Origin of the sequence: Noviherbaspirillum aridicola (genome assembly GCF_019656455.1) — a bacterium.
Lineage (GTDB): Bacteria > Pseudomonadota > Gammaproteobacteria > Burkholderiales > Burkholderiaceae_D > Noviherbaspirillum > Noviherbaspirillum aridicola.
Window position 1 is genome coordinate 1 of record NZ_BPMK01000002.1, and the last position, 227797, is coordinate 227797.

At 67.5% G+C, this 227797-nt stretch carries 206 protein-coding genes, 1 rRNA gene, 1 pseudogene and 1 riboswitch (1 of these 209 cut by a window edge); of the genes and pseudogenes, 110 read left to right on the forward strand and 98 right to left on the reverse strand.

The annotated features are described in order from the left end of the window. Positions 1-101 (forward strand): 5S ribosomal RNA (rrf, locus tag NCCP691_RS01880); the annotation flags it as partial. 206 nt (positions 102-307) lie between these two features. Here rrf and NCCP691_RS01885 read toward each other — a convergent pair. Beyond that, positions 308-1162, reverse strand: a complete 855-nt coding sequence (locus tag NCCP691_RS01885) for a polyprenyl synthetase family protein (protein ID WP_220806550.1) — start codon at positions 1160-1162, stop codon at positions 308-310. Between the two features lie 233 nt (positions 1163-1395). Between NCCP691_RS01885 and NCCP691_RS01890 the strand changes: the two genes are divergently transcribed. Both NCCP691_RS01890 and ampC read left to right on the forward strand, forming a co-directional pair. Next, positions 1396-3030 (forward strand): phosphoethanolamine transferase, encoded by a 1635-nt coding sequence (locus tag NCCP691_RS01890; RefSeq protein ID WP_220806551.1) that lies wholly within the window; start codon positions 1396-1398, stop codon positions 3028-3030. Positions 3031-3099: 69 nt separating this feature from the next. After that, entirely contained in the window at positions 3100-4272 is a 1173-nt protein-coding gene (gene ampC, locus NCCP691_RS01895; protein ID WP_220806552.1) for a class C beta-lactamase, read from the forward strand. Here ampC and NCCP691_RS01900 read toward each other — a convergent pair whose 3' ends face one another. The 3 genes from NCCP691_RS01900 to NCCP691_RS01910 form a co-directional block, all read right to left on the reverse strand. After that, complete coding sequence (locus NCCP691_RS01900; protein WP_220806553.1) at positions 4273-5166, reverse strand: RNA polymerase sigma-70 factor; 894 nt, start codon at positions 5164-5166, stop codon at positions 4273-4275. Positions 5167-5198: 32 nt separating this feature from the next. Beyond that, a complete protein-coding gene (locus tag NCCP691_RS01905; RefSeq protein ID WP_220806554.1) occupies positions 5199-5663 on the reverse strand; it encodes a carboxymuconolactone decarboxylase family protein in 465 nt (154 codons plus the stop codon). A gap of 105 nt (positions 5664-5768) precedes the next feature. Continuing rightward, entirely contained in the window at positions 5769-6275 is a 507-nt protein-coding gene (locus NCCP691_RS01910) for a hypothetical protein (protein ID WP_220806555.1), read from the reverse strand. Between the two features lie 200 nt (positions 6276-6475). Between NCCP691_RS01910 and NCCP691_RS01915 the strand changes: the two genes are divergently transcribed. Genes NCCP691_RS01915 through NCCP691_RS01935 form a run of 5 tightly spaced genes read left to right on the forward strand, consistent with a single transcriptional unit; the run spans position 6476 to position 10524 of the window. Beyond that, a complete protein-coding gene (locus tag NCCP691_RS01915; RefSeq protein ID WP_220806556.1) occupies positions 6476-6646 on the forward strand; it encodes a periplasmic nitrate reductase, NapE protein in 171 nt (56 codons plus the stop codon). A 32-nt stretch (positions 6647-6678) separates the two neighbouring features. Beyond that, a complete protein-coding gene (locus NCCP691_RS01920; protein WP_220806557.1) occupies positions 6679-6945 on the forward strand; it encodes a chaperone NapD in 267 nt (88 codons plus the stop codon). A gap of 2 nt (positions 6946-6947) precedes the next feature. Beyond that, positions 6948-9443, forward strand: a complete 2496-nt coding sequence (gene napA, locus NCCP691_RS01925; RefSeq protein WP_220806558.1) for a nitrate reductase catalytic subunit NapA — start codon at positions 6948-6950, stop codon at positions 9441-9443. A gap of 10 nt (positions 9444-9453) precedes the next feature. Next, entirely contained in the window at positions 9454-9933 is a 480-nt protein-coding gene (locus NCCP691_RS01930) for a nitrate reductase cytochrome c-type subunit (RefSeq protein WP_220806559.1), read from the forward strand. Between the two features lie 9 nt (positions 9934-9942). Then, a complete protein-coding gene (locus NCCP691_RS01935; protein WP_220806560.1) occupies positions 9943-10524 on the forward strand; it encodes a cytochrome c3 family protein in 582 nt (193 codons plus the stop codon). Between the two features lie 52 nt (positions 10525-10576). Here NCCP691_RS01935 and NCCP691_RS01940 read toward each other — a convergent pair whose 3' ends face one another. Then, positions 10577-10984 (reverse strand): hypothetical protein, encoded by a 408-nt coding sequence (locus NCCP691_RS01940; RefSeq protein ID WP_220806561.1) that lies wholly within the window; start codon positions 10982-10984, stop codon positions 10577-10579. A gap of 173 nt (positions 10985-11157) precedes the next feature. Between NCCP691_RS01940 and NCCP691_RS01945 the strand changes: the two genes are divergently transcribed. From NCCP691_RS01945 to NCCP691_RS01955, 3 genes are all read left to right on the forward strand, one after another. Further along, positions 11158-12696, forward strand: coding sequence for a class I adenylate-forming enzyme family protein (locus NCCP691_RS01945; RefSeq protein ID WP_220806562.1), 1539 nt, complete (start codon positions 11158-11160; stop codon positions 12694-12696). Positions 12697-12739: 43 nt separating this feature from the next. Beyond that, the gene (locus NCCP691_RS01950; protein WP_220806563.1) at positions 12740-13333 is read left to right on the forward strand and encodes a DUF938 domain-containing protein; all 594 of its coding nucleotides are present in this window, start codon (positions 12740-12742) and stop codon (positions 13331-13333) included. A 276-nt stretch (positions 13334-13609) separates the two neighbouring features. Further along, on the forward strand, positions 13610-14056 hold the full coding sequence (locus tag NCCP691_RS01955) for a nuclear transport factor 2 family protein (RefSeq protein ID WP_220806564.1): 447 nt from the start codon (positions 13610-13612) through the stop codon (positions 14054-14056). Between the two features lie 51 nt (positions 14057-14107). Here the strand turns inward: NCCP691_RS01955 and trxC are convergent, their stop codons facing one another. Beyond that, positions 14108-14536 carry a thioredoxin TrxC gene (trxC, locus tag NCCP691_RS01960; RefSeq protein ID WP_220806565.1) on the reverse strand — a complete coding sequence of 143 codons (429 nt, stop codon included), beginning with the start codon at positions 14534-14536 and terminating at the stop codon, positions 14108-14110. A gap of 145 nt (positions 14537-14681) precedes the next feature. Between trxC and NCCP691_RS01965 the strand changes: the two genes are divergently transcribed. After that, complete coding sequence (locus tag NCCP691_RS01965) at positions 14682-15170, forward strand: GNAT family N-acetyltransferase (RefSeq protein ID WP_220806566.1); 489 nt, start codon at positions 14682-14684, stop codon at positions 15168-15170. 79 nt (positions 15171-15249) lie between these two features. On the opposite strand, the gene NCCP691_RS01970 is transcribed toward NCCP691_RS01965, so the two are convergent. Further along, positions 15250-16221 carry a TerC family protein gene (locus NCCP691_RS01970; protein WP_220806567.1) on the reverse strand — a complete coding sequence of 324 codons (972 nt, stop codon included), beginning with the start codon at positions 16219-16221 and terminating at the stop codon, positions 15250-15252. 114 nt (positions 16222-16335) lie between these two features. Further along, the gene (locus tag NCCP691_RS01975) at positions 16336-17139 is read right to left on the reverse strand and encodes an N-acetylmuramoyl-L-alanine amidase (RefSeq protein WP_220806568.1); all 804 of its coding nucleotides are present in this window, start codon (positions 17137-17139) and stop codon (positions 16336-16338) included. A 66-nt stretch (positions 17140-17205) separates the two neighbouring features. Between NCCP691_RS01975 and NCCP691_RS01980 the strand changes: the two genes are divergently transcribed. Continuing rightward, the gene (locus NCCP691_RS01980) at positions 17206-17379 is read left to right on the forward strand and encodes a hypothetical protein (protein WP_220806569.1); all 174 of its coding nucleotides are present in this window, start codon (positions 17206-17208) and stop codon (positions 17377-17379) included. A 152-nt stretch (positions 17380-17531) separates the two neighbouring features. Here NCCP691_RS01980 and ftsH read toward each other — a convergent pair whose 3' ends face one another. The 3 genes from ftsH to NCCP691_RS01995 form a co-directional block, all read right to left on the reverse strand. Beyond that, positions 17532-19403, reverse strand: coding sequence for an ATP-dependent zinc metalloprotease FtsH (ftsH, locus tag NCCP691_RS01985; protein ID WP_373870316.1), 1872 nt, complete (start codon positions 19401-19403; stop codon positions 17532-17534). A 293-nt stretch (positions 19404-19696) separates the two neighbouring features. After that, the gene (locus NCCP691_RS01990) at positions 19697-19960 is read right to left on the reverse strand and encodes a DUF2249 domain-containing protein (protein ID WP_220806570.1); all 264 of its coding nucleotides are present in this window, start codon (positions 19958-19960) and stop codon (positions 19697-19699) included. A gap of 56 nt (positions 19961-20016) precedes the next feature. Continuing rightward, entirely contained in the window at positions 20017-22290 is a 2274-nt protein-coding gene (locus NCCP691_RS01995) for a nitric-oxide reductase large subunit (RefSeq protein WP_220806571.1), read from the reverse strand. 209 nt (positions 22291-22499) lie between these two features. Here NCCP691_RS01995 and NCCP691_RS02000 point away from each other — a divergent pair, with 209 nt between their 5' ends. The 8 genes from NCCP691_RS02000 (at position 22500) to NCCP691_RS02035 (ending at position 33244) form a co-directional block, all read left to right on the forward strand. Next, on the forward strand, positions 22500-22967 hold the full coding sequence (locus NCCP691_RS02000) for an RrF2 family transcriptional regulator (protein ID WP_220806572.1): 468 nt from the start codon (positions 22500-22502) through the stop codon (positions 22965-22967). 217 nt (positions 22968-23184) lie between these two features. Then, complete coding sequence (nirK, locus tag NCCP691_RS02005) at positions 23185-24630, forward strand: copper-containing nitrite reductase (protein WP_220806573.1); 1446 nt, start codon at positions 23185-23187, stop codon at positions 24628-24630. 133 nt (positions 24631-24763) lie between these two features. Then, the gene (locus tag NCCP691_RS21495; RefSeq protein ID WP_220806574.1) at positions 24764-28711 is read left to right on the forward strand and encodes an EAL domain-containing protein; all 3948 of its coding nucleotides are present in this window, start codon (positions 24764-24766) and stop codon (positions 28709-28711) included. 358 nt (positions 28712-29069) lie between these two features. Beyond that, positions 29070-29870, forward strand: coding sequence for a hypothetical protein (locus NCCP691_RS02015; RefSeq protein ID WP_220806575.1), 801 nt, complete (start codon positions 29070-29072; stop codon positions 29868-29870). After that, positions 29867-30271 (forward strand): phage holin family protein, encoded by a 405-nt coding sequence (locus NCCP691_RS02020; protein WP_220806576.1) that lies wholly within the window; start codon positions 29867-29869, stop codon positions 30269-30271. The genes NCCP691_RS02015 and NCCP691_RS02020 overlap by 4 nt, the downstream gene beginning before the upstream one ends. Then, positions 30268-31248, forward strand: coding sequence for a DUF3618 domain-containing protein (locus NCCP691_RS02025; protein ID WP_220806577.1), 981 nt, complete (start codon positions 30268-30270; stop codon positions 31246-31248). The genes NCCP691_RS02020 and NCCP691_RS02025 overlap by 4 nt, the downstream gene beginning before the upstream one ends. Positions 31249-31385: 137 nt before the next feature. Beyond that, complete coding sequence (locus NCCP691_RS02030) at positions 31386-31979, forward strand: NUDIX domain-containing protein (protein ID WP_220806578.1); 594 nt, start codon at positions 31386-31388, stop codon at positions 31977-31979. 62 nt (positions 31980-32041) lie between these two features. Further along, positions 32042-33244, forward strand: a complete 1203-nt coding sequence (locus NCCP691_RS02035) for a tetratricopeptide repeat protein (protein ID WP_220806579.1) — start codon at positions 32042-32044, stop codon at positions 33242-33244. A gap of 1 nt (position 33245) precedes the next feature. Here NCCP691_RS02035 and NCCP691_RS02040 read toward each other — a convergent pair whose 3' ends face one another. Further along, positions 33246-35513 (reverse strand): hybrid sensor histidine kinase/response regulator, encoded by a 2268-nt coding sequence (locus NCCP691_RS02040; protein ID WP_220806580.1) that lies wholly within the window; start codon positions 35511-35513, stop codon positions 33246-33248. A 142-nt stretch (positions 35514-35655) separates the two neighbouring features. Between NCCP691_RS02040 and NCCP691_RS02045 the strand changes: the two genes are divergently transcribed. Further along, positions 35656-37047, forward strand: a complete 1392-nt coding sequence (locus NCCP691_RS02045) for a hypothetical protein (protein ID WP_220806581.1) — start codon at positions 35656-35658, stop codon at positions 37045-37047. Between the two features lie 290 nt (positions 37048-37337). Beyond that, positions 37338-39065, forward strand: coding sequence for a methyl-accepting chemotaxis protein (locus tag NCCP691_RS02050; protein ID WP_220806582.1), 1728 nt, complete (start codon positions 37338-37340; stop codon positions 39063-39065). A gap of 69 nt (positions 39066-39134) precedes the next feature. Here NCCP691_RS02050 and NCCP691_RS02055 read toward each other — a convergent pair whose 3' ends face one another. Next, positions 39135-41708: an EAL domain-containing protein gene (locus NCCP691_RS02055; protein WP_220806583.1), complete on the reverse strand. Its 2574-nt coding sequence runs from the start codon at positions 41706-41708 to the stop codon at positions 39135-39137. Between the two features lie 283 nt (positions 41709-41991). Between NCCP691_RS02055 and NCCP691_RS02060 the strand changes: the two genes are divergently transcribed. The 3 genes from NCCP691_RS02060 to NCCP691_RS02070 all read left to right on the forward strand — a co-directional run bounded on the left by NCCP691_RS02060 (position 41992) and on the right by NCCP691_RS02070 (position 44580). Then, a complete protein-coding gene (locus NCCP691_RS02060) occupies positions 41992-43176 on the forward strand; it encodes a GGDEF domain-containing protein (protein ID WP_220806584.1) in 1185 nt (394 codons plus the stop codon). Positions 43177-43427: 251 nt separating this feature from the next. After that, complete coding sequence (locus NCCP691_RS02065; protein WP_220806585.1) at positions 43428-43703, forward strand: hypothetical protein; 276 nt, start codon at positions 43428-43430, stop codon at positions 43701-43703. Between the two features lie 76 nt (positions 43704-43779). After that, a complete protein-coding gene (locus tag NCCP691_RS02070) occupies positions 43780-44580 on the forward strand; it encodes an acyl-CoA thioesterase (RefSeq protein WP_220806586.1) in 801 nt (266 codons plus the stop codon). 11 nt (positions 44581-44591) lie between these two features. On the opposite strand, the gene NCCP691_RS02075 is transcribed toward NCCP691_RS02070, so the two are convergent. From NCCP691_RS02075 to NCCP691_RS02095, 5 genes are all read right to left on the reverse strand, one after another. After that, positions 44592-45680: a hypothetical protein gene (locus NCCP691_RS02075; protein ID WP_220806587.1), complete on the reverse strand. Its 1089-nt coding sequence runs from the start codon at positions 45678-45680 to the stop codon at positions 44592-44594. A gap of 270 nt (positions 45681-45950) precedes the next feature. Continuing rightward, positions 45951-47735 (reverse strand): right-handed parallel beta-helix repeat-containing protein, encoded by a 1785-nt coding sequence (locus tag NCCP691_RS02080; RefSeq protein WP_220806588.1) that lies wholly within the window; start codon positions 47733-47735, stop codon positions 45951-45953. 156 nt (positions 47736-47891) lie between these two features. Then, positions 47892-48212 carry a DMT family transporter gene (locus NCCP691_RS02085; protein ID WP_220806589.1) on the reverse strand — a complete coding sequence of 107 codons (321 nt, stop codon included), beginning with the start codon at positions 48210-48212 and terminating at the stop codon, positions 47892-47894. Beyond that, a complete protein-coding gene (locus NCCP691_RS02090) occupies positions 48209-49117 on the reverse strand; it encodes a DMT family transporter (protein WP_220806590.1) in 909 nt (302 codons plus the stop codon). Before NCCP691_RS02090 ends, NCCP691_RS02085 begins: the two co-directional genes overlap by 4 nt. 99 nt (positions 49118-49216) lie before the next feature. Then, positions 49217-49717: a hypothetical protein gene (locus NCCP691_RS02095; protein WP_220806591.1), complete on the reverse strand. Its 501-nt coding sequence runs from the start codon at positions 49715-49717 to the stop codon at positions 49217-49219. A gap of 298 nt (positions 49718-50015) precedes the next feature. Between NCCP691_RS02095 and NCCP691_RS02100 the strand changes: the two genes are divergently transcribed. Together NCCP691_RS02100 and NCCP691_RS02105 are read left to right on the forward strand one after the other, a co-directional pair. After that, the gene (locus NCCP691_RS02100; RefSeq protein WP_220806592.1) at positions 50016-50729 is read left to right on the forward strand and encodes a hypothetical protein; all 714 of its coding nucleotides are present in this window, start codon (positions 50016-50018) and stop codon (positions 50727-50729) included. A 390-nt stretch (positions 50730-51119) separates the two neighbouring features. Beyond that, entirely contained in the window at positions 51120-53585 is a 2466-nt protein-coding gene (locus tag NCCP691_RS02105) for a DUF4142 domain-containing protein (protein ID WP_220806593.1), read from the forward strand. 32 nt (positions 53586-53617) lie between these two features. Here NCCP691_RS02105 and NCCP691_RS02110 read toward each other — a convergent pair whose 3' ends face one another. From NCCP691_RS02110 to NCCP691_RS02130, 5 genes are all read right to left on the reverse strand, one after another. Further along, positions 53618-54196, reverse strand: coding sequence for a M23 family metallopeptidase (locus tag NCCP691_RS02110; RefSeq protein WP_238482275.1), 579 nt, complete (start codon positions 54194-54196; stop codon positions 53618-53620). Between the two features lie 5 nt (positions 54197-54201). Continuing rightward, positions 54202-55338 carry a trypsin-like peptidase domain-containing protein gene (locus NCCP691_RS02115; protein ID WP_220806594.1) on the reverse strand — a complete coding sequence of 379 codons (1137 nt, stop codon included), beginning with the start codon at positions 55336-55338 and terminating at the stop codon, positions 54202-54204. A gap of 15 nt (positions 55339-55353) precedes the next feature. Then, on the reverse strand, positions 55354-55887 hold the full coding sequence (locus tag NCCP691_RS02120; protein WP_220806595.1) for a DUF2231 domain-containing protein: 534 nt from the start codon (positions 55885-55887) through the stop codon (positions 55354-55356). A gap of 78 nt (positions 55888-55965) precedes the next feature. Then, a complete protein-coding gene (locus NCCP691_RS02125) occupies positions 55966-57129 on the reverse strand; it encodes an MFS transporter (protein ID WP_238482276.1) in 1164 nt (387 codons plus the stop codon). 162 nt (positions 57130-57291) lie between these two features. Further along, positions 57292-58398: a mechanosensitive ion channel family protein gene (locus NCCP691_RS02130; protein WP_220806596.1), complete on the reverse strand. Its 1107-nt coding sequence runs from the start codon at positions 58396-58398 to the stop codon at positions 57292-57294. Between the two features lie 99 nt (positions 58399-58497). Between NCCP691_RS02130 and NCCP691_RS02135 the strand changes: the two genes are divergently transcribed. The 4 genes from NCCP691_RS02135 (at position 58498) to NCCP691_RS02150 (ending at position 60381) form a co-directional block, all read left to right on the forward strand. After that, entirely contained in the window at positions 58498-58809 is a 312-nt protein-coding gene (locus NCCP691_RS02135) for a hypothetical protein (protein WP_220806597.1), read from the forward strand. 43 nt (positions 58810-58852) lie between these two features. Next, positions 58853-59794, forward strand: a complete 942-nt coding sequence (locus tag NCCP691_RS02140) for an oxygenase MpaB family protein (RefSeq protein WP_220806598.1) — start codon at positions 58853-58855, stop codon at positions 59792-59794. A 1-nt stretch (position 59795) separates the two neighbouring features. Then, a complete protein-coding gene (locus NCCP691_RS02145; RefSeq protein ID WP_220806599.1) occupies positions 59796-60005 on the forward strand; it encodes a DUF3820 family protein in 210 nt (69 codons plus the stop codon). A gap of 115 nt (positions 60006-60120) precedes the next feature. Further along, positions 60121-60381 carry a hypothetical protein gene (locus tag NCCP691_RS02150; RefSeq protein WP_220806600.1) on the forward strand — a complete coding sequence of 87 codons (261 nt, stop codon included), beginning with the start codon at positions 60121-60123 and terminating at the stop codon, positions 60379-60381. A 58-nt stretch (positions 60382-60439) separates the two neighbouring features. On the opposite strand, the gene NCCP691_RS02155 is transcribed toward NCCP691_RS02150, so the two are convergent. After that, positions 60440-61582, reverse strand: coding sequence for a hypothetical protein (locus NCCP691_RS02155; protein WP_220806601.1), 1143 nt, complete (start codon positions 61580-61582; stop codon positions 60440-60442). Between the two features lie 630 nt (positions 61583-62212). Here NCCP691_RS02155 and NCCP691_RS02160 point away from each other — a divergent pair. The 8 genes from NCCP691_RS02160 to NCCP691_RS02195 all read left to right on the forward strand — a co-directional run bounded on the left by NCCP691_RS02160 (position 62213) and on the right by NCCP691_RS02195 (position 72503). Further along, positions 62213-62518: a virulence factor gene (locus NCCP691_RS02160; protein ID WP_220806602.1), complete on the forward strand. Its 306-nt coding sequence runs from the start codon at positions 62213-62215 to the stop codon at positions 62516-62518. A gap of 81 nt (positions 62519-62599) precedes the next feature. Then, positions 62600-65623, forward strand: coding sequence for a PAS domain S-box protein (locus NCCP691_RS02165; RefSeq protein WP_220806603.1), 3024 nt, complete (start codon positions 62600-62602; stop codon positions 65621-65623). Between the two features lie 229 nt (positions 65624-65852). Next, the gene (locus tag NCCP691_RS02170; protein WP_274387218.1) at positions 65853-66296 is read left to right on the forward strand and encodes a type IV pilin protein; all 444 of its coding nucleotides are present in this window, start codon (positions 65853-65855) and stop codon (positions 66294-66296) included. Then, entirely contained in the window at positions 66296-66907 is a 612-nt protein-coding gene (locus NCCP691_RS02175) for a GspH/FimT family pseudopilin (protein WP_220806604.1), read from the forward strand. The genes NCCP691_RS02170 and NCCP691_RS02175 overlap by 1 nt, the downstream gene beginning before the upstream one ends. Positions 66908-66915: 8 nt before the next feature. Beyond that, positions 66916-67320, forward strand: a complete 405-nt coding sequence (locus NCCP691_RS02180) for a type IV pilus modification PilV family protein (RefSeq protein WP_220806605.1) — start codon at positions 66916-66918, stop codon at positions 67318-67320. A 3-nt stretch (positions 67321-67323) separates the two neighbouring features. Continuing rightward, entirely contained in the window at positions 67324-68445 is a 1122-nt protein-coding gene (locus tag NCCP691_RS02185; protein WP_220806606.1) for a PilW family protein, read from the forward strand. After that, entirely contained in the window at positions 68442-69086 is a 645-nt protein-coding gene (locus NCCP691_RS02190; RefSeq protein WP_220806607.1) for a pilus assembly PilX family protein, read from the forward strand. Before NCCP691_RS02185 ends, NCCP691_RS02190 begins: the two co-directional genes overlap by 4 nt. 39 nt (positions 69087-69125) lie before the next feature. Next, positions 69126-72503 (forward strand): pilus assembly protein, encoded by a 3378-nt coding sequence (locus NCCP691_RS02195; RefSeq protein WP_220806608.1) that lies wholly within the window; start codon positions 69126-69128, stop codon positions 72501-72503. Between the two features lie 19 nt (positions 72504-72522). On the opposite strand, the gene NCCP691_RS02200 is transcribed toward NCCP691_RS02195, so the two are convergent. Further along, on the reverse strand, positions 72523-74805 hold the full coding sequence (locus NCCP691_RS02200) for an MHYT domain-containing protein (protein WP_220806609.1): 2283 nt from the start codon (positions 74803-74805) through the stop codon (positions 72523-72525). Positions 74806-74901: 96 nt separating this feature from the next. Then, positions 74902-77913, reverse strand: coding sequence for a bifunctional diguanylate cyclase/phosphodiesterase (locus NCCP691_RS02205; RefSeq protein ID WP_220806610.1), 3012 nt, complete (start codon positions 77911-77913; stop codon positions 74902-74904). A gap of 148 nt (positions 77914-78061) precedes the next feature. Here NCCP691_RS02205 and NCCP691_RS02210 point away from each other — a divergent pair, with 148 nt between their 5' ends. Further along, complete coding sequence (locus NCCP691_RS02210; RefSeq protein WP_220806611.1) at positions 78062-78211, forward strand: hypothetical protein; 150 nt, start codon at positions 78062-78064, stop codon at positions 78209-78211. Positions 78212-78222: 11 nt separating this feature from the next. On the opposite strand, the gene NCCP691_RS02215 is transcribed toward NCCP691_RS02210, so the two are convergent. Continuing rightward, a complete protein-coding gene (locus tag NCCP691_RS02215; RefSeq protein ID WP_220806612.1) occupies positions 78223-79176 on the reverse strand; it encodes an L-lactate dehydrogenase in 954 nt (317 codons plus the stop codon). A gap of 121 nt (positions 79177-79297) precedes the next feature. On the opposite strand from NCCP691_RS02215, the gene NCCP691_RS02220 reads away from it, so the two are divergent. Next, a complete protein-coding gene (locus NCCP691_RS02220) occupies positions 79298-79615 on the forward strand; it encodes a hypothetical protein (protein WP_220806613.1) in 318 nt (105 codons plus the stop codon). A 12-nt stretch (positions 79616-79627) separates the two neighbouring features. Here the strand turns inward: NCCP691_RS02220 and NCCP691_RS02225 are convergent, their stop codons facing one another. After that, positions 79628-79819: a hypothetical protein gene (locus tag NCCP691_RS02225; RefSeq protein WP_220806614.1), complete on the reverse strand. Its 192-nt coding sequence runs from the start codon at positions 79817-79819 to the stop codon at positions 79628-79630. 131 nt (positions 79820-79950) lie between these two features. Between NCCP691_RS02225 and NCCP691_RS02230 the strand changes: the two genes are divergently transcribed. After that, positions 79951-81240: a multidrug effflux MFS transporter gene (locus NCCP691_RS02230; RefSeq protein ID WP_220806615.1), complete on the forward strand. Its 1290-nt coding sequence runs from the start codon at positions 79951-79953 to the stop codon at positions 81238-81240. A 10-nt stretch (positions 81241-81250) separates the two neighbouring features. On the opposite strand, the gene NCCP691_RS02235 is transcribed toward NCCP691_RS02230, so the two are convergent. The 3 genes from NCCP691_RS02235 to NCCP691_RS02245 all read right to left on the reverse strand — a co-directional run bounded on the left by NCCP691_RS02235 (position 81251) and on the right by NCCP691_RS02245 (position 84057). Beyond that, positions 81251-81670 carry a hypothetical protein gene (locus NCCP691_RS02235; RefSeq protein ID WP_220806616.1) on the reverse strand — a complete coding sequence of 140 codons (420 nt, stop codon included), beginning with the start codon at positions 81668-81670 and terminating at the stop codon, positions 81251-81253. Between the two features lie 124 nt (positions 81671-81794). Continuing rightward, on the reverse strand, positions 81795-81956 hold the full coding sequence (locus NCCP691_RS02240; protein ID WP_220806617.1) for a hypothetical protein: 162 nt from the start codon (positions 81954-81956) through the stop codon (positions 81795-81797). Positions 81957-82029: 73 nt separating this feature from the next. Beyond that, entirely contained in the window at positions 82030-84057 is a 2028-nt protein-coding gene (locus NCCP691_RS02245) for a PAS domain-containing hybrid sensor histidine kinase/response regulator (protein WP_220806618.1), read from the reverse strand. A 246-nt stretch (positions 84058-84303) separates the two neighbouring features. Here NCCP691_RS02245 and NCCP691_RS02250 point away from each other — a divergent pair, with 246 nt between their 5' ends. Next, positions 84304-84594 (forward strand): DUF378 domain-containing protein, encoded by a 291-nt coding sequence (locus NCCP691_RS02250; protein WP_220806619.1) that lies wholly within the window; start codon positions 84304-84306, stop codon positions 84592-84594. Positions 84595-84615: 21 nt separating this feature from the next. On the opposite strand, the gene NCCP691_RS02255 is transcribed toward NCCP691_RS02250, so the two are convergent. Then, positions 84616-85791 (reverse strand): HPP family protein, encoded by a 1176-nt coding sequence (locus NCCP691_RS02255; RefSeq protein WP_220806620.1) that lies wholly within the window; start codon positions 85789-85791, stop codon positions 84616-84618. 487 nt (positions 85792-86278) lie between these two features. Here NCCP691_RS02255 and NCCP691_RS02260 point away from each other — a divergent pair, with 487 nt between their 5' ends. Both NCCP691_RS02260 and NCCP691_RS02265 read left to right on the forward strand, forming a co-directional pair. Continuing rightward, positions 86279-88537, forward strand: a complete 2259-nt coding sequence (locus NCCP691_RS02260; protein WP_220806621.1) for a putative bifunctional diguanylate cyclase/phosphodiesterase — start codon at positions 86279-86281, stop codon at positions 88535-88537. Positions 88538-88597: 60 nt separating this feature from the next. Beyond that, on the forward strand, positions 88598-89725 hold the full coding sequence (locus NCCP691_RS02265) for an ABC transporter substrate-binding protein (protein ID WP_220806622.1): 1128 nt from the start codon (positions 88598-88600) through the stop codon (positions 89723-89725). On the opposite strand, the gene NCCP691_RS02270 is transcribed toward NCCP691_RS02265, so the two are convergent. Further along, positions 89719-90624: a DMT family transporter gene (locus NCCP691_RS02270; RefSeq protein WP_220806623.1), complete on the reverse strand. Its 906-nt coding sequence runs from the start codon at positions 90622-90624 to the stop codon at positions 89719-89721. The genes NCCP691_RS02265 and NCCP691_RS02270 overlap by 7 nt on opposite strands. A gap of 111 nt (positions 90625-90735) precedes the next feature. Between NCCP691_RS02270 and NCCP691_RS02275 the strand changes: the two genes are divergently transcribed. Further along, positions 90736-91767: an RNA methyltransferase gene (locus tag NCCP691_RS02275; protein ID WP_220806624.1), complete on the forward strand. Its 1032-nt coding sequence runs from the start codon at positions 90736-90738 to the stop codon at positions 91765-91767. On the opposite strand, the gene NCCP691_RS02280 is transcribed toward NCCP691_RS02275, so the two are convergent. Beyond that, a complete protein-coding gene (locus tag NCCP691_RS02280) occupies positions 91768-92703 on the reverse strand; it encodes a LysR family transcriptional regulator (RefSeq protein WP_220806625.1) in 936 nt (311 codons plus the stop codon). Between the two features lie 83 nt (positions 92704-92786). Here NCCP691_RS02280 and NCCP691_RS02285 point away from each other — a divergent pair, with 83 nt between their 5' ends. The 4 genes from NCCP691_RS02285 (at position 92787) to NCCP691_RS02300 (ending at position 96388) form a co-directional block, all read left to right on the forward strand. Further along, positions 92787-93779 carry an MBL fold metallo-hydrolase gene (locus NCCP691_RS02285; RefSeq protein ID WP_220806626.1) on the forward strand — a complete coding sequence of 331 codons (993 nt, stop codon included), beginning with the start codon at positions 92787-92789 and terminating at the stop codon, positions 93777-93779. An 81-nt stretch (positions 93780-93860) separates the two neighbouring features. Continuing rightward, on the forward strand, positions 93861-94814 hold the full coding sequence (locus tag NCCP691_RS02290; protein WP_220806627.1) for a DMT family transporter: 954 nt from the start codon (positions 93861-93863) through the stop codon (positions 94812-94814). A 112-nt stretch (positions 94815-94926) separates the two neighbouring features. Continuing rightward, positions 94927-95370 carry a GFA family protein gene (locus NCCP691_RS02295; protein ID WP_220806628.1) on the forward strand — a complete coding sequence of 148 codons (444 nt, stop codon included), beginning with the start codon at positions 94927-94929 and terminating at the stop codon, positions 95368-95370. A 91-nt stretch (positions 95371-95461) separates the two neighbouring features. Then, entirely contained in the window at positions 95462-96388 is a 927-nt protein-coding gene (locus NCCP691_RS02300) for an SDR family NAD(P)-dependent oxidoreductase (RefSeq protein ID WP_220806629.1), read from the forward strand. A 24-nt stretch (positions 96389-96412) separates the two neighbouring features. On the opposite strand, the gene NCCP691_RS02305 is transcribed toward NCCP691_RS02300, so the two are convergent. Beyond that, the gene (locus NCCP691_RS02305; protein WP_220806630.1) at positions 96413-96775 is read right to left on the reverse strand and encodes a DUF1428 domain-containing protein; all 363 of its coding nucleotides are present in this window, start codon (positions 96773-96775) and stop codon (positions 96413-96415) included. Between the two features lie 187 nt (positions 96776-96962). On the opposite strand from NCCP691_RS02305, the gene kefC reads away from it, so the two are divergent. Beyond that, positions 96963-98768: a glutathione-regulated potassium-efflux system protein KefC gene (gene kefC, locus NCCP691_RS02310; RefSeq protein ID WP_220806631.1), complete on the forward strand. Its 1806-nt coding sequence runs from the start codon at positions 96963-96965 to the stop codon at positions 98766-98768. 206 nt (positions 98769-98974) lie between these two features. On the opposite strand, the gene NCCP691_RS02315 is transcribed toward kefC, so the two are convergent. Together NCCP691_RS02315 and NCCP691_RS02320 are read right to left on the reverse strand one after the other, a co-directional pair. After that, a complete protein-coding gene (locus NCCP691_RS02315; RefSeq protein WP_220806632.1) occupies positions 98975-101233 on the reverse strand; it encodes an ATP-dependent DNA helicase in 2259 nt (752 codons plus the stop codon). After that, the gene (locus NCCP691_RS02320; RefSeq protein WP_220806633.1) at positions 101230-102858 is read right to left on the reverse strand and encodes a VRR-NUC domain-containing protein; all 1629 of its coding nucleotides are present in this window, start codon (positions 102856-102858) and stop codon (positions 101230-101232) included. The genes NCCP691_RS02315 and NCCP691_RS02320 overlap by 4 nt, the downstream gene beginning before the upstream one ends. Before the next feature lie 213 nt (positions 102859-103071). Between NCCP691_RS02320 and NCCP691_RS02325 the strand changes: the two genes are divergently transcribed. After that, entirely contained in the window at positions 103072-104484 is a 1413-nt protein-coding gene (locus NCCP691_RS02325; RefSeq protein ID WP_220806634.1) for a cytochrome ubiquinol oxidase subunit I, read from the forward strand. 15 nt (positions 104485-104499) lie between these two features. Here NCCP691_RS02325 and NCCP691_RS02330 read toward each other — a convergent pair whose 3' ends face one another. Next, positions 104500-105225 (reverse strand): Crp/Fnr family transcriptional regulator, encoded by a 726-nt coding sequence (locus NCCP691_RS02330; protein ID WP_220806635.1) that lies wholly within the window; start codon positions 105223-105225, stop codon positions 104500-104502. 142 nt (positions 105226-105367) lie between these two features. Here NCCP691_RS02330 and NCCP691_RS02335 point away from each other — a divergent pair, with 142 nt between their 5' ends. Continuing rightward, positions 105368-105913, forward strand: a complete 546-nt coding sequence (locus NCCP691_RS02335; RefSeq protein ID WP_220806636.1) for a hypothetical protein — start codon at positions 105368-105370, stop codon at positions 105911-105913. Positions 105914-105936: 23 nt separating this feature from the next. Beyond that, positions 105937-106224: a PAS domain-containing protein gene (locus tag NCCP691_RS02340; RefSeq protein WP_220806637.1), complete on the forward strand. Its 288-nt coding sequence runs from the start codon at positions 105937-105939 to the stop codon at positions 106222-106224. A 37-nt stretch (positions 106225-106261) separates the two neighbouring features. Here the strand turns inward: NCCP691_RS02340 and NCCP691_RS02345 are convergent, their stop codons facing one another. Continuing rightward, positions 106262-106819, reverse strand: coding sequence for an SRPBCC family protein (locus NCCP691_RS02345; RefSeq protein ID WP_220806638.1), 558 nt, complete (start codon positions 106817-106819; stop codon positions 106262-106264). 69 nt (positions 106820-106888) lie between these two features. After that, complete coding sequence (locus tag NCCP691_RS02350) at positions 106889-107188, reverse strand: hypothetical protein (RefSeq protein ID WP_220806639.1); 300 nt, start codon at positions 107186-107188, stop codon at positions 106889-106891. A 180-nt stretch (positions 107189-107368) separates the two neighbouring features. Between NCCP691_RS02350 and NCCP691_RS02355 the strand changes: the two genes are divergently transcribed. Both NCCP691_RS02355 and cydB read left to right on the forward strand, forming a co-directional pair. Further along, the gene (locus NCCP691_RS02355; protein ID WP_220806640.1) at positions 107369-108298 is read left to right on the forward strand and encodes an alpha/beta hydrolase family protein; all 930 of its coding nucleotides are present in this window, start codon (positions 107369-107371) and stop codon (positions 108296-108298) included. Between the two features lie 219 nt (positions 108299-108517). After that, positions 108518-109528 (forward strand): cytochrome d ubiquinol oxidase subunit II, encoded by a 1011-nt coding sequence (gene cydB, locus NCCP691_RS02360; RefSeq protein WP_220806641.1) that lies wholly within the window; start codon positions 108518-108520, stop codon positions 109526-109528. Here the strand turns inward: cydB and NCCP691_RS02365 are convergent. Further along, positions 109522-110103, reverse strand: coding sequence for a DUF2242 domain-containing protein (locus NCCP691_RS02365; RefSeq protein WP_220806642.1), 582 nt, complete (start codon positions 110101-110103; stop codon positions 109522-109524). The genes cydB and NCCP691_RS02365 overlap by 7 nt on opposite strands. Positions 110104-110349: 246 nt before the next feature. On the opposite strand from NCCP691_RS02365, the gene NCCP691_RS02370 reads away from it, so the two are divergent. The 6 genes from NCCP691_RS02370 to NCCP691_RS02395 are packed head-to-tail and all read left to right on the forward strand — an operon-like array spanning position 110350 to position 116319. Continuing rightward, entirely contained in the window at positions 110350-111213 is an 864-nt protein-coding gene (locus NCCP691_RS02370; protein WP_220806643.1) for an STAS domain-containing protein, read from the forward strand. A gap of 1 nt (position 111214) precedes the next feature. Beyond that, positions 111215-111571: an STAS domain-containing protein gene (locus NCCP691_RS02375; protein ID WP_220806644.1), complete on the forward strand. Its 357-nt coding sequence runs from the start codon at positions 111215-111217 to the stop codon at positions 111569-111571. Positions 111572-111595: 24 nt separating this feature from the next. Beyond that, positions 111596-112030 (forward strand): anti-sigma regulatory factor, encoded by a 435-nt coding sequence (locus tag NCCP691_RS02380; RefSeq protein WP_220806867.1) that lies wholly within the window; start codon positions 111596-111598, stop codon positions 112028-112030. Beyond that, entirely contained in the window at positions 112030-113025 is a 996-nt protein-coding gene (locus tag NCCP691_RS02385; protein WP_238482277.1) for an ATP-binding SpoIIE family protein phosphatase, read from the forward strand. Before NCCP691_RS02380 ends, NCCP691_RS02385 begins: the two co-directional genes overlap by 1 nt. Positions 113026-113027: 2 nt before the next feature. Further along, positions 113028-114398 carry a sensor histidine kinase gene (locus tag NCCP691_RS02390; protein WP_220806646.1) on the forward strand — a complete coding sequence of 457 codons (1371 nt, stop codon included), beginning with the start codon at positions 113028-113030 and terminating at the stop codon, positions 114396-114398. A gap of 1 nt (position 114399) precedes the next feature. Further along, entirely contained in the window at positions 114400-116319 is a 1920-nt protein-coding gene (locus NCCP691_RS02395; protein WP_238482278.1) for a hybrid sensor histidine kinase/response regulator, read from the forward strand. Between the two features lie 20 nt (positions 116320-116339). Here the strand turns inward: NCCP691_RS02395 and NCCP691_RS02400 are convergent, their stop codons facing one another. From NCCP691_RS02400 to NCCP691_RS02415, 4 genes are all read right to left on the reverse strand, one after another. Beyond that, on the reverse strand, positions 116340-116633 hold the full coding sequence (locus NCCP691_RS02400) for a GNAT family N-acetyltransferase (protein WP_220806648.1): 294 nt from the start codon (positions 116631-116633) through the stop codon (positions 116340-116342). Positions 116634-116644: 11 nt separating this feature from the next. Beyond that, positions 116645-117850, reverse strand: coding sequence for a YihY/virulence factor BrkB family protein (locus NCCP691_RS02405; RefSeq protein ID WP_238482279.1), 1206 nt, complete (start codon positions 117848-117850; stop codon positions 116645-116647). A gap of 76 nt (positions 117851-117926) precedes the next feature. Beyond that, positions 117927-118211, reverse strand: a complete 285-nt coding sequence (locus NCCP691_RS02410) for a hypothetical protein (protein ID WP_220806649.1) — start codon at positions 118209-118211, stop codon at positions 117927-117929. A 96-nt stretch (positions 118212-118307) separates the two neighbouring features. Then, complete coding sequence (locus tag NCCP691_RS02415; RefSeq protein WP_220806650.1) at positions 118308-118751, reverse strand: thioesterase family protein; 444 nt, start codon at positions 118749-118751, stop codon at positions 118308-118310. Positions 118752-118854: 103 nt separating this feature from the next. Between NCCP691_RS02415 and NCCP691_RS02420 the strand changes: the two genes are divergently transcribed. Continuing rightward, a complete protein-coding gene (locus NCCP691_RS02420; protein WP_220806651.1) occupies positions 118855-119760 on the forward strand; it encodes a DMT family transporter in 906 nt (301 codons plus the stop codon). Between the two features lie 192 nt (positions 119761-119952). Here the strand turns inward: NCCP691_RS02420 and NCCP691_RS02425 are convergent, their stop codons facing one another. From NCCP691_RS02425 to NCCP691_RS02450, 6 genes are all read right to left on the reverse strand, one after another. Beyond that, positions 119953-121674 carry a sensor domain-containing diguanylate cyclase gene (locus NCCP691_RS02425; protein ID WP_220806652.1) on the reverse strand — a complete coding sequence of 574 codons (1722 nt, stop codon included), beginning with the start codon at positions 121672-121674 and terminating at the stop codon, positions 119953-119955. 106 nt (positions 121675-121780) lie between these two features. Further along, a complete protein-coding gene (locus NCCP691_RS02430) occupies positions 121781-125314 on the reverse strand; it encodes a PAS domain S-box protein (protein ID WP_220806653.1) in 3534 nt (1177 codons plus the stop codon). Between the two features lie 244 nt (positions 125315-125558). Then, positions 125559-126434 carry a D-hexose-6-phosphate mutarotase gene (locus tag NCCP691_RS02435; protein ID WP_220806654.1) on the reverse strand — a complete coding sequence of 292 codons (876 nt, stop codon included), beginning with the start codon at positions 126432-126434 and terminating at the stop codon, positions 125559-125561. Positions 126435-126573: 139 nt separating this feature from the next. Beyond that, positions 126574-127014, reverse strand: coding sequence for a bacteriohemerythrin (locus NCCP691_RS02440; protein ID WP_220806655.1), 441 nt, complete (start codon positions 127012-127014; stop codon positions 126574-126576). 13 nt (positions 127015-127027) lie between these two features. Next, positions 127028-127873 (reverse strand): universal stress protein, encoded by an 846-nt coding sequence (locus tag NCCP691_RS02445; protein WP_220806656.1) that lies wholly within the window; start codon positions 127871-127873, stop codon positions 127028-127030. Positions 127874-127959: 86 nt separating this feature from the next. Next, positions 127960-128166 (reverse strand): hypothetical protein, encoded by a 207-nt coding sequence (locus NCCP691_RS02450; RefSeq protein WP_220806657.1) that lies wholly within the window; start codon positions 128164-128166, stop codon positions 127960-127962. A gap of 98 nt (positions 128167-128264) precedes the next feature. Between NCCP691_RS02450 and NCCP691_RS02455 the strand changes: the two genes are divergently transcribed. After that, the gene (locus tag NCCP691_RS02455; RefSeq protein WP_220806658.1) at positions 128265-128870 is read left to right on the forward strand and encodes a glutathione S-transferase family protein; all 606 of its coding nucleotides are present in this window, start codon (positions 128265-128267) and stop codon (positions 128868-128870) included. A 75-nt stretch (positions 128871-128945) separates the two neighbouring features. Here NCCP691_RS02455 and lipP1 read toward each other — a convergent pair whose 3' ends face one another. The 6 genes from lipP1 to NCCP691_RS02485 form a co-directional block, all read right to left on the reverse strand. Beyond that, positions 128946-129887, reverse strand: coding sequence for a LipP1 family hormone-sensitive lipase (gene lipP1, locus NCCP691_RS02460; protein ID WP_220806659.1), 942 nt, complete (start codon positions 129885-129887; stop codon positions 128946-128948). A 113-nt stretch (positions 129888-130000) separates the two neighbouring features. After that, positions 130001-130345: a nitrite reductase small subunit NirD gene (gene nirD / locus NCCP691_RS02465; protein ID WP_220806660.1), complete on the reverse strand. Its 345-nt coding sequence runs from the start codon at positions 130343-130345 to the stop codon at positions 130001-130003. Positions 130346-130358: 13 nt separating this feature from the next. Next, complete coding sequence (gene nirB, locus NCCP691_RS02470; RefSeq protein WP_220806661.1) at positions 130359-132884, reverse strand: nitrite reductase large subunit NirB; 2526 nt, start codon at positions 132882-132884, stop codon at positions 130359-130361. A gap of 462 nt (positions 132885-133346) precedes the next feature. After that, entirely contained in the window at positions 133347-133976 is a 630-nt protein-coding gene (locus NCCP691_RS02475) for a Rossmann-fold NAD(P)-binding domain-containing protein (RefSeq protein WP_220806662.1), read from the reverse strand. Positions 133977-134080: 104 nt separating this feature from the next. Continuing rightward, complete coding sequence (locus NCCP691_RS02480; protein ID WP_220806663.1) at positions 134081-134485, reverse strand: hypothetical protein; 405 nt, start codon at positions 134483-134485, stop codon at positions 134081-134083. A 41-nt stretch (positions 134486-134526) separates the two neighbouring features. Beyond that, positions 134527-135222: a lytic transglycosylase domain-containing protein gene (locus tag NCCP691_RS02485; RefSeq protein ID WP_220806664.1), complete on the reverse strand. Its 696-nt coding sequence runs from the start codon at positions 135220-135222 to the stop codon at positions 134527-134529. A 146-nt stretch (positions 135223-135368) separates the two neighbouring features. Then, positions 135369-135461, reverse strand: a riboswitch (cyclic di-GMP riboswitch). A 133-nt stretch (positions 135462-135594) separates the two neighbouring features. Here NCCP691_RS02485 and NCCP691_RS02490 point away from each other — a divergent pair. From NCCP691_RS02490 to NCCP691_RS02520, 7 genes are all read left to right on the forward strand, one after another. Further along, positions 135595-136698 carry a PA0069 family radical SAM protein gene (locus NCCP691_RS02490; RefSeq protein WP_220806665.1) on the forward strand — a complete coding sequence of 368 codons (1104 nt, stop codon included), beginning with the start codon at positions 135595-135597 and terminating at the stop codon, positions 136696-136698. 133 nt (positions 136699-136831) lie between these two features. After that, positions 136832-138094 carry an SRPBCC family protein gene (locus NCCP691_RS02495; protein ID WP_220806666.1) on the forward strand — a complete coding sequence of 421 codons (1263 nt, stop codon included), beginning with the start codon at positions 136832-136834 and terminating at the stop codon, positions 138092-138094. Between the two features lie 138 nt (positions 138095-138232). Then, the gene (ctaD, locus tag NCCP691_RS02500) at positions 138233-139849 is read left to right on the forward strand and encodes a cytochrome c oxidase subunit I (RefSeq protein WP_220806667.1); all 1617 of its coding nucleotides are present in this window, start codon (positions 138233-138235) and stop codon (positions 139847-139849) included. Between the two features lie 27 nt (positions 139850-139876). Then, a complete protein-coding gene (locus tag NCCP691_RS02505; RefSeq protein WP_220806668.1) occupies positions 139877-140338 on the forward strand; it encodes a DUF2244 domain-containing protein in 462 nt (153 codons plus the stop codon). Positions 140339-140485: 147 nt separating this feature from the next. Further along, the gene (locus NCCP691_RS02510; protein WP_238482280.1) at positions 140486-142735 is read left to right on the forward strand and encodes a family 1 glycosylhydrolase; all 2250 of its coding nucleotides are present in this window, start codon (positions 140486-140488) and stop codon (positions 142733-142735) included. Between the two features lie 51 nt (positions 142736-142786). Next, positions 142787-143938, forward strand: a complete 1152-nt coding sequence (gene glf, locus NCCP691_RS02515) for a UDP-galactopyranose mutase (RefSeq protein ID WP_220806669.1) — start codon at positions 142787-142789, stop codon at positions 143936-143938. Positions 143939-144042: 104 nt separating this feature from the next. Further along, a complete protein-coding gene (locus tag NCCP691_RS02520; RefSeq protein WP_220806670.1) occupies positions 144043-145110 on the forward strand; it encodes a glycosyltransferase family 9 protein in 1068 nt (355 codons plus the stop codon). A 75-nt stretch (positions 145111-145185) separates the two neighbouring features. On the opposite strand, the gene NCCP691_RS02525 is transcribed toward NCCP691_RS02520, so the two are convergent. From NCCP691_RS02525 to NCCP691_RS21315, 3 genes are read right to left on the reverse strand one after another with little or no spacing between them, the layout of a single operon-like run. Continuing rightward, positions 145186-146292, reverse strand: a complete 1107-nt coding sequence (locus NCCP691_RS02525; RefSeq protein ID WP_220806671.1) for a glycosyltransferase family 9 protein — start codon at positions 146290-146292, stop codon at positions 145186-145188. Then, positions 146285-147133, reverse strand: coding sequence for a glycosyltransferase family 2 protein (locus NCCP691_RS21310; RefSeq protein ID WP_238482281.1), 849 nt, complete (start codon positions 147131-147133; stop codon positions 146285-146287). Before NCCP691_RS21310 ends, NCCP691_RS02525 begins: the two co-directional genes overlap by 8 nt. Then, a complete protein-coding gene (locus tag NCCP691_RS21315; protein ID WP_238482282.1) occupies positions 147130-147765 on the reverse strand; it encodes a DUF4254 domain-containing protein in 636 nt (211 codons plus the stop codon). The genes NCCP691_RS21310 and NCCP691_RS21315 overlap by 4 nt, the downstream gene beginning before the upstream one ends. Before the next feature lie 231 nt (positions 147766-147996). Between NCCP691_RS21315 and NCCP691_RS02535 the strand changes: the two genes are divergently transcribed. Continuing rightward, a complete protein-coding gene (locus NCCP691_RS02535; RefSeq protein ID WP_220806672.1) occupies positions 147997-148503 on the forward strand; it encodes an Hsp20/alpha crystallin family protein in 507 nt (168 codons plus the stop codon). On the opposite strand, the gene NCCP691_RS02540 is transcribed toward NCCP691_RS02535, so the two are convergent. The 3 genes from NCCP691_RS02540 to NCCP691_RS02550 form a co-directional block, all read right to left on the reverse strand. Beyond that, complete coding sequence (locus NCCP691_RS02540; protein ID WP_220806673.1) at positions 148490-151609, reverse strand: ATP-binding protein; 3120 nt, start codon at positions 151607-151609, stop codon at positions 148490-148492. The two genes, NCCP691_RS02535 and NCCP691_RS02540, sit on opposite strands and share 14 nt — an antisense overlap. A 71-nt stretch (positions 151610-151680) precedes the next feature. After that, entirely contained in the window at positions 151681-152109 is a 429-nt protein-coding gene (locus NCCP691_RS02545) for a DUF1810 domain-containing protein (protein ID WP_220806674.1), read from the reverse strand. Position 152110: 1 nt separating this feature from the next. Next, positions 152111-152392: a hypothetical protein gene (locus tag NCCP691_RS02550; protein ID WP_220806675.1), complete on the reverse strand. Its 282-nt coding sequence runs from the start codon at positions 152390-152392 to the stop codon at positions 152111-152113. Positions 152393-152496: 104 nt separating this feature from the next. On the opposite strand from NCCP691_RS02550, the gene NCCP691_RS02555 reads away from it, so the two are divergent. Both NCCP691_RS02555 and NCCP691_RS02560 read left to right on the forward strand, forming a co-directional pair. Further along, positions 152497-153687, forward strand: coding sequence for a polysaccharide pyruvyl transferase family protein (locus NCCP691_RS02555; protein ID WP_220806676.1), 1191 nt, complete (start codon positions 152497-152499; stop codon positions 153685-153687). Positions 153688-153748: 61 nt separating this feature from the next. Continuing rightward, positions 153749-155737, forward strand: coding sequence for a spermidine synthase (locus tag NCCP691_RS02560; RefSeq protein WP_220806677.1), 1989 nt, complete (start codon positions 153749-153751; stop codon positions 155735-155737). Here the strand turns inward: NCCP691_RS02560 and NCCP691_RS02565 are convergent. From NCCP691_RS02565 to NCCP691_RS02575, 3 genes are all read right to left on the reverse strand, one after another. Then, the gene (locus NCCP691_RS02565) at positions 155730-156149 is read right to left on the reverse strand and encodes a VOC family protein (protein ID WP_220806678.1); all 420 of its coding nucleotides are present in this window, start codon (positions 156147-156149) and stop codon (positions 155730-155732) included. The genes NCCP691_RS02560 and NCCP691_RS02565 overlap by 8 nt on opposite strands. Positions 156150-156278: 129 nt before the next feature. Then, positions 156279-157223, reverse strand: a complete 945-nt coding sequence (locus NCCP691_RS02570; protein WP_220806679.1) for an MYG1 family protein — start codon at positions 157221-157223, stop codon at positions 156279-156281. 117 nt (positions 157224-157340) lie between these two features. Continuing rightward, positions 157341-157598, reverse strand: coding sequence for a hypothetical protein (locus tag NCCP691_RS02575; protein WP_220806680.1), 258 nt, complete (start codon positions 157596-157598; stop codon positions 157341-157343). 351 nt (positions 157599-157949) lie between these two features. Here NCCP691_RS02575 and NCCP691_RS02580 point away from each other — a divergent pair, with 351 nt between their 5' ends. Next, complete coding sequence (locus NCCP691_RS02580) at positions 157950-158453, forward strand: hypothetical protein (protein ID WP_220806681.1); 504 nt, start codon at positions 157950-157952, stop codon at positions 158451-158453. 102 nt (positions 158454-158555) lie between these two features. Here NCCP691_RS02580 and NCCP691_RS02585 read toward each other — a convergent pair whose 3' ends face one another. The 3 genes from NCCP691_RS02585 to NCCP691_RS02595 form a co-directional block, all read right to left on the reverse strand. Beyond that, positions 158556-159695, reverse strand: a complete 1140-nt coding sequence (locus NCCP691_RS02585; protein ID WP_220806682.1) for an alpha/beta fold hydrolase — start codon at positions 159693-159695, stop codon at positions 158556-158558. Positions 159696-159953: 258 nt separating this feature from the next. Continuing rightward, complete coding sequence (locus tag NCCP691_RS02590) at positions 159954-160151, reverse strand: hypothetical protein (RefSeq protein WP_220806683.1); 198 nt, start codon at positions 160149-160151, stop codon at positions 159954-159956. 72 nt (positions 160152-160223) lie between these two features. Beyond that, complete coding sequence (locus NCCP691_RS02595; RefSeq protein WP_220806684.1) at positions 160224-160796, reverse strand: hypothetical protein; 573 nt, start codon at positions 160794-160796, stop codon at positions 160224-160226. Positions 160797-161287: 491 nt separating this feature from the next. On the opposite strand from NCCP691_RS02595, the gene NCCP691_RS02600 reads away from it, so the two are divergent. From NCCP691_RS02600 to NCCP691_RS02635, 8 genes are all read left to right on the forward strand, one after another. Then, on the forward strand, positions 161288-162289 hold the full coding sequence (locus NCCP691_RS02600) for an ABC transporter substrate-binding protein (RefSeq protein WP_220806685.1): 1002 nt from the start codon (positions 161288-161290) through the stop codon (positions 162287-162289). Between the two features lie 71 nt (positions 162290-162360). Continuing rightward, positions 162361-163395: an aromatic ring-hydroxylating dioxygenase subunit alpha gene (locus NCCP691_RS02605; protein ID WP_220806686.1), complete on the forward strand. Its 1035-nt coding sequence runs from the start codon at positions 162361-162363 to the stop codon at positions 163393-163395. An 11-nt stretch (positions 163396-163406) separates the two neighbouring features. After that, positions 163407-164222 (forward strand): ABC transporter ATP-binding protein, encoded by an 816-nt coding sequence (locus NCCP691_RS02610; protein ID WP_220806870.1) that lies wholly within the window; start codon positions 163407-163409, stop codon positions 164220-164222. 3 nt (positions 164223-164225) lie between these two features. Beyond that, positions 164226-165035: an ABC transporter permease gene (locus NCCP691_RS02615; protein ID WP_220806687.1), complete on the forward strand. Its 810-nt coding sequence runs from the start codon at positions 164226-164228 to the stop codon at positions 165033-165035. A gap of 1 nt (position 165036) precedes the next feature. Then, positions 165037-166452, forward strand: coding sequence for an amidohydrolase family protein (locus NCCP691_RS02620; RefSeq protein ID WP_220806688.1), 1416 nt, complete (start codon positions 165037-165039; stop codon positions 166450-166452). 45 nt (positions 166453-166497) lie between these two features. Continuing rightward, the gene (gene arfB / locus NCCP691_RS02625; RefSeq protein WP_220806689.1) at positions 166498-166908 is read left to right on the forward strand and encodes an alternative ribosome rescue aminoacyl-tRNA hydrolase ArfB; all 411 of its coding nucleotides are present in this window, start codon (positions 166498-166500) and stop codon (positions 166906-166908) included. Between the two features lie 36 nt (positions 166909-166944). Then, positions 166945-167139, forward strand: coding sequence for an oxidoreductase-like domain-containing protein (locus NCCP691_RS02630; RefSeq protein ID WP_220806690.1), 195 nt, complete (start codon positions 166945-166947; stop codon positions 167137-167139). 128 nt (positions 167140-167267) lie between these two features. Continuing rightward, a complete protein-coding gene (locus NCCP691_RS02635) occupies positions 167268-167543 on the forward strand; it encodes a hypothetical protein (protein ID WP_220806691.1) in 276 nt (91 codons plus the stop codon). 234 nt (positions 167544-167777) lie between these two features. Here the strand turns inward: NCCP691_RS02635 and NCCP691_RS02640 are convergent, their stop codons facing one another. The 6 genes from NCCP691_RS02640 to NCCP691_RS02665 all read right to left on the reverse strand — a co-directional run bounded on the left by NCCP691_RS02640 (position 167778) and on the right by NCCP691_RS02665 (position 172116). Next, positions 167778-167942, reverse strand: coding sequence for a hypothetical protein (locus NCCP691_RS02640; protein ID WP_220806692.1), 165 nt, complete (start codon positions 167940-167942; stop codon positions 167778-167780). 134 nt (positions 167943-168076) lie between these two features. Continuing rightward, positions 168077-168313, reverse strand: a complete 237-nt coding sequence (locus tag NCCP691_RS02645; RefSeq protein WP_220806693.1) for a hypothetical protein — start codon at positions 168311-168313, stop codon at positions 168077-168079. Between the two features lie 185 nt (positions 168314-168498). Next, a complete protein-coding gene (locus NCCP691_RS02650) occupies positions 168499-168735 on the reverse strand; it encodes a hypothetical protein (RefSeq protein WP_220806694.1) in 237 nt (78 codons plus the stop codon). 105 nt (positions 168736-168840) lie between these two features. Beyond that, positions 168841-170013, reverse strand: a complete 1173-nt coding sequence (locus NCCP691_RS02655; protein ID WP_220806695.1) for an MFS transporter — start codon at positions 170011-170013, stop codon at positions 168841-168843. Between the two features lie 58 nt (positions 170014-170071). After that, positions 170072-171067, reverse strand: a complete 996-nt coding sequence (locus NCCP691_RS02660; RefSeq protein ID WP_220806696.1) for a Bug family tripartite tricarboxylate transporter substrate binding protein — start codon at positions 171065-171067, stop codon at positions 170072-170074. Between the two features lie 41 nt (positions 171068-171108). Beyond that, entirely contained in the window at positions 171109-172116 is a 1008-nt protein-coding gene (locus tag NCCP691_RS02665; protein ID WP_220806697.1) for a tripartite tricarboxylate transporter substrate binding protein, read from the reverse strand. 234 nt (positions 172117-172350) lie between these two features. Here NCCP691_RS02665 and NCCP691_RS02670 point away from each other — a divergent pair, with 234 nt between their 5' ends. Then, complete coding sequence (locus tag NCCP691_RS02670; RefSeq protein ID WP_220806698.1) at positions 172351-173421, forward strand: AI-2E family transporter; 1071 nt, start codon at positions 172351-172353, stop codon at positions 173419-173421. A 219-nt stretch (positions 173422-173640) separates the two neighbouring features. After that, entirely contained in the window at positions 173641-174624 is a 984-nt protein-coding gene (locus tag NCCP691_RS02675; protein WP_220806871.1) for a cytochrome-c peroxidase, read from the forward strand. A 35-nt stretch (positions 174625-174659) separates the two neighbouring features. Here NCCP691_RS02675 and NCCP691_RS02680 read toward each other — a convergent pair whose 3' ends face one another. The 5 genes from NCCP691_RS02680 to NCCP691_RS02700 all read right to left on the reverse strand — a co-directional run bounded on the left by NCCP691_RS02680 (position 174660) and on the right by NCCP691_RS02700 (position 181747). Further along, positions 174660-177416, reverse strand: coding sequence for a serine/threonine-protein kinase (locus tag NCCP691_RS02680; protein WP_220806699.1), 2757 nt, complete (start codon positions 177414-177416; stop codon positions 174660-174662). 295 nt (positions 177417-177711) lie between these two features. Continuing rightward, a complete protein-coding gene (locus NCCP691_RS02685) occupies positions 177712-178764 on the reverse strand; it encodes a VWA domain-containing protein (RefSeq protein WP_220806700.1) in 1053 nt (350 codons plus the stop codon). Between the two features lie 12 nt (positions 178765-178776). Further along, positions 178777-179718: a DUF58 domain-containing protein gene (locus NCCP691_RS02690; protein ID WP_220806701.1), complete on the reverse strand. Its 942-nt coding sequence runs from the start codon at positions 179716-179718 to the stop codon at positions 178777-178779. Next, the gene (locus NCCP691_RS02695; RefSeq protein ID WP_238482283.1) at positions 179693-180709 is read right to left on the reverse strand and encodes an AAA family ATPase; all 1017 of its coding nucleotides are present in this window, start codon (positions 180707-180709) and stop codon (positions 179693-179695) included. Before NCCP691_RS02695 ends, NCCP691_RS02690 begins: the two co-directional genes overlap by 26 nt. An 18-nt stretch (positions 180710-180727) precedes the next feature. Beyond that, positions 180728-181747: a S1C family serine protease gene (locus NCCP691_RS02700; RefSeq protein ID WP_220806702.1), complete on the reverse strand. Its 1020-nt coding sequence runs from the start codon at positions 181745-181747 to the stop codon at positions 180728-180730. A gap of 370 nt (positions 181748-182117) precedes the next feature. Between NCCP691_RS02700 and NCCP691_RS21320 the strand changes: the two genes are divergently transcribed. Beyond that, on the forward strand, positions 182118-183740 hold the full coding sequence (locus NCCP691_RS21320) for a YsnF/AvaK domain-containing protein (RefSeq protein ID WP_238482284.1): 1623 nt from the start codon (positions 182118-182120) through the stop codon (positions 183738-183740). 140 nt (positions 183741-183880) lie between these two features. On the opposite strand, the gene hpf is transcribed toward NCCP691_RS21320, so the two are convergent. From hpf to NCCP691_RS02745, 7 genes are all read right to left on the reverse strand, one after another. Next, the gene (gene hpf / locus NCCP691_RS02715; RefSeq protein ID WP_220806703.1) at positions 183881-184219 is read right to left on the reverse strand and encodes a ribosome hibernation-promoting factor, HPF/YfiA family; all 339 of its coding nucleotides are present in this window, start codon (positions 184217-184219) and stop codon (positions 183881-183883) included. 191 nt (positions 184220-184410) lie between these two features. After that, positions 184411-184824 (reverse strand): DUF411 domain-containing protein, encoded by a 414-nt coding sequence (locus tag NCCP691_RS02720; RefSeq protein ID WP_220806704.1) that lies wholly within the window; start codon positions 184822-184824, stop codon positions 184411-184413. Positions 184825-184843: 19 nt separating this feature from the next. Next, positions 184844-185332, reverse strand: a complete 489-nt coding sequence (locus tag NCCP691_RS02725; RefSeq protein WP_220806705.1) for a protein-disulfide reductase DsbD N-terminal domain-containing protein — start codon at positions 185330-185332, stop codon at positions 184844-184846. A 63-nt stretch (positions 185333-185395) separates the two neighbouring features. Continuing rightward, complete coding sequence (locus tag NCCP691_RS02730; protein WP_220806706.1) at positions 185396-186235, reverse strand: universal stress protein; 840 nt, start codon at positions 186233-186235, stop codon at positions 185396-185398. Between the two features lie 21 nt (positions 186236-186256). Continuing rightward, positions 186257-187501 carry an efflux RND transporter periplasmic adaptor subunit gene (locus NCCP691_RS02735; RefSeq protein ID WP_220806707.1) on the reverse strand — a complete coding sequence of 415 codons (1245 nt, stop codon included), beginning with the start codon at positions 187499-187501 and terminating at the stop codon, positions 186257-186259. A 2-nt stretch (positions 187502-187503) separates the two neighbouring features. After that, a complete protein-coding gene (locus tag NCCP691_RS02740) occupies positions 187504-189885 on the reverse strand; it encodes an ABC transporter permease (RefSeq protein ID WP_220806708.1) in 2382 nt (793 codons plus the stop codon). Further along, on the reverse strand, positions 189879-190616 hold the full coding sequence (locus tag NCCP691_RS02745; protein ID WP_220806709.1) for an ABC transporter ATP-binding protein: 738 nt from the start codon (positions 190614-190616) through the stop codon (positions 189879-189881). Before NCCP691_RS02745 ends, NCCP691_RS02740 begins: the two co-directional genes overlap by 7 nt. Positions 190617-190754: 138 nt before the next feature. Here NCCP691_RS02745 and NCCP691_RS02750 point away from each other — a divergent pair, with 138 nt between their 5' ends. Next, on the forward strand, positions 190755-192314 hold the full coding sequence (locus NCCP691_RS02750) for a methyl-accepting chemotaxis protein (protein ID WP_220806710.1): 1560 nt from the start codon (positions 190755-190757) through the stop codon (positions 192312-192314). A 4-nt stretch (positions 192315-192318) separates the two neighbouring features. Here NCCP691_RS02750 and zwf read toward each other — a convergent pair whose 3' ends face one another. Next, positions 192319-193788, reverse strand: a complete 1470-nt coding sequence (gene zwf / locus NCCP691_RS02755) for a glucose-6-phosphate dehydrogenase (protein ID WP_238482285.1) — start codon at positions 193786-193788, stop codon at positions 192319-192321. Between the two features lie 331 nt (positions 193789-194119). Here zwf and NCCP691_RS02760 point away from each other — a divergent pair, with 331 nt between their 5' ends. Both NCCP691_RS02760 and NCCP691_RS02765 read left to right on the forward strand, forming a co-directional pair. Beyond that, positions 194120-194368, forward strand: coding sequence for a hypothetical protein (locus NCCP691_RS02760; RefSeq protein WP_220806711.1), 249 nt, complete (start codon positions 194120-194122; stop codon positions 194366-194368). 124 nt (positions 194369-194492) lie between these two features. After that, positions 194493-194771, forward strand: a complete 279-nt coding sequence (locus NCCP691_RS02765) for a hypothetical protein (RefSeq protein WP_220806712.1) — start codon at positions 194493-194495, stop codon at positions 194769-194771. On the opposite strand, the gene NCCP691_RS02770 is transcribed toward NCCP691_RS02765, so the two are convergent. After that, a complete protein-coding gene (locus NCCP691_RS02770; protein ID WP_220806713.1) occupies positions 194772-195353 on the reverse strand; it encodes a DedA family protein in 582 nt (193 codons plus the stop codon). 216 nt (positions 195354-195569) lie between these two features. Between NCCP691_RS02770 and ku the strand changes: the two genes are divergently transcribed. Together ku and NCCP691_RS02780 are read left to right on the forward strand one after the other, a co-directional pair. After that, positions 195570-196460: a non-homologous end joining protein Ku gene (ku, locus tag NCCP691_RS02775; protein ID WP_220806714.1), complete on the forward strand. Its 891-nt coding sequence runs from the start codon at positions 195570-195572 to the stop codon at positions 196458-196460. A gap of 2 nt (positions 196461-196462) precedes the next feature. Continuing rightward, positions 196463-197275: a tetratricopeptide repeat protein gene (locus tag NCCP691_RS02780; protein WP_220806715.1), complete on the forward strand. Its 813-nt coding sequence runs from the start codon at positions 196463-196465 to the stop codon at positions 197273-197275. A 9-nt stretch (positions 197276-197284) separates the two neighbouring features. Here the strand turns inward: NCCP691_RS02780 and purT are convergent, their stop codons facing one another. The 6 genes from purT to pcaH all read right to left on the reverse strand — a co-directional run bounded on the left by purT (position 197285) and on the right by pcaH (position 205728). Further along, on the reverse strand, positions 197285-198505 hold the full coding sequence (gene purT / locus NCCP691_RS02785; RefSeq protein ID WP_220806716.1) for a formate-dependent phosphoribosylglycinamide formyltransferase: 1221 nt from the start codon (positions 198503-198505) through the stop codon (positions 197285-197287). Positions 198506-198572: 67 nt separating this feature from the next. Continuing rightward, complete coding sequence (locus NCCP691_RS02790; protein ID WP_220806717.1) at positions 198573-201554, reverse strand: putative bifunctional diguanylate cyclase/phosphodiesterase; 2982 nt, start codon at positions 201552-201554, stop codon at positions 198573-198575. A gap of 111 nt (positions 201555-201665) precedes the next feature. After that, the gene (locus NCCP691_RS02795; RefSeq protein WP_220806718.1) at positions 201666-202430 is read right to left on the reverse strand and encodes a hypothetical protein; all 765 of its coding nucleotides are present in this window, start codon (positions 202428-202430) and stop codon (positions 201666-201668) included. A gap of 140 nt (positions 202431-202570) precedes the next feature. After that, positions 202571-204178 (reverse strand): methyl-accepting chemotaxis protein, encoded by a 1608-nt coding sequence (locus tag NCCP691_RS02800; protein ID WP_220806719.1) that lies wholly within the window; start codon positions 204176-204178, stop codon positions 202571-202573. A 192-nt stretch (positions 204179-204370) separates the two neighbouring features. Beyond that, on the reverse strand, positions 204371-204997 hold the full coding sequence (pcaG, locus tag NCCP691_RS02805; RefSeq protein ID WP_220806720.1) for a protocatechuate 3,4-dioxygenase subunit alpha: 627 nt from the start codon (positions 204995-204997) through the stop codon (positions 204371-204373). Further along, positions 204997-205728: a protocatechuate 3,4-dioxygenase subunit beta gene (pcaH, locus tag NCCP691_RS02810; protein ID WP_220806721.1), complete on the reverse strand. Its 732-nt coding sequence runs from the start codon at positions 205726-205728 to the stop codon at positions 204997-204999. The genes pcaG and pcaH overlap by 1 nt, the downstream gene beginning before the upstream one ends. A gap of 93 nt (positions 205729-205821) precedes the next feature. Between pcaH and NCCP691_RS02815 the strand changes: the two genes are divergently transcribed. After that, positions 205822-206748, forward strand: a complete 927-nt coding sequence (locus NCCP691_RS02815; RefSeq protein ID WP_220806722.1) for a LysR substrate-binding domain-containing protein — start codon at positions 205822-205824, stop codon at positions 206746-206748. Here the strand turns inward: NCCP691_RS02815 and NCCP691_RS02820 are convergent, their stop codons facing one another. Continuing rightward, entirely contained in the window at positions 206749-207576 is an 828-nt protein-coding gene (locus NCCP691_RS02820) for an IclR family transcriptional regulator domain-containing protein (RefSeq protein WP_220806723.1), read from the reverse strand. Between the two features lie 157 nt (positions 207577-207733). Between NCCP691_RS02820 and NCCP691_RS02825 the strand changes: the two genes are divergently transcribed. The 15 genes and pseudogenes from NCCP691_RS02825 to NCCP691_RS02895 all read left to right on the forward strand — a co-directional run bounded on the left by NCCP691_RS02825 (position 207734) and on the right by NCCP691_RS02895 (position 223452). Then, entirely contained in the window at positions 207734-208405 is a 672-nt protein-coding gene (locus NCCP691_RS02825; RefSeq protein WP_220806724.1) for a 3-oxoacid CoA-transferase subunit A, read from the forward strand. Further along, a complete protein-coding gene (locus NCCP691_RS02830) occupies positions 208402-209064 on the forward strand; it encodes a CoA transferase subunit B (RefSeq protein ID WP_220806725.1) in 663 nt (220 codons plus the stop codon). Before NCCP691_RS02825 ends, NCCP691_RS02830 begins: the two co-directional genes overlap by 4 nt. Beyond that, a complete protein-coding gene (gene pcaF / locus NCCP691_RS02835) occupies positions 209061-210263 on the forward strand; it encodes a 3-oxoadipyl-CoA thiolase (protein WP_220806726.1) in 1203 nt (400 codons plus the stop codon). The genes NCCP691_RS02830 and pcaF overlap by 4 nt, the downstream gene beginning before the upstream one ends. 3 nt (positions 210264-210266) lie before the next feature. Then, positions 210267-211637: a 3-carboxy-cis,cis-muconate cycloisomerase gene (locus NCCP691_RS02840; RefSeq protein ID WP_220806727.1), complete on the forward strand. Its 1371-nt coding sequence runs from the start codon at positions 210267-210269 to the stop codon at positions 211635-211637. A gap of 2 nt (positions 211638-211639) precedes the next feature. Then, positions 211640-212434, forward strand: a complete 795-nt coding sequence (gene pcaD / locus NCCP691_RS02845) for a 3-oxoadipate enol-lactonase (protein ID WP_220806728.1) — start codon at positions 211640-211642, stop codon at positions 212432-212434. Further along, entirely contained in the window at positions 212427-212816 is a 390-nt protein-coding gene (gene pcaC / locus NCCP691_RS02850; RefSeq protein ID WP_220806729.1) for a 4-carboxymuconolactone decarboxylase, read from the forward strand. Before pcaD ends, pcaC begins: the two co-directional genes overlap by 8 nt. A gap of 90 nt (positions 212817-212906) precedes the next feature. Further along, positions 212907-213773: a branched-chain amino acid ABC transporter permease gene (locus tag NCCP691_RS02855; RefSeq protein WP_373870317.1), complete on the forward strand. Its 867-nt coding sequence runs from the start codon at positions 212907-212909 to the stop codon at positions 213771-213773. A 35-nt stretch (positions 213774-213808) separates the two neighbouring features. Beyond that, positions 213809-214798, forward strand: a complete 990-nt coding sequence (locus NCCP691_RS02860; protein WP_238482296.1) for a branched-chain amino acid ABC transporter permease — start codon at positions 213809-213811, stop codon at positions 214796-214798. Continuing rightward, positions 214795-215547, forward strand: a complete 753-nt coding sequence (locus NCCP691_RS02865) for an ABC transporter ATP-binding protein (RefSeq protein WP_220806732.1) — start codon at positions 214795-214797, stop codon at positions 215545-215547. Before NCCP691_RS02860 ends, NCCP691_RS02865 begins: the two co-directional genes overlap by 4 nt. After that, positions 215540-216241, forward strand: a complete 702-nt coding sequence (locus NCCP691_RS02870; RefSeq protein WP_220806733.1) for an ABC transporter ATP-binding protein — start codon at positions 215540-215542, stop codon at positions 216239-216241. The genes NCCP691_RS02865 and NCCP691_RS02870 overlap by 8 nt, the downstream gene beginning before the upstream one ends. Before the next feature lie 222 nt (positions 216242-216463). After that, on the forward strand, positions 216464-217099 hold the full coding sequence (locus NCCP691_RS02875) for a hypothetical protein (protein ID WP_220806734.1): 636 nt from the start codon (positions 216464-216466) through the stop codon (positions 217097-217099). 18 nt (positions 217100-217117) lie between these two features. Continuing rightward, positions 217118-217747 (forward strand): annotated as a pseudogene (locus tag NCCP691_RS02880) (CHAT domain-containing protein); the annotation flags it as partial. 76 nt (positions 217748-217823) lie between these two features. Continuing rightward, complete coding sequence (locus tag NCCP691_RS02885; RefSeq protein WP_220806736.1) at positions 217824-219380, forward strand: hypothetical protein; 1557 nt, start codon at positions 217824-217826, stop codon at positions 219378-219380. A 14-nt stretch (positions 219381-219394) separates the two neighbouring features. Next, positions 219395-219742, forward strand: a complete 348-nt coding sequence (locus NCCP691_RS02890) for a GYD domain-containing protein (protein ID WP_220806737.1) — start codon at positions 219395-219397, stop codon at positions 219740-219742. Positions 219743-219786: 44 nt separating this feature from the next. Beyond that, a complete protein-coding gene (locus NCCP691_RS02895; protein ID WP_220806738.1) occupies positions 219787-223452 on the forward strand; it encodes a DUF7379 domain-containing protein in 3666 nt (1221 codons plus the stop codon). Positions 223453-223520: 68 nt separating this feature from the next. On the opposite strand, the gene NCCP691_RS02900 is transcribed toward NCCP691_RS02895, so the two are convergent. Continuing rightward, positions 223521-224693 carry an ABC transporter substrate-binding protein gene (locus NCCP691_RS02900; protein WP_220806739.1) on the reverse strand — a complete coding sequence of 391 codons (1173 nt, stop codon included), beginning with the start codon at positions 224691-224693 and terminating at the stop codon, positions 223521-223523. A 77-nt stretch (positions 224694-224770) separates the two neighbouring features. After that, a complete protein-coding gene (gene pobA, locus NCCP691_RS02905; protein ID WP_220806740.1) occupies positions 224771-225952 on the reverse strand; it encodes a 4-hydroxybenzoate 3-monooxygenase in 1182 nt (393 codons plus the stop codon). A gap of 146 nt (positions 225953-226098) precedes the next feature. Between pobA and NCCP691_RS02910 the strand changes: the two genes are divergently transcribed. Together NCCP691_RS02910 and NCCP691_RS02915 are read left to right on the forward strand one after the other, a co-directional pair. Then, complete coding sequence (locus NCCP691_RS02910; RefSeq protein ID WP_220806741.1) at positions 226099-226989, forward strand: helix-turn-helix domain-containing protein; 891 nt, start codon at positions 226099-226101, stop codon at positions 226987-226989. 205 nt (positions 226990-227194) lie between these two features. Continuing rightward, positions 227195-227797 carry the beginning of a DUF6531 domain-containing protein gene (locus NCCP691_RS02915; protein ID WP_220806742.1) on the forward strand. The gene runs 4788 nt beyond the window's last position, so only the first 603 of its 5391 coding nucleotides appear in the window; the start codon lies at positions 227195-227197; its stop codon lies off the right edge, out of view.

A 227797-nucleotide genomic window follows, 5' to 3' on the forward strand; every position in this document is an offset into this window, starting at 1 on the left:
AGCAAGTCGGAACCACCCCTTCCCATCCCGAACAGGACCGTGAAACGACTCCGCGCCGATGATAGTGCTGCAACCAGTGTGAAAGTAGGTCATCGTCAGGCTCTTACCCCAGAAAAGCCCCGACTCAACCGAGTCGGGGCTTTTTGCTTTGCGGCGACGGAAAGCGTCGTCACGCAAGCGTCCCAGCCTTGGGCTCCCGGACACGCCGGCTACGGAGTCAGGAGAACCGCGTGTCAACTACTGCTACACCGTTGTCCTGAATACCGCTTCCGCGAGGACAATTCTGGCGACTGAACTCGTGCGGGCATTAATCGAGCAGTGCCTCGGCAAAATCCCGCAGCACCCCCGCATCGTCGTCATCGCCGATCGCATCGCTGGCAGTTTCCAGATGATCGAGAAACTGCTGCCGCGCGCTGCTCACACCCATTGCCGCGGCGAGATTGAGGCCGGGCTCGCCGACGTCGGCAAGGTCATCCTTGAGCTGGAAGGCCAGGCCAAGGCTGGTGGCGTAGACAGTAATCTTTTCGGACTGCTCGGGAGTGGCGTCGCACAACAGGCAGGCCGCTTTCGCGGCGGCGAGAAAAAGAATCCCCGTCTTCAGATGATGCGCGCCGGCCGTGGCGGACGACTGCAAGGGCGTGCTGCGGGACGACAGGTCGATGTACTGGCCGAGCGATAGGCCGTCGGCGCCGATGGTTTCGCACAGCAGGCGTATGGTCTTGAGCCGGACTTCGGGCGGCAGGTCCGGATGCGAGGCGAGCATCGCGTGGCAGTGCATCAGCAAGGATACCGAGGCCAGGATCGCGCAGTCTTCGCCGTACACCGCGTGGGTGGACGGGCGGTTGCGCCGCATGCGGTCGTTGTCCATGCAGGGCAGGTCGTCGAGGATGAGGGAGGCCGAGTGGATCATCTCTATCGCGCAGGCCACATGCATCAGTCCGGTCGGCCGGGTGCCGAGATAATCGGCGACCGCCAGCGCGAGCATCGGACGTATCCGCTTGCCGCCGCCGAGCACCGAATAACGCATGGCTTCGTTCACCCTGGAGGGATTGGGGAAATGCAACAGCGCATCGAGATACTCGTCGATCTGCTGGCGCGCGGATACCGCCCAGCCGCTCATCGGGGAATAGGCGCTGCTGGCCTGCAATTTCTCGAGCCTCATGCCGGGATTTCCTGTCCGCTCAGTTGTGTCGAAGAAGTCCATAAATCATAGGCGGACTCCATGTCCTATCGTGACTCACATGTGCATCTCCTGCGCTTAAGCAAACTTCGCAACTTTCCGTCGCGCGCGGCGCCGGTGGACGCAAGGGCGGCGCGGTGAGAAGAGGCGACACTTGCGGCGTGCCCACGCTCCGATCTTCCCGCGTTCCCGCATCGCCCCGCAGTCAGCCGCTGATGCTGCATCTGCCATCCGCGACGGCGTTCGCTCTGCTGATGGCGGGCCTGTTCGTTCTCGCATTCAACCAGCGCTTCTGGCTGACCGCGGCCGGGCTGTTCTGGACGGGCAGCGCGGCCGACGCCGCTTTCCTGGCCGCGCTCGGATTGTTGTTGCTTCTGGCCCATGCGGTCCTGCTCCTGCTCGTGCCGGGCCGCCTGCCGATGCAGGTGGCGGCGGCACTGCTGTTTCCGCTGGCGGCGATGGCGGCGTACTGCGCCGACAGCTTCGGCGTCGTCATCGACAGCAACATGGTGCGCAATCTGGGAGAGACCGATCACAGGGAAGTCATGGGACTGCTCAGTCCGCGGCTGCTTGTCTATGTCGTTGCCCTTGGCGTGGTGCCGGTTTTCCTGGTGGCGCGATGCCGGATGCCGCCGGCGCCGTGGAGGCGGCAGCTGCGCGAGCGTGCCGCCTTCATCGCCGCGGCCATCGTTCTCGGCGCGGCGGTCAGCCTTCCTTTCATCTCGCGCTTCAAGCTGTCGCCTGAGCAACGCCATCTTGCGTATCTGAGCGTGCCCGGCGCCGCCCTGATCTCGGCCGCCGAGTATTTCCGCGGTGACCCTGTCCCGCCTGTCCACGCGAGGGCGGAGACCGCCGCCAGGCTCGACGGCCGAAACCCGGGCGTGAAACCGCTGATGGTCTTTCTCGTCATCGGGGAGACGGCGCGCCACGCAAACTTCCAGCTCGGCGGCTACCCGCGTCCCACCAATCCGGCGCTGGCCAGCCTCGCCAATCTCTACTACTTCACGGAGGCGGAGGCCTGCGCGACCTCGACCGCGCTGAGCGTTCCGTGCATGCTGTCGCCGCTGGGGCGCGACGGATTTTCGATGGCGTCCTATCACGCCGTGCCCAATGTCCTGGAAGAGCTTGCCGCGGCAGGCGTGGGGGTGACCTGGCGCTCGAACAATACCTCCCGCTTCGAACCGGGGGCGGGGGTGCGCCGGGTCGCGCCGGCGGACGATGTGCGTGCGGCGCTCTGCAATGCCGAGTCCTGTCTCGACGCGATTCTGCTGGAGGGCCTGGAGCCGGCGCCGGCTCGGGGCGGGCAGGACCGCCTCGACGTCTTCCACCAGATGGGCAGCCACGGACCGGCCTACTATCTGCGGTATCCGCCGCAGGACGAGCACTTCCGCCCGGCCTGCCGGCGCAAGGACCTGCCTGCGTGCAGCGCCGAGGAATTGCGCAACGCCTATGACAATACGATCCGCTACACCGACCATGTACTTGCCAGGATGATCGACGTGCTCGCGCGCGCGTCCGCCGATTACGACACCGCGCTGCTGTACGTGTCCGATCATGGCGAATCGCTGGGCGAAAAGGGACTCTTCCTGCACAGCGCGCCCTACCGCTACGCGCCCGAGGAACAGAAACGCATACCGTTCATGCTGTGGCTGTCCGACGGATATCAGCGCCGCGCGCGCATCGACCCGGCCTGTCTGCGCGGCCGGCTGCAGCAGCCCGTCAGTCACGACAATGTCTATCACAGCCTGCTGGGCATGATGGAAGCCTCCCATCCGCGCTATCAGCCGATGCTCGATCCGCTCTCGGCCTGCCGCGCCGGACCGGCGCCGGTGCCGTACGCTGCCCGCTGAGCCGCGCCGAGCGAGCCGGCGAGTCTTCAGCGTATACTTGCCGCCCGATCGTCCGAAGCGGAGCCCCGCATGCGCATGCCCAAACTGTCTGCACTCGTCTTCGCCTGCGTTGCCATCGCCGCGCAGGCCGCCTCTCCCGGGCCGGAGGCGGCGGATGCGGTGGTGGACGGGGTGATGCGGCCGCTGATGCGGGAGCACGGGATTCCCGGCATGTCGGTCGCCATCACGATCAATGGCAGGGACCGGATCTATCACTACGGCATCGCGTCGAAGGACAGCGGCGCCGCCGTCACCGACAGCACATTGTTCGAGATCGGCTCGGTCAGCAAGACCTTCACCGCCGTACTCGCCGCGCATGCGGAAGCGCGCGGCGTGCTCGCTCTCTCCGAAAGTCCATCCGCTTACCTGCCCGCGTTGCGCGGCACCGCGCTCGATCAGGTCACGCTGCTGCAACTCGCCACCCATACCGGAGGCGGTCTGCCTCTGCAGGTGCCCGACGCGATCGGCGACGATGAATCGCTGCAGGCGTACTTCCATGCATGGCGGCCCGCTTCCCCGCCCGGCGGGCAGCGTGTCTACTCGAATCTCGGCACGGGCCTGCTCGGCATGGCGACGGCCGCGGCGAGCGGCGAGCCGTTCGAGACCGCGGTCGAGCGCCGGATCTTCCGGCCGCTCGGCATGCAATCGAGTTTTTTCCAGGTGCCGGACAGCCGGCGCAAGGACTACGCACAGGGCTATACGAAACAGGATGCGCCGATCCGCCTGCGACCGGGCATGTTCTGGGCCGAGGCTTACGGCGTGCGTTCGAATGCGGCGGACCTGCTGCGGTTCGTGAAGGCGCACATGCCCGGCACCCGCCTCGACCCGCCGTTGCGGCAGGCCGTCGCCGCGGTGCAGCAGGCGCGCCATCGGGCCGGCGAGCTGGGCCAGGGCCTGGTGTGGGAGACCTATCCGTGGCCGGCCACGCTCGACCGTCTGCTGGCCGGCAATGCCGATGCCATGGTCTATGACGCGGTGGAGGCGGAATGGATCGGGCCAGCCAGGCGCGACGAGGCGGAGGTCGTCGTCAACAAGACCGGCTCGACCAACGGCTTCGCGGCCTACGTCGCCTTCGTGCCCTCGCGGCGGCTGGGGATCGTCATGCTGGCCAACAGGAATTACCCCGCCGCCGCTCGCATCCGCGCCGCGCATGCGGTGCTGACCGCGCTCGATGCGCGAGACGGGAACGGTCGCGGGCGCTGATCAGGACAGCGACTGCTGCGCCACGCCCGTCAGCTTGTCGGGATTGCGCACCACGAATACCGCCGAGATGCGTCCGTTCTCGATCAGGAAGGATTGCGCGGACTCCAGCCTGCCATCGACATAGCGAAGCAGCCCGGGTTCGCCGTTGACGCGCGCCATCCGGTAACGCACCTGGCCCGGATACTTGTGCTCGAGCGACCAGAATACGCCGGCGATGCGGGCGGCGCCGCGCAGGACGCGATGGAAGGAGGGCATCTTGCCGCCGCCGTCGCTGACGAAGGCGACGTCCGGCGCGAGCAGCGCCTTCATGGCGTCGCGATCGGCGGTGGCGGCCGCCTGCATGAAGGCGGCGAGCAGCGCGCGATGGGAATCGGGCGCGGGGGCGAAACGCGGGCGGGCATCGCGCAGCTTGTCCTGCGCGCGGTGCACCAGCTGCCTGCACGCGGCTTCGCTCTTGCCGAGCAGGCCGGCGATGTCGGCGTAATCCTGGTCGAAGGCCTGGCGCAGCAGGAAGGCGGCACGCTCATCCGGATTCAGACGCTCCAGCGTCCACATCAGCGCGAGGGAAACGTCGCTCGCCAGCTCGGCCGCGGTATCGGGCGTGCGCTCATCGAGTTCCACCAGCGGCTCCGGCAGCCACCAGCCGGTGTACTGCTCGCGTTCGGCCTTGCGTTCGCGCAGCCGGTCTATGGACAGGCGCGTGGTGACCGTGACCAGCCAGGCTTCCGCCGACTGCAGGCTGTCATGCTCGGCCGCCTGCCAGCGCAGCCAGGCATCCTGCACCACGTCCTCGGCGTCCGCGCGCGTGCCGAGCATGCGATAGGCCACCGAAAACAGGCGCTGGCGAAGACCGGCGAACACGCCCTCGGGGCCCGACTCTCGTCCTGGGCTCATTCGTGCTCCTTTGCAAGTCGCGACATGCTACGTCACATTCCCGGAGCGGGCACTTCCGGGATGGGATTGCGCAGGCTGCGGTTGAGCATGTTCCAGCCCTTGATCGCGGCGACCGCATAGCAAAGCTCGACGATTTCGGTCTGGGTGAAGTACTCGCTGACCCGCGCGAACTCTTCGTCGCTGGCATCGGCGTGCGGCTGGCCGTTCACGATCTCCGTCCAGCGCAGCGCCGCGCGTTCGCGTTCGCTGAAGAACGGCGCTTCCGGCCAGGCGGCGACCGCGTTGAGCACGCGCGGGTCGAGGCCCTGGCGCACCAGGTCGCGCCAGTGCATGTCGACGCAGAATCCGCAGCCGTTGATCTGCGAGAGGCGCAGGTTGACCAGCTCGACCAGGCGTTCGCCGAGCGAGCTTTGCTTGACCGCGGTGGAGAGATTGAAGAGCGCCTTGTACTGGGTGGCGGCGACCTTGTGCAGGGGAATGCGGGCGGTATGGGACATGACGGGCCTTTCGGGTAAGGAAGGACGCACCATGCGCCCTCTTATCCTCAAGACGTACCGGCTCCGGGTTTTGTGACAGGGGTCGGGGCGTACGGCCGGAACATCTCAGTCCTGGCCCGGACGGCCGCGGCGGGTGATGTTTTCGAAGATGCCTTCTATCCGCGGTTCATCCCCGATACCGGCAATCACCGCGCCGTAGCGCGCCCTGCCCCGCACGGTCCGCTCCCGGTTGGCGACCTCGTAATCGACGACATAGCTGACGAAGACCCTGTCCTCTCCGGGAAGCGGCTTGAGATATTCGATCTCCACCAGGCGGTTGTCGCGCCACGGCCAGCGGCGCAGCGTATAGCCGATATCCCTGGCAATCGCGTCGGTGGCGAGCACGCCCCGGTCGTAGTAATGGACGCGCTCGGCGAAAAAGGCAAGCTGCTCGGCATGCGTGTTCTCGCCATCGATGAATGCTTCGAGGAAGGACCAGACTTCGTCCTCCAGGGCGGCGTGCGGCCCGGCCGCTTCGGTGGCGGCCGGATCAACCGGTTCGTCCCGAAGCTGCGACAGGGCCGGCCCGGCAGTGCCGGAAAGTACCAGGGCTGCAAGCAGGTAAGCGCGCATGGGCATCGCGGAAAAATGCAGAGAGTGCGAAGGTTCCGGTTCGACGCCGGCGCCGCGCTGCCGGTTCCGTAGTGCAGGCGGCGCGTGCCGCATCCGGCCTGCGGTGGGAACCTTAACGAAGAACAGCGCATCTACCGGCAATACGGCGCCGCAATCCTCTTCCGCAAGGGGCTGCTGCCCGGGAATGCAAGGAGGCGCGAATGGCCAGCGAGAATGATCAGCAAGCGAACACACGCGCCCGTGAACTGCGGGCCTTCTTTTTCCTGACGCTGGTGATGGCGCCGATCCTCGCCGTGATGGTCGTCGGCGGCTACGGTTTCTTCGTGTGGATGTTCCAGCTCCTGACGGGCAGGCTGCCCGCCGCCGCCTGAGCGCGGATCCACCTCTCCTCCCCGGACATCCCATGAACCAGGAAATCCATATCGCCGGACTCGTCGTCCACGCGAGTCCCGACGCCGTCCCCACCCTGCGTTCGGCCATTTCGCTGATACCCGGCGCGCAGGTGCATGCGGCCGCCGCCGACGGGCGCATGGTCGTCACGCTGGAAACCGACAGCACGAAACGCACGCTGGACCAGATGGACGCGCTGCGCGCGCTGCCCGGCGTGCTCAGCGTCGCACTGGTCTATCAACACGCGGAACAGGCCGCCGCCATGGATGAGGAAGTATGAGCATGAAGCAGACCCGCCGAGATTTCATCAAGCAGACCGCGGCCATGACCGCGGCCACCACGGTCGGCATTCCGCTGGAATCGATCGCCTCCAATGTCGTCACCGACGCTTCGAAGACACAGCTGAACTGGTCCAAGGCGCCGTGCCGCTTCTGCGGCGTGGGCTGTGGCGTCAACGTCGGCGTCAAGGATGGGCGCGTGGTGGCCACGCATGGCGACATCAATGCCGAAGTCAACCGCGGCATCAACTGCGTCAAGGGCTATTTCCTGTCCAAGATCATGTACGGGCAGGACCGGCTCACCACGCCTCTGCTGCGCATGAGCAACGGACGCTACGACAAGAACGGTGAATTCGCGCCGGTGTCGTGGGACACCGCCTTCGACGTCATGGCGCAGCAATTCAAGAAGGCGCTGCGCGAGAAGGGCCCGACCTCGGTCGGCATGTTCGGCTCCGGCCAGTGGACGGTATGGGAGGGCTATGCCGCCTCGAAGCTGTTCAAGGCCGGCTTCCGCTCGCACAACATCGACCCGAATGCGCGCCACTGCATGGCGTCCGCGGTCGCAGGCTTCATGCGCACCTTCGGCATGGACGAGCCGATGGGCTGCTATGACGACATCGAACATGCGGATGCCTTCGTGCTCTGGGGCTCGAACATGGCGGAGATGCACCCGATCCTGTGGACCCGGGTCACCGACCGACGCCTGTCCGCGCCGCACGTCAAGGTGGCGGTGCTCTCGGTGTACGAGCACCGCAGCTTCGAACTCTCCGACCTGTCGATGATCTTCCGGCCGCAGACCGACCTCGCGATCCTCAATTACATCGCCAACCACATCATCCGGACCAACAGGGTCAACCGGGATTTCGTCAGCAAGCATACCCGCTTCGTGCTCGGCAATCAGGACATCGGCTACGGCCTGCGGCCCGAGCATCCGCTGCAGAAGGCCGCGACCCATGTGGCGGACGCCGGCGGCGGCAAGCCCATCAACTTCGAGGAATTCGCGAAGTTCGTCAGCACCTACGACCTCGACTATGCGCACAAGCTGTCCGGCGTGCCGAAGGACCGCCTGCAGAGGCTGGCGGAGATGTATGCCGATCCCAGGGTGAAGGTGATGTCGTTCTTCACCATGGGCTTCAACCAGCACACCCGCGGCACCTGGTGCAGCAATCTGCTCTACAACATCCATCTGCTGACCGGCAAGATTTCCACGCCGGGAAACAGCCCGTTCTCGCTGACCGGCCAGCCGTCCGCCTGCGGCACCGCGCGCGAGGTGGGCACCTTCTCGCACCGCCTGCCGGCCGACATGCTGGTCGTCAATCCGAAGCACCGCGCGGTGGCGGAAAAGATCTGGAAACTGCCGCCCGGAACCATACCCGACAAGCCCGGCTATCACGCGGTGCTGCAGAACCGCATGCTCAAGGACGGCAAGCTCAACGCCTACTGGGTCATGGTGAACAACAACATGCAGGCCGGCCCTAACGTGATGCAGGAGATGCTGCCCGGCTATCGCAACCCCGCCAACTTCATCGTGGTGTCCGACGTCTATCCGACCGCCACCACGCTGGCGGCCGACCTCATCCTGCCGTCGGCAATGTGGGTCGAAAAGGAAGGTGCCTACGGCAATGCCGAGAGGCGCACCCAGTTCTGGCATCAGCTGGTCAATGCGCCCGGTGACGCGCGCTCCGACCTGTGGCAGCTGGTCGAGTTCTCCAAGCGCTTCAGGATGGAGGAAGTCTGGCCCAAGGAACTGCTCGATGCGGCGCCCGAGTACCGCGGCAAGACCATGTACGACATGCTCTTTCGTAACGGCGACGTCAACAAATTCCCCAACTCCCAGCGTGAAGCCGGCTATGCCAATCAGGAAGCCGACGCCTTCGGCTTCTACATCCAGAAGGGGCTGTTCGAGGAATATGCGCAGTTCGGCCGCGGGCATGGCCATGATCTCGCTCCCTTCGAGACCTATCACAAGGAACGCGGCCTGCGCTGGCCGGTGGTGGACGGCAAGGAGACCCGCTGGCGCTACCGCGAAGGCTACGATCCCTATGTGAAGGCGGGCGAGGGCTACAACTTCTACGGCATGCCCGACGGGAAGGCGGTGATCTTCGCGCTGCCCTATGAAAAGGCCGCCGAGGAACCGGACAAGGAATATCCATACTGGCTGTCGACCGGCCGCGTGCTGGAGCACTGGCACACCGGCACCATGACGCGGCGCGTGCCCGAGCTGTACCGGGCGGTGCCGAACGCGGTCTGCTACATGCATCCCGAGGATGCCAGGCGCCTCGGGGCGCGGCGCGGCGACGAAATCGAGATCGCCTCGCGCCGGGGATCGATCCGCAGCCGCGTCGAAACCCGCGGCCGCAACCGGCCGCCACAGGGACTGGTATTCGTTCCCTTCTTCGACGCCAGCCAGCTGATCAACAAGGTGACCCTGGATGCGACCGATCCCATCTCCTTCCAGACGGATTACAAGAAATGCGCGGTCAGGATCCGCAAGGTATGAGGATGACGAGATGAAGAAAGCACCGACCCTGCTGTGCATGCTGCTGCTATCGCAGCTGCCGCTGTCCGTTTCCGCCGCCGAGTTCCAGGACCGCATGCGCGGTCCGACGCCGCTCGACCAGACCGCGCCGCCGCCGCCCATCGTCAATCCCGACAACAGCGACGTGCGCCGCAGCCGCAATTACGCGATGCAGCCGCCGGTGGTGCCGCACAAGATCGAAGGCTATCAGCTCGACAAGAACGCCAACCGCTGCATGATGTGTCACGCGCGCACCCGCACGCAGGAGAGCCAGGCGCCGATGATCAGCGTCACGCATTTCATGGACCGCGAGGGGAATTTCCTCGCCGAGCTGTCGCCGCGCCGGTATTTCTGCCTGCAGTGCCACGTACCCCAGGCCAACCTGAATCCGCTCGTCGACAATGAATTCAAGGATGTCGACACCATGCTCAACCAGGCTCCTCCCGCGCCGTCGCCCGTGCGGAAGAAGTGAGGGAGGCACATGAAACGCATGCTGAAACAGTACTGGGACATCCTGCGGCGGCCCAGCGTCCACCTGAGCTTCGGCTTCCTCACGATCGGATCCTTCATTGCCGGCATCCTGTTCTGGGGCGGCTTCAACACCGCGATGGAGGCGACCAACAGCGAGCAGTTCTGCACCGGCTGTCACGAGATGCGCGACAACGTCTTCCAGGAGTTGCAGACCACCATCCACTACACCAACCGTAGCGGTGTGCGGGCGATCTGTTCCGACTGCCATGTCCCGCACAACTGGACCGACAAGATCGCGCGCAAGATGCAGGCCTCGAAGGAGGTCTGGGGAAAGATCTTCGGCACCATCAATACGCGTGAGAAGTTCGAGGAGCACCGTCTCACGCTGGCGCAGCATGAGTGGCGGCGGCTGAAGGCCAACAACTCGCTCGAATGCCGCAACTGCCACCAGTTCGAGTCGATGGATTTCACCCGCCAGAGCAAGCGCGCGAGCGACGCGCATTCGACCCAGCTCGCCAGCGGCGAGAAAACCTGCATCGACTGCCACAAGGGCATCGCGCACCAGCTTCCCGACATGGCGGGCGTGAAGTAGGGGCGATGAGGCGCGGGCGAGGATGCCCGCGCCGGCGGTGTTCGGACGAAACCTAGCGCGGCTGATTGCCCGGCGCCGGGGGCGTCACGCCTGCCGCCGCTTCCGACGGCGCATCCGATGTGCCAGAGCTGGTGCCGGTGCCGGTCGAGCCGCCCGTGCTGCCGACGCCGCTCCAGGTTCGCGAGGTCGCATGGTCCGATGTGCTGGCGCTGTCGCTGCCTCCCCGTATCGTGGTGCCCAGTGCCTTGTTGCCGTCGGGCGTCACGGCCGCATTGGTGCCGGGCGCGGCGGTCGCGGTGGTGCCGGGAGCATTGCCCAGGCCCGGCCCCGACGAGCGCGTCGCGCCCTGGCTCGACGGCTGCACCGGGCTTTCGGTGGACGAGGCGTCGGTGCCCTGGGCCATGGCGCAGGCCGAGGACAGGGCGAGCACGCCCGCTGCTGCGCGCTGAAGATGTCTCATGCTGACTCCGTTCCTTGAACAATCATCAATATGAAACTTAGACAGGGGAGGGGGGCCGGGTTCCTTGCCGGCGGCGGCACCGGGAAGCGATACGGTAGACCTACGGTATAGCCAAAGCCGGCGGCTCGCGCTATCTTCCGGTTGCCATACCCATAACGACACCGGAGACAGACATGAGCCTCGCACATCTGCTGCTGCGGCACGCGCGCCAGGACCCCGAGCGCATCGCCATCCTCCACGGCACCGCACTCCATGCCACCTATGGCGAGTGGGCTGCGCGCAGCGGCGGACTGGCGATGCGGCTGCGCGAGGCAGGCCTGGTCCCCGGCGACCGGGTGCTGCTGTTCATGCGCAATCATCCGCGCTACCTGGAAGCGATGTGGGCGGCATGGTGGGCCGGGCTCGTCGTGGTGCCGGTGAATGCCAGGCTGCATGCCCGCGAAGTCGAATGGATCATCGAGGACGCCCGGCCGCGCGTCGGCTTCGTCACCGCCGACGTGGCGCCGGAACCCCTGGCCGGGCTGGAACGGCAGATCGACGCGGACTCGCCGGAAGCCGACCGCTGGTTCGCCCCGGCCGCGCATCCGCCCGCAGTCCCGGTCACCGGACGCGCGCCGGACGACGTCGCCTGGCTGTTCTACACCAGCGGCACCACCGGTCGCCCGAAGGGCGTCATGATCACCCACCGCAATCTCATGAACATGGGCACCGGCTACTTCGTCGATGTCGATCCGGTCGGGCGGCGCGACGCCATCGTCTATGCCGCGCCGATGTCGCACGGCGTCGGCATCTACGCGATCCCGCATGTGATGGCGGGCGCGCGCCACGTCGTACCGGCCTCCGGCGGCGTCGATCCGGGCGAGTTGTTCGAACTCGGCCGCCGGCTCGGTCCGCTCTCCACGTTTGCCGCCCCCACCATCGTCAGGCGACTGGTCGACCATGCGGAGCAGGCCGGCCTCGGCCATGCCGAGGTGGCGCAGTCTTTCAAAACCATCGTCTACGGCGGCGCGCCGATGTACCGCGCCGATATCCTGCGCGCGCTGCGCGTGATGGGGCCGCGCTTCGTGCAGATCTACGGCCAGGGTGAAACGCCGATGGTCGGCACTGCCCTGTCCCGGGAGCAGCTGACCGACGACCGCCACCCGCGCTACCTGCAGCGCATCGCATCGGTCGGCATCGCGCAGACGCCGGTGCAGGTGCGCATAGCCGATGAACAGGGCCGGCCGCTGCCGGCCGGCGAGCCGGGCGAAGTGCTGATCAGGGGCGATAGCGTGATGGCGGGTTACTGGCGCAATGAACAGGCCACGGCGGCGGCGATCCGCGACGGCTGGCTGTACACGGGGGACGTCGGCTGCCTCGACGAGGACGGCTTTCTCACGCTGATGGACCGCAGCAAGGACCTGATCATCAGCGGCGGATCCAACATCTACCCGCGCGAGATCGAAGAAGTCCTGCTGTCCGCGCCCGGCGTGGCCGAGGCGGCGGTGGTCGGCGCGCCGGACGCCGAGTGGGGCGAGACCGTCGTCGCCTTCGTGGTGAGGCAGCCCGGCGCGGAAGTGGAGACGGAGACGCTGGACAGCCTGTGCCTGGATCACATCGCCCGCTTCAAGCGCCCCAAGCGTTATGTATTCATTGATCAGCTTCCGAAGAACAATTACGGCAAGGTGCTGAAAACCGCGCTGCGCGCACGCCTGGCGGAAGCATCGACGTAAGGCCGCCGACGCCGGCGCGAGCGTCTTCCGTTATGCTTGCGCGATGAGCAAACTTTTCTCCGAAGCCTGCGAGCGCAACCGCGGCCCGATACTCGACGTACTGCAGCGTCACCTGGGGAGCGCGCGAAGCGTGCTGGAAATCGGCAGCGGCACCGGCCAGCATGCGGTGCATTTCGCCGCCGCGATGCCCGGGCTGGTCTGGCAGACCAGCGACCTGTCGGCGAATCATCCGAGCATTCTCGCCTGGATCGCCGACGCCGGGCTGTCCAGCCTGCCGCCGCCGCTGGCGCTTGACGTCGCCGCCGGGCCGTGGCCGGACGCGGCCTTCGATGCCGTGTTCACCGCCAATACCTGCCACATCATGGCCTGGGAGGAAGTCGAGGCCATGTTCGACGGCGTTGCCCGGGTGCTCGGACCGCGGGGGACGCTGTGCATCTATGGGCCGTTCAATTACCGCGGCGCTTTCACCAGCGACAGCAATGCCCGCTTCGACGCGATGCTGCGCGAACGCGCGCCGCACATGGGCATACGCGACTTTGAAGCGGTGGACATGCTGGCGCGGCGCCGAGGCCTGATGCTGGTCGAGGACTGCGAGATGCCCGCCAACAATCGCCTGCTCGTCTGGCGGCGGACCTGAGAGCCGCTGTGAATGGCGGTGGCGCCGGCCAGTAATCCGCCGGTGGCGCCGCTTGATCCACCGCACAACGACGACGTTTGGCCCGATTCTGCCGTGCCGCGCGGCTTCATCCGCCCTTTACCTGCCGGTCGCGTCGACTAACATCCAAGCACTACCGGAAGCCTCCATTCCTTGCGCGTCCTGCCGCGCAAGCGGGGCTTCATTTCGCCGCCCCGCGGCACCGGCAGCGCCGTGCGGATCACAGGGAGCGAGGGGACAACGCAGCAGGAGGCAGAAATGAATGCACAGGAAAACAAGCAGCTGGTCATGCAGGGTTATCAGAACTTCGCCAACCGGGACATCCAGGGCATTCTCGACAAGTGCACCGACGATATCGAATGGTTCGGCGCCGACAATGACGTCGTGCCGTTCGCCGGCAGCTTCCACGGCAAGCAGGGCGTGGAACAGTTCTTCACCACCATGGCCGGCGCCCAGGAGTACATGAGGTTCGACCCGCAGCAGTTCATCGCGGAGGATGACACCGTGGTCGTGCTCGGCCAGATGCAGGCCAGGATTCACGCGAGCGGGCAGACCTACGAGTCGCCGTGGGCGCACGTCTTCAGACTGCGTGATGGCAAGATCTGCTCCTTCCAGCATTTCGGGGACACGGCGGCCTCCGAGCGCGCGTATTCCGGCATCCGCGCGGGCGCCGGTGCGCGGCCCGACGCCACGCTCAGTCACTGAACGGCAGGACGGCGGGCGGCAAAGCCGTCCGCCGCAAGCCGTGCATGCGCATCAGCGCGGCAGGTTCGCCCTGGTCCATCTCACGATATCCGCCGCCGACATCGCCCCCGCCTGCCGCGCCAGCTCGCGGCCCTGATGGAACAGAGCGATCGTCGGGATGCTGCGGATAGCGTATCGGGCGGCAAGCTGCTGCTGCTCCTCGGTGTCCACCTTGGCGAGCAGGACATGCGGCGCGAGCTCCGCCGCGGCCCGCTCGAACTGCGGCGCCATCATCCTGCACGGCCCGCACCACGCGGCCCAGAAATCGACCAGCAGCGGAACCTCGCCGCGCGTCAGTTGCCGGTCGAAGGCCTGCGCATCCAGCGCGACCGGCTTTCCCGGAAAAAGCGGCGCATGGCAGCGCCCGCAATCGGGTTTCTCTTCGAGCCGCTCGGGCGGCAGGCGGTTGACCGCCTGGCAGTGATGGCAAACGACGTGCATGTCGAACCTCCTTCTGCCTGCAATCTTGGGTGTGTTCCTGCAAAGACAAGAGGTACGGGAATTGGCAGAGGCCGGGCGTCGGTCATGGCAGCCGTTAGAATATCGCCGCTCTCCCTACACAACCCGCAAAGCATGGAGGACCCGCGTGCCGCCAACCGACACGACCATCACCGCGAAAAAAATGAGCGCGCGCGAGCGCGACGATGCCTTCGATCTGCTGGCGCAGTTTCTGTCCGCGGACGAGCACTACCGGGACAGCAGCGCCGCCTACGGCGACGGCGGCCCGGCGGCGCTCCGGAATGCGCTGGATCTTTTCCTGTCGCGGCCCGGGCATGGTTTCGTGTGGATGGTGTATGAAGCGGATCGCGCCGTGGGCTGCTGCGTGGTCTGCTACGCAATCTCCACCTCCGCCGGCGGCATCGTCGCCAAGCTCGACGATGTCTCGGTGCGCAGCGGGCAGGAAGGCAAGGGCATCGGCGGCTTCATGCTCGCCAGCCTGGCCGGCGCATTGCGCGAAGCGGGGATACGCCGCATCGATACGTCCTGTCATCTGGCCAATGGCGCGGCAAGGCGCTTCTACCTCAGGCAGGGCTTCCTGCCGTTGAACGAAGAGCGCCTTGCGCGGGTGCTGTAACGCCGCCCGCGCAAGACTGTCCTATTCGCCCGGATGCGACTCGGGTCGGCCCCGCAAGCCCGACCCGGTTGATTGCCACTCAGCCAGCCTCGCGCGCCGGCTTTTCCCGCGGCGCGATCATCAGGCTCGCCGCGACCGAGAGTCCGATCAGCACGGCCACCACCGCCAGCGACACCGTCACCGGGACCTTGTAGATGTCGACCAGCAGCATCTTGGCGCCGATGAACATCATCACGAACGCGAGGCCGTATTTGATCAGGTGGAAGCGCTCGGCAACATCCTTGAGCAGGAAGTACATCGCGCGCAGGCCGAGGATCGCGAACACGTTCGAGGTCAGCACGATGAACGGGTCGCTCGTGATCGCGAAGATCGCCGGGATGCTGTCCACCGCGAAGATGAGGTCGGTGATCTCGACCAGCACCAGCACCAGGAACAGCGGCGTCGCGTAGCGCACGCCCTCGCGCAGCACGAAGAAGCGCTCTTCGTGGAACTGCTCCGTCACCTTCATGTGACCGCGCATCCAGCGCAGCGCGGGATTCTTTTCGAGATCGGGTTCGTGGTCGGCAAACACCAGCATCTTGACGCCGGTCGCCAGCAGCAGCAGGCCGAACACATACAGGATCCAGTGGAATTCGCTGATGAGCCAGGCGCCGGCCAGCACCATCACCGTGCGCATCACGATGGCGCCGAGCACGCCGTAGAGCAGGACGCGGCGCTGATATTCCGCCGGCACCGCGAAGTAGCTGAAGATCATCAGCCAGACGAAGATGTTGTCGACCGCCAGCGATTTCTCGATCACATAGCCGGTCAGGAATTCCAGGGATTTCTGATTGGCCAGTTCACGTCCGGCCGTGCCGTCGAGGTACCACCAGAGCGCCGCGTTGAACAGCAACGCGATGACGACCCAGGCGATCGACCATGCGCCCGCTTCCCGCAGGCTGACCTTGTGCGCCTGCTTCCCGCCCAGCAGCAGCAGGTCGGCGGCGATCATCGCCAGAACGAAAATGAAGAAGCCCGACCACATCCACCAGGTGCCAATACTGTCAACCATGATCCGTATCCTCCGAAGGCTGCTCGACATGAGCGATGCGACATAGTCTTGCGCATTTGGTGACTTCGGAAAATGGTGGAAAATACAGTCGAATACGTAATAAAAAACTGAGGATCAGTCGGGCGCGCCTGAGGCCGTCGCCAGCGCTTCGAGCATCGCGGCGGTTTCCTCATCGGGCATGCCGTCGAAACGGGTCGGCCGGTATTTCATCTGAAAGGCGGCGAGCGCATTGCGCGAGGCATCGTCCCACTGCCCCGTCTCCGCCAGCGCGTAGCCGTGCCGCCGCAGGCTGCGCTGAAACCAGGCGGCGTCCGGCAGCGCGAGCGCGAATACGGGCCGCAAGCGCGCAACCAGGGCGGGATCCGGCCAGCGTATCAGGCCGGCGCGCGCCAGGCGCTCCCATGGAAACAGGGGGCCCGGATCGACCTTGCGGCCAGGGGCGATGTCGCTGTGCCCGAGGATGTGTTCCGGCGCGATCCGGTGCCGTGCGACGATCTGCTTGAGCAGGTCGATCAGCAGCGTGATCTGTTCTTCGGTGTAGGGATGCCAGAGACGGCCCTGCGGCGTATCGGCATAGCCGCCGTTGACCAGTTCGATGCCGATGGAGCTGAAGTTGAGCTGCGTGTCCTTGTTCCACGCACTGTCGCCGGCATGCCAGGCCCTGCGGTCCTCGTCCACCAGCTGATAGATCGCCGCCGGCCGATCCGACAGCAGGTAGTGGCTGCTGACCCGGCCCTCGGTCAAGGTGCGGAAACTGCGCGCGAGGTCGCCGTGGGTGTAATGCAGGATGACGTAGCGCACCCGGCTGTCCTGCGACACCGCGCTGTAGCTGCGGTCGATCGCGGGGCCGCTGACGCAGCCGGCCAGCAGAAGCAGGCAGAGGATCGCGAAGAATGAGGAGAAATTGGCAAGCGGCATGAAACCTTGGCGCGGTCAGCGGGACTAAGCTGATTGTTCAACATTTATTTGGAAAAGGGAAATGCCATGGCAGCCAACACCAAGAACAAGTACCCCGCAGACAAGACAGGCACCAAGTACAGCGAGTTCAGGAACACCAAGCGCATCGCGCCGGGCAAGGTGAAAGCGGCAGCGGAAACCAAGCAGTCCGGCGGCACGACTGCTCAGACCGGCGGCAAGGCCGCGCAGCCTGCGCAGTAGCGCAGTAACGCAAGCGCACCGACCGGGACCGGGATGTCCGGTGTTCCCGGCAGCCACGGACGCCAGCCGGAAAAAAAGGGCCAGCAATCGCTGGCCCTTTTGCATGGATGCGTCCTCGCGCGCGCGTCCCGATGGGGACGCCGCATCCATCGTTATGCCGGTGCCGCGGCACCCGGCGGTACGCGCGGCGTGCGGTCGGCGCGCGGCGCGGGCGGGCCGTACTTCGGCTCGCGCGGCATCTTGCCTTCCATGATGTCCTGGACCTGCTCGGCGTCGAGGGTTTCCCACTCGAGCAGCGCATTGGCCATGACGTCCACCTTGTCGCGGTTTTCCTCCAGCAGGCGACGCGCCAGCGCGTACTGCTGGTCGAGGATGGTGCGGATCTCGATGTCGACCTTTTGCTGGGTTTCCTCGGACACGGTCGGCGCGCTCATGCCGAGCGAATCCTGCTCGTCGCCGTAGACCATGGTGCCGAGCGCCTCGGACATGCCGTAGCGGGTCACCATCGCACGCGCAAGCTTGGTGGCGCGCTCAAAGTCGTTGGACGCGCCGGTGGACTGCGTGCCCATGAAGATCTCTTCCGCGATGCGACCGCCGAACAGGATGGCGATGTCTTCGAGCATCTTGTCCTTGTACATGTTGACGCGGTCATGCTCGGGCAGCTGCCAGGTCAGGCCGAGCGCATACCCGCGCGGCATGATGGTGACCTTGTGCACCGGGTCGGCCTTGGGCAGCAGCTTGGCGACCACCGCATGGCCGGACTCGTGGTAGGCGGTGTTGCGGCGCTCTTCCTCGCGCATCACCGCGGTCTTGCGCTCCGGTCCGAGGATGACCTTGTCCTTGGCGTCCTCGAAGTCGCGCATGTCGACGGTGCCCTTGTTGCGGCGTGCCGCGAACAGCGCCGCCTCGTTGACCAGGTTGGCCAGTTCGGCGCCGGAGAAGCCGGGGGTGCCGCGTGCCAGGATGTCAGCCTTGACGTCGGACGCGATCGGCACCTTGCGCATGTGCACGTTGAGGATCTGCTCGCGGCCGCGGATGTCGGGCAGGCCGACCATCACCTGGCGGTCGAAACGGCCGGGACGCAGCAGCGCCTTGTCCAGCACGTCGGCGCGGTTGGTGGCGGCGATCACGATGACGCCGGAATTGGCTTCGAAGCCGTCCATCTCGACCAGCAGCTGGTTCAGCGTCTGTTCGCGCTCGTCGTTGCCGCCGCCCATGCCGGCGCCGCGATGGCGGCCGACGGCGTCGATTTCGTCGATGAAGATGATGCAGGGCGCGTGCTGCTTCGCGTTCTCGAACAGGTCGCGCACGCGGGACGCGCCGACGCCGACGAACATCTCGACGAAGTCGGAACCGGAGATGGTGAAGAACGGCACCCGGGACTCGCCGGCGATGGCGCGGGCGAGCAGGGTCTTACCGGTACCCGGGGGGCCGACCATCAGCACGCCGCGCGGGATGCGGCCGCCGAGCTGCTGGAACTTGCGCGGGTCGCGCAGGAAGTCGACGATCTCGCCGACTTCTTCCTTGGCTTCATCGCAGCCGGCGACGTCGGCGAAGGTGATCTGGTTCGTATTCACGTCCAGCATCCGCGCCTTGGACTTGCCCATCGAGAAAATGCCGCCCTTGGCGCCGCCCTGCGACTTGCGCATGAACCAGATCCAGACGCCGATCATCAGCAGCATCGGGAACCAGGAAATGAAGACCTGGGACAGGAAGGAAGGCGCTTCCGGGTTCTTGACGTCGAAGGTGACGCCGCTGTCGATCAGGTCGGACACCAGGCCGCGGTCGAGCAGGGTGGCGGTGGTCTTGAGTACCTGTCCGTCGTTCGTGACGGCGGTGATGCGTTCGCCGGTGATCGTGACTTCCTTGATGCGCTGGGACTTGAGCTCGGTCAGGAAATCGGAGTAGGCGATCGGCGTCGCGTTGCCCGGGCCGTCGGCGCTGCCGCCCATCGATCCGAATGCAAAAAATATCACGAACATGATCGCGGCCCAGACGGCGGGGCGGAAATGCTTGGGATTCACTAAGGCTCCTGTGAGGTGGTGAGCTGAACTGCGCTACTTCGACGCCATCCGGTTAACTTAATTCAATGCGCGAAAGCTTGCAGAACGTCGCGCCGCCTCCTGCTGAGACAGCGCAAACGTAGTTCATATGACGACGCTTGCGGGATATTCAAGCCTGCCGGCTATTTTTTCCGTGGCGGCAACGCAGCGGGAGAGGCTGGCGCCTGCGGAGGGGAGGGGGATTCCCGGTTGTGGGAAGGTCGGCGCGGAGGTGAAGGAGGGCGCGCGGCGCCGGCCGCGCGCGGGCTGTCGGCTCAGCCGACCACCAGGAAGTCGATCACGATCTCGCCTGGCTCGCGCCGGACGTATGCCATCTGCAGCCGCGGGCCGAAGAATTCCGCAAGCTGGCGCAGCAGCGGAATCGGGTCATGGTCATTGCAGAAGCGCATGGTCTCGCCGGGTTCGAGCGCGTCGAGCGCGCCGAAGATCGCGGCGTGGCGGAAGCGCTTGGCGATGCCGCGCGCGTCGAACGGATAGACGCCGGCGGACATCGTGGGGAGAGAGCAGTCGTGGGGCATGTTGTATTCCTTGAATGAGAAAAAAGGCGGCGCACGAAGCGCCGCCTCGGTCAGGCTCAGGCCTGAGCGGGGACCGCGCCGGCCACCGGCTGCTTGCGCAGGCTGGCGGTCAGCAGCCGGACCGCGAACAGCGCGAGGAACACGGTGCCGAGCGCGAACACGATGTCACCCGGCACGCGCAGCCAGACCATGGTCTCCATGAAGGAGGAGTGGATGAACTCGGCGGAGCGGGCATACCAGAGGCCTTCGGTGATGGCGCCGACGGCCTGGTAGATGCCGGCCGGGACCAGCGACATGAACACCATCATCGCCAGGCCGATGTTGAGCAGCCAGAAGGTCGGGGCAAGATACTTCTCCGGCCAGGCGGCGCGCTCGAACAGGCCGCGCAGGCAGAACAGCATCAGGCCGATGCCGAGCATGCCGTAGACGCCGAACAGCGCGGCATGGCCGTGGGCGGCGGTCATGTTCAGGCCCTGCATGTAGTACAGCGCGATCGGGGTGTTGATCGAGAAGCCGAGCAGGCCGGCGCCGACGGTGTTCCAGAAGCCGACCGCGATGAAGCACAGGATCGGCCACTTGTAGGCGGAGACCCAGGGGGCGGCCTTGGAGCGCTGGTAGTTGCGATAGGCTTCCACGCCGATCAGCGACAGCGGCACGACTTCCAGCGCGGAGAACATGGCGCCGATGGCGATCACGAAGGTCGGCGTGCCGGTGAAGTACAGATGGTGCAGGGTGCCGAGGATGCCGCCGAACAGGAACACGATGGTTTCCAGCACGATGGCGCTATTGGCGGCGGCGGCGCGGATCAGGCCGAGACGGGTGAACAGCAGCGCGATGACCGCGGTGGCGAACACTTCGAAGAAGCCTTCCACCCACAGGTGGACCAGCCACCATCTCCAGTACTCGACCATCGAGTAGTGGGTGCCGCGGGTCCAGGTGAGCGAGGTGGCGTAGAAACCGCCGATGCACAGGGCCGACAGGAACACCATGGCGATCAGGCCGCGGCTTTCCGACGGTGTCTTCAGCGCGGGCCAGAGGCCGCGGCCGAGCAGGGTGGCCCAGAACAGCAGGCCGACGAACAGCAGGATCTGCCACACGCGGCCCATGCTGGTGAATTCCAGGCCCTGGTTGCCGAACCAGAACGCGAATTCCACGCCGCGGCTCTGCAGGATGCCGAGCCAGCCGGTCAGGGTCGAGCCGGCGACGATGAACAGCAGCGCGTAGAACAGCAGGTCGACGCCGAGCTTCTGGAATTTCGGCTCATGGCCGGAGATGGCCGGCGCGATGAACAGGCCGGTGGCGAGCCAGGCGGTGGCGATCCACAGCACCGCGAACTGGGTGTGGATGGTGCGGCTGACGGAGAACGGCAGGATCTCCGCGAGCGGGATGCCGAAGAAGCTGGTGCCTTCGACCGCGTAATGAGCGGTGATGACACCCATGCCGACCTGGGCCAGGATCAGGGCGATGACGACGAAGAAGTACTTCTTCGTGGCCTTCATCGACGGCGTGGCCTTGAGGCTGAACAGGGGATCGGACTTGGGCGGAACCGGGTCGTCTTCTTCCTTGTGGCGCGCATGGATGAAGATCATGCCGGCGATGGCGGCGATCATCAGGATCACGCTGGCGATCGACCAGATGCCGGCGCCGGCGGTCGGTGTATTGCCGACCAGCGGCTCATGCGGCCAGTTGCTGGTGTAGCTCACGCCGGTCTCGTCCGGACGGTCGGTGGCGGCGGCCCAGGAGGACCAGAAGAAGAATGCGGTCAGGGCGTCGCGGTCGGCCGGGTCGCTGAGCGAACCGGTCTGCATCGCATATTGCTCGCGCAGCTTGGCGAACTTGCTGTCGTCGCCGAACAGCCCGGCGTAATGCGCGGCGGTGTCCTTCACCGCGGCGGCGCGCGCCTCCGATAATGTGATGGCGCCGGTTTTCTCATCATAGGTGTTGGCGCGCATTTCGGTCTTCAGGCGCGCGGCGAGCTGCGCCTGGCGGCCAGCGTCGAGCAGGCCCCAGGCCTGGCCGAATTCCTTCTGCGCCCATTCATTGCGCAGCGCGACGGATTCGCGGTGCAGCCAGTCGGCGGACCAGTCGGGCGCCAGATAGCTGCCGTGGCCCCAGACCGAGCCGACCTGCTGGCCGCCCGCCGCGCGCCAGGCTTCCTGGCCGCGTTGCACCTGCTCGCCGGTGTACAGCACCGTGCCGTTGCTACTGACGATCTGTTTGGGAATCGGCGGCGCTTTCAGATAGATCTCCGTGCCCACCCATCCCAGTACGGCGAATGAGAAGGCGCAGATGACAGCGAGCCAAGTCCAGAGTCTGCGTGTGGATTGCATGGCAGTTCCTTGTTGGGCGTTGAAAAAGTTGAAGGGGGAAACGATTTAAGATGCATTCTATGTGCATCAATTAAAACATGCAAATGGAATGTAGCTTTTAAGTCGTCCGAATCCGGGATTCCTTGATCTGGCACCGGATCGCCGCATGAAAGATGTAGAATGTTTGCTTCTTTTTGCCGCCTGCCGCAAGCCGCCCTTGCCATAACACCATGCGACTGACTTCCTATACCGATTACGCGCTGCGCACGCTTATATATCTGGCGACCCATCGCGAGGGGCTGGTGACGATCCAGGACATTGCGGATTTCCACGGCATCGCCAAGAACCACCTGACCAAGGTCGTGCATCAGCTCGGGCAGCTCGGCGTGATCGAAACCATACGCGGCCGCAGCGGCGGATTGCGCCTTGCGCGCGAACCGGCCGACATCAACATCGGTGAAGTCGTGCGCGCGACCGAGACCGACTTCTTCATGGCCGAATGTTTCGACGGCGCGAAGAGCAGTTGCGCATTCACCGCGGCCTGCGCGCTCAAGGATGTGCTCAACGACGCGACCCGCGCCTATCTGAAGGTGCTCGACGGCGCCACGCTCGAGAGCGTCACGCGACGGCCGGCATCGCGCGCGGTCAACCAGCAATACGTCAGGCTCGAGCGCGCGCCGCGCAACGGCACCCGTTAGCGAATCAGCTCCCTCCCCTGCCACCGGGGCCTGGAATTTCTAAACATAGGTTAAGGTTTTCGAAGCCCCCGGAATTCAGAATGGTCTCCACAGCGCGACCGCCAGCCTGATCCGGACAAAGCGGTTCATGACATTCACGCGCGCCGGCCGACAGGCCCGGGCGCCGGAACGACAGACGGCCACGCTGCCTTCTGAACTAGTTTTAAGGAACAAGAAAATGTCATTCGCAACCGTCACTGCCGGCATCAGGAAGCCGCTCGCCCTCTTCATCTCCGCGCTGTTCGTCGCCGCCGCGCTTCCCGCAGTCTCCACCGCCGCCCCGGCGACGAAGCCGGCCGCGCAGGCCAAGGCCTCGGTCCAGCGTTTCGTGCTCAAGACCGGTGTGGTCGACGGCAAGATGGTCTACATCGACCAGCAGGGCAAGTCCAATCCGGCGCTCAAGGCCGCGGTCGGCGACACGATCGAAATCGTGGTCTCGAGCGGCGAGGGCGCGCAGCACGACATCGCCATCCCCGAGCTGAATCTCGCTTCGGCCAAGTTCGACGGCAAGACCGGCCCGGTGACGCTGCGCTTCAAGGCCGAGAAGGCAGGCAAGTTCACGTATATCTGCACCATTCCCGGCCATCGCCAGATCGGCATGGAAGGCGTGATCGAAATCACCGGCAATGCGGCGGCCGCCGCCCAGGCGCCGGCACCCAGGGTGCCCACGCTCGCCGCCGCCGCGATCAAGGCGGCCGACGCCGCGGCGGTCAGCATCGCGATGGACCCGAACGCCGTGCCCAAGCCGCTTACCGACAAGGGACCGCAGCTGCGCAAGTACCGCATCGAGACGGTGGAGCTCAACGGCAAGCTTGACGACGGCACCAGCTTCACCTACTGGACCTTCGACAAGAAAGTGCCCGGCCCGATGCTGCGCGTGCGCACCGGCGACACGGTGGAGCTGACGCTCGCCAACCGCGCCGACAGCACTCAGGTGCACTCCATCGACCTGCATGCGGTCACCGGCGGACACGGCGGCGGACAGCATACCCAGGTGGCGCCGGGCAAGGAGCAGACCATCACCTTCAAGGCGCTCAATCCCGGCCTCTATGTGTATCACTGCGCGACGCCGCTGGTGCCGCACCATATCTCGGCCGGCATGTACGGCCTGATTCTGGTCGAACCGGAAGGCGGGCTGCCGAAAGTCGACCGCGAGTTCTACGTGATGCAGGGCGATATCTACACCTCCCACAAGCACGGCACGAAGGGACACCAGGACTTCGACGTCGACAAGATGGCCGCCGAACTGCCCGACTACTATGTGTTCAACGGCGCGGTCGGCGCGCTCACCAAGGAACACAAGATGGAAGCCAGGACCGGTGAAACCGTACGCATCTACTTCGGCGTGGGCGGCCCCAACAAGATCTCTTCCTTCCACGTGATCGGCGAGATCTTCGACAAGGTCTACAGCGAGGGATCGATCAGCACCGTCAAGAAAGACGTGCAGACCACGCTGGTGCCCGCGGGCGGCGCGACCATCGTCGACTTCAAGGTCGAATACCCGGGCAGCTACCTGCTGGTCGATCATGCCCTGTCGCGCGCCGGCAAGGGACTGGTCGGCAAGATCGACGTCACCGGCCCGGCCGACAGCAGCGTCTACAAGGTCGGCAAGGCAGCCGACTGAAACCGGCCCCGTTCCGCGCTGTCCATGCAGCGCGGAACAATCCGTGCGATTGAGGTTCCTAAGTTGGAAGGAGACTTGATCGACGGGCAAGGTTCGGACGGGCCGGGCGCCCGTCCTGAACTGCACGCAAGGCATGCCGGCACATACTTCCTACGAAGACATTCCCACTCTCGCCGCCAGGCTGTGCGGTACGCCTGCCGCACTCCTCGTTTTTCTCGACCAGCATCAGCGCTGGCATCGTCACACCGTCGGACTGGCGCCGCTCGAAGGCAAGGGCGGCACCTGTTTCTGCGCGCAGGCGGTATGCGGCCGCGAGCTGTACATCGTGCCGGATGCCGCCGCCGACCCGCTGTTTTCCGCCGACAAGCTGCTGCGTCCGCCGTGGTCGATACGGTTTTACGCGGGCATGCCGCTCTACTCGCCGACCGGTTTTCCGCTCGGCACACTGGCCGTTCTCGATTACCGACCGCGCACGCTCGAGCCGCAGCAGGCGAGCGCGCTGGAAATGCTTGCCGCGAACGTGCTGGCGACGCTTGCATACGACGAGGCGCAACAGCAGCTGGAAAAATTGCGTGAGGAAAAGGCACAGGCCGACAGGCTTCTGCAGGAGCGCACCGCCCGTCTCGATACGCTGCAGCGGCAGACCGCCACCGGCAGCTGGCAGTTGAGCCTGCCGGAGAAACGCCTCGACTGCTCGCCGCAGCTCTATCGCCTGTTCGGCATCGACCCGCCGCCGCCGGGAGAGGACATCAATGTCTTCATGAGCATGATCCAGCCCGAGGACCGGGAAAGGGTGCTGATAGCGGCAGAGCGCACGCTCAAGCACGCGGTGCCGCTCGACGTCGGCTTCCGGATGCGCCGCGCCGACGGCGCACTGCGCCATCTTCACATGCGGGCGGAACTGCTGCCGGACGCACGCGCGCCGCAGCTGCTGTCCGGCACGACCCAGGACATCACCGAGCGTCACCAGTCGGACGAGCACCTGCGCCTGCTCGAGACCTGCATCAGCCGTCTCAACGACATGGTGATGGTGACCGAGGCCGATGCCGGCGACGAGCAGGGGCCGCGCATCGTGTTCGTCAATCCCGCCTTCGAGCGCCTGACCGGCTACGCGAAGGAAGAAGTGATCGGCAGGAGCCCGCGCATGCTGCAGGGACCGCGCACGCAGCGCGAGGAGCTGGACAAGATGAAGAACGCGATGCTGGCGCAGCAGCCGGCATGCGTGGAGGTGATCAACTACCGCAAGAGCGGCGAGGAATTCTGGGTCGAGATCGACATCGTGCCGGTATTCGATGACAGTGGGCGCGCGACCCATTACGTGGCGGTGCAGCGCGACGTCACCGAGCGCAGGCAGCGCGTGCTCGAGCTGAGCCGCACCAACCGGGCGCTGCAACTCCTGCGCCGCTGCAACGAAGCCCTGATCCGCATCGACGACGAGACCGAACTGCTCGGGCAGATCTGCCGCCTGGCCCTCGAAGAAGGCGGCTATGACTTCGCCTGGATCGGCCTGGTGCGCGACGACAGCCGCAAGTCGGTGCGGCCGGTCGCCTACGCCGGCGAGCTCAAGGATGTCGAACGCGCGAACCAGCTCGACATACGCTGGTCCGACGCCGATCCGCACGGCAGGGGGCCGACCGGCACCGCGGTGCGGGAAGGCAGGCCGGTGGTGTGTTCCGACCTGCTGGAAGAGCCGAGCTTCGCCCCATGGATGGACTGGCTGCGCCGGGAGGGCATGCGGGCGCTGATCGCCTTGCCGCTGACCCACCGCGGCAGGGTCTTCGGCGTGCTCAACCTGTATCTGCGCACCGTGCGCACGTTTTCCGACGACGAGGTGAAGCTGATGCAGGACCTCGCCGGCGACGTGTCGTTCGGCATCAGCCATGTCAGGTCGCAGCGCCGCCAGCGCCGGCTGGAGGAAGCCATCCTGCAGGTGGCCACCAGCGTGTCGGCCACCACCGGCACCGCCTTCCTGGAGCAGCTCGTGCGCAACCTGACCGACGCGACCGGCGCCCAGGCCGGTTACGTGGCGCGCCTGCTGCCCGGCGAGCCGGCGAGGGTGCGCACCATGGTGGCGGTGGTCGACGGCGCGCGAGCCGACGACATCGAGTACCCCGTCGTCGGCACGCCCTGCGAGCGCCTGCTGACCGAGCCGACGGTGGTCGTGCCGGACAGCGCCCTCGAGCGTTTTCCGCAGGCCCCGGCCGTCGCGGGCGTCGGCGCTTCCGCCTACGTCGGCAGCCGGCTCGTCGACTCGGCCGGCGCCCCGGTCGGCCTGCTGTATGTGCTGTTCCGCGCGCCGCTGCGGCAGCTCGATTTCGTGCTGTCGATGTTCCGCATCTTCGCCGCGCGCGCGGCGAGCGAGTTGGAACGCCAGGTGGCCGACGCGCGCATCCGGGACCAGGCGTCGCTGCTCGACAAGGCGCAGGACGCGATCATCGTCTGCAATCCCGAGCATTGCATCATCTTTTGGAACAAGAGCGCCGAACGGTTGTATGGCTGGACCGCGCAGGAAGCGATCGGCCGCCGCAAGCAGACGCTGCTCTACCGCGACCCGCACGAGTTCGACAAGCCCATGCAGGCGGTGCGCCGCAACGGCGAATGGCGCGGCGAGCTGCGGCAGACCCGCAAGGACGGCTCGGACCTGACCGTGGAGGCGCACTGGACGCTGATCACCGGCGAGAACGGCGAGGTGCAGTCGGTACTCGCGATCCACACCGACATTACCGCGCGCAAGGCCGCCGAGGAGAAAGTGCAGCAGCTGGCCTTCTTCGACCAGCTTACCCGCTTGCCCAACCGGTCGTCCCTGATGGACAGGCTGCAGCATGCGCTCGCGACCTGCGCACGCAGCCGCCGCAGCGGCGCGCTGATGCTGATCGACCTGGACAACTTCAAGACGCTCAACGACACGCTCGGCCATGACAAGGGCGACCTGCTGCTGACGCAGGTGGCTGAGCGGCTCTCCTCCTGCGTGCGCCAGAGCGACACCGTGGCCCGTCTCGGCGGCGACGAATTCGTGGTGCTGCTGGAGGACCTGAGCCCGGTGGCGGAGGAAGCCGCGGTGCAGGCCGAAAGCACCGCCGAGAAGATACTCGCCACGCTCAATCAGCCGTATCCGCTCGAGAACTATGAGCATGTGAGCACGCCCAGCATCGGCGTCACCATCTTTCCCGGCACGCTGGGCGGGGGCGCCGACGTCGACGACCTGCTCAAGCGTGCCGACCTGGCGATGTACCAGGCCAAGGCGGCCGGGCGCAATGCGATTCGGTTCTTCGATCCGGTCATGCAGGCAGCGGTGCGGCACCGGCTCGGGCTGGAGGCGGACCTGCGGCACGCGGCGCGCGCCAACGAGTTCGTCCTGTACTACCAGGCCCAGGTCGACCGCGACGGACGCCAGACCGGCGCCGAGGCGCTGATCCGCTGGGAACAGCCCCGCCGCGGTCTGGTGCCGCCGTCGGAATTCATTCCGCTGGCGGAAGAGACCGGCCTCATCCTGCGGCTCGGCGAGTGGGTGCTGGAAACCGCCTGCGCCCTGCTGGCCCAATGGGAAAAGGATCCCAGCGCGGCGCACATGACGATGTCGGTCAACGTGAGCGCGCGCCAGTTCCGCCATCCGGATTTCGTGCAGCAGGTGTTCGGCGTCCTCGACCGGACCGGGGCCGATCCGCGCCGGCTCAAGCTCGAGCTGACCGAGAGCCTGCTGGTCGAGGACATCGAGACGACGATCGACAAGATGACCGCGCTCAAGCGCAAGGGCGTCGGCTTCTCGCTCGACGACTTCGGTACCGGTTATTCGTCGCTGTCCTATCTGAAGCGCTTTCCGCTCGACCAGCTCAAGATCGACCAGTCCTTCGTGCGCGACGTGCTGGTCGATCCCAACGATGCCGCCATCGCCCGCACCATCGTGGCGCTCGGCCAGAGCCTCGGCCTCGCGGTGATCGCCGAGGGCGTCGAGACCGAGGCGCAGCGGGACTTCCTCGCGCAGCAGGGATGCAATGCGTATCAGGGATATCTGTACAGCGAGCCGGCGCCCGCGGGGGATTTTCTCCAGCAGCTGCGCACGCCACGCGCGGCCGCGCATTGAGGCGGCGGCGGAGACCATCGCCCGCGTGCGGCAGAAAACCGTCTCGTGTCGGCGCGTTCTGTTCCCCGGAGTAATGACAGGGTGAAATTCGGGCGCGTCCCCGTCCCCCGCGTATGACGCAAAGCGTGTCCCGCGCAGTTGGTTGACAAGCGCCTGAACTAAACACCTGCTTGCATTTCTAACATGTTGTGCAGCACTTACCTTCGTTCACCAATGGCACGGGCGTTCTCGGACGACCGTGTCCAACCAACAAACAGGAGTGGAAGCGATGGCAGACCAGAACCAGGATGGGAAGGGCATGATCTCGGGCGGAACGCAGCCAGGACCCGGCGAGCGCGTCCGGGATGATATGTCGCCAATGACAGGCAGCCCGGGCACGGCGACATCGATGGCCAGCAGCGGGGCCGGCAGCAGCGGCGGCATCGACGCCGGATATACCGGCGCCGCCATGTCGGGCCGCTCGACCTCGCCGATGGGCGGCGGCATGAAGGAGGGCACCTCGCGCCTTGCCAGCAGCGCCCGGCAGTATGCGGACGACGTGGCGAGCAAGGCCAAGGAAAAGAGCCGCACCGTGTTCGACCAGCAGAAGGAGACCGCGGTCGGCCAGGTGAGCCAGGTGGCGAGCGCGATCCGCAGCACCGCCGGCCAGCTGCAGGGCGAGGGACAGGACCAGGTGGCGCGCTATGTCGGCATGCTGGCGGACCAGCTCGAAAACCTCGGCGGCCGCCTGCGCGAGAAGGACCTCGATACGCTGCTCGACGACGCGCAGAATCTCGCGCGCCGTTCGCCCGGCACATTCTTCGTCGGCAGCGTCGCGGTCGGCTTCCTGCTCGCACGTTTCCTGAAGAGTTCATCCACCTCGGGCGTCGAGTACCGCGGCTATTCGGGCGAGCAGGATGAGGCCTGGCGCTCGGCGGCGGCCACCTCTTCCGGCGCCTACATGGGCTCGACCACCGGCGCGGCGGGCACGACCGGCACCACAGGCACCGCTGGCACCACTGGCGCCGCCGGTGTCACGGGCGGCGCCGGCTCCGTCGGCAGCGGCGGCTCAGCGTCGCGCGGCGTCGGCGCCGACGGCACGCCCGGCACGAGCGGCACCACGATCGGCAGTTCGGCGACGCCGCTGAACGGATCCGGAGCGGGAGGACCCTCGATATGATGATCGACAAGAGTGACAAGTCCCTCGGCGCGCTGTTCTCCGACCTGACGCGCGACGTGGTGGACCTGGTGCGGCAGGAGATCGAGCTTGCCCGCGTCGAGATGTCGGACAAGATCGCCGACGCGCAGAAGGCAGTGGCCGCGGTGGCCATCGGGGCGGCCGTGCTGCTGGCCGGCGCCCTGGTGCTGCTGCTGGCGCTGGTGAAAGGCGTGGAGGCGCTGCTGCCGCCGGAAGTCGCGCCCTGGCTGGCGCCGCTGATCGTCGGGCTGGTCGTGGTGGCCATCGGTTACGTGCTGCTCAGGGGCGGAACGCAGAAGCTGACCGCCGATCGCCTGATGCCGCGCCGGACGATGGAGTCGCTGCGCCGTGACAAGATGCTAGTGCAGGAGGAAATAAGATGAACGAAAACGAAAAGCGCAGTCCCGAGGAAATCGAGAGCGACATCGAGCGCACGCGCGCCGATTTCAGCTCGACCATCGAGGCGATCCAGCACAAGCTCTCCCCGAGCGAAATGATGGGAAACGCCAAGGAATATGCCCTCTCCACCACACCAGGAGCCTTCAGCGTGAATCTGATCAATACCATCCGAGACAATCCGATCCCCGTGGCCCTGATCGGTATCGGCGTTGCGTGGCTGATGAGAGCCGAGCGGCGCCCCCGCTATGACACGGGCTACTCCCGCGGACGCGGCGCCGCCTACTACACCGACATGGATTCTGCCTACGAGGATGAATTCGCCACCGGGTACGGCGCCGGCGCGGTGGAGACCGGCGACAGCCAGGGCGTGATGCAGCGGGCGAAGATGCGCACCTCCGATGCCGCGCGCGGCATCAGGGACAAGGCAAGCGATGTCGGCCAGCGCCTGAGCGGCACCGCTTCGTCCGTCTCCAGCCGCCTCAGCAGCACCGCATCGTCCATGAGCGGCCGCATGCAGGAAAGCGCGCAGACCGCCCGCGCCCGCATGTCCTCGACCGCGCAGACGGCGTCGGCGCGGATGAGCGAGATGGGCCGTCGCTCCCAGGAGCAGTACTACCGCGCCCGCGAGCGCGCCGGGCAGCTCGTCGACGAACAGCCGCTGGTGATCGCCGCGCTCGGTGTCGCGGTCGGTGCGGCGCTCGGCGCCACCCTGCCGCGCACGCAGCGTGAGAACGAGCTGATGGGCAGCGTCCGCGACGACCTTCTCGACCGCGCCAAGGAAACCGCGCGCGAGCAGGCCGAGGTGCTGAAGCAATCCGCGCAGCGGGTTGCCGACACCGCCAAGCAGGAAGCCGGCCGCGTGCAGGAGCAGGTGAGCAGCGGCGTCAGCCAGGGGAGCGGCAGCCGCGGCACGGAAGGCGCGCAGTTCGGCGGCACCACCGGCCAGCCGAGCATCCACTAGCGCAAGCCGATGTGACGACGCCCCGGATATTCCGGGGCTTTTTTGTTTGGTTGCGCCGCCGAGGCCGAAGCGGCGCGGCCCCTCGTTCCCGGCCACCCACCCCGGTGGCCGGCTTCCCTTTCATGGATGGACACCCCATGCGCACACGCGGGCCGCTGATCAAGATCGTCAATGTCGACACCCTGTCCGACGACTGGCATGTGCTGAAGAAATACACCTTCGACTTTCACCGCCAGGACGGGCAATGGCAGCGTCAGAGCCGGGAGGTGTACGACACCGGCGGCGGCGCGACCGTGCTGCTCTACAACCGCCAGCTGCGCACGGTTGTCCTCACGCGCCAGTTCCGCATGCCTGTCTATCTCGACGGCCGCGACGACGGCATGCTGATCGAAACGCCGGCCGGGATGCTGGAGAACGAGGCACCGGCCGATCGCATCCGCGATGAGATCGAAGAGGAAACCGGCTACTGCGTGACCCAGGTCAGCAAGGCTTTCGAGGCCTACATGAGCCCGGGGTCGGTGAAGGAAAAAGTGTTCTTCTTCACCGCCGAGTACCAGCCGGACAAGCGCAGGGACGGCGGCGGCGGCGTCGAATCGGAAGGCGAGGATATCGAGGTGCTCGAGCTGAGCTTCGACGAGGCATGCCGGATGATGGAGAACGGCGAGATCATGGACGCGAAGACCATCATGTCGCTGCAATACGCCGCGCTGCATCTCTTCGGCCGGGCGTGAGGGCGCGGGCGGCCCGCGGCCTTCATTCATGCTAGAGTGCCTGCCGAATCGGGGAGGCAATCATGACATCGGATCTGGAACAGGCGAGGCTGCACTTCATCAAGGGCATCGAGCATTTCGAAGGCGGACGGCTGGAGCAGGCGCGCGCATGCTTCGAATCGGCGCTCGCGCTCGCGCCCGACCGTCCCTCGATCCTCGGCAATCTCGGCGTCACGCTCTACCACCTGGGCCAGACCGCGCAGGCGCTGCCGCTGCTGCAGCGCGCGACGGCGGCCGATCCCGAGTTCCTCGACGCCTGGACCTGCCTCGGCCTCGCGCTCGAGCGGACGGGCCGCTGGCAGGAAGCCGCCGACGCCATGGCGCGTTCCCTCGCCCTGGCGCCGCAGCAGGCGCAGCTGTGGTTCCGCCGCGGCCAGTGCCTGATGCGGACCGGGCAATGGCAGGCGGCATTGCAGGCATTCGATCGGGCGGTGGCGACCGAGCCCGCATTCGGCGATGCATGGAGCGCGCGCGGCGGCGTGCTGCGCGATCTACAGCGGCTGCCGGAAGCCGCGGCGAGCTTCGAAAAGGCGCTGGCCTGCGGCGCCGACCCCGAGCTGAACCGCTACTACCTTGCCTCGGTGACCGGACAGGCGCTGCCTGCACCGCCCCGCCGCTACGTGGAAGCCCTGTTCGACGACTACGCGCCGGAGTTCCAGGATCATGTGCTGGGCGGGTTGCGATATCAGGGTTACGAGCGGCTGCTGCTGCCGCTGGCCGAGCAGGGCCGGCGCTTCCGGCGCGCGCTCGATCTCGGCTGCGGCACCGGACTGTGCGGTCCGCTTCTGCAGCGGGTCGCCGCGCAGGTGGACGGTGTCGACCTGTCGGCGGCGATGCTGGAACAGGCGCGCGCCACCGGCGCCTATCGGACGCTGTCGCACGCGGACATCGTGGACTTCCTGCGGGCCGAGCGGGAGACGGCCGACCTGATCGCCGCCGCCGACGTCTTCATCTATGTCGGCGAACTCCAGCCGGTGTTCGAGGCGGTGCGCGGGACGCTGGCCGATGACGGCCTGTTCGCGTTCACCGCCGAACTCGCCGCCGGGGGCGAGGCGCTGCAGCTTCTGCCCAGCCTGCGCTATGCGCATTCGGAAGATTACATTCGCAGCCGCGCCGTGGACTGCGGCTTGCGCGTCGAGCGTATTTTCCGTGCGCCGGTGCGCATCGACCAGGGGCGGCCGCTGGAAGGACTGTACTGCTACCTGGCGCCGGGCCGGAAGGACTGATTCAGACGACGCGCGCGGCGGTGGGCAGACCGGCCAGCCAGGCGGCCAGCGCGACGCTGTCGACCGGCTTGACGAGATGCCGGTGGAAGCCGGCGGCCAGCGACGCTTCGCGATCCTGCGGCTGCCCGTAGCCGGTGAGCGCGACGAAGACACTGTGAGCCAGTTCGGGCATCGCGCGCAGCCGCCGCACCAGTTCGTTGCCGTCGATGTCGGGCAGGCCGATGTCAAGCAGGAAAACCTCGGGCAGCACTTCCGGCGCCAGCGCCAGCGCATCCCGCGCGTGGTGGCCGATATAGACACGGTGCCCGCACTGCTGCAGGAACATCGCCAGCAGCTGCGCCGCATCGGCATTGTCGTCGATGACCAGAATGCGCAGCGACCCGCCGCCCGTGCCGGCTTCCGCCTTCGCGAACGGCTGGTCATCCGCCTGCCTGGCCAGCAGCGGCAGGGTTACGGTCAGGCAGGTGCCGAGGCCCGGCCCGTCGCTCTCGATCGCGATGCTGCCGTCGTGCAGGTGCACCAGCGTGCGCACCAGGGCCAGGCCGATGCCCAGCCCGCCCTGCGAGCGGTCCACGCTGCGCTCGCCCTGGGCGAACAGCTCGAAGGCGCGGCCGATCAGATCCGGTGTCATGCCGATGCCGTTGTCCCGCACGGTCATGACGATGCTGCTGTCCCTGACTTCCATGGCGAGCGTGATGCGGCCGCTGCCGGCGGGCGTGTAGCGGGCCGCGTTGCCCAGCAGATTGGCCAGCACCTGCACCAGCCGCTTGCGGTCGCCCGGGACGAAGGCGGGCTGCGGCGGCAGGCGCAGTTCAAGCTGGTGCGATTTTTCCTCGATCAGCGGACGCACCTGTTCGACCGCCTCCGTAACGGCTGTCTTCAGATCGACCGGCTTCTTTTCCAGCGTCACCAGGCCGCGCGTGACGCGCGACACATCGAGCAGGTCCTCGAGCAGCCCGGTCATGTGATTCGCCTGGCGCGCGATCACCGCGGTGATGCCGGGCAGGCGATCGGGACCGATGCTGCCGGTCGCCAGCAGGTCGGCCGCCGCCGAGATCGGCGCCAGCGGATTGCGCAGTTCATGCGCCAGCATCGCCAGAAATTCATCCTTGCGCCGCGCGTCCGTCTGCAGGTTCTGCTGCGCGCGCCGGCGCTGGGTGACATCGGTGAACAGCAGGGCCACGTGCCGGTCCTCCGGCTCGTCGACACGGAAGGCATAGACGTCGAACCAGCGGCCCATGGCCTCGGATTCGCTCTCGAATCGGTTCGGTTCCCCGGTCAGCGCCACCCGGCCGTACATGTCGATCCAGTGCTGCTCAAGCCCGGGCACGAGTTCGCGCGCGCGCCTGCCGACCGCATCGTGCAGTCCGGTCTGCCGTTCGAACACCGGATTGGTTTCGAGGAAGCGGTAGTCGCACGGCCGCCCTTGCTCGTCGAAGATCATCTCCAGGATGCAGAAGCCTTCGTCGATGGAGGCGAACAGCGAGCGATATCGCGCCTCGCTCCTGCGCAGCGCGGCTTCCGCCAGCTTGCGGTCGTGCACGTCGGTGGAGGTGCCGAACCAGCGCACGATCGCGCCGCTGCGCGGGTCGCGCTCCGGTTCCGCGCGTACCAGGAACCAGCGATACTCGCCGGAGGCGGAGCGGATGCGGTGCTCGACGCTGAACACGCGGCCGGCCCGTCCCGCCGCTTCCCAGGCTTCCATCGTCGGCGCCTGGTCCTCCGGATGGACGAAGCCGGCGGCGACTTCTGCCGGGGTCGTCTCCATCGGCTCGGCGCCGGTATAGGTGTACCACTGGCGGTTGAAGAATTCCGCCTTGCCGCCGGGGCCGACGATCCAGACGATCTGCGGAATCGCGTCGGCCATCTGGCGGAAACGCGACTCGCTTTCGCGCAGGCGCTGCTGGGACAGCAGGTTTTCGGTCACATTGCGGAAATAGACCGAGATGCCGAGCGCCGAAGGATAGGCGTGCACCTCATAGTAGCGCTGGTGGTCGGGATACCAGGCCGTGATGCTTCCCGCCAGCCGCTCGCCGGCCACCTTGTGGTACAGAGATTCGAACTCGCTGCCGATCAGCGGCCGGTACTCCTGCCAGATGTTTTTCCCGAGCAGATCGCCGCGGGGGCGGCCGAGCAGAACCTCGGCCTGGCGGTTGACATAGGTGAACGCCCAATCATGGTCGAGCGCGTAGAACGCGTCCGTGATGCTCTCCAGGATGACGGCTGCATTGCTTTCAATACCGCTGCTCGAGTCGAGGGCGCTTCTCACGGTCCATCCTTTCCAGGGTGCAGGCCGCGATCGCGGCGCTGGCAAGAGCGACGATATTAACGCAAGCGGCGTCTTGCGGCAGGGCAGCACCGCAGCCGCCTTCCGGCTATAGTAGCGGCAGCCCAACCCCTAAGCCCAATTCATGCAGAAAGAACGCGCGGCAGGCGCCCCGGCGCGGCTGGCCGCCATCGTCTCGGTGCTCGTGATCATCGGCGCCACGCTGTGGCGCGCCTTCGGCGGACCGCCCGGCCTGTTCATCGTGATCATCGCCGCCATCGCCGTGCTGGTGGTGAGCCAGTTCCGCCAGATCCCCGCCAACCTGCGCAATACCTCGCTGATCCTGCTGGTGATCGCGGTGGCGCTGCTGCCGCTGGCCCGCTCGCCGCTGGCCGCGCTGCAGCGCGGCGTTTTCATATCGGGCCTGCTGCTGGGGCTGATGGGCAGCGTCATGCTGCTGGCGCGCTGCGCGCTACGCAATCCGTCGGTTCACGTGATCGGGCAGGCGTTGCGCGCGCAGCCGGGCGGGCGACGGTACGCGGCCTTCACCGTCGCCGGCCAGGTGTTTGCCGCCATGCTGGGCATGGCCGGCGCCAATATCATGCTCATCATGGCCGCGCCCCAGAACGAGCCGGCCGGCGAACGCAAGACGGCCGCCGTCGTCGCGGTCACCCGCGGTTTCACCGCCGCCAGCTACTGGAGTCCGATGTTCGGCAACATGGCCATCCTGCTGGCGCTGTATCCGACGCTGCGCTGGATCGAGGTTTTCCCGATCGGCGTGCTGATGGCGCAGCTCACGCTGCCGGTCGGGATGCTGCTGCACCGGCTGCGGCAGCGCGGCGCCCCGCCGGAGCCGCCGGGCGAAGCCGTTCCGCCCGGTTTTGCGCGGGCGGCGGTGCCGCTGGCGCTGCTGATGCTCGCCTTTCTCGGCCTGGTGCTGCTGACCGGATCGCGCGCGCATATCAGCACCACCGCGTCGATCGTCCTGCTTGGTCCCTGCGTCGCGCTGCTGCTCAACATCGCCATGGCCGAACGCGGCCGCCGCGTGCCGGACGGCGTGCGCCGCCTCGTCGAAGACCTGCGGCTGTATCCCAACCTCGCCAGCGAAGCGCTGCTTTTCCTCGGCGCCGGCTGCGCCGGCAGCATCCTCGGCGATGCCTTCCCCGCGTCGTGGGTGGCGCGCATCGGCGAGGCGGTGCACGGCATGCCGCTGTTCGGCATCGCCTTTCTGCTGGCGGCGGTGATGGGGGCGGCGCTCACCGGCATCCATCCGGTGCTGACCGCGGTCTTCCTCGCCTCCACGATTACCCCGCAGGTGCTCGACCTGCCGCCGATGCTGCACATCCTCGCCATCCTCTCCGGCTGGGGCCTGTCGGCCAGCCTGACGCCGTACTCGGTGCTCTCGCTGACCGCGAGCCGCTACGCCGGCACCGGCCTCTACCAGATCAGCCTCGGGCGCAATGCGCTGTTCGCGCTGTTCAATGCGGTGTGCGCCTGCCTGCTGCTGACGGCGGTCGCGATGTGGATGCGGATGTAGCGCGCCACGGAACAAGCCCGCTTTGGGCAGCAGGCGTGCTGCCCGTCCTCGCCGACCCCCCGTATTCTCGACGGAGCGGACTGGCACAACTCCCCTGTACGGAAAGGTATGAATGCTGAACGCCGGGTTACGCCCGCCTTTGCCGCACGGCTATTCCCGGCAGAGCATGGGCGCTAAAATGGTGCGAATAACCATGTTATTAACATGGTTGTAGGACAAACGCTGACAGCGAAGCCAGGTGGTTGCGTTGTCGAAGCGACTGCCTGTTTTCTAACCAGAACCTTACGAAGATGTTTAAGAACCTGAGTATCAGAAGCAAACTTTTTGTATTGGTCTGTGCCTTGCTGCTGGGGATGGGTGCCCTGGGTGTATCCGGATATCTCGGCATCCGCATTGTCGGAAGCGAGATGGTGGAGATCGGTCGCGTCAGGCTGCCCTCCGTCGACGGACTGCTGACGCTGAGCGAAGCGCAGACGGCGGTGAAGGCCGCCAATCTCTCCACGGCGCTTTATGAGAATAATTACAACGCCGCGAAACAGTTCGGGGAAGTCCTCGCCGCCCGGAAGAAGGCCTGGGCGAATGCGGATGCGGGCTGGAAGATGTACGAGCCCCTGCCGCAGACCCCGGAGGAAGCGGTCTTGTGGAAGCAGTTCGTCGCCGAGTGGGAAGCATGGAAGCGCGCCGACGCCGGCATTGCCGCCATCATCGAGGGTCTCGAAAAAAGCGCGAGCGAGGAAACGCAGAAAGAGCTTTTCTCCCGCTTCTTTGCACAGTATGACGCGTCGGTTCCCCTGTTCGGCAAGGCCGAGGAGACACTGCTCAAGATCGTCAGGCTGAACCAGGACGTCGCCGTGCAGGCGGTGGACAAGGGCGAACGCGCCGTGTCGCGCGCCGGGCTGATCATGCTCGCGGTCGCGATTGCCGCGGTAATCGTTGCGCTGGTGGTCGCCGCGCTCATCACCGCCAGCATCACGGCGCCGATCAGGGAGGCGGTCAGGGTCGCGCAAACGGTGGCGAGCGGAGACCTGACGAGCCGCATCGAGGTCACCACCACCGAGGAGACCGGCCAGCTGCTCAAGGCGCTGCGCGAGATGAACGACAGCTTGGTCAGGATAGTCGGCGAGGTACGCACCGGCACCGATACGATTGCCACCGCATCCTCACAGATCGCATCCGGCAATCTCGACCTGTCCTCGCGCACCGAGGAGCAGGCCAGCTCGCTGGAGGAAACCGCATCCTCCATGGAAGAGATGACGAGCACGGTCAAGCAAAGCGCCGATAACGCGCGCCAGGCGAATGCGCTGGCTGTGTCCGCCTCCGAAGTAGCGAGCAAGGGCGGCGCGGTGATGGGCGAAGTGGTGACAACCATGGGAGCGATCAATGAATCGTCGAAGAAGATCGCCGACATCATCACCGTCATCGACGGCATCGCATTCCAGACCAATATCCTTGCCTTGAACGCGGCGGTGGAAGCGGCGCGCGCCGGGGAGCAGGGCAGAGGCTTTGCAGTGGTGGCGTCCGAAGTGCGGACGCTGGCCCAACGGTCCGCCTCCGCGGCGAAGGAGATCAAGGGACTGATCGTCGAATCCGTCGAGAAGGTGGAAGCGGGTGGCAAGCTGGTCGATCAAGCCGGCACGACCATGGACGACATCGTCGAAAGCATCCGGCGCGTCACCGACATCATGGCCGAGATCATGGCCGCCGGGCAGGAGCAGAGCGCCGGCATCGACCAGATCAATCAGGCGATTTCCCAGATGGACCAGGTGACCCAGCAGAACGCGGCGCTGGTCGAAGAGGCAGCCGCCGCGTCCGCGTCACTGCAGGATCAGGCCGGCAAGCTGGCGCAGGCGGTAAGCGTATTCAAGCTGTCCAGGGAAGCAGGCGCCGCGGCTCCCGCACCTGCTTCCGCCGGCCCGAAGACGCGCACCGCGGCGAAGGCGCCGGCAACACGCCCGGAAAGCAAGCCGCGGCTGGCGGTCGTCAAGCGAGGCGGCAACGATGACTGGGAAGAGTTCTGAGCGCACGGGCCACACCCGGGCGGCGATCGCTTCGGCTCTGATCGCCGTCGTCCGCATGGAGGCGGCGTGCTAGGCGCTCGCCGCCTCTTCGACAAATGAACGCAGTTGGTCGGCCGGCAAGGGACGGCTGAAAAAATACCCCTGCATGATCCCGCAGCCCTGGTCGCGCAGGAATTCCGCCTGCCCGCGCTCTTCCACGCCCTCGGCGACCACCTCCAGCTTCAGGCTGCGGGCGAGTGCGACCACCGCGCTGACGATCATGGCGTCGTCGTTGTCGGCGGCGATGTCGCGCACGAAGGAGCGGTCTATCTTCAGGCAGTTGATCGGGAAACGCTTGAGGTAACTCAGGCTGGAGTAGCCGGTGCCGAAGTCGTCGATGGCGAGATGTATCCCCATCGCGCTCAGTTCGTGCATCACGCGGACCGCTCCGTCCGGGTTATCCATCACCATGCTCTCGGTGATCTCCAGTCCGAGCGCGCCCGGCGGGCATCCGGTCTCCTGCAATGCCTGCCGCACCTGGCTCACCAGGTCGTGCTGCCGAAACTGTCTCGCCGACAGGTTGACGTGGATGCGTGCGACATCGAGTCCGGCCGCGAGCCAGGACTGATACTGCCTGCATGCCGCGCGGAGTATCCAGGCGCCGATCGGGGCGATGAGGCCGGTGTCTTCGGCGATGGGTATGAATTCGGCGGGCGACACCATGCGCTGTCCCGCCGGCTGCCAGCGGATCAGCGCTTCCACCCCGGCCAGCCGCCCGGACGGCATGCAGACCTGGGGCTGGTAATGCAGGACGAACTCGTCCCGCTCCAGTGCGCGCCGCAGCGCGGCTTCCAGTTTCAGGTTATCCAGCGCGCGCGCGTTCATGTCCGCCGTGTAGTAGCGGTGGATGCCGCCGCCCGCCTGCTTGGCCCGGTGCATCGCGGTGTCGGCGTTCTTGAGCAGGCTGCCGCTGTCCCGCCCGTCGTCCGGATAGAGGCTGACGCCGACGCTCACCGACGGGAAGACTTCGCATGCGGGCAGATGAAGCGGCGCCCGCAGCCCGTCGATGATCCGCGAGACGAGCGCGTCCACCTCTTCCCGGCTGTCGAACTCCGCGATGATCACGAACTCGTCTTCGCCGAGGCGGCCGAGGGCGGCGGACCCGGGCAGCATGTCGGTCAGCCTTCTCGCCACTTCCAGCAGGACCTGGTCGCCGATGTCATGGCCGAGGCTGTCGTTGATCTTCCGGAAGCGGTCGAGATCGATGAGCACCACCGCCGTCCTGCGGCCGGTGTCTTCGGCGCGGACGATCGCCGCCGCCAGCTTCTCCTGCATCAGATTGCGGTTGGGGAGCCGGGTGAGCCGGTCGAAGTTCGCCACCCGCACGAGGTCTTCCTCGGCCTGCTTGCGCGCGCTGATGTCCTCGATCACGGCCAGGTAGCGGTTCTTGCCCTCCGAATCGACGATGGCGGACACCGTGACGTTGACCCACACAGGATGCCCGTCCTTGTGCACGTAACGCTTTTCCTTGTTGAATTCCCTGATCTCGCCCGACACGAGCCGTGCGGCGAGCGCGGCCGACGACTCCAGGTCCTCGTGGTACGTGAAATCATGGAAGCGGCGCGACAGCAGTTCGCTTTCCGGGTAGCCGAGAATCTCGCACAGCTTGGGATTGACCCGCATCAGCTTGCCGCTTGCCGAGCTGTAGGCGATGCCCAGTCCGGCCTGGGTGAAGATCAGCCGGAAATGCTCCTCGCTCTCGCGCAGCCGCATCGCCGCCCGCAGTCGCGGAGTCACGTCCGTGGCGATGAGCAGCAGCAGGTTTTCGCCGCCCTGCGCGGTGAGGCGGATGTTGACCTCGAGCTTGCGCTCGGCGCAGTCCGGGCAGCCCAGCGTCACCAGCAGGTTGTCCACCGGCCCGGCATTGTCCTTCACCGCGGCGATGCCGGACAGGAGTCCGGGATCCGGGACCAGCTCGCCGATCGGCCGGCCCCTCACATGCGCATCATCGTCCAGTTCAAGCACGGCGAGCATGGTCGCGTTCACGGACCGGATCAGCCCCGCGGAGTCGACGACCACCAGTCCCGCCGGCATGCCGGCGATGATCTGCTCGAGATAATCGCGCTGCTGGAGCACCAGCTGCTGGTCGGCGGCGAAATACGTGTCCAGCGCCAGCACCATGTCGAGGCAGACGATCTTCAGCACCGCATCGCAGGTGTCGAGGAAGCGGTCCGGCCGCGCGGACAGCAGCGGCCACAGGCGCCGCATGATCTCCGACAGGTACTTGCGGTAGGCGCCGATATACCACTTCGGACCCAGCCCGATCTTCTGGTGCACCACCCCCACGCGCAGCCGGTCGTGCACATACGCCGGACCGTAGTCGCCGGCGGTGAGCCGGTCGAAATACGCGGCCTGGGATTGTCTCAGGCGCCCGATGGTAGTGGGGTCGGGCAGCAGCGTCTGCAATTCCGGAAAGTTGAACAGATGCTCATAGAAGGCGGTTGAAAAGCCGTCCTTCTGCTCGCCCAGCAGGGAGCGCAGGTCGCGCAGCAGGGCGATGTCCTGTTCGCTGAACTCGAGGAACCGCTTGCGCTTGTCGATTTCGTCCGCGGTCAGACCCAGCTGACCTGCGATCCTGTCTACCGCTTCACTGATGTGGGCCATCCGACGCTGAACTGCCTTTCTGATTATTTCCGGACTGTTTCGCCCGGAAGGAGTCCCCCCGTGCGGCCGTGTGTAGCTTAATAGCATCATTCCTTAATGAAATCAACAAATCTAATAAAACGCGCCATAATGTGCTTATAATTGGCGGATTTGCCAGCTTCAGCGAAGCCCTCCCCGATCTTTTTCCTCGGACGGGGGGGCCTGCGGCGCGCCCGGGCATACGTCCTTTTCCATCGTCTGCCGGCATGTGCGCTGCAAATACATCCATGGCGTCCACAGCAGCATGCTTCTCACGACCGAGATATTTCTCCTTTCGTCCCTGCTTTGTTTTCTGACAGTGCTCGTTCTTCTGTCGGTGAAGTCGAGCCGGGTGCCCGGGACGAGGGAACTGATTGCCTCCGCGGCCCTCGGGGTGGCGGCCAACCTGCTGTATGCGTTTGGTCGGCACCTCCCGCCGCTTCTTGCCTATGAACTGGCCAACGGCGTCTACGCGGCGGCGACGGGCGCGGCGTTCATCGGCTATCGGCTCCTGTTCGGCCGCAAGCCCTGCGCCTCCGCGGTCGCCATCGCCGTCGCCTTTTTCACCGCCGGCATCGCCTACTTCCATTACCTGGTCGATTCCCACCTTGCGCGCAGCGCCCTGGTGGCGCTGTTTCAGGCCGGCGTCTGCGCCGGGATTGCCACCACGCTGCTTCAGGCGCGGCGGGAGTGGCGCAAGCCTTATTACACCAAGCTCTTCGTCCTGGCCGTGTGCGGGCTCATCGCCGCCGGCCACCTCGCGCGCGTCGCCTGGCTTTGGGCCGCGCCGGACGCGCCGACCTCGCTGCTCGAGCCCAACCTGTGGAGCGTGGCCTTTCTGTCGGCATTCTGCTTCGCGCTTCCCGGCCTGGTATTCGGCGGCCTGCTGCTGGTGCACCGGCGCATCGTGGCCATGGCCGAGGAGGCCGCCAACCGCGATTTCCTGACCGAAGCCTGGTCGCGGCGCGCGTTCTTCGAGACCTCGCGCCGTGAAATGGCGCGCGCGCTCAGAACCGGGCGGCCGCTCGCACTGATGCTGATCGATTTCGACAATTTCAAGCCGATCAATGACACCCTCGGTCACGATGCGGGCGATCGCGCGCTGGTCGCGTTTGCGCGCAGGGCGCTGTCGGCGCTGAGGGAGACCGATTGCCTGGCGCGAATGGGCGGCGACGAGTTCGCGGTTCTGATGCCCGAAACCGATCTGAAGCGCGCGATGCTCGTTGCAACGCGCCTGAAGAGCGAGGTGGAAACGACGACCAGGCAGGACGATTTCCTGCGCGGGGTCACGCTGAGCATCGGCGTGTCGCAGTACACCGCGAACGACACGCCCGAAGTCGTGCTCAAGCGCGCGGATGTCGCGTTGTACAAGGCCAAGGCCGCGGGACGGAACCGCATCGTCTGCGTCCCCGTCGAGCACGACCGTGACCGCCTGCGCCAGGTCGTTTAGCAGCCGCCCATCCGGTTCGCGATGCGCCGACACGCCGCGCGAGATCGATCAAAACGACAACACCGCAGCCGTGCGAGGCTGCGTGAGAAGCGTGCGCGGCTGGTGTTTTTGCAAGCCTGTTGTGCATCCGTGACAGGAAAAAATTTTCCTTGAGGGAACCCTTGAAGGGCTCGACCCGTCACAGCTAAAGTGAGCGTTCGCGCAGCACCGACGCTGCACCTGTCTTCTCTCTCGTTCGACTTTGGAAAATCATGATGCAACCTAAGCTGATACACCGCGACCAATCGGCATGGGAATTGGGCGACCTCGCCTATGATCTCGGCGACACGCTGGAAATCGGCGTGCAGAAAGCCGCACGCGCCGGCATCCGTCCGGGCGCCGACGGCTACGCGGCCTTCCTGACTGCGTTCGGCCGCCGCGTGCGCAGCAAGACCGTGTCCCCCGACAAGGCAGCCCTCGTGGCCGACCCGGCGCAAGCCGGATCGGCGGTGGTGCTGACGCCCGACTTCCAGCGCGCCGGCGTCTGACCCCGTCCGCGGCCGCGCGCGGCGCGGGCGGCCGCCTGCCGTTATGATGTCGGACGCGACAACTCCCGACATCCTGATGAGCACCCATCCTTTCGATCTCGCCCTCGTTCTCGAGGGCGATCCTTCGCACGAACTCGCCGGCCATACGTCGGCCGATTACTGGAACGCCATCTCGCCCTTCGGCGGCATCACGGCGGCGACCATGCTGCAGGCGATGCTGCGTCATCCGCAGCGCATCGGCGAACCGATCTCACTCACCGTCAATTTCGCCGGCGCGATCAAGCCGGGTCCGTTTCGCGTGCGCGCGCAGGCGGTGCGCACCGGCCGCACCACCCAGCACTGGCTGGCGCAGCTGCACCAGGGCGACGATCCCGAGCCGGCGGTCACCGCCAGCGCCGTCTTCGCGCTGCGCCGCCCCACCTGGAGCGAAGTCGAAACCGCCCTGCCGCGCCATGCAGGGCCGGAGGGGCTGCCGCGCTACGATCCTCCGCGGCCCTTGCCCTTCCTCGAGCGGTATGACATCCGCTACGCGGATTCCCATCCGTTCGCGGGTGGCGAGAGCAGCCAGACCCAGTGCTGGATAGCCGATGTGCCACCGCGCCCGGTCGATGCCGCCGCCATCGTCGCCTGGTGCGATGCCTTCATTCCGCGCATCTTCGTCCGCCGCGGGCAGCCGACGCCGATCGCGACGGTGACGCTCAGCGTCTACTTCCATGCCGGCGCCGCCGACCTGCTGGCGCGGCCCTGCATGCTCGGTTTCGCGCAGGCGCGCGCCAACGCCTTCCAGGGTGGCTATCACGACCAGGAAGGCAGGGTGTGGGCGGACGACGGCAGGCTGCTGGCGACGACCCACCAGATGGTGTGGTTCAAGGAGTAGCGTGGCGGCGGTCAGTCGCCGGTTGTGGAATTCCGACTGGAGGCCTGATTGAGTTCGACCTCGGGGACGATCCTGCCGGGTTCGAAACGCGACTTGTACGCGGCCGCCGCGGCGTTCGCTTCATCCGCCGTATAGATTCTTCCCTGTGCCTCCCATACGTCGGGAGACGCGATGTGAAAGTTCTCGTACCAGTATGAGACGCCCTTGAGGGAATTGATGTCATCGTACGCGTCGACCGCAAGATAATTGGTCCTCCTGGCGGCATCGAAGAACGACCTTATCCGGGGCGCACTTTCACAGTCTGCGTTGGAATCGTTGCTGTCGGTGTCGATCGGCTCTTTTCTACCCCATACCTCGGACACTGCCCTTGCTCCGGCCGATAGCGTGGCGGCCCTGACCCTTTCGTAGATGGTTCTGCTGTCTTGATTATCGGCCTCTCCGCCGACGATCAGCGCCGATACCGGGCGGCCATCCGCGGACAGCGCCCGGACGTCTTCTTCTATCGCGATGCGGATGGCATCCGAGGACAGGTTGTCACCCTGGGGAATGAAATGACCCAGCGATCCCTTTTCGCCATTGGTGAGGATCACGGCGGTGCAATCGTTGATATTGAAGGTCGCCCCCTTTTCGGTCAGCCTCACCATGTCCGGAACCTCGTAGTCACCCTCGCACACCAGTTCATCACGCACATCACGCGTCTTCATGAGCCTGGTGAATTCAGCGTGTGAAACGAGTTTATGCCGGACGCAGAACCGCTCCCGCTCCAGGGTCGCGCCCGCGGGGAGCTTCTCCAGCCAGCGCGGCCGCTCTCTCTCACCCGGCGCGGGCGGCTGCCCGCCACGCCGTGCAGAGGCGAGCGCCGCACTCAGCTCCGCCTGCAGCGCCGTATGCCTGGATGCCGCCGCCGAGATGGCGGGAATGGCGGGAGAATCGCCATTCAGCGACCAGTAGAGCTTTCTGCCCGACTGGCCATCCCTGAAGGACACCGTCGCATGGGTTCCTTGCCGCGTCGCGCGAACGTGCAGTGCGGATTCGGGCAGTTCGGCCTGCGCCGGACTGCGCGTTCCCCGCTGGGACTGCGCGCCATGTCTGCGGTACATGTCGGCGAGTTCCGCGGCGGCGGCGTCGAGGTCTGCGCGTATCTCCTGTACCGGTCTTCCCTGCGAGGACGAGGCTGCCTCGCCGGCGCCCCCCCGGGAACTGGAGGGGCCGGCATGCGGCGGCGGATGATGGGAGGGTGACGGCGATCCGATTCGGGACATGGCTGCGCAGTGGGCGATGGAAAACCGATATGTGCATGCCGCCGCATCGCGGTTCCATCGGCTGGCGGTTCCCGTCCGGCCGCCGCCCCAGTCACGCCGCCACGCGACTCAGGGCGCGGCGTAGCTGGACGAACCGTCCTGTCCCGTGCGCTGCTTCCATTGCGCGTATCCAAGCGGCTCGCCGTTGTAGTTGGCGAAGATGGACGAGGCGCTGCGGTACTGATTCGCGTCCATCGTCGCGAACTGCGCCACCGATGCGGTTCCCGCATCGCTGCTCAGGCGATAGGTCTCTTCGCCGTTGCGCGAGCTGAAGCTGTTTTGCGTGACGCTGTTGCGGCGTACCCGGCCGGCGGCGGTTTCCGCCATCTGGATGTGCGCTTGGCTGCTCGCCGAGAAATCGTTGCCGCGCACGGTGACGTCGTGGCCGTCGAACAGGAGCATGCCGTTGCCGTTGCCGGCGATGGTATTGCCGCTGACGGTCACGCCATTGGCGCCGTCGCCGAGATAGACTGCCCACGCCAGCCGCTGGCCGACGCCGACCCGGCGGATCGTGTTGTTCTCGATGCGGGCGTTCAGCGGCAGGCCGTCGCGCGCGGAATTGAAGATGCCGCCGCAATCGGTCAGCATCAGGCAGGCGCCGTCCACCACGTTGCCGGTCACGACGGAGTCGCGGAAAGTGCGGATGCCGATGTAGCCGGCGTTGGTGACGGTATTGCCGGAGACTGTCGCGCCATTGCCCGCGGTGAGATTGATGGCCGCGTGCGCATTGACCGGCATGCCGAGCGAGCCGGCGGCATCGATACGCACCCTGCTGATGTGCTCGCCGCCGCCGCCCCACTTGACCGCGATGGCATCGTGCCGCGAATTGCGTATGCTGCCGCCCTCAACCCGCAGCCCGCTGCCGCCGGAATTCATGATGCCGTTGCCCGCGCTGTTGGCGATGTCGACGTCACGCACCTGCAGGCCGCCGGCGTCCCGCGCGTGGATGCCGTCGGTCGCGCCGAAGATGGACACGCCCTCGATGCGCACGGAGGAGGAGTTGGCGGCGTTGATGCCGTGCGCGTCCGGCGACGCCCACGCGCGTCCCTCGGGCGACTGGCCATCGGCCGTCCACACATACAGCCTGTCGCCGCTCTGTGCCCACTCGCCGGCTTCGTCCAGCATCCACAGCTTGCCTTCGACGTAGAAGTCCGGTTGTCCCTCCAGCGCGTAGCCGTCGTAGTTGGCGTCCCCCGTCGAGGCGAGGGCCATCGTGCCGTTGGCATAGCCGGTGATGGTGCGCGCTTCCATCGCCCATTCATAGGGACGGAACAGCAAGCGCGCGCCCACGAGGTCGGAGGACGGCATGGCATAGCGCAGGCTGCCGGCGCTCGAGGACTCCGCGCGCGCCCAGCCCTGCGCTCGGCTCGGCCAGTGGGCGAGACGCTGCGGCTGGCCGCCCACGCTCAGCTGCGCGGCGGCGAAGTCGACCGGCGCCGACCAGATATTGCCCTGGTGGCGGGTCCAGCCGGTGATCTCCCGTCCGGGGCTGATCGTCGCCTTGCCGCAATCGCCGGCAGTCCTTACCGTCACATTGGCTTTGCCGCGCAGGTCGAGGGTGCCGCGATAGGTGCGGCCGCATTCGAGCGCGAGTACCGCGCCGCTCGCGGGTGCGGCCGGCAGGCTGAGCACCGGCAGCGCCAGCGAGGGCTGGGCCGGCGGCGCGGCGTAGGGCGTCTCGCTGGCGGCCGGCGCATTGCTCGTCGTGCTCGCGCTGTTGCCGACCGCGGTCGACGCGCTGGCCTCGGACGCGCTTCCGCCCCCGCCACCGCCGCCGCCGCAGGCGGCAAGGCCGGTAATGGCGCCGCCGACCAGGAGCGCGGTGAGGAGGATGGGCTGCTTTGCATGCTTCATGGACAAGACTCCTTGGCCGTTTTTTATGGTCCGGGTCGGAGTCGGTTCCAGAAAGAATTGTTCCTTGGGAAAAGCTGCACTTTTGTCCATCTGTTCTCAGGGAACTTGCGCGACTTCGGCATGTCGCGCGCGGCCCGCTGCCGGGGAACTCGGACGCTAGGCCGCGAGATTGAGCAGCACGACGCCGACCAGGATGGCCAGCAGTCCCAGTGCCTTGAGCAGCGACACGCTTTCGCCGTACAGGAACACCCCGATCAGTGCCACCGCCGCCAGGCCGACGCCGCTCCATACGGCATAGACGATGCCGACTTCGAGGGTCTTGAGAATCTGCGCGAGCAGCCAGAACGACGCGGCATATCCGCAGACCGTGAGCACCGACGGCAGAGGACGGGTAAAACCCGCCGATGCCTTGAGCGAGGTGGTGGCGATGACTTCCGCGGTGATGGCGAGCGCGAGCATGAGCCAGGCTTTGTTCATTCTTTGTCCTTGTTGTTGCGCACCCTGCGCGGGCGCATGTCGAGCCAGGCGGATGCGCAGCTGCACAGTGCGATCAGCAGCATGCCGGTCCAGGCCCAGCCGTCCGGAATGTGACCGAACAATGCGAAGCCGAGCGCGGCCGCGAATACGATCTGGCTATAGGTGAAGGGCATCAGCGCCGGCGCGCGCGCCCGCCTGAATGCCATGACCAGCAGCAGGTGGCCGGCGGTGCCGAGCAGGCCCACCGCGAGCAGCAACAGCAGTTCCGCGACGCCGAGGGCGGCGAACACGGAAGGCAGGCTGCCCGCCTGCAGCGCGACCAGCGGCGCGAGCAGTAGCATGCCGATCGCGCCGGTGTAGAACTGCGTCGTATGCGGATGCTCCAGCACGGCGAGATGGCTCGAGAGCAGGTTGTAGGCGGTGGCGACCAGCGTCGCCAGCAGCGGCAGGATGGCCGCCGCGTTGAACAGCGCGCCGCCGGGCCGGATCACGATCAGCGTGCCGGCGAAGCCGCCGAGCAGCAGCGCCCACCGCAACCGGCCGAGAGGCAGGCGCGACAGCCGGCTCGAAACCGCGGTGAGCAGGACGGGAGACAGCATGATGATGGCGGTGAATTCCGCCAGCGGCATGTGGCGCAGGCTGAAGAAGGTCAGCACCGACAGCAGCACCAGCATCAGGCCGCGCAGCAGCTGAAAGCGCGGATGCAGCGTGACGAAGCCGCGCGCACCGCGTCTGGCCCATACCGCGGCGGCCATGATCGCGCTTTGGATAGTGTAGCGGCACCACAGGATGATCACCACCGACAGCAGGCCGCCGAGATACTTGGTGCCGGCATCCATCAGGGAGAACAGCAGGGCGGCGGCAACGATCATGACGATGGCGCTGCCGGGATGGGAGGGTCTCATGCGGCAAGATGATAGCCGCAATGCCCCGCGTCTGCTGCCGGCGGGCCGGGACCTGGTGCAGGCCTGCTCCGGCCCTCCGGTGCGTGGACCTTGCCGCCGTCAGCGGCCGATGCCGACCGTCGGACCCGCGTTGGAGCCCGGCCCCGCCGGTGCGCCGGTCGAGCCGCTGCCCATGCGGCCGACGCCGCCCGTGGTCGGATTCGAACCGCTCTGAGAGGGCGGGACGCTGCCCATGGCACCCGACGAGCGCTCGGTGCCGCTCGCCGAGCTGCCGCCGCCTGCACCGGCGCTGCCGGAGGTCGGGCAGTCGGCCCTGCCGGCGCCGGCCTGGCCTGCTCCACCGTTCCCGGTCCGCTCCGGCGGGCAGTTGGTGGCGCCGCTGCTGCCCGTTGCACCCGCGCTGCCTGATGAGGAGGCGCCGCTGGCGCCGGATCCCGACGACGACGAACCCGATCCGGTGCGTCCGGGTTCGACCGAGCTTCCCGAACCCATGGTGCCGGCGCTGATGCCGGACGTGCTGTTGGTTGGCGTTTGCGCGAACGCCGAAGTGGCAAGCGCAAGCGCGGTGGCGGCGGTCAGTGCCGCGAGCGTGGTTCTCATGATCATTCCTCCAGTCGAAAAGCCGATGACGATGACGCGGTTGTGCAAAAAGCGTGCCGTGCGAGGGCGGAGAGACAGGTCCGGAGAACGATCATAGGGGCGCCGCAGGCCGGGGGCTGCAACGGTCGATCCCGAGCCCGCTACGCCATCAGGCGCGGCGAATGCATCGCTGCATGCGTTGCCATGGGATCGCATCGCGGCTGATGCCGGACAGCCTGACGCGGACGCGCGCACACCCGGCGCACTGCCTGTGCAGCGCGCCGGGTGTGCTTGCTTCAGATGCTGCGGGAAGTATTACTTGCCGCTGCCGCCCGAGCCGCCGGAGCCGCCCGAACCACCGCCCGATCCGCCCGAGGAGCCGCCGGACGATCCGCCCGAAGAACCACCCGAAGAACCGCCGGAGGAACCACCCGAAGAACCACCTGAGGAGCCGCCCGAGCCCGAGGTGCTGCCGGAGCCGCCCGAGGAGCCGCCGAGGGAGCCGCTGGACGAACCGCTGCTGCCCGAGGCGCCGGAGGTATCCGACGAGCTGCTACCCGAGCTGCCGCCCATCGGGGTGGAGCTGGAGCTGCCGGACGAACCGCTGCCCATCGAGCCGGAGGAGCCGGAGCTGCCGGACGAACCGCTGCCCATCGAGCCGGAGGAGCCGGAGCTGCCGGACGAGCCACTGCCCATCGAGCCGGAGGAACCGGAGCTGCCGGATGAACCGCTGCCCATCGAGCCCGCGCCCGAGCTGCCGGAGGCGCCGCTGCCCGACGAACCGGAACTGCCGGAAGAACCCGAGCTGCCCGAGCTCTTCTTTTTCTTCTTGTCGGTATCGGTGTCCGATGCGGAAGAACCGGAGGAGCCGCTGGAGCCGGACGAACCTGTCATGCCAGTCGAGCCGCTGCTGCTTCCGCTGCTTCCGGTGCCGCCCGAGGACGATGACTGGGCGATGGCCACACCGGTGCTGCCGAGTGCGGAAATGAGTGCTGCGATCAGTAGTTTTTTCATCGAATGCCTCCTGGGATGAACTGGGTAAATGAGTGTGTGATGAAAGGTATTGCCCGCGCCTGTCGATGCGTGATGGGCATGCGCCGGAGTTCGTTAGAGGCATCCAGGGATTGAAGTTCACCTGGCGTTTGTATCAATTGATGACACCTTCTTTCGCGCTTGACGGCGCAGGAAAGTTTTAATGCGCTACGTGTTACGTAGCGCAATGCATCGCGTCAATTGAAGCTGCAGGCGCGCAATGGAGTCTGTTCCAGACCATGCGCCGTTCGTGTTGCGGGAACTCGGCGGCACGGCACTGTCGTACAAGTCCCTCTGGCACGGGGCTGTCGTTTGTCCGTGCCGCACGGCTCGCGCGACGCACTCGTTATCAGGCATGCGTCGCTTTATATATGACCTCTGGAGATCTGACATGAAAAAAATGATTGCGGTTATTTCCGCTGCGATGCTCGCAGCGTGCGGTGGTGGTGGCGGCGGAGACGATGATGTCGCAGCGAACAACACCGGCGCGGGAAGCGGCAGCGGCAGCGCCAGCGGCGGCACCGGTACCACGGGTGCGGCGGCCGATGCGGATCAGCAGGGCTCGGCGGCATTGCCGGCCGCGGATTTCCTGCGCAGCGAATTCCAGGAAGGAACCGGCGAAATTCTGCTCTCCCGCCTCGCGCTCGAACGCGCCTCGTCGCCGAGAGTGCGCCAGTTCGCGCAATTGATGATCGACCACCATACCCGCGCCAACGCGGAGATCCAGGCGCTGGCCTCCGAGCGCGGCGTCAGTCTGTCGAGCGACGCCGGCTCCGATCACCAGACCAGGTATGCACAGTTGCAGGCCCTGTCCGGCAGCGAGTTCGACCGCGCCTACATGGACTACAACGTGGCGATGCACAACACCGAAGTCAATCAGCACGTCTCGATGCTCGTGGCGGCCGGTCAGCAGGATGGATTGAACGGCGTGGCGACGGGCACCATCGGCACCGGGTCCGGCACCGGGTCCGGCACCACCGGCACGGGTACGGGCACCACCGGCACGGGCACCAGCGGATCCGGCACGGACGCCTCGGGCACGGGCGCAAGCGGCACGGGTAGCGGGGCTGCCGGCACGGGCACCGGGACCACCGGCACGGGTACGGGGACGACTGGCACGGGTACGACCGGCACAGGCACCGGTACGGATGCTTCCGGCACCGGTACTACCGGCACGGGCGCTACCGGCACGGGCGCTACAGGCACGGGTACTACCGGCACGGGTGCTACAGGCACGGGTACTACCGGCACGGGTACTACTGGCACGGGTACTACTGGCACGGGTACTACTGGCACGGGTGCTACTGGTACAGGAACGACTGGCACCGGCGCTACCGGCTCGGGCGCTACTGGTACAGGCACTACCGGATCGGGCACTACCGGCACGGGCACTACCGGCACAGGCACTACCGGCACAGGCACTACCGGCACAGGCACTACCGGCACAGGCACTACCGGCACAGGTGCGACCGGTACAGGTGCGACCGGTACAGGCACCACGGGTACAGGCACCACCGGCACAGGCACGACCTCTTCGGGCACGACCGGCGATACGACCGGCACCTCGGGCGGAGCGGCTGGCAGCGACGTCGATCTTGCTCTCGCTGCCTACCTCGTCAAGATGAAGACCGTTCTGTCGCAGCATCTCGGCATGGCGAAGGAAATCAATGGCGAGATCAATCCGTCGGCATGGCTGATCAATGCCTATCGCGACGGTCTTGCCGAGATCGAGCTGTCGAGGATCGCGCTGCAGCGCGCGCAGAACGCGGAAGTGCGCACCTACGCGCAGATGCTGATCGACGAGCACACCCGTCTCAACACGGAAGTCGCCCAGGTCATGCAGGCCAAGGGCATTACGCCGCCGACCACGGTGACCGCCGAAAACCGCAGCGCAGCCGAGGAGCTGGAAGAACTCGAAGGCGCGGTCTTCGACAAGGCCTACATGAACCACAACGTGATCGTGCATGCGCTGAGCGTGCAGCAGACGCGGGTACAGGCCTCGGGCGCGGGCGATGCGGATGTGCAGGCGCTGGCCGCGCGTTCCCTGCCGCATCTCGAGGAGCACCTCGCGACCGCGACCCGGATCTACCAGGCGCTGCCGACCGATCTGTTGCTCGGTGCATGGACGGACGGCCTGGGCGAGATCCTGCTCTCCACGCTGGCGGTGCAGCGCGCTACGGATCCCGAAGTGCGGCAGTTCGCGCAATCCATGATCGACGACCATACGCGGGCCAATACCGTCGTCGCCGCTCTGGCGGATGAGCGCGACCGCTTCCTGCCGGTGGAGCCGTCGGCCGAAACGGCGCTCGCATTCATGCAGCTTGCGCCGCTGACGGGCCCCGCCTTCGACGCCGCTTACATGTCGAGCAATGTGGCCGTGCACGAGAAGGATGTCGCGCTGTTCACCGACCGTGCGCAGAACGAGCCGGATGAAGCCTTGCGCGCATTCGCGGCGCAAACCTTGCCGGTGCTGACCGCGCATCTGCAGGAAGCGACCACGCTGCGCGATCGCGTTGGCGCGGCGGCGGGTGCGAACGGCACGGGCACCGGCGGCACGGGCACCGGCAGCACCGGCGCCGGTACGGGCACGACCGGAACAGGCGCCCCCGGGACCGGTACGGACACCACCGGAACGGGCAGCACGGGCGCAGGCACCGGCACCACAGGTGCGGGCACCGGCACCACGGGTACGGGTACTGGCGCTACAGGCACTGGCACCGGCGCCACGGGTACCGGCACCACCGGCACGGGGACCGCAGGCACCGATACCGGCACCACCGGTGCGGGTTCGGGCAGCGGCGCCGCGACCGGCACCACCACGGGGGCGACCACGGGGGCGGCGGCCACCGCTTCCTGAAGCGTGCCAGCGCGATGAAGGCGGCAGGCCGATCAGGGCTTGCCGCCCGGCCGCGGGGAGCGCGCGTCGTTTACGCGCCCCGCGGCCAGCAACGGATATGGATTGATCGGGCCTGACGGCGTGTAGATGCCGTAGTGAAGATGCGGCGGCGTTCCCTTTGCGTTGCCGCTGTCGCCGACATAGCCGAGCACGGCGCCCGGCTGGATGCGCTCGCCGCTGCGGACATGAGCGTAGGCATCGAGATGGGCGTAGTAGTGGCGATGGCCGCCCGGACCGAGCACCCACACCACCTTGCCGCCGAGCCGGTTGCTGCCGCGGCGAAGTATCAGACCCTCCGTCGTCGATCTGACCGGCGTTCCTCGCGGCGCGAAGATGTCCACGCCCTCGTGACGTCGTCCTCCGCTGCGGGATGCATGCCAGCTGTCGTGCATGCGCGCGCGCGGCGAGCCGAGCGGCTGCGGCAAGTCTTTCGGCGGCGGTAGCGCGAGCAGGCGGCCGAGATACACGCTGTGTTCGAGTACCGGCCTGACGAAGGCGATCAGCGCGCACAGCGCCACCGCCAGCGCGAGATTGCGCGGCGCGGCCACCAGCATGCCCGGCAGGCCGGCCACGCCGGTCAGCGATCCAGCGCCGCCACCTTGATATCGGCGGCGATCATCTTGCCCTCGCGCCAGACCTCCGCCTTGACCGTACTGCCGGGCCGCGTGCCGCCGACCAGGCGCGCAAGGTCGGCGGTCATCTCGACCGGCTTGCCGTCGTAGCTCAGCACCACGTCGCCGGGGCGGATGCCGGCATCGTCCGCGGGTCCGCCGCGCTGCACCGCGGCCACCAGCGCGCCGCGCGGCTCCTTGAGCCCGGCCGCGGTGGCGAGGTCGAAGGTCAGCTCCTGCAGCTGTACCCCGATGCGTCCGCGTATCACCCGGCCGCTCTCGCGCAACTGCTGGCCGATGTCCATCGCGATGTCGATCGGTATGGCGAACGAGATGCCCATGTAGCCGCCGGTCTGGCTGTAGATCTGGGAATTGATGCCCACCACCTCGCCGCGCGTGCTGAACAGCGGTCCGCCCGAGTTGCCCGGGTTGACCGCGACGTCGGTCTGGATGAAGGGCACGTAGCTGCCGTTGGGCAGCAGCCGTCCCTTGGCGCTGACCACGCCCACGGTCACGCTGTTCTCGAAGCCGAAGGGCGCGCCGATGGCGGCCACCCATTCGCCCGGCTCGATGCGTACCGGGTTGCTGATCCTGACGGTGGGCAGGTCGCGCGCGTCGATCTTCAGCAGCGCGACATCGGTGTACGGATCGGCGCCGATGACCTTCGCCTTGTACTCGCGCTTGTTGGTCAGTTTCACCGATACCGCATCGGTGTCGGCGACCACGTGCGCATTGGTGAGGATGTAGCCGTCGTTGCTGATGATGAAGCCCGAGCCGAGGCTGGCCGCGGGCGCCTCGCCCACGTCGGGCTGCCCGCCGAAGCGGCGGAAGAACTCGAACAGCGGATCGCCGCTGCGCAGCCCGGGCGCGGCGCTCGCATGCCGCGTGGCGCTGATGTTCACCACGGTCGGCCCCTGCTGACGGACCAGGTTGACGAAGCTGGGCAGTTCGACGCCGCTGCCGGTCACCGGCGCCGGCGCCGGTGCGGCCGCAGGCGCGGGTGCCGAAGCCGCCGGCGGAGGGGGTGCGGGTTCATCCCGCGAGCAGGCCGCGAGCAAGGCCAGGGCAAGCACGCCGGCGTGCCTCGTGAGGGGGTGGGCCATGAGGGCGCTCCCCGTTCAGTGCAGAACGGGGCCGGCGGAAGGCGCCAGCTTCTCCTCGCGCAGCATCGCGGTTTCCAGCAGCTCGTCGGCGGGCGGCGCAAGCTCGGGCGCGCCGGCGGTCGGATCGACGCCGCTCACCCGCATGCCCTGGTCGTACACCATCCTGCCGCCGAACCAGCCGGACACGAGCACCCCGGCGGCCGCTGCCGCCGACAGCATCAGCGAGCCGGCGCGCCGGTCAGCGCGGCGCTGGAACACATTGAGCAGGGTGAGCGCCATGGCGGCGCCGTTGAGCGAGGCGTGCACGTTGGCCGTGCGCTTGACTTCGGTCTCGGGCGATATGGTCAGGTAGTCCATCAGGCCGGACGTGGCGGCCGCCACGCCCCCGACCAGCCCTCCCACCAGGCTGTAATAGGCGGCGTCCGCGTAGGACTCGTCGCCGCTGCGCCGGTACATGGCATCCATCACGAAGCCGAAGGGAATCAGGGCGGCCGGCGCGACGATCAGCATGGGATGCAATGGATGGCCGGCAAAAGTGGACTTGGGCATGGTCTTTCCTTGGAGGGTGGCGAATACTTCTATAGTTATTCGCAACCACGCAAGGTTCCCGCCCGCGGCTCGCGCCGCTCAGGCCAGCATGCGCGAACGCGATGCGACGAGAGCAATGATGATGCTGAGCATGCCGATCAGGCCGATCGCCATCTGCATGCCGAGCACGTCGGCGATGGTGCCGATCACCGGCGGGCCCACCAGGCCGCCGACATGGCAGAGGGTGGCGACGCTGGCCGAGGCCATCGCGCCCTGCTGTCCGGCGGCGCTGAAGATGAAGGGGAACAGCAGCGCCAGACCGAGGCCGGAGCAGGCGAAACCGGCCAGCGCGAGCCAGGCGTTCGGCGCAAACACCGCGAGGAACAGGCCGCAGGCGGAGAGCGCGGCGCCGAAGCTCACCAGGCGCCGCGCGCCATGGCGCTCCTTCAGGCGGTCGCCGAACAGGCGGCACACCAGCATCATCACGGTGAACGCCGACAGCGACAGCGGGGCCACGCCTTCGCTCGCGCCGAAATGATCCTTCATGAACACGCCGCTCCAGTCGGCGATGCTGTTTTCCGACATGGCGCCGCAGAAGCCGAGCAGGCCGAGCAGGGCGAGCGGGCCGCGCGGCAGCGCGAAGGCCTTGCGCTCGATCGTCTCGCGCTGGTCGCCGCCCTGCAACATCTGGCTCGCGGTCCACAGCAGCATCGCGGCCGGCAGGGCGATGGCGAGGAAGTGCGAGGAAGGCGGGATGCCGGCGCCGGCCAGCGCGCTGCCGAGCAGGGCGCCGCACAGCGAACCCGAGCAGCCGAGCGCGTGCAGCATCGACATGCGGGAGGTGCCGGCCGCTTTTTCATAGCGGGCCGCCATGGCATTGAGGCCGACGCCGAAGCAGCCGCCGGTGACGCCGAGCATGAGCACGGCCAGCATCAGCAGCGGTACCGAAGGCGCCATGCCGATACCCACCAGCACCATGCACAAGCCCATGGCGCCGGCGCGCACCGTGCGGCGTGCGCCGAGGCCGGACATCATGCGCGCGGCCAGCGGATAGGAGATCAGCGCGCCGAGGCCGCCGCACAGAAGCACGAAGGACAGCAGGGTATGCGAAATCTGCAGGCCGTCGCGCAGCGCGGGAATGCGGCTGGCCCAGCTGCCCATGATCAGGCCCGACAGGGCGAACACGGCGGGCAGCGCATAGGGCCGCAGGTTGGGGACGACGAGGCGTGAAGGAAAACTGTTAGCGGTTTGGGCGGTGTGCATCGATTATCCAGGGCAACGTTTCTATGACGTAATGCGCCTGTGATGCCTGCCGTCCGGAAATAGTTTCCCGGAATCAGAAAAAGTTTTGGGCGGAAAAAACGGGCAGAGTCGTTCGGCCAACAAGCTGGCAGAAAGACATGCGGAACCTGCAAGGAAAGGTGCCTATTCGGAGGCCGGGCGTAGCCTCGGGTGCACCTGTTCGAGCGGCACCCGCATGGGGAGCGGGGTGTCGGGATGCCATTGCACGGTGTGGACCGGGAAGGCGATCCGGATGCCGAGCCGGCGGAAGTCGCGCATCAGGCGCAGGTTGATCGCCTGGTGGATGTCCATGTAGACATTGAAGTCCGGCGTGAGCACGTAGTAGACGTTTTCGAAGATCAGCCCGCGCTCGGAAAAGGTCTTGAAGTGCGAGCGGTCGAAGCGGGTCTGGAAGCCGGCGGCGGCGATCGCTTCCTTCACCAGGCCGGGTATCTTCTCGATGTGCTCGACTGGCGTGTCGTGGGCGATGCCGAACTCGAAGGCGACGCGACGCTCTTCCATGCGCTTGAAATTGCTGATGCGCTTCTTGAGCAGCTCCGTGTTGGAAAACACGATCTGCTCGCCGCCGAGGCTGCGGATGCGGGTGGTCTTGAGTCCGACGTATTCGACCGTGCCCATGAAGTCGTCGACCACGATGAAATCGCCGATCACAAAGGGCTTGTCGAGCGCGATCGAGACGGATGAAAAAATGTCCCCGAGGATGTTCTGCACCGCCAGCGCGACCGCGACGCCGCCGATGCCGAGCGAGGCGGCCAGGGTCGTGATGTTGAAGCCGAGATTGTCGAGCACCAGCAGCACCGCCACCGACCACAGCACGATGCGCAGCAGCAGGCCCACCGCCAGCAGATGGGTCGCGCTCGACGGATTGGAGGCGCGATGCGATTCAAAGGCCCGATCAAGCGACACTGACAGCAGGCGATTCGCCCACAGCGCCGCCTGCAGCACGCCGATCACCACCCAGCCGTATTCCAGCAGCCGGCGGTACTGGTCCGGCAGCGCCATCTGGCTGAGGCCGGCCAGCACCGCGACCGCGAACAGGAAAAGATGGCTGGTCGCGTCGAGCAATTGCTCCGGATAGCTGAGGAAGGCAAGGCCGCGGCGCGAGGCCAGCTTGTGCAGCTGGCGGCCGACCATCGCGCGCAGCAGCAGCAGGGCGGAAAACACGCAGAGCGTCACCACCGCCGCGAAGGTCCAGCTGGAAGAAATGTCGAAGTGAAAGTTGAAAGGCATATCACGCTGACCGGCGGCGCCGCGTTCCGGTTCCCCCGCAACTTGTACCGGCGCGCGCGTTCATAGTGTCATCCATGCATGACGAAAAGGAGATGCAAGATGGCAAATACTCAGCAACCCGATCAGGGCCGGCAGACGCCGCCGCAGGTGTCGCAGCAGGTGACGTCGGCGTCCCAGCTGTCCCAGTCCGGAGACGACAACGCCGAAGACGGCCGCTTCAGCGTCGCCGAGGAAGTCAATCTCGACGAGCAGTCCGACCAGGCGCGCCGCGTCGGCCAGCCGCCGGAAGGCCAGGGCGACCCGTCGGAGGCGATGGCCAGGTCGCTGCAGCAGGGCCAGGACGAAGCCGGCGCCGGCGCCAGGGAAAACCTGCAGGCATCGATCGAACGGGCGGTGCCGCGCGGCGACTGAGGTCGATGTTAGGATGGCGGCGTTTTCCCCATGCGCCCCGTCCATGCTGTTACCGCAACGCCCGATCGTTCTGCCGGCGCCCCTGCAGCGCCGGCTCGAAGCGGCCGCCGCCGGTTTTTTTCGCGGCGACGGCCGCTTCGATTTTTCCCGCCCGGCCGGCGAGCCCGCGCTCGTCGGTCCCGATTCCACCGCCTGGAAAATCTTCAAGAACCCGGTCACGCTGATGATAGGCGGCATCGCCGCCGTCATTCTCGAGCTTGCCGAACCCCGCGTCCGCGCCGGCGTCTGGGAGCACACCAGCTTTCGTCGCCAGCCGCTGCAGCGCCTGCAGCGTACCGGGCTGGCGGCGATGATGACGGTGTACGGGCCGCGCAGCCAGGCCGAGGCGATGATCGCCAGGGTCGGCGCCATGCATGCGAGAATCGCCGGCGTCACGCCCGAAGGCCAGGCCTACCGCGCGGATGATCCCGCGCTGCTCGACTGGGTACAGGCGACGGCGAGCTTCGGCTTCATCGAGGCGTGGGCGGAGTGGGTGGCGCCGCTGTCGCGCGCGGAGCGCGACCGCTATTACGCGGATGGACAGGCATCGGCGCGGCTGTATGGCGCGACCTCGGCGCCGGCTTCCCAGGCGGCGCTCGAGCGCCTGTTCGACGCCACGGTCGGACAACTCGGCGGCTCGCCGGTGCTCGCCGAGTTTCTCGGCCTGATGCGCTCGGTTCCGCTGGTGCCGCCCGCGCTGGCGCCGCTGCAGTCGTGGATGGTGGCGGCGGCGGTCGAGCTGGTGCCGCCGGCGGTCGCCGCCAGGATCGGTCTCGACGGAGAGGCGCGCCTGGCGGGATGGCAGCGGCGGCTGCTGCAGTCCGCGGCGCGCGCGGCGGACAGGGTCGTGCTGCATGAGGCGCCGCCGGCGCAGTCCTGCCGCCGGCTCGGCCTGCCTCCCGATTATCTCTACCGGCCGCGTGCGCCGGACGCTTCCCGGCACTGACATGGACCCGCGACATCTTCAACTGCTCGTCACCCGCGAGATGCCCTTCGGGAAATACAAGGGCCGGCTGCTCGCCGATCTGCCCGGCCACTATCTCGGCTGGTTTGCGCGCGAGGGATTTCCGAAGGGCGAACTCGGCCAGCTGCTCGCGCTCATGTACGAACTCGACCACAACGCGCTGCGGCACCTGCTCGATCCGCTGCGCAGGTGAGGGCGGTCGACGAGCGTCGAATGCGGTGCTTCCAAAGCCTGCGCGGAATCAGCGCGGACCCCGGCGCCGGCGGCTATCGTTGTGGCGGATCCCCGAATTCCTTCCCGCAAGCCACATGGCCATTTTCGACGACGACCGCCAGCGCAAGGCCGCACTGTTTCTGCTGGCCGCGGCGAGCGCTTTCATCGCGGGCGCCGGTCTGCAGCTGCTTCTGCTCGGCGCCGCGCCGATGGATGCGGTGAAGGGCGGCGGCCGCGTGCTGTTCTGGGGCGGCATTACCGCGGCATTGCTCGCCCGTGTGCATGGCCGCACGCTTCCCGGGATTTCCCTCGCCACCTGGACCGGCGCCGGACTCATCATCGTGAGCTGGTGGTAGGGCCCGCCCGCAAAAAAAACGGGCGCCTGCGCGCCCGTCGTTCAATCCGCAACCATCCTCAGTGCCGCAGCTCCCACTGCCGCGCCGGCATCGCCACGATCTCCGACGCCGGCTCGCCCGCGGGCGCGTTGAACGCACTGATGCGCGCGTTCAGCGTCCCGTTGGGCAGTGCCGAGGAATCGAAGTCGAGCCAGGCGAAGGTGCGGTCGGCGGAGATGCTGAACACGCCGTAGCGCGGCAGGTATCCGCTCGCCGGCAGCAGTTCGACATTGCGCAGGTTGGTGCCGCGCACCTCCAGCCGCGTCGTGCCGCTCACCACGGCGCCGTGCGCGGGCGCCATGGTGGCGGTGGCGGTGAAGGTCGACGGCGCGGGCGCGGAGCCGTTCCCGATGTTCCAGGTCCGCGCCGGCATGGCGATGATCTCCGTCGCGCCGGGCTGGCCCGCCTGCACGTTGTAGGCGGCGATGCGCACGCCGGTCGCGCCGTCGGGCACCGAGCGCGAATCGAAGTCGAGCCAGGCCATCGTGCGGTCGGCCGACACATTGAACACACCCAGGCGCGGCGAATAGCCCGACGCCGGCAGCAGTTCCGCATTGGCGATGCCGCTGCCGCGGATTTCAAGCCGGGTAGTGCCGCTGACGCTGGCGCCGTCCGCCGGCGCCGCGGTCACCGAAGCCGCGAAGCTCGAGGAGGGCGCGCCGCTGTTGCTGATGTTCCAGCTGCGCGCCGGCATGGCGACGATTTCCGCGGCGGGCTGGCCGGCGGGCGCGTTGAATGCGCTGATGCGCATGTTGACCGCGCCGTTCGGCAGGCGCGTGGTGTCCAGGTCCAGCCAGGCCAGGGTGCGGTCGCCGCTGATGTTGAAGATGCCGTAGCGGGGCAGGTAACTGTCCGCCGGCAGCAGCTCCACGTTGTACAGGTCGTTGCCGCGCACCTCCAGCCTCACCACGCCCGACAGCGTCGCCCCGGCCGCCGGCGCCTGCGACACACCGGCGAAGAACGGCGCCAGCGGATTGTTCGAGCAGACCGGATCGAGGCTGCAGCTGTTGAGGGCTCTTCCCTCGGAAGTGTAGACGGTGGGTTTGAAGGTGCTTCCGCCACCTCCACCGCCGACGTCGAGATCCGGGCCGCCTCCGCCACCGCATGCGGCGAGCAGAGTCGCCAGGCCGATCGTCGTTAAGACCTGCAAGCTTCTAGACATGATTCTTTCGCTCCAAATTGAAAAGGACTTACGCGGACCTTGTGAAGGGCTGAAGTCTGTCGGCACCAAGGTGCGTGTGGTTTTTTCGCCTCCCTGCATGTGCGCCCTTCGACGGTTTTGGAGTTGGCCGCGGTTCCGGCGGTTTAGTCGGCGCGCGTGCTTCGCTTGAGGACTCGCAAACCCGCGCAATGACGTAAACAGCTTCATTCGCGAAGCAGAAACGAGGGAAAAAATGCGTAGCGGTTCCTCTTGCATGCGAGCGAAATGACCATGGTCACGCGTGCGCCGGCAGGGTCCGGGATGGCGGCGCGCTGCTCTGCTTCGCCCTGCTTCACTCTGTGATGAGGCGCGCGCGCGACGGTCGCCGCATGCATCGCCTGCCGGTGACCCTGGTCACGCGGCGCCCGCGGGCATGCGCGCGCATGCCGGCGTCGAGGGTGGCGCGGGGCGAAGGCTGTTGGATCGTGTTCGAGCGGCGATACAGGAGCAGGTGGTCCGGGACCTGCCCCGGAACCGGCCGGCGAACTGTCGCAAGGGCGGTTCTTGACGCGCCGAAAATATTTCCGCGGTCCGCGAACAGCGCCCGCGCGCACGCATCTAAGCAGCATCCCCAACCCTGTCGAGGCCGTCATGAAGATCCTGGTTTCGCTCGCCGCCATCGTCGGCCTTTCCGGCTGCGTCGCCGTTCCCTATGACGCGCCGCCCGTCACCTACTACGAACCCTATCCCGCCTACGGCTACGCCTATCCGGCGGCCCCGGTGTACGTCGCGCCGGCCCCGGTGTACGTCGGGCCGCCGGTGCATTTCGGTTTCGGCCTGAGCTACCGCAGCGGCCGGGGCCATGGCCATCATCACCATCATCTGGACGGTTTCCGCAGCCGCGGAGGCCACGGCTTTCATCGTGGACACGGCCATCGCGGCTTCCGCGGCCGCTAGCCTGCGCGCCAGGCATTGCCGCAGGCAAAAAACAGGCGGGCATGGGAAACTGGCGGGGTTTCGCACCAACCGGATGAATGCATGGATCGGCCCAATGAGGTGACAGGACAGGATTCGCAACAACTGACTCCCGCATTCAGGGCGGCCGTCGCGCTTGCCGCCCAGGGCGGGCAGCCGGCGGCGGACGTGGCGCGGCGTTTCGGGGTGAGCGAAGAGCAGGTTGCCCGCTGGCGGGAGCGCTTGCTCGAAGGCGCCGAGTCCGTGTTCCGGGACCCGCCGGCGCCGGCCGAGGCCGCCCTTCCGGGCAGCAGGGACCTGGCGCTGATCATCGCGGAGAATTCGACCCAGGGTCTGGCGCTGATGGACCGGCGCGGCTACTGCATCTACGCCAACCGCAGCTGGCTCGAGATGACCGGTTATGCGTTGGAGGAACTGCGCAGCCGGCCGCTGCACGAACTCGTGCATCACCATCGGCCCGATGGCAGTCCCTATCCGATGGAGGAGTGCCCGATCGACCGCGCGCTGCCCGAGCATTTCCAGGTACGGAGCCACGAAGACCTCTTCTTCCGCAAGGACGGCAGCCGCTTTCCCGTCCTGTGCGCCGCCAGTCCGGTATTCGAGCGCGGCGAGGCGGTCGCCACCGTGGTCGAAGTGCGCGACATCAGCGCCCAGAAGGCGGCCGAGCAGCGCACCCTGGAAACGACGGCGACGGCCCTGCAGGCCGCCGAGGCCAATGCCAAGTTCCGCACCTTCTTCGACCAGGGATCCTATTTCGCCTGCCTGCTGACGCTTGACGGCACGCTGATCGAAGCCAATCGCCTGTGCCTCGAGTTCTGCGGCTTCACCCGCGAGGAAGTGATCGGCAGGAAGTTCTGGGAATGCGGCTGGTGGAACCTGTCGCCCGAACTCGCCGCGATGATCCGCGCCGGCACCGGGCAGGCGGCGGAAGGCGTGATGTTCCGGCGTGAAACGGGCTACTTCGTCGCCGGCGGCGAACAGCGCATCCTCGACCTGGTGCTGGCGCCGGTCACCGACGAGGCCGGCAAGGTGCTCTTCATCGCGCCGACCGGCGTCGACATCACCGAGCGCAAGCGGGTCGAAGAGAGACTCCGCCTGCTCGACGAGATCAGCGAGTCCACGCGCGCGGCGGCCGATGCCGGGTCGGTGCTCGAGGCCACGACCCGCCTGCTCGGCCGGCATCTCGCGGTCACGCGCTGCGCCTATGCCGACCTCGAGGCGGACAACGACCGCTTCACCATCCGCAACGACTGGACCGTCCCGGGATTCGCCAGCAGCGCCGGCGTCTATTCGCTCGACCTGTTCGGCAGCCGTGCCGCCGCCGACATGCGCGGCGGGCGCACGCTGGTGGTATGCGATGTCGACCGTGAGCTGGGCGAGGACGATGGCGGGGCGATGTTCAATGCCATCGGCGTCAAGGCCATCGTCTGCTGCCCGCTGGTGAAAGGCGGGCGCCTGGTCGCGATGATGGCGGTGCACCAGGCCGCGCCGCGTGCCTGGAAGCCGGACGACATCGCGCTGGTGGAAGAGGTGGTGGAGCGCTCCTGGGCGCATATCGAGCGGGTGCGCGCGACCGAAGAGCTGCGGCGCAGCGAGCTGCATCTGAACTCGCTGTTCGAGCAGACCTCCGCCGGCATTGCCGAAGCCGACACCAGCGGCCGCCTGGTGCGCGTCAACGACCGCTACTGCCGTATCCTCGGCCGGCGGCGGGAAGAGCTGGTGGGCATGCCGATGCAGTCGCTCACCCATCCCGACGACTTGCCGCGCAACATGGAAGTGTTCTCGGCCATGCTCGCGAGCGGCGAACCCTTCGAGATCGAGAAGCGTTATGTGCTGCCCGGGGGCGGCGAAGTCTGGGTGAACGTCGCGGTCAGCCTGATCAGGGCGCCCGGCCGCGACATGCCCGAGCGCGTGCTCGCGGTCGTGCTCGACATCACGCAGCGCAAGCAGGCCGAAGCGCGGCTGCGGGAGGCCGACCGGCGCAAGGATGAATTCCTTGCCATGCTCGCGCACGAGCTGCGCAATCCGCTGGCGCCGATCGGCGCCGCCGCCGACCTGCTGCGCCTGGCCCACGGAGACGGCGCGCGGGTGCGGCAGGCGAGCGAGATCATCGCGCGGCAGGTGCGCCACATGACGGCGCTGGTCGACGATCTGCTCGATGTCTCGCGCGTGACCCGCGGCCTGGTCAGCCTCGAGCTCGAACCGCTGGACGTCGCCCGCGTCGCGCTCGACACGGTGGAACAGGTGCGCCCGGCGATCGACGCGCGCCGCCACCGGCTTTCGCTGGACCTGCCGTCCTCGCCGGCGCCGGTGCACGGCGACCGCAAGCGCATCGTCCAGGTGATGGTCAATCTGCTCAACAACGCCGCGCGGTACACGCCGGAAGGCGGGCACATCCGCCTGAGCATCGACGCCGACGACACGCGGATCCGCTTCGCCGTCGAGGACGACGGCATCGGCATGGCGCCCGACCTGATCGCGCGGGCGTTCGACCTCTTCACGCAGGGCGAGCGCAGCGCCGACCGCTCGCAGGGCGGGCTCGGCATCGGACTGGCGCTGGTGCGGTCGCTGGTCGAACTGCACGGCGGCACGGTCGAGGCGCACAGCGATGGCCCCGGCCGGGGCAGCCGGTTTTGCGTTTCCCTGCCGCGCCTGGAAAAGCAGGCGGAGCGGCGCGAGGACGAGCGCGGCGGTCCGGCGTGGCAACGCGGCCGGCCGCTGCACGTGCTTCTGGTGGACGACAACGTCGACGCCGCCGAAGTGCTGGCCCTGTTTCTGCAGGAGATCGGCCACCGGGTCGACGTGGAGCACGATCCGCTGCGCGCGCTGGAACGGGCGGGGCGCGAGGTTCCCGACGTCTGCCTGCTCGACATCGGCCTGCCCGGCATGGACGGCCATCAGCTCGCGCGCGCCTTGCGCGCCAATCCGCGCACGGCCGGCGCGACCCTGGTGGCGCTGACGGGTTACGGGCAGGCGCAGGATCGCCGCGACAGCGAGGCGGCCGGCTTCGATCATCACCTGGTCAAACCGGTGGCGAGCGAGACTTTGCTGCGCCTGTTGTCCGGCATTGCGGCGCATCGGGGCTGAACCCCGGCCGTTCCCCATCGACGACACACTCCGACGACCGCGCGGCCCCGTGCCGTTGCGGCCTCGCCTCTCCCCTCGGGTTTTTACTGGCGGTTTTCCGGATTTCGATATAAGCTGAGGCAAAAATATTGCCGCACGGTAACAGATAACAATTTTGTAACTAGTTGTTTATTTTGTTACACGTTTGGATTAAAATTTCTTGCAAGAACAATATTTTGGGGAGGAAGGCATGCCGCGCATGCAACCGGGCAACCGGGGATTTACGCTGATCGAACTGATGGTGACGGTAGCCATCGTGGCCATCATCGCCGCCGTCGCCATTCCCGCGTACGGCGAGTACGTGGTCCGGTCGCGCCTGCCCCAGGCCCACAACAATCTCGCCATGCTGCGGGTGAAGCTGGAGCAGCATTTCCAGGACAACCGCAGCTACGAGGGTGCCTGCGTCGCCGGCAGCGCCGCGCCGCTGCCGGCACAGGACGATTTCACCTATGCCTGCCCGACCCTCACCGGCACCGCTTTCCTGGTCACGGCCACCGGACGCGCCGGCACGCCGGTCGCCGGCTTCACGTTCAGCCTCGACCACGCCAACGCGCGGCGGTCCACAGCGCTGCCCGAAGGCTGGGGCGTCGCGCCGGTCGCCTGCTGGGTCACCAGGAAAGGCGGAGGCTGCTAGTGGCGGCGAGGAGCGCGCCGCGCCGTGCGCAATCCGGCGTGACCCTGGTCGAGCTGATGATCGGCATCGCGATCACGCTGATCACGCTCGGCATTGCCGTTCCCTCGTTTTCCCAGTGGCTGCAGAGCACCCAGGTGCGCACCGCGGCCGAATCGATTCTCAACGGGCTGCAGCTGGCGCGCACCGAGGCGGTACGGCGCAATGTGCCGGTGCGCTTCCAGCTGACCGAGGACAACGGCGCAGTCGCCTGGCGCGTCGGCTGCGTCACCGTGCTCGACGATTGCCCGGCACAGATCCAGGCGCGCGTGGCGGCGGAAGGCACGCCCAATGCGCGCGTGGGCGCGAACGCGGTCGCGCTGCCGTCGCCGGTGCCGGCCAACCATTTCAGTGCTGCGCTCACGGCCGGCGACGGCGTCCCGGGCGGCGTCAGCTTCGACAGCCTGGGGCGGGTCGTCGCCGCCAACACCGGCACCGACCTGACGAGGATAGACGTCATCAACGCGGCCCGCGCCGATGCCCGGCGCCTGGTCGTGACCATCTCGCCCGGCGGGCAGGTCCGGATGTGCGATCCCTCGCTGTCGCTCGCATCCAGCCCCGCGGGCTGCAGTTAGGAGCGCTTATGAAAACACATCGCGTCCAGTCCGGCATGGCGGTGGTGGAGACCATGGTCGCCATTCTCGTCTTTTCGTTCGGCATCCTCGGCATCGTCGGCCTGCTGGCCGCCTCGATGAAGCACAGCGCCGAGGCCAAGTACCGCACCGTGGCGAGCAACCTGGCCGGCCAGCTCGCCGGCGAGATGTGGGTGGCCGACAAGAGCGCGCTGGCGACAGCCTTCGAAAGCCCGGACGGCGACCAGTACGCCGCATGGCGGGACAAGGTGCGGGCGGCGCTGCCGGGCGCCGCCGACAATGCGCCGACGGTGGCGATCGACGACAGCGTGGCCACCATCACGGTGCGCTGGCAGGCGCCCGGCGAGGCCGCCCACAGCCATGTGCTGGTGGCGCGCATCGGGGAGGGGATCTAGATCATGCGCGCGCCCGCACCCGCACCGGCCGCCCGCAACGCCGGCTTCGGCCTGGTCGAAGCGATGGTGGGCCTGGCCATCGCGCTGGTCGCCACGCTCGTGATCTCGCAGGTGTTCTCCGTGTTCGAAGGGCAGCGGCGCAGCACCACCGGGGGTTCCGACGCCCAGACCGAGGCCGCGCTCGCCGCCTATGCGATCGAGCGCGACCTGCGGATGGCGGGCTACGGCATGAATCTGCTCTCCGCGCTCGGCTGCACCGTGCGCGCGGAATACGACGGCGAGCGCCGCGACTTCGTGCTCACGCCGCTCAGCCTCAGCGACGGCGCGGGCGGACTGCCGGATGCCCTCAACATCGTCTCGAGCAACAAGCAGGCCTTCAGCGCGCCGGCGCGCATCATCACCGATCACCCCGAGACCGCGACCAATTTCTTCGTCAACACTGTGCTGGGCATCGCCGTGGGCGACATGATGATCGCCTGGGAGCCCAACAAGGACTGCACCCTGTTCCAGGTCACCGGCATCCCTAACGGCAAGCCGCAGCTGCACCACCAGAACACCAGCCCCTGGAATCCGACCGGCGCGGCCGCCGCCGATCTCTATCCCGATGACGGCTACAAGACCGGCGCCCTGCTGTTCAACCTCGGCTCCATGCGCGACCGCAGCTTTTCCCTCGATGCCGGCATGAACCTCGTCGTCGCCGACGTCAACAGCGCGACCGGTACCGCGGCCGAACAGCGGGCCTATTCGAATATCGTCAGCCTGCAGGCGCAATACGGCTTCGACACCCGCCCCGGCGTGCAGGCCGACAGCCGGGTGACGAACTGGTCGAGCACGATGGTCGACGCCGACGGCGACGGCGTCGTCGGCAACGGCGGCGACCTGCAGCGCATCTATGCGGTGCGCTTCGCCGTCGTGGCGCGCAACGCGGTGCGCGAGCTGCGCATGGTCGACGGCGCCTGCAATGTCACGACCGAGGACTCCGCCAACGCGCCGCGCTGGGCGGGCGGCGCCATCGATGTGAGCAGGAACCCGGACGGCAGCGCCAATGCGCAATGGCGCTGCTATCGGTATCACGTCGTGGAGAACACGGTGCCGCTGCGCAACCTGCTGTGGAGGGATTCATGAAGCCGCATTACAGGATGCCCGCGCGGCGGCAGGAAGGCGTGGTGCTGCTGATCGCCGTCGTCGTGCTGGTGGCCATGACCATGGCCGCGCTCGGCCTCGTGCGCTCCATCGATACCGGCAACCAGGTGGCCGGCAACCTGGCATTCAAGCAGGCCGCCACGGCCGCCGCCGATATCGGGACGCAGGCTGCGATCGACTGGCTTACCGCCAGGGTCGGCACGCCCGACGTCAACGAGGACATGCCGACGCAGGCCTATTACGCGACCAGCCAGGACAGTCTCGACATCACCGGCACCCGCGCCGCGGCCGACCGCGCCCAGGTGGACTGGGACGCCAACAACTGCCGCGGCCGGCCCAACTCCAGCTGCATCGCGCCCTCGGCCGCGATCGACGCCGGCGCGGGCAACGAGGTCCGCTACCTGATACACCGTCTCTGCAGCAGTCCGGGCAGTCCGGCCGCGGAAGGCAATTCCTGCGCCAATTACCAGTCGCGCGCATCCAGCGCGCCCAACAAGGACGGCTTCGACGAGACCAACTGGCAGCGCTTCGAGCCGCCGCCGGTTCCCTATTACCGCATCACGTCCAGGGTGAAGGGGCCGAGGAACACCGTCAGCTATGTCGAGACCATCGTCCACTTCTGAACCGGCGGGGCAATGTCCCCGGCGCCACGGAGAAACCGCATGAAAGATCATTCACGCAGGCTGCGCGCATCGCTGGCGCTGCTCGCCGCCGCCACACTGCCGGCGACCGCCGCCATCACCGACATCGCGACCGCGCCGCTGCTGTCCGCGCCGTCGACCTCGGTCAAGCCCAACATCATGTTCATCCTGGACGACTCGGGCAGCATGGGCTGGGAATACCTGCCGGATGCGGCCGCGAACTTCGACGGCGAGGAATACGGGTCGCGCAGCAGCCAGTGCAACGGCGCCTATTACGATCCGGGCGAGATCTACCTGCCCCCGGTCGACTCGTCCGGCAATGCCTACCCCAACGCGAGCTTCACCGCGGCGCTCAGCAACGGCTTCAACTCGTCGTCGACCAAGGTCAACCTGGAAGGCCGCTACTACTTCCGATACAAGGGCAACCAAGCCCCGCTGTCCTACACCTACGGCAGCGACGGCGCGGTCGATACGAACACGACCTTCTACAAGGAGTGCAACTCCAACATCGGCAATACGCCGGGCAGGAATGCATTCGACAAGGTGACCGTGAGCGCGACCTCCGGCCCCGGCGGCGCCGACGAGCGCACCAATTTCGCCAACTGGTACAGCTACTACCGCACCCGCATGCTCGCGATGAAGAGCGCGGCGGGACGCGCCTTCAGGGAGATCGGCAGCAACTACCGGGTGGGGCTGACCACCATCAATCACAGCAGCGCCAGCGTGGTCGATATCCTGGATTTCGACGCCACCCAGAGGCGGGCCTGGTATGAAGCCCTTTACGCGGCGGACCCGAGCGGGAACACGCCGCTGCGCGCGGCATTGTCGAGGGTCGGAAAACTCTACGCCGGCAAGACGGGCAACGATCCCGTGCAGTATTCCTGCCAGCAGAACTTCGCGATCCTGTCGACCGACGGCTACTGGAACGGTGGCGAGGGCAGCACGCTGCGCAACCGCTCGGTCGGCAACCAGGACGGCGACGGCACCCCGAGGCCGATGTATGACGGCAGCAATACCGCCAACACGCTGGCCGACGTCGCCATGTACTACTACAAGACCGACCTGCGCGCGCCCGACCTGTCCAACTGCAACGGCGCGCTCGGCACCGATGTCTGCCTCAACAACGTCAAGGGCTCGGGCCGCGACAACGCGGCGCATCAGCACATGACCACCATGACGCTGGGGCTGGGCATCAACGGCACGCTGAAGTATCACGAAGACTATCTGCTCGGCATGTCGCCGGATTTCAAGGCGATCGAACAGGGCACCCGCAACTGGCCGAAGGCGGAGGCAGACAGCCAGACCGCGGTCGACGACTTGTGGCATGCGGCGGTCAACGGCCGCGGCATTTACTTCAGCGCGCAGAGCCCGAACGCGCTGGTGAGCGGCATCAGCAAGGCGCTCGCCGAGGTCAAGGCCGAAACCGGTTCCGGCGCCGGCGCGGCGACCAGCAACCTGCAGCCGGTGCCCGGCGATTCCTACGTCTACATCGCCCGCTATACCACGGTGAGCTGGGACGGCGACGTGCAGGCGCGCGAAATGGACCCGGCCACCGGCAAGATCAGCAAGACCGTGCTGTGGTCGGCGCAGGCGCTGCTCGACACCAAGGTGGGGGCCCACACCGACCAGCGCACCATCTTCACGCACGACCCCGCGGCCGCCAGCGGTCTCAAGCCCTTCAACTGGACCAGCCTGAGCACGGCGGAGAAGGCTTATTTCAGCGGCCTGTGCGGCACCACCACGAAGCTCTCGCAGTGCTCCTCCCTCGACAGCGACGCGAAGGCGGCGGCGACCGGCGAGAACCTGGTGAATTTCCTGCGCGGCCAGCGAGGCTACGAAGACCAGGCCGGCAGCACGCAACGCGTGTTCCGCGACCGCGCCCACGCGCTGGGCGACATCATCGGTTCGCAGCCGGTGTACATCAGGGCGCCGCGGATTCCCTATGTGGACGCCAACCACGACGCCTACCGCTCGGCGAAGAAGAACCGGCAGGCGACGCTTTTCGTCGGCGCCAACGACGGCATGGTGCACGCGTTCAATGCCACTACCGGCCAGGAGATGTGGGCCTACATTCCGCCCATCGTCCTGCCCGAGCTGTACCGCCTCGCCGACCGCAATTACGCGGCCAACCATCGCTACTATGTGGACGGCACGCTGACGGTCGCCGACATCTGCCCCCGCGCCCCGGCCGAGACCTGCCGCGCGAGCGAATGGAAGACCATCCTCGTCGGCGGCCTCAATGCCGGCGGGCGCGGCTACTATGCGCTCGACGTCACCGACCCGACCAGTCCGAAGGCGCTCTGGCACTTCACCGTCGCCAACGACAGCGATCTCGGCTACAGCTTCGGCAATCCAATGATCGGCAAGCGCCGGGACGGCACCTGGATCGTCGCCTTCACCTCCGGCTACAACAATGTCTCGCCGGGCACAGGACGCGGATTCCTGTTCGTGCTCAACGCCGATACCGGCGCCGTGCTGGAAAAGATCGACACCGGCGTCGGCGGCACCGCCACCCCGAGCGGCCTCGGGAAACTCAACGGCTGGGTCAACAGCGTGTCGAACAACACGATCGAGCGCTTCTATGCCGGCGACCTGCTCGGCAACCTGTGGCGCTTCGACATCGACAACGCGGTGCCCCCCGCCGGCAAGGAAGCCCTGCTGCTGGCCGAACTCGGCAACACCAACGGCGCCGGCACCCAGCCGGTGACCATCAAGCCCGTGCTGACCGAGGTCAACCAGGGCGGCGTGGCGTATCCGGTGGTGCACGTGGCGACCGGCCGCTACCTCGGCATTTCCGACCTCGACGAGCAGGGCCAGCAGTCCATCTATGCGATCAAGGATCCGCTGACCGCCGCCGGACACGGGCAGGTCAGGCGCGACGGCGTGCTCGTGCGGCAGACGCTCAGCCCGGTCGCCGGCCAGGACCGGGACGACATCGACGACGACGGCGACACCCAGGAAACCGTCGAGAGCACGACGCGCAGAACCACGTCCACCCAGCCGGTGAACTGGCGCGAGAAGGCTGGCTGGTACGTCGATCTCAATCCGGGCGGTGCTTCCCCGGGCGAGCGGGTGAACATCGACATGCAGCAGCAGCTCGGCATTCTCACGGTGATCGGCAACGTGCCGCATACCGATGCCTGCACCAGCGGCGGCACCAGCTGGATCTACAACTTCGACTTCAAGACCGGCCAGTTCGTCCCCACGGCCGACGGCCGCGTCGCCGGCACCCGCTATTCGTCCAACACGATGATCGTCGGGAATACCAAGGTCTCCTGCGGCTCGGCCAGCTGCAATGTGATCGTCGACGGAGAGGGGGAAGTGGGATCGGTGCCCGATCCCGTGCCCGGAAGCGGCTCGGGCGTGCGCCGCGTGTCGTGGCGCGAGCTGCTCGACTGAAGCGGGATGGGCCGGGGCGTCACGCCGGAAGGCGGGCGCCTTCCAGCTTCCTGAGTTCGGCGGCGGCCGCCGCCAGCACCGCCGCCAGCGCCGCGCTGTCCACCGGCTTCACGAAGTGATGGTTGAATCCGGCGGCATGCGCCGCCTCCCTGTCCTTCTGCTGTCCGTAACCCGTCACCGCGACCAGCATGGCGGCGGCGGTCTCGGGCATTCGCCTCATGCGGCGTGCCAGTTCATAGCCGTCGATTTCCGGCAGTCCGATGTCGAGCAGCGCCGCGTGCGGCCGCCATTCGATCGCGCAGGCCAGACCCGACGCCGCGTCATGCGCGGTGCGCACCTCGTGGCCCTGCGCCTGCAGCAGCGCCGACAGGCTCTGGGCGGCGTCCGCATTGTCATCCACCACGAGTACGCGCAGCGATGCCGGCGAGGCGCCCGCCGCCGGAGCGGACGAGGGTTGCGCGGGCTCCCCGGGCTGCGCCGCCGCCGGCTGCGTCAGCCGCGGCAGGCGTACCTGGAAGCGGCTGCCCCGGCCCGGTCCCTCGCTGTCGGCGGCCACGCTGCCGCCGTGCAGTTCGACCAGGTTCTTGACCAGCGCCAGCCCCAGCCCGAGGCCGCCCTGGGCGCGGTCCGAGGAACGCCTGCCCTGCACGAACAGATCGAACACATGCGGCAGCAGATCGGGCGCGAGACCGATGCCGTTGTCGCTCACCGACAGCACCACTTCCATCGGCCGGACCTCGACCGCGAGCGAGATCTCGCCGCCGTCCTGGGTGTAGCGCGCCGCGTTGCCGAGCAGGTTGCTCGCCACCTGCACCAGCCTTTTCTCGTCGCCGGCGACCAGGGCGTCTTCCTGCGGCAGGCGCAGGTCCAGCCGGTGGCCGAGCTCCTCGACCAGCGGAGCGACCTGCTCGACCGCGTTGCGCGCCACCTGCCGCAGGTCGACCGGCGCCTTGCGCAGCGCGATCGTGCCGCGGGTGATGCGGGCCACGTCGAGCAGGTCATCGACCAGCTGCCGCATGTGGCCGGCCTGGCGCGCGAGCACGGCGCTGGTGTGCTGCAGGCGCGGGTCGCCGCCGCCGATCAGGCCGAGGTATTCGGCCGCCGCCGAGATCGGCGCCAGCGGATTGCGCAGCTCGTGTCCGAGCATGGCGAGGAATTCATCCTTGCGGCGGTTGGCGTCGTGCAGCTCCTGCTCGGCGCGGCGGCGTTCGCTGATGTCGCGCACGAAGGCGAAGTACTCGGAGTGGGTGGCGCCCTGCAGGGCGGTGAGGGCGATCTCGACCGGGATGTCCTGCCCCCGGCTGTCCCGCAGCGTGGTCTCGAAGCGGCTGCCCTCCGCCCCCGGCAGGCCGGGCGGCAGCACGCCGAACGGCGCGCCGGGGCTGCTCAGTTCCGCCACCGGCCGTCCGAGCGCTTCCTCGCGCGGCCAGCCGAACATGCGTTCGGCCTGCCGGTTCCAGTCGATGATGCGGCCGCTCGGGCCGATGCCGATGAAGGCGTCATGCGAGGTCTGCAGGATGGCGCGGGTGCGCTCGGCGTAGGCGCGCACCAGCGCGTCGCGCAGGCGTCGTTCCTCGTAGTGCGAGTCGATCAGGGCCGAGCCGATGGCGATGAGCAGGAACAGGAAGGAAAAGCCGGCCACCGACAGCGCCAGCCAGTTGCTGCTGATGTTCTGCGGACCGGCGGTGCAGACGCTGCCCGGCGCGATGATGGCGGCGGCCATGCCGGTGTAGTGCATGCCGTAGATGGCCGCGCCCATCAGCAGCGCGCTGCCGGTCTTCTGCCAGAAGGCCGAGCGTATCGTCTGACCGCGCAGATGCCAGGCCATCTGCAGGGCGCCCATGGAGGCGGCCATGGCGATGGCGACCGACAGCGCGAACAGCACCGGATCGTAGCGTATCGGCGGGTCCATGCGCATCGCGGTCATGCCCACATAGTGCATGCCGGCGATGCCGATGCCCATCAGCGCGCCCGCCCATCCGAGCCGGCGCCAGCTGAAGGTCGAGCGGCTCACGCTGTACAGCGCGAAGCCGGAGGCGACTATAGCCAGCAGCAGCGAGGCCAGCGTGATGCCCACGTCGAAGGCCAGCGGCATCGGCGAGCGCCAGGCCAGCATGCCGACGAAATGCATCGACCAGATGCCGCCGCCCATCGACAGCGCCCCGCCGCACAGCCATGCCCAGGCCTTGCGGCTGCCGCGCTCGGCCGCGACCCGGCCCGCCAGGTCGAGCGCGGCGTAGGATGCAAGAACGGCAATCCCGATCGACAGGGCAACCAGCCAGGGATGGTATGAGAGCGGCATCGGTGATGTGACAAGTGGCGCGCGTGCAGGTTGCAGGCGTTGCGCGGACGCCGCATAGCATATCCCATCGCAGCGCCGCTTGCGCCGGTGAAATTCTCAGTGGGCGAATCCGCCGCCGCCGCTGCCGCCGCCGCTCAGCAGCAGCTGCTCGAAATCCGCGGCCGGCAGCGGCTGCGAGAACAGGAAGCCCTGGCCGTAATCGCAGCCCGCCGCCGCCAGCAGCTCCATCTGCTCGCGCGATTCGACGCCTTCCGCGATCACCTTCAGACCGAGCCGGTGCGCCATCACGATGATCGATTCGGCGATCGTGCGGTCGGCCTCGTCGGCCGCCATGTCGCGGATGAAGGAGCGGTCGATCTTCAGATAGTCGATGTCGAATTTCTTCAGATAGGCCATCGATGAATAGCCGGTGCCGAAATCGTCGATCGCCACCTGTATGCCGGCGTCCCGGTATTCGAACAGCTTGCCCGACACGCTGCCCGAGGTATTGAGCAGCAGGCCCTCCGTGATCTCGACCGAGATGTGCTGCGGCGGCACGCCGATGCGCTGCAGATAGGCGACCCAGCTTTCGTCCTCATGCGCGAGGAACTGCACAGGCGACTTGTTGACGCCCACCTGGAACGGTGCCCCGAGCTTGCTGCTCCAGCGCTGCGCCCACGCGGCCGCCTCGCGGAACACCCAGTCGCCGATGGCGTTGATCATGCCGGTTTCCTCGGCCAGCGGGATGAACTGCGCGGGATCGATGCTGCCCAGTTGCGGATGCTGCCAGCGCAGCAGCGCCTCCGCCTTGACCACCTTGCGGCTCCTGAGGTCGAGCACCGGCTGGAAATACACCGACAGCTGGTTGGCGCGCAGCGCACCGCGCAGCTCGTTGGCCAGCCGCAGGCGGCGCTGCGCCTTTTCGTCCATCGACAAGGTGAAATAGCCGAAGCGGTTCTTGCCCGCGTGCTTGGCCGCGTACATCGCCTGGTCCGCCTTGCGGATCAGTTCCTCCGGCGCGGTGGCATCGGACGGGCACAGGGTGATGCCGATGCTGCCCGAGATGTAGGCGACTTCACGGCCGATCAGGAAGGGCCGCGACAGCGCCGCGAGGATCTTCTGCGCCACCTGTTCGACCTGGGCCTCGCCGCCCGGCTTGGCCAGGATCACGGTGAACTCGTCGCCGCCCAGCCGCGCCACGGTATCGGTGTCGCGCACGCAGCCCTTGATGCGCTGCGCGGCCTGCACCAGCAGCAGGTCGCCGGTGTCGTGGCCGAGCAGATCGTTGATTTCCTTGAAGCGGTCGAGATCGATGAACAGCAGCGCGAAGCCCTGGTCGCTGCGCAGCGCCAGCCGGACTTCCTGCTCCAGCCGGTCGCGGAACAGGCGCCGGTTGGGCAGGCCGGTGAGGGCGTCGAAATTCGCATGCCGCCAGATCAGTTCGTCGGCCTGCTTGCGCTCGGAGATGTCGGTGACCATGCCGGTGAACCGCTGCGGCCTGCCATCGGGATCGCGGGAGGCGAGGATGCCCCGCGACAGCACCCATTTCCACTGGTTGTCTCGGGTGCGGATGCGGTACTCGCAGATATAGGTCGGGGTCTTGCCGTCGAGGCAGTCGTCGAACGCGGCGCGCACCCGGCCCACGTCCTCCGGGTGGATGCGGGTGGCCCAGTGCACGTCGGCGTCGGCAATCTCGTCGTCCGCATAGCCGAGGATCTGCTTGGCGCGGGCCGAATAATGCCGCACGCCGCGCTTGAAGTCCCAGTCCCACACGCCCTCGCCGGCACCCTCCACCGCCAGGTTCAGGCGTTCATTGCTGAGCCGCAGCGCTTCTTCGGTCTCCTTCTTGGCCGTGATGTCGATGGTGGCGCCGTGCACCCGCGTGGGGGCGCCGCCTTCATCGCGGAACAGGGCGCCGCGCGAATAGAGCCAGCGCACGCTGTCGCCCGCCGCATGCACGCGGTACTCGATATCGAGCGGCGCGCCGCCGTTGATGCAGACGGCGAGCGCCTGCCGCAGCGCCGGCGCGTCTTCCGGCACCACCGCGGCGATCCAGTCGTCCACCGCCAGCATGCCGGCATCGGGCGGCTGGCCCAGCATCGAAAGCATGCGGCGGGAGGCGGCGCAGATGCGGGTCGCGGGTTCGAGATCCCAGGTGCCGATGCGGCCCGCCTCGATCGCGATGCGGTGCGAGGCTTCGCTGCGGCGAAGCTTCGCCTCGGCCTGCTTGCGTTCGCTGATGTCGCGCATCAGCACCTGCACGGCCGGCGTGCCGTCCCAGCGCGCCGGACCGGCGGCGAGCTCGACGTCGATGCGTCCGCCGTCGAGCGCGCGCAGGCCCGCCTCGCCCGGCGGACTGGCGAGGCCGGCGAGCGCGCGCGCAAGCCGCTGGCGCAGCGCCGGGTGAGAGGCGGGCAGAAAGAAATCGAACACCGGGCGGCCGACCACCTGGGCGGGGGAGGAGGCGCGCAGCAGCTTGAGCGCCGCCGGATTGGCATAGACGAACCGGTTGCCGGCATTGATCAGGATGCCGTCGGGACTGACCGCGAGCAGGTTGCGGAAGCGCTCGTCGGAATCGCGCAGCTTTTCCAGCACCTGATACTGGCGCAATGAGGCGCCGCATGCGCTGGCCAGGGCTTCGAGCACCGCCACCTCTTCCGCGTCCGCCTTGTGCGGCCGCGACCAGTAGAGGCCGACCGCGGCGACCGGCGGCTCGCCGCCCACCGGCACCATGACCATGCTGCGTATCCAGCTCGGGCGGTAGATCTCCTCCGGGATGCGGTCATCGTGCAGGACGTCCGCGACCACCGCGGTGCGGCGGTTCTGCATCGCCCAGCCCGACAGGCAGGATGCCATCGGGAATCGCTGCCCCTGCCATTGCCCGCCGGTGTCCGAATCTTCCGCCAGGTAATAGCAGAGCTCCTCGTCGCGCAGGACGATGCAGGCGCCGTCGGCACCGGCGAGATGACGGGCGGTGTCGCGGGCGACGTCGAAGATGCCGCTGCGCGTGGTCTCGGCGCCGATGCGCGTGACCGCATCGGCCAGCAGGTGGAGACGCCGCGCGGAGTCGGGCCGCGTGTCGCCATGGGAACGGGAGGATGTGCCGGCAAGGATATTGTTGGTGATCATGCGGCGCTCAGAAGTGCAGTGATGCAAGTTGACAGGGAAGGAACAATTGCTTAGTCAGTAATTGTTGCCGCGGGTTCTCGGTCGGTGGCAGAATTCCCGGCCGGCGCAAGATCCCTTGCCGCCGCAACCGCTTCCCGGGAAACCACTCATGATCCTCAACAGAAACACGGGCTGGACCATCGTCCAGACCATGCTGGCCGTACTCGTCGCCGGCATCGTGCTCACGCTCGCTGCCGACTATCTGATCGAGCGACGCTGCGAGGAAGACCCGTCGCGCGAGATGTGCGTTCGCCGCTGAGCGCATCGCCGCTAATAGCCGAGGCTGCTCACCACGTCCTTGATGACCTGCGCGCTCGCGCGCAGTGCCTCGCTTTCCCCGGCGTCGAGGGCGGGCATCAGCCGCATCTGCAGGCCGTCCCGGCCTATGACCAGCGGCAATGAAAGCGCCACGTCCCGAATGCCTTCCACTTCCGGCGCGAGCGCGCACGCGGTCAGCACCGCCCGCTCGTCGTGCACGATGCAGCGCGCCAGGCGCGCCAGCGCGGCGCCGATGCCGTAACACGTATAGCCCTTGCCCTCGATGATCTGATACGCCGCGCGCCGCACGCCTTCGTCGATCTCCGCCATCGTCCGCGGCGTCAGGGGACGGCCGCGCGCGTCGGCGAATTCCGCCAGCGGCAGGCCGGCGATCTGCGCGCCCGACCACACCAGCACTTCCGAGTCCCCGTGCTCGCCGAGCACCGACGCATGCACCGACGACGGCGACACCTCGAAGTGGCGGGCCAGCAGCGAGCGGAAGCGCGCGGTGTCGAGCATGGTGCCCGAGCCGAGCACGCGCGCGGGCGGCAGGCCGGAGAGCCGGGTCGCGACCTGGGTCATCACGTCGAGCGGATTGGTGGCCACCAGCAGGATCGGGTCGGCCGCATGACGCATCACCTGCGGAATGATGTCGGCGAAGACGGCCGCATTGCGCGACAGCAGCTGCATTCTCGTCTCGCCCGGCTGCTGACCGACGCCGGCGGCGAGGATTACCAGCGAGCATCCGGCGAGCGCTTCCCAGGAGCCGGCTTCGATGCGCATCGGGTGCGAGAACGGCGTCGCATGCAGCAGGTCGGTGCGCTGCGCCTCGGCTAGCCGGGGATCATGGTCGACCAGCACGAGTTCACTGCCCGTGCCCTGCAGCAGGAGGGAATAGGCGGCGGTGCTGCCGACGTTGCCGCAGCCCACGATGCCGATGCGCGTATGGCCGGATGAACTGCCCATGGTGCCCTCGTCGAAAACCTGAAGTGCGCAATGTTCGCCGGCTTGCGGCCGCATGACAAGCGACTTTTTCGTCTTCAGGCAGTCCAATGGAAGAGTCTTTCCGACGATTAACGAGGTCATCATGAAAAGCACACTTTTCGCGGTCCTGGCGGCCGCCGCCCTGTCGACCGCCTGCGGCTCGATGCACGGTCATCGGGACATGCAAGCGCGGCATCACGGCGCCGGCTACGGCGGACACGGAGGAATGATGGCGGGCATGGATGTCAATCGCGACGGCAAGCTGTCGCGGGAGGAATTCATGCGCGCGCATGAAGCGATGTTCGATCGCATGAAGGGGCCGGACGGCATGATTTCGTTGCGCGACATGCCGATGCACGGCCAGGGCATGCCGGGTCCGGGCCCCGGCATGGGCCCCGGCCCCGCCGCCGGACCGAGATAGGCATCGGGGAAGTCATGGCCGGATGGACGCCGGCCGCCATTCCCTGATGTCCTCGAAGGGCAGCGCGACCGGTCCGTTCGCGCTTTCCATCATGAAGCACCAGTCGCGGCGGCTCCAGCGCACCGCGCGCTGCTCGCCGTCGTGCAGGGTGGCGATGCAAGGCTCGTCTTCATACAGGTGGGACAGGGCGCTGTCGGCTCGCATGGTTTCCTCTTCGCGGGTTCGGATTTTTTTCCGACGACCGGCGGCGGAAATGGTTCGAACCAACGAAGCGGCGGAAAGTCGGATAATGCATTCCTTGACCTATTCCCCACGCCACGCCACGCCGTCCCTGAATGAACAACAATAAGAACGACGCTCCCGTCCCCGTCCCTGTCCCCGATTCCCGCACCGACTCCGCCACGCCGCGCGGCCTCGCGCTCCTGCTCGCCGCGCTGGCGATGCTCGGGCCGTTTTCGGTCGATACCTATCTGCCGGCCTTCCCCGCCATCGAGCGCACCCTGCACGCCGCGCCGATACAGGTGCAGCAGACGCTGACGGCCTACATGCTGTCCTTTGCGCTGATGATCCTGTGGCACGGCGCGCTGTCGGACGCCTTCGGCCGCCGCAACGTGATCATCGGCGCGCTCGCGGTCTTCGCCGTCGCCTCGCTCGGCTGCGCCGCCTCCCACAGCATCGAGTACCTGTGGGCCTTCCGCATCCTGCAGGGCGTATCGGCCGGCGCGGGCATCGTGATCGGCCGCGCCATCATCCGCGATCTGTACGCCGGCGCGCCCGCGGCGCGGCTGCTGTCGCTGGTGACGATGATCTTTTCGGTGGCGCCGGCGATCGCGCCCATTCTCGGCGGCTGGATCGTCACGCTGGCGAACTGGCGCGCGATCTTCCTGTTCCTCTTTCTCTATACCGCGCTGCTGCTGGCATGGTGCTGGCGCAAGCTGCCGGAAAGCCTGCCGCCGGAGCAGCGGCAGCCGTTCAACGCGCGCGCGCTCGGCCGCAGCTATCTGCGCATCTTCCGCTCGCCCTTGTTCCACCTGAAGGCGGGCACGGTGGCCTTCAACTTCGCCGGACTGTTCCTGTATGTGTCGGCGGCGCCGGTATTCGTGACGCAGCACCTCGGGCTGGGCGCGGACGAGTTCGGCTGGCAGTTCGTGCCGACGGTGGCCGGCATCTTCCTCGGCGCCTTCACCGTCAACCGGCTCGCCGGCAGCATGTCGATCCCGCGGCAGGTGTCGCTCGGCTTCTGCTTTCTGCTCGGTGCGGGCGCGGTCAACGTGCTTTACCACGCCTTCCTGCCGCCGGCGCTTCCATGGTCGGTGCTGCCGCTGTTCTTCTACACCATAGGCATGTCCATCGTCGCCCCCGGCGTGACGCTGCTGGTGCTCGACCTGTTTCCCGAAATCCGCGGCATTGCCGCCTCCTGCCAGTCCTTCACCCAGACCATGCTGGCGGCGGTGGTGTCGGGCGTGATCGCTCCGCTGCTCGACGGCTCGGTGCTGTTGCTGGCGATCGGCCAGTTCGCCGCGGCCGCCATCGCGCTCGCGCTGTGGCTGGCCGGGCGTTCGTATCACAACGCGCAGCGTCGCAAGGAGCAGCTCAACGCCTGGGAAACGGTGCCGGTGGAGTAGGGCCGCCCGATCAGGGCCGCGGGGGGGACTGGCGGCAGGCGCCGATGATGCGCAGCACTTCGAAGCTGCAGCGGTTGAGCTGGTTGAGTTCATCGATGCGCTCGGCCACGCGCCGCCGCAATGCGCCCGCCATGTCGCGGCACGCGCCGGCATGTCCCTGCAGCATGCTTCCCAGCGCAAGCAGTTCCGGTTGCTCGAGAAAGCGGGTGTCCAGCATCATGTCGCCCGCCAGGACGCGTGGCATGCCGCCCGCGCACGACTCGACCCTGCAGCCGGCGGGCGGCGCGACGCCGCCGTCCTGGATCGCGGCCAGTTGCAGGCGCAGGCGGTGAAGCGCCTGCAGTTGCAGCCGGCGCCAGCCTATCAGTGATTCGAGCTGGGATGGCGCGCGCGCGCCGGTATCGTGAAGGGCGGATGAGGGCGGCAGCATGAACGTGTTTCTCTTGGGATCATGAGAGGGGGCACGCTCATGTGTGGAGGCCGCCTGCCGCCCGGTTCCGTCCTGCCTCGACCGGTGTGCCGCGTCGGGGCTCGCCGGCAGGACGGACGACGGCTTACTGCCCGGGGCCGCCGGGCCGGTCCTGCGGACGGCTGCCGTCGCCGCCGGCCGGCTTGCCGGCCACCGTGTCGACCTGCTTTTGCAACTGGTCGCCGTGTTTCTTGATTTCCTCGTCCGCCGGCTGCGCGACCTGCTTGCCGCTCTGCTGTTCGTTCATTGCGAGCTCCTCGGGTTGGTTGACAGGACAGGCATCGCATGCAATCCGGATGCCAGGCCCGGCTGTCCCGGCATCAACCCTCGGGCGCGAGCAGGCCGAGCAGGCGTGCGGTATCCACCGGCTTGACCAGGTGGTGGTCGAAGCCGGCCGCCAGCGCCGCCTTGCGGTCGGCGTCCTGTCCGTACCCGGTCACCGCGATCAGCAGCGCCTGCGGATGTTCGCGGCGCAGCAGCCGGGCCAGCGCGTTGCCGTCCATCGCCGGCAAGCCGATGTCGAGCAGGCAGGCATCCGGCCGCTCGCCGCGTGCGCGCAGCAGCGCCTGCTCCGGGCAGTGGGCGAGCAGCACTTCATGGCCGCAGGCTTCGAGGTAGAGGCCGAGCATGCGGGCGGCGTCGGCGTTGTCGTCCACGATCAGCACGCGTCGCGCCTGGCCGGGCACTGCGCGCGGCTCCTGCCGGGCCGCCGGCTTTTCCGCATCCGCGTCCCGCAGGCAGGGCAGGCGGAAGCTGAAGCTGCTGCCCTTGCCTGCACCCGGACTGCTGCAGGCCACGCTGCCGCCGTGCAGTTCCACCAGGTTCTTGACGAGCGCCAGCCCGAGGCCCAGCCCGCCCTGCGAACGGTCGGAACTGCGCTCCGCCTGCACGAACAGATCGAACACCCGCTGCTGCAGGTCGCTCGCCATGCCGATGCCGTCGTCCTCGACGGACAGCGCCAGTTCATCCTGCTCCGCCGCCATGCGCAGGCGGATGTTGCCGCCGGGCGGCGTGTACTTGGCGGCGTTGTTGAGCAGGTTGCCGACGATCTGCACCAGGCGCTTGTGATCGCCGCTGACCATCGCCGGCCCGGGGCCGATTTCGAGGGCGAGGCGGTGGCGCTGCTCCTCGATCAGCGGGCGCACCTGTTCCACCGCATCCGCCACCACCGCCTTCATGTCCTGCACCTCCTTGCCGATCGTGACGAGGCCGCGCGTGACACGCGACACGTCGAGCAGATCGTCGACCAGGCCGGTCATGTGCTGCACCTGGCGGCGGATGACGCGGCTGGTCTGCTTCATGCGGTCCGGATCGGACGGCGCGATCTCCATCAGCTGCGCGGCGGCGCTGATCGGCGCCAGCGGATTGCGCAGCTCGTGCGCGAGCATCGCCAGGAATTCATCCTTGCGCCGGTCGGCCTGGCGCAGGGCGGCCTCGGCCCGCACCCGGTCGGTGATGTCCATCTGCGCGATGACGCCGCCGATGATGCGGCCGAAAGCGTCGCGGACCGGAGCGCCGGAGATCACGATGGTGCGGCGCTCGCCCGGGGCGTCGAAGGGTTCGATCTCGATGATGTCGCGCGGCGCTTCTTCGCCCGCGAGGGCCCGCGCCATGGTCCACTCGTTCGGGCCGAGGGGCTGTCCGTGGCGGGCCGAGCCGTCGGCCCACCAGCCCTTCCAGGCCGCGTAGTCGCCCGTGCTGAGCGCGATCGGCGCGTTCACGCCCCACAGCCGGCGGTGCGCCGCGTTGACCCGCAGCAGTCCGCCCGCGGCGTCCGCCATCACGATGCCCACCGGTGCCGCTTCCAGCAGCGCATTGAGCCGGCGCTGTTCCGCATTGGCCTGCTGCGCCGCGTCGAGCGCCCGTTTTTCGGCGGCCTTCAGCCGCTCGACCTTGTCGACCAGTTCATTGTTGAGGCGGATCAGCTCGCGCTGGTTGCGGTTGCGGGCGGTGACGTCGCGCGCGATCGCGATCAGGATCTGTTCGCCGCCGATCTCGACCACGCTCGCGGTCGTCTCCATGTCGAGCACCTCGCCGCTGGCGGTGCGGATGCGCGCCGGGTAGCCGTGCACCGTGCCGTCCCGCCTGAGCAGTTCGACATACGCGAGCCGCTGCGCCCCGTCCTCGTCGGGCCACAGGCCGATGTCGAAGGACGTGCGTCCGATCACATCCTCGCGGCGGTGGCCGAGCAGGCGCTCGAAACCCTGATTCACATCGATGTAGGTACCGTCGGAAAGGCGGCTGAAGGCGATATAGTCGGGGGAGGCGAAAAACACTTGCCTGAATATCTCCAGTTCCTGGCGCTGGGCCAGAAGCCGGAGCGCATCGGGTGCGTCCGTCGTGTTCATTGTCAGTCTCCTCTCGCCGGCGGCCCGCGGCGCCGCCAGGGTGTTGTCGTGGCTTGCCGCCAGGGATCGCGCGGTTTGCCGTTCTTATGGTTCAACTATAGCAAAACGCCGGCATGCGCCTTCATCTGCCCTCATCCCCCTTCGGGCGCATTCCGCATGCGGGAAGCGGGCGAACCCTTGCGGACCGCGCCTGTCTCTGACCTTACGCACGGCCCTTCCGCCGTGCAGACCGCAAAGGAGCAAATCATGGCAACCGTTGAAGGACTTTCGCATGACCGCCGGCATATCCCCGACCGGCGAAGCAGCAGCCGCGGCCACGCCAGCAGTTCGAAGCGCATGGGCGCGATGGACTGGATCGCCATGGTGCTGCTGATCGTCGGCGGCATCAACTGGGGACTGGTCGGACTGTTCGATGTCGACCTGGTGGCAATGCTGTTCGGCGAGGGGAGCGCGCTGGGGCGCGTGGTCTACGTCCTGGTCGGACTGAGCGCGCTGTATTCGATCTACACCAGCAGCAAGATGTCGCGGGCGAGGTAGCGCCGCCCGCGTCCGCCCTTGTCAGGCGGCGTCGGCCATGCGGCCGGCGCCGGCCTGCTCCAGTCCGGCCCGGTACAGCGCTGCCACCAGGTCCGACTGCGTCACGATGCCCACCAGCCGCTGGTTGCCGTCCACCACCGGCAGGTGATGCAGGCCGCTGTCGGAGAACAGCGGCACCAGGCTGGCGATGGGCTGGTCCGCCATCGCGCATCGTACCCGGGCAGTCATGATCTGGCCGACCACCTCGGGTTTGTCCGAGGTTGCGCCCGGTGCCGGGCGCAACAGGTTGCGAACCCTGTCGCTGAAGCCGTCCAGCCGGTCGAGATCGGCCTGCCTGAGAAAGTCATGCTCGGTGACGATGCCGATCACGCGGCGGAAACGGTTGATGACCGGCAGTGCCTTGATGCGGTGGTCGCGCAGCAGGCGCCAGGCCTCCTGCAGGCTGGTGCCGAATTCCGCGGTAATCACGTCGCGCGCCATGATCTCGGCGCAGTCGGTGTGCCCGAAATGCCGCTGGTAGGCCTGCATTTCGCTGCGCATCACCAGTTCCTGCAAGTCTTCCCGGCTGATGTCGAGCAGCGTGTCGCGCTGCCGCAATGCATGGTCGAGGTCCTGTTCGCTCACGCCGGCACGCGCGCCCGGCAGCGGGTCGGCGGTGCGATGCGGATTGGCCGGCGCCGCCGGCGCGAGCGGATAGCGGCGGCCGCACAGCCGGTTGTAGGCGACGGCGGCGCAGACCAGGGCCGCCGAGTTCACCGCCACCGGCATCAGGACGAAGGCATAGCCGAGATGCTCCGGCCCGCCCGCGCCGAGGGCGGCCATGACCGTCGCCGCGCCGCCGGGCGGGTGCAGGCAGCGCAGCAGGAACATCGCGCAGATCGAGGCGCCGAGCGCGACGCAGACCGCCGCCAGCGGCGCGCCGATCAGCTTGCCGCAGGCGATGCCGATCAGCGCCGACAGCACGTTCCCGCCGAACACGGGCCAGGGCTGGGCCAGCGGACTGGAGGGCAGGGCAAACGCCAGCAGCGCCGAGGCGCCGAGCGGCGCGACCAGCCAGGCCGAGGACGCATCCACCGTCCACATGCCGGCAAGGCCCGCGCAGGCCAGTCCGAGCAGCGCGCCGAGTATGGAGCGTGCCTGTTCGCGGGCGGAGAGGGCGACGGGGGGCGGCAGGAATCGGCGAAAGCGGGAAATCATCGACGGGTCGGGGCAGGATGTGCTGGCGCTTGCGTTGGGAGCGGCGATTATACAAGCGGCATGCTTTTCGTCCGACGCTCCCGCCCGACGGAGCCTGTCCGGCCCGGATAACAAAATATTACACGGCTGAGTCACCGCAACAGGCGCCCCATCGCCGCAAACTCCCGCCCCACCGCCGGGTCAGACCGCCGAACACCAAGGAGGCAAGGTGCAGCCTGAAGATTTCGTCGCCAACATCATTCTGTTCGTCGTTGCCATAGTGGTCCTGCTGTATTTCCTGGTTTTCTGATCCCCGCGGTCCGGCCAGCCGGAATACCCGATGTCTTGTCCCGCAGGGCTTCAATTTCCCCTTAGCAACAAAGAAATTCCTTGTTGTGGCCGCGTTTGATTGATGGTAAACATTCGTTTCCAGGAAGCACATCAACACGGCGACGCGATGCCTGGGGCGCGCCGCGTGAGACGATAAGACGCCAGGCGGAGACACCGGATGGGAAAGCAAGCCGCAGGGCGTACCGCGGGCGAAGTGCGGGCGAACCTGCATGCGTTGCGCAATGTCGCGCTGAGCTGGATCGTCGATGCCGCAATCCTCGCGCTGCTGGCGCGGCTTGCCGGCGTGCCGGCGATGGTGCCGGCGCTCTACCTCGGCATCGGACTCGCCTATGTCGCGGCCGCGTGGTACATGCTGCGCAGCGGCCGGGCGGAACGGCATGCCGACCCCACGCTCTCCTTTCCGCAACTGCTCGCGGCGGTCGCCAATCAGTGCCTCGGCCTGTGGCTCGCGCCGTCCATCGGCATCTTCTTCCTGCTCAATATCTTCCAGGTTTTCGCCTACGGGCTGTTTACGCTCGGTGCCCGCGAGTTCCGGCTGCTGCTGCTGGAGGCGGTCGCGCTCACGCTGCCTGCCTTCGTCGTCGCGGGCATGCAGATATCCTTCCCGGTCGACACCGCCGGCGGACGCTTCCTGCTGTTCGTGGTGTTCGTCACGAGCCTGGGTCGCTTCGTCTGGGTCGGCAACTACGCGGGCGCGCTGCGGCGCAAGCTGTTCTCCCAGCGCGCCGCGCTCGCCGAGAGCGAATCGCGCTTCCGCGCGCTGACCGAGCTGTCTTCCGACTGGTTCTGGGAACAGGACGCGCAGCTGCGTTTCTCCCGCATCGAAACCGGCGGCGCGCACGCCGAGACGCCGGAGGCGGCGCTGCTCGGCAAGCTGCCGTGGGAAGCCGGATTCGAGGTCGAGCTCGAGGGCGGCTGGGAAGGCTACCGCTTGCTGGCGGCGGGCCGCGCCGAGTACCGCGACATCGTGATGAAGCGGCGCACCTCGGACGGACAGGAATACATCGTCAGCCTCAGCGGCCGGCCGCTGTTCGATGAGGCGGGCGTGCTGCAGGGATACCGGGGCGTGGCGCGCGAGATCACCGAGAAGCGGCTGGCGCAGCAGCGCATCGAGCATCTCGCCACCCACGACATCCTGACCGGGCTGCCGAACCGGCTGATGTTCACCCAGCTGCTCGACATGGCGGTACGCATGTCGCGCCGCAACCAGCGCCGCTTCGCGCTGCTGTTCATCGACCTCGACCGTTTCAAGCAGATCAACGATACCCTCGGCCACGAAGCCGGCGACGAGCTGCTCAGGGAGATCGCCAACCGCTTCACCGCCGCGCTGCGCGGCAGCGACGTGGTGGCTCGCCTGGCCGGCGACGAATTCGTGGTGCTGTTGCAGGAGCTCGACAGCGAGTCGCAGGCGGGGACCGTGGCCGACAAGCTGCTGGCCGAGGCATGCAGGCCGATGACGATCGCGGGCCAGGAATGCCGCGTCAGCGCCAGCATCGGCATCGCGGTGTTTCCCGAGGACGCCGGCGACGGCGACAGCCTGCTGCGCAATGCCGACAGCGCAATGTACCTGGCCAAGGAACAAGGCAAGAACAACTGCTGCTTCTATTCACAGGGGGTGCACTCGCACGCGTTCGAACGCATGACGGTGGAGAACGAGCTGCGCCACGCGCTGGCGCGCAAGGAATTCAGCCTGCATTACCAGGCCAGGCGTGCCCTCGCGAGCGGCGAGATACGCGGCGTCGAGGCGCTGCTGCGCTGGAACAATGCCAGGCTCGGCATGGTGGCCCCGGGCCAGTTCCTGCGCGTGGCGGAAGAATCGGGCGCCATCATCCCGATCGGCAAATGGGTGCTGCATGCCGCCTGCACGCAAGCCGTCGCCTGGCAGCGCATCGGCCTGCCCAGGATGAGCATGGCGGTCAACCTGTCGCCGGCGCAGTTTGCGCACGAGCGCCTGGTGAACGACATCGCCGACGCGCTGGCACAGACCGGACTGGCGCCGGAACTGCTGGAAATCGAAATCACCGAAGCCATGGTCTTCCACGATCCGGCGCGGGCGGCGGCCACGCTGAGGGCGGTCAAGGCGCTCGGCGTCAAGCTGGCGATCGAGGATTTCGGCACCGGCTACGCGACGCTCGGGCAGCTGCGCGAATTCCCCGTCGATACGCTCAAGGTCGACCGCTCCTTCATCCGCAACCTCGGCGAGATCGGCGGCAACCGCGCGCTGACCGAAGCCATCATCAATTTCGGCCGCGAGCTGCATGTCACGGTGGTGGCCGAGGGCGTGGAGACCGCGGAGCAGGAAAGCTTCCTGCGCGAGAGCGCCTGCGACGAGGTGCAGGGATTCTATGTGAGCAAGCCGTTGCCGGCGGAAGCATTGCCGGAACTGTTCGCGCCGCCGGACGCCATGCCGGCCTGAGGAAGAGTAGCTGTTGCTGCAAATGCTGGGAAAACCACGATAACAAAGGGAGACAACAACATGTTCGCAAAGAGAATCGCCACCATCCTGCTCGCGTGTTCCGCCGCCGGGCTTGCCCACGCCGGCGAGGTCCGGATCGGCTCGGTGACCGGCATCACCGGTCCTAACGCCTCCACCGGGGCGGAAGGCACCGTACTGGTCACGAACTACCTGCAGATGATCAACGACAAGGGCGGCATCAACGGCAACACGCTTGCGCGGGTGATCAAGGACGACCAGTACGATCCGAAGAAGACCGCGGCGCTGACGGAAGAGGCGATCGTCAAGGACAACGTGGTCGCGCTGGTGAACGCGGTCGGCACCGCCAACACCATCGCGGTCATGAAGTCCGGCGTGCTCACCAAGCACAAGGTGCCGCTGCTCGGCGTGTTCAGCGGCGCCGATGCGATTCGCGGCCCGGGCTCGGAGATGATCTTCCATACCCGCGCCAGCTACACCGACGAAGTGATGAAGATCGCGCGCCTGTCGTCCACCCTCGGCCTCAAGCGGGTCGCGGTGCTGTACCAGGATGACGGCTTCGGCGCCGGCATCAACCAGAGCATCGCCAGGGCCGCCGCGGACTACATGTTCGAAGTGGTGGCGAAGGCGCCGTACAAGGCGGGCGAGACCGACTTCAGCGCGCATGTGAAGCAGATCGCCGACGCCAGGCCGCAGGCGATCTTCCTGATGGGCGTGCCGGATGCGGTGATCCGCTTCATGAAAGCCTACGAGGCCCCGACCGGCGCCGCGCAGATCTACACGCTGTCCTTCGTGCCGGCCAAGCTCTTGTCCGACAGCGTGGGCGAAAAGAAGGTGCGCGGCGTCGGCATCAGCCAGGTCGTGCCCAACCCCAACTCCGTCACGCTGCCGCTGGCGCGCGAATTCCAGGCCTTCCTCAAGTCGCCCTACGGCAAAGGCATCAGCTCCAATCCGACCAACTTCGAGGTGTACCTGAACATCCGCCTGCTGACCGAGGCCATCCGCATGGCCGGTCCGCAGCCGACGCCGGAGAAGGTCACCAAAGCGCTGACGTCGATGAACGGCTATTCGCTCGCCGGCTATCCGATCAGCTTCGGCGAAAGCAAGCGGACCGGTTCGCACTATCTCGACATCGGCGTGATCGGCGCCGGCGGCCGGCTCAACTACTGATCGGCGGGGCGGGCAGCCGGCCGCCGCCGGCTGTCGCCGGGCGCGACCGAAGCCAGGAAGACCGCGCCGCAGATCAGGCAGCCGCCGAGCAGGGTCCTGGCGGCCGGCACTTCCCCCGCCAGCAGCCAGGCCAGCGCGATGCCGTAGACCGGCTCCAGCCCGAAAATCACGCTCGTCGTGCGCGCCTGCAGGTGACGCAGGCTGGCCACCACCAGGCCCTGTCCGAGCGCGGTGAAGACAACGCCGAGCAGCACCAGGTAAGGAAGGACGCCGACCGGCACCGCGTCATTGCCCGTCAGCGCGAACGGCAGCGTGCACAGCGCCGCGAAACCCTGCTGGTAGAAGGAGACGACGACGGCGGGGTATCTGCCCGACCCGGCGCGGATCAGCAGCGACAGCACGGCATAGGTCAGCGCCGACAGCAGGCCCCACAGCAGACCCTGGGTCATGCGGTTGCCGAAGTCGAAGCCGGGCACGACGAGTATCAGGCCGGCGGTGACCGCAAGCGCCGTCGCCACCTCGCGCCGGCGCAGCCGCTCGCCGAACACCAGCGGTTCGAGCAAGGTCGTAAACAGCGGAAACGCCGCGAACGCCAGCAGGCCGATGGCGACCGTGGAGACCTGGATCGCGTGGAAAAAGGTGAACCAGTGCAGCGCGAGAATGGCGCCCGACAGCGCCACCAGCCCCAGGTCCCTGCCGCCCTGCAGGCGCAGGCTGGTCCTTGTCAGGACGGCAAACAGCAGCAGCGCGAGGCTGCCGAAGACGGTGCGGCCGGCGGTCAGCGTCAGCGAGCCCACCGGCACCAGCTTGGCAAACAGGCCGGCGCCGCCGGCGAGCAGGACGGCGACATGGATCTGGGTCAGGCCGATGCGCCGGCCGCGGTCTGGCAATTTTTGCATGCCGCATCATAACCGCAGCCGGCATCCGCGCAAATGGTGGCGCTTGCCGGTCCGGATGCGGATAATGTGCGGCTTGTTCCGCCGCCGCGCGCCGACGACGCGCCGCATCCCATGCACATCGAATCCCTTCGCCGGCGCCTGCGTGCCGCCGGCGCCATGCCCCTCCATGAACAGCGCGTGCTGCGCGACTGGCTGCAGCGCCGCTCGCGCGATGCCGGCCGGCGCCGCGCCGACGACTTCCTGCCCAAGCCCCTGCGCGAGGCGCTGCCCGCCATTGATGCGGAACTCGATGGTCTGGCGAGGCTGGTCTCCACCCACCCGACCGACGGCGGCTCGGCCCGGCTGCTGGTCGCGCTCGCCGACGGTCAGACGGTGGAGAGCGTGCTGCTGCCGCGCGGCGGGCTGTGCGTTTCCAGCCAGGTCGGCTGCGCGGTGGGCTGCCAGTTCTGCATGACCGGCCGCAGCGGCCTCATCCGCCAGCTCACCGGCGGCGAAATCGCCGCCCAGGTGGTGCTGGCGCGCTCGCTGCGCGCGGTGAAGAAAGTCGTCTTCATGGGGATGGGAGAGCCGGCCCACAATCTCGACCATGTGCTCGATGCGATCGAACTGCTCGGCACCGAAGGCAATATCGGCCACAAGAGCCTGGTGTTTTCCACCGTCGGCGACCGTCGCGCGTTCGAGCGCCTGCCGCTGGGGCCGGTCAAGCCCGCGCTGGCGCTGTCGCTGCACACCACCAAGCCGGCGCTGCGCGACATCCTGCTGCCGCGGGCGCCGCGCATCACGCCGGCCGAACTGGTCGCGCTCGGCGAGCAGTATGCGCGCGCCACCCATTACCCGGTGCAGTATCAGTGGACCCTGCTGGAGGGGATCAACGACGGCGAGGATGAGCTGGATGGCATCGTCGACCTGCTCAGGGGGAAGTTCGCGGTGCTCAACATGATCCCCTGGAACAGCATCCCCGACCTGCAGTTCAGGCGGCCGAGCTGGGAGCGTGCGAGGGAGATCGCGCGCACGCTGCATCGGCGCGGCGTGCTGACCAAGCTGCGCGACTCGGCGGGGCAGGAGGTCGACGGCGGCTGCGGCCAGTTGCGCGCGCGGGCGCTCGCCGCCGGGGAAAAGACGATTCCGGTGCGGGCCGCCTGATCAGCCTGATCGGCCCCGGGTGTTGCGTTTCGCCGCCGCCCCGACGGTTTCGCGCAGCCAGCGCAACGGCGCCTCGCTGTCGCGCGTGGCGAGCCAAAGCTGCGACAGCGCGATCTCGGGCAGCGGCACCGGACATGGCGCGATGCGCAGGCCATCCAGGCCCCGCCAGCTCTGTGCCAGCATCTCCGGCACGGTGGTGATCGTCATGTCTTCCTCCAGCAGCGACGGCAGGATGCCGAAGCGGCTGGTGGCGAACACCACCCTGCGCGCCAGCGACCGCGACGCCAGCCATTCATCCGCCGCGCTCTCGAAGGCGCCGCGATAGCTGACCAGCAGATGCGTGCGCTCGAGGTAGGCGCGCAGGCTCAGGCCCGCGCGCGGGGCGTTCGCGCTACTGAATACGCAGCGGTAGCCCATGCGGCGCAGCGGTCCCTGCCTGCACCAGGCCGGCACCGCCTGCACCGGCGTCACCGCCAGGTCCATCTCGCCCCGTTCCAGCATTTCCGCGGCGCGGAACGGATCGGTATTGACGATCGACAGCCTGACTCCCGGCGCCGCGCGCCGCACCGCCGTGAACAGGCGCGGCGCCAGCCAGATCTCCACCCAGTCCGGCATGCCTATCACGAAGGTCTGTTCCGAGCGCGACGGGTCGAAGGACATGCCCTCGAACACCGCCTGGTGAATCGACAGCAGGGCCGGCTTCAAACGGCTTTCCAGCTGCATGGCCCGGGAGGTGGGCTGCATGCCGCTGCGGGTGCGCACGAACAGCGGATCGTCGAAGAATTCACGCAGGCGGGCCAGCGCGCCGCTCACCGCCGGCTGGCCGAGATGCAGCCGCTCCGCCGCGCGCGACACGCTGCGCTCGCGCATCAGGACCAGGAAGGCGACCAGCAGGTTCAGGTCGAGCTTTCGAAAATCGTTTTCCCTGATATCCATGATCTGAACAATCGATTTGAATGATGAAAGGATAGCGGAAATAATCCTTTGTCCGCGACAACGCATTCAATCGGGAGTGAAGAATGACAAGACACCTGCGTCCCCTGGCGCTGATGCTGGCGGCCTCGGCGCTGCTGGCCGCCATCCCCGCACCGGCGCAGACCGGCGCGCCGCCGCCCCAGCAGGCACGCACGACGCCCGGCTATTTCCGCACCATGCTCGGCCAGTTCGAGGTGACCGTGCTGTCGGATGGAACGGTGACCATCCCGCTGCGCAGCATCCTCACGCACGCGCACGAGAAAACGATCGACGGCCTGCTGCGCCGCGCATGGATAGACCCGGCGCGATCGGAGACCTCGGTCAATGCCTTCCTGATCCACACCGGCGGCCGCCTGGCGCTGATCGACGCCGGCGCCGGCAAGCTCTTCGGCCCCGACGCCGGCCGGCTCGTGCACAGCCTGCGCGCCTCGGGCTACCGCCCGGAAGACGTCACCGATGTGATGCTCACCCACATTCACGGCGACCACTCGGGCGGCCTGACGGTGGACGGCAAGGCCGTGTTTCCGAATGCGCTCGTGCACGTCCGGCGCGAGGAGGCCGAATTCTGGCTCGATGCGGTCAACAAGCCGAAAACCGCGGCGCGCCACGCCCATGCCTTCGACCAGGCCGGACGCGACCTCGCGCCCTACCTCGCGGCGGGGCGGGTGAGAATGTTCGACGCCGACGGCGAACTGGTGCCGGGCATCCGGGCGCTGGCCGCGCCGGGTCACACGCCCGGCCACACGCTCTACGAGATCGAGAGCGAGGGCCGCAAGCTCGTGCTGTGGGGCGACCTGATCCACGCCAAGGATGCGCAGTTTCCGTCACCGGGCATCGCCATCCTGTACGACGTGAATGAGCAGGCCGCCGCGGGACGCCGCCGCGCGGTGATGGCGGAAGCCGCGGCGCGCGGCCACCTGGTCGGCGCGGCGCACATATCCTTTCCCGGAATTGGCAGGGTGAGGGCCGAGGGCAAGGGCTACCAGTGGGTCCCGCTCAACTACAGCGAGCAGGGGCTGTCGCGGCCGGGCGGGTAGTGCCGGCACCCGTGTGCCGGGCGGCAGGCAGGAAGTCGGCGGATACGGTATCGTGGCGGCCCGTTCAGTTCACCGACACCGATGCATACCTCGTCTTCCGTGCCCGCCGGCGGCCTGCCGCCGGCATCGCCTTCCGTGCTTCCCGTCTATCTGCGCCTGGTGCTGGTGGCCCTGTTCTGGGGCGGCACCTTCATCGCCGGCCGCATCGTCTCGCGCGAGCTGCCGTCGATGACGGCGGCGGCGCTGCGATTCGCGGTGGCGGTGCCGCTGCTCGTGCTGCTGGCGTGGCGGCTGGAAGGCGGCCTGCCGCGGCTCACGCGCAAGCAGCTGCTGATGACTTTCTGCCTCGGTCTGACCGGCATCTTCCTGTACAACATCTGCTTCTTCGCGGCGCTGTCGCGCATGCCGGCGGGGCGCACCGCGCTCTTCGTCGCGCTCAATCCCATCGTCACCGCGCTGCTGCTGGCGCTGCTGCTCGGCGAGCGCCTCGGGCGCGTCAAGTGGGTGGGCATCGCCATTGCCTTCATCGGCGCGGCGGTGGTCATCACGCGCGGCGACCTCGCCGGCGCGTGGCGCGACATCAGCGCTTCCATCGGCCTGGGCGAACTGCTCATGATGTGCGCGGTGAGCAGCTGGGCGGCCTATACCATCGTCGGCCGCTTCGCCCTCGACGGGCTCTCGCCGGTGGCGGCGACCGCCTGGGCCTCGATCTGGGGCCTGATCCTGCTCGCCGCCGGCGCCGCCTTCGAAGCCGGCGGCGTCGACTGGCGCGCTGTCGGCTGGCCGGTGTTCCTGGCCATCGCCTACCTTGGCATCTTCGGAACGGTGATCGGCTTCATCTGGTACTACCAGGGAGTCAAGGCGATCGGTCCGTCGCGCACCGCGGTGTTCAACAACCTGGTGCCGGTGTTCGGCATCCTGCTGGCGGCGCTCCTGCTGGGCGAGCCCGTGCTGCTGTCGATGGTGATGGGCGGCCTGCTGGTCGTCGGCGGAGTGACGCTCACCAACAGGCAGGGCGCCGCCGGGCGCAGGTAGAAAAGCTTGCACCGGGGCAGTCCCGGGGAACCTGTGAGTTCGACCGCGTCAAACCTGCATGCCCGGCGCTGTCTTCCATGTCTGCCGGGAACGACGACGAGGAGGCAGACCGATGCAGCTATCCATTCCGGTTCCTTTCGACGGCGGCTGTCCGTGCGGCGCGGTGCGTTTTCGCGGCGAGGCGGTGCCGGTCGCGATGTACAACTGCCATTGCCCCGGCTGCCAGAAGCTCAGCGGCGCGCCCTTCGCGCCGCTGGTCGTGCTGCCCCTGGCGCGCGTGCGCATGACGGGCGACCTGAAGCGTCCCGCGCAGGCGGTGCGGGACGACAAGCATGGCGAGCGGTTCTGCTGCGCGCGCTGCGGCTTTCCGGTGCTCGCGCGCAGCGATGCGCAGGCCGAGGTCTGCATGCTCAACGTCATGAGCGTCGACGATCCGTCCTGGTTTCACCCGGTGGCCGACATCTGGACCGCTTACGCGCAGCCCTGGGTGAGACTGGACCGGCACATCCCGAAGGTGCACAAGTCGCCGCCGGTGCTGGGCGGAGAGGTGGTGTAGATGGGGGCGGCGGCGGCAGGTCGCGGCAGGCGGGACGCTTTCCTTGCCCTGAGGTATGATCTTCGCCGGTTCCATCACTTCCAGATCCGCCATGAACGCATCCCAGCTTGCTCCCATCCGCTTCGACAATCAGGTCGCCATCGTCACCGGCGCCGGCGGCGGCCTCGGCCGTTCGCATGCGCTGCAGCTTGCCGCGCGCGGCGCCAGGGTGGTGGTCAATGACCTCGGCGTGGCACGCGACGGCACCGGCGGGGGCCAGTCCCCGGCCGAGCGTGTGGTCGAGGAAATCCGCGCCGCCGGCGGCCAGGCCATCGCCAGCGCCGCCTCGGTGACCGATCCCGCCGCCGTCGAACAGATGGTGGCGCAGGCGATGCGCGAATGGGGCCGCGTCGACATCCTGGTCAACAATGCCGGCTTCCTGCGCGACCGGAGCTTTTCCAAGATGAGCCTGGACGATTTCCGCGCCATCGTCGACGTGCACCTGATGGGCGCCGTGTACTGCACCAAGGCGGTGTGGGAGATCATGAAGCAGCAGAACTACGGGCGCATCGTGATGACGACTTCGTCGTCGGGCCTGTTCGGCAATTTCGGCCAGGCCAATTACGGCGCCGCCAAGATGGCGCTGGTCGGCCTGATGCAGACCCTGGGTATCGAGGGCGAAAAATACGACATCCGGGTCAACTGCCTGGCGCCGACCGCGGCCACCCGCATGACGGAGGAACTGATGGGCGCCGACGCGCTCGCGCTGCTCACGCCGGAAAGCGTCACGCCCGGGATGCTGTGGCTGGTGTCGCGGGATGGACCGAACAAGACCGTGCTGTGCGCCGGCGCCGGCACCTTCTCCCGCTCCCACATCACGCTCACCGACGGCATTCATATCGGCGAGCGCCCGGATGCCGCCGAGCTGCTGGCCGCCAATGCCGCGCGTCTCGCCGACCGCGGCGGCGAAATCATCCCGGCGGCCGGGTTTCAGCAGTCGCAGATGGAAGTGACCAAGGCGCGCGAGGCGAAGGGCTGAGACCGCGGCGGCGCTCGCCGGACCCTAGGCGACGACCAGGGTCCGGAAGCCGCCGTAGGCCATGCGGCGCGGGTCGAACGGATGTTCGCCGGCCGCCATGCTTTCCTTGATGCGCGGGTCGTTCATTACCGCCGCATTGATACGGTCGCGCTCGGCGCGCGACGCATACGCGATCCAGGAAAACACCACCGTCTCGTTTTCCGCCGCCCCCGCCGCCTGCCGGAACGAGGCCATCTCCTGCACATCGAGGTCGTCGCCGACGCACTCCCAGTAGTCGAGCGCGCCATGCTCTTTCCACACCGTGCCGGCGAGCGCCGCAAGCTCGCGGTATCTCTCCAGCTTGTCGAGTGCGATGGGAATCAGGAAACCGTCGACATATCGTTCCATTGCCTTCTCCTCAAGTTCGATGACGCCCGGAAAAGCCGCGCGGGCGGCGCCGTTTACAGCATAGCCGAGCATGGCGAAGCCGGAGTCCGGGCCGGGATGCCGCATTCCTCCGCACGCGGCGTTCGCGCCCCGGGACGGCGTCGCGTGTACGATATCGCCTCATCACCCAATACAAGAACAAGCCGAGATGGACAATACGCTGCTCACCAATGCCCTGATCTATCTTGCCGCCGCGGTCATCGCGGTGCCCGTCGCCAAGCGGCTGGGCCTGGGCGCCATCCTCGGCTATCTGATCGGCGGCATCCTGATCGGACCGTGGGGTCTCGGGCTGATACAGGATGTCGACGACGTCCTGCACATTTCCGAATTCGGCGTGGTGCTGCTGCTGTTTCTGATCGGCATGGAGCTCGATCCGTCGAGGCTGCGCGCGCTGCGGCGGCCGGTCTTCGGCTGGGGCGGCATGCAGGTGCTGGGATGCACGCTGGCGCTGTTCTGCGCCGCGCTGCTGCTGGGCGCGGACTGGAAGCTGGCGCTGGTGGCGGCGCTCGGCCTGTCGCTGTCGTCGACGGCGATCGTGCTGGCGACCATCGATGAACGGCATCTGAAGGCCACGCCGGCGGGCGATGCCGGCTTCGCCATCATGCTGTTCCAGGATATCGCGGCGATCCCGATGATCGCGCTGATTCCCTTCCTCGGCGCCGGCGCCCTCGACGGCGACGGCGAGGGCTGGCTCGGCGCGCTCAAGGTGGCCGGCGTGATGCTGCTGCTCGTCTTCAGCGGCCGCCACCTGGTGCGGCCGCTGCTGCGGCTGGTGGCGCAGACCGGGGTGCGCGAGATATTCACGTCATTCGCCCTGCTGCTGGTGATCGCGATCGCGGTGCTGATGCAGTGGGTCGGCATCTCGATGGCGCTCGGCACCTTCCTGGCCGGCGTGCTGCTGGCCGACTCCGAGTACCGGCATGCGCTGGAGTCGGATCTCGAGCCGTTCAAGGGCCTGCTGCTCGGCCTGTTCTTCATCGCGGTGGGCATGTCGGTCGACTTCGGGCTGCTGCTGCGGGATCCGCTGCTGGTGATCGGCCTGGCCTGCGGATTCCTGCTGCTCAAGGCCGCCATCCTGTGGGGGCTGGCGCGCGTGGTGAGGATTCCGCCCGGCGAACAGCTGCTGTTCGCGGTGCTGCTCGCGCAGGGCGGCGAATTCGCCTTCGTACTGTTCGGCAGCGCGGCGGCGGCCAGGGTGTTCCCGGCCGAGACCGCGTCGCTGCTGGTGGTGGTGGTGGCGCTGTCGATGGTGCTCACGCCGCTGCTGCTGCTCGCCTACGACCGGCTGGTGGCGCCGGGGCTGCATGCCGCGCGGCGCAAGGACGACGCCATCCCGCCGCAGGACAACACGGTGATCATCGCCGGCTTCGGCCGCTTCGGCCAGATCATCGGCCGCCTGCTGCTGGCCAACCGCATCCGCGCGACCGTGCTGGACCACGACCCGGAGCAGGTCGACCTGCTGCGCAAGTTCGGCCTCAAGGTGTTCTATGGCGACGCCACCCGCATCGACCTGCTGCGCAACGCGGGCGCCGAGCGCGCGCGGGTGCTGGTGGTCGCGATCGACGACATCGAGGCCAGTCTCGACCTGGTGGACAGGGTCCGCGTCGCCTTCCCTAACCTGACCATCGTCGCCCGCGCGCGCAACGTCACCCACTACTACGACCTGATGGACCGCGGCGTGACCATACTCGAACGCGAAACCTTCGAAGCCTCGCTGCTGCTCGGCGGACGGGTGCTGCAGGAGCTCGGCTTCAGCCAGGCGCGCGCCGGCGAGGTGGTCTGCAAGTTCCGCGAGCACAATATCCGCACGCTGCACAAGCTCTACCCCTATTACAAGGACCAGGCGCAGATGATCTCGATGGCGAAGCAGGGCAGGAAGGAGCTGGAGGACATGTTCGCCAGCGACAATGCCGCGTTGCGGGAAGAGGCGGAAAAGCCGGTCGGGCCGGGCTAGAAAGCGGTCCGGTCACGACGGGAAGCGGCGGGTCCGGCGCGCGTGCCGGCCAGGGTTGCGGCATCGACAAAAAAACTCGCGAGCCGGAACGCCCGCGAGCGAACCCCAGCTGGGGAGGAGACAACCGATGGACTGACACCGGCGACTGAATTATGCCGCCGCGCGTGCCCCCGGTGGCGGAATCGCTGAGCATTCTTGAGAAATCCTCAGCTCCGCCTCGGCGCTCCCCACCACGAGGGCAGCAGCCGCGCCACGTCCGGCCGGGCATAGCGTTCATCGATCAGCCATACCACGCCCCGGTCCTCCGGCGTGCGTATCACTCTGCCGGCCGCCTGCACCACCTTCTGCATGCCGGGGTAGAGATAAGCATAGTCGTAGCCCGCCCCGAACAGCTGCTGCATGCGCAAGCGGATCTGCTCGTTGACCGGATTGACCTGGGGCAGGCCGAGCGTCGCGATGAATGCGCCGACCAGCCGGTCGCCGGGAAGATCGATGCCCTCCGCGAAAGGACCGCCGAGCACGGCGAAGCCGACGCCCCGTCCCCCGGGCGCGAAACGTGCGAGGAAGGCGTCGCGCTCCGCCTCCTGCATGCCGCGCGCCTGCTCCCAGCTGGGGATGTCCGGGCATGACTCGCGAAACAGCGCGGCGATCTTCTGCAGATAATCGTAGCTGCTGGAGAAGACGAGATAGTTGCCCGGGCGTTCCCGGTACTGGCCGGCGATGACGCGCGCGATGGGCGCCAGCGATGCGTCGCGCTCCTGCCAGCGCGTGGAGATGCCCGACGCGATGCGTACCGACAGCTGCCGCGCGTCGAACGGCGATTCGATGTCGACGCAGGCGGCGTCGTCCGGCAGGCCGAGCAGGTCGCTGTAGTAGTGCCAGGGCTGCAGCGTGGCGGAGAACAGCGTGCTGCATTGGGCGGCCGCGAAACGCGGCGCCAGAAACGGCGCCGGCACGACGTTGCGGATGCAGAGCAGGGTGCCGTAGCCGGGGCGCCGGGACAGATCGCACAGCGAATGCGGTCCGAAGCTCTCCGCCATGCGCAGGAAATGCAGCACGTCGAAATAGAACTCGGTCAGCGCGGCATCGGCATGGGCGGGATGCTCGGTCATGAAGTCGGTGATCGCGCTGCTCGCCTGCTGCAGCGCCAGCAGGAAGGTGTCGGGAATCCCGGCCAGGACCTGGTACGCCTGTTCCTGGTCCTGTTCCTTGTTGAGCGCGTTCCAGCCGCGCTGCAGCCGATCGAGGCTTTTCCTCAGCGGCGCCGGCGCCGTCTTGCGCAGCTGGCGCAGACGGCCCTGGTCCAGCTCCGCGCTGTACATCTTGCGTGCGCGCTCGACCAGGTTGTGCGCCTCGTCGGCCAGCACCGCCACCCGCCACTGGTTCGCCTGCGCCAGCGCATGCAGCATCGCACCGCTATCGAAATAGTAGTTGTAGTCGCCGACGGCCGCGTCGCTCCAGCGCGCCATCTCCTGTCCCAGATAGTAGGGGCAGATGCCGTGGCCGAGCGCGATGCCGCGCAGGGCGGCGCGGTCCAGCCATTGCGCCTGCGCGGCTTCCCGGCGCGCCGCCGGCAGCCGGTCATAGAAACCCTGCGCCAGCGGACAGGCGTCGCCGTGGCAGGCCTTGTCCGGATGCTCGCAGGCCTTGTCGCGCGCCACCAGCTCCAGCACGCGCAGCGGCAGTTGCGGCCGGGCGGCGCGGATACGGCCGAGCGCTTCCAGCGCCAGGCCGCGTCCCGGCGTCTTGGCGGCGAGGAAGTAGAGACGGTCCATGCCCTGCGCCGGCATGGCCCGGAGCAGCGGGAACACGGTACCGATGGTCTTGCCGATGCCGGTCGGCGCCTGGGCGAGCAGGCAGCCGCCCGATACCGCGTTGCGATACACGGCCGCCGCCAGCGCCCGTTGCCCGGGGCGGAACGCGGGATGCGGGAACGTCAGTTCGGCGAGCGCCTCGTCGCGTGCCGCGCGGTGCGCGCTTTCCTGCCTTGCCCAGTCGAGAAAGCGTTCGCACTGCTGCTCGAAGAAGGCGCGCAGCGACGGGGCGTCGTGCCGTTCCGCCAGCACCGTCTCCTTCTGGCTGCCGATGTCGAAATACACCAGCGCCAGCTCGATGTCGGCCAGGCCGAGCTGCTCGCACATCAGCCAGCCGTAGATCTTCGCCTGCGCCCAGTGCAGCTTGCGGTGATTGTCGGGCATGCGCTGCAGGTCGCCGCGGTGGGTCTTGATTTCCTCCAGGCGGCGGCGCGCCGGATCATAGCCGTCGGCGCGGCCGCGCACGCTCAGTTCACCCCAGCTGCCCGACAGCGCCACTTCCGTCTGATAGCCGGCGCCGCGGCGGGCGGCGACCGTGGCGTGCCCGGCGATGCCTTCGAGCGCGCTCGGCGCGGGCGTGAAGCGCAGGTCGAGATCGCCTTCGCGCGCGGTGAACTCCGCCAGGGCGCGCACCGCGACCTGGTAGTTCATTCCTGCTCCAGCCAGCGCACATGGCATACCCTGACCGGCATGCCGTGCCGCGCGCAGAACGCGATCCAGCGCAACTGGTTGTCCTGCAGGCGGTCGCCCGGGCCCTTCACCTCGATCATTTCATAGCGCCGCTCCCGCAGGTCGAAGCGGATCAGGTCGGGCATGCCGGCGCGGTTGGCGCGGATGTCCTGCAGCAGCCGGGTGAACCACAGTTTCAGGTGCTCGGGCGGCAGGCAGTCGAGCGCCTGCTCCAGCAGCGTGTCGCCGATCGCCTCCCAGTACACGAACGGCGACTGCAGTCCGGACTTTTCGCGATGGCGGCGGCGGATGGTGTCGCGGTAGGCGCCGCTGTCGAGCTGCGACAGGCAGGTATCGAAGGCAGCCGCACGCCGCGGCAGGAAGTCGGCGCTGTGCAGGTCCGCCGGCGCCGCGTGGAAAGGATGGAAAAAGGCGCCCGGCACCGCGGCGAACACGGCGTCCCAGCACAGCAGGCCGAACAGGGAATTGATCAGGGTGTTTTCGACGTAATGCACCGGCGCGTCCTCGCGCCACAGGTGGTCGCGCGCCGCCAGTTCGACGCCGGGGAAAGGCACCGGCCTCGGCAGCACCAGCGTGAATTCCTCCGGCGCCGCGGCCGGCGGCGCGGCTTCCGGCGGCAGGCCGACCCGTCGGCGCAGGCGCGGCAGCATGCGGGCGAGCTGCTGGCGTTCCGCCTCATTCTCCGGCTGCATCCAGGCGGCGGCGGCGAGCGCATGCGCCTGTTCATGGTCGCCGCATTTTTCCAGCACGCGGATGTGCCGCGCGCGCGCGCCCTCATGCCGGCAGGCGGCGTAGATGCGGCGCGCGGCCGCGAACTCGGCGGCACGCTCCTGCTGCTGTCCGGCCAGGAAAAGCAGTTTCTGCCGCCGCCCCTCGAGCCAGGCGTTGGACAGCGGCTGCTGCGGGATATCGGCGGGAATCGCGCCTGCCTCGATCTGTTCGCGGCAGGCATGCAGCCGCAGATAGACTTCGATGTCCTCCCGGCAGCCGAAGCCGCGCGAGGCGGGCGAGATATCCACCTGCTCATAGCGCAGTATGCCCAGATCGGCGAGCACGAATTCCGTCCAGTCCTGGTGCAGGTTGCCGAAGAACATGAGCCTGAGGCGGTCGCACACCTCGCCGACCCGCAATGCATACACCCGGTCCCGCGCGGCCGGCAGCCATTCGTCGAAACAGCGGGCCTGCGGCCATTGCGGACGCAACCGTTCCAGTTGTTCCGCCTTGCGCAGCGCAGCGTCGACACCGGGGAAGGCCTGCGCGATCTCGCTACGGACCAGCAGGCCGAAGAGCTGATCGAGATTCAGCGCGGGCCGTTCATCGACGAGGCCGGCCGCGAGCAGCGGCGCGGCCGCGGCCCGGGTATCGCCGATCTCGTCATAGGCGAGTTTGCTCTCGCGGAACAGCGGTCCCTTGCGCATCACCATCCGTACCAGCAGCGCGCGCGCGGCCGGCGGCAGGCGATTGAAGCAGTCGAGAAACGCGCGTTCCCTCTCGTCGAGCAGGTCGCCATAGCGTTCGCCGGTCCAGCTCATCGCCCGTTCGAAATTGGCGAGGTAGTAAAGCGGGTTGTCGAGGGTTCTTGCCATGTCGTGGAGCGGGCGGCGAAGCGGCGGGCCGCGGGGGGAGGTGTTGCCTGGAAAGTCGCGATCGCATTATCGCCAAGCGGGCAGGGCACCGCAACCATTGTCTTTGTGTCAGATCACCATGACGGCCGGTGCCGGCTGTTAAAACGGGCGGCGTGAGGTCCGCGGTTCCCGCGTATCCTGCCCCCGCCTTGCCAATTCGAAAAGGAATCACGCATGGATGCCTTGCTGCTGTCACGGATTCAGTTCGCCTGGGTAGTCGCCTTCCATATCCTGCTGCCCGCCTTCACCGTCGGCCTGGCCTGCTATGTCGCCACGCTGGAAGTGCGTTACTGGATCGGCAAGGATGAGAAGATCCGCCGCCTCTCCGCGTTCTGGATCAAGATCTTCGCGATTTCCTTCGGCATGGGCGTGGTCTCGGGCATCGTGATGCCCTTTCAGTTCGGCACCAACTGGAGCCGCTTCATCGATGCGGCCTCGAATGTCGTCGGTTCGCTGCTCGCCTATGAGGTGGTGACCGCCTTCTATCTCGAAGCCGCCTTCCTCGGCGTGCTGCTGTTCGGCCGCAAGCTGGTGCCGCAATGGGCGCACGCGCTGTCGGCGGTGGCGGTGGCGGCGGGGACGGTGCTGTCCTCGTTCTGGATTCTCGCGGTCAATAGCTGGATGCATACGCCCGACGGCTTCGAGATCGTCGACGGCCGCTTCATGCCGACCAGCATGCTCGACATCATCTTCACGCCCTCGTTTCCGTATCGCCTGACGCATACCGTCAGCGCCTTCCTGATCACCACCGCCTTCGTGATCCTGGCCGTCGGCGCTTCCTATCTGCGCCATGGCCGCTCCCCCGAGGAGTCGCGCATCATGGTGCGTATGTCGCTGCTGTTCCTGACGCTGATGGTGCCGGTGCAGGTATTGCTCGGCGACCTGCACGGCCTCAATACGCTGGAGCATCAGCCGGCCAAGGTGGCGGCGATGGAGGGCCTGTGGGAAACCGAGAGGGGCGTGGCCGCCTCATTGTTCGCCATCCCCGACGAAGAGGCGGAGAGGAACCACTATGAAATCGCGATTCCGAAACTGGCCAGCCTCTACCTCACCCATGACATCGACGGCGAGGTGAAGGGCCTGAAGGAATGGCCGCGCGAGGACCGGCCGCCGGTGGCGATCGTTTACTTTGCCTTCCGCATCATGGTCGGCATCGCCTTCCTGATGCTGTTTACCGTGATCGCCGGCCTGGTGCTCTGGCGCCGCGGCCGGCTCTACGACACGCGCTGGTATCTGCGCTGGTGCAGCTGGATGGGCGCCAGCGGATTCATCGCCGTGCTGGCGGGCTGGACGACGACCGAGGTCGGCCGCCAGCCCTGGGTGGTGTACGGCGTGATGCGCACCGCCGACGCGGTGACGCCCAGCCTGACGACGATGGACGTGGCCGTGTCCCTGACTTCCTACGTGGTGGCCTATATCGTGATCTTCGGCGGCGGCTTCATCCTGCTGCGCCGCCTGGTCCGCATCGGCGTGCAGCCGGCGGCGGAGAGCGAGGACCGGGAAAGCCCGCCCGAGGAAACCGCGCATCGTCCGAAGCGCCCGCTGTCGGCGGTGGTGGAAAGCCAGCTTGGCGGCCGCAAGGCCTGACGGCGCCCTGCGGACTCAGCCGTACGGCATGCCGAGCACCCGCCTGAACTGGGCGCTCACGCAGGCATAGCATTCGCAGGAGAGCGCCTCGAGCCTGGCCCGATCCAGTATCTTCATGCGTCCCCGGCGGTAGCGGATCAGGCCATCCCCCTGGAACGCCGCCGCCACCAGGCTCACGCTCGGCCGCTGCACGCCCAGCATGTCGGCCAGGAATTCCTGCGTGAGCAGAAATTCATTCCCCTGCACCCGGTCGTGCGTCACCAGCAGCCAGCGCGCGAAGCGCGCATCCAGCGAATGCCTGCGGTTGCAGGCGACCGACTGCGAGACCTGCGACAGGTAGCCCTGCAGATAGCACTCGCTGAAATGACGCAACGGCGTATCGCCATCGATCGCCGCCAGGTAGTCGCCGCTCGTCATGCGCAGGCTGTGGCCTTCGATCTGGCAGATGGAGGTTTCGGTGGCGACCGATGCATGGGCGACGAGTTCGACCGCATTGAAGCCCTCATTGCCGACGGTTCCGACTTCGATCGCGGAACCGTCCTCGAAGAAAATCATGTTCGAGATCGCCGCATTGCAGGGAAAGTAGACATGGGAGATCGGCCGGTTGCGCTCGTGCAGCACCTGCTTGATGCGGGTGTCGACCTTTTCCAGTTTGCCGCATAGCGGCTGGAAGTGTTCGTCGGAGAGTCGCGCGAGCATCTGGTTGGCGCACAGGCGCGCCTCGGAAAGGGTGACGGGCATCGTGTTTCCTTATGCAGTGTGAGTACGGCCATCGGAAACAAACGCCGGGAGCGGGCGCGGATTTTCGACCCGGTGACAGGTCTTTGCAGGAGATCGGGCAGAGTTGGATGTCCGCCTTGTATGCGCTGTAAAGAGAAGTGGCATGAAGAGCCGCCACGATGTGACGTGTGACGAGCTATGCAAGCGGTCGGACATGAAGCGGCGCCATATGTTCAAAATTGACTTAAAAAAGCGTGCGCCGCACGCGGAGCATGCAAGCCGAGCGCGTTTTTCTCCACTTTCGCGACATGTGTGTAATCGACCGAACAGAATCCATCTCGAGTCGCTGGCAGACTTTCACCTAAGTCGCTTGCCCGGCCCGCTCCCCGCGAACCGGCAGGCAGTTCGAAATCGCAATGCCGCAATCGTGAAGGTGGTGATGATGTCAGGATCGGTCACAGACGCAAACCGCACTCCCGCCGGAGTGTCATTCCGTATCAGGCTGCGCACGCGCAGCCATGAGTTTCTGATCTCCAGGGAGACCCTCGACGGCTTTGCCGCGCGCCATGGCATCGATACGTCGGACGCCGACGACCTGGAGGTTTTCCACGCATTCGAAGCGACGATCGCGCGTGCCGCACAGGAGCAGATCCGTCGGGGCAGCGAGAGCTGCTGCGTGCTCAGCATGGCCGCGCTCCGCAGCAACTGAGGCGGCGGCGCAGGCGACAGTCCATGATGCTTTCCGACACGCTCGACGCCTCGCTGCTGCTGACGAGCATCTACGGCACGGCGCTCGATTACGCCATCCTCACTTTCGACCTGCAGGGGAAAGTCAGCAGCTGGAACGCGGGTGCGGAGCGCATCACCGGCTTTCAGGCAAAAGAGATGATGGGCGAGGACAACGGCATCCTGTTCACGCCCGATGACCGGGCAAGGCAGGAGCCGCGGCAGGAGATGCTGATCGACCGGGCCAGGGGCCGGGCCTGGCTCACCGAAAGAGTCGGGACCGCGGCCGGCTGATGTAACGCGCGCGGCCGCGGTCCGCGCGCTGACCCGCTCAGCGTCCTGCCGGCCGGCTCCCGGCGGGGCCGCTCTCGTTGGGTTCGTCCTCGAGCATTTCGGTGGGCGAGCCGCTGGTCGAGGCGGCACTCGCGACATTGCCCGGACCGAGCATGCCGCACGACGCGCCCGCGCCCTCACCCTGGGTTTCCACGAAATTCTTCAGCCTGGCCAGGCTTTGCTGCATGTGCTGCGAGGTCTCGGCGTCGGTGTCGCCCGCCATCGCGCCCGGAAATTCGCCGGATTCCATGCGCACCGTGAAGACGACCCTGGAGGCGCCTTCGCCCAGCGGGCGCACCTCCAGCTCGCCCGCATTATCGATGCCGCCGGTGCCGTGCCAGGCGATGCGGTGCGCCGCCTCGTCGGTCGTGACGACGGCATCCCATACCACCGGCCGGTTCGCCATGCTGGTCGTCCAGCGCAGGTGGGTGTCGTCGACCTGGCTCACCTGATCGACGTTCACCATGAATTCCGAATAGTCGTCGAACCGGGTCAGCTGGTTGAACAGCGCCCGGGCGGGCAGGTTGACATCGATGCTCTGTTCGATACGCGCCATTTACGAATGTCCTTTCATGTCTCTTTCAACCGGCACCGGCGGCCTGCGGCGCGCCGGTGCGACGGCCCGCTAGCAGGCCGCTTTCCCGCCGTCGCTTTCGCCGCGGCCGGCATCCCGCCTCATCTTGGTCTGTGCCATCTTCTTCTGCTCGGCGTGCTCCTTGTCCGTGATATGGCCGGCCCGCTTCGCATCCTCTGCATTGGCCATGTCCTTGCGGCAATCCTCCACGCCATAGTCCGCCTTGCTGACGGCCTGGCTGTCCGGCTTGCCCTTGCCCGGCGGGGCGGAAGGGCCGGCGGTCGACTGTGCCAGCGAGGCGGTTGAGAAAACGCCGGCGGCGAGTGCAATGAGTAACGCATGGGTACGCATTGAAAGTCTCCTTATCGCTCGGTGGTGTCATGAAGCCCGTCTCTCATGAAGACCGCCGGGCGGGGCGCGCGTTCAAACGGCCCTTTGGGTGCTCCAGGGCACGGGAATTGCAAGGCCGGAAGCCGATAGCCAGGTGCTATCGCATCGCACGACACATATTCAAAACGAGAAGAGGATGAGATGAGACAAACGGTTCAGACGGTTAAAACGATTCAGAGGGTTCAAAGGATTGCGCGTGGCCTCAAGGCCCTGACCGCGTTGTGCGCCGCGCTCGCCACCGGCGGCGCGCTCGCGCAAGCCAGCTTCACCGCAACCTACAACGGCGCCAGTCCGTCGGGGGGCGACTGTTCAAGCACGTACAACATCGTCGGCATGGAGCCGACGACCCCGGGCAGACATCCCGTCTTTGTCTATATGGTCGGCACCTGGGAAAATTTTACCAATGCCTCCGCACTCGAAGCGGTGCGCCGCATGGCCGCCAAGGGATATGTCGCCGCCACCGTCGAGTACGGCAATTCCGCCTTCGGCAACTGCGAGGTGATCGGCGCCAAGGCCAAATGCATCTTCGATCCCGACAGCGCAGCCAGCGCCATCACGCAGCTCTGCTCGCGCAAGGGCGCCGACTGCCGCAAGGGACTGGTCGTGGCCGGCTTCAGCCAGGGCGCCATCATGTCCATCCTCGCCAAGAACCATGACGCGCGCGTGCAGGCCGCGTATGGACTCGGCGCCGGCGTGCAGTATGCGAGCACCGACCTGCGACAGTGCGTGGCCAACGGCAACCGCGTCCTGCCGAGCGACCGCCTGCGCATCGTCAACGGCGAAGCGGACGAATTCATGGGCGGCAATGCGCTGACCGTGCGCAGCCAGATGCAGGAAGTGACCGGCATGAACTGCGGATTTGCCGCGGGAAGCTGCACCGCCGCCAACGGCAGCGGCTGGGAAATGGTGCAGCAGATCCGGATGACGAGCGGCCTGGCGGATCACTGCTACATGCGCGCGGCCGGTTGCGGCAGCAGCGAGGATGTCCTGCAGCCCGCATGGCGCAGCGGCAACGAGGCATGGCACCTGGAGCCCAGCCTGCGGTGGCTGACCGGTTTCACGGGGCGATAGCCGTCTATCGCGGACCGCGACGCGTTGGCCTCGGCCCCGGCACGCTGTTGCGTTGCCGGGGTGCCGCCGCCGCTTTCCGGAACCCCGGGCCCAGCGCGGCAGTCAGGGTGGTAGCGGAGTGAGGAAGATCAGTAGCGGTCGACTCCGCGTCGACTACCATCGGTAGCGCCAGCCCGGAGGGTCGTCCTCCGGTCGCCCATCACGCTGACGGAGCGCGCAATGACCCTGGACCTGGTACCCCTGTGGGCGGTGATTCTGTCCATCGCTGTGCTGATGTACGTGCTGCTCGACGGCTTCGATCTCGGCGTCGGCATCCTTTTCCTGTTCCGCAAGAAGCAGGAGGAGCGCGACATGATGGTGGCCTCGGTCGCGCCGATCTGGGATTTCAACGAGACCTGGCTGATCCTCGGCAGCGGCGGCCTGCTCGCCGTGTTCCCGCTGGCGTTCGCGATCATCATTCCCGCCGTCTATTTCCCCATCCTGATCATGCTGCTCGGGCTGATCTTCCGCGGCGTGGCCTTTGAATTCCGCGATGCGCCGGAGGCGCGCAAGTGGCTGTGGGATGGCGCCTTCATGCTCGGCTCGCTGTTCGCGACCCTGGCGCAGGGCGTGGTGCTCGGCAATTTCATCATTGGTTTTCCGGTGGAGGGCCGGGCCTACGCCGGTACCAGCTGGGACTGGATCGCGCCGTTTCCGCTGCTGACCGGGGTCGGACTGGTGGTGGGGTATGCGCTGCTCGGCGCGACCTGGCTCTACATGAAAACGGAAGGCGAGCTGCAGGCCTGGTCGCGCCGCGCGTCGCGGGTGGCGCTGTTCGGCATCCTCGCGTTCATCGCCATGGTCAGCATCTGGACGCCGCTGGTGGACGAGCGCATCGCCAATCGTTGGTTCAGCCTGCCCAACCTGTATTACTTCCTGCCGGTGCCCGTGCTGACCGCGGTCGTCGCATGGCTGCTGTGGCATGCGCTGCGCCGCGGCAGGGAAGTGCTGCCCTTCCTGTGCGCGATGGGCCTGTTCTTTCTCGCCTACACCGGGCTCATCATTTCACTCTGGCCGTATGTGGCCCCGCCGTCGATCACCCTGTGGGATGCGGCCACCGCGCCGATGTCACAGCAGTTCCTGATGGTCGGCACCATGTTCCTGCTGCCGGTGATCCTGGCCTATGTGTTCTGGTCGTACTGGGTATTCCGCGGCAAGGTGAGGATGGATATCGGCTACCACCATCATTGAGGGGGTGACTGGCGGGCCGCTTCCGGCGCTTCGGCCGGCGAGTCCTCGGGCAGATGGCCGGTGCCGTCGAAATACCGCTCCATCAGTGCGAAGAACTGTTCATAGAAACGACGCGCGTCGATGGTCTCGCTGCCGATCTTGACCATCGCCTCGTCGGACAGGCCGAGCGGCAGGGACAGCGAGCCGAGCGCGCCGACGCCGAGGCTTGCCGAGGTGCTGCTCTTGCGGAGGGTATAGGTGTCGCGCACCGCGTTGGCGAACGCGGTCGCGCTGTTGCTGCCCGGGCTGTTGGGTGCGCAGACCACGTGAAATTCGATCTGCATGTGCTGCTCGCGCTCGGGCTGGAAGTTCTTGCGGCCGCGTACCAGCGAGGCGCTCGCCTCGTGGATCACATAGCCCTGGCTCAGCAGCGCGCGGCGGGCGGCCTCGCAGGTCGCCTTGTCGCTGCCGGCGAATCCGTGTGCATGGACATCGGTGGCGGCGAATTCCTCGGCTGGTGGGGCCTGGCGGACGGGCAGCGAGCAGGCGACCAGCTGCAGGCAGATCAGGGCAAGGGCATATGGACGTGTGCGCATCGATAGGGCGGGGATGGCGTGGCGGAGCGCTATTGTAGAGCGAGATGCACGCGGGAAGTTCCGGGCAGAAAAGCGTGGAGCGTTGCTTGCTCTTTTTTCAACTGAGTTGATGAATCGCAAAGCCGGGTTTTTCATAATCATCATCGACGCGACCCATTGTTACACTCTCGCGTCCTTTTCGGACGCCGCGCCGTCAGCCGCGCGTGCCTTACAAGACCAGACAAAAAGCCCACAGAAGGAATCACCATGACGCTCCCCCTGCAGATCGCCGGCATTTTCGAAAAATTTCAGCCCGTCATTCTCGAGGAATGGCTGCAGGACCTGAAAGCGCGAATGGTGCGGGTGGACGCGGACCAGGAAAGCCAGTTGCGCCAGCAATGCGCACAATTCCTGCGCGTGCTGCAGCAGGGCGCCGCATCCGGCCAGCTCAACGACATCGAGGCCCGCGAATGGGACGAGGCGCGCGCCTTCCTCAGCGAACTGTCGCACCAGCGCGCACGCCAGGGATCGACGCCGAGCGAGACCGCCGTCTTCGTGTTTTCGATCAAGCAGCCGCTGTTCGCCCGCCTGCGCACCGAATTCGCCGACCAGCCCGAGCAGCTGGCCGGGGCGACCTGGAGCATCAGCACCCTGCTCGACGCGCTCGGCCTGTTCACCGTGGAGGTCTATCAGAAGAGCCGCGACCAGATCATCGTGCGCCAGCAGCAGGAACTGCTCGAGCTGTCGACGCCCGTGGTGAAGCTGTGGCAGAACGTGCTGGCGCTGCCGCTGATCGGCACGCTCGACAGCAACCGCACCCAGGTGGTGATGGAAAGCCTGCTGCAGCGGATCATCGAGACCAGCGCCGCCATCGCCATCATCGACATCACCGGCGTTCCGACCGTCGACACGCTGGTGGCCCAGCATCTGCTCAAGACCGTGGCGGCGGCCAGGCTGATGGGCGCCGACTGCATCATCAGCGGCATCCGTCCCCAGATCGCGCAGACCATCGTGCATCTCGGCGTCAACCTGGAAGACGTGATCACCAAGGCCACGCTGGCCGATGCCTTCCTGGTCGCGCTGCAGCGTACGGGCTCCACCATCACCACCCAGCAGCGCGAGCACGCCTGACATGGAAAGAATCCCGATTCTCCGCATGGGCGACCTGCTGCTGGTCACCATCCAGGTCGACATGCACGACCGGCTGGTGATGACGCTGCAGGACGACCTGACCGAGCGCATCGTGCGCTACCGCGCGCGCGGCGTGCTGATCGATATCTCGGCGCTGGATATCGTCGACTCCTTCATCGGCCGCATGATCAACAACACCGCGGCGATGGCGAGGGTGCTCGACGCCACGACCGTGGTGGTCGGCATGCAGCCGGCGGTGGCGATCACGCTGGTCGAACTCGGCCTCTCGCTGCAGGGCGTGCGTACCGCGCTGGACGTGGAACGCGGCATGGCGCTGCTGGCCGGGCGCAAACCTTAGCACGGGCGAGACATGGCTTTTTTCATGTCCAGTGGCGCGACGCCGCAGGCAGGCGGCGACGCCGCGGAACTCGAAATGCCCTTGCGCACCGATGAAGACGTGGTGCGCCTGCGCAAGACGGTGCGGGAAATGGCGGTGCAGATCGGACTGAGCCTGGTCGACCAGACCAAGCTCGTGACCGCGGCGAGCGAACTCGCGCGCAACACGCTGCGCTACGGCGGCGGCGGCGAGGTGCGCCTGCGCCTGCTGTCGAACGGCTTCGAGCGCGGCCTGCATGTCGTCTTTTCCGATCGCGGCCCGGGCATTGCCGACGTCGGGCTTGCGATGAGCGACGGCTACACCACCGGCGGCGGCCTCGGCCTCGGTCTCGGCGGGGCAAAGCGCCTGGTCGATGACTTCGGCATCGATACCCGGCCCGGCGAAGGAACCACGGTCCGCATCACGAAGTGGAAACGCTGATGAGTAGCCAGCAGCTGATTCTCGTTTCGCATGCCACCGACATCGCCGCGGCCCGCCGCGCCGGTGTCCAGCTGGGGAACGCGCTCGGTTTCGACGAAACCTTGTCCGGCCAGCTGGCGATCGCCATCACGGAAGCGGCGACCAATATCCTCAAGCATGCCGGCAGCGGCAGGATTCTGATCGCGCCCGCGCCCGTCCCGGGCAGCGCGATCGATGTGCTGGCGCTCGATACCGGGCCCGGCATCCGCGATGTCGCGCAGAGCATGCAGGACGGCGTATCCACCGTCGGCACGCCGGGCAACGGGCTGGGCGCGATGCGGCGGCTGTCGGCCCGCTTCGATGTCTACAGCGCGCCGGGCAAGGGGACGGGGGTTTTCATGCGGATCGGCGGCGGGGCGGCGCCGGAGCTGCTCGAAGCGGGCGCCGTCTGCGTCGCGATGCCGGGCGAGGATGCCTGCGGCGACGGCTGGTCGATGCGCGCGGATGACCACGGCGCCGGCCTGCTCATGTCTGACGGCCTCGGCCATGGGCCGGAGGCGGCGCGCGCGACCGCGGCCGCGCTCGCCGTCTTCGAGGCGCGTCCCGGACTCGCGCCGGCCGCCCTGATCGATGCCGCCCACATCGCCCTGCGTTCCACCCGGGGCGCCGCGCTGGCGGCGGTACGGCTGGATGCGGACAACGACAGCCTGAGCTTTGCCGGCATCGGCAACATCAGTGCCTGCGTGCGGACCGACGGCGACTGCAAGCAGCTGATGTCGCACAACGGCATCGTCGGCCACAACATGCGCAAGGTCCAGGCGTTTTCCCATCCGTGGCCGGCCGATGCCCTGTTCGTGATGCACAGCGACGGCCTGAGCAAGCAATGGGACCTGGACGCCTACCCGGGCCTGGCGCGCTGCCATCCGGCGCTGATCGCCGGCATCCTGTACCGCGACTTCGGGCGCGGCCGCGACGACGCCACGGTCGCCGTGATCAGGCGCCGCAGGAGGACCTAGGCATGGAAGTGGAGCTGCTGCGCCTGCCGGTCGAGAGCGAACGCCACGTGATCGCGGCGCGCAAGCATGCGCGCGAACTCGCCGGCCGGATCGGATTCGGCGTCCAGGACCAGGCGCGCATCGCCACCGCGGTGTCGGAAATCGCCCAGAACGCCTGCGCCCACGCGGGAGGCGGCCTGGTCCGGTTCATCGTCCGCGGCGCCTCGCCGCAGCCGGCGGAGCTGGAAGTGATCGTCAGCGACAGCGGCCCCGGCATTGCGCGGCTGGATGAGATTCTCGCCGCCGAACGGGCCCAGCGCAGCGGCGTCGGCATCGCCGGCGCGCAGCGCCTGATGGACCGCTGCGACGTGGAGACGATGCCCGGACAGGGAACCACCGTGACGCTGGCGAAATTCCTGCCCGCCGGTCTGACGCCCGGCCGCGACGAGCTGGCGCGCATCGGCGCCGGTCTCGCGGAGCTGGCGGCGCCCGCCGTCTACGAGGAAGACCTGGCGCAGAGCCGCGAGCTGATGCGCACGCTCGCCGAACTGCGCGCCCGCCAGGAAGAACTGATGGCGCTCACCCGCGAACTGGAGGACACCAACCGGGGCGTGGTCGCGCTGTACGCCGAAATCGAGGAAAAGGCGGAATACTTGCGCCGCGCCGATGCGATGAAGTCGCGTTTCCTGTCCAATACCAGCCATGAGCTGCGCACGCCGCTGAGCTCGATCCGCGCGCTGTCGCAGCTGCTGCTCGACCGGATCGACGGCGAGCTGACCGAGGCGCAGGAAAAGCAGGTGCTGTTCATCCAGAAGGCGGCGACCGGCCTGGCGGAACTGGTCAACGACCTGCTCGACCTCGCCAAGATCGAGGCCGGCAAGGTCGAACTCAAGCCCGCCGAGTTCACCGTCGGCGAACTGTTCAGCACCCTGCGCGGCATGCTGCGTCCGCTGGCGACCAGCGACCGCGTGGAGCTGGTGTTCGATGACCGCCTGGCGCAGCAGGTGCTGTGCACCGACGAAGGCAAGCTGTCGCAGATCCTGCGCAACCTGGTGTCGAACGCGCTCAAGTTCACCGAACAGGGCGAGGTCAGGGTGAGCGCGGCGACGGACAACACCGGGGAGCGCATCCGTTTCGAGGTGAGCGATACCGGGATAGGCATCGCCGAGCAGAATCTGCAGCTGATTTTCGAGGAGTTCAGCCAGATCGAGAATCCGCTGCAGAAGCGCGTCAAGGGCACGGGGCTCGGTCTGCCGCTGTGCCGCAAGCTGGCCGAACTGCTGGGCGGGGGCATCGACGTGCGCAGCACGGTCGGCGAAGGGTCGACCTTCAGCCTGACCATCCCGGTGCGCCACGCGGTCCTGCGCGAGGCGGCCGGGCAGAGGAATGCATAGCATGAGAAAAGAACCGCTGATACTCAATGTCGATGACGATGAAGGAGCGCGCTATGTGAAGACGCGCATCCTGCAGGTGGCCGGCTTCGACGTCATCGAAGCGGCGACCGGCGGCGACGCGCTCGCGCTGGCCGCCAGCGACGCGCCTGACCTGGTCCTGCTCGACGTCAAGCTGCCCGACATCAACGGGCTGGAAGTCTGCCGCCGCATCAAGGCTGACCCGTCCACCGCGTCCATTCTCGTGCTGCAGACCTCGGCCGCGCTGATCCACCGCAGCGACAAGATCCGCGCGCTCGACGGCGGCGCCGACAATTACCTGGTGGCGCCGATCGAAGCCGAGGAACTGGTGGCCAACGTCAACGCGCTGTTGCGGCTGCGACGGGTGCAGGGCGAACTGCTGGAAAGCGAGGAGCGTTTCCGCCAGATGGCCGAGAACATCGAAGACGTGTTCTGGATGCTGGCGCCGCAGGACGGCCGCCTGCTGTATGTCAGTCCCGCCTTCGAACTGCTCTGGGGCCGCTCTCCCGACGTGCTGCGCGACGACATCGGCAGCTGGATCGCCTTCGTGCACGAGCAGGAGCGCCAGCGGGTGCGCGCCGCTTTCGAGCGGCTGATGGAGACCGGCGTGTATGACGAGGAATTCCGCATCGTCCTGCCCGACAATTCCGTGCGCTGGGTGCGCGACCGCGCCTTCCCGGTCAAGAACACCGCGCCCGGCCGCGAGCGCGTGGCCCGCGTCACCAGCGACATCTCGGTGCGCAAGGCGGCCGAAAAGCTGCGCCACGACGCCGACAGCCGCAAGGACGAGTTTCTCGCCACGCTCGCGCACGAGCTGCGCAATCCGCTCGGGCCGATCCGGTCGGCGGTCGACCTGCTGCGCATGACCGGCAGCGGCGAGGCGCAGGTGCAGGAGCGCGCGCGCGACATGATCTCGCGCCAGGTCGATCACCTGGTGCGCCTGGTGGACGATCTGCTCGACATCTCGCGCATCTCGCAGGGCAAGATCACGCTGCAGCCGAAGAACCTGGAGCTCAAGGCACTTGTGTCGTCCGCGCTGGAAACCGCGCAGCCCTTCATCACCGCCCGCCAGCATCAGCTCAACGTGCTGCTGCCGGAACAGGACGTCTGGGTCTACGGCGACGCGGTACGGCTGGCGCAGGTGCTCGGCAACCTGCTGCACAACGCCGCCAAGTACACGCCCAAGGGCGGCACGATCACGCTCAACGCGGCGATCGTGGGCGAGGAGCTGATGCTCACGGTGAAGGACACGGGCATCGGCATTACGCTCGACGCGATTGACGGCATCTTCGATCTGTTCGCCCAGGGCGACGTCGCGCCCGACCAGGCGCAGAACGGACTCGGCATCGGCCTGTCCCTGGTCAAGAAGCTGGTGCAGCTGCACAACGGCCGGGTCTATGCATACAGCGCCGGGCCCGGCACCGGCAGCACCTTCAGCGTGTGCCTGCCGCTGTCGCACTGCCAGCCGGCGCCGCCGCCGGAAGCCGCCGACGCCGGCGCGCAGGAAGCAGCGGGCAGGCAGCGGGTGCTGGTGGTCGACGACAACCCCGATGCGGTGGAGATGATGCAGATGCTGCTGGAAGCATCCGGCTATGAAACCGCGAGCGCGCACGACTGCGCGTCCGCGCTCGAACGCGCGAGCGCTTTCCGGCCGCAGGCGGTGTTGCTCGACATCGGCCTGCCGGGCACCTCGGGCTACGAGGTGGTGCGCCGCCTGCGCGCGATGCCCGAATGCGCGCGCGCGAAGATGATCGCGCTCACCGGCTACGGCCAGGCGCGCGACCGCGAGCTGGCGCTCGAGGCCGGTTTCGATTTCCACCTGGTCAAACCGGTGTCGGTGAATGCACTGATCGCGGTGCTCGAAGAGCGGAAGCCGGCGGCGGCGCAGGCGGCGCCGGGCTGAGACCGGGGCGTCCGGGACGCCTACTCCCGCCGCGGCGCCACCAGCGACCGGTACTCCGGATGCCGCTCGATGTAGCCGGCGATGAAGGAGCAGCCCGGGATCACCTGCCGGCCTTCCCCGCGCAGCGTATCGAGTGTTCGCGCGGCCAGCTGCGAGCCGTAGCCCTTGCCCTCATGCCCGGGATCGATCTCGGTATGCGTCAGGCAGATCGCGCCGCCCCTTTCCGAGTACGCCGCGAAGCCCGCAAGCTCGCCGTCGACCAGCAGTTCGTAGCGATGCTGGTCGGGGTTGTGATGCAAATGAATATCGGCCATCCCGACCTCCGTCATGCGGTTTCAGGGCGCAGGCCCTCGCCGCGGGCTTCGCGCGCGGTGTCGCGCGGCTGCGAACGGCTGCCGAGCTTGACCGCGTATTCATGGGTGAACAGCGCCCCGTAGAAGAAGATCTGCGCGGAATAGTAGACCCAGGTGATGAGGATGACCACCGATCCCGCCGCGCCGTAGCCGGAACTGATGTCGGCGCTGGCGACGTACATGCCGATGATCGTCTTGCCGATGATGAAGAGCACGGCGGTGATGGCGGCGCCGACGGCCACGTCCTTCCATGCGATCTCGGTGCCGGGCAGGTACTTGAAGATCACCGCGAACAGGCCGGCGACGATGCCGAAGGAGACCAGGTGCGACAGCACCATGCTGATGATCTTCAGCGGCGAGCCCTCGCCGCCCGGCCAGATGCTGTCCATCGCCGATATCGCGGTGCTCACCGCGAGCGATATCAGCAGCATCAGCGCCAGCACCAGGATCAGGCCGAAGGACAGCACGCGGTCGCGGATGAAGCCCCAGACGCCGGAGGTTTTCGCCGGCGGCACTTCCCACAGTTCGTCCAGGCTGGCCTTGAGTTCGGAAAAGGCGCTGGTGGCGCTGAGCAGCACGAGGCCGAATGAAATCAGCCCGGCGATGAGTCCGGCGTCCTCGCGCCGCGCGCCCTCGAGTATCGTGCGCACCGCGTCGCCGCCCTGTTCTCCCATCAGGCCGGACATCTGCTGCAGCAGTGCGTTGCGCACATTGTCCTCGCCGAAGAACAGGCCGGCGATGGTCACCACCAGCACCAGCATCGGGGCCAGCGAGAACAGGGTGTAAAGCGCCAGCGCCGCGCCCTTGCTCGCGGCCCGGTGCGACGACCATTCCTTGGCGGCGGATATGGCGAGGTGGAACATGGCCTTGGGCCTGGACTCGCCGTGCAGTCTGGCGACGGTCTCGCGCTTTTTGCGCTCCACTTCCTGCGCCTCGGCGTCGCGCTTGGTGTTCTCCGCCTGCTGCAGGTCGGGCGTCTCGTCGAAGGCTTCGTAGCTCGCCGGATGCAGCGCGTGCGAGGCGAATCCCGTTACCTGCGCCTGCTGCGCGCCGGCCGCGCGCGGCGGCTGTCCGCCCTTGGCCCGGCGGCGCCATTCGAGAAAGGACACGACCGCGACGGCGACCTGCACCGCGCCGGTGACCAGCTTGCCCGGTTCGTAACGGTCTCGCTGCTTCATCTGCTTCTCCCGGAAAATCTGTTGAGAAATTGCTTACGCATTTAGGAGCGCGCGCGGAGCCGCTTGGTTCCGGGGCCTAGTTGGTGCGTCGCCGGCGGGGCGGGCCGAAACTGAGGCGGCAGGTCCGGCGCCGGTCGCCCATGAGTTCGCGCAGCCGGGGGATGCCGAGGCCTGTGGCCTCCGACATCCAGATCAGCATGGAGGCGCCTACCGGCAGCGTGCCGGCGCGGATCTCGCGGATGATGCGGGGTGCAACATGCAGCTTGCGGGAGAGTTCCTCGTCGCTGCGGAGATGGAGCTGGAGCAGCAGTGCATCGAGCAGGTGCTCCGGGTGATAAGCAGTATTGTTTTGCTGGCTCATTTTTTCCTCGGATCACTGCGCCGTCCCGGCGCGTCTTGCCAGGAAGAGCAAGATTCGCGCCGGATGAATGCGTGATGCCAGCCGGGAAAAAACGGCTCAGTCTATCCAGTTGGCCTTGGGGAATTTCGCCGCGAATTCTTCCGGCATGCGGACCACCTTGCGCGAGCGGTAATTGAAGAACACGAAGCCCGATTTCGCCATTGCGACGAGCGCGCCGTCGGCGGGGCGGGTGATGCGGAAGGTGATGTCGCCGCCATACCGGTTGAAGTCCATGACGCCGACTTCGAACAGCAGCTGATCGCGCGCATGCGCCTCGGCGCGGTAGGTGGTGGCGAGGTCGGTGACGATGATGCCGACGCCGTCTTCCCGGTTCTCCTCGATGCCGAACTCGAACAGGAAACGCGCCCGCGCCTCCGAGATCATGGAAATCATCGAGTCGTTGCCGAGGTGGTTGGCGCCGTTGATGTCGGTCACGCGCACCGTGAGATTAGTCGAGTAGTAGTACTGGTCTTCGGGGAAGTCGAGCGTGAGGCGGGCCATGTGATGCTTTCGTCTTGCGGGAGGCGCGATTCTACCCTGTCCGGCGCGGCGGAAAGAAATCCAGTATGCTCGTGCGCTTTCCCGCACCGCCCGCCGCCCCCGCATGAACGCCCGTCTCACGCCGTCCACCGCCCTGATGCTGACCCTGCCGCCGCTGCTGTGGGCCGGCAATGCCGTCGTCGGCCGGCTGGTGAATGCGATGGTGCCGCCGGTGACGCTCAACTTCCTGCGCTGGCTGATCGCGCTCGCGCTGCTGCTGCCGCTGGCCTGGGGAGTGTTCAGGCCGGGCAGCGAGCTGTGGCCGCGCTGGCGGCGCTTCGCAGTGCTCGGCCTGCTCGGCATCGGCGTCTACAACGCGCTGCAATATCTCGCCCTGCAGAGTTCGACGCCGATCAACGTGACGCTGGTCGCGTCGAGCATGCCGGTGTGGATGCTGCTGATCGGATGGCTGTTCTTCGGCGCGCGTGTCGCGCGGCGCCAGGTCGGCGGCGCGGTGCTGTCGATCGCCGGCGTGCTGCTGGTGCTCAGCCGCGGCGAATGGCAGCATCTTCTCGCCCTGCGGCTGGTACCGGGCGATCTGTTCATGATCCTCGCCACCATCGCCTGGTCGGTCTACAGCTGGCTGCTGACGCAGCCGCGCGACCCGCCGCACATCCGCGCCGACTGGTCGGCATTCCTCGCCGCGCAGGTCGGCTTCGGACTGCTCTGGTCGGCCGCGTTCGCGCTCGGCGAGCAGCAGCTGCTGCGGCCGCCGCCGGTGCAATGGAGCTGGGGGCTGGGGGCCGCGCTGCTTTACGTCGCCGCGGGACCGGCGATCATCGCCTTTCGCTGCTGGGGCGCCGGCGTGCAGCGGGTGGGGCCGAACATCGCGGCCTTCTTCAACAATCTCACGCCGCTGTTCGCGGCGCTGCTGTCGTCGGCGTTTCTGGGAGAGGCGCCGCACTGGTATCACGCGGCGGCATTCGTACTGATCGTGGGCGGTATCCTGATGTCGGCGCGAAGGCCGTAGCGGTGCTCGCATGGCCTCGCGCCGCGACGGACTACGCCTGATTGTCCGGATGCGTGAATCCCGGTTTGAAATCCTTCTCCAGGTACGCGCGGGTCGAGCGTCGGTGCGAGCCGGGCCCCGGTCGAAGTATTTGCCCGCCAAGATCGGGGCCGGCCTCGTGGCCGCCGCGTCGCAATCCCCGCGGCGCGCGGCTTACTGCCGCCGCGCCTTCTTCAACCCGAACATCCGGGTGTCCGCCACCCGCACGATGGTGTCGAGGTCCTGGCCGTCCGCCGGCCAGGCGGCCAGGCCGATGGAAGCGCCGACATGGTCATACAGGCCGGGGCCGATCTCTATCGGCTGTTCGATCGTCTGCCGCAGCTTTTCGGCGACCGCGGCAATATCCTTCTCGCCGTCGATGCCATGCAGGTAGACGACGAATTCATCCCCGCCGAATCGCGCCACTTCGTCGTCGGCCCGCACCGCCGACTTGAGGCGCCGAGCGATCTCGATCAGGACGCGGTCGCCCGCGTCGTGGCCGTGCTCGTCGTTGATCTGCTTGAAGCGGTCGAGGTCGATGAATAGCAGCACGAACTTCAGCGGCACCGCCGGCGAGGCGTTGCGGATGCGGAAGGCGATCTGCGTCAGCAGGGAATCGCGGTTGAGCACGCCGGTCAGGCGGTCGGTGCGCAGGTTGCGCTCCATCTCGCGGAAGCTCTTGGCGAGTTCGCCGATCTCGTCGCGGCGCTGGATGTTGATGTTGAGCGGCGCGGCGGTGTCGCCGGAGCCGATGCTGCGCGCCGCGAGCGTGAGCTTGCGGATGTCGCCCAGCACCCATTGCAGCAGCGTGATGCCGAGCACCAGCACCAGGAACACCGCGGCGAGGCCGATGGCGAGGCTGCGGTAGAGCACGCCGCTCAGGTTGCCGATGAAGTCCGAGCGCGGCACGGCGACGATGTTGAGCCACTCCAGTCCGCCGGGATCGCGCAGCAGCATGGCCGCGACCTGCACCCGGCCTTCCGCGCTGTCGAATTCCCCCGACAGGGGCTTGTCGAGCGAATGGCCTTCGGCCTGCCATTGCATCACCTGGCGGTAGGCCTCGCGCAGCAGCGGCGACGCGCTCTCGTCGACCATCAGCCGCTGCAGGTTCTTGCCTTCGACCCGGTAGGGCAGCTCCTTGGTGGAGGTGGCGATGATGGCGCCGGAACGTTCGACAAGGAAGGCGATGCCATTGGCGCTGATCCTGAGCGTGCTGAAAAAATCGGTCAGCTGGGCGAGCGACAGGTCGGTGGCCACCACGCCGCGCAGGCTGCCGTCGTCGGCATAGACCGGCTTGGTCAGGGTGAAGGTGGGCTCCAGCGTGGTGAAATCGGTGTAGACCGCGGACCAGCTTTCCTTTTTCCGGTCGACCGCTTCCTTGTACCAGGGGCGGGTGCGCGGATCGTAGTTGTCGGTGCGGATCAGTTCGCGTTTCGAACCCGGGGCGGTCACGGCGTAGACGTCGCGGCCCTGGCTGCCGGGCGCGCGCCAGCGCAGTTCGATGCGGTCGGCGCGCCGGTTGATGCCGACGAAGCGGCCGTCGGCGCCGCCGAAATACACGTAGTTGTTAACCGTCGGGAAGAAGCTGGTGGCCAGCCACATGCGCTGCTCGAGATCCTCGAGCCGGTCGGAAAACGCCATCGGCGTCACCTTGCCGTCCGCCGGGGAATACACCGGGTCGGGCGCCACCGCGCGTACCGCGACGCGCGCGCCGAGCAGATTGCGGTCGGTGGCCTGGCCCACGCGGTCGAGCATGCTCTCGACCACTTTCTGCGAGAACTCGCGCGCGGCGACCTCGCCGGAGCGCTGGGACGCCCAGTAGATGACCGCGCCCAGCGCCAGCACGAGCAGGACGAAGGGAATCAGGACGACGCGTTGCAGGGTGGAGTGGTTCAAGCCTAGTCAAGTCCTCTGAATATCGAGCAATGTATCGCAGCGGCTGACGCACGGCAACGGGAAGCGGCGCCGCCGCCCTGCGGTTTCAAGAATGGCAACCCGCGCTTCAGGCGGTGGCTTGCCGCACCGCGATCTGCTCCAGGTAAGCCTCGAACGCCTCGATCGGCAGGGGCGCCGAGAACAGATACCCCTGACCCTCGTCGCAACGGCAGCTCTTGAGGAACTGCAGGATGTCGGCCGTCTCGATGCCCTCCGCCACGACCGACAGATCGAGCGTGTGGGCAAGATCGATCAGGGCCTTGATGAAATGCAGGTTGCGGGTGCCGTCGGTCTGCTGGTTGATGAAGGAACGGTCGAGCTTCATCACATCCAGCGGAAAGCGCTGAAGGTAGGCGAGGCCGGAGTAGCCGGTGCCGAAGTCGTCGACGGACAGCTTGATCCCGAGCTTCTTCAGTTCGCCCAGGCGCGCGGCCGAGATTTCCATGTCTTCGATCAGCGCGCTCTCGGTCAGCTCCAGCTCCAGCATCTGCGGCGCCAGCCCGGCGCTGTCGAGCGCCTCCGTCACCTGTTCGCGCAGGTCGTGGCATTTCAGCTGGCGTGCCGACAGATTGACGGACACGCGCAGCGGCAGGCCGAAACGTTCGCTGACGCGGCGCGTCTGCGCGCAGGCCTCGCGCAGCACCCAGCGGCCGATCGCCTCGATCAGGCCGCGCTCCTCGGCGATCGGGATGAACTGCAGCGGCGATACGCGGCCCAGCTGCGGATGATTCCAGCGGATGAGGGCCTCCATGCCGAGCACGCGGCCGCCGCGCAGGTCGAGGCGGGGCTGGTAGTGCAGCTCGAACTCGTTGCGCTCCAGCGCGCGCCGCAGCGAATGCTCGAGCGTCATGCGCGTCTTGGCTTCCACGCTCATTTCCTGCTCGAAGAAGCGATAGCCGTTGCGGCCCGCGCTCTTGGCGCGGTACATCGCGGTGTCGGCGTTCTGGAACAGGATCTCGCGGGTGGCGCCGTCGCGCGGGAACATGCTGATGCCGGCGGAGGCGCCGACGAAGACTTCATGGCCGGCGACGTCGATCGGCTCGGCCAGGACCGCCAGCAGCTTGTCGGCGATGAGGGCGGCGGAAGCGTCGCCCTCGGCGCAGTGGGCGGCGACCACGAACTCATCGCCGCCCAGCCGGGCGACGATGTCGGTCGGGCGCATGCGCCGCTGCAGCCGGCGCGCGACTTCCCGCAGCAGCAGGTCGCCGCGCTCGTGGCCGAGCGAGTCGTTGACTTCCTTGAACCGGTCGAGGTCGATGAAGATCACTGCCACCTGGCCGTCGCATCCGGCCGCGTCGAGCATCTGCTGCAGGCGGTCGTTGAGGGAGCTGCGGTTGGGCAGGTTGGTCAGGGTGTCGTGCGTGGCGAGCTGCTGCAGGCGCGCCTCGGTCTGCTTGCGCTGCGTGATGTCGGTGATGAAGGCGGTCAGCGCGCCGTCGCGCACGTCGAGATTGACCAGGACATAGACCGGCTGGCCGCTGCGATGCCGCAGCACCGCTTCCTTGCCGTGCACCGCCGTCATGTTGCCGTCGACGTCGGCCAGCGGGAAGACGGGAAACAGCTCGCGCAGCGGCCTGCCGACCAGCTGCTCCTTCGGATAGCCGCTCATGCCGCACAGCGCGGGATTGGCGTCGACGACGATGCCCTGGCCGTCGGTGAGCACATAGCCGGCCGGTGTCATTTCGATCACCTGCCGGAAGCGCTGTTCGCTCTCGCGGATCGCGGCCTCGGCCCTGCGGCGCGCGGTCACGTCATGGAAAAACACGGAGATGCCGCCGGCTTCGCTCGGATAGACCCTGACCTCGACCCAGGCCTGCTTCGGCTCCCAGTAGGCGACGAAGAAAGTCTTCTTCCGGGTTTCCATCACCTTGCGGTATTCCGCCATGTGCGGCGTGTCGACGACGTCGGGCACCGCATCCCACAGCAGCCTGCCCACCAGTTCCTCGCTGCTCAGATCGGTGTACTGCAGGGTCTTGCGGTTGGCATAGGTGCAGCGCCACTCTTCGTCGAGCGCGAAGAAGGCGTCGCCTATGCTCTCCAGGATCGCCACCAGGCGCCGGTTGGAACGGTGCAGCTCGGCGCGGTTGCGCTGGGCCTCGGTGATGTCGCGGGCGCTCGCATAGACGAGACGGGTCGACGCCTCGTACATCGCGGCCCAGGACAGGTGCACCGCCGTGCCGTTCTTGTGCATCCAGCGGTTTTCGAAATCGCGCAGCACGGGCGCGCCGCCGACCAGCGCCGGCCGCAGCGCGAGCGTGCGCTCGCGGTCTTCGGGATGAACGAATTCGGTGTAGTGGCGGTCCAGCAGTTCATCCGGCCGGTAGCCGAGAATGCCGGTGACCGCCGCGTTGACGCGGCCGATGCGTCCTTCCGGGTCGAACAGCACCATGATGTCGAGCGAGTTGTCGACCAGCGCCTTGTTTTCCGTGGCCAGGCGCGACAGCTGCGCGGCCATCGCCACTTCGTCGGTAATGTCGCGGCCGACGCCGCGGTAGCCTTTGAAAACGCCGTTCTCGAACACCGGCTGGCCGGAAATGCTGACATGGCGTTCCACGCCCTCCATGCCATAGCCGCAGCCGTAGCGCAGGTCGCGGAAGGGCTGGCGCGCCGCGACCTGATCCAGGTAGCCGGTGCGGAGGAAGCTTTCCCGGTCGGCGGCCAGCTCGAGCCGCGTGCGGCCCAGCACGTTGGGCGGCATGTTCTCGGTCGCGCGCCAGGCGCCTTCCGAAACGAAAGTCAGGCGGTCGTTCTCGTCGGTCTCCCAGTACCAGTCCGAGGACAGATGGGTGAGGCTGCGAAAGCGTTCTTCGCGGCGCGCCAGCTCTTCCTTGGCGCGGCGCTCCACGGTGACGTCGCGGCCGACGGAAACCGTGCCGGCGCGGGCGCCGCTGACCGGGTCCAGCAGCACGCGGGCCTTGCAGGCCAGCCATACGTAGCGCCCCGACCGGTGGCGGAAGCGCAGTTCGAACAGATCGCTTTCCTCGCGCCGCGACAACTGCTTCATCATCGCGTGCATGGCGATGACGTCGTCGGGATGCAGATGCTCATACACGGTGGTGCCGGTCATCTCGGCCGGTGCGAAGCCGAGCACGCGCTGGCTCGCCGGCGAGATGTTGATCAGCCGGCCGTCGAGCCCGTGGTGGCTGATCAGGTCGGAGCTGTTTTCGGTCAGCAGGCGGTGCATCGCTTCGCTGTGCGCAAGCTCCTGCAGCGCGTCGTGCTGGGCGCTGATGTCGACGATGGCCCCCGCATAGCCCTTGAATTCGCCCTCCGGCGAGAAACGCGGCGCGGCGGCGCCGCGCATCCAGCGCGTGCCGCCGTCGCTGCGCACGACCCGGTATTCGACCTGGTACTGCTGGCGCGCCTGGCGCGCCGCGCGGAACATCGGCGCCACCCGGGCGCGGTCGTCGGGATGGATGAAGTCGATCCAGCGGGACATCGCCTGGTCGAGCGCGTCCGGACCGATGTCGCTGGCGCTGACATAAGTGCAGACGTCGTCGGCGTCGGTGATCCAGATGATCACGGGCGCGTGGTCGGCAAGCCGGCGCAAGGTGCCGAAGACGCTGTCGCCATCGCCTGCCGGCCGATTCGGCTGATCCATGTGTCCAGATCCTCGCTTATTTATGTCGCGTCCGTCGGGCGCCGGGTATGGGAGAAAGTGGACGGCCGCCCGGTGCCGGCGGCGGTATTTCCGCGGCGTCCCCTGACGCGCGCGGAAAGTCTCGTGTATTGCTGAGGGGAAACTCTAGCGCAAAACCGGGGTCGCTGCCAGTACAAGCCGCGCACATGGCGACGCGCGGCAACACTCATTGCCGGAAAGGCAAGAGAGATCAGGGGCGCGGGCTTCAGGCCAGGACCCGCAGCGTCTGGCTGCCGCGCCAGTGTTCGCCCGGCTGCAGCGTCAGCGGCGCCGCCGCATGCGCGGCTTCCACGCACAGCATGTGCAGCCAGCCATCGTCCGGAAAGTCGGACAGCTTGCGCGCCAGCTCCGGCCCGGGATTCCAGACCACGGTGTCGGCAAAGCCCTGCTGGCTGATGGACAGGACCGGCAGACCGGGTTCGTGCAGTTGCAGCGCCGGCGGCGGCGCCATGTACACGCGGTCGACCTCGGCGCCGATCGACAGCATGTTTTCCTCCTGCCGTTTCTCCCGGTTCTGGTCGGTCGCGTCCTGGTAGCGCACGCCGCCGAGGCCTTCCAGCCGCGCCTGGCGCACGTCGTCCAGGCGCAGATAGGTATGCAGCGCGCAGCTGAATGCCCAGGCCGTACCGTCGCGGTTATGCGCCTCCAGCGTCACCGTGACCGCGTCTTCCTCCAGCGCCACCCGCACCGAGGCATGGAAGGCGTGCGGCCAGTGTTCGCGGCTGAGCGCATTGTCGCTGCAGGAGAGCGTGGCGGACCGGCCGTCGTTGGCGTCGAGACGCCAGGCCATGCCGCGCGCGAAGCCGTGCTTGATCATCGGGCCGCGCCCGGAAAACTGCGGGAAGCAGACCGGCACGCCGCCGCGTATCGGCGCGGCCAGCCGGTCGGGCGCGTCGCCGCGCCGCAGGCCGTCGCTGGCCGACGACAGGAACAGCCGTTCGCGTCCGTCCGCGCCCTGCCAGGAAAGCAGCTGCGCGCCCTGCGCGCCGACCAGCGCGCTCGCCTTGCCGGCACGCAGGCGCAGGCCGGGGAAGCCCTGCAGTTCATCGGGGAATTGCGCGTTGAAGTCCTGTTGTTGCATCACCTTTGTATCCTCCGTGCGGAGGTGCGCAGCACCGCGCGGCGCACCGGCGCGCCCCAGGGACGGGCGCAGCGGTATTTTATGGGCTGCGGCGGATTCGCGTGACGGGACGCGTGAAGGGCGGGGCTTGCTGCAGGGCTTACTGCATCGTCGCGCCCGGCGCGGAACGGGCCTGCATGGCCGCCGCCAGTTCGCGGTCCATGCTCGGGATATGGAACTCCATCCATTCCCGCAGCAGGCCGACGGCGGCGCGCGCCGGCGCGGTATCGCCGCCGCAGGCGCCGCTCATCGTGCAATGGAGTGCGGCCAGCATGCGCGCATGCTGTTCGAGGTGGGCCCGGAAAGAGGACAGGCCGAGCGTCTCCATCAGGTTTTCTTCTTCGCGGAAATCGCGCTCGACGGCGGCGACCAGCGCCGGATAGCAGCGCACGAACTCCTGGTCGCAGACATCGCGCAACTGCGACAGTTCGTTCAGCAGATTCCTGTGCGCCAGGTCCATGGCGGCCACACCGAACTCGACAGGGGAAGCATCAAGCCCGTGTGACACGTCGTCGGGCGGCAGGTTCGCGGCGGTCGCCATGATTTTTCTCCGCTCAGTGGGACATCAGGACCGGCACCGTCATGGACCGGAGCACGGTGCGGCTCACCCCGCCCATCAGGATCTCGCGCACCCGCGCATGGCCGTATCCGCCCATGACCAGCAGGTCCGCGCCGAAGTCGGAGAGATGGGAGAGGAGGGCGTTGCCGATGTCGATTTCGCGTCCGGTGCGCTGCCGTTCGACCTCGACCTTCACGCCGTGGCGCGCCAGGTACAGGGCGATGTCCGCGCCCGGCTCCTCGCCGTGGGCGGCGGGGCCGATTTCCGGATCGAACACCGTGACCTGCACCAGGTCGGCCCTGCGCAGCAGCGGGATCGCGCCGCTCACCGCGCGCGAGGCTTCCAGGCTGCCGTCCCAGGCGATCACCACGCGCTTGCCGACGGTGTCGAAGCGGCCGGAATACGGCACGAACAGCACCGGCTTGCCGCAATTGAGCAGCGCATACTCGCCGGCGTCGGCGCGTTCGCCGCTGCCGCGCTCGGCGGGGTCGGGCTGGCCGACCACCAGCAGGTCGCTGTAGCGCGCCTGCAGGCAGAGCGCGATGCCCGATTCATCGTCGATCATGCGCGGCTCGAAGGATGGCGCGCCCTCCTTCCTCGCGCCCGCTTCGAAAGCGGCAAGCCAGGTCTTTGCGCTTTCGCGCATGAATTCCAGGTAGGCGCCGAGCGCGACCGCGCCTTCGCCGGCGAGCCCGGCCGCGTAGAAAGCGCTGGCGCCGCCGGTGGCTGCCATGCCCACCAGATGCGACTCATGCAGCGCGGCGAGGCGCGCCGCGAGCTCGACCCGGGCGGGTGTATGGGCGGATGCGTTGACGTGGACGGCGATGGTGCGGTAGCTCATTTCTGCTCCTTCTTATCGGTGGTATTCAGGAGCATGCTAGGAGCCTGGCGCGCCAAAAAAAATGATCCAGGTCAAAGTCTTCCGGATCAGGCCGGCGGCGAAGCCGGCGTTCCGGGCGGCAGGCCGAGGTCGACGCCGCCGAAGCCCGCGAGCGGGCGCAGGTTCACCGCGTGGCCGACGAAGGGCGAGCGGTCGCCCCAGCCGCCGTCGCGCGCGGGCACCAGCCAGTAGCCGTCGTCGTCGTGCGCGACCCAGTAGGGCGGCGTGCGCGTGTATTCGTAGAAGCGGATCATGCGGGCGAGTATAGCCGCGCGGGCCGGGCATGCGGGGGGAATGCCGGTTAAGCGCTAGAATCTGCAGCGCGCGGTTCAATCCAACAGGGGGAGCAAAGATGAAGGTCTACGGCGATATCTTTTCCGGCAACTGCTACAAGGTCAAGCTCATGCTGGCGCTGCTCGGCATCCCGCACGAGTGGGTGCACGTGGACATCGTCGCCGGCGCCACGCGCGAGCCCGGCTTCCTTGCGCTGAACCCGAATGCCAAGATACCCGTGCTCGAGTTCGCGCCGGGCGAGCACCTGTGGGAGTCCAATGCGATCCTGAATTACCTCGCCGACGGCACGCCCTTCCTGCCGTCGGAGCGCCTTGCTCGCGCGAGGGTGCTGCAATGGCAGTTCTTCGAGCAGTACAGCCACGAACCGCAGATCGCGGTGGCGCGCTTCATCGCCCGCTATCTGGGCCTGCCCGAGAACCGGCGGCAGGAGTACCTGGCCCGGCAGGAGGGCGGCCACAAGGCGCTGCGCGTGATGGAGGACCAGCTGCGGCGTACGCCGTACATCGCCGGCGACGTCTACACGATCGCCGACATCTCGCTGTATGCCTATACCCATGTGGCCCACGAGGGAGGTTTCGACCTCTCGGCCTATCCCGCCATCGGCGCCTGGATCGCGCGGGTGGCAAGCCACCCGGGGCATGTGACGATGGAGCAGTTCGCATGAGGAGCAGCGCCGGCGGCGAGGCGCCACAGCGTCGTCCATAGCGCCGAAGATGGCGCCGTCCATGGCGGCGCGGACCTACCCCCGCAAGTGCCGCGCCAGTTCCGCCGCGCACATCGCCACCCCCGTGCGCGCCTCGTCCAGCACCCGGCCCATGGTGATGAAGCCGTGGATCTGCCGGTCGAAACAGATATAGCTCGCGCTGTTGCCGGCGGCGGTCAACGCCTGCGCGTATTGCGCGCCTTCGTCGCGCAGCGGGTCGAAACCGGCGGTGAGCACGAACGCAGGCGGCAAGCGCGAGAGATCGGGGTGCAGCAGCGGCGACGCGCGCCAGTCGAGATCGAGCGCGGGATCGTCGATGTAGTGGTCGTGGAAGTAGCGGACGGTGTCGCGCGTGAGCAGATAGCCGTCGCCGTTGCTGGTGTGGGAGGGGGCGATGCGGCGCCCGTCGGTGGCGGGATAGATCAGCAGCTGGAAACGGATCGGCAGGTCGCCGGCGTCGCGCGCCGCGATGCTCACCACCGCCGCCAGGTTGCCGCCGGCGCTGTCGCCGCCGACCGCGAGGCGCTCGGGATCGATGCGAAGCGCGCCGGCATTGGCATGCACCCAGCGTGTCGCCGCCAGGCAGTCGTCGAGCGCCGCCGGGAAGCGGTGTTCCGGCGCCAGCCGGTAGTCCACCGCGACCACCGCGCAGCCCGAGGCATTGGCCAGCTCGCGGCACAGCGTGTCATGCGTGTCGAGGTCGCCGATCACCCAGCCGCCGCCGTGGTAGTAGACCAGCGCGGGCAGCCTGCGCGCGGCAGGCGCGGCCAGGGGGCGGTAGAGGCGCAGCGGGACCGGGCCGGCGGGTCCGTCCGCCTGCAGCGCTTGCGTCTCCGCCACGGCGGGCGGATCGGGCTGGGTGAAGAAACGGCGTTCGCGATAGAAGCTGCGGGCTTCCTCGGGGGACAGGGTATGGGTGGCGGGTACGCCGCGTTGCTCGATGAAGTCCAGCAGGGCGCGTGCCTGGGGATGCAGCATGGAGTCTCCTTGGTACCGGCTCGGGCCGGTTTTGTTCGGTGTCGGGAGCGGCCATGCTCGCATGCGCCGGCATTTCGTTCAAGTCCGATCCGCCGGCGGCGGGGCCGCCGTTGTCAGCAGCCGACCCACACCATGCGCTTCTCCACCCGCACCGGCCAGGCGCGCACCGACTTCTCGGGCGCTTCGATGCAGGCGCCGTTTTCCAGGTCGAAATGATGCTTGTAGATCGGCGACGCCACGACGAGACGATCGCCGAGATTGCCGACCAGCCCGCGCGAGAGCACGCTGGCCTGCGCATTCGGATCATAGTTGTCGATCGCGAACACCTTCTCCTCCCCGTTGCCGACGCGGAAGACGGCAACATGGCGGTTGTCGACCAGCGCGCATACCCCGGTATCCGGCAGGATGTCGTCGAGCGGGCAGACCGCGGTCCAGCGCTGTTTTTCCTGATGAATCATGGCTTCTCCTTTCTCATGCGGCCCTGGCGATCGGGATGACCCGGCGTTCTTCCGGCGTGGCCGGGCGGATCTGGCCGCGCTCCTCGACGAACACCACGTTCGGATCCCGGGCATCGCTGTTGACGAAGGGGCGGAAGCGCTTGCGTGTCTCGGGGTCGGTCACCGCCGTCTTCCATTCGCACTGGTAAGTGTCGACCACGTGCTGCATCTGGGCTTCGAGCTCGGCGGCGATGCCGAGGCTGTCCTCGACGACCACCTGCTTCAGGTAGTCCAGGCCGCCTTCCAGGTTGTCGCGCCACACGCTGGTCCGTTGCAGCCGGTCGGCGGTGCGGATGTAGAACTGCAGGAAGCGGTCGATGTAGCGGATCAGCGTTTCCTTGCTCAGGTCGGACGCCAGCAGTTCCGCGTGGCGCGGCTTCATGCCGCCGTTGCCGCACACATAGAGATTCCAGCCCTTCTCGGTGGCGATCACGCCGACGTCCTTGCCCTGGGCCTCGGCGCATTCCCGCGTGCAGCCGGAGACGCCGAACTTGATCTTGTGCGGCGCGCGCAGGCCCTTGTAGCGGTTCTCCAGCTCGATGGCGAGGCCGACGCTGTCGTCCACGCCATAGCGGCACCAGGTCGAACCGACGCAGGACTTCACGGTGCGCAGCGACTTGCCGTAGGCATGGCCGGATTCGAAGCCGGCGGCGATCAGTTCTTCCCAGATCAGCGGCAACTGTTCCAGCCGGGCGCCGAACAGGTCGACCCGCTGGCCGCCGGTGATCTTGGTATAGAGGCCGTATTTCTTCGCCACCAGCCCGACCGCGATCAGGCCCTCCGGCGTGACCTCGCCGCCGGGCATGCGCGGGACCACCGAGTAGGTGCCGTCCTTCTGGATATTGCCGAGGAAGTAGTCGTTCGAATCCTGCAGGGCGGCATGCTCCTTCTTCAGCACGAATTCATTCCAGCAGGAGGCGAAGATGCTGGCGGCGACCGGCTTGCAGACATCGCAGCCGTGGCCCTTGCCATGGGCCTGCAGCAGCGCGTCGAAGCTCCTGATGCCGCCCACGCGCACCAGGTGGAAAAGCTCCTGGCGGGAGTACGGGAAGTGTTCGCAGAGGTGATTGCTGACCGCCATGCCCTGCTTCTTCATCTCGGCCTTCATCACCTGCGTGACGAGCGGCACGCAGCCGCCGCAACTGGTGCCGGCGCCGGTGCAGGACTTGAGTTCGCCGATGGAGACGGCGCCGGCGCAGACTGCCTCGCAGATCGCGCCCTTGCTCACGTTGTTGCAGGAACAGATCTGCGCGCTCGCGGGCAGTGCATCCACGCCGAGGCCGGGCCGGGCCTTGCCATCGGACTGGGGCAGGATCAGGAATTCGGGGTCGGAGGGCAGGGCGATGCGGTTGAGCATCATCTGCAGCAGCTCGCCGTATTCGCCGGCATCGCCGACGAGCACCGCGCCGAGCAGCTGCGTGCCGCAATCGGACACGACGATCTTCTTGTACACCTGCTTGCGTTCGTCGCTGAACTGGTAGGAACGGCTGCCCGCGGCGCTGCCGTGCGCATCGCCGATGCTGGCGACGTCGACGCCCATCAGCTTGAGCTTGGTGCTCATGTCCGCGCCCCGGAATGCGGCATCGGCGCCGGCCAGGTGACGCGCGGCCACGCGCGCCATCTCATAACCGGGCGCGACCAGGCCGAACAGCTGGCCGTTCCAGAGCGCGCATTCGCCGATGGCGTAGATGTCCGGGTCCGAGGTCCTGCAGTCGTCGCCGACGACGATGCCGCCGCGTGCGCCGGTGGCGAGGCCGCACTGCCTGGCGAGTTCGTCCCGCGGCCGTATGCCGGCGGAGAAGACGATCATGTCGGTCTCGAGATGGCTGCCGTCCGCGAACACCAGCCTGTGCCGCGCCTGCTCGCCGTCGACGATCTCCAGCGTCTGCTTCTGCGTATGCACCGCCACGCCGAGGTCCTCGATCTTCCGGCGCAGCATGCGGCCGCCGCCGTCGTCGACCTGCGCCGCCATCAGCCGCGGCGCGAATTCGACCACATGCGTCTGCAGCCGCATGTCGCGCAGCGCCTTGGCGCATTCGAGTCCGAGCAGGCCGCCGCCGATCACCACGCCGCTCGACGAGCGCGCGCCGCACTCCAGCATGGCCTCCAGGTCCTCGATGGTGCGATAGACGAAGCAGTCCTTGCGGTCGCGCCCGGGCACCGGCGGCACGAAGGGATAGGAACCGGTCGCCAGCACCAGCCTGTCGTAGCCGAGCACTTCGCCGGTCGAGCTGGTCACCGTTTTTGCCTGGCGGTCGATGGCGACCGCGCGCGCGTTGAGCTTCAGCAGCAGGTTGTCGCGCTCGAAGAAGCCGGGCGGCACCAGCGACAGCTCGTCGGCGCTCTTCCCCGCGAAGAATTCGGACAGGTGCACGCGGTCGTAGGCCGGGCGCGGCTCTTCGCACAGCACCGTCACCTCGGCGCCGTGCAGACCGGCGTCATCCAGGCTTTCCAGGAATTTGTGGCCCACCATGCCGTGGCCGATTACGATGATCTTCATGGTCTTTCCTCAGGACGTGTGAATCCGCACGGCTCCACCGGGGAGCCGCGTACTGCTGGTTGAAAGGCGGGAAGCGGCTAGCCGCGTTTCGGCCGGACGCGACGATGGCGTCCGCGCTTGCCGCGCGGCGGTGCGGTGGCGGATGTCCTGACGACCAGGACCGGAAGAAGGGCGTGAATAGGCATGTGCAAACCGTTGTTGATGCGCGGCCGGTCCGCCTCGCGGCGATGCCTGCTGCGCAGGACCTCATTGTCCATGGCGTCCGGCGCTGGACGCCATGCCTGCAAAGCGCTTTGGCTTTGCGCGCTTATTTGCAAGCGGCGTGCCATGCGTTTTCGCCGTGCCAGGCGCGGTTTGCCGCGGTTTTTCGCATCAAAAACGGGTGCGGTGCATTGTGCTGGGGCGATGCATGGCGGGGACGCGCACTGATGAAGTGCGCCGGCATTGCAGCGACGGTGCGGCTCAGATCGCTTCGGACTCGATGATGTGGAGACCGTCGCGGGCGGCGAGCGCGGCGTCGAGCAGCCGCCGCGCGACCTGTCCGGCGGGCACGACACGGTAGCGCGGCGGCACCAGCGGACGCAGCGCGCCGAGCAGTCCGAGCGAGATGGACTCGGCGGTCCTGCGCTCGGCGCGCTCGCCGCCGAGCAGCGCCGGCCGCACGATGGTCAGGGAGGCATAGCCGCATGCGCGCAGCGCCTGCTCGGCTTCGCCCTTGACGCGGTTGTAGAAGATGCGGGATCCGGGGTCGGCGCCGACCGCGGAATTGAATGCGAAGCTGCGCGCGCCGTGGCGCTGCGCCAGCCGCGCGACCGCCAGCGGATACTCGAGGTCGACCTTGCGGAACGCGGCCTGGCTGCCCGCCGCGCGGATGGTGGTGCCGAGGGTGCAGATGACGGCATCGACGGCCCACCACGAGGCATCGCCGGGCAGGCGGTCGAAATCGACCAGCGGATTGTCGAGCCTGGGATGCGCGGGCAGCGCCCGCCGCGAGGGGGCGACTATCCTGTCCACCCGCGCGTCGGCCAGCGCGTGCCGCAGAACGGCGCTTCCGACCAGGCCGGTGGCGCCGACCAGCATGAGTACGGGCATCGCGGTCTCCTGTGCGTCGGCCCTGCCGGGGCCGTGATGCACGGGACGTTACGGTATCCGCCCCCCTGCGTCAATTGCAATGGGGGAGAGCGCGGCCGCAAGCCTCAGGCGTCGCCGACAAGCTCGCGGACCGTGTCCCTGAACAGCCGCCGCGCCTGCGCTTCGCCATGCCCGGCGCGCAGCTCGGCCAGGTCGGTGAAGCCGCGCGCGCCCATGCGGGCGACGGCGATCGCGATGCTCTTGCGGATCGCCGGGCTGAGCGGCCCGCCGGCATCCTTGATGCACAGGATGCGCGGCCGGGGCGACAGCGGGGCGGCGTTCAGCATTTCCAGCAGCGCGAACAGCTTGCCCTCGTCGAAATGCAGTCCGCACAGGACGGCATCGATGCCGTCCAGCCCGGTGCGGGCCGCCTGCAGCGTGTGGCAGAAGCGCAGTTCGAATTCGTCGCCGAGCGCCGCCCGCATCTCGGGCGCATCGTTGCGGTCGACCGCGACCAGCAGAGTCTTCATGTCAGCCTTTTTTCTTGATTGTTATTGTCCGGCGCGCGGGATCATTCGGAAGAGCTCGAAACAAAGCTGCGCTTGACCGCATGCACGTAGCGGCGCGTCTCGCTGAACGGCGGCACGCCGTTGTAGCGGCGCACGTTGCCCGGGCCGGCGTTATAGGCGGCCAGCACTTCATCCATCGAGTCGTGGCTCTCCATCAGCATGCGCAGGTAGGCGGTGCCGGCGTGGATGTTGACATGCGGGTCGTACAGGGCGGCGCTGCTGTCGACGCCGACCATGCGGCCGGTGGCCGGCGTGACCTGCATCAGTCCGCGCGCCTGGCGCGGCGAGGTCGCGCGCGGGTTGTAGCCGGATTCCTTTTCGATCACCGCATGGATCAGTGCCGGCGGTACGCCGTGCGTGCTGGAAGCGCGCATGACGATCTCGTGAAACGGCTTCTGCTCGCAGTCGCGGCAGGTCGCGCTGGCCATGATTTCCCGGATGGTGGGGCTGATGACCGGTGCCGGATGGACAGGCAGGCGGGCCATCCCGCGCGAACGTGCGCCGGGGCCGGTATCGGCCCCGAAGGTGCCCCATTCGCTGAGGATGTGCCGCGGCAGCACGCGCGCCGGCTTGACGACGGACGCGGTCCGGTCGTCCTCGACGCGCGGTGGGGGCGTGACGGCGCAGGCCGCGAGCAGGGCCGGCAGCAGCGCGGCAATGGCGAGGCGGCGGACGGGGCGGGACAGTACGGCGTCCATGCGGGACGCGGGTGCGGGATGCCCGTTAGCGTTCAATGGCCTTCTCCGTGCCGTCCGGTGCGGACGGCGAATGGACGGAACAAGGGCATGCGGTCGGCTGCGGGGGAATGGCGACGCGTCCGGCAGGCGCGCCGGACGGAAGAAGCGATTGCAGCCCTGCTATCGTTGGCGCGAACGGCGGCGCCGGCAGACCAGAAGCTTTGCGTCCCCGCCTTTCGGCGGGTTTGCCCTTGTCGTCATGTTGGTGACGGGTGAAGCATAGCTGATAATTTGCCGCCTGGAAACTTCTACCGTCGCAGTTGCGGCATTCATGCCACGCGGCCGGTTTTACTGTATAAACGTACAGTTCCCGTTTTTCCTCTTTTTCCCGCGATGAATAGCGTACCCGGCAATCGCCTGCCTCCGCCCGTTGCCCGCAAGGGCAGGGGGGCCTGTTCCAATGAACGCAGCCGCTTCGAGTCCTGGCGCCGGGAGCGCGAGCCGGCGCCGCCGCCGGATGACGAGGCCGACGCGCCGGCGCCCACCCGGACCACGGTGTGGATGAAGCAGGCGCGCAGCATCATTTCGGCGAACGATTCGCCGGACATCCCGTTCGATGCCTCGATCAACCCCTACCAGGGTTGCGAGCATGGCTGCATCTACTGCTACGCCCGTCCCTCGCATGCCTATATCGGCCTGTCGCCGGGACTGGATTTCGAGACGCAGGTGCAGGCCAAGGCGAATGCCGCCGAGCTGTTGGAGAAGACCCTGTCGGCGCGCGGCTACCGGCCGAAACTCATCGTCCTCGGCGGCAATACCGATCCCTATCAGCCGGCCGAGCGGGAGCTGGGCATCACCCGTTCGGTGCTGGAAGTGCTGGAACGCTTCAGGCATCCGGTATCCGTCACCACCAAGTCCGGGCTGGTGCTGCGCGATGCCGACATCCTCGCGCGCATGGCGCGGCAGGGGCTGGCCCGCGTCTATGTGTCGGTGACCAGCCTGCGCAACGAGACCATGCGCAGCCTCGAGCCGCGCGCGAGCGCGCCGGCGAGGAGGCTGGCGGCGATACGCGGGCTGCATGAAGCCGGGGTGCCGGTCGGCGTGCTGGTGGCCCCGGTGATACCGGCGATCACGGACATCGAAATGGAAGCGATCCTCGAACAGGCCGCCGCCGCCGGCGCGAAGAGTGCGGCATGGATACTGTTGCGCCTGCCGCGCGAGGTCGCCGGCCTGTTCGAGGAATGGCTGCAGGCCCACTACCCGCAGCGCGCCCGCCACGTGCTCTCCCTGCTGGCGCAGATGCGGGGCGGCCGCCTCTACGACCCGGAATTCGGCACCAGGATGAGCGGCACCGGCGTGTTCGCCGATCTGCTGCGCCAGCGCTTCGAGCTCGCCTGCCGCCGGCACGGCCTGAACCGCGAAAGGCAGCCGCTGCGGACCGACCTGTTCTCGGTGCCGGCCGCCGCCGGCGCCCAGCTCGACCTGTTCGGCGGCTGATCGCGGCCCCGGCGCCCCCTGCCGCCCCTGGCGCCCATGCCCGGAACTTGATGCCCGGGGCGGGATCAAGAACTGACTGATCCGCCGGCAGCAATGCCGGCGCGAACACTCTCGGCATGGAAAGGAGGCGACGATGTACCGGTATTCTGCAAGCAATCCTTCCCGCATGACCTGGCTGCTGGGCGGCGCCGCCGCCGGCCTGCTGGCCATGTATTTCGGCGACCAGGAGCACGGCAGGCGGCGCCGCAAGCTCGCATCCGACAAGCTGCGCAGCGCGGCGGCAAGATCCGGCAGCGCGATCGACACGGCCTCGCGGGACCTCGGCAACCGCTTGCACGGGCTGCGGGCGCAGGCGCAGCGCGCGATGAACCGCAGCAATCTGATGGTGGACGACGAGGTGCTGGTGGCCCGCGTGCGTCAGCGCATCGGTCGCGCGGTGTCGCATCCGAGGGCGATCGACGTCAGGGCGCAGCTCGGCAGGGTTACCCTCGGCGGCACCGTGCCCGCCCATGAAAAACCGCATCTGCTGGCGGTGGTGAACAAGGTGCTCGGCGTCAGCCATGTCGAGGACCGCCTCGTCGTGCACGAAGAGGGCATGCAGGTGCCCGCGCCGCAGGGCGGACGCCAGCGCGGCCTCGCCCGAAGCGCCTGGCCTCCGGGCTGGCGCGCGGCCGCCGTCGCCGCGGGCGGCACTTTGGCCGCACTCGGCCTGAGCAGCCGCAACCCGGCGCGCATGCTGTCGGCGGTGGCCGGCATGGGCCTGGTGGCGCGCGGACTGTCCAACGCTTCCCTGCTGCAAGCCGCCGGCCTGCGCGAGGGCGGCGGCGTCCTCATGCACAAGACGATACACATCGATGCGGCGCCGGAAGCCGTGTTCGATCTGTGGAGCAAGGTCGAGGATTTCCCGCGCTTCATGTCGCATGTGCGTGAAGTGAGGAATCTCGGCAACGGCCGTTCGCACTGGAAGGTGACCGGGCCGGGCGGCATGACGTTGGAATGGGATGCGCGGGTGACGGCGTCGGAGCCGCCCCGCCTGCTCGCGTGGGAAAGCGAGACCGGCGCGAGCGTGCGCAACCGCGGCACCATCCGCTTCGAGCCCGAGGGCGGCGGCACGCGGGTCAGCGTGCAACTGTCCTACCAACCCCCGAGCGGCCTCATCGGCCATGCGGTCGCGCGGCTGTTGCACGGCGACCCGAAGCGGCAGATGGATGACGACCTGATGCGCATGAAGCAGTTTCTCGAGACCGGGCAGATACCGCATGACGCCTCCCGTCCCGGGCAGGGAGCAAGCATGAGGACGCTCGGGGCGATGCGTCCCGCGCCTGATCTGCCGCGCTCCCTGCCGCCCGATCCGCCGACGGCGGACCCGGACGCGCTGCGGGCAGGGCCCACCTGAGCCTCTCCGTCCGCGCGGCAACGCAGTCAGGTTCCTTGATCGGCCTCAAGCGCGTGCGCGCAATGCTTTCGGCTTCGCCGCACTCCACTTACTCAGGGCCCGACGCCGGTCGGGCCCGGGTTTTTCCGGAGTCTCTTCATGAGTAATGCCGATGTAGCCGCGCCCGGGCATGGCCATGCCCACCATCCCGGTCATGCGCACGACCATGCGCACGATCACCCCCACGGCTGGCGGCGCTGGTTGATGGCCACCAACCACAAGGACATCGGCACCCTCTACCTGTGGTTCGCGTCGTTCATGTGGCTGTTCGGCGGCCTGCTCGCGATGGGTATCCGCGCCGAACTGTTCCAGCCCGGGCTGCAGGTGATGCAGCCGGAGGTGTACAACCAGTTCGTCACCATGCACGGCCTGATCATGGTGTTCGGCGCGATCATGCCGGCCTTCGTCGGCTTCGCCAACTGGATGATTCCGCTGCAGATCGGCGCCTCCGACATGGCGTTTGCCAGGATGAACAATTTCTCGTTCTGGCTGCTGATTCCCGCCGCCATCCTGCTGGCCGCCTCCTTCCTGGCGCCGGGCGGCGCCACCGCGGCCGGCTGGACCCTGTATGCGCCGCTGTCGACCCAGATGGGCATCGGCATGGACATGGGCATCTTCGCGATGCACATCATGGGCGCGTCCTCGATCATGGGCGCCATCAACATCATCGTCACCATCCTCAACATGCGCGCGCCCGGCATGACGCTGATGAAGATGCCGATGTTCTGCTGGACCTGGCTGATCACCGCCTACCTGCTGATCGCGGTGATGCCGGTGCTCGCCGGCGCGATCACCATGACCCTGACCGACCGCCACTTCGGCACGACCTTCTTCAACGCGGCCGGCGGCGGCGACCCGGTGATGTACCAGCACATCTTCTGGTTCTTCGGCCACCCCGAGGTCTACATCATGATCCTGCCGGCCTTCGGCATCATCTCGCATATCATCCCGACCTTCGCCCGCAAGCCGCTGTTCGGCTATGCGTCGATGGTGTACGCGACCGCCTCGATCGCGATCCTGTCCTTCATCGTCTGGGCGCACCACATGTTCACCACCGGCATGCCGGTGACGGGCCAGCTGTTCTTCATGTACGCCACCATGCTGATCGCGGTGCCGACCGGCGTGAAGGTGTTCAACTGGATCGCGACCATGTGGAAGGGCTCGATGACCTTCGAGACGCCGATGCTGTTCGCGATCGGCTTCATCTTCGTGTTCACGATAGGCGGCTTCTCCGGCCTCATCCTCGCGGTATCGCCGATCGACATCCAGGTGCACGACACTTATTACGTGGTCGGCCACTTCCATTACGTGCTGGTCGCCGGCTCGGTGCTGGCGCTGTTCGCCGGCTTTTATTACTGGGTGCCGAAATGGACCGGCCACATGTACAACGAGCGGCGCGGCCAGATCCATTTCTGGGGCTCGGTCATCTTCCTCAACGTGACTTTCTTCCCGATGCACTTCCTCGGGCTGGCCGGCATGCCCCGCCGCTATGCGGACTATCCGGCGCAGTTCACCGACTTCAACATGATCGTTTCCATCGGCGGCTGGCTCTATGGCCTGACCCAGGTGTACTTCGTGTTCGCCATCCTGCTGCCGGTGATCAGGGGCGGCCCGAAAGCGGGGGACAAGCCATGGGACGGCGCCGACGGCCTCGAATGGACCGTGCCCAGCCCGGCGCCCTTCCATACCTTCGAGACGCCGCCCATCGTGAAATAAGGAGGGCGAGTGCGGCGGGAGCATGCAATGGAAAAACAAGAGTGGATGCTCAGGCGTAATTGCAGTCTGACCCCGCGCCAGCTCGGGCTGGCCTACGGCGTCCTGTGCTGCCTGTCCTTCGTGGTTGCCGGCATCTTCGTGATGATGGGCGCGTGGCAGGTGATCTTTTTCACGCTGCTCGAACTGGGCGCGGTGGCGGTCGCCTTCCTCGTGTACGCGCGGCACGCGACCGACCGCGAACACATCGCGCTCAGTCCCGATTGCCTGCTGATCGAGCGCTTCGACGGCACGCAGGTGCAACGCATCCGCCTTGATCCGGTGTGGGCGAGGGTGGCCGCGCCCAGGGGGGCGCAAGACCTGATCCGCGTGCGCGCGTGCGGGGTCGAGGTGGAGATAGGCCGTCACGTCACCATGGCCCGCCGGCGGCAGATTGCCAGGGAGCTGCAGCAGCAGGTCCCTTCCGTCGCCCAGCTGCGCCACGCCGCATAGGCATGCCGCGAAAAGCTGGCACGTCGATTGCAGTCACCGGGGGCAGGCGCGTCCCTCCGCATGGAGAGACGTTCTCCCGCATCAATTCTTCCCGCACATTCTTCAATTTACACACCGCCGTTACAGACAAGACGAAAGCCGACACACATGAATGAACAAGAAGCAAAGAAGAACTTTGGACCGATAGAGCTCTGGGGCGGGCTCGAATGCACGGTGAACCGTGTGATGGACGACTACTTCAGCCAGATGGACAGGAACGGGCATGCACTGCGGCGCGACGACCTCGAGCGTTTCGCGTCGCTCGGCATACGCGCGATCCGCTATCCGGTGCTGTGGGAGCGGATCGCCCCCGACGGCCTCGACAACGCGGACTGGTCGTGGTCGGACGAACGGCTGCCGGTACTGCGCGACCTCGGGGTGACGCCCATCGTCGGCCTCGTGCATCACGGCAGCGGCCCGCGCCACACCAGCCTCGTCGATCCGCAGTTCGCCGACAAGCTGGCCGAATACGCGGGCGCGGCCGCCCGCCGCTATCCCTGGGTCAAGAACTGGACCCCGGTCAACGAGCCGACCACCACCGCGCGTTTCTCCGGCCTCTACGGCGTCTGGTATCCGCACGGGCGCGACGAACGCACTTTCGTGCAGACGCTGTTCAACCAGTGCAAGGCCGTGGTGCTGTCGATGCGCGCGATCCGGGAAGTCATTCCCGACGCCCGCCTGGTGCAGACCGACGACCTCGGCAAGACCTACAGCACGCCTGAGCTGGAACCGCTCGCCACCTTTTACAACGAGCGGCGCTGGCTGGGCTGGGACCTGTTGTGCGGCAAGATCGACGAGCAGCACGCGCTCTGGTCGTATCTGATGGACACCGGCATTCCGGCCGAAGACATCCTCTGGTTCCGCGACAATCCCTGTCCGCCCGACGTGGTGGGCGTGAATTACTACATCACCAGCGAGCGCTGGCTCGACCACCGGGTCGAACGCTATCCGGAGCGCTACGTCCATACCTATCGCGATTTCCGCCACGCCGACATCGAGACGCCGCGCGCGCTGGCCACGCCCACGCCCGGCATCGCCCCCCTGCTGCAGGAAGCCTGGGAACGCTACGGCCTGCCGCTGGCGGTGACGGAAGCGCACATCGATGCCAACCGCGAAGACCAGCTGCGCTGGCTGCAGGAAATCTGGGAAGCGGCGCACGAGGTGCGCGAAGCCGGTGTCGACATGCGCGCGGTGACGGTATGGGCGCTGCTTGGCTCCTTCGACTGGAACTGCCTGGTGACCGCCTGCAAGGGCTATTACGAGCCCGGACCGTACGACGTGCGCGGACAACGCCCCCGCCCGACCGCGGTGGCGAACATGATGCGCGAGCTGTCGGCGCGACGCCCGCTCACCCATCCGGTGCTGCAGGGGCAGGGCTGGTGGCGACGGCCGGGGCGCTTCTTCTGCCCGCCGGTGGCCACCAGCGCCGCCGTCGCCTCGCTGACGATAGAACGCCTGCATGGGAGGAATCCGGTGCAACCCATCCTGATCACGGGCGCCACCGGCACCCTCGGACGCGCCTTCGCCCGCATCTGCGAAACCCGCAACCTCGCCTACCGGCTGCTCAGCCGTCAGGACATGGACATCGCGGACCCGGCTTCGGTCGAGCGCGCGATCGAGCGCTACCAGCCCTGGGCCATCATCAATACCGGCGGCTATGTCCGCGTCGACGATGCCGAAAGCGATGCCGAGCGCTGCTTCCGCGAGAACGCGCACGGCCCGGCGGTGCTGGCGATCGCCTGCGTGCGGCACAAGATACAGCTGCTCACCTATTCCAGCGATCTCGTGTTCGACGGCACCAGGCGGGAGCCCTATCTCGAAAGCGACGCCGTCGCCCCGCTCAACGTCTACGGCAAGAGCAAGGCGGAGGCCGAGCGCAAGGTGCTCGACACCTACCCGGACGCGCTCGTCATCCGCACCAGCGCGTTCTTCGGCCCCTGGGACAGCCATAACTTCCTCACCATCGCCCTGCGCACGCTGGCCGAGGGCTCGTCCTTCGTCGCCGCCAGCGATACCACGGTGTCGCCCACCTATGTGCCGGACCTGGTGCATGCCTCGCTCGACCTGCTGATCGACCGCGAAAAGGGCATCTGGCACCTGACCAATGCACAGGCCGTCACCTGGGCCGAGCTCGCGCGCAAGGCCTGCGCGCTCGCCGGCGTGGATGCCGGCCGGCTGGAAACGGCGTCGTGCGCGACGATGAAGCTGGCGGCGCGACGGCCCGCATACAGCGCGATGGCGAGCGAGCACGGCCTGCTGCTGCCGTCCCTGGACGACGCGCTCGAGCGCTACCTCCGGATGCGGCAGGAAGCTTCCGAGCAGGACTATGCCGGCCAGGCGGCCAGCACGGGCAGCTGATCCTTCAAGGAGACAGACGATGGCAACCACAGCGACAATGAAAGGAAGAGCGTGAAAAAAATCGGCATCGTGGGAGCGGGATTCTCGGGCGCGGTGATCGCGCGCGAGCTGGCCCAGGCGGGTTACGAGTGCGAAGTGTTCGACGGGCGTTCGCATGTGGCGGGCAACTGCCATACCGAGCGCGACGCGGAGACCGGGGTGATGGTGCATGCCTACGGGCCGCACATCTTCCACACCAGCAACGAGAAGGTCTGGAACTACGTCCGGCAGTTCGATGAATTCATGCCGTTCACCAACCGCGTCAAGGCGATCTACAAGGGAAGGGTCTATTCGCTGCCGGTCAACCTGATGACCATCAACCAGTTCTTCGGCAAGACCTTCAACCCGCGCGAGGCGCAGGCCTTCATGGCGGAGATCGGCGACCAGAGCATCGCCGACCCGCAGACCTTCGAGGAGCAGGCGCTCAGGTTCGTCGGCCGCGAGCTGTACGAGGCCTTCTTCAAGGGCTACACCACGAAGCAGTGGGGCATGCATCCGTCGCAGCTGCCGGCCAGCATCCTCAAGCGGCTGCCGGTGCGCTTCAACTACGACGACAACTATTACGCGAGCACCTTCCAGGGCATGCCGCGCAACGGCTATTCCTACATCGTCGAGCGCATGCTCGACCACCCGGCGATCAGCGTCCACCTCAACACCCGCTTCGAGCGCGACATGGCGGGCGACTATCAGCACGTGTTCTACAGCGGCCCGGTCGACGCCTGGTTCGGCCACAGCGAGGGACGGCTCGGCTACCGCACCCTCGACTTCGCCGCCGAGCGGCACCAGGGCGATTACCAGGGCAACCCGGTGATCAACTACTGCGACGAGAGCGTGCCGTGGACCCGCATTTCCGAGCACAAGCACTTCTCCCCCTGGGAGAGCCACGACAACACGGTGATCTTCAAGGAATACAGCCGCTACTGCGAGGAGAACGACACGCCCTACTATCCGATCCGGCTGGCGCAGGAAAAGACCCAGCTCAAGCGCTACATCGAGCTAGCCGCCGGGGAAAGGGATGTCACCTTCGTCGGGCGGCTGGGCACCTACCGCTATCTCGACATGCATGTGACGATCGGCGAGGCGCTCGATGTCGCCGAGCGTTTTCTTGCCTGCCGCAAAAACAGCGAGGCGATGCCGGCCTTCGTCGTCAACCCGCTTGGCTAAAGCCGCGGCGCGCGGCGGCGGCGGTTGGCAACGATCAAGCTAGCCGGTCGATGGTTTCCGTATCATGGAATCCCCTAACAGGACACGAGGATGGGGAGATTCTCATGGCGCTGACCAATACCGAACTGCAAGAGAATGCCGTCACCGGCCTGCTGCGCCGCCGCCAGGTCCGCTCGGTGGCGGTGTTCCGCGCGCTGCAGCTCGGCGACATGCTGTGCGCGGTGCCCGCCCTGCGTGCCCTCAGGGGCGCATTGCCGGCGGCGCGCATCACGCTCATCGGGCTGCCCTGGGCGCAGCAGTTCGCCGACCGCTTTCACCGCTACATCGATGATTTCATCGCCTTCCCCGGCCATCCGGCCTTTCCGGAACAGCCGGTCAGGGAAGCGCTGATCCCGGCATTTTTCCAGACCGTCCATGCGCGCAATTTCGATCTCGCGCTGCAGATGCATGGCAGCGGTCAGGTCAGCAACCAGATCATCGGCACCTTCGGCGCCGACATGGTCGCCGGCAGCGCCGCCGCAGGCGGCGACGCCGATCCGGAATGCTTCGTCGAATATCCGGACGTGGGACCCGAGCCGCTGCGGCTGCTCAAGCTGACCGAGTTTCTCGGCGCGCCGACGCTGGGGAATGAACTCGAATTTCCGATCACCGCCGATGACGAGCGCGAGCTGCGCGAGAGCGGACTGGCCGGCGGCGCCGAGCCGGGCCGGTATCTCTGCATCCATCCCGGCGCGCGCTTCCGCGACAAGTGCTGGTCGCCGGCGCGCTTCGCCGAGGTGGCGGATGTCCTGGCGGAGGAATTCGGCCTGCAGGTGGTGCTGACCGGGGCGCCGAACGAGACCGATCTGACCGCCGAAGTCGCATCGCTGATGCGCCACAGGGCGATCGACGCCGCCGGCCCGATCTCCATCGGTGCGATGGCGGCCCTGATGGCCGGCGCCCGCCTGCTCATCTGCAATGACACTGGGGTATCGCACATCGCCGCCGGCCTGCGCCTGCCGAGCGTGGTGGTGTTCAGCAAGGCCGACATGCAGCGCTGGGCGCCGCTCGATCAGAATCTGCATCGCTGCCTCTGGGACCCGGAGGGCAGGCAGGCCGCCGCCGTGATCGATCATGCGCGGGCGCTGCTGGCCGCAGGCCAGAACACGCGCGCGGCGGGCGGGGCCGGCTAGCATTCGCATGACGCGGGGCGCCCCCCGCGTGTCACCCGCACCGGATCCGCCGGGGGCCGCGGCTTCGGCGCGACCTCACGTGGCGGATCGTGCAGTCCTTCCCGCAGTCTTTCCTTCCCTGAGCAGGTCCATCGCCAGGCCGATGACGTGCTCTATGCCGACCCGATCGACGAAGCTTTCGTCGTGCGCGCAGCGCGAGGTGAGGTTCTCTTCGCCGCAGACCGGGCAATGCACCTGCACCGACAGCGCGGGACGGTGGCCTTCCTGGCGCAGCGCGCCCGACTCGATCAGATTGGTCAGCCAGTAGATGCCCACCGCCGGCGTGCCGAGCGCGAGGCCGAGATGCAGCGGCCCCGTATCGTTCGACACGAGCAGGGATGCCCGGTCGAGCAGGCCGCACAGGCCCGACAGCGACAGCCGGCCGCTGAGGTCGACCGCGGGCGTGCGCATGCGCTCGATGACGGCGCGCACCACCGGCGCTTCCGCGTCGGTGCCGTTGACGGCGACCAGCAGACCCGCATCTGACAGCGCGTCCCCGACCGCGGCGAAGCGCTCGGGGGACCAGCAGCGCCTGCGGTCGGTGGAACCCGGTTGCAGCACGGCCAGGCGCCTGCCCGGCACGGGCGTCAGCACCGCGTCCGCCTCCCGCCTGTCGGCGTCGGTCGCCCGCAGGTCCGGCGCGCCGCCCATGTCCACCATGCCCGCGCCGACCAGGCCCGTCACTTCCAGCATCTGCAGGCGGCGGTTCTGCATCGGGCCGTAATGCACGCTGCGGTCGAGCGCCGCGGCGCCGGGCGCGCGCATGCCGGCGGTCAGCCGCGCGCCGAAGCGCGTGACGAAGGGATTCGAATAATGCCCGCCGCCGAAGATCTGCAGCGCGATATCGAAATGCCGCGCCTGCATGCGCGCGACGAAGTCCTCGACCCTGCGCGTGTCGACCTCGGCATCGGGCGGCAGGCCCACGCCGGGGGTGGGCGGAATGACTTCGACTTCGTCTATCGGCCCGGGGCGGCCCGTCAGCAAGTCAGCATGCCACTGGCGCCCGATGTAGGTGATGCGTGCCTGCGGGTAGGCCGCCTTGAGCGCATGCAGGCAGGGCAGGGAAAAGACGAAGTCGCCGACCGCGTTGGGACGCAGCACCGCGATACGGCGCACATCGGACAGGCGGGAGGATTCAGCCATGGTCCGGCCCCGCCGCGGCAAGCGCGAGAGGAAGCACCTTGGGCGCGTCCACCTCGCGGGTGGTGACCGTGGTCGGCAATTCCATGTGGTAGGCGCCGGAAGGAATCAGGCCGCAGCCTCCGTGGCGTTCCATCACGCGCAGCTGCGCCAGCACATCCTCGCCGCAGTGCGCTTCCGGCAGTTCGCGCCAGAAGTCGAAGCCGCCCGCGTCCCGGAGTTTCGCGGTGTCGAAGAGCACGCAGCCGCCTATCCATGCCACCTTGTAGAGACGGCTTCGCGCGCGGTCGATGCCCATGCGCGTCTGCACGTGCCAGAGATTGGCGGCGCTGTGCAGATGGTGGCGCGCCCATGCCGGGCTGTCCGGCGTGACCGTCTCCGGCTCTACCCGCGACTCCCAGAATTCGATCACCTGCTGATGCGGCCGGATGTCGTCGATGAAGCTCAGGCCGTGCAGCGCGCTGCCGACGAAACCGCAGCGCTGTTCGCGGATCGCGCGCAGCATGCGTTCGACGAGGTCGGGTTCGAGCAGCACGTCGTCATCGAGGAACAGGCAGTAGGGCGAGCGCGCCTGCGACAGCAGGAAGGCCCGCTGCTCGGCCATGCCGCGGCGCGGCAAGTGGCGCAGGCAGAGCACCTCGCGGCCGCCGGCGCGCAGCAGCCGCAGCACCGCCTGGACCTCCGGCGCCTCGAAGCCGGCCGGGCCGGCCTGGTCCGACTGGTCGGACACGACAATGCGTATCCCGGCCAGCGTCTGCGCGGCCAGCGAGGCAAGCGTGACGGCCAGCGCGCCGGCACGGTTGCAGGTGGGGATCAGCACATCGACGACAGCATTTGCACTCATGCGGCCATTCCTTGTGCCGCCTGGCCCGGCTTGCCGTACAGGTAGGGGTTGAGGGTGGGGTCGTTGTACATCTTGAACTGGCGATAGATCTTGAACCATGCGCGGCCGGCGGCGGCGTCGGCCAGCAGCTGGTCGAGGCAGGCGGCGAGGTCGCGCCTTTGCATGCCGAGGCGCTGCAGCTTCTCGCGGCACTTGTCGATGTGTTCCTGGCTGGCGTCGACACGCTCGGTCTGCTCGCGCATGTGGAAGATCTTGAGGCTGAGGATGGACAGGCGGTCCGTCATCGCGCCGGCCGTCTCGCTGTTGAGGCGGGCGCCGGGCGCGGGCGGCTCGTCGCCGAGCTGGCCGAGTGCGGTCAGAATGGCTTCGTCGATGCACTCCACCGCGTCATTGCGCTTCTGGTTGTACTGGTCGATGAGCCGCTTGCTCGCGGCGATCGCCTCGGGGCCGACGTCTGTGCGGCGGGCCTTGTCTTCCTCGTTCCACAGCAAGGTGTTGTAGCGGTGGTTGGCGGCGATCCACTGCCAGACGCCGTCGCGCTGCTGCCCGGAATCCTGCTCGGGCCAGCCCGCGGCGGCGAGCATGCTGTCGTGGAACTGCACGATCGATTGCGCATCGGGTTCGTTCTGCATGGTGTTCCTTTCAGTGAGGTCTTTCCTTGAAGCCGCAACTGCAAGAAGCATGCTAATGCGTCAATGCCCCGCCTGCCTTGCTTGGCCGCAGGAGTAGCCGCCGGCCGTCGTGCAATTCCTGCACGCCCATGTAAATTGGAAATGCCGTTCTGCAGCTTCGCTTTCCTCGACGCAGGCATTGAAAGCCGGGCCGGGGGCACCATGTAATGACGGTCCGACAAGGAGGCCGTCATGAACCTGAATGAACTCAAGCAAAGCTTTTCCACACTGTTCGACTCGGTTGCGGAGGGCTGGCAGCATCTGCGGCAGTCCGCGTCCACCGCGCTCACCGGCTTCAGGCCGGGACAGGACACCGGCCTGCCCGACAGGAAGCAGGTCGACGACATGTTCTTCATTCCTTCGGGCACCTGGTCCATGCTCGGCAACAACCTGTTCGAGGACGAGAGGCGCGTCGTGGTGCAGCTGGAAATCCCCGGCATGGACAAGAGCGCGCTGCAGGTGGAAATCCAGGAAAACCTGCTGGTGGTGCGCGGCGAAAAGCGCTTCCGCCGCGAGGATACGGAAGGCCGATATCGCGTGCTGCAGTGCGCGTACGGCAGCTTCGAGCGCGTGGTGCCCCTGCCCGCGGCGGTGGTCAGCGAGCAGGCCGTGGCGAGCTACGCCGACGGCGTGCTGCGGGTGGAACTGCCGAAAGTGACGGCGAGCGAGGCACGCCGGCACACCGTCAGGATCGACTGAGGGTATTGTCCCCGCCCGGCGCCTGGCGCAGCAGTTCGGTGACGCGCGCCGCGAATGCCTGGAGCGCGAAGGGCTTGCCGAGGAGCGCGGGTGCGGGTCCCGGTGCCCGGCCGGCCTGCATCGCCGCATCGCCGTAACCGCTGATGAGCAGCGCCTGGAGTTGCGGCCGCAGCGCGCGCGCCTGCGACAGCAGCTTCCAGCCGTCGATGCGGCCGGGCAGGCCGACGTCGCTCACCAGCAGGTCGACGCGCGCGCCTTCCTCCAGGGCGGCGAGCGCGGCTTCCCCGCTGTCGGCCTCGGTCACGCGGCAGCCGAGTTCGAACAGCATCTCCCGCAGCAGCGAGCGCAGCTGGGGTTCATCCTCGACCAGCAGGACATCGGCGTCGAGCGCTGCCTGCAGCGGACCCCCGTCCGCCACGGGGAGCGCCGTGTCGTCGGCGTCGCCATGGAAGCGCGGCAGGATGATGGACACCGTCGTCCCCTGTCCGGGCACGCTGCGTATGCGCGTCTGCCCGCCGGACTGCCTGGCGAAGCCGTAGATCGTCGACAGGCCGAGGCCGGTGCCCTTGCCCACCGGCTTGGTGGTGAAGAAGGGATCGAAGGCGCGCGCCGCCACCTCGGGCGGCATGCCTGTGCCGCTGTCGCTCACGCTGATGGCGACATAATCGCCCGGCGCCAGCTCCAGCTCCCGTGCCTCATCCCCCGCCAGCGGCAGGCGCCGCGTCTCCAGCGTGAGCAGTCCGCCTTCCGGCATCGCGTCGCGCGCGTTGATCGTCAGGTTGAGCAATGCGTTTTCCAGCTGGTTGGCATCGCACAGCACCGGCCATGGCGCGCCGTCGAGCCGCAGCTCGAGGCGGATGGCCGGCCCCACCGCGCGCTGCATCAGGTCCCGTATGCCGGTCGACAGCGCGTTGACATCGACCGCGCTCGCGCGCAGCGTCTGCTGCCGCGCGAAGGAGAGCAGACGGTGGATGAGGGCGGCCGCGCGGTCGGTAGCGCCGGTCGCGGTGTCGATGTAGCGGCCCAGCCCCTCGGTCTGCCCCTGCCGCAACCGCAGGTTCAGCAGCTCCATGCTGCTGACGATGCCGGCCAGCAGGTTGTTGAAGTCGTGCGCGATGCCGCCGGTGAGCTGCCCGAGCGCTTCCATCTTCTGGCTCTGGTGCAGCTGCGCATGGGCGCGCTCGAGTTCGGCGGTGCGCGCCGCGACCCTCACCTCCAGCAGCTCGTTGATGTCGCGCAGCGCGGCTTCCATCGCCTTGCGCTCGCTCACGTCGCGGAAGAAGATCGCCAGGCCGTCGGCCGACGGATAGATGCGGATGTCCAGCCACAGCGGCGCCGCCGCCGAACCTGCTTGCTGCTCCAGCGCCTGCGGCGCGCGCTCGGCCAGCGCCTGGCGGCAGCGCTGCAGCACCTCGGCCGGGAAGGCCTGCGGGCAGAAGTCGCCGAGCGCGCGCCCCGCCGGCTGTCCGGCCTGCCGCTGCGCGAGCCGCATGCCTTCGGTGTTGAGCCGCAGGATGCGCAGCGCACGGTCGACCAGGACGAAGCCTTCGCCTATGGCTTCCAGGATCTCGCTGCTGCGGTCGCGCTCCACGCGCAGCGCCCCCTCGAACTCCTTGCGCGCAATCTGTTCGCGCCGTTCCAGCAGCTGCCGCCTCAGCTCGAGCGCCGCGTCGGCATCCACCGACGACCAGCGGCGCGACTGGCCGCGCACCGCTTCCTGCCATAGCGCGAAGGACTTGCGCGGATGCAGCCGACCCTCCTCGGCCTCGGCGGGCTTGTGCGGATCGCCGGCCCAGCGCCGGGCTTCCACCACTTCGCGGCGCACCGCGATCAGATGGTCGCCGGCATCGCCGAGGCGGCAGTACAGCGCGCCGCAGGCCATCGGTGCCAGGTCCGCCAGCGCGGGATCGAGCAGGGAGAGCTGCCGGCTGTAGGTGAGCATGCCCTGCAGCGAGTGTTCGAGCGCGGCCCGCAGCGGTCCCGGGGCACCCGGCGCCAGCGCGGCGCCGAAGGCGAACTCCCGTCCGCCGATACGCAGCAGCAGGGTATCGGCGGACAGCGCTTCGAGCATGTGCGGCGCGGCCTGCTGCAGCGCCTCGTCGAAGCCGGCGCCGGCCGCCATGGCTTCGCCCGCCCGCCGCAGGGCGCGGCCTCTTTCCTCGCCCAGGCGGGCTTTTTCGGCGCGCATGATGCTGGCCACCGCGTACGAGGCCAGTTCGGCCAGCGCCTTGCAGCGCAGCCGCATGCCGACCGGCACCTGCCGGGGCGAGGCATGGTGGCAAGTGATCATGCCCCATAGCCGGTCGCCGCAGAGCAGCGACATCGTCAGGGAGGCGCGCACGCCCATGTTGCCGAGGTACTCCAGGTGTACCGGCGCGACGTTGCGCAGCGTGCAGAAGCTCATGTCCGGAGACGGGCCGGCCGGCGTCAGCGGGACCGGCTCGTAGGCGGTGTCGGGAATGATCCTGAAGTGGTTCAGCGTGAACAGTTGCCGCGCCTGCGCCGGGATGTCGGAGGCAGGGAAGTGATGGCCGAGGAAGGAGTCGGAATATACATCGTTGCGTTCCTCGGCGATCACCATGCCGTGCCAGTCTTCATCGAAGCGATAGACGATGCAGCGGTCGAAGCCGGTGAAGCGCCGCACTTCCCTCGCCAGCAGCCGGCACAGCTGCTCATGCGTCTCGCAGGCGCCGATCGCGCCGAACGGCAGCTCGCCCTGCAGCACGCCGGCGGCCGTCGGGTCGTCGTCGGCCGCTTCGAATTCCGCCAGCAGCTGACCGCCCGCGGCGCTGTAGGACATGGTGCACGGCCGGGCGCCGGGCGGCACCGGCAGGATGCGGGTCGGCGACACTGAATGCAGCTCCCCACCCGCCACCGCCTCGCGCAGCCGGGCGCAGCACTCGGCGCCCAGCAGGTCATCGAGCGGCCGGCCGACCGCCTCGCGCGCCGGCATGCCGAGCAAGTCCCGCAGGTTGTCGCTGGCCTGCAGGATTTGCAGATCGTCGGGCCGCAGCACCAGCAGTGCGCCGAACGGCTGTATCAGGCCGGGGATGTGGATGGGCTCCCTGTCGCAGGCGGAAAGGTCGGCCGTCTCGTTTTTTTGCATGAAGAAAGTTGCGGCGCCGGCCGCAAGGACTGTGGACGCAACTGATATACCGCTTTGCGGACGGAAAGTTCTCAGTCCTGCGGCAGGACGCTGGCCGGATCGGGTTCGCCGTCGAAGTATTTTTGCAGGCAGGCAGCGAAAATGCCGCCGCTGCCCGCTTCCGCCTGCGAGAACAGCGTGAGGCAGGAATGGAACTTGAGATCGTCGGGATACGGAAAGATGTCGGAGGCCTTGCGCGCCGGGGCGGCGGCGGCCAGCGCCGCGCACTCGCGCAGGCGGGCGCCGAGCAGGGGATGGGCGAGATAGGCGCGCGCTTCCTCGAGCGAGCCGATCGCGAAGAAGCGCGCCGTGTCGCTGCGGCCGAGACCGGCCAGCTGCGGAAAGATGAACCACATCCAGTGGCCGCGCTTGCGTCCGGCGCGAAGTTCGGCGAGCACCTCGTCATAGACCGGCGCCTGCGCCTTCACGAAGCGGCGCAGCGAAAACGGATCGTCATCCATGCTAGTCCGACCGCTGCCCCTGGCCGAGAACGCGCATCAGCGCTTCCTTGCCATGCATGTTGAGCTGGCGCTCGAGCTGCATCGCGGCCTGCGACTCGGTGCCCGCCGGCCCGCTGGTAATGCGCCTGCCGGACGAGCGTTCGGTGACGGCCCAGCCGCCGCGCTTGTCGTAGAGCCAGGCGTGCAGGATGAACTGCAGTTCTTCGAAGCCGGCGATGCGGATCTCTTCGCCCAGCAGTTCCTGCGGCTGGCCGAATTCGTTCTGGATGAGGAATTTCTGCATGGAGATAGAGAGTGCGGCGGCGCGCGCATGGTTCCGGGAACAAGGGGTGCGGGACCCGGCTCGGAACCGATGGCGCGCGCGTGCGCGATGACAGGTGATGAAGGATGAATGATCGGGCGAATCGGGAATGTATCATCGTCGGCGCCTTCGACCGGCACAATTTCGGCGACCTGCTGTTTTCCCATATCGCGCCCGCCGCGCTCGGCGGCGCGAAGCCGGTCTTCGCCGCCGCCGCGTCGCGCGACCTGCGGCCGTTCTCCGGTCCGCTGACCCGCTCGCTCGCCGGGCTTGCGCCCGGGGCGGCGGATATCATCCACGCCGGCGGCGAGATATTGTCGTGCACCGCATGGCAGGCGGCGGCGATGCTGCTGCCGCCCGGGGAGGCAAGCGCCGCCATCCGGTACCTGGAAGCGGACGATGCGCGGCGCGACAGCTTCATCCGCGAGACCCTGGGGCGCGACGCGGCCGCGCCCTATGTCGCCGGACGCGACCTGTTTCCGCAGGCGCGCGCCATCGTCTTCTGCGGCGTCGGCGGCATCGGCCTGGAGGACGACGACGCCATGCGGCGGGAAGTCTGCGCGCAGCTACGGGACGCGGACTTCATCGGGGTGCGGGACCGGCGTACGCTGGCGCTGCTTCAGCGGGAAGGCGTGCCGGCCAGGCTGATGCCGGATCCGGCGGTGCTGCTGCGCGAGCTGTGCGGGCCGCGCGTCGTCCGCCACGGCAGGGCGGGGGAATGCGCGGCGCTGCGGCAGGCTTTTTCCGACGGCTACCTGGCGGTGCAGTGCAGCGCGGACTTCGGCGACGACGCCACGCTCGACATGCTCGCGCAACAGCTCGACCTGCTCGCGCGCGACACCGGTCTCGGCGCCGTGCTGTTCCGCGCCGGCGCGGCGACCTGGCATGACGACCCGGAGGTCCATGCGAGGCTGGCTGCGCGGCTGCGGCAATGCCGGGCGCGGATCTTCCAGTCGCTCGACGCATTCGACATCTGCGCGCTGATCGCCGGCAGCGCGGGTTATTGCGGCAGCAGCCTGCACGGCCGCATCGTGGCGATGGCCTATGGTCTGCCGCGCGCGAATCTCTGCCCCCCGCCGTGCGACGCCGCCGGCAAGACTGCGGCCTTCGCCGCGGCCTGGGATGCCGGCCTGCCGGGCGCGGTATTGCCGGCACAGCTGGCGGCCGCGATGAGCGATGCGCTGGCGCTTCCGCCGGCTGTGTTGCGCGAGGCCGGGGCAACGGCGGCCGCGGAATGCCGGCGCGCCTTTGATGCAATCCGAACGCTGCTCGCCTGAGCCAAAACTCGCGCTGCCCGTGCCGGTCTGATCATGTCATCGCCCCGCTGTCGACATCACAATGACCAAAATATTCTTTGCCGGCACCATTTTCTGTAGCGCCTTCCTGCTGTTTCTCGTACAGCCCCTGATTTCCAAGCAATTGTTGCCGTGGTTCGGCGGATCGGCGGCGGTGTGGGGCAGTTGCCTGGCCTTCTTCCAGGCGGTGCTGCTCGCGGGCTATGCCTATGCCGACTGGGTCACGCGCCGTCTCGACGGGCGCCGGCAGGCGCTGCTGCATACCGCGCTGCTGGCACTCAGCCTGCTGTGCCTGCCCATCATCGCCGACCCGGGCTGGAAACCGGCCGGCGGCGAGGACCCGACGCTGCGCATTTTGCTGATGCTGGGCGCCACCATCGGCCTGCCGTATTTCCTGCTGTCGACCACCGGCCCGCTGGTGCAGGGATGGGTCAGCCGCACGCTGCCCGACGCGCGGGTCTACCGTTTCTACGCGCTGTCCAACGTCGCCTCGCTGGCGGCGCTGCTCGGCTATCCCTTGCTGCTGGAGCCGAGCGCACGTCTCGCGCAGCAGGCGTGGATCTGGTCCGGGCTCTACGTGGTGTTCGTGCTGCTGTGCGCCGCCTGCGCGTGGCGGGCGATGCGCGCGCCCGCCTTGCCCGCGCCCGCGGCACATGAAGACGCGGTGGCGCCGCGCGCGGCGCACTATCTGCTGTGGCTGCTGCTGTCGGCCCTCGGCAGCTGGCTGCTGCTCGCGGTGACCAATCACATCACCCAGAACATCGCCTCGGTACCCTTCCTCTGGGTGCTGCCGCTGTCGCTGTACCTGCTCAGCTTCATCCTGTGCTTTGAAAGCGACCGCTGGTATCGCCGGGCAATCTTTCTGCCGGCCGGCGCCGCGGCGCTGCTGCTGTGCGCATGGGGGCTGCAGGACCCGCGGCTGGGTTTCGACATCCGCGTCGCCGTGCCGCTCTACGGCGGCGGGTTGTTCCTGCTGTGCATGTTTCTTCACGGCGAACTCGCGCTGATGCGGCCATCCGCGCGCTATCTGACCCGCTTCTATCTGTGCATGTCGCTCGGCGGCGCCATCGGCGGCATCGCGGTGGGCCTGCTGGCGCCGCGCCTGCTGCCCTCGTACTATGAGCTCGGCATCGGGCTGGCCGCCGTCGCGGTGCTGGCGATGTTCGTACTCGGGCGCCGGCCGCCGCTGGTGCTGGCATCGCTGCTGCTCGCCGCCGCCTGCGCGTGGCTGCTGCAGGTGCAGGTCAACCGGGACATGGGCGCGGCGCGGCAGATCGCCCGCAATTTCTACGGCAGCGTGCGCACGCAGGATACGCTGCGCGGCGTCGACAGCGTGCGCGGCCTCTATCATGGTTCGATCCGCCATGGCGAGCAGTATCTCGCGCCGCACCGGCGCGGCGAACCGACCAGCTATTACGGCGAGAAAAGCGGCGTCGCGCGCGCCATCCGCGCATTCGATCGGCCGGGCCTGCGTGTCGGCGTGGTCGGACTCGGCACCGGCACCCTGGCCGCCTACGGCAAGCCGGGCGACGTGTACCGCTTCTACGAAATCAATCCGCACGTGATGGCGCTGGCGCGGGACGAATTCTCCTTCCTGCGCGACAGCCCGGCCCGCATCGAAACCGTGCTCGGCGACGCGAGACTGGCGATGGAGCGCGAGGCGCCGCAACAGTTCGATGTGCTGGCGGTGGATGCGTTTTCGGGCGACGCGATACCGGTGCATCTCGTCACCCGCGAAGCCCTGGCCATCTACCGCCGGCACCTGAAGCCCGACGGCATCCTCGCCTTTCATGTGACCAACAAGTTCCTGTCGCTGTCGCCGGTGGTGCAGGAGCTGGCCCGCGACCAGGGGCTGCACGCGGTGCGCATCGTCGACGATGGCATGGATACCACCGGCCACCGCACCGACTGGGTGCTGCTGAGCGCGCGCATGCCGGCGGCGCTGGCCGACGCCGGCGACGCCATCCCGCAGGTCCCCGGCCTGGCGGTATGGACGGACGACTTCAACAACCTGTTCCAGGTACTCAAGTAGGCTGCGGCACGACCACCATCCAGTTCATGCCGTAGCGGTCGGCGACCGAGCCGAAGCAGGGCGAGAAGAAGGTTTTCCCGAGCGGCATCTGCACCTGGCCGCCGTCGGCGAGCTTGTCGAACAGGCGCCTGGCCTGCGTCTCGTCGGGCGCGCTGATCGACAGCGCGAAGCCCTGGAACGACGGCGCCTGCGCGGTGCAGCCGTCGGACGCCATCACGATGCTGTCGCCGATCCGGAATTCCGCGTGCATGATCTTTTCGTCGAAGCCGTCGGGAATCATGCCGGGCGGCAGCGGGTCGGGGCAGTCGCGAAAACGCATCATCACCGGCACCTCGGCGCCGAGCGACTCGCGGTAAAAGGTCAGCGCTTCCTCGCAGCGGCCGTGGAAGAACAGATAGGCTTGGACTTGCATGGCTTTCTCCTCTGAAGACCGAAACCCCGCCGGGCGCGGGACTGCGCCGCGGCCGTTTCATCCCGGACGACGAACGGCGGCGTCCGAAATCGACAGCAGGGAGGAGAATTTTTTGGGAGCCGCGCCGCGCTACGACATCCCCTCGGCCAGCGCCTGACGCGCCATCTCGAGCGCGCCCTCGAAGGATATCGCCGCCGCGATGAACAGATTGTTGTGGCAGAACACCGCATCCTCGACGCCGGTCACCGCCGCCAGTTCGTCGCCGCGCAATCCGGCCCACGATGCCGGCAGGTCCTTGCGCGCCTTGAAGCTGTCCGCTGCCACCGGTACGGTATGCAGCATGTGGCGGCGGTCCGGGATGCTGTAGCTCATCACGAACACGACTTCCGGCATTTCATTGCGCACCACGCCCGACCAGGGCAGCGCGCCATTCTCGAGGAACAGCAGCTGCCCGCCCTCGAGCCGCCGCGCCTGCCGGACCTGGTCGATGGCCAGCAGCGCGCCGACGCGGTACTTGACCGCATTGATGATGATTTCGCGGATGAAGGCCATCGCCCGGCGGAACTGGTTGAGCCGGAATTCCTCGGCCGCTTCCACGCTGCCCGCCATCTGGTCGTCGATCCAGGTCGGATTGAAACCCGACACCACCGCGGACAGGCCGTAGCCCCCCGGTGCATTTCTCGCCGCGCCGGTATCGGCCATGTCGAGGTACTGCACCAGGTCGCCGTCGATGGCCCAGGCGATTTCCTGCGCCCGTTCCGGCGTCAGTTCCTGGGCACAGCATTCATGCGCGAGCTGGGCGACGCAGCGCGCCCCGTATTCCTTCCAGACCAGGCCGGCGCTGGCGTACACCACGCCGTTCTGGCGCGCGCCGCTGAAGCCTTTCTGGTGATGGTCGAAGCGGCCGGTCGCCGGGTCCCAGATGCCGCCCACGTCCACCGCGAAGTCCGCGGCTTCGATGCGGTCGGGATCGCGGGTGCGGACCAGTTCGCTCGCGGGGAAGACGATATCGAGCACGGCGACGGCCCAGACGTCGTCGGCGTGGAATTTTCCTGAGTGGGTGGCAATGATCATCGGCAGGCAAGCAAGGTGGGGGCGTCAGCCGGTATGACGCCGGCCGCGCGCGGGAGATTCCGCGACAAGCATAGCGGGGATGGCGTTTTCCTGCTGAAGCCGCCGCCGGCCGCCGGGTCAGCTCGCGGCCGCACCGATCGGCACCACCTTCCCGCGCGCGTCGTCGCGGCGGACGACAGGCAGATCGGAATCGGCTTCCCACAGCAGATCGCACAGCGCGCGCACCTCGCGCGCCTCACGCGCCAGGTCCCGCACCGACTGCAGTCCGAGGGCGTCCGCCCGCGCCGCCTCCGCTTCGAGCAGACGGGCGAGGGTGGACAGGTGTTCGGCGATGGTCCGGGTGCTGAGCGTGTTCGCCATCTCGGTTCCTTGCATGGTCGGTCGTTGCACTCCCCTGGCGCGGCCAGGGGCGGTCGGCGCGTCCGGATGGTGCGAAAACATGGTCAGCCGGCGCGATGTCGCCGGTGCTTGCAAGGGCCGTGCCGCCGCGAGCGCAGGCGGCGTTACAAAAACTTATGTCCTTTCATTAAACCAAATCAATCATGCTCTGTCGTATCTCCGCTGCCGGCTTCCATGCGGTCCTTTCCCGACATCCGGCAGCGGCACGCGTGCCTCCGTCCTGCCGTGCAAGCCACGGGCAGTGAAGACCGCATCCACTCATCGTCCGCGACCGCCGGCATCATTCCGATGCGGCGAGCGGATCTGTTCATCAATGGGAGATTTGCTATGAAAAAGGATACGACGGGCGTCCTGCGCCAGTATGTAACCGATACCGGGGTCCGCTCCGCGCGCCAGGTCGCGACCGACTTCGACGAGGTGGCCCGCGCGCTGCCGCCCGAGGCCGTCACCGACGGGCTGTCCGAGGCCTTCCGCTCCGACCAGACGCCGGCTTTCGAGGAGCTGCTGCAGCACTCCTTCGAGCAGGGCGATCCGCGGCAGCGTGCGAACATGCTCGGCCGGCTGCTCGACGCCGCCGGCCCGCAGGTCCTGCATGCGCTGCGGGAGAGGGGCGTGCTGCCGCCGCAGGTCGATCGCGATGCCGCCCACCGTCTGCGGCCGCAGGCCGTGCACGAGATCGCCGGCGTGGCCAGCAGGGAGAACCCCGCCCTGATCGACGATATCAGCAGCTGCTATGCGACCGATCCCGCGCTGGCCCGGACCCTCGGCGGCGCGGCCCTGAACGTGGCCCTGCAGAAGATCGCGCAGCGGCTCTGGCAGGCGGCCTGCTAGAGCCAGCCGAACAAGGCCAGCAGCAACAGGCTGAGGAGAATGGAGACGACGATCGAACCGAGGCAGCCAAGCTTGTTTGAGAAGAAAAAGAACATGCGGTGATCACTCCTGTGCGGGTCGTTCCGGTGTTCTGCCGGCGGCGCCGGCCCTGTCGGCGAGTTCCGCGATGGCATCGGCCACCTGCACCGGTGCCTCGAGCGGAAGATAGTGTCCGGCGCCGGCGATGATTATCCGGTCGGCGCCGCGAATCATGCCGGCGAGGCGTTCCAGCGTCGCCGGCCCCACCAGCCGGTCGCGCTCGCCGCCGATCACGCGCGCGGCGACCGGAATGCGCGGCGGCGTCTTGCTTTCGTCAAAGCGCAGCATCGCCCGCAGACCCCTGGCCAGGATGGCCGGCTTGTTTCTCAGCCCGGAGCGCACCACCAGCTCGACCTGCTCGCGGCTGGCCGCCCGCCCCATCGCGCACAGCCGCACCGCCAGATGCAGGAAACCGCTCGCATAGCCGAGCAGGCTCAGCAGCCAGGCCAGCGGCCACAGCAGCAGGGCAAACAGCAGCAGCGGTTCGAGCAGCGGCCAGCGCAGCATGCGCAACAGGCCGGCACCCGCCGCGCCCGCCAGCGGCGACGCGAACGGCGCACTCATCATGACGATGCCCTTGACCCGGCGCCCCTGCAGGTCGGGATGGAGGCGGCACAGGCTCAGTATCATCATGCCGCCGATGCCGTGGCCGACCACGACCACCGGCTGCTGGCCCGCTTCGTCGATGACGCGGCGCAGATCCTCCGCCATTCTGACCACGCTGTAGCCGCCGTCGGCGGGTGGACGCGACCGGCCCACGCCCGGCAGGTCCCACAGCAGCAGGCGGTAGCGTTCCGAGAGCCTGCGCCTGACCGCCTGCCATGCGCGCAGATCCATGCCCCAGCCCTGGGTGAGCACGATGGCCGGCGCGCCTGCCGGGCCGTCGAATTCCACGTGCAGCACACTGCCGTCGGGCGCCTGAATCTTCTTGCCGCTTCCGCCGCGCATCGCCGGCGGCGGCGCTTCGCCGCGCGGGAAGGTGGCCATCACGATGCAGCGTCCGCCCAGTGCCCACAGCACCATCGCCGCGCCCGCCCAGGCGAGGGCGGGATCGAGCGCGCCGCGCACCGCGGCCGCCAGCAGGGCGATGCCGCCCGCCAGCAGGGCCAGCGCGGCGAAACTGGCAAGCGTGCCGAACAGAAACGAAAGCGGCAGTGCGAACATGCATCTCCCCCTGGCGCCACCGTCCGGCGGCATCTTGACCTTCCGATACGACTTGGGAGTCCCCGGGGGGTTCCTGCACCCGGCGTCGTGGCGCCGACTGGACGCCGGGGCAAGGGGCCCGCGGCCTCGTTTGTGCGCGTGGCGGAACGGACAGGGGAACGCTTGCGCGTGTGCTTCGCCCGCCCGTTCGGGGCAGGACAGGCGGGTTGCGTTTCAGGTCGGCGCCGCCGCGAAGAACCGCGGCGCGGCCGGGATCGGCTAGCGCTTCTTCGCCGGCAGCAGCGCCAGCGCCATCAGCGCCAGCAGCGAGAGCCCGGGAAAGATGGCCGCCGCGGCGCCGCCGATCGCGGCCCAGCCGATGAAGCTCCGGCCTTTCATGCGATAGGCGACCGCGCCGAGCATCAGGCCGACGGCCAGCGATTTCAGCGCGGTGAGCAGGATTTCGTCGGTGGTCATGTCAGGCAGCAGGAAAATCGGGAAAGCGGCGAGGATACCGCATCCCGCCGCCGCCTGTCCCCGGCCGCCGCTTCAGTCGAGCGTGAAGCCGATCTGCTTCATCTCGGCGTTCATGTCCGCCCTGACCGGCGCGGAGAACACCAGCTCCTTCACATCCTGCGGCAGCTCCAGGCCGAGCACCACCGCGCGATGCGTGGCGCCCGCCGGAAATTCCATCGACAGCACCGCGTCGTATGCGTCCTGGTGCTTCGGGTCCGGATGGTCGATGGTGTAGGCGGTCAGCGCGCCGAGGTTGCCGCCGTAGCTCTTGCCGTTCTTGTCCGTGACCTTGGAGAACAGCAGGATGGTGCCCATCTCCAGCGGCTCCTTGCCCTTGTTGGTGACGCCGATGTCGAGCACCACGTAACGGTGTCCTTCCCGGGTCTTGAGCAGGCCGAGCGCATCGGTCTTCGGCGTGAAGCTGATCGCGCGATGCAGGGTCAGCGAGTAGCTGTCGGTGTCGATGGTGCCGAGCGTCTTCGTCGCGACGGCGGGCATGTCGGCCGGCGCCGCGGCCGCGGGGGCGGCAGGGGCGGGCTCTTCCTTGCCGCAGGCGGCGAGCAGCACGGCGGCGGCGAACAGGGCGGGGATCAGGTTGGTTTTCATATTGACGGGTTCCGCTGGGCGTGAGGCCGCATGTTAACCGCGCGCGTCGGCGGGCGACATCCCCTGAATATGGGAGCCGCGCACCAATAGCGTTCTCGCCGGGCTCCGGCAGGGCCGCGGTCGCCCCGTAAGAGTGCGTGCGCAGGCGGCCGTCGGCGAAAATCCGACAGAAGCGCCTCGCCGCAGGCTGGCACAGCGCTTGCTGAATGGCTGTCGGAGTAGAAGCGGCTAGCATGCGGGCGTTCTGACAGCAGTACCGGCATGTGGGGCATTGCTCTCGCGGTCACCCGGCCGCACGCCCGCCAACGGGCGTTTGAAATCTGATCGCCATCGGAGCTCAAGAGCATGCCTGTCCCCGTTTCGCGTTTCACTCCGCGCCGTCCCGCGCAGCAACCGGCCGGCGCTTCCATCGCATCCAGCAAGCCACCGCGACGAGGCCGCGCATGCCGCCCCGGTCCGGTATCCGTCGTCCTTCACAAGCGAGTTCATCCATGACCACAACGACCTCCTTCCGTCGCCTGCATCGTGCCGCCCGCGGCCTGCTGTTCTGCCTTGCCGCGTCTTTGGCCGCCGGGGCGGCGGCCGCCGACAAGGTAACCTTCCTGACCTCCTGGTACGCCCAGGCCGAGCACGGCGGTTTTTATCAGGCGCTGGCCAAGGGCATCTATCAGAAGCATGGACTGGACGTGACCATCCGCATGGGCGGCCCGCAGGTCAACGGCATGCAACTGCTCACCAGCGGCCAGGCCGACTTCCTGATGGGCTACGACCTGCAGGTGCTCAAGAGCGTGGAGCAGGGACTGCCGGTCACGACCGTCGCCGCCTCCTTCCAGACCGACCTGCAGGGCATGATGACGCACGAGGACGTGAAGGGACTGGCCGATCTGAAGAACGGCAAGACCGTGCTGGTCGCGACCTCGGGCCGCACGACCTGGTGGCCCTGGCTGAAGGCGAAGTACGGCCTGACCGACGCCCAGTCGCGGCCCTATACCTTCAACCTGCAGCCCTTCATGGCCGACCCCAATACGGCCCAGCAGGCATACCCGTCGTCCGAGCTGTTCCAGGCGATGAAGGCCAACGTCAAGACCAACTTCTACCTGTTCGCCAGCGACGGCTATCCGCCCTACGGCACCACCATCGTCACCATGGACAAGACGGTGCGGGAAAAGCCGGACCTGGTGGCGCGCTTCGTGCGCGCCTCGATGGAGGGCTGGAAGAGCTACATGGCGGATCCGGCGCCGGCCAACGCGCTGATCAAGCAGGACAACCCGAACATGAAGGATGAGCAGATCGCCTTCGCGATCGACAAGCTCAGGCAGTTCAACTTCCTCGCCGGCGGCGACGCGGCCAGGATGGGCATCGGCATCATGACCGAGGAACGCTGGAAGAAGACCGCCGATTTCATGGTGGCCAGCGGCCTGCTCAAGCCGGAGACCGACTGGCGCAAGGCGTTCACCACGCAGTTCGTGAAAGACCTGAAGGTCATGCCCTGAGCGGCGATCAACAGGGGGCGAGGGCGACCATGTCGGCACGCCGGCCCCATGCAGCACTGGAGTCAGAAATCATGCTTGTCACCCAACAGAAAACCCTGCGCAGGTTCTGGTATGCGCTGATGCCGATGTCGATGCTCGACGACGGCCCCAGGCCCTTCACCCTGCTCGGTGAAAACATCGTGGTATGGAAGGGCGCCGACGGCAGGCCCGCCGCACTGCGCGACCGCTGCTGCCATCGCACGGCGAAGCTGTCCAAGGGCTTCGTCGAAAACGGCAACATCGTCTGCGGCTATCACGGCTGGACCTACGACTGCAGCGGCGCCTGCGTGCGCATACCGCAGCACCCGGACAACCGCATCCCGGCGGGCGCGAAAGTGCAGTCCTTCCACTGTCAGGAGAAATACGGCTATGTGTGGGTCGCGCTCGACGATCCGCTGCAGCCCATCCCCGACTTTCCGGAGGACGGCGATCCCGCCTACCGCCGCATCCTGCAGTTCTATGAAAAATGGCACACCAGCCCGCTGCGCATGATGGAGAACTCCTTCGACAACTCGCATTTCAGTTTCGTGCACAAATCCAACTTCGGCATGATCGACCGTCCCGAGCCGTCGAAGTATGAATTCCGTCCGCATGAATGGGGCTTCGAGGCAGAGACCCATGTCCCGATCCGCAACCCCGAGGCCAGCCACCGCGTGACCGGCACCACCGAGCCGGTGACGGAGCGGCACCTGGTCAACCGCTGGTTCCTGCCATTCTCGCGCCGCTTCGGCTGCATGTATCCGGCGTCGGGCCGGCATCACATCATCTACAACTGCGCCACCCCGATCGACGACAAGTCGATGATGCTGGTGCAGTGGCTCTATCGCAACGACAGCGAGGAAAGCTGCTCCACGCAGGAACTGATCGACTGGGACCGTCCGATCACCGACGAGGACCGCGACATCCTGGAGGCGACCGACTACGACGCCTGCATCGACACCCGGCGCCGCGTGGAGTACCACATGGAGTCCGACAAGCCGGGCCTGCTGATGCGCCGCATGCTGCTGGAACTGTTCGAGCGGCACGGCGAGACCGAGGCTTTTCTGCCCGCGAGGGAAACCCTATGAAGCGCGACGACATGAACCCCCTGCCGCCGGTCCACGCCGCTCCGCACGCGGAGCAGGAGGACAACGTGGTCCTGCACGCCAACCAGGTCGAGAAGACGTACCCCAACGGCACGCACGCGCTCGACCGGGTGCGGCTCAAGATCCGGCGCGGCGAATTCGTATCGCTGCTCGGCCCGTCCGGTTGCGGCAAGAGCACCCTGCTCAGGATGTTCGCCGGACTCGACGAACCCACGGCGGGCCACGTGCGATGGTGGGGTGGCGGCGTGGCCACCGTCAACACGCCCGGCCGCACGCTGGCCATGGTGTTCCAGGAGGCCACGCTGATGCCATGGGCAAGGGTGGCGGACAATGTCCGCCTGCCGCTCGATCTTGCCGGTATTCCTCGCGCCCGCAGCGCGCCGCGGGTGGACGCGGCTCTGGACATGGTCGGGCTGTCGGCATTCGGCGGCGCCTATCCGCGCGAACTCTCGGGCGGCATGCAGATGCGCGCCTCCATTGCCCGCGCGCTGGCGACCGAACCGAACGTGCTGCTGATGGACGAGCCCTTCGGCGCGCTCGACGAGTTCACCCGCAACAAGCTCGACAGCGATCTGCGCGCGCTGTGGTCGCAACGCGACCTGACCGTGGTCTTCGTCACCCACAGCATTTACGAGGCGGTGTTCCTGTCGACGAAAGTCGTGGTGATGGCGGCGCGGCCGGGGCGCATCATCGCCGAGGTGCCGGTAGACGGCCCCGACGTGCGCGATGACGATTTCCGCGTCTCCGCGCCTTTCCTGAATCACTGCAAGCAGCTGTCCGACCTGCTGACCGAAGCCAACACGAGGTGAATCATGAACCCCGCCGTCAAGAAACCGCTGTTGTCCGATCCCCGCGTGCAGCGCGTGGCCGCGCCGCTGGCGCTGGGCGCCGTCCTGCTCGCGGTGTGGCAGGCGCTGTGCATGCTGTTCGAGGTGCCGGTCTACCTGGTGCCGTCCCCGGCTGCCATCTTCAACACCCTGGTCACCGACTGGAGCCTGCTTGCCGGCGCGCTGCTGACCACGCTGAAGATCACCTTCCTCGCCTTCGCGCTGGCGGTCGTCATCGGCGTCGCCGCCGCCTTCGTTTTCGTGCAGAGCCGCCTGCTGGAAGCCAGCCTGTTTCCGTATGCGATCCTGTTGCAGGTCACGCCCATCGTCGCCATCGCGCCGCTGATCATCATCTGGGTCAAGACGCCACTGGCGGCGCTCACCATCTGCGCCACCATGATGGCGCTGTTCCCCATCATCTCGAACACGGTGCTCGGCCTGCGCAGCGTCAATCCCGGCCTGCTCAATCTGTTCCGTCTCAATCGCGCCAGCCGCTGGCAGACGCTGGTGCGGCTGCGCATACCCAGCGCGCTGCCGAGCTTCTTCGGCGGCCTGCGGATATCCTGCGGCATGTCGCTCATCGGCGCGGTGGTGGCGGAGTTCGTCGCCGGTACCGGTGGCACCGGCACCGGGCTGGCCTACCAGATCCTGCAGGCCGGCTTCGAGCTGAACATTCCGCGCCTGTTCGCGGCGCTGCTGATGATCACCGTCACCGGCGTGCTGCTGTTCGGCCTGATGGTCGCGCTGTCGCGCATGGCTTTGTCGCGGTGGCACGAGAGCGAACTGGAGAGCTGACATGACATCCTTTCTGATCCGCGGCGCGGCCGCGATCATGACCGGGCTGCCAGGCGCCGCGGCGCGCCATGAAGGACCGGACCTGCGGGTACGCGACGGCATCATCGAGGCCATGGGCCGGCTGGCGCCGGAGCCGGGCGAGCGGGTCGTCGACGCCGGCGGCTGCGTGGTCTATCCGGCCTGGGTCAATACGCATCACCATCTCTTCCAGTCGCTGCTCAAGGGCGATGCGGCGGGCATCGGCCTGACGCTCACACCCTGGCTCGCGGCCACGCCCTACCGCTTTCGGGCCAGGTTCGACGAGCGCCTCTTCCGGCTCGCCGCGCGCATCGGACTGGTCGAGCTGCTGCGCTCGGGCTGCGGCACGGTCGCCGACCACAATTACCTGTATTACCCGGGCATGGACTTCGATACCTCGGCCATCCTGTTCGAGGAAGCCGAAGCGCTCGGCATGCGTTTCGTGCTCTGCCGCGGCGGCGCGACCCGCACCCGGCAGCTCGAAGCGGACCTGCCGGGCGCGCTGCGCCCGGAAAGCCTGGACGCGATGCTCGACGACGTCGGCAGACTCGTGGCGGCCTATCACGACCCGGCGCCGGATGCGATGCGGCGGGTGGCGATGGCCCCGACCACCGCGCTGTTTTCGCTCGCCACCGAAGAGGTGCGTCAGACCGCCGCGCATGCGCGCTCGCTCGGCATCCGGCTGCACACCCATCTCTCGGAGACGGTCGGCTACCAGGACAGCGCGCGAGCCATGCACGGCTGCAGCCCGGTCGAGTTCATGGCCAGGCACGACTGGCTCGGTTCCGACGTCTGGTTCGCCCATCTCGTCAAGCTGGACGAGGAAGAAATTCGCCTGCTCGGCATCACGGGCACCGGTGTCGCCCACTGCCCGCAGAGCAACGGCCGCCTCGGCAGCGGCATCGCGCCGGTGCGGGCGCTGGAGGACGCCGGCGTCGCGGTGTCGATCGGCGTCGACGGCGCCGCCTCGAACGAGGCCGCCGACATGATTTCGGAAACCCATGCGGCCTGGCTGATGCAGCGGTCGCGCGGCGGCGAACGCGCGAAGCCCACATATGCCGGCGGGCGCGAAGAGGGCGGGGCGGCCCATGCCAGCGTGGAGGACGTGGTGCGATGGGGAACGACCGGGGGCGCCCGCGTGCTCGGCCTGGATGGTGTGGCCGGCCTCCGGCCGGGCGCCTGCGCCGATATCGCCGTCTACTCCCTGGACGATCCGAGATACTTCGGCCTGCATGACGTGGCGATAGCGCCGGTGGCATCGGGCGGGCGTCCAGTGCTGGAATGGCTGTTCGTCGGCGGACACGTGCGCGTCGAGCGGGACCGCATCCCGGGACTCGACCTGGCCGCGCTCGGCGCGGAGGCAAGGCAGGCCACCCGCGAACTGCTTGCTGCAGGCTGAACGCTCAGCGGCGATAATGGCGCTTTCCCGACACCGCGCACCGCCATGCCCATTCGCCGCCACATCGTCATCCCGGAAGATGAAGTCGAGCTGAGCGCGATCCGCGCCCAGGGCGCCGGCGGCCAGAACGTCAACAAGGTCTCGAGCGCCGTGCACCTGCGCTTCGACATCCGCCAGTCCTCGCTGCCGGAGGACGTGCAGGAACGCCTGCTGGCGCTCGGCGACCAGCGCATCACGAAAGACGGCATCCTCGTCATCAAGGCCCAGACCGAGCGCAGCCGGGAGCGCAATCGCGAGGAAGCGCTGCGCCGCCTGCACGAGCTGATCGACAGCGTCGCCGTCGCGCCGGTGAGCCGCCGTCCGACCCGTCCCACCCGGGCGTCGCGCGAGAGAAGGCTGGAAGGAAAGAATTTGCGCGGGCGGATAAAATCGCTGCGCGGGAAGGTACAGGACTAGCGCCGCGGCCTGCCTCTCCCACCACGCGAGATTGCCATGCATTATTTCCCTGCCACCGATGACCTTCCTCCCGAGCCCCCGGTGCGGCCGGGCGATGAGGAGTGCTGCCAGAGCGGTTGCGATCCCTGCGTGTTCGACCGCTATGCCGAGGCGCTCGAGAAATACCGCGCCGAGCTGCGCGCCTGGGAAGCGAAGCGCGCCGGCGCCGCGCCGGGCGCCGGATCGGATTGAGCCATAGCAAGGGACGTTGGCGCCACAGAACGAATGCCGCCTGCGGCGGGTCTTAAGACTGTGCAATAAGCGGACGCAACGCGCGCCCGCGCATCGCACGGCAAAGATCACTACCAGGAGATATCGATATGAAGTACGCCCTCGACTCCCGCATAGCCACCCGCAGCCCGCGCGTCTATGAAAACGTGCCGCTGATGGTAGGCCTGGCCGCCGGCATCGCCATGATCGCCGGCGTCGCCCTGATGCGCGGGCAGCATCGCACGCGCCGTTATGGCGACCACGCCATGGAACGCCGGCGCCCGGCGAACATGTTCGCGGCCGGGATCTTCCCGCGGCGCAGAAGGATCGACCAGACCGGCACCCACCCGCTTTTTGAAAGAAGACAGGACGCGTACGAGGGGTGAATGCAAGGCGGGGCGCTACCGCGGCATCTGCACCGCGGGCCCCGCCGCCAGGCGCACCGGGCAGGTTTCAATTCCGGGACGCGCGGCAGTCACGAGGCGCGGCTTCCGTAGCCCGCGCCAGAATCAGGGTCCGCGGCCGGCAGGCCGTGGATTTTTTTTATGGGTGAAGGATGTGTTTGCAGGGCGTCCGCGTACCGCGCCCGCAGGGCCGCCACCGGCCGACGCGTCCCCGCATCAGCTCGACGCGACCATCGCCCCGATCGCCAGCATCACGGTGGCGAACACCGTGACAAACGGCATCCACGGCCTGAGCCTGACATGGCATCCCGGGCATTCGCTGTCGTTCCAGTCGTTCTTGCGCCCGCAGCTGCTGCATTTCCCTGTCAGTGCATGTCGCATCGTTGCAGTCTCCCTTGTGCGTGATTCTTCACGGACCAGTATATTTTTCTGAAGGCCTCGCGCTTTGTGCGCGCTCATCCGCTCTCGCGTCGGCTGGAGGAAAGCGGCCCGGGCTTGCGCGCGGGCCGTCCGTCTCAGTCCGCGTGCAGCTCGCCGCCCGGTCGTCGTCCGGCCCGCATGAAGGCAGCCTGCTCGAGTTCATAGTCGGACGCACAGTCGGCGTCGCAGAATTTCTGCGCCGGCTGCACCGGTTCATCGCAGAACCAGCATGTGCCCTTGGCGGGCAGTGCCGGGGTGCGGCGGCAGGCCTCGATTGCCGCCATGCGGTTCAGCTCGATCTGCTCGGCTGCGATATCTGCTTCATCACTCATCTCGAATCTCCCCAATATCCTGCTACGTTATCTGGACCATGCTTGGACCATCAGGGAAATGACTATATCCATCGGACATCCCGCGGAGTATCGGAATGTTCCGACTTTAAGTGTAGGAAAACGGCGGTACGCGGAACGTCTTTAAGTTGGCGCAAACGCGGGCGGCCGCGCCCGGTCGGCAGTCCTCATTCCTCGCTGTCGTCACCTCGCCGCCATCGGCCTGCGCGCGTCAATGCCGCCTGCTCCAGCTCATAGTCTTGCGAGCAGTCCCTGTCGCAGAACTTCTGCAGAGGCGGCAGCGGCTCGTCACAAAACCAGCACGAGCCCTTGGGCGGCAGTCGCGGCGCCCGGCTGCACGCCTCGATGGCGGCCTGCATGCGCAGTTCTATCATCTCCCCGGCGATATCGGCTTCGTCGGTCATTCTCATTCTCCCGGACGATCGGTACTCCTCATGTGTGTATTCAAAAGAGGAATATATCCAACAGGAAATAAAATAATTCGGGAACGGGAGAATGAGGGGAAGAAGTCAGGCGGCGGGGCCGAGTCGCCGCAGACGTCCGCAAAGCCAGACGCCTGCCAGCATCAGCAGGCAGCTGCCGGCGAAGGCGGTGCGAAAGCCGGCGACATCGATCGCGACACCGGCGAGCGCCGGGCCGATCAGCTGCCCGATCGCGTAGAACAGCGTGACGAAACTCGTGGCGCGCGGCGCCTCGGGCGGGGCCACCGATTCCGCGGCGGTGGCGAGTATCGAGGTGAACATGCCCGACACCGTGCAGCCGAGGATGAGGTAATGCAGCGCAAAGCCGGCGTAGCTGCTCCACACAAGCGGGATGGCGGTGCCGAGCAGGCACAGGGACATCGCGATCGCCAGCGCCCGCGCCCGGCCGATGCGGTCGGAGAGCGTGCCCCATCCCGGGCCGGCCCCCACTGACAGCAGCCCCATCATGGCGGCCAGCCGCCCCGCTTCGGCCGGTGTCAGTCCGGCGTCGAGCGCGTAGGAGTACATGAAAGTGGACTGCGCGATGTAGGTCATGCCGACGATCCCGTACAGCAGCGCAAGCAGCCGCACCCGCGGGTTGCGCGATACCGACGCCGGCGCGGCGCCGCCGGCGGACGCGACGCCGCCGCGCTGCCCCGGCAGAAAGGCGAGGGCGGCGGCCGTCGCCAGCGCGCCGAACAGCGCGAACGCGGCCCATGCGTGGCGCCAGCCGTGCTCGCTCGCCTGGGCAAGCCAGGGCACCAGCGCGCTGGATGCGAGCAGGCCGATGCCGATACCGCTGTTGATCGCGCCGATGACCATTCCGCGGCGTTCAGGAAAGCAGCCGGCGAGCAGGGAGATGACCGGCGTGTAGGCGAACGCGGTGCCGCAGCCGAGCATCAGCATGCAGGCAAACAGCATCGGATACCCGCTCGCCAGCGTCAGGCCGATGAAGCCGGCGGTGGTCAGCAGCGTGCCGATCACCACTGCGCTGCGGCCTCCGCGCCGGGCGGCGAAGGCGCCCGCGACCATCACCAGGCACAGATAGCCGAGCGAGGCGGCGGTGCCGAGATTGCCCGATTGCTGGTAGCTGAGCCCCAGATCCTCGCGCATGAAGGGCAGGATCAGGCCGAATGCCAGGCGCGCGCAGGCCACCGTGACGAAGGTCACCAGCATGCCGCCCGCGATCATGGGCAGGATGGCGCGCGCGTCCGCCTTCATGCGCGCGCCGGTCCCGGGAGAAAAACGGCGGCCGTCGCCGGCCGCCCGTGCGTCATCTTCAATCGGCCTTCGCTCCCGACTCCTTCACCACCTTGGCCCACTTGGTGATCTCGGCGCGCTGGTAGGCCGCCAGTTCCTCGGCGGTGCCGCCGGCCGGCTCCAGGCCGATGTCGGTGAGTTTCCTGGAGGCGTCCGGCGACTTGAGGATCTTCGACACTTCCGCCTGCAGCTTGTCGGCGATCGGCTTTGGCGTGCCGGGCGAGGCATACAGCGCGAACCACGAGACCGCCTCGAAGCCCGGCAGGCCGGATTCGGCGATCGTCGGAATGTCGGGCGCGGCGGGCGAGCGCTTGGCGCTGGTCACGCCGAGCGCGCGCAGCTTGCCTTCCCGGACCAGCGGCAGCGACGACGGCATGTTATCGAACATCATGGTGACGCGGCCGCCGAGCAGGTCCGGAATCGCGCTCGCGCGTCCCTTGTAGGGGATGTGCTCCATGTCGAGCCCGGTCATGCTCTTGAACAGCTCGCCCGAGACATGGATCGAGGTGCCCGAGCCGGACGAGGCGAAGGTCAGCTTGCCGTCCTTCTTGCCGTAGTCGATGAGTTCCTTGACTGACTTCGCCGGCACGTTGTTGTGCACCACCAGCATGTTCGGCGTGGTCGCGAGCAGGGTGATCGGCGTGAAATCCTTCACCATGTCATATGGCATCTTCGAATACAGCGCGCCGTTGATCGCATGCGTGCCCACGGTGCCGACCACCAGGTTGTAGCCATCGCCCGGCTGCTTGGCCACGTAATCGGCGCCGATGTTGCCGCCGGCGCCCGGCTTGTTTTCGACGATGACCGGCTGTCCCCACGCGGCCTGCAGCCGCTCCGCCAGCAGGCGGCCGAGTATGTCGGGCGCGCCGCCGGGCGTGAAGGTGACGATGATGTGGATCGGCTTGTTCGGATAGTTTTGCGCGGTCGATTGCGCCGAGGCCGGCGCGCTCATGACGAAGGCCGCGGCCAGTGCGGCCGACAGCGCGGCGGCGCCGCGCAGCATCTTGCTCTGCATGTTGTCTCCTGTTCTCTCTCGATGAAGGGATGCGGCCGATCTCAGTCGACCTTGGCTCCCGAATCCTTGACCACCTTGGCCCATTTCTTCGTCTCGGCCTGGATGTGCGCGGCGAACTGCTCCGGCGTGTTGCCGACCGGCTCCGCGCCCTGTGCCACCAGCTTTTCGGCCACGGCCGGACTCGACAGCGCCTTGCTGATCTCCTGCTGCAGGCGGTTGACGATGTCCCTGGGGGTATTCGCCGGCGCCAGGATGCCGAACCAGGACGTGGCTTCGTAGCCGGCCAGGTCGCCGCCCGCCGACGCGATCGGCGGCACGTTCGGCAGCGCGGGCGACGGCTTGGCGCTGGTGACGCCGAGCGCGACCAGCTTGCCGCTCTTGATGTGGCCCATGGCCGCCGGCAGGTTGTCGAACATGACGTCGGCCTGGCCGCCGATCAGGTCGGCCAGCGCGGGTCCCGACCCGCGGTAGGGGATATGGACCATGAAGGTCCGGGTCATGGTCTTGAACAGCTCGCCGGACAGGTGGATCGAGGTGCCGTTGCCGGACGAGGCCATGTTCAGCTTGCCCGGATTCGCACGCAGGAATTTGACGAAGCCCGGCACATCCTTGATGCCGTTCTTCTCCGCCAGTCCGGTATTGAGCACCAGCACGTTCGGCACCGCCGCCACCAGCGTCACCGGCGCGAAATCCTTGATCGGGTCGTACGGCAGCTTGGGATAGAGCGACTGGTTGATGCCATGGGTGCCGACCGTCCCCATCAGCAGCGTGTAGCCGTCGGCCGGCGCGCGCGCCACCAGCTGCGCGCCCACATTGCCGCCGGCGCCGGGACGGTTGTCGATGATGACCTGCTGGCCGAATGCCTTCGACAATTCGGCGCCGACCGCGCGCGCGAGAATGTCGGTGGTGCCGGCGGGCGCGAACGGCACGACGAGGGTGATCGGCTTGGTGGGATAGTTCTGCGCCTGCGCGAAGGGCGCGGCGATGCCGGCGGCGGCGACCGCGGCGGCGGCCAGTGCACGGCAGACTTGCCGACGAGTGAATCGCATGATGTCTCTTCCTTCCTTTATCGGTGGTCGGACCTGGCGGGCTGTACCGCCCGCTCCGCATATTGCTTGTTGTTCCGCACAGTAAAACTACGTTCTGCACGTTGGCTCATATAGTACTCCATCGTTCGCAAAACGGTAACCGGCGCGGCGCAAGGCGGACGCGAACTTAATCAAACCCCAATCCTCCACCGTAATATCGGTTATCGTCCCGTCGTCTTCCTGATCGGAGCGTTCATGTACTCGCAACAACTACAACAAAAGACCTTTCTTCTGCTGCTGATAGTCGTCTCGATCGCCTTCGCCTGGATACTCTGGCCGTTCTACGGGGCGGTGTTCTGGGCGGCGGCGCTGGCGATCCTGTTCATGCCGTTTCATCGCCGCGTGCTCAGGGGCCTCGGCTTCCGGCGCAATACCGCGGCGCTGGTGACCCTGCTGGCCTGCCTGGTGATCGTGATCCTGCCGCTGACGGCGATCACGTCTTCGCTGATCCAGGACGGGGTGGCGGTGTATGAACGCATACGTTCGGGCGAGATCGATTTCGGCGCCTACTTCCAGCGCGCGATGGCCGCCCTGCCGCCGTGGCTGACCTCGCTTCTCGACCGCTTCGGACTGGCCAATCTCGCCGGCCTGCAGAACAAGCTCTCGGAGGGTGCCGCCCAGGGCAGCCAGATCGTGGCGAAGCAGGCGGTCAGCATCGGCCAGAACACCCTGGATTTCGTGATCAGCTTCGGCATCATGCTTTACCTGCTGTTCTTCTTCCTGCGCGACGGCCCGGTGCTGGCCGGCCGTATCAAGCAGGCGATTCCGCTCACCGCCGATCACAAGCAGCAGCTGTTCGCCAAGTTCACCACCGTCATACGCGCCACCGTCAAGGGCAATATCGTCGTCGCCGCCACCCAGGGCGCGCTCGGCGGCGTGATGTTCTGGTTCCTCGGCATCCAGGGCGCGCTGCTGTGGGGCGTGGTGATGGCTTTCCTGTCGCTGCTGCCTGCGGTCGGCGCCGGCCTGATCTGGGTGCCGGTGGCGGTCTACTTCCTGCTGACCGGCGCGCTGTGGCAGGGCGTGGCGCTGATCGTGTTCGGCGTGTTCGTCATCGGCCTGGTCGACAATGTGCTGCGTCCTCTGCTGGTCGGCAAGGACACCAAGCTGCCCGATTACGTGGTGCTGATTTCCACGCTCGGCGGCATGGCCCTGTTCGGGCTGAACGGTTTCGTGATCGGACCGGTGATCGCGGCGCTGTTCATCTCGGCCTGGGATCTGTTCTCCTCGCCGGATGTGCGCAAGGGAGACATCCCCAGCCATTGAGGGCATCGTGGCGCGGCTGCCGCATGCTGTCGGACACTTTCCGACAGAGGGAAATGAGCGATCGTGAATGATTGATCTGGACTAAGTTTTTGCAATCGCGGCAGCCCTGCCCGACCACCGGGTTTTATTCCCCGTCAGTAACATGGGTATGTCCTTACGACGTACCCATGGAGCACTGACATGAAAACCCCGAAACTTCTTCCCGCTGTAATCGCTTGCATGCTCGCGATCTCCGCCGGCGCCGCGATGGCGGCTCCGCAGAATGAGCCCATCCAGCCGATCAAGGCTGCCAAGCCCAAGGATCCCGCGCTCGTCGAACTCGGCAAGAAGCTGTATTTCGATCCGCGGCTGTCCAAGTCCGGGTTCATCTCCTGCAATTCCTGCCACAACCTCTCGATGGGCGGCACCGACAACCTGAAGACGTCGATCGGCCACAACTGGCAGGAAGGCCCGATCAACTCGCCGACCGTGCTCAACTCCAGCATGAACGTGGCGCAGTTCTGGGACGGGCGCGCGGCCGACCTCAAGGCCCAGGCCGGCGGCCCGATCGCGAACCCGGGCGAGATGGCGTCGAGCCATGTCGTGGCGGTGGAAGTGCTGCAGTCCATCCCCGGCTACGTGGCCGACTTCCGCAAGGTGTTCGGCACCGACAAGGTCGACATCGACAAGGTGACGCGCGCGATCGCCGCGTTCGAGGAAACCCTGGTCACGCCGAACTCGCGCTTCGACCGCTGGCTGGCCGGCGACAAGAAGGCGCTCTCGGCCAACGAGCTGGCCGGCTACAAGCTGTTCAAGGAAAGCGGCTGCGTCGCCTGCCACAACGGCCCGGCCGTCGGCGGCAACTCCTTCCAGAAGATGGGCGTGGTCGAGCCGTACAAGACCGACAACCCGGCCGAGGGTCGCTATGCGGTCACCGGCAAGGATGCCGACCGCTTCAACTTCAAGGTGCCGACGCTGCGCAACGTGGAAATGACCTATCCGTACTTCCATGACGGCTCGGCCAAGACCCTGAAGGAAGCGGTGGACACCATGGGCCGCCTGCAGCTCGGCAAGAGCTTCAGCGCCGACGAAAACGACAAGATCGTCGCCTTCCTCAAGACCCTGACCGGCGACCAGCCGAACTTCAGGATGCCGCTGCTGCCGCCGTCCGTCGACGCCACCCCGCGTCCGCAGCCCTTCGGCAAGCAGACCCGCGCAGACTGAGCCGCGGCCGACCGGCGGGAGTCAGTGCCGGCATATCATTCGCCGGCATTGCCCGCCGGGCTCGCGCCCGCGCCCGAGGAGGCGACGGTGCGCGACTGGCCGATCAGCCGCCCGTTGGCGGTACGCTGGCCGTCGCGGAATTCGCCTTCCCAGACCAGGCCGTTGCTCCAGCTGAAGCGGCCCTGCCCGTGACTGCGTCCCTTCGCCAGCGCGCCGCTGTAGACATCGCCGTTGCGGAAGCGGGTCACGCCCTGGCCATGCGGTAAACCTTCGCGCACCTCGCCCTCATAGCGGGTGCCGTCGGCGAACACCATCATGCCGCGCCCGTGCGGCACGCCGTTTCTCACGTCGCCTTCATAGCGTCCCCCGCCGCTGAACACCAGCACGCCGCGGCCGTTGGGCAGGCCGTTGCGCACATCCCCTTCATAGCGGTTGCCGTCGGCGAATACGATGGTGCCCCGGCCGTTGGGCTGATTGTTCGCCCAGTCTCCGTTGTAGCGCTGCCCGTTCTGCCAGACAAACTGGCCGCGGCCTTCCTTGGACCCGTTGACCAGGCGGCCTTCGTAGCGGTCGCCGTTGGACCACACCACCTGGCCGTTGCCGCTCAGCGCGCCGGAGTCGGGGTCGGCGTTGAATTCGCCGGTCAGCGTCTGGCCTTCGGAGCGTATCGTGCGGCGGGTCTCCGACGCCATCGCCTCGGCGGCGGGCGCGGCGCTCATCGATCCCGCCGGATAGCGCGGCGTGTCGGGCAGGCGGCCGGCATCCTCCGTCACCGCGCGGGCGGTGCGTTCCTCGACCGGCGGTCCGGCGGGCGAGGGGGATGCGGCGGCCGCGCGGGCAGGCGCGGGAGGCGTCGCCGGTGCGGCGGCAGTGGCGGGCACGGCTGGCGCCGGCGACGGCACGGCGGCCCGGGCCTGCCTCGTCGCCGCCAGTCGCGCGCGTGCCGCTCCCGCGTTCGGCCCGTCGGGATAACGCTTCAGATAGGACTCGTAGAACTCCGCCTGGTCGATGGACGAGGCGATGCGCCATTCCTCCTGTTCGGCCGCGGCGAGCCTGGCCTGCTCCCTGGCGCGCGCGTCATCCTGCGGCGCGGCCCTGGGTGCCGGCGGGGTCGCACGCGTCTCCTGGCCTGCCTGCGCAGTCTGAGCAGTCTGCTTGTCGCGCGCGGCGGGCCTGGTCTCCTGCTGCGGGCGCGCGGCTTCCTGGGCCGGCGGTGCGGCGGGCCTGGCGGCCGGCGCCGGCGCGCTTGCCGGTCCGCCCGTCGGTCTGCTCGCCGCGCTGCCCGTCGGCGCCGGCGCCGTCGCAGGCCCCTGCGCCAGCGGCTGCGGCGCGGAGGATGCCCGTGCAGCGTCTTCGCTCGCGGCCGCCGGCGCCTGCGCGGCGCGCGCCGGTTCTTCTTCCGCGTCCGGCATGACGAGTTCCGGGTAGCCGATCAGGACGCCTGCGGCGACGCCGGCACTCAGTGTGAGCGCACCCAGCAACAGGCCCGGCAAGCGGCTGCGGCGGGACGGAATCACGCGCCGTTCCGCCACCATCGGCTGCCGGCGCCACTCGCCGCGCAGCGGTTCTACCTCGTGCGCGGCCGGCTGCGGGCGGGGCGGTGTTTGTGGTGTATGGGGTGTCGGCTGTGTCTGTGCTGTCTGTGGTGCGGATGGTGTCTGCGGTGTCGGCGGTGTCTGCGGCGCGGCGGTGACCGTTACGGTTTCCGCAGCGGACGGCGGCATCCCGGGAGGCTGCACCTGGGGCGCCTCCGCGCGCGGGATGTCTGCGGCGGGTGCGGGCATCGACTCGCGCTCGCGCCGTATCGCGTCGCGCGCATGCTGGGCGCGCGGCGCCTGGGCGGCGGGCGCGCGGTTGGTCCCGACCAGCTCGCGCATGGCGGCGGCGGAGGCCGGCCGCTGCTCCAGTCTGACGGCGAGCGCACGGTCGATCGCGTCGAGCAGGCCCGGGCTGAACTTGCCGTGACCCACTTCGCGCGCGCTGCGCATGCGGTCGTTGCGCAGCCGCTCCGGTGCCGGCGGCGGCGCCTTGCCGGTGATGAGGAACCAGGCCACGGCACCGAGCGAATAGATGTCGCTCCAGGCACCGGGCAGCATGTCTTTCATGCCCGGATACAGCTCGACCGGCGCGAAGCCCGGCTTGAGCATTGCCGGCACCGTGTCGGTCATTTCCGCCAGCAGGGTGCGGGCGGCGTCGAATTCGAGCAGCAGCGGGCGGCCGTCGGCGCGTATCAGGATGTCCGCCGGCGAGATGTTACCGTGGCAGGACTGCGCGCGATGCACGGCATCCACCGCGTCGAGCAGCTGCCCGAGCAGCATGCGCAGCGTGACGTCGTCGACCGGAATGCGCCGCTCCTGCGCGGCGCGCTGCAGCGTCAGTCCTTCATAGAAGGGCATCGCGGCGTAGCCGGTGCCGTTGCCTTCCCAGTAGCGCAGCACCTTGGCCAGGGAGGGCGATTCGATGCGGGCGAGGACCAGGGCCTCGCTGGCGAAACTGCGCAGGCCGGCAGAAAACAGCGCGGCCTGCTGCGGCGTCGCCGGCTGCACCGTGGCGTTCGGCCCCCGCACGCCTATCCCGCGCGGCAGGTATTCGCGCAGCGCGACATGCCTGCCGAGCGCATGGTCGAAGGCGAGATAGACAAAGCCGCTCTCGCCGGCGCCGACCAGGTCGACGATGTCGAAGCGGTCGACGCGCGCGCCGGTGGAGAGCGCGTGCGAGGCATCGAGGCGCCGCGAATCGGCGGAAAGGACACTGCTGTCGCGGCCGGCAGCCGCCTGTCGGTCTTCATTCATGGCGATCACTCTTGTTCGGGATTGAGCGACGCGGGCCGGCAAGGTCGCCTTGACCTGCCGTGGCCGGCGTCGTGGAAGTCGCCCCGGCGGGGCGCTGCGCCCGGCAGCATCCGGGCTTAATCAGGGACGCTCCCAGCATAGCGAGGGAGGGCGGCAGAACTTCGACATTGCGCAAACCTGAACCGCGCGGCAGCGCTCGCACAACAGTGCGCGACCTCAAGCTTGCAAGCTGATGTAACTGCACTTGCGCAAAGCGGGTCCTTCGGATTGCGGGAAGCCTGGTATGGCTTTGTGACTAGAGTATCCGGTTGAACCACAACATCGACAGCATCGCCGCGATCAGCGCCAGCAGTGCGCCGGCCGCCGAGAACACCGCGCTGATTTCCGTCTCGCGCGTCTCCAGCGTGAGGCGCGAGTTCAGCGTCTTGTAGACCTTGAGCAGGTCGGGCGTGTTGCCCGCGTAGAAGTACTGCGCACGCGTGGCGCTGGCGATCTTCTTGAGCGGGTCTTCATCCAGCTTCACATGCATCGACCAGCCGTCGCCGACCACGATCTGCCCATCCGGCGTGCCGATCCCCACCGTGAACACCCGCACGCCGCGCTCGGCCGCGAGCGCGGCCGACTCCACCGGATCGGGGCCGGTGGTCGTCTGGCCGTCGGTAAGCAGGATGATCGCGGCGGAATTGTAGGAGCCCGGCGGCACGGGAATGAATTCCGCCTTCTTCTGCGCGCCGGTATCGCCGAGCGGGCGGGTGTCGGCCATGCGCTGCTCGCGCGGGCGCGGATCGTCCGACGTCAGGTTGAATTCGATTTCGGGGAAGATCGCCTTGAGCGACACCAGCAGACCGCTGCCGACGGCGGTGCCGCGTTGCAGCTGCATGCGGTTGACCGCGGAGAGCACGTCTTCCCGGTTCAGCGTCGGCGCCTGCACCATGCTGGCGGTGCCGGCGAAGGACACCACGCCGATGCGGGTCTGGCTCGGCACCTGTTCGACGAAGGCGCGCACCGCGGCCTGCGCGGCGGCCAGCCGGTTGGGCGCGACATCGGTGGCCCGCATGCTGCCGGACACGTCGACCGCCAGGATGATGGTCTTGTGCTGGGACGGCAGCGTGATCACCGCCGCCGGGCGCGCGGTCGCCAGCAGCAGCGCGATCAGCGCCAGCAGGAACAGCAGCGGCGGGATGTGGCGCTTGAAACGCTGCGACGGGCCCATGGCTTCCTTCACCACCGCCAGCCCGGCATATCGCACGGCCTGCTTCTTGCGGCGTGCGAGCAGCAGGAAATACACGCCGACCAGGATCGGTACGGCCAGCAGCAACCATAGAAATTCGGGCCAGTAGAAAGTCATTTCAGCCTCGTTTCATCGCCATGCGTGGCCTGACGCCCTCGCCCTGCAGGCGCCCGCCGAGAGCCGCGCGCGTTCGCGGCGCAGGTCGGAGAAGCGCAGCAGCGCATCGGCCACATCGTCTTCCGTCGAAAGCTCGAGCACATCGACGCCGGCATCGCCGAAGGCATCGAGCAGGGTTTCCTCGCGCCGCGCCGCGATTTCCGCGAACCGCTTGCGGAAGACACCGTCATGGGTATCGACCAGCAGCTGTTCGCCGGTCTCGGGGTCCTGCATGGTGAGCAGGCCGAGGTCGGGCAGCTCCATTTCCAGCGGGTCGTAAAGTCGCAGCGCGATCGCCTCATGCCGCTGCGCCAGCAGGGCGAGCGGTTTTTCCCAGCCGGGCTGGGTGATGAAGTCGGACACCACGAAGACCAGCGAGCGCCGCTTCATCACCTGTCCCGCCGTCTGCAGCAGGTCATGCAGCTCGGTGGCGCGGCCATGCGGCGCCGGCTTGTGCGCCTGCATGCGGTGCAGCAGGTGCAGCACATGCTTGCGGCCGGTGGTGGCCGGGATCACCGTGTCGACATGGCTGCCATAGAACAGCGCGCCGACGCGGTTGCCGTTCCGGCTGAGCAGGCTGGCCAATACCGCCACCGCCTCCAGCGCCTGGCGGCGCTTGCTGACCTGGCCCGACGCAAAGTCTTCCGACGGACTGAGGTCGATCAGGAACCAGGCCGTCAGCTCGCGCTCCTCGTAGTATTCGCGCACATACGGCGTCTGCATGCGCGCCGTCACGTTCCAGTCGATGTGCCGCACATCGTCGTGGTACTGGTATTCGCGCAGGTCGGCCAGGTCCATGCCGAGGCCCCGGAACAGGGTGTGGTAGTCGCCGTGCAGCAGGCCGTCGAGCCGCCGCAGCACGGTCATTTCCAGCCGGCGCAGGAGCGCGTCAGGCGTTTGCGTCGAGTTTGACATGAGTCTCCAGCATTCTTTCGGGGGCGGGGATGTGCTTCATGATGCGGTGGATGATCTGGTCCGGGGTCACCGCGTCTGCCATCGCCTCGTAGGTCAGCGAGAGGCGGTGGCGCAGCACATCGGGCACGATGTCGGTCACGTCCTCCGGCCGCACATGGGTGCGTCCGCGCAGCAGGGCGAGCGCGCGCGCGCCTTCCACCAGGTGGATCGATGCGCGCGGGCTGGCGCCGGCCTGCAGATATTTCGACAGATTGGGCACGCGGTAATGGTCCGGCCGGCGGGTCGCCGCGACCAGCCGCACCGCGTAGTGCACCAGCGCCGGATCGACATAGCAGTCGCGGCACATCTTCTGCAGATGCACCAGCTGTTCGGTGCTCGTCACCGCGCCGACTTCCGGCAGGTCGCTGGTGACGCGGTTGACGATCACGAACTCTTCCTCCTCGCTCGGATAGTCGACCAGCACCTTCATCATGAAGCGGTCGACCTGCGCTTCGGGCAGCGGGTAGGTGCCTTCGGTCTCGATCGGATTCTGCGTCGCCATGACGAGGAAGGGCGCGGGCAGCTTGTGGGTCACGCCGGCGATGGTGACCTGGCGCTCCTGCATGACTTCCAGCAGTGCGCTCTGCACCTTGGCCGGCGCGCGGTTGATCTCGTCGGCGAGCAGCAGATTGGAGAACACCGGTCCGAGAGAGACGGCGAACTCGCCGGTCTTCTGGTTATAGATGCGGGTGCCGACCAGGTCGGCGGGCACCAGGTCGGGCGTGAACTGGATGCGGTGGAAGGACCCGCGCACGGTATTGGCGAGGGTCTTGACGGTGAGCGTCTTGGCGAGGCCGGGCACGCCTTCGACCAGCAGGTGCCCGCCGGCGAGCATGGCCACCAGCACCCGCTCCAGGAAATGGTCCTGGCCGACCACCACCCGCTTCACTTCATACAGCACCTGCTCCATCTTCAGGGAAACCTCGGTGCTGTCCTTGTCTCGTTCTTCCATGCGTCGTTCCAGTCGTAGTCAGAAGGGGGATTCGCCGGCCGCGGCGGCCGCCGATTCGATGGGTACGGCAAAGCCGATGCCGACGAACGTGCTCTGTTCGTTGGGGTTGAGAATCGCGGTGACGATGCCGACCACCTGTCCGTCCATCGTCACCAGCGGGCCGCCGGAGTTGCCCGGGTTGGCGGCGGCGTCGAACTGGATCAGATTGGCCAGCACCCGCTCGCCCTCCTGCGACATGTAGTTGCGGTGCAGGCCGGAGATCACGCCGGACGAGGCTGACGGGCCGATGTTGAACGGAAAGCCGACCGCCATCACCTTGTCGCCCGGCTGCAGGCCCTGGGTCGAGCGCAGCGTGGCCGGCACGAGGTCGTCGGGAATGTTGGCGGCCTGCAGCACGGCGAGATCGTTTTCAGGCTGTTCGTTGATCACCTGCGCATCGGATTCCAGTCCGTTGGCGAACTGCACGCGGATGCGCGGCGCGCCGGCGACCACGTGCAGATTGGTCAGGATGATCCCCTTGTCCACCACCACCACGCCGGTGCCCACGCCGCGCGGCTGGTGCTTGACGTTCTTGTCGTCCTTCTCGCCCTTTTCGCCTTTCTCACCCTTCTCGTCGGCGTCGTATTGCGTGACCCGCACCACCGACGGACGGATGCGGGCATACGCGCGCGACTCTTCGGACGGGAAGACGTTATTGACCAGCGTGTGCTTGACCGCCGCATCGATGTCGCGCTGCGTCGGCAGACGGACCTCGGGCCGCGTCGCCTCGTAGGCGGCAAACAGCATTGCGCACACGAGCACCGAACACAGAACCAGCAGCACCCGGTCGTGGCGCGCCAACATGGCCCGCAGCCTGGCGCGCCGCGGCGGTTTCAATGGCGGTTCGCCGCCCGGCGCCGCCGCGGCCCGATCGCGGGCGCCGGCGGATTCGGCCCCCGGAGCAGGCGGCACATGGGTGGGCGCAACGGCTTCCGTGACCGGACGTTCCGCGGGCGACCCGCTCCTTCGGGACTTGCTGTAGACAGGATTTCTCTTCATCTGGTGTCCATCGCGCGATGTCACCCTCTCCGGGAAGTGCGGCCAGGCTGCCGTCTTCATGCCTTCATCAGACTCTAAATCGGGCATTGCCGGCGGGCTTGTGGAAGCACAACAGACAGGCATTCAATCGCTTAGTCATTCGTCATCCGGGAAAGTGCAGGGCGCTTGCCGCTTTTTGTTCCACTCTTGATGCAGCGCATTGGGAGCCCCACCCGGCGACGGGGAACTTCACTTTGATGCTTCCTTCATAACCCAATCGATGCCGGCGGCGCGTCGCGAGCGAGACGCCCGTTGCCGGCCCCTGTCCAGCACGCCGGCACGCGTATGGCAGCAGCACAGCCATGGCCGGCATTTTGATACGGAGAAAATCATGGCGACTGCAGACAAGCGACCGGGCATGCTGACCGGACTTTTTCACGACCGGACGAGCGCCGAGCGCGCCTGGCAGGGGCTGTCGGACCGCGGCTACACCCGCGACGACGTCAGCCTGGTGATGAGCGACGAGACACGGCGACGCCATTTCGGGCATGAGAGCGGTGTCGGCACCGAGCTCGGCAACAAGGCGGCCGAGGGCGCGGGCATCGGCGGCGGCATCGGCGGCGCGCTCGGCGCGGCGCTGGCCGCGGTGGCGGCAACCGGCACCAGCATCGCGCTGCCCGGCCTCGGACTGGTGGTGGCGGGTCCGGTGGCGGCGGCACTGGCCGGCGCCGGCGCGGGCGCGGCCACGGGCGGACTGCTCGGCGGCCTGATCGGCGCGGGCATTCCCGAAGAGCGGGTCAAGCGCTATGAGTCGGGCATACAGCAGGGCGGCATCCTGATGGGCGTGCAGCCGCGCAGCGACGAGGATGCGGCGCATCTCGCCCGCCACTGGCAGAGCAGCAACGGGCGCGATATCTGGGGACCGGGCGTGGCCGAGCAGGCCGGTGCCCAGGGCAGCAATGCCGGCGACACGGTGGTCGGGGTCTACGATCATCACGACGACGCGATGGCCGCCCGCGCCGAACTGCTGCGCGAAGGCTACTCGGAGCACGAGGTGATGCTGGCGCACGGCAATGAAGCGCCCGCCGGCCAGGCGATCGACGGCGACCAGGTCAGCTACCGCGGGATACGCGACATGTTCAGCCCCGACACCCATCGCGAGCATCACGACATCTATGCCGAAGCACTGCGGCGCGGCAGCCATGTGCTGAGCGTCAATGTCGACGGCGAGCGCGAGCTGGAGCAGGCGATGGCGATCATGAACCGCCACAATGCGCTCGACATCGAGGAGCGGGTCACCCACTGGAAGAACGAAGGCTGGACCGGCTACGACGACACCGCGCCGCGCTACAGCAGCGCGCAGGTCGCGCAGGAACGCAACCGCTACGCGAGCCTGAAGACCGGCGGCGAGGGGCAGCGCATTCCGGTGGTGGAGGAACAGCTGGCCGTCGGCAAGCGCGAAGTGGAACGCGGCGGCGTGCGGGTGATCAAGCGCCTGCGCGAGATACCGGTGCATGAGTCGGTCGAGCTGCGCGCCGAGCATGTGCATGTCGAGCGCCGCGCCGTCGATCAGCCGGCCGGCGCCGACGCCTTCCGCGAGCAGACGATAGAACTGCGCGAGACCGCAGAGGAGCCGGTGGTGCAGAAGACCGCGCGCGTGGTCGAGGAAGTCGTGGTCGGCAAGGAAGTGCGCGAGCAGACCGCCAACATCCAGGACACGGTGCGCCGCACCGACGTCGAGGTGGAACGGCTCGATGCCGGCGACGACAGCGATTACCGGCGCCACTGGCAGACTGCCTATGGTTCGGGCGGCGGCCGCTACGAAGACTACGACGCCGCGTACCGCTACGGATCGAGCGCCGCCGGCTCGCGCAATTACCAGAGCGGAGACTGGTCCACGGTCGAGCCCGACCTGCGCAGCGACTGGGAAAAGAATCATCCCGGCAGCGCATGGGACAAGGTCAAGGATGCGGTGCGCTATGGCGCGGAGCGGGTGACCGGCCGCCGTCACTGATGCGGGGAGGCCGGGGCGGGCCTCCCCGCCCGTTCCGGCGGGAGCCGTGCGCCGCCCGCCATTCCCGATACCGCATCAGCCAAAGAAAAAGCGCGCCGGACGGCGTCCGGCGCGCTTTCTTCGTTTTGCCTCGGCGGCGATCAGAGACCGCTGCTTACGTGCTTGAGCGCTTCATTCTGATGGTCCTGCACCTTGCCCTTGTGCTTGAGCACCTGGCGGTCCAGCTTGTCGATCAAGCCGTCGATCGCGGTATAGACGTCCTCGGCGAAATGGTCCACGTGCAGCACCGTGCCTTTCAGGCGCAGGTTGACTTCGGCACGCTGGCGCTTGTCTTTCTCGGAAGGCTTTTCCACCCCGAGGATGACCGCGATGTCGATGATCTGGTCGAAATGGCGGACCACCCGGTCCAGCTTGTTTTCCACGTACGCGCGCAGGGCGGGAGTGATGTCGAGGTGATGTCCGGTTAACAGTAGATTCATCAGTCAGCTCCAGAGGGATATTCAAAAAGCGGGACGACTCTTGCAATGCCGTCATCGCCGTGGTGGTGAGACGACGCGGGAGATGACAGGTTCACTGCATCGCCGCGTCTTGCCTGACCGTCTTGCATGCAATCATGCTACTTGGCCGGCTTGCTCTTCGAACATGACCTGGATCAAATTACACCGGATATTCAGTCCTTCGAGAAAGGCTTGCCCTGGAAGTCGACCGTCACCAGCTTGCCGTCCATCTTGCCCATGCCTGGGGAGTTGGCCGGCATGCCCGGCACGGCCACGCCCTTGACCTCCGGCCTGGCGATGAGCCTGGCGACGGCGGCGGCGGGAACATGGCCTTCGATGACCTGGCCCGACTTGTCGACCACGCCGGTGTGGCAGGAGCCGAGGGTTTCGGGCACGCCGAGGCGCTTCTTGACCGCGCTCATGTCCGGGCTGTTGATGGCGTTGACCTGATAGCCCGCCTCGCGCAGGTGCGTGACCCAGCCTTCGCAACAGCCGCAGTTCGCATCCTTGTAGACGGTGATGGTGCCGCCGGCGGCAAAGGCGGAGCCCGCTGCGACGAGCAGGGCGGCGCCGAGTATGGATTTCATGGTGCTTTCCTCGAAGAGTTTAAGGGAGCGTCAGCTTGACGGCCTTTTCGGCAGGCGGATAGCAGACGCCGAGTTTTTCATGGCAGCCCTGGTAGGACGCAAGCACCGTCACCGTGCGCGGGCCTCCCTTGCGGGCCAGTGCGAGTTCGACGGTGACGGGCTGGTGGTAGACCTCGGTCTTGCCGAAGGTCGGATCCGACTTGATCTCGCCCTTGGGCAGCCGCGTCTCGCGAATGCTCACGCCGTCCGCATCCTGCAGGCGGAAACGCAGCTTGTCGCGGTAGAGGTAATAGCCGCTGGCGGGCGAGACCTGAGCGACCAGCCTGTCCGGCCCCTGGGCCGAAACGCTGATCCGGAACGCCTGTTCCGGGTCGAGCAGCTGGTCCTGCGCGGGCTTGCCGAGCAGGGCGCCGAGACGGTCCTGCAGCGATGGCGCTTGCGCATGCGCCGAGAGCGCCGCGCACAGGGAGGCCAGGCATGCCGACCTGACAAGAAGCTTGAATGACATGATGCGGGCTGGAGTGAAGACCTGGTCAAACATACCTGAAATCGGACCGCGGCGCATGGCGCGTCAATGCATCATGAACACGGGCAGCGTCATCGAGGCAAGCACGGTGCGGGTGACGCCGCCCAGCAGTATTTCGCCGAAACGCGAATGGCCGTAGCAGCCCATCACGAGCATGTCGCTGCCGAGGTCGGCAGCGAGCGAGAGCAGGGCATCGCCCACTTCGCCGTCGGCGCCGCGCTCGACCACCTCGACCTTGATGCCGTGACGGGCGAGATACAGCGCGATGTCGGCGCCCGGCTGTTCGCCATGCGCGCCAAGCTCGTTGGCCGCGTCGAGCACCGCGACCCGCACCACGCTTGCCCGGCGCAGCAGCGGAATGGCCGCATGCAGCGCGCGCGTGGCCTGGGCGGAAGCGTTCCATGCGACCAGTACACTGTCGCCGACCGCGCGCACGGCCCCGCTGTGCGGCACGATCAGTACCGGACAGCCGCAGTGCAGCGACACGTATTCCGCGAACTTCCCGCCGACGGTCGGCAGCGGTTCGCCCGGATCATCCTGGCCGAGCACGACCAGGTCGGCATAGCGCCCCTGGACGCTGATGCCTTCCAGCGGCTCGTCATCCACCAGGCGCGATTCGAAGGAGGCGATGCCGAGCTGCCCTGCCAGCGCCTCGAAGCGCGCGAGTGCCGCCTTCGCATGTCTGGCCGCGATGTCCATCAGCATGCCGGCGTTCGGGTTGGGCACGCCGGAGCCGGCGTCGGCATAGGCCACGCTGGAGATGCCTGTCACCGCGGCGCCGACGAGATGGGCGCCGCAATCCTCGGCCAGCATCGCTGCCACGCGCATCCGCCGTTCGAGATGCTTCGATCCATCCACATGCACGAGTATCGTCTTGTAGTCCATGCCGGTTCTCCTTGTCGTCGTTCAGCGTGTACCGGTTCCGGTCACGCGCATGCCGTCCCGCATCTGGTTGTTCGGATAGCGTATCACCCTCGTCCCGGGTGCGAGATCCGACAGGATCTGCGCTTCATCCTGGTTGCGCTGGCCGACGCGCACTTCGCGCTCCATCGCGCGGCCGTCCTCGACCACGAACAGCCGCCAGCTGTCCCCATCGCGGAACAGGCTGCTGCCCGGCACCTTGCGCACCTTGTCTTCGGCCCAGGTCACGATGCGCGCCTCGACCCGGTAGCCGTCGCCGAGCCGGCCGAGGCTGCCGACGGGATCGGCGATGACATTGACCCGCTGTTCCTCGACGCCGAGTGCGGAAATCTTGGTGAAGGCGACCGGTTCCACGTGCCGCACCGACGCGCGCAACACTTCCTCGCCGCCCCAGCCTTCGATCAGCACCGGCGCTCCCGGCGTGATCCTGACCGCGTCGGTCGAGAGGACATCGACCACGATCTCATAGCGGCCGGGGTCGCCGATGGTCAGCAGCGGCGTGCCGGCGGCGACGGTGCGCGCGCTCTTCTCGTGGATCTTCAGGACATGGCCATCCACCGGGGAGCTCAGGGTCAGTTGCGGACGGGCCCCGGTGGCCGTGGCGCGCGATGCCAGCAGGGCGGACTCGGCGGCGCGGATGTCGGCGCGCGCGGCCGCTTCGCGTGCGCGCGCCGCTTCGCGCTCGGCGCGCGCCGAGGCCTCGGCGGCGAGCGCCCGGTCCAGCGCCTGCACCGAGATGAAATTGTTGACGATCAGTTTTTCCACCCGCGCGCGTTCGGTCGCCGCCAGCTGCAGGTCAGCCTCCGCCTTGCGCGCCCGCAGCGACGCCTCCTGCGCCAGCGCCCGCGCCCCGTCGAGCCGGGCCTGGGCCTCCTGCTGCTGGCGCGGGTCGATCGGCAGCAGGCTGAGCGTGGCGAGTGTCTGCCCCTTGCTCACCGTGTCGCCTTCGTCGAGCGCGATGCGCTGGACTTCGGCGGCCACCGGCGCGGCCAGCACGTAGCGGTCGTGCGCGCGGACCTGGCCTTCGTGATCGATGCTCACCTGCATCGGCCCTTCGCTGACCGTGGCAAGCTCGACCGGCAAGGGCTCCGGCGCGAGCATGAACCACAGGATCAGGCCGATCGCGGCGGCCGCCGCCAGCAGTTTCAGAAGCTTGCGCAGGCGGGCCGGCTGGCGGCGGGGCGTTGCGCTTGAACGGGCGATATGCACGGGTTCGAGGCGGGAGTCCATGGTCACTCTCTCGTCTTGAGTACTTCGATCAGATCCAGCGATTGCAGCTTGCGCCAGACCAGGAGGCCGGAAACGACGGCGGCGGCCAGGACGACGGCCGCCGACGTCAGGAAGGTGCGGGTGCTGACCACCAGCGGAATGCGGAACAGTTCCTGGCTCAGCAGCGCGGCGATGAGCGCCGACAGGCCGTAGCCGAGCAGGCAGCCGAGCGGAATCGCCGCCAGCGTCAGCAATGCCTGTTCGCCGAGCAGCATGCGCCCGACCTCGGCGCGCGTGAAGCCGAGTATGCGCAGGCTGGCGAGTTCCAGCGCATGTTCCGACAGGCCGATGCGTGCGGAGTTGTAGACCACGCCGATGGCGATGACGCAGGCGAAGGTGACCAGCACCATGGTGTTGATCTTCATGTTCTCCGCCACGGTGGCGAGGAAGCTGTTGATGGTCGCTTCCCGCAGCGTCACGCTGGCGACGGCCGGCAATTCCTTGAGCCGCCGGTAGAGCGTCTCGCGCTGCGGCGCGTCGACCGCGAGGAAGGCGCCGGACGCCGCCGGCGGAACCGCCTGCAGGCGCGCGAGCGCATTGCGGTCCATGTAGGAGAACATGCCGATCGGTTCGTCGATGATCATGGCCACCGGCACCGGCTTCACCAGCCGCTCGCCGTCGAGGAACTCGACGCTGATGCGGTCGCCCGCGCGCGCGCCGAGGGTCTCCGCCAGCCGCTTGCCGAGCACGAGACCGTCCCGCGGCAGCGTCACCGGGCGTTCCTGCTCATCCAGTACCAGCCGCAATTCGCGCTTTTCGGGGAGGCCGAGTATCACCGTCTTCTTCGTGAAATGGCGATGGCGCAGGCGGACCGGCGCCTGGTGAAAGGTTTCGACACGGGTCACGCCGGGCAGCGCCGCGAGCGAGTAGCCGACCGAGGCATCGCGCTGCTGGTTGAAGCTGAGCTGCACATCGTCGCGCTGAGCGACATGAAACTGCAGGCGGATGATTTCGTCGAGCGCGTCGAAGGTGAACTGCCCGGTCACCAGCAGCGCCACCGCCAGCGACAGGCCGAGCACCGACATCATCGCCTTCAGCGGTCGCCTTTCGAGATTGCGCAGCACGATCCGCAGCGGCAGCGCCATGAAGCGTTGCAGCCCGAGCCGCTCCAGCGGCCCCTGCGTATAGCGCGCCGGCGACTCCGGCCGCATCGCCTCCGCGGGCTGCAGCGCGAGCACCTTGCGCACGGCCAGCAGCGCGCCGCCGCCCGCCGTCAGGAAGGCCACGGCCAGCGAGGTGGACAGGGTGAATCCCGACAGCGAAAACTCGAGCTGCGGAAAGTGGTAGAAATTGGCGTACAGCCCCGCCAGCCCCTTGCCCAGCCAGACGCCGAGCGCGATGCCGAGCGCCGCACCAATCAGTATGGTGATCAGCGCGAACTTCATGTAATGCGCGGCGACCTCGGCGCGGCTGTAGCCGAAGCTCTTGAGCAGGGCGATCTGCGCGCGCTGCAGCGCCGTCGTGCGCAGCAGCACGTTATGCGTGAGGAAGGCGACCACGCCGAGGAAAATCGCCGGCACCACCGTGCTGGTGACCTTGTTCTGCTCCAGTTCGTCTTCGAGGAAGCTGTGCGAGAGCTGCTCGTCGCGGCCGTAGGCGCCGAGCGAGCCCCAGGGCGCGAGCAGCTGGTCGAGCTTCTCGATCACCGCCTGCCCGCCCGCCTGCGGCGCCAGCGTCAGCACCAGGTCATTGAAGCTGTCGCGCATGTCGAGCGCCGCCGCCACCGCCTCGCGTTCCATCCACAGCACGCCGAAGCGGCGGTTGTCGGGAAAGCCGCCGCCCTTCATCTCGTTGATGTATTCGGGCGATATCGCGATGCCGACGATGCGCAGCGTCTCCTTGCGCCCGTTGATGACGGCGGCCAGGGTGCTTCCCGGCCGGAGTGCGTTGGCGGCGGCAAAGGCTTCGCTCACCAGGACTTCGTTGCCGCTGTCGCGCTGTGGCAGGCGTCCGCTGCGCAGATGGGGGCGATTCAGTCCGCGTCCCTGTTCGCGCGGCAGCGAGACGATGCGGCCGCTCGCCGGTTCCGTCAGCCCCGGGACGTCGAGCGATACGTCGAACACGACGCGGCCCTCCGCCTCGTTCACGCCGGGCAGCTCGCGGATCGCCGGCAGCAGCGACTCCGGCGCGCGCTTGAGGGTGGCGAAGACGTCGGCGAACCGGTATTGCTCGTAGTAGGCGTCGCGGGTGGAGAGCAGTGCCTCATAGCCGCTGCGCATGGTGACGAAACTGGCGATGCCGCACATGGCCACCGCGGCGATCGCGGCGGCCTGCCCGCGCATGCGCCAGAGGTCGCGCAGCAGCTTGCGGTCCAGCGGACGCAGCAGGGCAGACAGGCTCACCACGTGATTTCCTCCGGCGCCTTGCGCGCCGTGTTGGTTTGCACGCTGGTGATTTCGCCGCTGCTGATCGAGATGACGCGGTGCGCCATCTCCGCGATCGCGGCATTGTGGGTGATCACCGCCGTCGTGGTCCCGAGTTCTTCATTGATGCGCTTGAGCACCTGCAGCACCAGCTTGCCGGTCCGGAAATCGAGCGCGCCGGTGGGTTCGTCGCACAGCAGAAGATGCGGCCGCTTGGCGACCGCGCGCGCGATCGCCACCCGCTGCTGTTCGCCGCCGGACAGCTGGGCGGGGAAATGATGCAGGCGCTCGCCCAGCCCGACCAGGGTCAGCGCCTGCGCGGCGTCCATCGGGTCTTCGCTGATCTCGGTCACGAGCTGGACGTTCTCCAGCGCGCTCAGGCTGGGGATGAGGTTGTAGAACTGGAAAACGAAACCGACATGCTCGCGGCGGAAACGGGTCAGCGCCGCGTCGGTCGCGCGCGTCAGGTCGTGGTCGAGGTAATGCACGCTGCCGCTGCTCGGCGTGTCGAGCCCGCCGAGGATGTTGAGCAGGGTCGACTTGCCGCTGCCCGAGGCGCCGAGCAGGACCACGAACTCCCCCTCGTAAAGCGTGAGGTTCACGTTGCGCAGCGCCTGCACCGTCACCTCGCCCATCACATAGGTCTTGCCGACGCCCTCTAGCGTGAAAACCGGGCGGGGATTTTGGCTGGACGTAAGTCTCGGGTCAGTCATGACCGTCAAGCTATCCGCCTCGACCTCAAATTTGTTTGATTCACATCAATTTGTACAGGGCAGGCTTAAAAGCTACACTTGCGCTACTTATTGCACTTTCTTTGTGGCAATATAAAAACAAGAACTTCAGGAGGCGACATGAAAGCTATCAGCAGACCCCGGCTGCGCATGCTCGGCGCGATCGCGGCTTCGGTGGCCGCTGGGGCGGGCATCACCGAGGGCGCGGCGTGGGCGCTGGGGGCCGGCGCACAGCCCGCGCTGGCGGGTGCCTCGTCGGCGCTGGTCGCCATGGGCCTGTTCGCTCTGCTGAACGGACGCCGCGGCGATGCGCTCGCGCCGATGGAGCGCATGGGCGGGGAGGTCGACCACATCATGATCGGCGCCGCGGAAACCTCCCACTTCATCGACATCATCAAGAAAAACGTCGACCAGGACCTGCAGGCCACCGTCGAGATCGCCGGCCAGGCCGAGGACGCCGCGCAGAGCACGGCGGGCATGGCCGACAACGCCGGTCGCGCGGCCGAGGTCGCGGCCCGGGTACGCAGCGAAAGCGTGGCGGGCCGGGCCGAAGTCGATCGGGGCCTGCAGGAGATCAGCGGCGCGCGGGAGGATGCGCAGGCAGCGTCGGGCGTGATGAGCGAGCTGCAGGAAAAGGCGCGCCGCATTCACATGGTGACCGAGGTGATCAATGAAATCGCCATGCGCACCAACCTGCTCGCGCTCAATGCCTCGATCGAGGCGGCGCGCGCGGGCGAGCACGGCCGCGGTTTCGCCGTCGTCGCCGGCGAGGTCCGGCAGCTGGCGCAGCGGACCAAGTCGGCGACCGACGATATCGGTCACATCGTGCGCGAAATCAATGAAAAGGCGGAGCACGCGGCGGTCGGCATGTCGCGGCTGGCGGAACGGGTCAGCCAGGCGGCGCGCAACGTGGAAAGCGTGCACGGCATGCTGGAAAACATCGACCGCTCGGCCAGCCAGTCGGAAAGCGAGATCCAGCGCATCGCCGAAGCCTCGCGCGACCATGTCGACATGACGCGTTCGATCGCTGACGCGATCGCACGCATCCGCGACCGCATCGTCGCCACCGAGGATGAACTGCCGCGCGTGACGCGCTCGGCGATGATCGTATGCGAGCGCGGCGAAACCCTGGTGGATGCGCTGGCGGCATGCGAAGTCGCGACCGCACACGATGCGATCCGGGAGACGGCCCAGGCAGCCGCCGCGGCCGTCGGCAAGCTGTTCGAGCAGGCGATCGCCCAGGGCCAGATCACCGAGGCGGCGCTGTTCGACCGCAGCTACAAGCCGATCCCGAACACCAATCCGCAGAAGCACTCGTCCGCCTTCGATGCCTTCACCGACCGCGTGCTGCCGCCGCTGCAGGAACGCATACTGGAAGAGATGCCGCACCTGGCCTATGCCGGCGCCGTCGACAACAACGGTTATTTCCCGACCCACAACCGCAAGTATTCACAGCCGCTGACGGGCAACTACGAGACCGATCTGGTCAACAACCGCACCAAGCGCATCTTCACCGACCGCACCGGCAAGCGCTGCGGGTCCAACACCAAGCCCTTCCTGCTGCAGACCTACAAGCGCGACACCGGGGAAGTGATGCACGACCTGTCGGCGCCGATCTACGTCCACGGCCGCCACTGGGGCGGCTTCCGCATCGGCTACCGGTCGGCGGAACAAAACTGAGCGGCTATTCGACCCAGGACAGGCCCTGCCGCGCCAGCAGCGCGGCGGAGGCGTCCGGGCCCCAGCTGCCGGCCATGTAGTCCAGCGGCCGTTCGCCCAGCTCCTTCCAGCCTTCCAGGATGGGGTCGGCCCAGGACCAGGCCGCTTCCAGTTCGTCCCGTCGCATGAAATGGGTGAGGCGTCCGCGCACGACGTCGATCAGCAGGCGCTCATAGGCCTCGGCGCGGCGCTGGGAAAACGCCGACTGCAGGTCGAGATTCAGATTCACCGGCAGCATGTGCATGCCGCTGCCCGGCTGCTTTGCCATCACCTGCAGCTGTATCGATTCCTCCGGCTGCAGCCGGATGACGAGCCGGTTCGCGCGGGTGCGCGGCGCGTCGGGGAAGATCGAGAACGGCGGATTGGCGAAGTCGATGACGATCTGCGACAGGCGCTTGTTCAGGCGCTTGCCGGTGCGCAGGAAAAAGGGCACGTTGGCCCAGCGCCAGGTATCGACATAGGTGCGCAGCGCGACGAAGGTCTCGGTATGGCTGTCGACCGGCACGTCGGCTTCGTCGCGATAGCCCTTGACCGCCTCGCCGCCCACCGCGCCGCCGCGGTACTGTCCGCGCACCGTGTCGCGCGCGATATCGCCCAGCTTCATGCGCCGCAGCGAGCGCAGCACCTTGAGCTTTTCATCGCGCACCGCGTCCGGGTCGAGCGAGACCGGCGGTTCCATCGCGATGATGCACAGCAGTTGCAGCAGGTGGTTCTGTACCATGTCGCGCAAGGCGCCGGTGCTGTCGTAGAAGCCCGCCCGGCTGCCGACGCCGACCGTCTCGGCGACGGTGATCTGCACGCTCTCGATGTTCGGCGCGCGCCACAGGGGTTCGAGGATGCCGTTGCCGAAGCGCAGCACCATCAGGTTCTGCACCGTCTCCTTGCCGAGGTAGTGGTCGATGCGGTAGATCTGCGATTCCTGGAAATGCCGGCCGACGGCAAGATTGATCTCGCGCGCCGACTCCAGGTCGTGGCCGAGCGGCTTTTCCAGCACGACGCGGCTGTCCTGGTCGACCAGTCCGCAGGCGGTGAGGTTGTCGCAGATGCTCGTAAACAGCGTCGGCGCGGTCGCCAGGTAGAACGCGCGCTGCGCGCCGCGCCGGGAAGCCTGTGCCAGACGGGCATAACCGGCCGGATCGGTCGCGTCCAGCGCCACATAGTCCAGCATCTGCAGGAATTCCTGCCAGGCCTGCGGTTCCAGGTTCTGCGGGTCGATGAAACCGCGCGACTGCTGCTGGACGAAATCGACGTAGCCCTCGCGGTCGTATTCATGGCGGCCGACGGCAATGATCCGGGTGGCGTCGGGAAGATTGCCGTGCAGGTGAGCCATGTAGAGCGCCGGCAGCAGCTTGCGCACCGAAAGATCGCCGGCGCCGCCGAAGATGATCATGTCCAGGGGAGGCGAGTGTTCCGGCTGTCGGGATGTATTCGGCATAGAAGTGTGCGGTGAGTAGGAATTGTTGCCCGGGGCGGGCCGTTCATTCTACAAGAGCCGCGCCGTCCGGCAGACAGGCGCCCGGCCGGACCTTCGCATCCCTTCTGTTGATGATTCGCAACTTGCCCGGCTTGCGGCCCGCTTAAGGTAAGGGGGCTTTTGCGTATTTCCCTAGGAAGCACTTTTTCGCCCGACGTTCCGCCTGCCTGCTGGCTGGCGCCGCCGGGCGTTTTCTTTTGCCCGTCCCGGCACCAAAAGCTTGCAATAAATCAATCCTTCTATTTTTCTGTCTGGCAACATGGCCCGACAGCACGACGGATCGAGGTGAGCCATGCCGAACAACCCGAATCAATCCCACGGGATCGAGCGCTGCCCAAGCATGCTTTGTGGCCGGCCCTTCCAGGTCAATCGTTTCCAGGCTAGCCTTTCGGCGCGGACGACGCCCGGCCAGATCACCTGTCCGCATTGCGGGCTGCTGATCAGCGGTCCGTCCGACTCCATCTTTCTTGCCCACGCGCTGTTGCCGAGTGAAGAAGTCGCCTTCCTGGCAAAGGAGACAACCGGCACGGCCCAGACCTGAGCGGGCGAATTAGCCGGTTTTCAACTGCGGTGATTTTGCCGCCGAGAATTTCATTCCGCACGGAACCTTTTCCGCGCTGAAATCTCAGAGTGTTGCGTTGAGTTACAAATAGACGCAAATCACGATGGGAAGCTCAGCTTTGAAATTGATTGCAACAACAGGTAAAGGCTTGCGGGTGATTGCAGCATTGCCGCTTGCTGCGATGGTTTTGTCGGGCTGCGGCGGTGGATCGGCTTATGAACAGGATGCCGGTCTCGCTGCGGGACCGGGCAAGGCATCCATGGCGGCCAAGACAGGATTGCGCGCGCCGAACCAGGGGGATTTCAATCCCGACATCTGGAACGAGCACAAATGGTACGAATGCGACTGCAGTCGCGACCCTTCCAAGCCTCTCGGGAGCTGATCAGTCGCGCCGCGCGCGCTGCGGCGCCAGCCGCCTGCGCCGCGACACGATGATCAGCAGCGAACTGCCGAGCAGCAGCGCCGCCAGCAGCGTGAGCTGCGCCGCATCGCGCTCCAGCGCCGCGAGCATTTCATCCAGCAGGCGTCCGAGGCCGAGGCCGGCAGCGGTCACCGTGGACGCCCAGATCAGCGCGCCGATGAAATCGAGCGCAAGAAAGCGCGCGGGCGACATGCGGCTCATGCCGAGCGCGATCAGTCCCGCTACCCGCAATCCGTAGAGGAATCGCAGGGACAGCACCAGCAGCACCTGGTGCTTTTCCAGCAGCGCGTCGACCCGGTCCTTGCGCGCGACGAGCGACGGGCAGCGTGCGAGCATCGCGGGACCGTAGCGGCGCCCACCGAAGAAATAGGGCTGGTCGCCGAGAAAGCTGAAGAGCGCCGCCAACAGGAACACCACGGGCAGGACGAGGTGGCCGTGGTAGGCCGCGACCGTACCGGCGAGCAGCACTGCCTCCCCTTCGAAGAAGCTGCCGACCGCGATCGCGAGATAGCCGTACTGGTGGATCAGGAGAGAAATATCCATGCCTTGTCCTGGATGACACTGCTTCCATAGAACGTATCGTTCCTCAAAAGTTGCGATTTTTCCTTGACGAAAATCGCTTGTCCCCCAGTCGGGTACCCTCCGGTTCCCTGCACGGGTTGACTGTTCGCAAAGCAGCGGCTTGTGCTTCAGGCAATCTCGGCTTGTCGTTCGGACATATCCTGACGGCATAAAAAAAGAAAAGAAGGGGGGCATCACATGGCTTCTGCGCGCTCGCTGGCCGACCTGACGCTGTCGTTCGGCCTGGTTTCCATTCCCGTCAAGGTCTTCTCCGCGACCGAGTCCGGGAACGGCATCCGCTTCAATCTCATTCATCGCGGCTGCGGCTCCCGCCTGCGCCAGCAATATGTCTGCATCCGCGAGAACGTGCTGGTCGAACGCGCGGAGATGGTCAAGGGCTATCAGTTCGCGCCGGAGCAGTATGTGACCTTCGACCCGGATGAGCTCAAGACGCTGGAGGAGCAGGGCAGCCACCTGGTCGACATCGTCGGTTTCGTTCCGGCCGGCTCGGTCGATCCCATCTATTTCGAAAAGGCTTATTACCTGGCGCCGGACAAGCGCGGCGACCGGCCCTACAACCTGCTGCTGGAAGGCATGAGGCAGACCGGTCGCTGCGCCGTCGCGCGCTGGGCGTGGCATGGCAAGTCGCATGCGGTGCAGCTGCGGCCGGCGCGGGACGGCGGCATCGTGATGCAGGTGCTGCTTTACGGCGATGAGGTGCGCTCGACCGCGATGCTCAACCTGCCCCGGACCGAGGTCAAGAAATCGGAACTGGACCTGGCGGTGATGCTCATAGAGCAGATCGCGCAGGATGCCTATGACCCTGCCGCCTTCGAGGACGAGGTGAAGAAGCGCATCGAAGCCGCGATCGAGCAAAAGATCGCGGGCCAGGAAATTACCCTCAGCGCCGAGCCGGAGCGTGCATCGGGCAATGTGATCGACCTGATGGAGGCGCTGCGCGCCAGCCTGGCGGCGGCGCCCGGTGCCGGTCGCGAAGCGCCGGCGAAGGCGCGCAAGAGCGCCAGGAAAGCGGCGCCCGCCCCGGCGCCCGCGCCCGCCCCCGCAAGAAAATCCCGGAGCAAGAAATAAGCATGCGCAGCTTTACCATCGCCGACGTCGAAAGCAAGTACGGCATACGCCGACGCGTGGTATCGGAACTGGTGCGCGAGGGTTTCGTGCGACCCGAGCGCGGCCGCCGTCACGAGTATCGTTTTTCCTTCCAGGACGTGGTCATGCTGCGCATGGCGCAGGACCTGTTCTCGCTCGGCATCCCGCCGCGCAAGACCTCGCGCTTTTTGCGCCAGCTGCAGCGCGAGCTGCCCGACGCCTCGGTGGTCGGCACCCGGGTGTCGGCCGCCGGCCGCGAGCTGGTGGTGAGGGAAGACGGCCGGCTGCGCAACGCCGAGGGGCAGCTGGTGATCGACTTCGCCACGGGCGGTGAAGCCCGGCTCGCCGAGCTGCCGCAGCGCGAGCCGCACCCGGCCACCGCCGGCACCCGTTCCGCCGACGAGTGGTACAACGCCGGCCTGCTGCTCGACGGCAGCGATCCGCTGGAAGCGATCGAATGCTACCGGCGCGCGATCGAGATGGACCGGCTGCATGCGGATGCCTGGGTCAATCTCGGCTGCCTGCTGATCGACGGCGCGCAGTACATCGAAGCCTACGCGGTGCTGCAGGAGGCGGTGGTGAACTGCCCGCGCAACGCGCTGCTGCAGTTCAACCTTGGCATCGCCTGCGAGGACATCGGCCGCCGCGAGGAGGCGCTGCAGGCGTATTCCGAAGCGCTGCGCATCGATCCGGGCATGGCGGACGCGCACTACAACCTGGCGCGCCTCTACGAGACGGCCGGCCAGTCCGCGCGCGCCATCCGGCACTACAACGCCTACCGGCGCCTGCAGCGCTGACGCGCCGCCCTAGGCGGTCGTCACCGGGCGAACGCGCGAGGCCGCTTCCCGCGCCCGCGACCGGGCCGTTTCCACATCCTCCGCGGTGGCGAGGGCGACACCCATGCGGCGGCGCGCGAAGGATTCCGGCTTGCCGAACAGGCGGATATCGGCGCCGGGCACCGCCAGCGCATCGGCCACGCCCTCGAACGCGATCGCACGCGCTTCATGGCGCCCGTAGATGACGGCCGAGGCCGCCGGCGACTGCAGCGATGCATCCACCGGCAGTCCGAGGATGGCCTTCGCATGCAGCTCGAACTCGCTCTGGCGCTGGCTCGCCATGGTGACCATGCCGGTGTCGTGCGGGCGCGGGCTGACTTCCGAGAACCAGACCATGTCGCCCCTGACGAACAGCTCGACGCCGAAGATGCCGCGGCCGCCGAGCTCGTCGGTGACCTGCCTGGCGATCGCGCGCGATCTCTCCAGCGCGGCGGCCGACATCGGATGCGGCTGCCAGGACTCGACATAGTCTCCGCTGACCTGCAGGTGGCCGATGGGTTCGCAGAAATGGGTGACGGGCTGGCCCTGCGCGTCGAGCGCGCGCACGGTGAGCTGGGTGATTTCATAATCGAAGTCGATGAAGCCTTCCACGATCACCCGACCGGCGTCGACGCGACCGCCGCTGGCCGCATGAAGCCAGGCCTGCTCGATCTCGTCCGGTCCGTCGATCTTCGACTGGCCCTTGCCCGAGGAGGACATCACCGGTTTGATCACGCAGGGGAAACCCACCTCGGCGCAGGCCTGGCGAAGCTGTTCGAGGCTGTCGGCGAAACGGTAGGGCGAGGTGGGCAGGCCGAGTTCTTCCGCCGCCAGCCGGCGGATGCCTTCGCGGTTCATCGTCAGCCAGGCCGCGCGGGCGGTGGGAATGACGGTGACCGCGCCGCGTTCTTCCAGCGCCATCAGCGCGGGGGTGGCGATCGCCTCGATTTCGGGCACGACGAGGTGAGGCGCTTCGGCCTCGATCAGCGCGGTCAGCGCCTGCGGATCGGTCATGTCGATCACATGGCAGCGATGCGCCACCTGGTGTCCGGGCGCGTCGGGATAGCGGTCCACCGCGATGACCTCGACGCCGAGGCGCTGCAGCGCGATGATGACTTCCTTGCCGAGTTCGCCGCTGCCCAGCAGCATGACCTTGACGGCGGAGGGAGAAAGCGGGGTGCCTAGCCGGGCCAGGCGGGCGGGAGTCTTCATGTGCGCGCTTCGAGAATGTGGACGAGGCGCTACGATAGCAAAAACGCGGCGGGCACGCGCCGGCCGCTCAGTGCAGGTCCTTGTTGCCGCCGCCCATGGCGATCAGGTCGATCTGCGCGGCGGCATAGACCGGGTCGCCCAGAGTGCGCACGAAGCGCGCCAGGTGCTCGTCCTGGATGAAGGCGGCGGCCGAGGGCGAGGTCAGGATCTTTTCCGGTTGCTGCGGCCGGGCGATCGCGAAGCCCTGCACATGGTCGACGCCGATCTCGGCCAGCGTCTCCACCGTCGCCGCATCCTCGGCCCACTCGGCGATGGTCTGCATGCCGAGGCTGCGGGCGAGGCTGACGATGGCTTCGACGATGGCGACGTTGGCCGGGTGGGAATTCATGTTGACCACGAAGCTGCCGTCGATCTTGAGCACGTCGGCCGGCAATTCCTTCAGATAGGCGAACGAGGTATAGCCGGCGCCGAAGTCGTCCAGCGCCACACGCACGCCGTAGCTGCGCACCTTGTCGATGAAGCGGCGCGTGTTGCCGCGGTCGTGCAGGGCCACGCTTTCGGTGATTTCGACGCAGAGACGGCCGGCCGCGCGCGGGTTGGCTTCCAGCAGGCGGATGGTGTCCTGCACGAAGCGTTCGTCGTTGAGCGACGCGCCGCTCAGGTTCATGCAGACGAACTCGGTGCGCCGCAGGCGGGCGAAGTTGGCGTCTATCCATTCCAGCGTGGTGGTCAGCACCCAGCGGTCGATGACGCTGGTGCGTCCGCTGTTCTCGGCGGCGCCGACCACGCGGCCGGCCGGGATGATGCTGCCGTCCTCGTCGCGCATGCGCAGCAGGACTTCGAAATTGAGCGAGCCGAGCGGCGCCTTGAGCGACATGATCGGCTGCATGTCGAGATACAGGCCCTGCGGGCCGGCGGGCGCGGACAGCCGCTCGACGATGTGGAATTCCGCCTCGTGGTCGTGGAAAACCGATGCCGACTTGTCGTACACCACCAGTCCCTGCACATTGCCCTTCTTCGCGGCGCGGCAGGCCCGGTCGGCGGTGGCGATCATGTCCTTGACCGACATGTCGCCGCCGATTTCGATCAGGCCGATGGAAGCCCTGACCTGGAAGGCCTTGTCGCCCAGCTTGTAGGGCACGTTGCCGATGCTGGCGATGATGCCGCGGCAGGTCCAGGCGGCGAGTTCGATCGGCGTGTCGGGAAAAACGATCAGGAATTCGTCGCCGCCGACGCGGCCGATCTGCTGCGAGCCGGTCAGCATGTTGGTGACGCGACCGCAGATCTGCTTGAGCACCTCGTCGCCGGCGGCGTGGCCGTACAGGCCGTTGATCAGCTTGAAGCGGTCGAGGTCGAGATAGGCCAGGGCGACCGGCTTGCCGTCGGCGAGCTGTCTGAGCGCCGCATCCAGCATGGCTTCGACGCCGCGCCGGTTGTAGACCTTGGTCAGCGGATCGTTGTTGGCGAGGAATTGCAGCTCCTGCAAGGCCTTGTACTTGTCGGTGATGTCCTGCAGCGAGCCCTCGATCTTGTTGCGCGCGAGCGTGGCGCGCACCAGGAAACGCTTGTGCTGGCCGTCCGGTCCCGGGGTGAGGCTTTCGACCTCGATCTCGGCTTCGCTGTCTTGGTGCACCGCATTGAGCAGGCGGCTGAAGCTGTCGCCGTCGAGGTACTGGCCCCAGGCGTTGCGGCCCGGCTCCAGCACATCCGGGCCGAGCTTTTCGTGCAGGGCGGGGTTGGCGCTCATGAACTGCCCGCTCATGTCCAGGGTGAAGAGGCCGATCGGCATCGCCTCGTAGGTGTGTTCCAGCTCGGCCTGCGCCTGGACACGGTGTTCATGTTCCTGGCGCATCTGCTCGGCCATCGCGAGCGAGGCCAGCAGGGCGGCGCCGAGGGCGGCCGTCACATGGTTGAAGGCGCCGGTGAGTTCGCGCAGGCCGAAGGCGGCGGAGAGCACCTCCGACAGGCTCGCCAGCACGGTGATGGTGAGGGAGGCGCTGTACAGCACGGCGACGACGGAGCGCGCGTGCACCAGCAGGCGCAGCAGCATGCCGACGACGATGACCACGTTGACGCCGGTGGCCACCCACAGGAAGGGCAGGAAGGTCTTGTACGAGAGCGTGGCCGACAGCAGCAGCAAGGGGAAGCAGGTCCATTGCAGCGCCCGCAGCACGGTGCCCATGCCCGCCCTGATAAGGTCGTCCCTGAACATCGCGGCGAACAGCGTGATGGTCAGCACGCAGTAGGTGGCGACGGTGAGCAGGCGGCTGCGCAGCAGCCACTCGTGGGGCACGGTCTGACCCAGCCATTGCATGTCCCATCCCGCCGACAGCGCGCCCACGCGCAGGCTGACCAGCAGCCAGGCGGCGAACAGCAGGTAGCGGCTCTGGCGCACGATCAGCGCCGTCACCAGCATGAACAGCGCGAGGATGATCATGCCGCCGTCGAGCAGGCCGGACTTGCGATGGAAATTGTCGGTGGATGCCTGCAGCGCGGCCGGTTCCCAGCTGTTGACGGTCAGCCGTGCCGGGCCGACGAAGTTTGCCTGGCACAGGTACCAGGCATCCAGGCTGGTGGGCCCGACCTTGAGGGCGAAACCCGCCTTGACGAGGCTCATCTCGCCATAGGCGCCGTCGCGGTCGGCGCCGCCGGCGGGGAGCAGGTTCTCGTCCCAGCAGCGCACGGCAAGGGCGTGGCGTGACGGGAATTCGACAACCGACGAGCTGCCGTGGGGTGCCGCCGGCACCGCGAAGCCGAACCAGAAAGGCGCTTCGGAGCGATTGGTGTCGAGGTGTTGAACGCTGTGCTCGCCGAGTGCCGCCATCGCCTCGGCCGCGGTCAGGCGCGCCGCCTCGTCATGCACATAGCGGAAGGTCAGCTGCTCGGGCCGGCCGCTTTCATACTGGCCGTGCCAGACCGTCAGCGCGATGATGGAGAGGATGCCGATCAGCGCCGGCAGGCCATAGGTGGAAAAGAGATAGAGCCATGCATCCAGCCTATCCTGCACGCGCCCGGCCCAGCCGCGGGAGGATGTTGTGGAATTGTGCATGCTCTTTACTCCGGAAGATATTACCGTTTGGAATTCCGTACCTTAAACCCTAAACGCCAGCGACGGAAGGGCCTTGCGGCCCTGTTGCAAACTACGCAGTGTCCAGTATTACTACTGATGGCGCGACATGGTGCTGGCGGTCCTGCCGCTCGCCCATGCGGGCTCGGCGAGCGTGGCCTGGCGGGTGGCGGCGATGCTGATGTCTTCGTGGCGGGTGCGGAAAACATAATCGTACAGGGGATGCCGTGCCTCGCGCCACATCGGTTCCGCCTGCGACACCTGCATCGCCATCACGCGGTGCGGCATACCGGCGGCATGACGCAGGGGGATGAAGCCCTGGCCGGGATAGACATCCCTGAACATCAGCCGTTCGTACTGGCGGTCGATCGGCGAACGGCCGGCGATCACCATCCAGTCCACGCCCTGCGCGGCGCAGTAGAGGAAGTAAGCCTTGAACAGCGCGGTCTTGACCACCCGGCCGATGCGTTCTTCGGTCACGCCCAGGCGCACGGCCTCCGCCAGCGGCCTGCCCTGAAGCCAGTCGGGCAGTTCCAGCGAGCGCTCCAGCGCGAGCGGCCGGTAGCGGTTGGTTTCGATGCGCATGGTACCGAGCGGCGCGCCGTCCATCTTGGATTCGGCGAGCAGCACGGCGACGCCGTCCTCGAAATCGGTGGGCTCCGGGCGGGCCAGGGTGGCGGCGAAGTCCGGCAGGTGGCGCGCATAGGCCGAGTGCCGGATCTGCACGGCTTTCCACAGATCGTCCTGGGTGCCGGCGACGCGGAGGGTAAAGGGCAGGCGTTCGTCGTTGAGCGCTTGTTCGCCGGTTCGGCTGGCGGCGTCAAGGTCGGCGTCGAGCAGGGCTTTGAGTTGCAGCATGTCTTTCCTCATCTGGAAGCTGGTCGAGCCCGGATCGGCTTATTTTCCGAACGTGGGGCGCTTAACCGGCGGCAATGCTCGCCGGAAAACCAAGTATTGCAGAAGAGAAATTGCTGACGCGACCTTTGTTTAGATTTGTTTCATAGTTCCTTTTTGATACCGTCATCCGACGAAGGCTCCGGCAGGGCGGTCATTTGTGACTGAGGCGAGCCGGCGGCGTCGAGGCGGAACACGCTGACGATCTGCTCGAGATGTTCGGCCTGCTCCTGCAGGGAGGCGGCTGCGGCGGCGGCCTGCTCGACGAGGGCGGCGTTCTGCTGCGTCACGCTGTCCATTTCGCCGACGGCCTCGTTGACCTGCTCGATGCCGGCCGTCTGCTCATCGCTGGCGGCGGCGATTTCTCCCATGATGTCGGTCACATGGCGGATGCTGCCGACGATCTCCGTCATCGTCGCGCCGGTCTGATGCACCAGCCGGGTTCCGCTTTCGACCTTGCCGACCGAGTCGCCGATCAGCGTGCTGATCTCCCGGGCGGCGGTCGCCGAGCGCTGGGCCAGGCTGCGGACTTCCGCCGCCACCACCGCGAAGCCGCGGCCCTGCTCGCCCGCACGCGCCGCTTCCACCGCCGCATTGAGCGCGAGGATGTTGGTCTGGAACGCGATGCTGTCGATGACGCCGATGATGTCGGCGATTTTCTTCGAGGAGGCGTTGATGCCGTCCATCGTGGCCACGACCTGCGCCACCATATCGCCGCCCTTGCGCGCGACTTCGGACGCGGACATCGCGAGCTGGTTCGCCTGGCGCGCGTTGTCCGCGTTCTGACGCACGGTGGAGGTCAGTTCTTCCATCGAGGAGGCCGTCTTGTCCAGCGAGCCGGCCTGCAGTTCGGTGCGGGAGGACAGATCGGCATTGCCCTGGGCGATCTCGCCGGAGGCGGTGAAGATGGTGTCGGTGCCTTCGCGCACCCTGGATACGATGCGCACCAGGCTGGCGTTCATGTCGGCCAGCGCCTGCTGCAGCCGGCCGATTTCATTGCCGGAGTCCACCGCGATCTTCTGCGTCAGGTCGCCGCCGGCAATGCCGAGCGCCACCTGGACGGCGCCCTCGAGCGGACGCGTCACCACCCGCCGGATGAAGGGATAGATCAGCAGCAGCACCGGAATGCAGGTGACGATCGCGGCCAGGATGGATTTCATCCGCTGGTCGGCGACCCCGGCGTTGACCTTGTCGAGCGAGAGCTTCATGCTGACGACGCCCAGCACGGTGTTCTCCGGAACCTGGTGGCAGGCGATGCAATCCTTGCCAAGCGAATTGCGCAGCGCCAGCGCGGGGCGTACGGTGCGCAGGTATTCGCCGCTGGCGTCGCGCTCCACGCGGACCACTTCCTTGCCGCTGGCCAGCACCTGCTTTTCCAGCTCGTCGGGCGTGGCGTCCTTGGATGCGCCGGGTCCGAACAGCTTGCTGACGGCTTCGCCCCGCAGCACCCGCAGGTCGCGGATGGTGCCGAGCTGCTTGACCTGGTCGAGAAAGACATCGCGCTGCTGCACGGTGCCGGTCACCATCATGCCGGTCAGGCCGGCCATGGTCGCGTCGTGCATGCTGAGCGAGAAATCGCTGGCCTGCTCGATGGCGGCCTCCCTGTACACGTGTCCCTGCCAGGCGATGACGCCGGACCAGACGACAAGCAGCGCGACGCCGATGGTTGTCAGCAACTGGACCCAGATCTTCTTGTTTGCGGCGCGCACCATGTTTCCTTTCCTGTCGCTTGACGTGGCTGTTCCCGCCGGTCGATTCCGGCGAGACCGCAGTGTAATGAGTATTCCCGTAAAGAAAGATTGATTAAAGTCAATTTTTCTCGGGTGGCCGGGGATGGCTGCGTGGCTTTCCTGGAGAGGGAAGGAATGAGTGCGCCGGCGGGGCGGCCGGCGCGGGGGCGGATATCAGACGTCGAAGAAAACCGTCTCCGCCTCGCCCTGGATGCGGATGTCGAAGCGGTAGACGACCGCGCCGTCGCGCTCGCTGCGCTCGGCGATCAGCGTCTTGCGCCGCACTTCCCACTCGATCAGATTGAGCACGGGGTCGGCGGCATTGGCGGCGGCTTCATCGCTGAAGTACATGCGGGTATTGAGGCCGATGTTGATGCCGCGGGCGACGATCCAGAAGTTGACATGCGGCGCCATGACGCGGCCGCCGCGGCCTTCCACCGGCCCGGGCTTCACGGTTTCGAAGCGGTACAGGCCGGTCTCGAAATCGGAGCAGGCGCGGCCCCAGCCCTGGAAGGCGGAATCGAGCGGCTTGGGCTGGCGGTCGGCCGGGTGGTTGTAGCGGCCGTCGGCATTGGCCTGCCAGATCTCGACCAGCACGTCGCGCAGCGGCGTTCCGGAGCCGTCGATCACGCGGCCTTCGATGACGATGCGTTCGCCCCGGGTCTGCGGTCCGGCCAGCACGTTGCTGAAATTTTTCTCGAAGATGTCGAAGCCCGCCGCATGCGGCGCCAGGCCGATGTGCACGTACGGCCCGGCGGTCTGCGACGCGGTTTCCCTGAGCGTGTTGAGCTGATTGAGCATTAACTTCCTCCCTGCAGGCGGTTTTCGAAGAGCGTCGCGCGCGCGCCGCGCAGCACGATGTCGAAGCGGTAGGCGAGGCTGTCCAGCGGTATGCCGTGCGCCCGGTCGAGCGGCGCGATCAGGCCGCGTACCGCTTCGTCGTCGCGGATGGAACGCAGGATCGGGTCGTGCGCGATCAGCGGATCGCCCTCGAAATACATCTGCGTGATCAGACGCTGCGCCCAGCCGCTTCCCGCGATCGAGAAATGGATGTGCGAGGGGCGCCAGTCGTTGATGCGGTTGCGCCAGGGGTAGGGGCCGGGCTTGATGGTGCGGAAGAAGTAGTAGCCGCTGGCATCGGTCATCATGCGGCCGCAGCCGCCGAAGTTCGGATCGATCGGCGCGATGTACTGATCCTTCTTGTGGCGGTAGCGTCCGCCCGCGTTGGCCTGCCAGACTTCGACCAGCGCATCCGGCACCGGGCGGCCGAACTCGTCGCGCACGAAGCCGTGCACCACGATGCGCTCGCCGACGGGCAGGCCGTCCTTCGCATAGTTGAGGATCAGGTCGTTGTCCTTCGGACCGAGCATGGCGCGGTCGAAAACCGGCCCCGTGACTTCGGACAGGCTTTGCTGCAGGGAGATCAGGGCGTTCTTCGGCGAACGCAGCACCGAGGTCTTGTAATCGGGGGCGAAGGCCGGCGGGTGGACCGCCGGGTTGCGGGGCAGGTACTCGTGATCCTGTTCTGTCATGCGCGTCTCCATTCCTGGGAATCCCGCTGACTCTATGCGTGAAGATTGCTCATGTAAATTGAATTGTTGGCGCGGGATTGATAACCTGCCGTTATGGAAAAAGACTTGTTCAAGAGCCGGGTGCGGCTGCGTCATCTGGATTGCTTCGTCTGCGTCGCCGAAACCGGGCATCTCGGCAAGGCCGCGGCGCGTCTGAGACTGACTCAGCCGGCGGTCTCCAAGACGCTCAACGAGCTGGAAGAGATCGTCGGCCAGCAATTGCTCGCCCGGGGCCGCGCCGGCTCCAGCCTCACGCCGGAAGGCAAGCGCTTCCTGGCGCATGCGTCGGCGGTCATGGCCGCGCTGCACGCGGCGCAGGCGTCGGTCGCGGCGGCGCCGGATGCACCGCCCGCAGTGCTGCGGGTCGGCGCGCTGCCCACCGTGGCGCCGGCCATGCTGCCGGCGGCGCTGCAGGTCTTTCGCGAGCGGTACCCGCGCACCCGGGTTGAGGTGAGGACCGGCACCAACGGTGCGCTGATCGCGATGCTGCGGGCCGGGGAGATCGATCTCGCGGTGGCGCGCATGGCCGAGCCGGAAAGCATGCTCGGGCTGAGCTTCGAGCTGCTGCATGTCGAGCCCGTGGTGCTGGCGGTGCGCCCCGGGCATCCGCTCGCCGGGCGGCCGATCAGCCTGGACGAGGCCGCCGCCTATCCCATCGTCATCTCGGCCAGCGGCACGGTGCCGCGCCATCATACGGAGAGCATGTTCCGCTCGCGGGGACTGGCGCTGCCGGAAGGGCGGGTGGAGACATTGTCGGTCTCGCTGTCGCGGCAGCTCGCCCGGCACGGCGACAGCATCTGGTTCACGCCCGCCGGCACCGTGCATGACGACGTGCGGGACGGCGTGCTCGCGCTGCTGGTACTGCCGACGACGGGCATGGAAGAGCCGGTCGGCCTGCTGCGCCAGGCCGAGTCGACGCCCGGCATTGCCGCCGCCGCGCTGATCAACGCGCTGCGCGACGAGGCGGGCCGCCGGCGCTGATCAGGGCAGCAGCACCGCCAGCTCCTGCGCGCCCTTGCGCAGCACCGGCAGGAAGTCTTCCCGCATCTGCCGGCTGTTGACGCGCGCCGCCTGCGCGCCCACGTTCAGCGCCGCCACCACCTTGCCGGAGGCGCCGCGCACCGGCACCGCGATCGAGCGCAGGCCGACTTCCAGTTCTTCCTCCACCAGCGCGTAGCCGTCCTGCCGCACCTCGGCGAGGATTTCGCGCAGCCTCGCTTCAGACACCACCGTGCGATCGGTCATGGCCTTGAGTTCCACCCGCGCGAAGTAGGCGTCGAGGGCTTCCGGCGGCAGGTGCGCCAGCAGGTTGCGGCCGTTCGACGTGCAATAGGCGGGCAGGCGGCTGCCGGTATTGAGCGAGACCGACATCACCCGCGAGGTCGCCGAACGCGCGACGTACAGCACTTCATTCTCTTCCAGCATTGCCAGCGAGCAGGATTCGTTGAGCGTGCGGCTGATCTGGTTGAGGAAAGGCAGCGCGGACACGGTCAGCGGCGTCGACGACAGATAGGAATAGCCGAGCGTGAGCACCTTGGGCTTGAGCGAGAAGTTGTTGCCGTCGGCGTCGGCGTAGCCGAGCTGCCGCAGGGTATGCAGGCAGCGGCGCACCGCCGCGCGCGGAATGCCGGTGCGATGGCTGATCTGGGCGATGGTCAGGCTGCGGCGCTGGTCGCTGAAGGCGCGGATCACCGCCAGTCCGCGCGCCAGCGAGGTCATGAAGTTGGGATCCGTGAGCGCATCGATTTCCTCCGCGATGCTCGGGCCGGCACCCTGCACGCGCGGCTTGCCGTTCCTGCTGTCGTCCATCGAAAGTCTTCCCTTGAATTCCTGTTCGGTAGCCGCACTGAATCCGCCGGCCCGCCTTGACGCTGAATTGCCAGAATAAATACACTCGATTCGTTCATTTATCAAACAGTTGTTCGATTATCGAACAACACGGAGCAATCGCAGCGGGACCTTCCACGTGATTAACAAGATCTGCGAGTCTTACGCGTCGGCGCTGGCCGACGTGCGCGATGGCGCGACGGTGATGATCGGCGGCTTCGGCAATGCCGGCATGCCGGTGCAGCTGATCGACGCCCTGATCGACCAGGGCGCGCGCGACCTCACCATCGTCAACAACAATGCCGGCAACGGCGACACCGGCCTGGCGGCGCTGCTCAAGGCAAAGCGGGTGCGCAAGATCATCTGCTCGTTTCCGCGCCAGACCGACTCCTGGCACTTCGACGCGCTCTACCGCGCGGGCGAAATCGAGCTCGAACTCACGCCGCAGGGCAACCTGGCCGAGCGCATCCGCGCGGCCGGCGCCGGCATCGGCGGCTTCTTCACGCCGACCGGCTACGGCACCATGCTGGCCGAGGGCAAGGAAACCCGCCTGATCGACGGCCGGCACTATGTGCTCGAGTACCCGATCCACGCCGATTTCGCGCTGATCAAGGCATTGCGCGCCGACCGCTGGGGCAACCTGGTGTACCGCAAGACCGCGCGCAACTTCGGCCCCATCATGGCCATGGCCGCGCGCTGCACGATCGCGCAGGTCGATGAAGTGGTGGCGCTCGGGGAACTCGATCCGGAAGCCATCGTGACTCCCGGGATTTTCGTGCAGCGCGTGGTGCGCGAAGGAGGTCCGCAATGAAGCGCATGACACGCAACGACATGGCCGCGCGCCTGGCCCGGGACATTCCCGACGGCGCCATCGTCAATCTCGGCATCGGGCTGCCGACGCTGGTCGCCAACTTCCTGCCGGCCGACCGCGAGATCCTGCTGCATTCCGAGAACGGCGTGCTCGGCATGGGGCCGGCGCCGGCGCAGGGCGAGGAAGACCCGGACCTGATCAACGCGGGCAAGCAGCCGGTGACCCTGCTGCCGGGCGGCGCCTATTTCCACCATGCCGACTCCTTCGCCATGATGCGCGGCGGCCATCTCGACATCTGCGTGCTCGGCGCCTTCCAGGTATCGGAAAAGGGCGACCTCGCCAACTGGCACACCGGCGCCCCCGATGCGATCCCCGCGGTCGGCGGCGCGATGGATCTCGCCATCGGCGCCAGGCAGGTGTTCGTCATGATGGAACACCAGGCCAGGAGCGGCGAAAGCAAGATCGTTGCACAATGCAGCTATCCGCTCACCGGCGTCGGCTGCGTCAGCCGCATCTACACCGATCTCGCGGTGATCGATGTCACGGACGGCGGGCTGGTGGTGCGCGAAATGGTCGAAGGCCTGTCCTTCGAGGAATTGCAGAAGATAACCGGCGTGCCGCTGCGACTGCAGCCGCCCTCAGACCAGGAGACAGCATGAAACAGGCATTCATCTGCGACGCGATTCGCACCCCCATCGGCCGCTACGGCGGCGCGCTCAAGGACGTGAGGGCGGACGATCTCGGCGCGATTCCGCTGCGCGCGCTGATCGAGCGCAATCCCGGCGTCGACTGGACCGCGGTGCAGGACGTGATCTACGGCTGCGCCAACCAGGCCGGCGAAGACAACCGCAATGTGGCGCGCATGGCGCTGCTGCTGGCCGGACTGCCGCAGGATATCGGCGGCGCCACCATCAACCGGCTGTGCGGCTCGGGCATGGATGCGGTCGGCACGGCCGCGCGCGCGATCAAGTCGGGCGAGGCCGGCCTGATGATCGCCGGCGGCGTGGAATCCATGACCCGTGCGCCCTTCGTCATGGGCAAGGCGGACAGCGCCTTCTCGCGCAGCGCGGCGATCTACGACACCACCATCGGCTGGCGCTTCGTCAATGCGAAGATGAAGGCGGAGTACGGCGTCGATTCGATGCCCGAGACCGCGGAGAACGTGGCCACCGATTATCAGGTCAACCGCGAAGACCAGGACCGTTTCGCGCTCGCCAGCCAGGCCAAGGCATCGCAGGCGCAGAAGAACGGCATCCTGGCGCAGGAAATCGTGCCGGTCACCATCCCGCAGAAGAAGGGCGATGCGCTGCTGGTCGAGCATGACGAACATCCCCGCGCCACCAGCCTGGAAGCGCTGGCGAAGCTCAAGGGCGTGGTCAGGCCCGACGGCACGGTCACCGCCGGCAATGCGTCCGGCGTGAACGACGGCGCCTGCGCGCTGCTGCTGGCCGACGAGGATGCGGCGCAACGCTTCGGACTGACGCCGCGCGCGCGGGTGGTCGGCATGGCCACCGCCGGCGTGCCGCCCCGTGTCATGGGCATCGGCCCGGCGCCGGCGACGCAGAAGCTGCTGCAGCAGCTCGGCATGACGATAGACCAGATGGATGTGATCGAGCTGAACGAAGCCTTCGCCGCGCAGGGGCTGGCGGTGATGCGCCTGCTCGGCCTGCGCGACGACGATCCCCGCGTCAATCCCAATGGCGGCGCGATCGCCCTCGGCCATCCGCTCGGCATGAGCGGCGCGCGCCTCGTCACCACCGCGATGTATCAGCTGCACCGGACGGGCGGCCGCTACGCGCTGTGCACGATGTGCATCGGTGTCGGCCAGGGCATCGCCATGGTCATCGAGCGCGTCTGAATCATGCAGGCCCTGCCGCTTGCCGGTCTCACCGGCGCCCTGTTCTCGACGCCGGCGATGCGCGAGACCTTCTCCGCACGGGCCTGCGTCCAGCGCATGCTGGATTTCGAAGCGGCGCTGGCGCGGGCGCAGGCACGCACCGGGGTCATTCCTTCCGCCTGCGCGGCGCCCATCGCCGCCGCCTGCGACGCGGCGCACATCGATACCGAGCAGCTGGCGCAGGCCGCAGCGCTTGCCGGCAATCTCGCCATTCCCCTCGTCAGGCAGCTGACCGCCGTCGTCGCGGCGACCGACCCGGAGGCCGCGCGTTTCGTGCACTGGGGCGCGACCAGCCAGGATGCGATCGACACCGGGCTGGTGCTGCAGATGCGCGATGCGCTCGACCTGATCGATACCGACCTGGCGTCGCTGTCGTCGGCCCTCGCCGCGCTGGCGTCCCGTCACCGCGACACGGTGATGGCCGGCCGCACCTGGATGCAGCATGCCTTGCCCGTCAGCTTCGGCCTCAAGGCCGCCGGCTGGCTGGACGGCGTGCAGCGGCACCGGGAGCGGCTTGCCGCGCTGCGGCCGCGCCTGCTGGTGCTGCAGTTCGGCGGCGCCGCCGGCACGCTGGCCAGCCTCGGCGGCAAGGGGCTGGCGGTGGCGCAGGCGCTGGCGGATGAACTCGGCCTCGGCCTGCCGGCCATGCCATGGCACGGACAGCGCGACAGTCTGGCCGAAGCCGCTGCCGTGCTCGGCATGCTGACCGGCTCGCTCGGCAAGATGGCGCGCGACATCGCGCTGCTGACGCAGACCGAGGTCGGTGAAGCGGCCGAACCAGCGGCCGAAGGCAAGGGCGGATCCTCGACCATGCCGCACAAGCAGAATCCGGTGGGCTGCGCGGCGGTGCTGGCCGCCGCCGCCCGCGTGCCCGCGCTGGTATCCACCATGCTGTCCGCGATGGTGCAGGAACATGAGCGTGCGCTCGGCGGCTGGCAGGCGGAATGGGACAGCCTGCCCGACATCGTGCTGCTGGCGGCGGGCGCGCTGCGGCAGGCGACGACGATGGCCGAGGGGCTGACGGTGAATCCGCAGCGCATGCGCGCCAATCTCGACACCACTGGTGGCCTGATCATGGCCGAGGCGGTCGCGCTCGCCCTCGGCGCCCGGCTCGGCCGGCTGCAGGCGCATGAGCTGGTGGAGGCCGCCTGCCGCCGCGCGGTGCAGTCCGGACGTCCGCTGCGCGAAGTCCTGCGCGAGGACAGCGCGGTCGCCGCGCAGCTTTCCCCACAACAGATAGACAGTCTGCTGGAGCCAACCGGCTACCTCGGCCAGTCCGGCGCATTCATTGACCGCGTGCTGGCCGCGCAGCCGCCACGCACTTTACGGGAGTAGACATGCCAGTGCTTGAACAGGCCGGACTGCGGCTGAACTACCTGGTCGAGGGACGCGAGGACGCACCCTGGCTGATCCTGTCGAATTCGCTCGGCACCACGCTGCAGATGTGGGCGCCGCAGATGCCGGAGCTGCTCAGGCATTTCCGCGTGCTGCGCTACGACACGCGCGGGCATGGCGGCTCCTCGGTGCCGGCCGGACCGTACACCATCGATCGGCTCGGCGGCGATGTGCTGGCGCTGATGGATGCGCTCGGCGTCCGGCGCGCGCATTTCTGCGGACTGTCGATGGGCGGCATGACCGGCATCTGGATGGGGGTCCATCAGCAGCAGCGCCTCGATCGTCTCGTCCTGTGCAACACGGCGGCGCAGATCGGACCCGCCTCCAACTGGAACGCGCGCATAGAAAAGGTCCGTGGCGAAGGCATGGAAGCCATCGTGCTTGCGGTGATCGAGCGCTGGTTCACCGGCGGCTTCGCGGCGCGCGCGCCGGAGAAGGTGGACCAGGTACGCGCGATGCTGCTCGGGACCGACCGTGAAGGCTATGTCGCCAACTGCGCGGCGGTGCGCGACATGGACCAGCGCGATGCGGTCGCGCGCATCGGCGTCCCGACGCTCGTGATCGCCGGCACGCACGACCTCGCCACGCCGGCCAAGGATGGCAAGTGGCTGTCGCAGCAGATTCCGGGGGCGCGGTATCTCGAGCTGGATGCCGCCCACCTGTCGAACTGGGAACAGCCGGCGCGGTTCACGGATGCACTGACGGGCTTCCTGCTGCAGGAGGACCGCCATGGATGAGCGCGAACGCCACGCCAGGGGCATGGAAGTGCGGCGCGCCGTGCTCGGCGACGCGCATGTCGACCGCACGCAGGCCGCGCTGTCGCCATTCAACGGCGAGTTCCAGGACCTGATCACGCGCTACGCGTGGGGAGAGATCTGGACCCGGCCGGGACTGCCGCGACATACCCGCAGCCTGCTGACCATCATGGCGATGGTGGCGCTCAACCGCGAGCAGGAACTGAAGCTGCATCTGCGCGCGGCCGCCAGCAACGGCGTCAGCCGCGACGAGATCAAGGAAGTCCTGCTGCAGGCGGCGATCTATTGCGGCGTGCCGGCCGCCAATTCCGCCTTTCACCTCGCGCAGGAAGTGTTCCGGCAGATGGATGAGGAAGTGAAGTAAGAGCGGCGCAGCCACCTGCGCGAGGGCGCGAAGACGCCCCGACGACAACATGCAAGGAGACCACATGCATCACCACCCGCACCCTATGCCATGGAGGCCGCGATGATCGGCGTCCTGTTCGACGGCATCGCCTACGGCAGCCTGCTGTTCCTGATCAGCGTCGGCCTGTCGGTGACGATGGGACTGATGAACTTCATCAACCTCGCGCACGGCGCATTCGCCATGCTCGGCGGTTATGTCTGCGTCACGCTGATGACGCGGGCCGGCCTGCCTTTCCTGCTGACGCTGCCGCTGGCCTTCATCGCCAGCGCGGTCGTCGGGCTGATCCTGGAGCGCACGCTCTACCGGCGTCTGTACAAGGCGCCGCATCTCGACCAGGTCCTGTTTTCGATCGGCCTGACCTTCATCGCCATCGCCGCCGCGACCTGGCTGTACGGGCCGCAGCAGCAACCGGTGCCGCTGCCCGACTTCCTGCGCGGCCAGGTGTCGCTGTTCGGACTGGATGTCGGCGCCTACCGGCTGTTCATGATCGGCGTGGTTGTGGTGATTACCGTGCTGCTCGCCTGGCTGCTGGAACGCACTCGCTTCGGCGCCCGCATCCGAGCCTCGGTCGACAACCAGGCGGCGTCCGCAGGCCTCGGCATCAACGTCAACCGCATCTTCAGCCTGACCTTCGCGCTCGGTTCCGGACTGGCCGGGCTGGGCGGCGGCCTCGGCATCGACGTGCTCGGCCTTGATCCCACCTTCCCGATCAAGTACATGGTGTATTTCCTGCTGGTGGTCGCCGTCGGCGGCGCCGGCACGATACGCGGCCCGCTGTTCGCCGCGCTGATACTCGGCGTGTTCGACGTGGCCGGCAAATACTACGTGCCGGAGGTCGGCGCTTTCGTCATCTACGCGATGATGGTGGTGCTGCTCCTGCTGTTCCCGTCCGGGCTGCTCGGGAGGCGCGCATGAGCGAACAGATTCTGCGGAGCGACGCGTCCGTGCACATGCCGCCGGCGCGCGCCTTCCGGCTGCCGGATGACCGCTGGACGATCGCCGAACTGGTATTCTGGCTGGCGCCGGTCGCGGCCTTCTTCCTCTTTCCCGGTTACCTCGTGCTCGGCAGCCAGGTGATGATCGTCGGCCTGTTCGCGCTCTCGCTCGACCTGATTCTCGGCTATGCCGGCATGGTCTCGCTCGGTCATGCGGCCTTTTTCGGCGCCGGCGCCTATACCGCCGGCCTGCTGTCGGTGCATGGCTGGGGCGAGCCGCTGTCCGGCCTGCTGGCGGCGGGTCTTGTCGCGGGCGTGCTCGGTTTCCTCGCGAGTTTCCTGGTCGTGCGCGGCCACGACCTGACCCGGCTGATGGTGACGCTGGGCCTCGGCCTGATGCTGTTCGAGGCGGCCAACAAGGCGGCCTTCATCACCGGCGGCGTCGACGGCCTGTCCGGCATGAACATGGGCAAGCTGTTCGGCGTGTTCGAATTCGACCTGTACGGCAAGACCGGCTATCTGTATAGCCTGGCGGTGCTGTTTCTCATCTTCGTCTTCGCCCGCCGGCTGGTCAGCTCGCCGTTCGGCCTGAGCCTGGTCGGCATCCGCGAAGGCGCGCGCCGCATGCCCGCGATCGGCGCCAGCGTCAACCGGCGGCTGACCGCGATCTTTACCGTCAGCGCGGCCATCGCCGGCATCGCCGGCGGCCTGCTGGCGCAGACCACGCAGTTCGTCGGGCTGGAATCATTGAGCTTCTCGCGCTCGGCGGAGCTGCTGATCATCCTCGTGCTCGGCGGCACCGGCCGGCTGTACGGCGCGCTGGTCGGCGCGCTGGTGTTCATGCTGGCGCAGGATTACATCGCCGGCCTCGACCCGGTCTACTGGCAGTTCTGGATCGGTCTGCTGCTGATCGTGATCGTGCTGTTCGGACGCGGCGGCATCCTCGGCGGCCTCGAGCGCCTGGTCGCGCCGCTGCGCCGGGGCAGGAAGGAGGGCGCGCGATGAACACCCTGCTTCGGACCGAGGGCCTGGGCAAGCGCTGGGGTCCCTTCGTCGCCAACAGCGACATCAGCCTGCGATTCGAACCCGGCGCGCGCCATGCGCTGATCGGTCCCAACGGCGCCGGCAAGACCACCTTCATCAACCTGCTGACCGGCTATCTCGCGCCGAGCGAGGGGCGGGTGTTCTTCGGCGACGAAGACATCACCGCGCTGCCGCAGCATCAGCGCGTCAAGCGCGGCATGACCCGCACCTTTCAGATCAATACGCTGTTCGCCGGACTGACCGTGCTGGAATCCGTCGCGCTGGCGATCTTCGAGCGTGAAGGCATGCACCGCGTCTGGCACCGCACCGCGGCCAGCCGGAGCGACGTGGTCGACGAAGCGGTAGCGCTGCTCGGCCGCCTCAACCTGGAGCGCGACGCCGACACACTGACCTCGAATCTGCCTTACGGCAAGCAGCGCCTGGTGGAGATCGCGCTGGCGCTGGCGACGCGGCCGAAGGTATTGTTGCTCGACGAGCCTGCCGCGGGCATCCCCACCGCCGAGAGCGCCGAGCTGTTCGATGCGATCGCGCGACTGCCGCGCGACGTCACCGTGCTCTTCATCGAGCATGACATGAACCTGGTGTTCCGTTTCGCCGAGCGCATCACCGTGCTGGTCGGCGGCAAGGTGCTGACAGAAGGCACGCCGGCCGGGATCGCCGCCGATCCGCGCGTGAAGGAAGTCTATCTGGGGGAGGCCGAGCATGGCTGAACTGCTGGCATTCGACAATGTTTCGGCCGGCTACGGCAATTCGGTGGTGCTGGAGCAGATTTCCTTCCGCATGCAGGAAGGCGACAGCCTGGCGGTGCTCGGCCGCAACGGCGTGGGCAAGACCAGCCTGCTCATCACGCTGATGGGCCTTACCCGGCGCCATGCGGGCAGCATCCTCTGGCGCGGGCGGGACATCAGCCGCATGCCCACGCATCAGCGTGCGCAGAGCGGGCTGGGCTGGGTGCCGCAGGAACGCTTCATCTTCCCCTCGCTGTCGGTGGAAGAACACCTGACCGCGGTCGCGCGCCCCGGCGAATGGACCGTGGACAAGGTGTACCGCCTGTTCCCGCGCCTGCAGGAGCGCCGCGGCAACATGGGCAACCAGTTGTCGGGCGGCGAACAGCAGATGCTCGCGATCGCGCGCGCGCTGATGGTCAATCCCTCGCTGCTGCTGCTCGATGAACCGATGGAAGGACTGGCGCCGGTGATCGTGCAGGAGCTGACGCGTGCCATCCGCTCACTGGTGGAGGATCGCGGCCTGTCGGTCATCGTCGTCGAACAGCATGCGCGGCTTGCCCTGTCGCTGACGCGCCGCGCGATGGTGCTCGATCGCGGCAGGATAGTGCATGAGTCCGACAGCGCCTCGCTGCTTGCGGATGACGACGCCCTTCGCAGGCTGGTCGCGGTCGCCTGAGCGGTGCGCGCCGCCCGGCCGCGCCGGTTCCTTGCTCGCCGATAACCGAAACGGCCTTCCTCGCGTATTTTGAGCACGGTCAAGAGTACGCGTTTACTACTCCCCTCGCCGGCAGGATGGCTGGACTATCCTTCAGCTCATTCGAGGATCATGCACCCGGAACGGCGTTGCCCGCAACGCGCCGCCGGCTGCCGCCTCTTCATTCCCCGCGCGAGTGCCGCCATGTCCGCCGATGACAAGTACCTGGATTTCGAGATCACCATCTGGGAGGACGCCGGCACTTACCGCGCCCGCGCCTGTTCGCCTGCCGGCAGTTCCGCCATCGCCCCGCTGCCGGCCATCATCGGCAGCACGGGGAGCGCGGCCAACGTCAGGCTGCGACTGGAGAACAGCATGCTGCGCGGGACGAAGCACATCCGGGGCGTGCCGAGCAGCGCCGAGCGCCACCTCGAGGAATTCGGGCACGCGATCTTCGACGGTCTGCTCGGGCCGTCCAGCCCCTTCTCCGCGCTGTTTCAGGCCAGCCTCCTCATCGCCAGCTCCCAGCATCCCCGAGTGAAGGGCCTGCGCCTGGTGCTCGGGATCGAGGCGCCCGAACTCGCCCAGCTGCCATGGGAGTATCTCTACGACGCCGCGCGTCACCAGTGGCTCGGCCTGAGCTATGGCTCACCCATCGTGCGTTTCCTCGTGGTCGACAGGCCGAGCGGCGTCATCGATGTCGACGGTCCGCTCAACGTGCTGGGGATCATCGCCAATCCCGGCGGCGAATGGCCGCTGCTCGATGCGGAAGGCGAGCGCAACCGCATCGAACAGGCGATGAAGAACCTGGCGCGGGAACGCCGCATCAAGTTTTCCTAGGCGCCGAGAGGCACGCTCAGGCAGTTGCGCAGGATGGTGGAGCGGGCGAAGGAGCCCTGGCATGTGTTTCACTTCATCGGCCATGGCGGCGTGCCCGAATGGACGGAGGATCAGGGCGACAGCGAACAGGAGGGCTTTCTGGTTTTCGCGCATGAAAGCGGCGGCGCCGAAAAGGTGTCCGCGCGCGAGCTCTGCCATCACCTCGAAAGCTACCATCACGGCATGCCGCAGCTTGTCGTGCTCAACAGTTGCGAGGGCGCCTGCGCCGGCCGCAACGGGCGCGTGCGCAGCCCCGCCACGGCACTGATCCATGCTGGCGTGCCGGCGGTCGTCGCCATGCAGTTCCCGATCAGCGACGAGGCGGCGATCCAGTTCGGCGAAGCGTTCTACCGTTCGCTGGTGGACAACCAGCCGCTGGAGGCTGCGCTGACCACGGCGCGCAAGCGCATCTATAGCGAATGCCCGCTCGAGTGGGGCATACCGGTGCTCTACACGCGCGCCGGCGGCGGACCGCTGTTCTCGGGCCTGAAGCCGCAGCCCGGGGTCGCCACGTCCCGCTCCGCGCTCAACGCGCCGCAGCAGGCCGGGCAGAACGCGAGAAACAAGCTGAAAGCGCTGCTGTCGCGGACCGTCGAACTCCGCCAGTAGCCCCGCCCCGGCAGGGGAGCCGCCAGGGGGAGCCGCCAAGGGGAGCCGTCACAGCAAGCCGTCACAGGGAGCCGTCATGTCCGCCATTCCAGATGAACTCGCACTGGCCGTGCTCGTCGTCGTACTGTTCGCTTCGCGCCGCTACGACCTGCCGTCGTCGATCAGGGAGGACACGACCGCGCTCGGGTACGGGATCGGCATCTGCGGCTATGTATCCGTATCCGTGCTGCTGTACTTCGTGCTGTACTCGCTGTGCCTGAAGCTGTCGCTTCCCGCGCCCGCCTATCTGTCGCTGGCGCTGGCGCTGATCTGCTGGCGTCTGCCGGCGGCCTCGGTCGTCGATGCCAGGCTCAGGGAGAGCTTCCAGCGCGTCGCGGGGGCCCCGGACGAAGCCCGGCGCCTGGCGGCGATGCTGGGTCCCGAGCGATTCCGGCCGTCGAACGCATTGCAGCAGGAAGCGCGCGCCATCCTGCTGCTGCGCGGCTACGATGCGGACGACGACTGGCTGCCGGCGGCGGAGCCGGTGCGCAAGCTCTGGCTGCACGCCGCGATGTGCTTCTTCCTCGTGAAGGACTGGGAAAAGCATGATGCGGATCCGGGGTTCAGGCGCTTCATGAACGGCAGGGCGCGCCAGGATTTCGACAGCCTTCGGCAGCGCTTCGACCAGCTCTCCTGCCAGGTGGTGCGGGTGATGGCGACGGTGGAGAAGCTCGCCGATCTCTGGGTCGAGGAAGCGGATGCCGACGGCGGCGGCCCTCGCGCCGACGACAAGCGGCTGATCGTGACGGAGCTGATCTCCGACCTGCGGGAAGATATTGAATTCTTCGTCGACAATCTCTCGCTCTTCATTGCGCGCGGCGTGCTGTCGTGCTCGCTGACCGACGCCCGGCGCCAGCGCCGCCTGTCGCGCATGGGTTTCCGCACCGCCCCCCTGGCGCCCTCGCTGTCGGCAACGCTTTTCTGGATCGGCTTGTTCTATTTCTTCGCATTTGCCGTGGCGGCCCTGCTTTACGGCAGCACGCCCCTGCATCGCCCCGAAGGCGCGCTGTGGATCCTGGTGCTGGCGGCGACCCAGACGATCGCGGTCGCGGTCGCGATCGTGCCCAAGCGCATGGCCGGCTTCGCCAACGAAGACCTGTACGGGAATACGCCCTGGGCCTTCGTGCTCGGCGCCGGCGTGGCGGCGGTGGCGCTCGCCGTCATGCTGCGGATTCTGCTGATTCCCAACGCGATGGAGAGGCTGAACTCGGCGCCCGTCTTCTGGCTGCTCAGCCCGTTCAGCACCGCCGCGACAACTGCGTGGCTGGTGCAGGACAGCCGCTGGTCGCATACCGGACTGCTGCGCGCGCGGCGCTCGCTCGATGCGCTGGTGCTCACGATCGCCGCCGGCGCCACCACCGTCATCGTGCGCTCGCTTCAGTTCCTCGTATTCGATCAGGCCTGGTCGGTCTCGCGCCTGCCGTTCGATGCCGGCATGGCGCTGGCGGTCGGCGTGGTCGTCGGCTACAACGTGCCGTGGCGATTCCGCCATCGCGTGCCGGCCGTGGGGACAAGGACGGCGCGGAGCACGGGCCGGGGCCTGTTCGCATTACTGCGCACGCATGCTTTGCCGGGATCGGGGTCGGGCCGCTGAACGAGGAGACTGACATGCCGTTTTTTCTGCATCAATGGAAGTACAAGGATCATGAAGTCAAGGCGATGCTGGAGAACGAGCAGAACCGCGAGCATGTGGTCAGCCTCGCGGTGGAGGCCTTCGGCGGCAACCTGCACCAGTTCTTCTTCTGCTTCGGCTCCTACGACGGCATCGCCATATCGGAATTCCCGGACAGCGAGGCCGCGCTCGCCTGCGTGATGACCATCACCAGCCATGGCGGATTGGCGCGCTGCGAAACCACCGCGCTCTTCAACGTGGAGGAAGGCATGGCCGCCATGAGCCATGCGAACAATGTGATGGAGGGCGACTCGCCCTACCAGGCGCCGAGCCGCACGCACTGAGTCCACCACCGCGCATACCGATCGATCTACAGTGAGGTCCCGCCATGAGCATTTTCGAGCGCCATCACGGCATCGTCATCGAACTGCCCGACGACATGACCGCCAGCGACCGCGATCGCGCCGACGAAATCATGGCAAGCCTCCGCGGGCGGCTCCTGCCCTCGGGACCGGTACCGATGCCCGGCGCTGCAGGCCCGGTCGGCGACGACCTCGCGCTCGCGATGACGGAACAAGGCATGGATCTGCTCGACAGTTTCGAGCTGCGCCGGTCGGCGCCCGACACGGGGCGTCGCGGCGGCGGGGCCGGCCGGGTGTCGATCGATCTCGCCGGGCATGAGGATGCGGTGCTGCTGCTTGAACAGGACGGCGTCTATGCCTGGCGCCACGCCGACGGCGCCGCCACCGTCCACGAGCCGGCGCGCCGGCGGGGGCCGCTGGTGACGCCCGCGCGCAAGCGTCTCGTGTTCCAGCTTGCGCCCCCGGGCGGCACCGGCGCCGGGCCCCGGCGCGGCCTGATCGATGAGATCGGCGGATCGGTGCTGCGCGCCTGGGTGCTCAGGTTCGCGGCGCGTCACGCGCTGGCGACGGTGATCAGGGTGCTCGAGCGGAATGTGCGGCATCGGCTCGTGCATCTCGCGGGCACGCGGCTCGAGGACTGGCGTCCGCTCGAAAAACCGGCCGACCTGCGACTGCCGACGGATCGTGCGGCGCGCATCCTGCTTCTGGTGCACGGCACGTTCAGCAGCACCGCCGGCAGCTTTCATGCCCTGACGGCCACATCCTGGGGACGGACGTTTCTGACTGCCGCGCTCGGGCAATACGACTGCGTGCTCGGCTTCGACCATCCCACGCTCGGCCACGATCCGGCGGAGAACGCCAGCGAGCTGCTGGCTGCGCTGGAACACGTGGCCGGCACCGCGGCCCACAGCATCGACATGATCGGCTTCAGCCGGGGCTGCATGGTCGCCCGCAGCCTGGCCGAACTGCTGCTCCCGGCCATGGAGGATGGACCGCGCGTGCGGCGGCTGATACTCGTGGGCGCGACCAATGCGGGCACGCGTCTGGCCGAACCGAAGAACTGGGAATGCCTGGCCGACCTCTACACCAATCTCGCCGTCGATGCCTGCCGCCTGATGCAGCTGTTTCCGGCGGCCGCGCCGGCGGCGACGATACTGAAGGAATCCCTGGCATCGCTCGGAGCGCTGGTGAAATACACCGCCGTGGCCGCGTTGGAGGAGCGTCTCGCACCCGGCCTCGCCGCGCTCGCGCCCGGCGGAGAGTTCGCGGCCCGGCTCAACCGCGAGCAGTCCGGCGCCGGCTTCGAATCCTTTTACTACCTCGTATCGTCGGAGTTCGACGCGGCACTCGCGGGAAGGGATGACGGCTTGCCGCGGCGTTTGCTGAGCTGGGTGCTGGACCTGGCCGCCGACAAGTTCATGAACTGCGCCAACGACCTTGTCGTCGACCTGGGGTCGATGGGACTGGCCGCGCCCAGGCCGGGCGTGTTCGTGCAGGGGAAGCTTGCGTTCGGCGCCAATCCCAACATCCACCACACCGCCTATTTCCTCCGGCCGGAACTCACCCAGGCCATGGGCCGCTGGCTCGATGCGGGATCGGTGCAGGCCGATGCCGGGGCGGCGCCGGACGACTGGCTCGCCTGCGCCGTGGTCGAGAAAAAGATCCGCGTTCTTCCGGCCGGCGCGCCCCTGTCGGCGCTGCGGGACCGGGCCGGCGAGACCCCGGATTACCTGGTGATCGAACGCCGCGCCGGCGACACGGTGGACTACTACGTGCGGCCGCTGGCGGCAGTCAGGCAGGCGGTGGAGCGCACGGGAGCGCGGGACGACGACCCCAGCCTGGAGGAAGTCCTCGCCGATACCGCGCTGGCGCTGCGCGCGGGACATCCGTCGCCGGCAATCCGGGCCGGCGACGCCGTGCCGTCGCCGTCGGCGCCGCGCGACATGTTCGTCCTGCTCAAGGGCGACCTGCCGGTCGCCGTCGCCTGGCCGCCGGGCATGGCGCCGCTGTCGCGACTGCGGCAGCTGATGCCGTCCGACGAGTTGCGTCACCGGGGCACGGAGCCGCGCCGGCGCATGCGCGGGGGTGGCGGTGGAACCCGCGGCCGGACATGGGAAACGCCCGAGCCGGCGGAAGATCGTCAACACCGCGATCACTACTACTTCGGCGCCTCGATGAAGGAGAACATCGCCGCCGGGCGCACTGAAACCGTCCGGGTCCTGATTTCCCGCGACCGGCTGGAACAGCAGAGCGGCATCGCGAGCAGCATGTCCGACGCCCGCTTGCCGGCGTCGCGCCCGGGAGCGGACGAGCCGATGCTGATCATTCAGCTCATACCGAAGACCAATCTGGAGATCGTCGGCGAGGACCGCTACACGCTCGCACCGGAGTCGGTGACGGGAGAGGTCGAGCTGATGTTCGACATCAGGGCCACCGCTTCCGGCGACGGCGAGCTGTGGGTGCTGGTGCGGCATGGCGCGCTGCGGCTGGCCACGCTGACCCTGAAAACCAGGATCGCCAGCGGTACGGCGGCGCAGACCTCACGCAGCAGCGCCGCCGCCAGCAGCACGATGGACGAGGCGGCCGATGCCGGCTTGCCCGTCCTGCAGATATTCGAAAGACGCAACGGCGACAGGGACAGTTTTCTGTTCGCGCTCGATCTCGGAGACGGCCATTACGTGACCGCCGACTCGGCGCCGCTGCGCGCCGATCGCCAGGAATATGTGAGCGGCCTTTATGCCGAGATCGAAGAGCGCTGGCTCGGCAGCCAGCACGATTACGAGGCGTTCAATCAGGAACTGCGCGCTTTTGGCGGCTCGCTGTTCGACCAGCTTGTTCCGGTCCCGATACAGCGCGCGCTCTGGCCGCTGCGCGACCGGCTGCGCGCGATCCATGTGCTGTCGGAAGAGCCCTTCATCCCCTGGGAGCTCGTGCATCTCAAGCCGCCCCCGGAGAACGGGCTTGCGCGGCCGCTGCCGGCGGAGCCGCATTTCCTCGGGCAGAAAGGACTGGTGCGCTGGCTGCACAACTATCGCAATGCGCCGCGCGAGCTTGTCGTGCGCCCAGGGAAAGTCTTCCACGCGATCCCCGATTATCCCCATCCCGACTACCGGCTGCCGGCGGCGCAGAAGGAGATAGGCTTTCTCGAAGCCGAACTCGGGTCGCGCTGGGCGGGCAGCGACTCGTTGTCGCTGATCACGCGGCTGGGCCAGCCGGGCGCCGTCGACATTTTCCATTTTTCCGGGCACGGCGAGGCGGACGCGCGCGGCGCGCATGCGGCCCGCATCCTGCTGGAAGGCAGGGTCGAAGCCGGAAAGTACGTGCCCGACTATCTGCGCGCGGACGCGGTGAAACAGCATGCCTGTCTGTGCGGCGACGAAGGCAACCGGCCGGTCGTCGTGCTCAATGCCTGCCAGGTCGGGCGCGCCGGCTGGCACCTGACCAGCATCGGGGGATTCGCCGAAGCCTTCCTGTGCGCGGGCGCCGGCGTGTTCGTCGGCACGCTGTGGGCGGTGGGCGACCAGCCCGCGCAGGCCTTCACCGAACGCTTCTACACCGCGCTCAGGGACGGCGAGCGTCTCGCCGAGGCAGCCATCGCGGCCAGGGAGGGCGCGCGCGAGGCCGGCGAAGCGACCTGGCTCGCCTATGCGGTCTATGGTCATCCGCATGCCGTCGTGCGCTTCGGGTACTGAGTCCGGCAAAAGAAAAAGCCTGCGCGAGGCAGGCCGGAGAAATGCAGGGGAGGGCGGGGTAAAGCGGCCTACTTGCCCGGATCCTTCACATCGGCGAACTTGTCGAACTCGACGTTGTAGACCTCGCCGTTGACCTTCTCCACCCTGCGGATGTAGACCGTCTGCACCACGTCGCGCGTGGCCGGATCGATGACGATGGGGCCGCGCGGGCTGTTGATCTTCATGCCCTTGAGCGCGGCCATCGCCTTGTCGCCGTCGATCTTGCCATTGAGCTTCTTGCTGACTTCATAGATGGCATGAATGCCGTCATAGGCGGCGACCGCCATGAAGTTCGGACGGCCCGCACCCGGATTGGCATCGGCGAAATGCTTCAGGAAGGTCTTGTTCTCGGGCGAGTCGTGCGCGGCCGAGTAGTGGAAGCTGGTCGTCACCCCGAGCACCGCGTCGCCCATCGCGGGCAGCACATGGTCGTCGGTCAGGTCGCCGGTGGCGATCACCTTGATGCCCGCCTCGGCCAGTCCGCGCTCGCGATAACCCTTCATGAAGGCGACGCCCTGTTCGCCCGCCGGCACGAAAATGAACACCGCCTCCGGCCTGGCGTCCTTGATGCGCTGGATGTAGGGCGCAAATTCGGGATTGCGCAGCGGCACCCGTATCGATTCCATCACCTGCCCGCCGCCGCCCACGAAATTGGTCTTGAACGCCGTCTCGGCATCGATGCCGGGGCCATAGTCGGCGACCAGGGTCACGACTTTCTTGATGCCGTTCTTCACTGCCCAGGTGCCCATCGGCGCGGAAATCTGCGGCAGCGTCATCGACACGCGCGCGACGTAATTGGACTTGGTGGTGATCACCGAGGTCGCCGCATTCATGATGATCATCGGCTTCTTCGCCTGTTCCGCGACCGGCGCCGCGGCCAGCGCTTCCGGCGTCAGGCCGAAGCCGGCGAGAAAGTCGACCTTGTCGCGCACCACCAGCTCCTGCGCATGACGCTTGGCGATTTCCGGCACCGGCCCGGTGGTGTCCTTGATGATGAGTTCGATCTTCTTGCCGGCGACCTTGTCGCCATGCTGCTTCATGTAGGCCCTGATGCCGCCCTCCATCTGCTTGCCATAGTCGGCGAACGGTCCGGAGAACGGCGCGATCAGTCCCACCCTGATCGTTTCCTGGGCCACGGCGGACGCGGTGGCCATGCAGGCGCCGAGCAGGGCGAGGGATGCGGCGAGGGTTTTCATTGTCATGCTTGTCTCCTTTTTTATCGGCCGGTGACCGGCTTTGTTCAAAGCCCTGCAACGCAGGGCAGTCTGGAAATCATAGCTCAAGCGATCGGCTCGTATGGCAGGCCCACGTAGTTCTCCGCGATCGTCGTCCTGCCCGCCGCCGAATGCGTGAAATAGTCGAGATCGGCGAGCTGCATGCGGCGCGAGAACGGGTCGTCGTCGAGGCGGTGCAGCAGCGAGGTCATCCACCACGAGAACCGTTCCGCCTTCCAGATCCGCCGCAGGCAGGCCGGGGAATATTGTTCGAGGATATCCTCCCGGCCCTCGCGGTAGCGGATCGACAGCACGCGGTGCAGGGTGCGCACGTCGCTCGCCGCCAGGTTCAATCCCTTCGCCCCGGTCGGCGGGACGATATGCGCCGCGTCGCCGACGAGGAACATGCGGCCGAACTTCATCGGCTCCGCCACGAAGCTGCGCAGCGGCGCGATGCTTTTCTCGATGGACGGTCCGGTGGTGAGCGAGGCGGCCACATCTTCCGGCAGGCGCCGCCGCAGCTCGTCCCAGAAGCGGTCGTCGCTCCAGTCGTCCACCCTGTCGTCCAGGCTGCATTGCACGTAATAGCGGCTGAGCGTATCCGAGCGCATGCTGCACAGCGCGAAACCGCGCTCATGGCTGGCATAGATCAGCTCGGGCGCAGCCGGTGGCGTGCGCGACAGGATGCCGAGCCAGCCGAAGGGATAGACCCTTTCGAAACAGGTGATCGCCTCACGCGGCACCGACTGGCGGCACACACCGTGAAAGCCGTCGCAGCCCGCGATGTAGTCGCACTCGATATCGACGCGTTCGCCGTCCTTGAGGAAGCTCACCCGCGGCGTGTCGCCGTAGAAGCCTTCCGGCTTCACATCGCGCGCCTCGTAGAAGGTCACGCCGCCCGCGGCCTCCCTGGCCGCCATCAGATCGCGCGTCACCTCGGTCTGACCGTACACCATCACCGTCTTGCCCCCGGTCAGGGCCTTGAGATCGATGCGTTCCCGCCGCCCGGCGAAGGCCAGGGAAAAGCCTTCGTGCACGTGGCCTTCGCGGTCCATGCGTTCCCCGGCGCCGGCCTCGCGCAACAAATCGGCGCTGCCCTGTTCGAGGACGCCGGCGCGGATGCGGCCGAGCACATATTCGGCCGATTTTGCCTCCACGATCACGCTGGAAATCCCCTCGCGCTGCAGCAACTGCCCGAGCAGCAGGCCCGAGGGACCGGCGCCGATGATCGCCACCTGGGTCTTCATGTTCCTCTCCTCGCGTTGTCGTCCTTATTCCGACATGTTGACGCGGCGAGTACCCCGGGGGAATGGACAGAATTATCAAAGAATTGTACTTTTCGAATATTTTCCGGGTATTGAAGACGCAACCGCGCAGCGGCGGAGGAGACAGCATGAACAGATCCCCGGCAGTGCCCACATACAAGCTCTATGGCGAACTGGATGCCTGGCCCGCGGCGGACATGGTGCACTGGGAGTCGATCGCCGAGCGCAGCCGATTGCACAATTGGCATATCAACCCGCACCGCCATGTCGGGCTGTTCCAGCTGCTCTGCCTCGACGAGGGCGAGGCCGCCGTACAGATCGACGACAGCCGGCATGCGATGCGCGGCGGCCAGGTTCTCGCGGTACCGCCGTCCTGCATCCATGGCTTCGACTTCGACCGCGACGCGATCGGCAGCGTGATCACGATTGCCCTGCCGCTCGCGCAAAAACTGCTGGCGCCGATCGACGGCGGCCTGCTGCGGCTGGCCCGCCCGACCTTCCACACCTTCGCCGACGATCCCGCGGGCGCGCATCTGCAGCAACTGTTCGGCGCCTTCGCTCATGAGTACCGTTCGCGCCAGCCGTTCCGCAACGCCCTGATGGAAACCCTGCTTGCCGCCCTGCTGATCGGGCTGTCGCGCCCCCTTGCGGCGCATGCCGAGAGCCACGCGGGGCAGCGCGGCGGCAGCAGCTTTGCCCGCTTCTGCGCGCTGGTCGAGCAGTGGCATGCAAAGCACTACCCGGTCACCCGCTACGCGGCCGAACTCGGCATCACCGCCGCGCATCTGAACCTGCTGTGCAGGCAGGCCGCCGGCCGTTCCGCGCTCGAGATGATTCACGAGCGGCTATTACTCGAAGCCAAGCGCAGCCTCGTCTACTCCTCCATGAGCATCGCCGAGGTCTCCTATGCCATCGGCTTCGCCGATCCGGCCTACTTCACCCGGTTCTTCAAGCAGCGTGCGGGCGTCGGCCCCAGGGAGTTTCGCCGCGCGGCCGAGCTGCATATCGCTGCCGCATGAATCGCAGGCGTTGCAAAAGCGCCGGACCGAGGTAGACATAAAGACAATGTTTCCCTACACTGCATGAGTTTCAAAAAAGGCAATAAGCCTGCAGGCAGCACTTCATAAGAGTTTCCCCCAAAGAGGGCGAATCACACGGTCGGCCATTAATTGGCCGACTGCCGGAGCGGGAATGTGCAACCACCACTTCTTTGCTTCCTAGCCGATGATTTCAGATAGTTTGTTGCGCGCGCTCGTACGTGCGCCTGCCGTGCTGGCGCTCATCGCGTCGGCGTCCATCCTTGCCGCGCCCGCCGCGGCCCAGTCCGGCGCGGGTCGCCTCGTCGGCGGCACGAGCACCGGCGCAACACCGATGCAATGCGGCCCGGCGTCCACCGGCGCCACCTGCGATGCGCCCGCCGTGGCCGCACGCCAGAGCGGCACGGGAATCGTCACCGGCGGCGGCAACCCGATCAACATCATCACCGGCAACAAGTACCAGCGCGAAGTCGACATGCCGGCGCTGCCCGGCGTGCTCGGCCTGGAACTGGTCCGTCACTACAACAGCGGCTTTTCCCGGCCCGCCGACGCCAACGGCATCATCGGCCGCGGCTGGCGCCTCTCCTACGAGACCGACCTCTTCGTGCGCGGCAACAGCCTGCACATCCTGCAGGCCGACGGCTCGCGCCTGATCTTCCACCGCGATCCCAAAGACCCCGGTACCTGCGCCAGCGACGACCCCTCGCGCGGCAAAATCACCATCCGCGACACCCCCGAAGGCCCCGAATACACCTGGCACTGGCCGGAAGGCCGGCAACTGCTGTTCAAC

Coding starts and splice junctions, on each gene's coding strand:
- NCCP691_RS02680 (WP_220806699.1), bottom strand. CDS start 177,416: ATGAATGAAGACCGACAGGCGGCTGCCGGCCGCGACAGCAGTGTCCTT.
- NCCP691_RS02720 (WP_220806704.1), bottom strand. CDS start 184,824: ATGAAATCCATACTCGGCGCCGCCCTGCTCGTCGCAGCGGGCTCCGCC.
- NCCP691_RS21315 (WP_238482282.1), bottom strand. CDS start 147,765: ATGCAGAACGAACCCGATGCGCAATCGATCGTGCAGTTCCACGACAGC.
- NCCP691_RS02210 (WP_220806611.1), top strand. CDS start 78,062: ATGATCCTCAACAGAAACACGGGCTGGACCATCGTCCAGACCATGCTG.
- NCCP691_RS02250 (WP_220806619.1), top strand. CDS start 84,304: ATGGCAACCGTTGAAGGACTTTCGCATGACCGCCGGCATATCCCCGAC.
- NCCP691_RS02900 (WP_220806739.1), bottom strand. CDS start 224,693: ATGACAATGAAAACCCTCGCCGCATCCCTCGCCCTGCTCGGCGCCTGC.
- NCCP691_RS02370 (WP_220806643.1), top strand. CDS start 110,350: ATGACGCTCCCCCTGCAGATCGCCGGCATTTTCGAAAAATTTCAGCCC.
- NCCP691_RS02660 (WP_220806696.1), bottom strand. CDS start 171,067: ATGCAGAGCAAGATGCTGCGCGGCGCCGCCGCGCTGTCGGCCGCACTG.
- NCCP691_RS01940 (WP_220806561.1), bottom strand. CDS start 10,984: ATGAGACATCTTCAGCGCGCAGCAGCGGGCGTGCTCGCCCTGTCCTCG.
- NCCP691_RS02380 (WP_220806867.1), top strand. CDS start 111,596: ATGTCCAGTGGCGCGACGCCGCAGGCAGGCGGCGACGCCGCGGAACTC.
- NCCP691_RS02270 (WP_220806623.1), bottom strand. CDS start 90,624: ATGCAAAAATTGCCAGACCGCGGCCGGCGCATCGGCCTGACCCAGATC.
- NCCP691_RS02525 (WP_220806671.1), bottom strand. CDS start 146,292: ATGGCTGAATCCTCCCGCCTGTCCGATGTGCGCCGTATCGCGGTGCTG.
- NCCP691_RS02795 (WP_220806718.1), bottom strand. CDS start 202,430: ATGCTGCAACTCAAAGCCCTGCTCGACGCCGACCTTGACGCCGCCAGC.
- NCCP691_RS02815 (WP_220806722.1), top strand. CDS start 205,822: ATGGAAAAAGACTTGTTCAAGAGCCGGGTGCGGCTGCGTCATCTGGAT.
- NCCP691_RS02000 (WP_220806572.1), top strand. CDS start 22,500: ATGCGACTGACTTCCTATACCGATTACGCGCTGCGCACGCTTATATAT.
- NCCP691_RS02440 (WP_220806655.1), bottom strand. CDS start 127,014: ATGGCGACCGCCGCGAACCTGCCGCCCGACGACGTGTCACACGGGCTT.
- NCCP691_RS02075 (WP_220806587.1), bottom strand. CDS start 45,680: ATGTACCGCAGACATGGCGCGCAGTCCCAGCGGGGAACGCGCAGTCCG.
- NCCP691_RS02665 (WP_220806697.1), bottom strand. CDS start 172,116: ATGCGATTCACTCGTCGGCAAGTCTGCCGTGCACTGGCCGCCGCCGCG.
- NCCP691_RS02535 (WP_220806672.1), top strand. CDS start 147,997: ATGAACCTGAATGAACTCAAGCAAAGCTTTTCCACACTGTTCGACTCG.
- NCCP691_RS21320 (WP_238482284.1), top strand. CDS start 182,118: ATGGCGACTGCAGACAAGCGACCGGGCATGCTGACCGGACTTTTTCAC.
- NCCP691_RS02605 (WP_220806686.1), top strand. CDS start 162,361: ATGCTTGTCACCCAACAGAAAACCCTGCGCAGGTTCTGGTATGCGCTG.
- NCCP691_RS01980 (WP_220806569.1), top strand. CDS start 17,206: ATGGCAGCCAACACCAAGAACAAGTACCCCGCAGACAAGACAGGCACC.
- purT (WP_220806716.1), bottom strand. CDS start 198,505: ATGAAGACTCCCGCCCGCCTGGCCCGGCTAGGCACCCCGCTTTCTCCC.
- ku (WP_220806714.1), top strand. CDS start 195,570: ATGGCTTCTGCGCGCTCGCTGGCCGACCTGACGCTGTCGTTCGGCCTG.
- NCCP691_RS02050 (WP_220806582.1), top strand. CDS start 37,338: ATGTTTAAGAACCTGAGTATCAGAAGCAAACTTTTTGTATTGGTCTGT.
- NCCP691_RS02485 (WP_220806664.1), bottom strand. CDS start 135,222: ATGGACGCCGTACTGTCCCGCCCCGTCCGCCGCCTCGCCATTGCCGCG.
- NCCP691_RS02830 (WP_220806725.1), top strand. CDS start 208,402: ATGAAGCGCATGACACGCAACGACATGGCCGCGCGCCTGGCCCGGGAC.
- pcaG (WP_220806720.1), bottom strand. CDS start 204,997: ATGCTCAATCAGCTCAACACGCTCAGGGAAACCGCGTCGCAGACCGCC.
- NCCP691_RS02155 (WP_220806601.1), bottom strand. CDS start 61,582: ATGTCTAGAAGCTTGCAGGTCTTAACGACGATCGGCCTGGCGACTCTG.
- NCCP691_RS02060 (WP_220806584.1), top strand. CDS start 41,992: ATGCTTCTCACGACCGAGATATTTCTCCTTTCGTCCCTGCTTTGTTTT.
- NCCP691_RS02015 (WP_220806575.1), top strand. CDS start 29,070: ATGACAGGCAGCCCGGGCACGGCGACATCGATGGCCAGCAGCGGGGCC.
- NCCP691_RS02695 (WP_238482283.1), bottom strand. CDS start 180,709: ATGGAAGAACGAGACAAGGACAGCACCGAGGTTTCCCTGAAGATGGAG.
- NCCP691_RS01935 (WP_220806560.1), top strand. CDS start 9,943: ATGAAACGCATGCTGAAACAGTACTGGGACATCCTGCGGCGGCCCAGC.
- NCCP691_RS02685 (WP_220806700.1), bottom strand. CDS start 178,764: ATGACTTTCTACTGGCCCGAATTTCTATGGTTGCTGCTGGCCGTACCG.
- NCCP691_RS01915 (WP_220806556.1), top strand. CDS start 6,476: ATGGCCAGCGAGAATGATCAGCAAGCGAACACACGCGCCCGTGAACTG.
- NCCP691_RS02285 (WP_220806626.1), top strand. CDS start 92,787: ATGACAAGACACCTGCGTCCCCTGGCGCTGATGCTGGCGGCCTCGGCG.
- NCCP691_RS02185 (WP_220806606.1), top strand. CDS start 67,324: ATGCGCGCGCCCGCACCCGCACCGGCCGCCCGCAACGCCGGCTTCGGC.
- NCCP691_RS02490 (WP_220806665.1), top strand. CDS start 135,595: ATGAATAGCGTACCCGGCAATCGCCTGCCTCCGCCCGTTGCCCGCAAG.
- NCCP691_RS02455 (WP_220806658.1), top strand. CDS start 128,265: ATGAAGGTCTACGGCGATATCTTTTCCGGCAACTGCTACAAGGTCAAG.
- NCCP691_RS02165 (WP_220806603.1), top strand. CDS start 62,600: ATGGATCGGCCCAATGAGGTGACAGGACAGGATTCGCAACAACTGACT.
- zwf (WP_238482285.1), bottom strand. CDS start 193,788: ATGCCGAATACATCCCGACAGCCGGAACACTCGCCTCCCCTGGACATG.
- NCCP691_RS02190 (WP_220806607.1), top strand. CDS start 68,442: ATGAAGCCGCATTACAGGATGCCCGCGCGGCGGCAGGAAGGCGTGGTG.
- NCCP691_RS02725 (WP_220806705.1), bottom strand. CDS start 185,332: ATGTCATTCAAGCTTCTTGTCAGGTCGGCATGCCTGGCCTCCCTGTGC.
- NCCP691_RS02865 (WP_220806732.1), top strand. CDS start 214,795: ATGAACACCCTGCTTCGGACCGAGGGCCTGGGCAAGCGCTGGGGTCCC.
- nirK (WP_220806573.1), top strand. CDS start 23,185: ATGTCATTCGCAACCGTCACTGCCGGCATCAGGAAGCCGCTCGCCCTC.
- cydB (WP_220806641.1), top strand. CDS start 108,518: ATGACCCTGGACCTGGTACCCCTGTGGGCGGTGATTCTGTCCATCGCT.
- NCCP691_RS02030 (WP_220806578.1), top strand. CDS start 31,386: ATGCGCACACGCGGGCCGCTGATCAAGATCGTCAATGTCGACACCCTG.
- NCCP691_RS02105 (WP_220806593.1), top strand. CDS start 51,120: ATGAAAAAAATGATTGCGGTTATTTCCGCTGCGATGCTCGCAGCGTGC.
- NCCP691_RS02115 (WP_220806594.1), bottom strand. CDS start 55,338: ATGGCCCACCCCCTCACGAGGCACGCCGGCGTGCTTGCCCTGGCCTTG.
- NCCP691_RS02325 (WP_220806634.1), top strand. CDS start 103,072: ATGGATGCCTTGCTGCTGTCACGGATTCAGTTCGCCTGGGTAGTCGCC.
- NCCP691_RS02690 (WP_220806701.1), bottom strand. CDS start 179,718: ATGTCAAACTCGACGCAAACGCCTGACGCGCTCCTGCGCCGGCTGGAA.
- NCCP691_RS02640 (WP_220806692.1), bottom strand. CDS start 167,942: ATGCGACATGCACTGACAGGGAAATGCAGCAGCTGCGGGCGCAAGAAC.
- NCCP691_RS02450 (WP_220806657.1), bottom strand. CDS start 128,166: ATGATCCGCTTCTACGAATACACGCGCACGCCGCCCTACTGGGTCGCG.
- NCCP691_RS02245 (WP_220806618.1), bottom strand. CDS start 84,057: ATGAACACGACGGACGCACCCGATGCGCTCCGGCTTCTGGCCCAGCGC.
- NCCP691_RS02120 (WP_220806595.1), bottom strand. CDS start 55,887: ATGCCCAAGTCCACTTTTGCCGGCCATCCATTGCATCCCATGCTGATC.
- NCCP691_RS02160 (WP_220806602.1), top strand. CDS start 62,213: ATGAAGATCCTGGTTTCGCTCGCCGCCATCGTCGGCCTTTCCGGCTGC.
- NCCP691_RS02790 (WP_220806717.1), bottom strand. CDS start 201,554: ATGCACAATTCCACAACATCCTCCCGCGGCTGGGCCGGGCGCGTGCAG.
- pcaF (WP_220806726.1), top strand. CDS start 209,061: ATGAAACAGGCATTCATCTGCGACGCGATTCGCACCCCCATCGGCCGC.
- NCCP691_RS02055 (WP_220806583.1), bottom strand. CDS start 41,708: ATGGCCCACATCAGTGAAGCGGTAGACAGGATCGCAGGTCAGCTGGGT.
- ctaD (WP_220806667.1), top strand. CDS start 138,233: ATGAGTAATGCCGATGTAGCCGCGCCCGGGCATGGCCATGCCCACCAT.
- NCCP691_RS02260 (WP_220806621.1), top strand. CDS start 86,279: ATGGGAAAGCAAGCCGCAGGGCGTACCGCGGGCGAAGTGCGGGCGAAC.
- NCCP691_RS02505 (WP_220806668.1), top strand. CDS start 139,877: ATGGAAAAACAAGAGTGGATGCTCAGGCGTAATTGCAGTCTGACCCCG.
- NCCP691_RS02330 (WP_220806635.1), bottom strand. CDS start 105,225: ATGCCCGTCACCCTTTCCGAGGCGCGCCTGTGCGCCAACCAGATGCTC.
- NCCP691_RS02340 (WP_220806637.1), top strand. CDS start 105,937: ATGATGCTTTCCGACACGCTCGACGCCTCGCTGCTGCTGACGAGCATC.
- NCCP691_RS02575 (WP_220806680.1), bottom strand. CDS start 157,598: ATGCAAGGAACCGAGATGGCGAACACGCTCAGCACCCGGACCATCGCC.
- NCCP691_RS02390 (WP_220806646.1), top strand. CDS start 113,028: ATGGAAGTGGAGCTGCTGCGCCTGCCGGTCGAGAGCGAACGCCACGTG.
- NCCP691_RS02145 (WP_220806599.1), top strand. CDS start 59,796: ATGGACCCGCGACATCTTCAACTGCTCGTCACCCGCGAGATGCCCTTC.
- NCCP691_RS02240 (WP_220806617.1), bottom strand. CDS start 81,956: ATGAACGAACAGCAGAGCGGCAAGCAGGTCGCGCAGCCGGCGGACGAG.
- NCCP691_RS02800 (WP_220806719.1), bottom strand. CDS start 204,178: ATGGTGCGCGCCGCAAACAAGAAGATCTGGGTCCAGTTGCTGACAACC.
- NCCP691_RS01945 (WP_220806562.1), top strand. CDS start 11,158: ATGAGCCTCGCACATCTGCTGCTGCGGCACGCGCGCCAGGACCCCGAG.
- NCCP691_RS02820 (WP_220806723.1), bottom strand. CDS start 207,576: ATGGACGACAGCAGGAACGGCAAGCCGCGCGTGCAGGGTGCCGGCCCG.
- NCCP691_RS02025 (WP_220806577.1), top strand. CDS start 30,268: ATGAACGAAAACGAAAAGCGCAGTCCCGAGGAAATCGAGAGCGACATC.
- NCCP691_RS02745 (WP_220806709.1), bottom strand. CDS start 190,616: ATGACTGACCCGAGACTTACGTCCAGCCAAAATCCCCGCCCGGTTTTC.
- NCCP691_RS02895 (WP_220806738.1), top strand. CDS start 219,787: ATGAGCATTTTCGAGCGCCATCACGGCATCGTCATCGAACTGCCCGAC.
- NCCP691_RS02235 (WP_220806616.1), bottom strand. CDS start 81,670: ATGCTGCCGCCCTCATCCGCCCTTCACGATACCGGCGCGCGCGCGCCA.
- NCCP691_RS01970 (WP_220806567.1), bottom strand. CDS start 16,221: ATGGTTGACAGTATTGGCACCTGGTGGATGTGGTCGGGCTTCTTCATT.
- NCCP691_RS02275 (WP_220806624.1), top strand. CDS start 90,736: ATGCACATCGAATCCCTTCGCCGGCGCCTGCGTGCCGCCGGCGCCATG.
- NCCP691_RS02550 (WP_220806675.1), bottom strand. CDS start 152,392: ATGCAGAAATTCCTCATCCAGAACGAATTCGGCCAGCCGCAGGAACTG.
- NCCP691_RS02315 (WP_220806632.1), bottom strand. CDS start 101,233: ATGAACTACCAGGTCGCGGTGCGCGCCCTGGCGGAGTTCACCGCGCGC.
- NCCP691_RS02600 (WP_220806685.1), top strand. CDS start 161,288: ATGACCACAACGACCTCCTTCCGTCGCCTGCATCGTGCCGCCCGCGGC.
- NCCP691_RS02615 (WP_220806687.1), top strand. CDS start 164,226: ATGAACCCCGCCGTCAAGAAACCGCTGTTGTCCGATCCCCGCGTGCAG.
- NCCP691_RS02225 (WP_220806614.1), bottom strand. CDS start 79,819: ATGCGAGCCGACAGCGCCCTGTCCCACCTGTATGAAGACGAGCCTTGC.
- NCCP691_RS01995 (WP_220806571.1), bottom strand. CDS start 22,290: ATGCAATCCACACGCAGACTCTGGACTTGGCTCGCTGTCATCTGCGCC.
- NCCP691_RS02675 (WP_220806871.1), top strand. CDS start 173,641: ATGCTCGCGATCTCCGCCGGCGCCGCGATGGCGGCTCCGCAGAATGAG.
- NCCP691_RS21310 (WP_238482281.1), bottom strand. CDS start 147,133: ATGAGTGCAAATGCTGTCGTCGATGTGCTGATCCCCACCTGCAACCGT.
- NCCP691_RS02750 (WP_220806710.1), top strand. CDS start 190,755: ATGAAAGCTATCAGCAGACCCCGGCTGCGCATGCTCGGCGCGATCGCG.
- NCCP691_RS01920 (WP_220806557.1), top strand. CDS start 6,679: ATGAACCAGGAAATCCATATCGCCGGACTCGTCGTCCACGCGAGTCCC.
- NCCP691_RS02065 (WP_220806585.1), top strand. CDS start 43,428: ATGATGCAACCTAAGCTGATACACCGCGACCAATCGGCATGGGAATTG.
- NCCP691_RS02650 (WP_220806694.1), bottom strand. CDS start 168,735: ATGACCGACGAAGCCGATATCGCCGGGGAGATGATAGAACTGCGCATG.
- NCCP691_RS02415 (WP_220806650.1), bottom strand. CDS start 118,751: ATGGCCCGCCTCACGCTCGACTTCCCCGAAGACCAGTACTACTACTCG.
- NCCP691_RS02345 (WP_220806638.1), bottom strand. CDS start 106,819: ATGGCGCGTATCGAACAGAGCATCGATGTCAACCTGCCCGCCCGGGCG.
- NCCP691_RS01900 (WP_220806553.1), bottom strand. CDS start 5,166: ATGAGCCCAGGACGAGAGTCGGGCCCCGAGGGCGTGTTCGCCGGTCTT.
- nirB (WP_220806661.1), bottom strand. CDS start 132,884: ATGAAGATCATCGTAATCGGCCACGGCATGGTGGGCCACAAATTCCTG.
- NCCP691_RS01885 (WP_220806550.1), bottom strand. CDS start 1,162: ATGAGGCTCGAGAAATTGCAGGCCAGCAGCGCCTATTCCCCGATGAGC.
- lipP1 (WP_220806659.1), bottom strand. CDS start 129,887: ATGCTGCATCCCCAGGCACGCGCCCTGCTGGACTTCATCGAGCAACGC.
- NCCP691_RS02620 (WP_220806688.1), top strand. CDS start 165,037: ATGACATCCTTTCTGATCCGCGGCGCGGCCGCGATCATGACCGGGCTG.
- NCCP691_RS02595 (WP_220806684.1), bottom strand. CDS start 160,796: ATGAAAACCAACCTGATCCCCGCCCTGTTCGCCGCCGCCGTGCTGCTC.
- NCCP691_RS02590 (WP_220806683.1), bottom strand. CDS start 160,151: ATGACCACCGACGAAATCCTGCTCACCGCGCTGAAATCGCTGGCCGTC.
- NCCP691_RS01910 (WP_220806555.1), bottom strand. CDS start 6,275: ATGCGCGCTTACCTGCTTGCAGCCCTGGTACTTTCCGGCACTGCCGGG.
- NCCP691_RS02080 (WP_220806588.1), bottom strand. CDS start 47,735: ATGAAGCATGCAAAGCAGCCCATCCTCCTCACCGCGCTCCTGGTCGGC.
- NCCP691_RS02890 (WP_220806737.1), top strand. CDS start 219,395: ATGCCGTTTTTTCTGCATCAATGGAAGTACAAGGATCATGAAGTCAAG.
- NCCP691_RS02365 (WP_220806642.1), bottom strand. CDS start 110,103: ATGCGCACACGTCCATATGCCCTTGCCCTGATCTGCCTGCAGCTGGTC.
- kefC (WP_220806631.1), top strand. CDS start 96,963: ATGGACAATACGCTGCTCACCAATGCCCTGATCTATCTTGCCGCCGCG.
- NCCP691_RS02130 (WP_220806596.1), bottom strand. CDS start 58,398: ATGCCTTTCAACTTTCACTTCGACATTTCTTCCAGCTGGACCTTCGCG.
- NCCP691_RS02545 (WP_220806674.1), bottom strand. CDS start 152,109: ATGGATGACGATCCGTTTTCGCTGCGCCGCTTCGTGAAGGCGCAGGCG.
- NCCP691_RS02350 (WP_220806639.1), bottom strand. CDS start 107,188: ATGCGTACCCATGCGTTACTCATTGCACTCGCCGCCGGCGTTTTCTCA.
- pcaD (WP_220806728.1), top strand. CDS start 211,640: ATGCCAGTGCTTGAACAGGCCGGACTGCGGCTGAACTACCTGGTCGAG.
- NCCP691_RS02395 (WP_238482278.1), top strand. CDS start 114,400: ATGAGAAAAGAACCGCTGATACTCAATGTCGATGACGATGAAGGAGCG.
- ampC (WP_220806552.1), top strand. CDS start 3,100: ATGCGCATGCCCAAACTGTCTGCACTCGTCTTCGCCTGCGTTGCCATC.
- NCCP691_RS02420 (WP_220806651.1), top strand. CDS start 118,855: ATGAACGCCCGTCTCACGCCGTCCACCGCCCTGATGCTGACCCTGCCG.
- NCCP691_RS02910 (WP_220806741.1), top strand. CDS start 226,099: ATGAACAGATCCCCGGCAGTGCCCACATACAAGCTCTATGGCGAACTG.
- NCCP691_RS02385 (WP_238482277.1), top strand. CDS start 112,030: ATGAGTAGCCAGCAGCTGATTCTCGTTTCGCATGCCACCGACATCGCC.
- pcaC (WP_220806729.1), top strand. CDS start 212,427: ATGGATGAGCGCGAACGCCACGCCAGGGGCATGGAAGTGCGGCGCGCC.
- NCCP691_RS02320 (WP_220806633.1), bottom strand. CDS start 102,858: ATGGCAAGAACCCTCGACAACCCGCTTTACTACCTCGCCAATTTCGAA.
- NCCP691_RS02180 (WP_220806605.1), top strand. CDS start 66,916: ATGAAAACACATCGCGTCCAGTCCGGCATGGCGGTGGTGGAGACCATG.
- NCCP691_RS02765 (WP_220806712.1), top strand. CDS start 194,493: ATGGGAAGCTCAGCTTTGAAATTGATTGCAACAACAGGTAAAGGCTTG.
- NCCP691_RS01890 (WP_220806551.1), top strand. CDS start 1,396: ATGCTGCATCTGCCATCCGCGACGGCGTTCGCTCTGCTGATGGCGGGC.
- NCCP691_RS02295 (WP_220806628.1), top strand. CDS start 94,927: ATGCAGCTATCCATTCCGGTTCCTTTCGACGGCGGCTGTCCGTGCGGC.
- NCCP691_RS02265 (WP_220806622.1), top strand. CDS start 88,598: ATGTTCGCAAAGAGAATCGCCACCATCCTGCTCGCGTGTTCCGCCGCC.
- NCCP691_RS02540 (WP_220806673.1), bottom strand. CDS start 151,609: ATGCAAAAAAACGAGACGGCCGACCTTTCCGCCTGCGACAGGGAGCCC.
- nirD (WP_220806660.1), bottom strand. CDS start 130,345: ATGATTCATCAGGAAAAACAGCGCTGGACCGCGGTCTGCCCGCTCGAC.
- NCCP691_RS02125 (WP_238482276.1), bottom strand. CDS start 57,129: ATGCACACCGCCCAAACCGCTAACAGTTTTCCTTCACGCCTCGTCGTC.
- NCCP691_RS02435 (WP_220806654.1), bottom strand. CDS start 126,434: ATGCAACAACAGGACTTCAACGCGCAATTCCCCGATGAACTGCAGGGC.
- NCCP691_RS02510 (WP_238482280.1), top strand. CDS start 140,486: ATGAATGAACAAGAAGCAAAGAAGAACTTTGGACCGATAGAGCTCTGG.
- NCCP691_RS02070 (WP_220806586.1), top strand. CDS start 43,780: ATGAGCACCCATCCTTTCGATCTCGCCCTCGTTCTCGAGGGCGATCCT.
- NCCP691_RS02335 (WP_220806636.1), top strand. CDS start 105,368: ATGAAGAGCCGCCACGATGTGACGTGTGACGAGCTATGCAAGCGGTCG.
- NCCP691_RS01905 (WP_220806554.1), bottom strand. CDS start 5,663: ATGTCCCATACCGCCCGCATTCCCCTGCACAAGGTCGCCGCCACCCAG.
- trxC (WP_220806565.1), bottom strand. CDS start 14,536: ATGCACGTCGTTTGCCATCACTGCCAGGCGGTCAACCGCCTGCCGCCC.
- NCCP691_RS02300 (WP_220806629.1), top strand. CDS start 95,462: ATGAACGCATCCCAGCTTGCTCCCATCCGCTTCGACAATCAGGTCGCC.
- NCCP691_RS02570 (WP_220806679.1), bottom strand. CDS start 157,223: ATGATCATTGCCACCCACTCAGGAAAATTCCACGCCGACGACGTCTGG.
- NCCP691_RS01975 (WP_220806568.1), bottom strand. CDS start 17,139: ATGCCGCTTGCCAATTTCTCCTCATTCTTCGCGATCCTCTGCCTGCTT.
- NCCP691_RS02355 (WP_220806640.1), top strand. CDS start 107,369: ATGAGACAAACGGTTCAGACGGTTAAAACGATTCAGAGGGTTCAAAGG.
- NCCP691_RS02255 (WP_220806620.1), bottom strand. CDS start 85,791: ATGATTTCCCGCTTTCGCCGATTCCTGCCGCCCCCCGTCGCCCTCTCC.
- NCCP691_RS02475 (WP_220806662.1), bottom strand. CDS start 133,976: ATGCCCGTACTCATGCTGGTCGGCGCCACCGGCCTGGTCGGAAGCGCC.
- NCCP691_RS02885 (WP_220806736.1), top strand. CDS start 217,824: ATGTCCGCCATTCCAGATGAACTCGCACTGGCCGTGCTCGTCGTCGTA.
- NCCP691_RS02760 (WP_220806711.1), top strand. CDS start 194,120: ATGCCGAACAACCCGAATCAATCCCACGGGATCGAGCGCTGCCCAAGC.
- hpf (WP_220806703.1), bottom strand. CDS start 184,219: ATGAATCTACTGTTAACCGGACATCACCTCGACATCACTCCCGCCCTG.
- NCCP691_RS02700 (WP_220806702.1), bottom strand. CDS start 181,747: ATGAAGAGAAATCCTGTCTACAGCAAGTCCCGAAGGAGCGGGTCGCCC.
- NCCP691_RS02375 (WP_220806644.1), top strand. CDS start 111,215: ATGGAAAGAATCCCGATTCTCCGCATGGGCGACCTGCTGCTGGTCACC.
- NCCP691_RS01930 (WP_220806559.1), top strand. CDS start 9,454: ATGAAGAAAGCACCGACCCTGCTGTGCATGCTGCTGCTATCGCAGCTG.
- NCCP691_RS02195 (WP_220806608.1), top strand. CDS start 69,126: ATGAAAGATCATTCACGCAGGCTGCGCGCATCGCTGGCGCTGCTCGCC.
- NCCP691_RS02230 (WP_220806615.1), top strand. CDS start 79,951: ATGAACAACAATAAGAACGACGCTCCCGTCCCCGTCCCTGTCCCCGAT.
- NCCP691_RS02430 (WP_220806653.1), bottom strand. CDS start 125,314: ATGGATCAGCCGAATCGGCCGGCAGGCGATGGCGACAGCGTCTTCGGC.
- NCCP691_RS02580 (WP_220806681.1), top strand. CDS start 157,950: ATGAAAAAGGATACGACGGGCGTCCTGCGCCAGTATGTAACCGATACC.
- NCCP691_RS02860 (WP_238482296.1), top strand. CDS start 213,809: ATGCCGCCGGCGCGCGCCTTCCGGCTGCCGGATGACCGCTGGACGATC.
- NCCP691_RS01950 (WP_220806563.1), top strand. CDS start 12,740: ATGAGCAAACTTTTCTCCGAAGCCTGCGAGCGCAACCGCGGCCCGATA.
- NCCP691_RS02855 (WP_373870317.1), top strand. CDS start 212,907: ATGGAGGCCGCGATGATCGGCGTCCTGTTCGACGGCATCGCCTACGGC.
- NCCP691_RS02780 (WP_220806715.1), top strand. CDS start 196,463: ATGCGCAGCTTTACCATCGCCGACGTCGAAAGCAAGTACGGCATACGC.
- NCCP691_RS02630 (WP_220806690.1), top strand. CDS start 166,945: ATGCATTATTTCCCTGCCACCGATGACCTTCCTCCCGAGCCCCCGGTG.
- NCCP691_RS02220 (WP_220806613.1), top strand. CDS start 79,298: ATGAAAAGCACACTTTTCGCGGTCCTGGCGGCCGCCGCCCTGTCGACC.
- pcaH (WP_220806721.1), bottom strand. CDS start 205,728: ATGACAGAACAGGATCACGAGTACCTGCCCCGCAACCCGGCGGTCCAC.
- NCCP691_RS02840 (WP_220806727.1), top strand. CDS start 210,267: ATGCAGGCCCTGCCGCTTGCCGGTCTCACCGGCGCCCTGTTCTCGACG.
- NCCP691_RS02305 (WP_220806630.1), bottom strand. CDS start 96,775: ATGGAACGATATGTCGACGGTTTCCTGATTCCCATCGCACTCGACAAG.
- NCCP691_RS01955 (WP_220806564.1), top strand. CDS start 13,610: ATGAATGCACAGGAAAACAAGCAGCTGGTCATGCAGGGTTATCAGAAC.
- NCCP691_RS02560 (WP_220806677.1), top strand. CDS start 153,749: ATGACCAAAATATTCTTTGCCGGCACCATTTTCTGTAGCGCCTTCCTG.
- NCCP691_RS02645 (WP_220806693.1), bottom strand. CDS start 168,313: ATGAGTGATGAAGCAGATATCGCAGCCGAGCAGATCGAGCTGAACCGC.
- NCCP691_RS02585 (WP_220806682.1), bottom strand. CDS start 159,695: ATGTTCGCACTGCCGCTTTCGTTTCTGTTCGGCACGCTTGCCAGTTTC.
- arfB (WP_220806689.1), top strand. CDS start 166,498: ATGCCCATTCGCCGCCACATCGTCATCCCGGAAGATGAAGTCGAGCTG.
- NCCP691_RS02135 (WP_220806597.1), top strand. CDS start 58,498: ATGGCAAATACTCAGCAACCCGATCAGGGCCGGCAGACGCCGCCGCAG.
- NCCP691_RS02610 (WP_220806870.1), top strand. CDS start 163,407: ATGAACCCCCTGCCGCCGGTCCACGCCGCTCCGCACGCGGAGCAGGAG.
- NCCP691_RS02730 (WP_220806706.1), bottom strand. CDS start 186,235: ATGGACTACAAGACGATACTCGTGCATGTGGATGGATCGAAGCATCTC.
- NCCP691_RS02875 (WP_220806734.1), top strand. CDS start 216,464: ATGTCCGCCGATGACAAGTACCTGGATTTCGAGATCACCATCTGGGAG.
- NCCP691_RS02555 (WP_220806676.1), top strand. CDS start 152,497: ATGAATGATCGGGCGAATCGGGAATGTATCATCGTCGGCGCCTTCGAC.
- NCCP691_RS02205 (WP_220806610.1), bottom strand. CDS start 77,913: ATGATCACCAACAATATCCTTGCCGGCACATCCTCCCGTTCCCATGGC.
- NCCP691_RS02870 (WP_220806733.1), top strand. CDS start 215,540: ATGGCTGAACTGCTGGCATTCGACAATGTTTCGGCCGGCTACGGCAAT.
- NCCP691_RS02520 (WP_220806670.1), top strand. CDS start 144,043: ATGGCGCTGACCAATACCGAACTGCAAGAGAATGCCGTCACCGGCCTG.
- NCCP691_RS02140 (WP_220806598.1), top strand. CDS start 58,853: ATGCTGTTACCGCAACGCCCGATCGTTCTGCCGGCGCCCCTGCAGCGC.
- NCCP691_RS02035 (WP_220806579.1), top strand. CDS start 32,042: ATGACATCGGATCTGGAACAGGCGAGGCTGCACTTCATCAAGGGCATC.
- NCCP691_RS02770 (WP_220806713.1), bottom strand. CDS start 195,353: ATGGATATTTCTCTCCTGATCCACCAGTACGGCTATCTCGCGATCGCG.
- NCCP691_RS02400 (WP_220806648.1), bottom strand. CDS start 116,633: ATGGCCGATATTCATTTGCATCACAACCCCGACCAGCATCGCTACGAA.
- NCCP691_RS02090 (WP_220806590.1), bottom strand. CDS start 49,117: ATGAGACCCTCCCATCCCGGCAGCGCCATCGTCATGATCGTTGCCGCC.
- NCCP691_RS02095 (WP_220806591.1), bottom strand. CDS start 49,717: ATGAGAACCACGCTCGCGGCACTGACCGCCGCCACCGCGCTTGCGCTT.
- NCCP691_RS02445 (WP_220806656.1), bottom strand. CDS start 127,873: ATGAGCTACCGCACCATCGCCGTCCACGTCAACGCATCCGCCCATACA.
- NCCP691_RS02020 (WP_220806576.1), top strand. CDS start 29,867: ATGATGATCGACAAGAGTGACAAGTCCCTCGGCGCGCTGTTCTCCGAC.
- NCCP691_RS02410 (WP_220806649.1), bottom strand. CDS start 118,211: ATGAGCCAGCAAAACAATACTGCTTATCACCCGGAGCACCTGCTCGAT.
- NCCP691_RS02670 (WP_220806698.1), top strand. CDS start 172,351: ATGTACTCGCAACAACTACAACAAAAGACCTTTCTTCTGCTGCTGATA.
- NCCP691_RS02480 (WP_220806663.1), bottom strand. CDS start 134,485: ATGAAGACTCTGCTGGTCGCGGTCGACCGCAACGATGCGCCCGAGATG.
- NCCP691_RS02635 (WP_220806691.1), top strand. CDS start 167,268: ATGAAGTACGCCCTCGACTCCCGCATAGCCACCCGCAGCCCGCGCGTC.
- NCCP691_RS02290 (WP_220806627.1), top strand. CDS start 93,861: ATGCATACCTCGTCTTCCGTGCCCGCCGGCGGCCTGCCGCCGGCATCG.
- NCCP691_RS02200 (WP_220806609.1), bottom strand. CDS start 74,805: ATGCCGCTCTCATACCATCCCTGGCTGGTTGCCCTGTCGATCGGGATT.
- NCCP691_RS02735 (WP_220806707.1), bottom strand. CDS start 187,501: ATGGACTCCCGCCTCGAACCCGTGCATATCGCCCGTTCAAGCGCAACG.
- NCCP691_RS02495 (WP_220806666.1), top strand. CDS start 136,832: ATGTACCGGTATTCTGCAAGCAATCCTTCCCGCATGACCTGGCTGCTG.
- napA (WP_220806558.1), top strand. CDS start 6,948: ATGAAGCAGACCCGCCGAGATTTCATCAAGCAGACCGCGGCCATGACC.
- NCCP691_RS02170 (WP_274387218.1), top strand. CDS start 65,853: ATGCCGCGCATGCAACCGGGCAACCGGGGATTTACGCTGATCGAACTG.
- NCCP691_RS02280 (WP_220806625.1), bottom strand. CDS start 92,703: ATGGATATCAGGGAAAACGATTTTCGAAAGCTCGACCTGAACCTGCTG.
- pobA (WP_220806740.1), bottom strand. CDS start 225,952: ATGAAGACCCAGGTGGCGATCATCGGCGCCGGTCCCTCGGGCCTGCTG.
- NCCP691_RS02085 (WP_220806589.1), bottom strand. CDS start 48,212: ATGAACAAAGCCTGGCTCATGCTCGCGCTCGCCATCACCGCGGAAGTC.
- NCCP691_RS01990 (WP_220806570.1), bottom strand. CDS start 19,960: ATGCCCCACGACTGCTCTCTCCCCACGATGTCCGCCGGCGTCTATCCG.
- NCCP691_RS02150 (WP_220806600.1), top strand. CDS start 60,121: ATGGCCATTTTCGACGACGACCGCCAGCGCAAGGCCGCACTGTTTCTG.
- NCCP691_RS02655 (WP_220806695.1), bottom strand. CDS start 170,013: ATGAAGGCGGACGCGCGCGCCATCCTGCCCATGATCGCGGGCGGCATG.
- NCCP691_RS02405 (WP_238482279.1), bottom strand. CDS start 117,850: ATGAAGCAGCGAGACCGTTACGAACCGGGCAAGCTGGTCACCGGCGCG.
- NCCP691_RS02565 (WP_220806678.1), bottom strand. CDS start 156,149: ATGCAAGTCCAAGCCTATCTGTTCTTCCACGGCCGCTGCGAGGAAGCG.
- NCCP691_RS02045 (WP_220806581.1), top strand. CDS start 35,656: ATGCAGAAAGAACGCGCGGCAGGCGCCCCGGCGCGGCTGGCCGCCATC.
- NCCP691_RS02215 (WP_220806612.1), bottom strand. CDS start 79,176: ATGGGCAGTTCATCCGGCCATACGCGCATCGGCATCGTGGGCTGCGGC.
- NCCP691_RS21495 (WP_220806574.1), top strand. CDS start 24,764: ATGCCGGCACATACTTCCTACGAAGACATTCCCACTCTCGCCGCCAGG.